Genomic DNA, 230,686 nt, shown 5'->3' with positions numbered 1-230,686 from the left:
AGGGAATTGAGAACCGTAACCCTCTGCTTCTACTCGATCCGCAGCGATTCCCAAATTCATCAAATATAATTTAGCACTTTGCGCGCGAAGATTTGACAACGTTTTGTTGCTTCCTTCGTTTCCGGTGTTATCCGTGTAACCACCCAATTTCACTCTTAAGTTCGGATAGGCGTTCAAAAGTCTTGCAATATTATCCAATTGAGTTTCAGCTCCAGGTTTCAATTTTTCGCTACCTGTTTCGAAATAAAGATTTTCAATGGTGAACCATTTTTCTTTCTCTAGTAAAGTTTGGTCTTTCTTCGACAAGCCATCTGCCAAATAAGAAATCTGGCTGCTTTGACCAATGTTCAAAGTTTCACCATTCGGCAGTTTTATCGCTTTAATTGTTCCTGTATCGTAAACGAAATCTCCGCTTTCATTCAATTTTCCGGTTGGTGCAGAAATATCGTATTCCATAGAATCCTGTGCTGCTGCAGAAGTTGCGTGAGCTGTTGTTCCTGCAGTTGCCAATTGAAGAGCCTCTAATTTTGCTTTACGGTTTGCATCAATTTTATCTTTATGTAAAACTGCCAAAGTTGGTGCAATTACCAGAGAAACAATCGACATCAATTTAATCAAGATATTCATGGAAGGTCCAGAAGTATCTTTAAATGGATCACCTACAGTATCGCCCGTAACGGAAGCTTTGTGCGGTTCTGAACCTTTGTAGAAAGTTTTCCCATTAATGTCAACTCCTTTCTCAAAAGATTTCTTCGCGTTATCCCATGCTCCACCTGCATTGTTTTGGAACATTCCCATCAAAACTCCTGAAACCGTTGCACCTGCAAGGAAACCTCCCAAAACTTCAGGTCCGAAAATAAATCCGACCAAAAGCGGAGAAACAATTGCAATTGCTCCCGGTAAAAGCATTTTCTTGATTGATGCATCAGTAGAAATCGCCACACATTTTTCGTATTCAGGAACTGCTTTTCCTTCCAAAATTCCAGGAATTTCACGGAACTGACGACGCACTTCTTCCACCATCGCCATTGCTGCTTTTCCTACCGCAGTAATCGCCAATGAAGAGAATATAAACGGAATCATAGCTCCCACAAATAATCCTGCCAAAACATCGGCTCTGTAAATATCAATTCCATCGATACCTGCAATTCCCACGAAAGCTGCAAATAAAGCTAAAGCTGTTAAAGCTGCAGAAGCGATTGCGAAACCTTTTCCTGTTGCTGCAGTGGTATTTCCAACCGCATCTAAAATATCCGTTTTTTCACGAACTTCTTTTGGTAATTCGCTCATTTCTGCGATTCCTCCCGCATTATCTGCAATAGGTCCAAATGCGTCAATTGCCAATTGCATTGCTGTTGTCGCCATCATTCCGGCTGCAGCGATTGCAACTCCGTAAAGTCCTGCACAAAGATAAGAACCATAAATTCCACCCGCTAAAACCAAAATAGGTAAAAGTGTAGATTCCATTCCCACAGAAAGTCCACCGATGATGTTTGTAGCGTGACCTGTTGAAGATTGTTTCACAATACTTTTCACCGGTCTTTTTCCCATTGCGGTATAGTATTCAGTAATGATACTCATTAAAGTTCCTACGACTAGACCAACCATAATCGCTCCGAAAACACCCATTTTTGTGAATTCGTGACCTCTTAAAGTCATGGTTTCCGGCAACAAATAATTTACTAAAAAATAAGAAGAAATTGCTGTTAAAACAATACTTCCCCAGTTTCCAAAGTTTAATGCATTTTGAACTGGAGCGGTATCATGTTCAGTATTTTCACTAATTTTTACAAAGAAAGTTCCAATGATGGAGAAAATAATTCCAGTTCCCGCAATCATCATTGGTAAAAGAATTGGCGCATAACCGCCGAAAGCATCTTGAGAGAAAGTTTCTCTACCTAAAACCATGGTCGCTAAAACTGTCGCCACATAAGAACCGAATAAATCCGCTCCCATTCCGGCAACGTCTCCTACGTTATCTCCCACGTTATCCGCGATTGTTGCAGGGTTTCTTGGGTCGTCTTCAGGAATTCCTGCTTCAACTTTTCCAACCAAGTCCGCTCCAACGTCGGCTGCTTTTGTATAAATTCCTCCACCTACTCTTGCGAAAAGTGCGATGGATTCTGCTCCCAATGAAAATCCGGTAAGAATCTCGATGGTTCTTTCCATTTCATGCGTATCAACCGCTGCATCTGGAGCGAAAATCTGTTTAATAATTAAATAAGCTGCTCCCAAACCTAAAACCGCTAATCCTGCAACACCCATTCCCATTACGGAACCTCCTGTGAACGACACTTTCAGCGCTTTTGATAAAGAAGTTTTTGCGGCTTCAGCTGTTCTTACGTTGGATTTTGTGGCAATCTTCATCCCGATAAATCCAGCCAAAGCTGAAAGAATCGCTCCAAAAATAAAGGCAATCCCAATCGTCCAATGTGAATTGGCGTTGGAAGCTCCCATTAAACCTAATAAAATCGCAACAATGGCAACGAAATACAGCATGATTTTGTATTCTGCCTTCAAGAACGCCATTGCACCATCTGCAATGTGACCGCTGATTTCCTGCATTCGCTCATTTCCTGCGGGTTGCTTGTTTACCCAAGAACTCTGAACAAAAGTGTAAATCAATGCAATAATACCAAAAATTGGTACTAAAATAAATAAATCCATAGATTACTTTTTAATGTTAATTTTTGTTAATGAAATAATATCCGAAAATACACATTTATTTTATATTCTCAATGGGTTTTAATCAAAAAATAAAAAAAGACAAATGTACTACATCTGTCTTTTCACATTGAATTCGTGGATATTTCTATCCACCAAATTTATTGGCGTAATCATGCTGTGAGGCAAGGATTACTTTTTTAGCGTGTTCCGCTCCGTAAACTTCCTGGATTCTACATTTTGCAGGCTCGTCCGGAAGATTCTTATAAGTCAGAAAATAGTGCATCAACCTCTTTACTTCAGCTTGTGGAAGTTCAGAAATATCTCTGAAATGTCCGAAAGCATGGTCACCTTTCATCACTGCCACAATTTTATCGTCTGCTTCACCCTTGTCGATCATTTTGAAACCACCAATTGGAATCGCCTCCATCAACATTCCACCTGCATGAATATTGTGAGAACTCAAAACACAAATATCAAGTGGATCAAGATCACCCATTTTAACGTCATCTGCACCACTTTCGACCGCTAATCTCATGACGCCATCATGACAATAAGTCCTTGGAATAAATCCATAAAGTGCGGGAATAATATTTGAAAATTGTTGCGGTCTGTCCACTTTTAAGTAACCGCTTGCTTTATCTACTTCATATTTTATGGTATCGCTCGGAACGATTTCTATGAAAACATTTACAACATTTGGCGCATCTTCACCTGCTGTAATTCCGTGCCATGGATGGGCTTTAAAATTTGGTATCATTATTTATTTTAATTTACAATTAAGTTTTCTTTTCTTAAATCCTCTAGACTTTGCGAGATGTAATCTTCACCGTTCATATAATTCATCAAAAAAACCGTTTTGAAATCCTGCAAAGTTGCTTCTTTACTCAAGTTTTCGTAGGTATTGTGAAGAAGATGAAGGATGTTATTTTTGGAGTTCACCACGTTATTCCATGAAGATTTGGTAAGGTAAAGTTGCTGTGAAGCGTTGTAATCAAACTCTTCATTAATGGTTTTTTCGGTGAGGAATAAGTACTCGTGAACGGCTAAATTAGGATCGAATTTGGTGACGAGGTTTGACGGTTTCAACCTTTCCAAGAACAGAGTCAGTCTTTCGTAGGCATGAACTCTTTGTTCCGAATTTCCTTTAATCGTTAATAATTTAATCTCTTGATTTTTGAGTTTGATGTAGGTGTAAACGAATTGTCTGATGAAAATCAGAAACGGAATCGCAACGACAAGCGCAAATGCGTAAGGAAAATAAGGCGAATCTATCATTCGGTTCTTTTGAGGATGCAAATTTAATGATAATTTGCTACTTTTTAAAGAAGTTCCTCAATAAATCTTTTTTGGAATTTTCGATGATGGGATATTCCTGAAGCTCCGCGCCGAAACTTTTGAAGAAAACCTCAATTCCACGAATGCTTCCGCCCATGAAATCGAAAGATTTTTGATGAATGTTTTCCTGCAGAATTCGGTCAATTAGGAAAGATGCGCCATTATCGAGTTTAAATTTCTCATCGTTAATTAAACCCAAAAGCGAATATCGATTTTCGCTATCCACCAAAATGGCCAAATTGGTAAGTTGTTGATCTTTGAATGATCCGAAAATTTTTAACAAATTTTTACGATCCAAAAAAAGCAGATAATTAAAGAATTTCCGCACATCATTTTTTTTATCTAAACCTTTAAAATGATTTTGGATGAACTGAATATTTTCCGTCAATTTTACTTCTGCAAAATTTAAGTATTGTGCGGTTTTAACCGTTGATTTTCTTCCCTTGAAATAATCTTTTCTTAAAATTTTATATTCTTTAGGTTCAATGAAATAGTTTTTCTTTCTCTTTAAATGAGTAGGAAATGAATTTTGAAAATTGAATGAATATGAAATAACGCTGTACTTATTTTGTAGAAATTTAAAAAACTGCACCTCAATTTCTGCGTTTTGATCTTCGCCAAAAATCCCTAATTGTTGACAAAAAAGCGGCATCACTGCGAACTTCAACCCTAATTTTCTTTTGATTGGAACAGGCATCATATATTGATAATCATTCCAGATTAAAAGTTCCCACGATTCGCAGAGGTGATCCAAAATTTCCCTTTTTGCATAAAAGTTTTTCTGAACAGATTTTTCTAAACATTCATTGTATTTTTTAAAATCTATTTCATTGTTTTTTAAGATTTTAATCATAACAAATTTTCCTCTGCAAAGCTTAGCCAAGAATCTTGGGTGATAATAATATGATCTAAAAGCTTGATATTTAATACTTTTCCCGCTTCGGAAATTATTTTCGTAATACTAATATCATCCTGACTCGGTTTTAAATTTCCCGACGGATGATTGTGCGCTACGATAATTCCGGTGGCAAAATTTTCGAGAGCGGTTTTAAATAAAATACGAACATCTACCACTGATTGGTTAATTCCGCCCGAAGTAAGTTTTTTTTTAGCTAAAACGCGGTTGTTTTGATTTAAGAAAATCGCCCAAAATTCCTCCGTCTGCAAATCGCCGAGATAAGGATGAAGAATTCTGAAAGTATCTTCACTTTTGCTGATTTGGATTTTTTCGGGAACTTCCTGTGCAGCTCTTCTTCTGCCGATTTCCAGCGCCGTTGCGATGGAAATTGCTTTTGCTTCACCCACACCTTTAAACTTCATTAAATCTGAAATTTGGAGCAGAGACAAGTTATGCCAATTATTTCCGACAGATCCCAAAATCTTTCTTCCCAATTCCACCGCAGATTCTTCACGATTTCCGCTTCCCATGATGATGGCCAACAATTCCGCATCGGAAAGCGAATTCTTGCCTTTCAGCAAAAATTTTTCTCTCGGTCGGTCGTCTTCAGCAAGGAATTTTATGGACATTGGTTTTAGTTGGATGTTGTTTGAACTTGGTTATTGGATCTTTTTACTTGGCTCTTAATTAATAATCTGTCCGTCCTTCATCACCAATTTTCGGTCGGTCGTGTCTGCAAGATGGGTGTTGTGCGTCACAATGACGAAAGTTTGGTTGTATTTATCTCTTAAATCAAAAAAAAGCTGATGCAGATCATCCGCATTTTTCGAATCCAGATTTCCGGTGGGCTCGTCGGCAAAAATAATTTTCGGGGAATTGATTAAAGCTCTTGCTACAGCCGTTCGCTGCGCTTCACCTCCTGACATTTCGTTGGGTTTATGATGAAGTCGGTGCGCAATATTCAAATCCTCAAAAAGTGAGTAAGCTTTGTCTAAAGACTCCCTTTCATTTTTTCCTGAAATTTTGGTGGGAAGCAAAACGTTTTCCAAAGCAGTAAACTCCGGCAAAAGTTGGTGAAACTGAAAAACAAACCCTATATTCTCGTTTCTGAATTTTGAAAGTTGACGGTCATTCATCTCGATAAATGATTTTCCCGCCAAAGCAATCTGCGTATCATAATTTTTAGGATTTGTTGGGGAATCCAATGTTCCGAGAATTTGCAGTAATGTAGATTTTCCTGCACCGGATTCGCCCACGATAGAAATCACCTCGCCTTCCAGAATATGAATGTCTACACCCTTTAAAACCTCTAAATCGCCGTAAGATTTGTGAATATTTTTCGCTTTAATCATGGTTTCAAAAATAATGAATTTGGCTGATAAATCTTATACGTTTTCGATTAAAAACTAAAAACCCTTTCAACATTTCAAATGCTGAAAGGGTTTTTTATTATTTCAATTCTTTTACAGCAACAAAGTCAAAGGTTGCTCCAGATAAGTTCTTAAAGTTTGTAGAAACTGTGCTCCTGTCGCACCATCCACAACTCTGTGGTCGCATGCTAAAGATAGTTTCATGGTATTTCCCACCACGATTTGACCGTTTTTAACCACAGGTTTTTCAATAATCGCACCTACCGACAGAATACATGAGTTCGGCTGATTGATGATGGAAGTAAAGGTCTCAATTCCAAACATTCCCAAATTGGAAACGGAGAAAGTAGAACCTTCCATTTCGTTGGCTTTCAAACCTTTAGATTTTGCTCTTCCTGCCATATCTTTCACCGCTGCAGAAATTTGGTTGTAGTTCATTTGATCTGCGTTTTTCAACACAGGAACGACCAAACCATCCGGAATTGCGACTGCAACACCCACGTTGATATTTCCGTGGTGGATGATTTTATCTCCTGCCCAACTTGAGTTCACTTGCGGATGTTTTCTCAACGCCATTGCGGTGGCTTTAATCACCATGTCGTTGAAGGAAACTTTCGTGTCAGGCAAAGAATTGATTTCGTTTCTCGCCTCAATAGCTTTATCCATGTTGATTTCCACCATTAGATAATAATGCGGTGCGGAAAATTTACTTTCAGAAAGTCTTTTTGCGATAATATTTCTAACCTGTGAATTTGGGGTTTCGGAATCTTCACCCTGAACGAAACTGATTTGCGGCTGAACTTGAGGTTGCTTCGCTTCGCTCGCAACGACAGTTTTTGGTTCTGCTGCGACTTGCGTTGCACCTGGTGTAAACTCTTCCACATCTTTCTTCACTATTCTGCCATTTTCGCCAGAACCTTTTAAAGCATGAACGTCGATCCCTTTCTCTTCCGCCATTTTTTTGGCTAAAGGTGAAATTGCTAAACGTCCTTCTGTTTTCGGCGCTCCGCTTTCGGCAGTAACTTGCACTTTTTCTGCAGGTTTTTCAACTCCTTCGGACTTCGGACTTCTAACTTCGGACTTTGGAGCTCCTCCTGCAACAATTGCAGAAACATCAGTACCTTCAGGACCAATAATGGCTAAAACACTGTCAACAGGACTTGCAGCTCCTTCTTCAACGCCTGAATAAAGTAAAGTTCCGTTTACTTCCGATTCGAAGTCCTGAACTGCTTTATCTGTTTCAATTTCAGCGAGAATATCGCCTTCTTTTACAGAATCTCCCACTTTTTTGTGCCATTTCGCTACTTTTCCTTCGGTCATCGTATCAGATAAACGAGGCATGGTAATGACTTCTACACCTTTTGGAATTTCAACATTTTCAGCTTTTTCGATGCTGGTTGATTCTTTTTCGGTTTTATGTTCTTCGTCGATTTTCTTTTCTTCCACTTTTTCAGAAACACCTTCATCAACTTTTCCGCCTTTTAAAGCAGAAATATCTTCACCCTCATTCCCGATAATTGCCAAAACAGAATCTACAGGTGATGAACCACCCTCTTCAGTTCCAATATATAAAAGAGTTCCGTTGTATTCAGATTCGAAATCCTGTACCGCTTTATCGGTTTCGATTTCCGCTAAAATATCGCCTTCTTTTACAGCGTCGCCCACTTTTTTGTGCCATTTCGCCACTTTACCATCCGTCATTGTGTCGGAAAGACGGGGCATTGTAATCACTTCTGCCATAATTCACTTCGTATTTGAAATTCAAAATTCGAAATTTGAGATGGAATAAATTCAAATCTCAAACATCAAATTTCAAATTAATATTAATTGTTTTCTAATTTATTTAAGAACGGATAATCTTCCTGTGCGTACACGTATTCGTAGATTTTCTCTGGATCAGGATACGGTGATTGCTCCATAAATTCCACACATTCTTCAACGAATTCTCTTGATTTTTCATCAATGGTGTTGAGTTCGTCTTCTGTCGCCCATTTGTTTTCGAGAATTCTGTGTTTCACGATTTCGATGGGGTCGTCCTTTTTATGTTCTGCTACTTCTTCTTTACTTCTGTAAGGTTCTGCATCGGACATGGAGTGACCTCTGTAACGATAAGTTCTTGCCTCAATAAAAGTTGGCCCGTCTCCACGTCTAGCTCTTTCAATCGCTTCGAAAGCAGCTTCCGCCACTTTTTCAGGATCCATCGCATCTACAGGCAAACACGGCATTTCATAACCCAAACCTAATTTATAGATATCTTCATGATTTGCAGTTCTTTTCACCGAAGTTCCCATCGCATACTGATTATTTTCAACCACGAAAACAACCGGAAGTTTCCAATTCATCGCCATGTTGAACGTTTCGTGAAGTGAGCCTTGACGAGCCGCACCATCACCGAAGAAACAGATATTTACGCCACCCGTTTCAAAATATTTATCGGCAAAAGCGATTCCTGCTCCCAAAGGAATTTGACCGCCCACGATTCCGTGACCGCCATAAAATCTTTTCTCCTTGCTGAAAATGTGCATAGAACCACCCATTCCGCCTGAAGTTCCCGTAGCTTTACCACAAAGTTCCGCCATAATTCTTTTCGGGTCCACTCCCATTGCCATTGGATGAATGTGGCAGCGGTAAGCGGTAATCATACTGTCTTTTGTTAAATCCATCGCATGGGTAAAACCTGCGGGAATTGCTTCCTGACCGTTATATAAATGTAAAAATCCACGGATTTTCTGTTTTAGGTAAAGAGAACGGCATTTGTCTTCAAACCTTCTCCACATCGTCATTTCTTCGTACCATTTAAGGTAAACTTCTTTTGAAAATTCCTTCATGTTTAATTGAAATATGATGCAAAAATAGGAAAAATCTTTGTCTTTATTGATAGCATACAAGTATAAATTTTACAATATAAATCATTTAAAAAACTTATTTTTGAGCATATTATTAATTAAATGTTCAAAACCAATTCATCAATCATTATTGGAATTTCAAAGTTTATTTCAAATTTCTTCAATCCACTTACTTCACTCTTGATCTACTACGTTTGGTTTAGCGTGCAGAATTATACTTTGAAGGAAGCAACCCAAATATTTTTGCCCATCCTTTTAATCACGATTATTCCGATTTCAGGATGGATTTTTTGGAATGTTAAGAAAGGTAACTATTCCAACATGGATGTGTCCAACAGGAATGAAAGAAAAAGTCTTTATTTCTTTATTGCTGCGGCAATTATCGCTTATCTTTTTTTTGATTATTTCAATAACGGAAACATCGATTTAGTCATGATTTTTCTTTTGATTTTACTTTTGGTAATGCAATTGAGCAACTATTTTATCAAAAGTTCCATGCACACCGCTTTCAACGTTTTTGTGGCGGCACTTTTCTTTGCTAAAAGTCCAGTCTTGGGAATTTTTTGGTTGGGAATTGCAGTTTTGGTTGGGATTACAAGAATCATATTAAAAAGGCATACGGTGAAAGAAGTCTTTATGGGCGCAATAATCGCGGGTGTGGTTTCTTTTATTTATCTTTATGCGAACATTGTTATGAGTAATTAGCAATAAGTAATAAGTAAATAAATGTAAATGGTGAATTCGCTTTGCGGTCAATGGTGAATTTTTTCACTAAAAACTTGAAATTTGGAACAGAAATTCTATCAATCATCAATTATTGATTATCAATTATGAAAATAAACCACCTCACGCCTTCCGAAGAACTTTTGATGCAGATTTTATGGAAAATCGAACATGCATACATGAAAGATGTTATTGAACATTATCCCGAACCAAAACCACATCAGAATACCATTTCAACCTTTATGAAAATTTTAGTTGAAAAGGAATTTTTAAGCACTGAAAAAGAAGGCAGGATTTTTAAATACAGCGTTGCAGTTCCCTTTGAAGATTATAAAAAATTTCAGTTGAGAAATTTCCTCGAAAATTATTTCGACAATTCGGGAACTGAGATGTTGAAAACTTTGATTGATGAAAAACTTTTGAATCCATCGGAACTTAATCAGTTTTTTGAGATAAAAACCACCGTTGTTCCGCTTGTTGAAAATGCGGAGGCTGAAAACCCAATCAGCGATTTTATTGATGAAATTACTTCAGAGAAAAAGAAGAAAAAGAAGGGTAAAAAGAAGAAGAAAAAATAAAAAAAATTTTGGTTCAATGACTCTAAAATATTAAGATAAATCATGCTAAATAAATTCAAAGAAATTTTTGGGAAAACTGACGACGTGCTCAGAGAATATCCCATGGTTTTGCTTATGGCCTTACTTGGAGCAATTTCGTTGATTTGCTTCGCGCAAAGAAATTTTGATTCGGTGGAAACCAATTTCGTTTTCGTGAAATTTACAATGGTTTGCTGTTTAGGAATTTCGTTGATGTTTGCTTTGAAAATGTTGTCACAAAGAATTGGTAGAGCGATTTTGCTTGAAGTTTTTGGCGTTCTCTTTCTGATTTTTTTCTATTTTCTACTTCCCGAAAAAAAGATTGATTTCACGGAGAAGTATGCTTTTTTGATTATTCCAACTTTTATTTTGTCGCATCTTTTGGTTTCGTTCATTGCATTTTTTGGCGAAAAAAGGGAACTTAATTTTTGGCAGTACAACAAAAATCTTTTTATCTACACCTTTCTTACGGGAGTTTTTACAGGCGTATTAACAGGCGGCGTTATGCTTGCAATTCTTGCGGTTGACAAACTTTTCGACTTCAACTTCAATGACCGATATTATGCGGAAACCTTCTATTTTCTCGCTATTTTCGGAAGCTGCTTTATCTTTTTATTATTCAATGAAAAGGGATTGAAATTTCTTGAAAAAGACGACAACTACCCGATTATTCTGAAATTTTTCACCCAGTATATTCTCATTCCGCTGTTAATTATTTATGCGGTCATCCTTTATTTCTATTCCGCAAAAATCTTGATTAATTGGGAACTTCCGAGAGGTTGGGTTTCTTATTTGATTTTGGCGTATTCGGTGGTGGGAATTTTAGCGCTGCTTCTGGTTCATCCTTTAAAGCAGGACTCCACAAAATCTTGGGTGAAGGTTTTTTCTAAAATTTTCTATTACACTTTAATTCCGCTTATCGTTCTATTATTTATCGCGATTTTTACAAGAATTTTAGAATACGGCTACACGGAACCAAGATATTTCGTTTTGATTCTTGCGATTTGGCTCACTTCAGTTGTTTTGTATTTTATTTTTTCAGGAAAAGCGACGATTAAATTTGTTCCCATCAGTTTATTTGCTTTTGGGCTGTTCTCTTTAATCATGCCTTATTTGAATACTTTTTCAGTGGCAAAAAGAAGCCAGAAAACGGAACTGAAAAAAGTTTTGATTGACAGTAAATTGCTTGAAAATGGTAAAATCGATTTTCATAAAAAAGTTTCAGATACCGTTGCAGACGAGGTTTCCAACAAGTTTGATTTTCTTGCGAAGAGGAACGAAAAGGAATTTCTATTCACTTTACTCAGTACAAACGACCAAAAAATATTGGCAAAATCAATTGAAAAGAAGGATTATTGGGGAATTCAGGGCGAGTTGAGAAAACGTTTCACCCAAGTTGAAACCACCAAAAAATTTCCACAAGGTGAACGATTTGAGATTGTGACGGAAAACAAATTCCATTCTGTAAGCGGTTATGAATATGTCGCGTCACTCGCAAACTACAAAGAAGGAGATTTGAAATTTAATAACGATAATATTTTAATAAGTACACTTCAACAAAACGGACAATTACTATTAACTATCACTTTAAACGGTCAGCAAAAATGGGAAGTAACGCCTTTTATAAAACAATATATGGCGCAATATAAAAACCAATCCGGACAGATTTCCGTTCCTGAAATTTCGGTGGAAAATGATTTGGGGAACTATCATTTAAAAATTGTTTTCGGTAATTTGATTCGGGAGAATTTTCAAAAAGAGCAGATTTATTATAATGACGCATATTTGTTGATTAGAAGAAAATAAAATTTGCTGTCGGCAATCAGCTTTCAGCTTGCAAAAGATTAAAAAAACAGATTTCTCGCTTCGCTCGAAATGACGAGTTTCACTTTAGTGGAAAATAGGCATCTTTCGGCGCGGCTTCGCCGCGCCGAAAGATGCCCAAATAAGTATTATTAATGTCGCTGTCATTTCGAGCGAAGCGAGAAATCAACATATCTAATTGAGACTCGAATCTCATAATTCGCATCCCGAAACAAAAAAAAACGGCAAATAAATTTGCCGCTTCACTTTTTTTCAAAAAATATCTTACCAGTTTGATCCGCCACGATTTCTATCGTAACCGCCTCTGTTTCCACCACCGTAACCACCGCCACGGTTGTTGTCGAAACTTCTTCTTGGTTTGTCTTCTTTAGGTTTAGCTTCAGAAACGTTCAGTTCCTTTCCGTCCAATTCTCTTCCGTTAAGTGCTTCGATGGCTTGTTTGCCTTCATCATCGCCCATTTCTACGAATCCGAAACCACGGCTTCTGCCTGTTTCTCTGTCTGTGATAATTTTGGATGAAGATACTTCACCAAATTCTGAAAATAAATCTTGCAACGACTGTTCTTTGGTTGCATAGTTGATGTTTGAAACAAAAATGTTCATCTTAAAAAAAATTAAAAATTAATACTGTTGAAATTATAAATGAAACTCAACTAAGGATGAACAATGATTGAATTCGGATATAAAAACGGGTGCAAGATACAACTATAAATCAGATATGCAACAATAAACTTTTGTTTGAGGTTTCAAATTTCAAGCTTCAAGTTTTTTCTGGCACTATAATTCACCTTTAACTCTCAATCCACTTCCTTTCCCTGACTCGCTTTCAGAAGTTTGAACCAATCTTCTCTTTCAAGACTTAAGTTTAATACTTCCTTAAATTTTTTGATGGTTTCAGCTTTTGAAGTTCCGATGACAGGAAGGATTTTGGCGGGATGTTTTAAGATAAATGCTAACAAAATTTGATTTTCTTCTGCATCATATTTTGGACAAAGTTCTTCCAACACTTTTTTAATTCTTGAATTCTGTTCCGAATTTTCAGAAAAATAATTTCCCATGACGGACCAAGCCATTGGCTGCAATTTTTTCAGCATCATTTGATCTAAAGTTCCGTCGTAGAAAGAATCGGTGTGATTGACGGAAACTTCGATTTGATTGGTAATTAAAGGAAAAGCGTCATTAATTAAATCAAACTGCGAAGGTGAAAAATTGGAAACTCCGAAATGACGAACCTTTTTCTGTTCGCGCAAAATATGGAAACTTTCTGCAATTTCTTCTGGATTCATCAATGGTGACGGACGGTGAAGAAGAAGCAAATCCAAGTAATCGGTTTTCAGATTTTCTAAACTTCGGTCAACTGAACTTAGAATATGTTCTATTGAATAATTGTAGGATTTAATCTTAAAACTTCTGTTTTCGCAGGGCATTTCAATTCCGCATTTGGAGATGAGTTGCACTTCTTCCCTATTGATACCCATTTCAGAAAAAGCGTCACCGAATAATTTTTCGGTCGTATAATTTCCATAAATATCGGCATGGTCAAAAGTGGAAAATCCCGATTCCAAAGAAGTCTCAATCAATTTCTGAACTTCGTTTTCGGAGTGATTGGCTCCCCAAATTCCCCATCGCATGGTTCCTATGATAATTGGCGAAAATTGCATTTTGCTAAAATTTTCATCAAAAATAATTATTTACAGCCTAATTTTTAACATTTCAAAATTTATATTTCTACCATAATATTTTAACTTTGGGAAAAATTTTATTCAATGAAAAAGATATCTTTATTACTATTTTCTTCCATTTCAACATTTATATTCTCACAATTTGTAAGTCCAGGAACAGGGGTGACTTATAATCTTGCGTCGCTTTCTGCGGCTGCACCAACTGTTGTAGTGAATAACGGCACAGATTACTCGATGACGGCAAATGTAACCATTTCTGCAGGAGATGTTTTGAATATGGATGAAAATACCACTCTTAAAATCAATGGCGGACTGCTTCTTACTGTTGCAGGAACTTATAACACGACCGCAACCGATTTTAAAATTACGGCAACCGATCCTGCTGTAGTTTTTAAGGGAATTCGTCTAGAATCTACTTCTACCGCCACTTTCAAAAATACAACTTTGGAATATGGTGGTGGAATCCAAGCTTTGACAGGGAATTTCTTGATGGACAATTGCATTGTAAGATATTTTAAATCCGGACAAAATACATCCGCTGCAATTAACTTTTCAACAGGAAACCCGGTGGTGAAAAATTCTCAATTTATACAAAATGATTTGGCTGCAGTTGCTTCAGGAGCAAATCAATCGGTTGCTCTTGAATTTACAGGAAATTATCTTAACGGGAACACCAAACTGAATTCTAACCGTCCGCAAATCAATATGGGACCAAGTGGAACAGGGTCTACAACAAAAATTCTCAACAATACCATCATAGGAAATAGAGCCAATGACAAGGTAGGTGGAATTTCCGTTTCATCGCTTTTGGGAGTTTACAACAATGTGCTGATTGACGGAAACACCGTTACCGACAACCGTTACGGAATTACCATTACCGGAAATAACTGCTCCGGAACAATTTCAAACAACATTTTAACCAACAATAATGTTGAAACTGTTCCTGCGAACGGCGGAAGTGGAATCAACCTTTACGGAAACGGAACTTTCAAAGTTGAAAAAAACCAAATCCGAGGAAGTTTGTGGGGAATTACTTTGGTGAATACCACTACAGCTGATCTTGGAGGTGGAGCTCTTGGAAGCGCAGGTCAAAACATTTTCAAGGATAACGGAAATGGTGGACAACTTTACGCACTTTATAACAACACCCCAAATGCAGTAAGTGCAACCAATAACTGTTGGAGAGAAGGCGAACTTTCCGATGACACGATGGTTGAAGCGGTGATCACGCATCAAGTTGATACCTCTACTTTGGGATTGGTGACTTTCAAACCGTATTTATGTGGGACTCCTTTAGCTACGAACGAAAGTAATCTTGCAAAAAACAATATCTACCCCAATCCAAGCAACGGAACCTTCACATTTGATGCAGAAAAATCTGGAAACATTATAGTTTCTGATGTATCTGGTAAAGTGGTTTATTCCGGTTTGGTGAACAAGGGGAAAAATATAGTTTCTGTAAAAGCAACATCTGGAGTATATATTTTGAATTACCAATCGGAGGGGAAAAAATCTTCTAATAAACTAATCATTAAATAATTGATCCGAAATTAATTTATTTAAACTCATTCCGAAGACAACGGAATGAGTTTTATTTATATTTAAGGCGATTACATTCATACATAAATAGTTTTAATGCCACATAGCCAAATAGATTTTTAATGAAAGTCATGTTCAAAAAAGATAAAATAGTATAAAATGTATTTTCTATTTTTCCTTTAAAGAAGAAATTAATTGACTATTTGACTATGTGGTTAAAATAATACATCACTTAAAAATTTTCATAAAATGAAAGTTCACACTACAAACTACATTGATACCTTAATTGAAATTGCAGAAGACTCCCCTGTTTCTAAAAGCGAAATTCCGCCGGTGAAAAGAAACAAAACTTTGGCGAATATTCAGATAGAAATGGTTTTGGAAAATCCTTATAAATATACATCCGACGAAGTTTTGTTTGAATGTTTTGTACAGAAAAACAATATTTCGGAAAGCGAAAGAGAAAAAGCCCGTTCCGAATTTTTCTCAAAAGGACAGGCTTGTCTTCGTTCGTCTGCGATTGCGAAACGTTATGGTTTTGGAGTTCATTCGGATTCTGAATCAAAGATTGCTTTTTTTCCGGTGGAGAGTACAGCATATCAAAATTTGTTAAAAGATGATTCGGTGAAGAAGGTGAAGGCGATGAGAACTAAAAGAAACTAATGGTCTGTAATGATTACGCCACTTCGTGGCTCGGTTTGGTTGTTTTGTTTTCCAGACAAAGGGCTTCACCCTTTGCTGATGATTTCGCCACTTTGTGGCTCTGTTTGGTTTTATGATTTTCTACACAAAGGGCTTCACCCTTTGCTGATGATTTCGCCACTTCGTGGCTTCTCAAATTAAGTTTATCATTTCTGACTTAATGAATTTTGACATTTTTTTTCGGAATTGTCCGGAGAATTCGGGATTTTACAGATTTCGCAAATTTTTTATGTTGGAAAATGGAAAAGCTTTTCACTTTAAAACAAATCTTCTAAAAATATTGAAACTGCGACCCGGCGAAAGCGGAAATCCTTTATTGCGGCGGCTTCGCCGCCGCAATAAAGATTGGGAGCTGTAGACGGAAATTGTCGCCCAAAAAATCATTCTTGATTTTATTTTTAAAGTATTGTAACCTTTTGCTACTTGCTGTCGTATAATAAAATGCAGTCTTTAAAGTGGATTGTTTTTTCTATGAGACAATTAAAAATTACAAAGCAGGTTACCAACAGAGAAACCGCATCGCTCGACAAGTATTTGCAGGAAATCGGAAAAGTGGATCTGATTACAGCAGATGAAGAAGTGGAACTCGCGCAAAAAATTCGCGCAGGAGACAGAGTTGCACTGGAAAAACTGATTAAGGCGAATTTGCGTTTCGTGGTTTCTGTTTCTAAACAATACCAAAATCAGGGACTTTCACTTCCCGATTTGATTAACGAAGGAAACCTCGGTTTGATGAAGGCGGCTAAAAGATATGACGAAACGAGAGGTTTTAAGTTCATTTCTTATGCAGTTTGGTGGATTCGCCAGTCGATTTTGCAGGCTTTGGCGGAACAGTCGAGAATTGTGAGATTGCCATTGAATAAGATTGGTTCCATCAACAAAATCAACAAAGCTTACGCACATTTGGAGCAGGAAAATGAAAGACCACCTTCTCCGGAAGAATTGGCGAAAGTGTTGGATATGAGCGAAGACGACATCAAGGAATCCATGAAAAATTCCGGCCGTCACTTATCGATGGACGCACCACTTGTGGAAGGTGAAGATTCTAATTTGTACGACGTTTTACGTTCCGGTGAATCACCAAGTCCTGATAAAGATTTGATGCTTGAATCGCTGCAAATCGAGATTGAGAGAGCATTGCAAACTTTGACGCCGAGAGAAGCGGATTTGGTTCGACTTTATTTCGGACTGAATGGAAAGCATCCGATGACTTTGGAAGAAATTGGTGAAACATTTGATTTGACGAGAGAAAGAGTTCGTCAAATTAAAGAGAAAGCAATCAAGAGATTGAAACATAATACGAGAAGTAAGATTTTGAAGTCTTATCTTGGCAAGTAATAGACAACAAAAAAGGAATCCGTTTTGGATTCCTTTTTATTTAGGTTTAAATCGGTTTCACCACTTCCAAAAACCAGTCTTTTACATCACCTTCCAAATCTGCGGCAAGTTTTTCCTCACACCATTGGTGGTAATTGTTGAGCCATTCTTTTTCGGGTTCGGTAAGAAGATTTACGTCGATTACGTTTCGGTCGAATGGACAAATCGTCAAAGTTTCAAATTCATAAAAACTTCCGAAATCGGTTTTCTTCCATTCTTTCACGGCAATTAAGTTTTCGTGACGAATTCCGTAATGATAATCGAGGTAGAAACCGGGTTCATTAGAAAGCACCATTCCTGGAATCAAATCCTGGAAATTCATGTCTTTTCTAATATTTTGTGGACCTTCATGAACGTTCATGAAACTTCCAACACCGTGTCCAGTTCCGTGATTGTAGTCTTTTCCTTCCTTCCAAAGTGCCATTCTAGCAAAAGCGTCGAGTTGAACTCCACGCGTACCTTTCGGGAATTTCACCATCGAAAGTTGGATCAAACCTTTTAATGCTAAAGTCGAGTTCTCTTTGAATTCATCGGAAACATTTCCTAAAGCAACGGTTCTGGTAATATCGGTGGTTCCCTCCAAATATTGCCCACCGGAATCTACCAGAATTGCACCCTCATTGGTAACATCTTTGCTGCCTTCACTTTTTGCAGAGTAATGCATAATCGCACCATTATCAAGATAGCCTATGATACTTCCGAAACTTTCACCAACGAAATTTTTGCACTCTTCACGGAAACCTCTTAATTTTTTTCCGATGGAATATTCCGTCATCGCCTCCTTTCCAGCTTGATGAGTCAGCCAATAAAGAAACTTTACCATTGCAACACCGTCTCGCTGCATTACGGTTCTAAAGCCTTCAAGTTCGGTCTCGTTTTTAATCGCTTTCATCAAATTTCCAGGAACTGGAGCTTTAATAAAGGTATTTGTTTCTTTTAACGACTCAAAGATGGATTGATTGCTGTTTGGCGAAACCAGTACTGTTTCTCCATTGATGGTTTTTAACTCAGAATAAAAATCTTCGTAAGGAAGCATTTTCACATTGGAATCATCCATTTGTTTTCTTGCTTCTGTGTCGAGTTTTTCTAAATCTACAAATAGTTTCGCCTCATTTTTACTCAAGATAATATAGCTCAAAAAAACGGGATTTGCCTGCACATCACTTCCTCTTAAATTCAACGTCCATGCAACGTCGTCAAGACTTGAAATTATGTGATACGACGCACCGTGTTCCTCCATTTTTTGGCGAATGTCTGAAAGTTTTTGCGAAACAGATTTTCCAGCTCTTTCGATGGGATGAACAAAAACTGGATTTTTTTTCGCTCCAGGACTTCTTTCGCTCCAAATATCTTTTAGTAAAGGTAAATCTACCAGTTTGATTTTTTTTGTAGCAAGTTTTTGTACCAATGTTTCCCAATTTGCATTTGAAGTTGCAACCGCATTCACCGCAACTGTCCCATTTTCAGGAGTTTGTGAAATAATCCAATCGATATAGTTTGGTGTTCCTTCTTCACCTTCCTTCATCAAATCGATCCCGGAGTTTTCAAGTTCAATGGCTGCCTGTACAAAATATCGTCCATCTGTCCAAAGTGCCGCTTTTTCTCTTGTAATAACTACGAATCCTGCAGAACCCGTAAATCCAGAAATCCAAGATCTTTCCTGCCATTCTTGCGGCAAATATTCGCTCATATGCGGATCTGCGGAATAAACAATAAAAACATCGATATTATTCTGAGACATTTTTTGGCGAAGCGCCGCTATTTTTTCTGCTGTGGTCATTATATTAAATTTGCTGTGAATTTACGAAGAAAATGAGAGATTTCAGACTAAAAAAGTAATTAAACTTTTCTTAAATATTGAAATCTTTAAAAAAAATATGCTGAATCATCTTCAGCATATTTAGATATTGTTTTTATTGCAAAAATTACTTTCCTGAGCCCTTCATTGCAGCTTCTTTTGATTTGAATTCCTGAAATTTAGCTTCATTCTTGGCGGATAAATATAAACCTTTCAATAATGAAACGGCTTCAATATTATTTTGGTCATTTTGGTACCATTTTTCTGCATACGGTAATGCTGCAGCTAATCTGGCTCTTCTCGCCTCGATGATTTTATTCGCCTGATCAGCTTTACCAGCTTTTTTAGCGGCATTGTAATCGTCGATTGCTTTACCATCGTCTCCCATCGTTAAATAAGCAAGATTTTGATAAGCAATCGTAAAATCCGGTTTTAGTTCCACCGCCTTTTTATAAGAAGCTATCGCATCATTAACTGTCGCAGGATCCTTACTTTGCAAAACCCCTAAATTATACCAGTTGTTTGCATCATTTGGATGTTTTGCGATCTGTTCTTTTAAATTTGCAACGAATTCATTGGTTTTTCCTGACTTATAAAAGGCAGTACCCTGAAGTTCAGAAAGTTTTGAACTGTTTGGGAATTTTTTCAACCCTTTTTCAATTAAAGTCAAAGCCTCAGTACTTTGACCTGCATCAAGCATTAATGCTGCATTAGTTTCATAAAGTTCTTGCTCGATACTTTTTGAAGTCTCGGTTTTAAAATCGGTGTAATCAGCAGTCGCACCCATTTTTTTGTAAAGATCCCAAGAAGTTTTATCAAGACTTTCTACGGTCCCGCTTTTTTTGTTTTTTGCGGTGTACGTAGTTTCAACTCCGGTGTAACCTGAATTGATAAGTTGGTTGTAAACATCAATTGCTTCTGACTTTTTATCGGCAAGAGCATAATTTAATCCTGAATAATAAAGATATTGCTTGTTCTCTTGCCCTGCAGCTTTCAACAAATTATAAACCTCTCCAAATTTTTGAGCGGCGGTTTGATAATTTTTAGCGTTGTAAGCATCAATTGCAGCCTTATTTGCAGATTCAATCACCGGATTGATTGTGCTTCCTAATTTACTTACAAGAGTTGGTGAATAAGATTCCTCTTTTAATCCTTGGATTCCAGATGCATCTGCTTCAGCTTTTCCAACGTAATAAACTTTGTTTTTCGAAGCGTCTTTTCCTGTGAAAATTTTCATCTTTCCAAGGTCGTTCATCTTGGCTAAATAGGCAGCTCCTTCTGCAGTTTTACCTGATTTTAATAATGATAAGCCTTTTGCATAATAGAATTGTTCCAAAACTGATGGTTCAAGAAGATAAGTCTTCCCTCCCATTGCAGATTCCGCTGCGGAAATCTGTGCGTTTGCCGTTGCAGTATCTCCTGCGTCAATCGCTTTCACAGCATTTGCGATTTCTTTTTTTTGTGCGAAAGCGAAAGTCACGGAAACCATCGCAATGCTTAAAAATACTTTTTTCATATCAAGTATAAAAATTGGTTTTAAAAATTATTCTTCAGAATCGTCGTCGGATTCTTCTTTTTCCTTTTCTTTTTCAAGTTTTTCATTGGCTTTCACCTCTTCTTCCTCGATTTTTTTCAGATAGTCTTCATCACCCATATTACTGATGGCGTTATCTCCGGTTTGAGGAACATCTTTAAATTCAGGCATTACGGAATCTACTGCTCCCGGAAGTGTTTCTGTAGATTCTCCCTCTGTTTCTTCCTCAACATCTTTATCCATTTCCACTTTTGCAATCGCGGCGATTTCGTCATTATTTTTAAGGTTGATCACGCGAACTCCCTGAGTATTTCTACCCATTACTCGCATTTCATCCATTCCCATTCTGATTGCAACACCCGATTTATTGATAATCATTAAACCGTCATCATCAGTTACGGTTTGAATAGCGATTAGATTTCCTGTTTTTTCAGTGATGTTTAAAGTGATTACCCCTTTTCCACCACGGTTTGTGATACGGTAATCTTCAACTGCCGTTCTCTTTCCATAACCTTTTTCTGAAACCACCAAAACAGTTTCATTCTCCACATCGTTCACAACAATCATTCCAATTACTTCATCGTCTTTTTCAAGGGTAATTCCACGAACTCCGATAGAGCCTCTTCCAACCGCTCTCGCTTTTTCTTCGGGGAAACGGATACATTTTCCGTTTTTGGTTGCAATCATAATCTCGGAATTTCCATTGGTTAATCTTGCTCCTAAAAGTTGGTCGTTGTCACGGATTTCAATGGCGTTCACCCCGTTTGTTCTCGGTCTTGAATAAGCTTCCAGCGAAGTTTTCTTAATCGTTCCGTTTTTGGTAATCATCACCACGTTCATTTGATTCACATATTCGGAATCTTTCAAATCGTTGGTTCTGATGTAGGCTTTAATTTTATCGTCCGGTTCAATATTAATCAAGTTTTGAACAGCTCTTCCTTTCGCCGTTTTAGAACCTTCTGGAATTTCGAAAACCCTTAACCAAAAACATTTTCCTTTTTCGGTAAAGAACAACATATATTGGTGATTGGTTGCAGCCACGATGTATTCAAGGAAATCCTCGTCTCTTGTGGTTGCGGCACGGTTTCCAACTCCACCTCTACTTTGAACTTTGTATTCGGAAAGCGAAGTTCTTTTAATATAACCTGCATGAGAAATGGTAAGAACCACTTTTTCGTCAGGAATTAAATCTTCGATCGACATTTCTCCTCCTGAATAATCGATTTCCGTTCTTCTTTCATCGCCGTATTTTTCTTTCATTTCTAAAAGTTCGGTTTTGATGATTTCGTAACGTCTTGGTTCGTTGGTCAAGATATCTTCCAAATCTTTGATTAAGTTCATGATCTCTTCGTACTCTGCACGGATTTTATCCAACTCCATTCCCGTCAAACGAGCGAGTCTTAAATCCAAAATCGCTTGAGCCTGAATTTCTGAAAGGTCAAATTCCTTCATCAAACCATCCTTCGCTTCCTGCGGATTTGCACTGTGACGAATGATTGCAATCGCTTTATCCAAGTCATCTTGAGTTCCGATTACTTTCATGAAGCCTTCAAGAATATGTGCTCTTTCTTTGGCTTTTTTCAGTTCGTACTCGGTTCTTCTTACGATAACTTCGTGTCGGTGGTCAACGAAATGATGAATGATGTCCTTTAAATTCAATTGTTCAGGACGGCCTTTTACCAACGCAATATTATTAACGCTGAAAGAAGTTTGAAGCGCCGTATATTTATAAAGCATATTCAGAACCACATTCGGAATGGCGTCGTTTTTCAATTCGTAAACGATACGCATTCCCTGTCTGTCGGATTCATCACGGATTTCAAAGATGCCCGGAATTTTCTCCTCTTTTACCAATTCTGCGGTTCTTGCAATCATTTCGGCTTTGTTCACTTGGTAAGGAACTTCAGTTACGATGATGGCGTTTCTGTTTCCAACTTCCTCAAAATTTACTTTTGCACGAAGAACGATTCTTCCTCTTCCCGTGTGGAAAGCGTCACGAACTCCGTCATAACCGTAAATAATTCCACCTGTCGGAAAATCCGGGGCGATGATGTGTTTCATCAACTCATCAATCGTCACGTCCTTATTATCGATATAGGCAACAATCGCATCGATACTTTCAGAAAGGTTGTGAGGTGCCATATTCGTCGCCATTCCCACCGCAATACCGGAAGTTCCGTTCACCAAAAGATTCGGGATTTTTGTAGGTAAAACGGTTGGCTCCGTCAATGAATCATCAAAGTTGTTCTGAAAATCTACAGTGTCTTTGTCTAGATCCGCCAAAATTTCATCAGAAATCTTTTTCAGCCTCGCTTCCGTGTAACGCATTGCTGCAGGTGGGTCACCGTCCATAGAACCGAAGTTACCTTGTCCGTCAACTTGCGGATAACGCAAACTCCACGGTTGCGCCATTCTCACCATCGCATCGTAAACCGACGTATCGCCGTGTGGATGGTATTTACCGAGAACGTCGCCGACAATTCTCGCGGATTTTAAATATTTTCTGTTTGAAAAAACGCCGAGTCCGTACATCCCGTACAAAACTCTTCTGTGAACCGGCTTCAAGCCATCTCTTACATCGGGTAACGCTCTTGATACAATTACCGACATCGAATAATCGATATAAGAGGATTTCATTTCATCAACAATGTTGATAGGAATTAACCTTTCTCCTTCTTTATGCATAATCTATTTTAATAATTTGAAAATCAGAACCTTAAAATCTATTCTGAACTTTTCTGAATTTCTAAATTTAATAACGTGCTAAAATACGAAAAATTTACCGATTTTTGCCCATGAATTTATCCACAAAATCATAAAAAAAGTTAAAAATAATGAGCTTTTTGAGCCTTACATTTCACAACACCGAAAGCATCAACAAAGAATGGGAAAATTATCTGGGAAATGACCTTCATCAAATGATTGAAAACCTGATGGATGTTGAGAAATATATTCTTTCGGAAGTACAAAGTGACATGATTAATGAAGGCAAAAACACCAACCTGCTTTTGGTTTTCGACAATGAGGAGAAGCGTGATGATTTTATTGAAATCGAACTCAAAAATATCACGGAAAGAATTGAATCGAAATTTGGGGAGAATGTGATGGTTTTTACGACGTTTTTGAATCCGAAGAAAAGTAGGTTTTAAAATATTTCAACACTCCATTCCACCGACATTTCAGAATCCCCGTCAAGGATTTGAATTCCCTCTTTTTCTTTAATTTTACCGGAAGCATCATGGTGATCAGCAATTCCCAACCAAGGTTCGATGCAGATGAACGGAGCGTCTTTCTTCGTCCAAATTCCTAAATAGGGGAAGTCGGGGAAACTCACCTTTAATTGCGGAATGTCATTTTTTAATAAAGTCAGTGAAGAGGTTGCTGAGTTTTTTAGAACGATCGCATCTTCAGCAAAAAGAGAATAATTTAGTGGTAGTATTTTACCATTCAAAGGGATTTTTTTTGTCTCCCCTGAAAACAGGTTATCGCGTAATTTATAAGAAGTCAAATCAGTAGAATTGTCAAATGCTAAACTGTAATTTTCGATATCTCCATCAATCGAAAATGCAGGATGTGCACCAACTGAAAAATATATTTTTTCACTTGAAGTATTGATTACGGTATATTTTATAATCAATTGATTTAATGATAACTTATATTCAATATTTAAAGTAAATTTGAATGGATAAATTTGGAGTGTTTCCTCATTATATTTCAGAGAAAATTTGGCAGAATTTTCAGTTTTGGAAACTAATTCAAATTCTTTTTCTCTTGCAAAACCATGTCTCGGAAGCTCATACTTTTTACCATCAAATTCAAAAGAATTATTCTTTAATCCTCCCACGATGGGAAACAAAATTGGTGAGGTTTTATCCCAAAAATTTGGGTTGATTTCCCAAATATGATTTTGCCCGTCTTTATCAATGGAGCCTAATTCAGCGCCTTTATGATTGATTTTGACTTTTAGAAATTTGTTTTGAATGGTCGTCTTCATATTGCAAACCTAAATAACTTCCAAAAATTTCATTGTATCAACGTTGTCTGCATAATTATCCAACGACGGACTTTGTGCCTCACCAAAATTGATGGAATCCAAGTCTAATTCGGGATTTGCAACGACCGTCTGAATATTTTCCTCATTGTTCTTGATAAAGTTTTTCACTTCATCGAGGTTGGAATATCTTGAAAAATTAATCACAGAAAGTGGTGAGAAAAGATTTTCATCTTCTTTCAACATCACAAAATTATTATCCCAAAACCGCTCTTGATTCAACAAATAAATCGCACGATTGTATTCGTAATTATTGGCGTATTTGTTGTGATTGATAATTTCTTTAAAATTCAAAAAATTCTCAAAAAGTCTGTCGATTTTAAAATCTTCAGGAATAAAAATTCGGGTTACATTTCTACAACCCAATCCGAAATATCTGAAAATATCATCTGCCAAAAGTTGCAGCTGTTCATCGGTTTCATCACCGTTCAAAACCGCAATTGAAGTTCTATTTTTTCGGATTATGCTTAAATGGTTCTTGAAATAATATTCGAGATAACGTGCTGTATTATTGCTTCCTGTCGCAATCACCGCATCGAAATTTTCTAATTTTTCCACCAGTTCATATTCTACATTTCCACCGGAAAATTCATTCCATTTTTTCAAAAGAAAAGGAATCATCAATTTATCTTTTGATGACAGTTTAATCACGGGAATATTTCCGCTTAAAACTACAGACATCACATCGTGAAATCCCACCATTGGGATGTTTCCCGCTAAAATCAAACCGACTTTTTTAGAAATTTTTGCAATTTGATAATTTGAGAGCCAATTTTTAATGTTTTGTTCAGTTAATAAAGCCGACCATTGTTTTAAGGAGAATTTTTGATTTTCGATGGTGAACCATGAATTTTCAATTTCCGATTTTCTCAACAAAGCAGAAAATTTTTCATCATTTTCATTATAATTTTCGGGTTTCTTTTCTAAAAATTCTTTGATATAATCGCCGACTTTGCAAAGTCCTGAAATCATTTTTTCTATATTCATTATGTGGGAAATTAGCGGATTTTTCGTAATTTTGTGCAAATTTATAAATAAAATATTAGCAATGGCTATTAGAATAACAGATGAATGTATCAACTGCGGTGCTTGCGAACCTGAATGCCCAAACAACGCAATTTATGAGGGAGCAGTAGATTGGAAAGCTTCCGACGGAACCGCGTTGAAAGGAAAAGTAGTGATGAAATCGGGACTGACGATTGATGCAGATGCTCCACAAGAACCCATTTCCGACGATATTTACTTTATCGTGCCCGACAAATGTACAGAATGTAAAGGTTTCCATGAGGAACCGCAATGTGCAGCGGTTTGTCCGGTTGACTGCTGTATTCCCGACGAGGACCATGTAGAATCCGAAGAAAGCTTACTGGAGAAAAAGGCCTTCCTTCACGGAGAATAATACTTCCGCTCACAAAATCGTGGGCGTTTTTTTTTATGAAAAATATTACAAAATTTTTATAAACCACAAAAAACACAAAAGAATCTTCAAAATTAATATGAAAGTTTCACAACTCATAAAAGAACACAAAATTGAAAATCAGAGATTTTCAACTATTATTTGATTGAATTGTTATTCTCTTTTAAATAATCCAAGAAAAAATATTGTGCCTTCTGTGGTTTTAAATTACACCAAATTCAAAAAATCTTAATACATCAGAAATGAGCAAAAAACACAATTTCAGCGCAGGTCCGTGCATTTTACCTCAGGAAGTTTTCGAAAAATCAGCACAGGCAATTTTAGATTTCAATGGAATGGGACTTTCCCTCCTTGAAATTTCACACAGAAGCAAGGATTTTGTCGCAGTAATGGAAGAAGCAAGAGCGATTGTAAAGCGACTGATGAATCTCGGCGATGATTACGAAGTTCTTTATTTAGGAGGTGGCGCAAGTTTGCAATTTTTGATGGTTCCTTTCAATCTGATGAAGGCAGAAAACGGAAAAGCAGCATATCTCGATACAGGGACTTGGGCTTCAGGAGCGATTAAAGAAGCAAAAAAGATAGGAACTGTGGATGTTGTGGGCTCATCTAAAGCTGAAAATTATTCCTTTATTCCTAAAGATTACAAAGTGGGAAGCGAATACGATTATTTCCATTGTACATCAAATAATACGATTTACGGAACACAGATGAAAAACTTCCCCGATGTTGATACATTGATGGTTTGCGACATGAGTTCCGATATTTTTTCAAGAGTTATTGATTTCTCAAAATTTGACGTGATTTATGCGGGTGCACAAAAAAATATGGGACCTGCAGGTGTTACTTTGGTGGTGGTGAAGAAAGATATTTTGGGTAAAACTGGCCGCGATATTCCTTCTTACTTGGATTGGTCACTTCATATTGCGAAAGAATCGATGTTCAACACTCCTCCTGTTTTTCCTGTTTATGCTTCGCTTTTAACGCTTCAACATTTGGAAAATCATGGTGGAATTGCAGAAGCAGAAAAAAGAAATGAAGCAAAAGCAAAACTTCTATACGACGAAATCGACCGCAATCCTTTGTTTGAATGTTTCTGCGTAAAAGAAGACCGTTCTTTGATGAATGTATCTTTCAAATTAACCGACGAGTCTAAAAAAGAGGAATTCGACAACGCTTGGAAAGCAGCAGGAATCAGCGGTTTGAACGGACACCGAAGTTTGGGCGGCTACAGAGCGAGTTTGTACAACGCTTTACCAATTGAGAGTGTGCAGGTTTTAGTGGACGTAATGCGTTCTGTCAAATAAATTTTCAAATTTTAAACCTGAAATCTCAAATCTCAAATTAAGTAAAAATGAAAGTTTTAGCAAACGACGGAATTTCTAAAGCGGGAGAAAACGTACTGAAAGAAGCGGGAATCGAATTGGTGGAAGCCAAAGTTTCACAGGAACATTTGGCAAATTTCATCAATGAAAACCAAATCGACGTCCTATTAGTGAGAAGTGCAACAAAAGTTCGACAGGATTTAATTGACGCTTGTCCCACATTAAAAATTATCGGAAGAGGCGGCGTTGGAATGGACAACATCGATGTGGAATATGCGATTGACAAAGGAATTTACGTGATTAACACTCCAAATGCTTCTTCGCGTTCGGTTGCGGAAATGGTTTTCGCGCATTTCTTTTCTTTGGCAAGATTTCTTCACGAAGCCAACAGAATGATGCCTCTTGAAGGAGAAACCAACTTTAAAGCCCTGAAAAAATCCTATTCCAATGCCTACGAATTAGAAGGCAAAACTTTAGGCGTTATCGGATTTGGCGGAATTGGGCAAGAAGTGGTGAAAATGGGAATTTCTTTAGGAATGAAAGTAAAAGTTCTGACAAGAAAACCACACACGAAAACGTTGACTTTAGATTTCTTTGACGGACAAAAAGTGAATTTCGAAATTTCCTCCAACAACAATATGGATGAATTTTTGAAAGACACCGATTTCATCAGCATCAACACGCCAAAAACCAACGAATACATTATCGACACACCTCAATTTGAAAAAATGAAAGACGGTGTTTTCATCGTAAACACAGCAAGAGGTGGCGTGATCAATGAAGTGACCCTACTCGACTTCATTGAATCAGGAAAAGTTGAAGGAGCTGCATTGGATGTTTTTGAAAACGAACCCACTCCTGAACTGACGATTTTGATGAATCCAAGTCTTTCACTTTCACCACATTTGGGTGGAAATACTGTTGATGCACAGGAAAAAATTGGCAAAGAACTTGCTTCGCAAATCATTGAAATAAAAAATAAACTATAGAAAAAACATGCCTATTTTCAGACCATTTCGCGGAATTCGTCCAAGCGATGATTATGTGGACACCTTTCCAACACATCCTTTAGATAACTTCACACAGGAAGAAATCAATAAAAAAGCACAACAGGATTCATCTTACATTCAGATGATCAAACCTTATGTGGTGAGTAAATCTAAAGATATCGACCGAAATTTGAGGAAAATCAGGACTAATTTTGAAGAACTTTTAGCCGATAACAAACTCGTTCAGGATAATTCTTCTTATTATCTTTATGAGCAGATTATGCCCAATAAATCGGTGTTTCGTGGACTTTTAGGTTTGGTAAGTGTAGATGATTTCAGGAATGGAAAAATCAAAAAGCATGAATCAACTTTAACTCATAAAAAAGAAAAACTCGCGTATTATCTCGAAAAAGTCAATATTCAGGCAGAACCGGTATTACTGACTTACATGGCAAATCCAAAGGTTGAATTGCTGATGAATCACGAGGAAAAAAATGTTCCTGTTTTGAATTATCTAGACGACAGCGGAACCCGTCACAAAGTCTGGCGAATTGACAACCGATTGAAAATGCAGCAATTCAAGGAAGTTTTAGAACAAATAGATTCTTTTTACATTGCGGATGGTCATCACAGAATTGGTTCCACAGCTTTGAATGCCAAAAATCTTCAGGAAAAAAATAAGAAACATACGGGACTTGAACATTACAATTTCGTTTATAGTTTCATCGTTTCCAATCAATCCATTAAAATTCACGATTACAACAGACTTTTGGAAGATCTGAACGGACTTTCCGAAGAAGAGTTTTTAAAGAAAATCGAGGAAAATTTCTTGATTCATGATAAAGGTGAAGCGCCTTATTATCCTTCACAAAAGTTTCACATTTCCATGTATTTGGGCGGAAAATTTTATTCACTCCACGTAAAACACGATTTGCGTAAAAAGATGAGCGAGTTGAATGACCTCGACCATTTCCTTTTGGAAGAGTTCATTATTAAAGATATCCTAGGAATTGATGACCCAAAAACCACCGATAAAATCACTTACATCAAAGGAAATTCGGGAATTGAAGGTATTTTAAACATCAAAGAAAAAGTAGATTCAGGAAAATATAAGGTCGGTTTCGGAATTTATCCTGTGAGTTTCAATGACTTGCTAAAAGTCTCTGATAAAAACATCAAAATGCCGCCGAAATGTACTTATATCGAACCAAAACTGGTGACGGCTTTGGTGATGTATGATATGAAGTAATTCATGAGTAATGAGTATTGAGTAATGAGTAATGGGTAGTGAGCAATTATTAAAAAATTCTTATTTTTGATGGAATAATTTTTCCATAAGCAATGAAACAAATTCTCATCAAAATACTTCCGCTCTTTTTGGGCGGATTTTTATTTGCTCAAACCAAAGCAGATTCAATTCAATTCAAAAATATTTCCGACGAAATGTTGGCAAATGGAACTGCTTATGAAAATCTTCGTGACTTAACAAAAAATATCGGACATCGATTGAGCGGTTCTGAAGCCTATGAAAAGTCCGTAGATTGGGCAGTTCAAAAATTAAAAGAGGCAGGTGCCGACAAAGTTTGGAAAGAAGAAGTCATGGTTCCTGTTTGGGAAAGAGGGAAAGAATCTCTTCACATCAACACGGGAAACGGAAAATGGAAATCTCTGAGAATGTTGTCTTTAGGAAATTCCGAGGGAACTAAAGGAAAAGATGTAGAAGGTGAAATCATCTACGTAAAAAATAAAGAAGATTTCGACAAATTACCGGAAAGTCAGGTGAAAGGAAAAATTGTCTTCTTTAATTATGCTTTTAACCAAAAATTCATTGTTACAGGACAGGCTTATGTAGATGCAGGGATTTACCGTCGTTCCGCTGCAAGTTGGGCAGGAAAGAAAGGTGCAAAAGCGGTAATTATCCGTTCACTTTCTTCAGCTTTTGATGACGTTCCACACACCGGTGCGATGCGTTACGACAAAGACGACACCACCAAAATTCCCGCCGTTGCAATTGGTCCGAAAAGTGCAGATGAATTGGAAAACACCTTGAAATCTCAAAAAGTTTATGCCAAATTAAATTCGAATTGTACGATCAAAGGTGAAAAATTATCTCATTCTGTCATTGGAGAAATTACAGGAACCAAAGATAAAAGCGTCATCGTCGTCGGTGGACATTTGGATTCTTGGGATGTTGGCGAAGGAGCACACGACGATGGAGCAGGAATTGTTCAAAGCATAGAAATCCTTCGCACATTCAAAAAATTAGGTATTAAAAATAATCACACGATTCGAGTTGTTTGCTTTGCCAATGAAGAAAACGGAGTTCGTGGCGGAAATAAATACGCAGAAAACATGCAGAAAAATAACGAAAAACATATTTTTGCCATTGAAAGTGACGGTGGCGGTTTTACGCCGCGCGGAATTGCTTTGGTGATGACTCCTGAAAAAAGAAAAGAAGTTCAGTCCTGGAGAAATCTCTTCCTTCCGTATGGAATTCATAATTTTGAATTTCAATATGCGGGAACTGATATTGAACCGATGGAAAAACTCGGTGTTCCTTTGGCAGAGCTCGTTCCTGATTCCCAAAGATATTTCGACATTCACCACACTGAAGAAGATACGTTTGAAAAAGTGAACCGTCGCGAATTGCTTTTGGGAGCGGTTGCAATGGGACAAATGATTTATATGGTGGATAAAAATTGGTGAAGTGCCAAGTAAAAAGAGCCAGGAACCAAGTGATGGTAAGGACAAATCGTGAAACCTAACTTAGTGGTTCGACGGAGTTAATTGTCCAAAAAACGAAGTTTTTTTATAGGAAAAAATTAAATTTCTTTTCCTTTCCCAATAAACCAATTATTTCTGTAAGCACACAAGTTTAGCTATGATCTCGAAACCCAAAACCCGCATCACGAAACACTTAACCTATAACTCGTAACTCCATGAGAAAACCCCCGTTTTATAAAAGTGTAGGAAATGCGTTGAGAGGCGTGATTTGGATGTTGAAGTCTGAAAGAAATTTTCAGATTGAAGTTTTTGCGTTGCTGATTAATCTCTTTTTAATTGTCTTTTTAAAACTAAATACTGTTGATGCGGCAATTATTTTAATCGTTAGTTTCGCGGTTTTATCCTTAGAAATTCTCAATACGGCGATTGAAAAAGTTTGTGACATCATTCAACCCGAATTTGATTTGAGGATTAAAGTCATTAAAGATATTTCGGCGGCGGCAGTGGTTTTAATGGCTTTAGCTTCTGTGGTGGTGGGAGTTTTGGTTTATTGGAAATATTTGTTTTAACCCGAAAAACTCTCAAAAGAATCTTTCGCGGCAGTATAGCCAATCTCGAAAATCTCCTGCAATCTTTCCGGCTTTCTTTCGAAAGTTCCGTAATGTGCTAATTTTTTTGAGGTGATAAACCAATCGCAATAAGAGAATTTGTGCAATTCCGTGCGGTAAGAAAGCAAATCATAAGAACGAGAAACGACCGCTTTAATGGAATTCAAATCCGTAATCTCGATATCTTGAGGCGGCGAAACAAAAACTCCAATCATCTTTTTGCAATCATGCTGAATGATATCTGCCGGAAAATTGTTCAAAACTCCGCCATCGCTGTACATTTCTTCACCCACAATATACGGCGTCGTAACTCCCGGAATCGAGCATGAAGCAATGATCGCATCAATCACGTTGAAATCTTTTCCAAAAATCTTCTGTGTACCGGAAACCAGTTCTGTGGCGACAATTCGCACCTCTTTCTTCAAATCTCCAATCGTCATTTCATCGAAAATCGGGGTCAAATAATTTCTGAAAATCTTTGATGAAACCAATCCCGGCTTATTAAATGCAAAATGTCGCCAGTTAAAAAAATAAACCGACTTGAAAAAATCTAAAATTTCCTGCGGAGATTTTCCTACTGCGTACAGCGTTCCCACAATAGATCCCGCACTACAACAGGCGAGAACTTCGGGATGAATATCTTGCTCCTCCAAAAATTTCAAAACTCCTGCGTGAGCGATTCCTTTTGTTCCGCCGCCTGAAAGCACGATTCCGAGTTGGTATTTTTCCATTCCTCAAAAATAAGAAACCATCCTCTTAATTAAGGATGGTTTTTGGTTTAATGCAATGTCTGTCTTTCTATTTTAACAAATATTCCTGCATAAATTTGATCACCGCCAATCTTTGAAAATCTATATTCTCTTTTTTGCGGAAACCGTGACCTTCATTTTTCGCTTCCAAATACCAAACTGTATTTCCCTGTGCTTTCAGTTTATCGCGCATTTGGGTCGCTTCCGTCACCGGAACTCTTGGATCGTTGGTTCCCTGAATGATGAACATCGGCTTTTTGATTTTGTCCGTATTATTCAAAGGTGCGATTTTGGTGAAAAATTCACTCATTTTCGTGTCACGTTCATCGCCATATTCTACCCTTCTTAAATCTCTTCTGTATTCCTCTGTATTTTTAAGGAACGTGTTGAAGTCAGAAATTCCTACAATATCCACAGAACATCTGATTTTATCAGCATATTCATAAGCAGTCGCCAAAGTCATGAAACCGCCGTAACTTCCACCCATAATCATGATTCGGTCTTTGTCGAGTTCAGGTTGTTTGGCAATCCAATCCAATAAAGCACCGATATCTTTCACCGAATTCATTCGTAAAAAACCATTGTCACTTGCGATAAAAGTTTTTCCGAAACCGGAAGATCCACGCACATTGGGAAAAATAACGGAAACTCCCATTTCATTCGTATAATAATTTCCGGAACCGAGAGAAGATGCCATCGACTGACCTTCCGGACCGCCGTGAATGTTGATTAAAACAGGTCTTTTACCCGTGAATTTTGAAGAAGCTGGATAATAGAATCCTGTAATTTTCATTCCGTCGAAACTATTCCACTCAATCAATTTTGGTTGTGACATATCGGATTTCTGCATTTCTCCCTGTTCGCTTTCCGTCCATCTTTCCACTCTATTTGAAGCCAAATCTAATCTATAAATATCTGCGGAAGAATCATAAGTTGATTGTGAAAAGAATAGCGATTTTCCGTCATTTGAAAAATCGATTCCGCCAATCAAACCGACCGGTAATCCTTGAACTTCTGAATACTTTTTATTGGCAGTATCCATTAAATACATTTTATGAAGTCCGCCTTCATTGGTTTGAAAAGCGAGTTTGGTTTTATCTTTAGTTAAAGCATAATTAGAAACTTCCCACGGAATATTGGAAGTAAAATAGTTGATTTTTTTGGTTTTCAGATTGAAAGTTGCCAATCTTGCAAACTCGTTATCGCGATCGGTGATATAAAAAATTTCGTCGGGATTTTTTGCAAATTTCGCTCGACCTTGTACGATTTGTTTTTCTGTTCTGTCGGTGATTGGTTCCAACTTTTTTGTTTGTGTATCTAAAAGATAAAGATGCGATTCATTTGCGGAAATATATTCCCCGATGATGAGTTTTTTGCCATCATCAGAAATATCGTTGATTCCCCAACCGCCGCCTTTTACTTCTAAAATCAATATGGTTTCTTCAGGTTTTGAGGGATTCATGAAATAAATATCCCGATCACCGCCATTTCGTTTCGTGGATGAAAAATAAAATCCGGACCCATCTTTCTTCCAAGTAATTCCACCGTTTTGGGATCTTCCTCCGTCAGTTAATAGTGTTGACTCCATCGCCTTTAAATCCAATTTAAAAAGCTGTCCAAATTCATTTCCACCAATGTCTTTGGAATAAATTAGATATTCACCTTTTGTTGGTTCATAATCCGCAAAATTCACGGGTTCATCGAAAAAGGTCAACTGTTTTCTCGCTCCCATTGGTTGAGAAAGTTTGTGTAATTGGTTGGTTGAAGCAAATCGTGTAACCATAATCAACTCTTTTCCGTTCGGATGAACTGCGGTTAAACTTGCACCTCGACTTTCCGAATACTTCTTGGTTTTTTCATTTAAACTTTTCGGAATTGCGGGAATGTTTTCTACAATTAGATTCTCGTTCGGAACAATGTTTTCATTTTTTGTTTGCGAGAATAATGTCGCTCCACAAAATAGAAAAACTGGAAATAGGTATTCGATTCTCATAAAAATTATTTGGTGTTAATTTAAAGAAATTTAGCCAAATAAAAAAGATGAAAAACTGCGATAAAAAGCAGAATTCAAAATCTGGATTCAATGAATCTGTAGCCATTATTGTAGAATAAATCTTCCACAAAAACATCCACATTGAGTTCTGAACACCATTTTTTAGAATCCTTTAAATCCTTCAAGAAATAAAGCAGGTTCATTCTAATATAAGTTTTCAAATCACTCATTTTTTGAACTGTTGAAATATTGGCAAACGGATTAATCAATCCATCAAAGTCTGAACCGATGGTAATTTGTTTTTGCGCCTTTGCAATAGAAATTCCGTGGTCTTTGCAGACTTGGAAATAATGTTTGAGGTGATTCAAAATATGGTCTGAAAAAAATTCATTCCTTGCCGTTATCGATGCTTCTGTACATTCCGAAAGTTCGGATGATGTGAGAATATCATCTGAATCAATTGTATTTCCAATCAGTGATTTCTTAATTCCTAAGGCATTCCATTCCTCGGCAGAAAAAAACTCCTTGTCCACGAGCACATCAGAGTTTGAATTAATTCCGGTTGGTCTTTCATCATGCAAATCTATATAGCCGAGAATTCGTCGGTCAAGTGAAATTCCAATGACACCATCATTTTTTACGATCCACGCAATTTCTTCGTCAAAAAGATTAATTGTGGAAGCATTAAAAGTAGGAAATCCAGGTCTTCGTCCTAAATTTTTTGAATGTAGTGATTTGGTAATTTCCAGATAAACCGAACCCTTCACATTTTTCACCATTTGAATGGAACCCGCCCAATTTTTAAAGGAAGTTCCTGTAAATCCAGCGTGTGAGCAAATTAACGGTTGTACATTTTTGAACTTTTTTGCGTCAATTTCAGACATCAAATCTTTTCGGGACTTATAACTCATGTGCTTTAAATCAACACACACAGCTCTGTCAAAAAGTCCCTGGGTTACCTTTCTTCCATCATTGGTTAAACCATTTCCATTAGGGAAAAAATCGTTTCCATCTGCAATCTGCATTCCGAATGCGTGATTGCATAGATTTGATTGCTGCAAGTGGGTGAGATTTACTGCAATAATTCGTGCTTTTTCTTGAACTTTGTCGAGATTACCGAGAATTTCAGTTGGACTGTACTTATTGGCAGCATCACAAAAATTTGGACGATCCACCAAAGAATGACAACCTTCAATCGTGAAGAAAACATTGACTTTGTTCTTCGGAAGCGCTTTACTAAAACTGCTTTTTGTAAGAACATTATAGGAATGACTTTGCAGATATTTTTTCAAGGTTCTGTCCATCAAAAAGTCCTTGAAAGGTTTCATCGAATTATCTTTGGCGTCTTCCAAAACCTTTTGAGAAAGTTTGAATTGTGAATTTTGTTTAAGATATTTTCTTAAAGGAATAACTGCTTTTGCCACGTAACTCTCAACGCTGTAAAGTGCGGCTCCAATAATAACTTCATCTTGAAAATCTGCCAATTGCGATTGATGAGTCTGACTTTCAATAATCGTTGGCAAATCGCTGCATAAAGCCGGTAAAGTCGCAACATCACTGCGATAAATAAGCGAATCAATATTAGGATTGTCGTTGAAAAGTTGTTTTAAAACGGGATGGCTGTGAAAATCAAAGAATCTCATGATATTGGTTTTTAGTTCCCAAATTTAGTTAATATCCCTTCAAAAAAAACAGTGAAAAAACCCTATTTAAACAAGAAAGACGCAAAAATATGCGTCTTCCATTTCATATTTCCCCCCAAAGCAAAGGAGTGATTATACTGAGTTCTTGGATCATTTTAGATATGAATTACTTCTCCATAAGCAGCTGCAACCGCCTCCATCACTGCTTCAGAAATCGTCGGATGCGGGTGAATAGATTTCAGCACTTCGTGTCCTGTTGTTTCTAATTTTCTGGCAACAACGGCTTCAGCAATCATATCTGTAACGCCGTCTCCAACCATGTGACAACCGAGCCATTCTCCATATTTTGCATCGAAAATTACTTTGATGAAACCGTCGGTATCGCCGTTTGCAGTTGCTTTTCCACTTGCAGAGAACGGAAATTTTCCAACTTTGATTTCGTAACCTTTATCTTTTGCCTGTTTTTCGGTCAAACCAACGGACGCAATTTCAGGATGACAATAAGTACAACCTGGGATATTTCCGTAATCTATCGCCTCTACATGAAGTCCCTTGATTTTTTCAACGCAGGTAATTCCTTCTGCGGAAGCAACGTGTGCTAAAGCTTGAGTCGGCAAAATATCGCCAATCGCATAATATCCCGGAACAGAAGTTTCGTACCATTCGTTCACCAAAACTCTTCCTTTGTCAGTTTGAATTCCAACTTCCTCGAATCCTTGGTCTTCGATGTTTGCAGCGATTCCAACTGCGGAAAGTAGAATGTCTGCTTCTAAAGTGATATTTCCAGTTGCCGTTTTCACGTTTGCTTTCACACCGTTTCCAGAAGTATCGACAGATTCCACGGAAGCATTCGTCATGATTTCAATTCCTGATTTTTTCAAGGATTTTTCTAGATGTTTAGACACTTCTTCGTCTTCAACCGGAACAATATTTGGCATGAATTCCACAATCGTTACTTTAGTTCCCATCGAGTTATAAAAATCGGCAAACTCCACTCCAATTGCGCCGGAACCAACTACAATCATAGATTTTGGTTGTTCAGGAAGAGCAAGCGCTTGGCGGTAGCCAATCACTTTCACGCCATCTTGCGGAAGATTTGGCAATTCTCTGGAACGGGCACCAGTTGCAATGATGATGTGTTCTGCGGAATATTCAGTGGTTTTTCCATCTTTGTCAACAACGGCTACTTTTTTCCCTTTTTGGATTTTGGCTGTTCCCATGATGACGTCGATTTTGTTTTTCTTCATCAAGAATGCAATTCCGCCGCTCATTTTGGTGGCAACTCCTCTACTTCTTTGAATGACTTTAGAAAAATCAAAACCTGGATTTTCTACTTTATTCAATCCGAATTCTTCGGCTTTTTGTAAATATTTGAAAACGTGTGCAGATTTCAACAACGCTTTTGTCGGGATACATCCCCAATTCAGGCAGATCCCGCCCAAATTTTCTTTTTCAATAACAGCAGTTTTGAAACCCAACTGTGCCGCTCTGATTGCGGTCACATATCCACCGGGACCACTCCCAATGACAATGATATCGTAATTCATCAGTTAAAAAATTTGATGCGAATTTACGGAAATTTTCTGAAGAATTTTTATTGTAATAATTTTTAAAATTAGGATAGCTAACCCTTTATTTAATAATCTTTTTATACTTTAATCCATTGACAACAAAAAGTTTAGCATTAATTAGCATCGGAAATATTTAAGGATTATTGTGAAATACACCTTACTCAATCCTAGAAAGAGCACCTTCGCAAAAAATAATTCCGACTTTGTGACGTGGATGCGTAAAAATGATTTGCAGGTTTTTGCAAATAATGAGGAATTTATTTCAGCATATTCTCACCGAAAATTTTTATTTGAAAAAATCGAATTAAATGGCGAAAACGAACACGATTTTGTAGAGGATTTACAAAAAAACAACCTCCTAAAAATCGAAAAGATTCCAGGAGGCAGCATTTTGAGTCTTTTTAAGTTATAACCTATATCTTCGGATATTTCGTAGGATTACTTTCCGTAAACATTCCATACACTTTCTCCACCATATCGTCAACACTTGGTTTGCTAAAATAATCTCCGTCGCTTGCATACGGTGGTCTGTGATTTTCTGCACAAATTGTTAAAGGATCGGCATCCAAATATCTGAACGCTTTCTGTTTTTCTAAAATCTGTTGAAGCATAAACGCAGTCGTTCCACCTTCCACATCTTCATCGATTACAACAAGCCGGTTGGTTTTCTTCACGCTTTCTGCAATTTCGTGACTTAAGTCAAAAGGAATTAAAGACTGTATATCAATCACTTCCGCAGAAATTCCTAGTTTTTCAAGTTCTTCCGCGGCATCCATCACCAATCTCCAAGTAGAACCGTAAGTTACCAAAGTTACATCGCTTCCTTCTTTCGTCACTTCAATTTTTCCGACAGGAACGGTGAATTCTCCTAAATTTTCAGGTTGCTTTTCTTTCAAACGATAACCGTTCAAACATTCCACAATCACGCATGGTTCGTCACTTTGAAGCATCGTGTTATAAAAACCAGCAGCTTTGGTTAAATTTCTTGGAACTAAAACTAAAATCCCTTTCGACAAGTTAATAATTCCCGCCATTGGAGAGCCGGAATGCCAAATTCCTTCCAATCGGTGACCGCGGGTTCGGATGATTACCGGTGCTTTTTGTCCGCCTTTTGTTCGGTATTGAACGGTTGCCAAATCGTCGCTCATTCCTTGTAAACAGTACAAAATATAATCGAGGTATTGGATTTCTGCAATCGGTCTCAAACCGCGCATCGCCATTCCAATTCCCTGTCCGAGTATCGTTGCTTCACGGATTCCGGTGTCGGCAATTCTTATTTCGCCATATTTTTCCTGAAGTCCTTCCAAACCTTGGTTTACGTCGCCAATATTTCCTGCATCTTCACCGAAAACTAAAGCTTGCGGATATTTTTCAAAGATTTTATCGAAGTTATTTCTCACCACTACTCTTCCGTCCACAACTTCTGAACTGTCAGAAAAAATGGGGGCAATTTCTTTTACGTTTGTCGCTTTCCACTCTGATTGTGAATAAAGATGAGAAGAATAATTATCTTTTTCAATCTTATAAATCTCATCGAATTTGGTTTGAAGGTTTTGTCTTTCAGTAGATTGAGTTCCTCTTGTTAGAATCAAAGCTTTTCTAGCCAAATGGAAAATATCTTTTTTCGCTACTGAAATAATTTTGTTGAACTTCTCAATTTCAGAGAGAATTTCTACATTTTGAGATTTTAAATTTTCAATTAATGGAAGAACAGAATTTTTAATTTCATTGATTGAATTCTGATAATTTTCCCAAGCTTTTTTCTGACCTTCTTTCACGAACTTTTTCGCTTCCGAATCGATGGTATTTAATTCTTCTTCCGTTGCTAAAACTTCATTTTTTCCTTCGATTTCTATGGAATAATTCAAAATCCATTCTCGGAATTTATTTAAACCATCAAACTCACCTTCCCAATTCAAACGTTCCTCATTTTTATATCTTTCATGAGAACCCGAAGTGGAATGTCCTTGAGGTTGTGTCACTTCGATAACATGCACTACAACAGGAACGGATTCTGTTCTTGCGAAATGTTCTGCTCTTGCAAAAGCATCCAAAAGTGACGGATAATCCCAAGCTTTTACCTGAATAATTTCACAACCTTGATTTTCACCTTCCTTTCTTTGAAAACCCGACAGCATTTCAGCAATATCCGCTTTCGCTCTTTGATTATGAGTGGGTACAGAAATTCCGTAACCATCGTCCCAAATCGAAACAATCATCGGTACTTGAAGCGCACAAGCTGCGTTCAATGTTTCCCAAAAATGTCCTTCCGCCGTGGAAGCATCACCAATTGTCCCGAAAGCGACTTCATTTCCGTTGTGCGAGAATTTTTCAGAACCTTCAAACTTTACCGACTTATAAATTTTGGACGCCTGAGCTAAACCAAGCAATCTCGGCATTTGTCCTGCGGTTGGAGAAATATCGGATGAGATATTTCTTTGTTCCATCAGATTTTTCCAAGTTCCGTCTTCATTCAAACTTCTGGTTGCGTAATGACCGTTCATTTGTCGTCCCGCAGAAGCAGGTTCGCGTTCAACATTCGTATCTGCGTACAGTTGCGCGAAGAAACTTTCCACTGTTACAGCTCCAATCGCCATCGCAAAAGTTTGGTCACGGTAATATCCTGAACGAAAATCACCGTTTCTAAAAACCTTTGCCATCGCCAGTTGCGGCAATTCTTTTCCGTCGCCGAAAATCCCAAATTTCGCTTTTCCTGTGAGAACTTCTCTTCTTCCAAGGTAAGACATTTCACGGGAAATTCTGCCCAATTTGTAATCTTCAATGACTGAATTTTTAAAATCCTGAAAAGAAATCTGCTGTGTTTCGATATAAGTGGTTTGCATAGGGATTCTGAATTTCTACAAAGATAATAAATTTGGGAAACTAGATCATATAGATTTTGAACAAAAGTTGAAAATGGACTGAAAATTTTGTGAAATTCATAAATTAGATGGGTGCTCGAAGATGGATGTTGGAAGTTTATTTTTAAAAACAAAATGACGTATTTCAAATAGCTCGAACCTACTATTTTGGATACTTTTAACAACAAAAAAATCGGACCCAAATTCATGACTCCGATTTCTGTAAAACGTAAAATTTAAAATTATGAAATTACTATTTAGGGTTATTTTTAATTTCTAAATCTGTTTCTTGAAGATATTGGTCTATGATTTCGAAAGATTTTTGTTCGTCGGACAGATTCACCAGTAACTTCACGGTGTTCGCAGTTGGTGTTGTGGTAAACGACATATATTTGTCATTCAAAAAAACCGAAATATCCTGCGCTTCCAACTTTGATTTAATCAACTGAATTTCAGCTGGTTTTTCGCTCTCAAAAACTGCAACTCTTGTTTCTCTTTCCATATATTCCTATTTTCGAGTTCTAAAATTACAAAAAAGAATTGAAAACATTGTGTTAAGAAATAATAAAATTTAAACATTAACAAAACCTAAATCTTGTCGATATTATTCACAATCTTATCCAAAGCCAGTTGAATTTCCTCTTTCGTCACGTTCAAATGCGGACGGAAACGGATGGAACGGTCTCCACAAGCTAAAATAATTAAACCGTCGTCGTACAAAACTTCACGCATTTTATCGCGGTCTGCTCCTGTTGGTAAATCGATGGCACACATCAAACCTCTTCCTCTTGCGTTGGAAAGTTTTTCAGGGAATTTTTGTTCCAGTTCTTTTAAACCTTCTAAAAGATAATCGCCAACAACTCTTGCATTTTCAACCAAGTTTTCTTTTTCAATAACCTCCAACGTAAGTTGCAGACGAAGCATATCGATAAAGTTTCCACCAAAAGTTGAGTTGATTCTTGAACTTTCACGGAACACGTTATTCGGGATTTCATCAAACTTTTCTTTGTTGGCTAAAACTCCACAAACTTGAGTCTTTTTACCGAAAGAAATAATATCGGGAGTTACGCTGAAATGTTGGAAAGCCCACATTTTGCCGGTCATTCCGATTCCTGTCTGTACTTCATCAAAAATTAAAAGTACCTCGTTTTCGTCGCAAAGATTTCTCAATCCTACAAAAAATTCGTCACGGAAATGATTGTCGCCACCTTCTGCCTGAATTGGTTCGATAATAATACACGCAACTCGTTCCGGATTCATTAAAATCGCTTCCTGAATCTGCATTAAAGCAAGATTTTCATTTTTGATTGTTTCCTCTAAATTTTCTTCCGTAATCGGGAAATTTAAGTGTGGATTGATGATTCTTGGCCAATCAAATTTGGGGAAATATTGATATTTTCTTGGGTCGGAAGTATTCGTCAAACTCAAAGTATAACCGCTTCTTCCGTGGAATGACTGTCTGAAATGGATGCAAATATCACCTTCCGTTTCCAAACCTTTTTCAAAATTTTTGCGGGTTTTCCAATCGAAACAAGCTTTCATCGCATTTTCAACGCCCATTGTTCCACCTTCGATAAAGAAAGTGTACTGCAATTCTTCAGGAATCGCAACTCTTTCGAAAACCTCCATAAAATCTGCAAATTCTTGGGAATAAACATCTGCCAAAGTTGGTTTGTTCACGGCCAATTTTCCGAGCCAGGCGGATTTTTCCATTAAATAAGGGTGATTGTAACCGATTGCCGCAGAAGCGAACATGGAAAACATATCGAGGTATTCTTTGCCTGTGATTCGGTCATGAATCCAACTTCCGTGGGATTTATCAAAATCCATCACGAAATCAAAACCATCTGCAAGAAGGTGTCTTGAAAGAGTTTCTTTTACTTTATTGGTTGTTTGTGGGTGAGATGCGATCGCGTCGTTCATATTTAAAATTTTGTTTGAAGTTGTTTGATTTTGTTTGAAATTGTTTCAGGTTTTATAAAGCAGGTTTTTGTAAACTTCCGGCTTTCATCATCCATCATCCGGCTTATAAATCGAATTTAATTCCCTGTGCTAAAGGTAAACTAGTGGTATAATTTATCGTATTCGTCTGTCTTCTCATATAATATTTCCAAACATCGGAACCGGATTCTCTTCCGCCGCCGGTTTCTTTTTCTCCACCGAAAGCACCACCGATTTCTGCACCCGAAGTTCCAATATTTACGTTTGCAATTCCGCAATCGGAACCAGCCTGTGAAAGGAACAACTCTGCTTCACGAAGATTCTGCGTCATAATTGCGGAACTCAAACCTTGTGGAACGTCGTTCTGCATTGCGATAGCTTCGTCCAAACTGTTGTATTTCATTAAATAAAGAATTGGTGCAAAAGTTTCGTGCTGTACAATTTCATAAGAATTCTCAACTTCGGCGATGCACGGTTTTACGTAACATCCAGATTCGTAATTTTTTCCTTCTAAAACTCCGCCTTCAACAACGAATTTTCCGCCTTCTTTTTTACATTTTTTAATGGAATCCAAATATTGTTTCACGGCATCTTTATCGATTAAAGGTCCAACGTGATTTTTTTCGTCTAAAGGATTTCCGATTTTTAATTGTCCGTAAGCTTTTACCAGACGGTTTTTCACTTCCTCATAAACGGATTCATGAATAATCAATCGTCTTGTGGAAGTACATCTTTGTCCTGCCGTTCCAACCGCTCCGAAAACTGCACCGATAATCGACATGTCCAAATCGGCGTCTTTAGAAATAATGATGGCGTTGTTTCCACCCAATTCCAAAATCGATTTTCCGAATCTTTTAGCGACATTCGTTCCGACAATTCTTCCAACACGAGTTGAACCGGTGAAAGAAACAAGAGCAACATTCTTATCATTAACCAATTGTTCTCCGATTTTGTGGTCACCAACAATCATCGTGGAAATTCCTTCCGGCAGATCATTTTCCTTTAAAACTTCCGCGATAATATTTTGACAAGCGATGGCGCAAAGTGGCGTTTTTTCAGATGGTTTCCAAACGCAAACATTCCCACAAATCCAAGCGAGAGCAGTATTCCATGACCAAACTGCGACCGGAAAGTTGAAAGCGGAAATAATTCCCACAATTCCAAGCGGATGATACTGTTCGTACATTCTGTGTCCCGGTCTTTCGGAATGCATGGTGAAACCATGAAGTTGGCGTGAAAGTCCCACTGCGAAATCACAGATGTCTATCATTTCCTGAACTTCGCCTAAACCTTCCTGCAATGATTTCCCCATTTCGTAGGAAACGAGTTTTCCTAAATCATCTTTTTTCTCTCTTAATTTATTCCCGAACTGACGAACCAATTCTCCCCTTTTTGGCGACGGAATCATGCGAAATTCTTTGAAGGCAGCTTTTGCCGTTTCGATTACTTTGTCATAATCTTTGGAATTTGCGGTTTTCACTTTTGCGATTAATTTACCGTCGGTTGGTGAATGAGATTCGAGCAAATCACCTGATGCAAAGTATTTTCCGCCAGATGAAACGCCTTTGTTTTCTTTGGAAATACCTAAATTCTTAAGGGTTTTCTCGATGCCGAAATCATTGGTTTTTTTGGACATAAAATTTAATTTGAGTTGTCTCTAAAGATAGTAGTTTTGGAGAAAATAAAAAAATGAAATATTCTGATACATGGGTTGCAAAGTGTGCGCAAATTTTAAGACTTCCTACTTCCAGCACCCATCTTCCAGCTTTTTCCTATCTTTGAAAAAAGTTTTAGAAATGGAAAATCTGCAACCGGAAAACAATCATGATTCGAAATGGAAAAAATGGTTCAAGCGCGTCGGAATCGGCGGTTTAATCTTTTTTACACTGAAAGGAATTGCGTGGCTTTTTATTTTTTATTTCGGGGCGGAAATGTTTCAGGATTGTGCGGGGAAATGATATTTCTCTCGCAGATTTAGCGGATTAGGCAGATTTCTACATGCAATAGGCATAATGTTTTAATGCAATTTCTGCTTAAAAACCCAATCTTCTTTTTTAATCCAATATTCTACATTTTCCCGATTGGGTTCTCCATGATAAGCAACTGAAATTTCACCTCTATTTTCTGCGCCCAATCTTTCCATTGCCTTTCGAGAACGCCAATTTTCTGCACCGACGTGGAATTTTACCAAATCAACGTACTGAAAGATATAATCCAACATCAGTTTCTTGACTTGTGGATTGAGTTTGGAACCCCAAAATTTTGTTCCATAAAAAGTGTAGCCGATAAAGATGGAATTCTCATCTTCATCGTGTGAATAGAATCGCGTACTTCCTGCAACTTCGCCACTTTCTTTATCGATGATGATGAATGCGCCTTCGGAAATCATCGCACCCTCAAAAAAATTCTGAAACACTTCCCTTTCGTAACGGTTTTTGTTGGGATGCTGTTCCCAAACTTTGGGATCGGAAGCAACTTCGTAAAGTCTTTCAAAATCAGATTCTTTGAGTGGTTGAAGAATGACGTTTTCGTTTTTGAGGGTTGGTTGCAGGAAATTCATATTTCAGTTTGATATCCTGTAAATTTAAAGAATTAAAATGATTGCCTTATTTTTGTATAAATAATTTTAGGTATGGAAAGAAAAAGAATTCAGCGTCACTACTACTTCCGGCTCATTTTAATCTCTGCACTTATCGCACTTATTTCTTCTTTTCTTGCTTTTTCACTCAAAAAAATCACTGAATTTTTTCAGGAGCATCTCTTTGAGTTCGCCAATTACGGAAAATCGTGGCTCTTTATTTTTTTACCAACTATAGGAATTACCACCATTTATTTTTTGAGGAAATATCTGTTCAAAAACCGAAAAAATAAAGGGATTGCCGAAATTTATAAAACCGTTGACCAGCGGAAAGACCATTTGCCTTTTTTCAAAATTCCGTCACATTATCTGAATGGATTTCTGACCGTGATTTTTGGAGGTTCCACTGGAATTGAAGTTTCTACGGTGGTTGCAACGGCAACTGTTGGAAATTCGCTGTATGAAAAAAATTTTTCAGCCAATATTTATAAACTGGAACTGATTGGAGCCGGAGTTTGCGCCGGAGTTGCGGTTTTATTTGGAAATCCGATTGCAGGTTTTCTTTTTGCTTTTGAAGTGATAGCACGAAAATTCAATAAAACTTTGTTAATGAGTTTTACGGCTTCAGCATTGGTTTCGTGGGCATTTTTATATTTTTTTCCATCGAAACCTTTGATTTCCATAAAAGTTAAAGAATGGCACTGGTTTGCGCTTCCGTTTATGTTGGTTTTAAGTCTTTTTTCGGGAGTTTTGTCGGCTTATTTCACTATTTTGGTGATTCGGATCAAAGATTTTTTTGCCGGAATCTCCAATAATTTTATTCGCGTGAATCTTGGTGCATTGATTGTCGGTGCGATGATTTTCGTTTTCCCATTTCTTTACGGAGACAGTTACCATTCTTTGGGAGAAACGATTTCAAAACCCGAAAGTTTTTCAATTTTATTTTTTCTGACCTTGGTTTTGCTGAAACCGATTGCTTCTTCTTTAACACTTGGAGCAGGCGGAGACGGCGGAGTTTTTGCGCCGAGTATTGTAGCCGGTGCGTATTTGGGAATTGGTTTTGCGCTGGTTTGCAATACTTTTTTCGGGACGGATTTAATTTATCTGAATTTCGCTTTGATTGGCGCCGCAGCAACTTTATCGACCTCAATTTATGCGCCTTTAACCGCGCTTTTTCTGGTTTGCAATCTTGCGCCAAACGGTTTTGAATTAGGATTTCCGGTTTTGCTGGTTTGCGTAATTTCGAAATTTTTTACGCAGAAATTTATTCTTCCTTACAATGTTTACACGTATCTTTCTACGCATAAAGCTTGATATTTCATAGAGCAAAAGTGCATCACAGTGTAGATGGAGTTTTAACAAACATTGAAAAACTCTATGAAACTCCACAAAAAAACATCTGTAACTCCGTGCTCCTAAAACAGAATTGCTTTTTCCAGTTCCAGTAATTTTTGTTTCCGCCATATTCCGCCGCCGTAGCCGGTAAGTTTCCCGTCGCTTCCGATGACTCGATGACACGGAATGATTATTGAAATTTTATTCAAACCATTTGCATTGGCAACAGCGCGAACTGCTTTTGGATTTCCGAGAATTTTTGCCTGTTCCTGATAACTTCTTGTTGTTCCGTACGGAATTTTACGCAGAACTTCCCATACATTTTTCTGAAATTCTGTTCCAACCGGCGAAAGCGGAACATCAAATTGCATTCTTTTTCTTTCAAAATATTCTGAAAGTTCTTTTTCTAAAGTTTTAAAATGTTTGTTTTCACCCTGGATAATATTCGCATTGAAATGCTTGGAAATTTCTTTCAACTCGGTTGGTAAAGCTTTTCTGTCGCTGAATTCCAACATACAAATTCCGTTTTCATCGGCACAGGCAATCATTGTTCCGAGTGGAGTTTCAATTCTTTTTAAATCAACTACTTTCTCCGATTTTGAATTTTTTGGTGAGACTCCGAAAATATTTTTAAAACTATCATTGAAGCCGCTTAAACTTTGGTAGCCACTATCAAATGCCGCATCTACAATATTTTCTCCACTTTGCAATTTTTTGAAGGCTGAATTAATTTTAAACATTCTCTGGAACGCATGAAACGTCATTCCATGATTTTTCAAAAACCATCTGCGAACCGTTGCAGGTTCCCAACCTCGATCTACCAAATCGTAATCTTTCAATTTCAACGCAGGATTTTCAGTTAATTCATTCAATAATTTTTGAATGAAATCGGGGGTTTCGTTTGGGTTTTCCAAAGGTTTACACACTTTGCACGGTCGGTAACCTTTTAGAATCGCATCTTTAGTATTATTAAAGAATTCCACGTTTTCAAATTTCGGTTTCCTGGCGGGACAAGTTGGTCGGCAAAAAATTCCGGTGGTTTTTACGCCCATCCAAAAAACACCTTCAAATTCAGGATTTTTATTGAAGGAAGCATCGTACATGATTTCGGGAGATAAGTTCATGAGTAATCAGTAATGAGTAATGAGTAATGAGTAATGCAAATTTAGTTTTAAATGCACGATGAATCAACCGAAAAATGAACAGATATTTTTTAACTAAAAAAGCGAACCGAAGTTCGCTTTTAAATTATTTTTGAGCTGCAGCATCTTTTTCAATCTGCTTTATTTCTTTTAGTTTATCCACAATTTTTGTTACGGTTTCAGGTTTTCCAGTTTTTAAAGGAACTACCGCTTTCACGAAATCCCATTTAAAAACCAAATCAATCGCGTTGTCGTCCATTGGATTCAGTGTAATTTCAAACCATTCCTGTTTTTCTGATAAATTTTGAAGCGGAATTATCACTTCTGCAACATTCAATTTTTCATCGTATTCGTAAGCTCCCCATTGTTTGGAATCTTTGTTCAGAATGACCTTCCACTCTTTTTCTGAGGGTTGGACAAATAGTCCATAAGTTCCTGCAGGAACCACTTTGCCACCAAAATTTATCGACTGTTCGAATGTAATTTTGGTTGATGAATTTGCGCCCGCTCGCCAAACTTTCCCATAAGGAACCAGTTCGCCAAATATTTTTCTGCCCTTCACGCCGGGTCTCCCGTAATCAAGTGTGATTTTGGACATGGAAAATTGCTGTTCCACCTTCTGTCTCGGGCTTGCCGCAGGAATTGTCCATTGCGAATATGCAGTAACTGAAATGGCTAGAAAAGCCGTAAAGATTAGTTTTTTCATTGTAAAATTTTATTTTCTAAAGATAGGAAATCTAATCCGAAGATTAAATATTTAGATTAATAACGTCAAAGCTGCACCCAAACTGGTGCATGGTCGCTTGATTTATCCCACCCTCGAACTTCTTTATCGACGCCTGCATTTTTCAGTTGCGGCAAAATTTCCGGTGATAATAGAAAATGATCAATGCGCAAACCAGCATTTCTCTGGTAAGCATTACGGAAATAATCCCAAAAAGTATAAATAATTTCATCGGGATAAAGATAACGTAAAGCATCTGTCCAACCTTGCTTCAATAAATTATCAAAGGCTTTGCGTACTTCCGGAAGAAAAAGAGCGTCCTCTTTAAATTTTTCGGGTTTATAAACATCTTTTTCAGTAGGCATTACATTGAAATCTCCTACAAGCATCACTTTTTTACCCGAAGTTATCAGCATTTCAGCGTGGGCATCAAGTCTTTCAAACCATTTCATTTTGTAATCGAATTTGGGACCGGGAACCGGATTCCCGTTGGGAAGATATATACAGCCAATAATCAAATCTTCTATTTTTACTTCCAAATAGCGGCTTTGGTCATCTTCGTCATCACCAGGAAGTGCAGTTCTGGAAATCACCGGTTTTGCAATTTTTGACAAAATGGCAACACCATTCCAACTTTTTTGTCCAAGCCACACCGAATGATAACCTGCTTCCAATATCTCAGTTTCAGGAAATTTATCTTGCGGTGCTTTCAGTTCCTGTAAACATACAGTATCGGGTTGAGCTTCCGCCAACCATCTTAAGAGTACAGGAAGCCGGCCATTCACTCCGTTAACATTATAAGTGGCGATTTTCATTTTTATGGTTTCATCAAAGTTAAAGAGAATATTCTAGTTCCAACAAATTTTTCTGATATCCAAGAAAAAATTAGAAGGGATGGAACAATATATGCTCTTACAAAAATTGTATGAATTTCAATTGAAGTTAAAACCATCATCCCAAAAATTTTAAATATGAGTACCAAAACGTTAAAGGGTAAAACCGTTGTTATTACTGGAGCATCAAGCGGCGCAGGAAGAGCTGCCGCAGAAGCTTTCGCATTAGAAGGATGCAATGTCGTTCTCGCCGCTCGCGGAAAAAAAGGATTGGAAGAAACACTTTCATTGTGTAGAGATTTGGAAGTGGTTGCTTTAGCTGTCCCTACGGATGTTTCTGTGTGGGAAGAGGTTGAAAATCTTGCGCAACAGGCTTTACAATTTAATGGCAGAATCGACATCTGGATCAATAACGCCGGAGTAATGGCTACCGGAAAATTCGATGATATGCCACCACAAATTATCCAACAAATAATTAACACCAATCTTACAGGATACCTTTTTGGGGCACGAGCTGTTTTACCGATTTTCAAAAACCAGGGAGACGGAATCTTAATCAATAATGTGTCGGTTGGAGGATGGATGCCTGTTCCGTATGGAACCGCCTACTCTGCCTCTAAATTTGGGTTACGTGGAATGGTGGAAGCTTTGCAGGGAGAAGTATCAGAATTTCCCGATATACACATTTCGGCGCTATATCCTGGAATGTTGCGTTCCACAGGAAATATGCACTCTGCAAAATACTCTGGTTTTAATGCGAAAATTCCGCCTATGGCACTGGATCCAAGAGAATTGGCAGACATGATGGTGAAAGTCGCTAAAAGACCAAAAAAAGAAAATTATCCGGACTGGACTGCATTTGCAATGAAATATGCTTACGGACTTTTTCCAAAAACCGTCATTAATACTGGTTCAGCCGCAATGCGGATGATGATGAAATCTGGTAATCAATCGGAGACGAACGGAAACATTTTAGTACCTTCTTCTGAACCACATCGAATTTATGGTGAAACCATGTTACCTGTTCCGTCAAGAAAGACCAAAAAGTTGATGCTTGCTGCAACATTGGGAGCGGCAGCGTATGTGCTGTTTAAAAATTCAGGCGACAAAAAGTTGAAAAACATTCACTAACATTAACAAAAATAATATGAGAGCAATTTGGAACGGAGCCATCGGTTTCGGTTTGGTAAATATCCCTATAAAACTCTACGCTGCAACCGAAGAAAGTAATCTTGATTTGGATATGTTAGATAAAGAGGATCTTTCCAATATTCAGTTTAAAAGAATCAATGCAAAAACAGGAAAGGAAGTGAAATACGAGAACATTGTAAAAGGTTACAAGTTGCAAGACCAATATATCGTATTAACGGAAGAAGATTTCAATGAAGTAAGTCCGGAAAAATCTAAAATTTTGAATATTAAACAGTTTGTAAATATTCAGGAAATCGACAGTGCATATTTCGAAAACTCCTACTTTCTGGAACCGCAAAAAAATGGTGAAGACGCTTATCGACTTTTGCTGAACGCCTTGATCAAAACCAAAATGGCAGGAATAGGAACTTTTATATTACGCGAAAAAGAGATTCTTTGTTTGGTTCGTCCCTATGAAGACAAAATACTGATGGTTAACCGAATGCGCTATCCGGAAGAATTGCGCAGTTTCGAGGATTTAAAACTTCCATCCGCAAAAAAGCCGCAGACAGAAGAATTAAAGATGGCAGAATCGCTTATAAAACAGTTGCAAACTACATTCGATCCAGCCAAATTTAAAAATACCTATAACGAGGATTTAATGAAAATTATTGAAGCTAAAGCCAAAGGCAAAACCAAAAAGACAGAGGCGAAAGAAGAAGTTTCCACCACAGCGACTGATTTAATGGCTCAGCTTAAAGCAAGTTTGGAAGCAGGAAAAATGAAGGCTGGTTAATTAGATTAACCTTGATTTTTTAAACCCTCAAAAAAATTCAAATTCCGAAAATACACCAGAAATGAACTCCCTTTATCAGTACAACTCTAAGCGCGATTTCAAAAAAACCGCTGAACCTGAAGGAAAACCAGAAGGCTCTAACGGGAAGTTAAAATTTGTGGTTCAGCGTCATGCAGCAAGTCGCCTTCACTATGATTTCAGGTTGGAAATGGATGGTGTTTTGAAAAGTTGGGCCATTCCCAAAGGTCCTTCTCTGAATCCTGATGACAAAAGATTGGCCATGATGGTGGAAGATCATCCCTACGCTTACCGCACTTTTGAGGGAACTATTCCGAAAGGAAATTATGGCGCCGGTGAAGTGGAAATTTGGGACGAAGGAACTTATGAGCCGTTAGAAAAACTCAAGGGAAAAAGCGATGATTTGGTGATGAGAAGCGAGCTTCACCGGGAATCAATGAAATTTATTCTTCATGGTAAAAAACTTAAAGGGGAATTTGCTTTGGTAAAAATTAAAAATTCGCAGGATGAAAATGCGTGGTTGCTCATCAAACATAGAGACAAATACGCTCTAGAATATTACGATGCAGAAGAAAACACTGATCCGAACTCCAAAGTTACCGCAGCTTTAGAAATCAAGAAAAACAAAAAAGCACAATTTCAAGACGAATCAATAAAATCATATAAAAACTACGCACCCGCTCTTTCAGGAGAGAAAAAACTTAAAAATTTTATTACTCCCATGCTTGCCGAAAGCTCCGAAAAACCTTTTACAAAAAAAGGTTGGGCGTTCGAAATAAAATGGGACGGTTATCGTGCCATCGCCGATTTGCGTAATGAACTTCAACTCTACTCGCGAAACGGACTTTCCTATCTTGAAAAATTTAAAAAAGTTGCCAATTCATTAAAACTTCAGCAGCATCAGATGATTCTCGACGGGGAATTGGTAGCCTATGACGACACGGGGAAAACAAATTTCCAATGGTTACAAAAAATTGGCGACAACCCCAATATTATGGTGATCTATCAAGTATTTGATTTACTTTGGCTCAACGGACATTCTACCGAAAACCTCACTTACCTTCAAAGAAAAGAACTGTTGAAAGAAGCTTTGGTAGAAACAGAATTAGTGAAGTATCACGACCATATTTTGGAAGATGGCGAAAAGTTTTTCACCCTAATCGAGAAAATGGAGTTGGAAGGAATGATGGCCAAACAGACCGAAAGTACCTACCGGGAAGGAATGCGAAGCAGCGACTGGCTAAAAATAAAAAGTCAAAAAACAGAGGAAGTAATCATTTGTGGTTTTACAGCACCAAAAGGAAGTAGAAAAAAATTTGGCTCGCTTATTTTAGGAAGATACAACGGACAAGAACTGATATTTTGCGGGCACACCGGAACTGGATTCAATGATAAAACTTTAGTGGAATTGTATGAAAAAATGAAACCGCTCATCACCGAAAAATCACCATTTAAAAAAATTCCTAAAACGAATGATAAACCTACCTGGCTGAAGCCCGAACTGGTTGCAGAAATTAAGTTTACAGAGTTAACGAATGACCACATTTTTCGACATCCGGTTTTTCTCGGTTTACGCGAAGATATTAATGCGCATGAACTGAATTTTGAGAATAAAACAACCGCAAATGAAGCGTTCGCACCCCTAAAAAAATCAGTGATGGAAAGAGAAAATGAACAACTTCAGAAAATTGATCAACAGCAAGTAAAACTCACCAATCAGAACAAACTTTATTTTCCAAAAGATCGGGTTACAAAAGGTGACGTTATTGATTTTTATCAAAATATTTCAAAATATATTCTTCCTTATTTAAAAAACCGTCCACAATCTATGAACCGGTTTCCGAATGGAATTGATAGAATGAGTTTTTACCAAAAAGATGCCGCAGAAGAAACTCCGGACTGGATTGAAACCCAAAAAATTTTTTCAGAATCTACCGAGAAATATATCAATTATATTATTTGCAACGACAAGGCAGCAATGGCTTATTTGAATAATTTGGGCTGCATCGAATTCAATACTTGGACAAGTCAAGTTAATACCCTTGATCAACCGGATTATTTGGTGTTGGATTTAGATCCATCGGAAAACAATACGTTCGATGAAGTAATTGAAACCGCTAAAATGGTAAAAAAAGTATTAGACAGGGGAAAAATTGATGGTTATTGTAAAACTTCAGGAAGTTCGGGAATTCACATTTATATTCCGATGGGTGCAAAATATTCGTTTGAGCAGGTAAAAGATTTCGGGCATATTCTGATGCAGCTGGTTCAGAAGCAACTTCCGCAACTCACTACTTTGGAGCGTGCGCTGCAAAAACGAGATAAAAATAAAATCTACCTGGATTATCTTCAAAACCGGCGCGGCCAAACTTTGGCAAGTGTTTATTCTCTAAGACCAAAAAACGGCGCTCCTGTTTCCATGCCCATTGAATGGGACGAACTGAAACCAGGTTTGAAACCTACCGATTTTAACATCGAAAACGCTTTATCACGATTGGAAAAAAAAGGCGACCTCTTCAAGCCTGTTTTAGGAAAAGGAATCGATATGCTTAAAAGTGTAGAAAAATTGGGTGAAAATTAAGTTGATTACCGTGCAAAAAGGCGGTCAATAATCTTTTTTTCATCATCCTACGCACTTCAATTACTTTTGGTTACATTTTTGATAACCCATCTTTATGAAAGCTCAAAATTACAAAAATCACAAAAAATATTATCCGCCCCATCATTTCATTTACCTCCCGCTTTTGGGAATTTTGCAGGTGGCAGCCATTTGGAAAATTTTCACTGATGATGCCCATCAACTCACCTGGATTTTATTCGCAGTGATCATGTTTCTGCTGATTTATCTTACATTAATGGTTCGTCAGCACTACGCTCTGGGAAATCAAAACCGGATTATACGGCTGGAATTTAAGCAACGGTACTTTGAGCTGTTTGGCAAAAGATCGGATGAGGTAGAAGAACGGTTAAACTTTGGTCAAATTGCGGCCCTTCGTTTTGCCTATGATGAAGAATTTAAAGCATTACTGCAGAAAGCTTTAACGCAAAATATTTCCGGTGATGAAATTAAGAAATCCATCAGCAGCTGGAAACCAGATCATCACAGAGTTTAGAATAACATCAAAAGAATTTTTATGAAAAGCTATCTTACAATTTTTTGTTCAATTTTTGTCATCAGTTTCTTAACCGCGTGCAGCGCTGTAGGAACCGTTTTTGAAGTCGGCAAATGGTACGGAATTCTTCTTACTGTAATCATAATCGGAATTGTATTTTTCCTATTTGGTAGAACTAAAAAATAAATAATGATGATGGAAACGCAAACCGCAGAGATCATTTCATCTCTCAAACCGTCTAAAATCCTTAAAATTATGAAGGATCCGGTAAAATCTGCTAAAGCGGTAAGTTTGATTTATACCACCGATCAGGAGCAAGACGGAATTTACCGAAGAAAATCAGGTAAAAAGTTCGTTTATTTTAATGGGGATGAGAAAATCAAAGACAAAGAAGAAATTGAGCGAATCAACAAACTCGCCATTCCTCCCGCTTGGGAAAATGTGTGGATTTGTGCACTTAAAAATGGTCATCTTCAAGCAACCGGAATTGATGCAAAACAGCGGAAACAATATCGCTATCATCCCCTGTGGAATGCGCTTCGGAATCATACCAAATTTTACAGAATGTTGCAATTCGGTTACGCATTGCCGAAAATGAGACTTCAGTTGGAAAAAGATTTGGCTATAAAATCTTTGGAAAAAAGGAAAGTTCTTGCCGTGGTAGTAAGTTTAATGGAAAGAACCAACATTCGTATAGGAAACAATATTTACGAAAAATTGTACGGTTCATTTGGTTTAACAACGCTTAAAGATAAACATGTTGATATAAAAGGTCAAAAGCTAAAATTTTCTTTCAAAGGAAAAAAAGGAGTTTATCATGACATTGAACTGAAAAATGCGAAACTTGCCAAAGCCGTGCAAAACTGTAAAGACATTCCGGGAAAAGAACTGTTCCAATATTATGATGAAAACGGACAGCGACATGCCATCGAAAGCGGAATGGTGAATGACTACATCAAAGAAATCAGCGGCGACGACTTTACAGCAAAAGATTTTAGAACCTGGAGCGGAACGGTAAATGCATTAATCGCCTTTAAAGAAATTGGTGAAGCAGAAAGTGATAAAGAATACAAATCGAAAGTAAAAGAAGCTCTGGAAAAGGTTGCCGCACATTTGGGAAATACCGCGACCGTTTGCCGAAAATATTATGTGCATCCTTTGGTAATCAATCTTTACGAAAATAAATCGATTAAAAAATACCTGGACGAACTTGATCAAATTGAGATTAACGATGGCAAAGCCGGTTTAACTAAGGAAGAAACCATTGTAATGAAAATGCTGGAAAATGAAAAACTTTAGGCACTCGATTTTTTTAGAATAAACCATTTTTAAAATGCCGGAAGGACCAACCATTGTTGTTTTCAAGAAAAAGCTTGAAAAGTTTTCGGGTAAAACCGTCACGGAAAGTGGTGGTTACAACAACCCTTATCAAGACCAGATCTCTGGTAAAAAACTAATTTCTTTGGGCACTTTTGGGAAATATCTCCTTCTTGATTTCGGAGATTTTTTTATTACCGTACATTTTGGTTTGTATGGAAGTTTTTTAATTAAGGAGCAGAAAAAAGTGAATCCCAGTTTCACCCTCTTTTTTGGCGAAGATTATGTTAATTTTTATGTGGTAAAAATTAAAAAAATCGACGATAAAAATATATTTAATGAGAAGTTGAATGTTTTTTCTGAGCAATACGATGTTGCAGCAACGGAAGAATTATTGATTGGCAAAAAATTTCTTACACAGAAAGTTGGTGATGTACTGATGAACCAAGATATTTTTCCAGGCGTCGGGAACATTATTCGCAATGAAGTTCTTTTCATGAGCGACATTCATCCGGAAAGCATTGTGGGAAAAATTCCCCAAGAAAAAATACGGGAATTACTCCAAAATATTCGCAAGTTTTCTCTTGCTTCTGTACCATTGATTGAGGGTAAAATTTGGAAATCTTCCGCAGCAGTTTATCAGAAACAACTTTATAAAGGCGATGAAGTTACTGAATATGTTTCCCAAAAAATTAAGCGCAAAACATTTGTGAACGAAAAAACTCAGAAACTTTACCGCTAAGTGTCGATGAAAATCCACTACTTCCCGTTCAACAGGTCAAATAAAGCCTTATCGGAATTTAATCCCAATTTGGGTTATTCACTTAAAAGTCTTTATTCTAATCAATTGAATTTATAAGTTTTTATTTGAACAAAAGTATGAGCAGATACTGTGAGAAGAGGACGGATTTGCATAAGCCTAATGAAAAACAGGTCACCTGTATCAGGTCATGGTTGTATTCTTCTGCATATTTTAAATCTGATGGTTTAAAAACTGCAGTTTGCTTACTTTCTGACAAAAAAATTTTAGGTTTGGCCCGTTTACATCAATCCGGAAAAATATTAAACACCTTTTGCCAACCTTCTCACCATTCCGTTAAAAATAATTCCGTGAAACGGTAAAACAGAATACCAATAGAGTCTTCCCGTTAATCCATGAGGCCGAAAAACCGCTTTTTGCCAAAGCCTTCCTTTGTAAACTTTAAACATCAACCACGCTTCACCGGGAAGTTTCATTTCTGCAAAGAGAATGAGTTTTCCTTCTTCTTTATTAGCATACAAAACCCGCCAAAAATCGAGTGCATCACCCTGATGAAGATTTTCAGGATGTGTTCTTCCGCGTCTCAGTCCTGGTCCGCCAGCAATTAAATCCATAAATCCGCGAACTTTCCAGAGACTTTGACCGTACCAACCGTTTTTGCCGCCTAAAGAAAAAATCCTCCTCAGACATTTTTCACGGTCATCATATTTTTCTGTTCTTAAATCAACAAAGCAACCGTATTTCGGAACATCAAGATAATCTTTCAGGCTGGAATCGCTTCTGCTGCTGATAAAACTGTCTTTCCAACTCGAAGCAATTTCATTGTCCTGAATTTTAGCCAGCGTTCTTCTCAGAGCCGTATCATAAGAAAAAGGCCGAACTCCGGTAATCTGTTTGATTTCCGCAAGACTTTCCGGCCTGCAAACGACTTCAATTTTCATACTTCCAACTAAAGCAGAAGCTAAATTATACGATGTTGAGGTAATAAAATACAGCCAATACGAAGACAATTTCGGAGTCATTACAGGAACGGTAAAAATCATTCGTTTCAGTCCTCTTATTTTGGCAAACTCCAAAAGCATTTCTTTATAGGTCAAAACATCATTACATCCGATATCAAAACTTTTGTGATAAGCCTCTTCTTTAAATAAAGTAAAAATCAGAAAATCCAGAACATTGGCAATTCCAATCGGCTGACATTTGGTGTGAAGCCATTTCGGAGCCACCATCACCGGTAATTTTTCCACCAGATCTCTGATGATTTCGAACGATGCACTTCCTGAACCAATGATAATTCCCGCTCTCAAAACTGTGGCCGGAACTTTACATTTCATCAGAATTTTTTCAACTTCAAATCTTGAACTGAGATGTTCAGATAATTCTTTTTCATTAGCCAAACCCGAAAGATAAATGATGTGTTTGCAATCGGTTTTTTCAATATAATTTGAAAAATTAATGGCGCATTGTTTTTCACTTTCTGCATAATCGTTGATGTTGCTCATGGAATGCATCAGATAATATGCCCCGGAAATATCTTTCGGAATATTTTCCAGTGTCTCGGGTTTCAAAAAATCCACTTCCACCACTTCAATCTGGGCATCATCAATATCTACACTTTTGGAAAAACGGTCTTTATCCCTACAACAGCAAATTACCTGATAACCTTGTGCAGCGATTACATTTATCATTCGTTTTCCGATGTATCCGGTAGCTCCGGTAAGAAGAATTTTTTTCATGAGTTTGGATTTGGTAAGTGGAAATTACTTCAGTTAATGAGAAAACTATACCTTTTCTAAAAGATGTCCGAAATAATCTTTCTTTTTTGAAAGATAACTTTCGTTCACGTCATTCGATTCTATTTCCAAAGGAACTCTGTGATGCAGAATAATTCCGCTGTTTTCCAGAGATTTAAGCTTATCAGGATTGTTCGTCAGCAGATTAATTTCCTTTACATTCAGAAGTTTAAGCATTTCCACCGCTACATCAAAATTTCTCCCGTCTGCAGGCAATCCTAATTTTAAATTCGCTTCCACCGTATCAAAACCTTTTTCCTGAAGCGCATACGCTCTCAATTTATTGATGATTCCGATATTTCTGCCTTCCTGCCGAAGGTAAATAATCATTCCGCCATTTTCCGACATATATTTCATTGCAGCATCCAATTGCTGTCCGCATTCGCATTTTTTAGAATGAAAAATCTCGCCTGTGATACATTCTGAATGAAAACGAACGTTTACTGTTTTGCTGAAATCTGTATTTTCTGCCACCCAAACCAAGTGCGGATTCCAGTCTTCTTCGTATTCTGAGAATGCATAAACAGTAAACATCCCAAAATCTGTTGGTATATTCGATTGTGCCTGTATTGTCAACATAATTCAAAAATTAAATGGTTTATATAGTACAAATTTATACTTTATTTTAATTGATTGTAAAATTATTTACTAATTTTGTCCATAAATAAATTCTATTATGCAAGAACAAGCCCATATCACACAGGAAAAAATATTTGAATTATACGGAGATTATCTTCTGAATCACGGAGAAAAACCGAAAAACGTTTACCTTTTTGCGAAAGAAAATAATTTTGAGGAGAAAGAGTTTTATCATTATTTCTCAGGATTCGAGCAAATCGAAAGCGAAATATTGAATCATCTTTTCACGAAATCTCTAGAACTCGCTTCGGAAGTTAATTTTTCGATGGAAATTACAACAAAAGAAAAACTCCTGAATGTCTATTACATTTTCTTTGAAAATCTGACGATGAACCGTTCTTTAGTTTTATCTATTTTAGGAAGCAATAAAATTCAGAACATCAAAACGCTTCAGAATCTTAGGGAAACCCATAAACAATTTGTTAACACTCTCGATTTCAACGAGTGGGAAATGATTGAAAAAGCGAAAGAAGACATCCGAAAATTCAACGAAAAATCGAGACAGGAAGCACTTTGGCTCCATTTGGTTTCCGCCATTGATTTTTGGAAAAAAGACACTTCTCCCGACTTTGAAAAAACGGATATTTTCATCGAAAAAACCGTCGATACGGGTTTTGAACTGATGCACAATGAGCCATTGAGAAAAGTTTTCGACCTTGGAAAATTCCTGTGGAAGGAAAATTTTAAATGAGTTGATGAATAGCGATTGGCAACTGCTTTTGGTTTCTAATAAGCTAATATTTATTTGGGCAGCTATTTCCGCCCTCCACTCCCGCTTTTTTGTGCCAATGCTTTTCCCAGTCTTACAAAAAGAGCTCCGTTCAGGCCGGGCTGCTAGATTTGCCGATTTAAAATTTAAATTTAAAAGAATTAGGTACTTCAGTTGCGAAAATTAAAGAGAAAACAGGAGAGTGTTCCGCTCCGTAGGTGCGGAATCTGCGTAGAAATTACGAATAATGGTGTTAAAGAGAACTCCGTAGGAGTTCAATCTTAAAGAAAAAAAGATTAAACTTAATAGATTGCACTCCTACGCAGTGCTTCAAAATGGAAAATAAATTCTTTTTCTACACAGATAAAGCTCCCAAAGGAGCTTAAGAAATAAATAGTTATGCTGAGCTTTTCGAAGCACCGTTGCGAACTTAAAACAATTAGCAATTAAAAATCATTGCGACATTGCGTTAAAAACATTTGACAGACAAAATTTAAAAATGAAAACACTAAATAAAATCCCCACGGGAAAAATTGAACGGACAAGCAGCCTGCTAAAAGCGGGTGCAAAAGTCGGTGTCAACTACCTAAAATATTACGGAAATAAAATCACGAAAGATGAAGAGGAGGCACGAAAAATTCTGCACGAAGACAATGCTGCAGACATTTACGATTCGTTAAAAGAATTAAAAGGTTCTGCGCTGAAAGTTGCCCAAATGCTGAGTATGGAAAAAAACATTCTTCCGGTGGAATATGTAGAAAAGTTCTCACTTTCGCAGTTTTCCGTTCCGCCTTTGTCGGGTGCTTTGGTGAAGAAAACCTTCAGAAAATATTTCGGGAAAAATCCGGAAGATATTTTTGATGAATTTTCCGCCGAATCGGTTAATGCCGCGAGTATCGGACAGGTTCATACTGCAAAAAAAGACGGCAAAAAACTGGCGGTGAAAATACAGTATCCCGGTGTAAGAGAAAGCATTTCGAGCGACCTGAAAATGGTAAAACCGATTGCTATGAAAATGTTCAACATCAAACAAGAAGGTTCGGAATCTTATTTTCAGGAAGTGGAAGACAAATTGTTTGAAGAAACTGACTATAATCTGGAACTGAAACGAAGTCAGCATTTTGCAGAAGAATGCAGTCATCTTCCGAATGTGAAGTTCCCTCATTATTATCCGGAATATTCGTCTGAGAAAATCATCACAATGGACTGGATGTCGGGAATTCATTTTTCGGAATTTACCAAAAAACAGAATTCTCAGGACGATTTGAATAAAATCGGACAGACACTTTGGGATTTTTATATGTATCAGATGCATATTCTGAAAAAAGTTCACGCCGATCCGCATCCGGGAAATTTCCTGATTTCGGAAAATAATGAATTATTGGTCATCGATTTTGGCTGTATCAAAGAGATTCCGGAAGATTTCTACATTCCATATTTCGAACTGGCGAAAGAAGAAAATCTGAAAAATCCTGAAATTTTCCGTGAGAAATTATTCACCTTGGAGATTCTACGAGCAGAAGATTCAGAAAAAGAAAAAGAGTTTTTTGCCAAATTATTCTACGAATTACTGGAATTGTTTACAAGACCGTTCAATCAGGAAAAATTTGACTTTTCTGATGAGTCTTTCTTTCAGGAAATTGCCGATCTGGGACAGAAGTATGCGAAAGTAAGTGATATGAAAGGAATGAATACCAACCGCGGTTCCCGACATTTTATTTACCTGAACAGAACATTTTTCGGATTGTATAATATGATGCACGATCTGAAAGCGAAAGATGTAGCGATTAATCATTTTAAAAATTTTATAATATCTAAATAAATGCCTTCCGGATTACCTTCCAAAATCTGTGAAGTCTGCGGACTGCCTTTCAACTGGCGGAAAAAGTGGAAAAAAAACTGGGATGAAGTAAAATATTGCAGCGAAAGATGCCGGAAAAACAAAAAATCAACATCCTCTGGTTCACCAAAGATTTAAGAACGAGAGATTCAGAATCCTTATACAATGTGATGCAGGAAGATTTGCCTTTTCTTGCGCTGTATGTTTTTGATGCTGAATTTTTTGCTCAAAAACAATTGGGTTTCAGAAAAATCGGAAAATACCGTGCAAAATTTTTGCTGGAAAGTGTAGAAACCTTAAGGCACAATTTAGCGAAACAGAAGATTCCTTTTTCAGTTAAATACGGCAACACGGAAGATGTTTTCAGAGAAATTTCCGAGAAATTTGAAATCGTGAAGATTTTTTGTCAGGATGAATGGACGAAGGAGGAAGTTGACTTACAAGCCAAAATTGAAAAAGCAATTCCAACTGCCATTTGGGAAAAATCGTATTCACAATTTCTGGTTCATCCGCATTTTGTTTTTAAAACTTTGGATAAAATTCCGATGCTGTTTACCGCGTTCCGGCAGAAAATTGAAAAAAATCTGCTGATTCGCCCTGAATTTCAATCGGAAGATTTGGTGTACGATAAATCGGAAATTCATTTTAAAAGCGATACCATTTCATTAAAATCCCTTGGTTTTGAAGATTTTGAAACGGATGAAAGAACAGCTTTTCCTTTTTCGGGTGGAGAAAGCGAAGCATTGAAAAGATTGCATCATTATTTGTGGAAAACTCAAAATCTGAGTCAGTACAAACAAACCCGAAACGGTTTGGTCGGAACAGATTACAGTTCAAAATTTTCGGCTTGGCTGTCGGATGGAAGTCTTTCTGCGGTAACCATTTACCACGAAGTAAAAAAATATGAAGAGGAATTCGGAGCCAATGATTCTACTTACTGGCTGATTTTTGAATTGTTCTGGCGGGATTTTTTCAAATATGTTTCTATACAGCACAAAGACTTGATTTTCTGGAAAAGCGGAATTAATCATCAAAAATATTTCGCGGAAAATAATAAAACATTGATTCAAAAATGGTGGGATGGAGAAACGGATTCCGATTTCGTGAATGCCAATATGCTCGAACTGAAAAATACAGGCTGGATGAGCAATCGCGGTCGCCAAAATGTAGCTTCCTACTTCTGCAAAATTCTGAAACAGGACTGGAGAATCGGAGCGGCGTATTTTGAGGAAATGCTGATCGATTATGATGTTCACAGCAATTACGGCAACTGGATGTATCTCGCCGGAGTCGGAAATGATAATCGTGACCGGACTTTTAACCCTGAAAAACAGGCAGAAATGTATGATTCCGATCAAAAATTCAGACGTTTATGGCTAAAGAAGTAAAAAATATCGCCCAATTGATTTTTCCGCATCAGCTTTTTGAGGATATGGATGATCTGGATAAAAGTCAGCCTGTGTTTTTGGTGGAAGAATTTCTGTTTTTCAAGCAATATTCTTTTCATAAACAAAAGATTGCCTTTCACCGCGCAACCATGAAATTTTATGAAACTCAATTAAAAAAGGCAGGTTTTGAAGTTGAATACATTGAAAGTTCAGCGAAAATTTCGGACATCCGAAATTTAATTCCGAGGCTTGAAAAAGAAAATTTTTCAACGATAAAAACAACGGATGTTTGCGACAATTGGCTGGAAAAAAGATTAAAGGAAACCAAATTAGCACTCGAAATTTTAGACAGTCCGCTTTTCATCAATACCAAAGAAGATCTGAAAGATTATTTTGAGGGTAAAAAAGCCTATCATCAAACTGATTTTTACAAACAGCAGAGAATCACCCGAAATATTCTGATGAAAGCCGGAAAACCGTTGGGCGGAAAATGGACCTACGACACCGAAAACCGAAAAAAATATCCGAAAAATAAAAAAGCACCTGCCATTCATTTTCCAAAAAACAATGAATTTTACGAGGAAGCAAAAGATTACACCGAAAAACATTTTGTCAAGAATTACGGAACTCTTACGGATGAACAGCTCTATCCGACTACTTTTAAGGAAGCCAAACAATGGCTGGAACAGTTTCTTGAAAACCGTTTTCTGGAATTTGGCGTTTACGAGGACAGCATCGTGGAAAAGGAGCATTTTCTACATCACAGCGTGCTTTCTCCGTTAATGAATGTCGGACTTTTAACACCTGAAAATGTGCTGGAAAAAGCGATTGCATTTGCAGAAGAAAACGATATTCCGGTGAATTCTCTGGAAGGTTTTGTCCGCCAGATTTTGGGTTGGCGAGAATTTGTGCGCGGGGTTTATGTGTATCAGGGAACATATCAGCGGAATAAAAATTATTGGAAACACGACAAAAAACTTCCGGAATCATTTTACACCGCCAAAACAGGAATCCGTCCGATTGACAGTTCGCTTCAGAAAATCCTGAAAACCGGGTACGCGCATCACATCGAACGACTCATGATTTTTGCCAATTTTATGAATCTCTGTCAGTTCAATCCTGATGAAGTGTATCAATGGTTTATGGAAATGTTTATCGATTCCTACGACTGGGTAATGGTTCCGAATGTGTATGGAATGAGCAGTTTTTCGGACGGCGGGAAGATGAGCACGAAACCGTACATCAGCGGAAGCAATTATATTAAGAAAATGAGTGATTATCCGGACGGAGAATGGAATGAAAAATGGGATGCGCTGTTTTGGAATTTTATTAATGACAATAAAGAGTTTTTTGCTAAAAATCCAAGATTGGGAATGATGCTGAGAACACTGGAGAAAATGCCGGAAGAGAAACGAAAACAGCATTTTAAAACAGCAAAGGAGTTTATTGGGAATATGAAATGATTTTTAACCAGAAAAGAAATAAAAGAATTGATCTTTAAAAGTAAAAAAGCTTTCCTTCGTCAGGCTCAGGATAAACTAAGCACAGCCTGACAACACAGAGTAAAAGTTAGTATTAGAGATGTCATCCTGAGCTTGTCGAAGGATCTCACGATAAAAGTTAAAAAATGAATAAAAACCTCAACATACAGCAAATCGACAGAATCATTGAAATGGCTTGGGAAGACCGTACTCCGTTTGAAGCCATACAATTTCAGTTCGGAGTCAGCGAATCGGAAGTGATTGAACTGATGCGTTCAGAACTGAAGGAATCGAGTTTCAAACTTTGGCGAAAAAGAGTGAATTCGGGAGTGAGCCAGAAACATTTGAAAAAGAGAAGCGAAGAAATTAACCGCTTTAAATGCAGCAGACAAAGAGTGATCAGCAATAATAAAATTTCTAAAAGATAAATTTACCACAAAAGACACAAAAGAATTGTTTGAAGATAGAGTGCTTTAAAAGAGCAAAAAGGCTTTGTAAATAGACACTTTATTTCGTCAGAATCATCATAAACTAAGCTCATCCTTACAATTAAAAGATAATTAAACGAATAGTATTAGAGATGTCACACTGAGCTTGTCGAAGTGTCTCAAAATAAAAACCTTCGTGTTCCAAAACATAAAAATAAATTCATTATGAAAAATATCGTCATCATCGGTTGCGGAAAGGGAATCGGATTTGCAACGGCAAAGATTCTCGCAGAACAAAACAAAATCATCGGAATTTCCAGAACAGGAAATGCAGAACTGAAGCATCCCAATATTGAATTCCACACAATGGATATTCTTTCGGGAAACTTAGATGACATTAATTTTCCTGAAGTGGTGGATGGATTGGTTTATGCACCGGGAAGCATTAATTTAAAACCTTTTAACCGACTTTCTGTGGATGATTTTAAGAATGATTTTGAGATCAATGTTTTGGGAGCGGTAAAATTGATTCAGAAACTGTTGCCGAATCTTAAAAAGTCGGAAAGTGCCTCCGTTGTGCTTTTCAGTTCAGTGGCGGCAAAACTGGGAATGCCTTTTCACGCTTCGATTGCGGCGAGTAAAAATGCGGTGGAAGGCCTTACAAAAAGTCTGGCGGCGGAATTCTCGGCTCAGAAAATTAGGGTTAATGCGATTGCACCTTCTTTAACGGACACGAATCTGGCATCACAGCTTTTAGGAACACCTGAGAAAAGAGAAGCTTCCGCGAAAAGACATCCGCTGCAAAGAGTAGGAACGGCTGAAGAAATTGCAGAAATGACGGCTTTCCTCGTTTCAGATAAATCTTCGTGGATTACAGGACAGATTTTCGGAATTGATGGCGGAATGGGAAGTGTTAAGCTTTAGTTGGTGGGTTTGAGAGTTGGAGCGTGAAAGGGTTTAGATTCTTCAACCTCTTTATTAGATTATAAAAAAAATTTAAAATACTTAGATTAAATTTGCGCTATGAATACTGATTTTTTCATTGATCTGCTTCATCAGGTTAAAGAATTTGAAAATTCCGAAGCTTATAAACCTCACTCTAATGTTGAGGATTTCCGTCTTTGGCTGAATGATAAAAAATACCGAAAAGAGAGCCCAACCAAACTTTTTAAAAATGAACAGCATCAGGTTTCTTTTACAGAAAATGAAATCTGCAAACAGGTTTTGCTTTTGGGACGATATTCCAGACAATTAATTAGAAAGGGCTTGAATGATTTCCCTGAATTGGCCAATGAAGAATTCACCTACCTTTACCGATTGAAGGACGAACCGAATCTGAGTAAAATTCAGTTAATCGAAAGAAACGGTCACGAAAAACAGACCGGAACTCAAATCATCAAACGTCTTCTGGAATATGGATTAATTGAAGAAAAGAACGACAGCGAAGACAAAAGAAGTAAGCGTTTAAACCTCACCGAAAAAGGTGAAGATTATTTCCACCGTTCCGTTGCAAAAGTGAATTTGACGTCGCGAATTCTTGCCGGAAAACTCGAAAATAATGAAAAAGCCGAACTATTGGAATTACTCAGAAAGTTGAATGATTTTCACTCGCACGTTTACTCTGAGTATAAACGCTTTAACATTGATGAAATTCTTGAAATTTCCGTTACCTGACAAACCTAATTCGAAGTCCTTAAATATTCAAAACAATTTATATTTAATAAGATAATTCTAAATTATCCCATTCTAAGGATCAAATTTTTTTTGCCAAAATTGAGGAAATAAAAAACGCTTTAAATATCTTAAAGCGTTATATTAATTTTTTTGCTATCTATTTATTAATGAATTGTTTATCAGATTAAAACTTAACAATTTTATAACTTGTTTTATTGATTTTTAAGATATATGCTCCGATGTTTAATTGTTTTGTAATAATCATATTTTTACCTTTTTTTAATTTGCCGTTGGACAATTGTCTTCCATCAATACTAAAAATGTTGTAGCTTCCTTCCTGATTCGTTTCGACAAAAAACCGATCTTTAAACATTGTAGGATAAACTTTATCTTCATTTTCAGCATTTATTTCTGAAGAAGTTAAAGTTCCGGAAGATGGTACTCCACAGCCGGAAGTAGATTTCAACCCATAATTAGGATTATTAACTATGTCATTGCCGTACGAGGTGAGATTAGCAAAAACACCGTTGGTCGTCATTTCCCTTGCAGCAGAGCAATCCTGATCATAAGTCCAGGCTGCCCATCCAATCTGTCTCTGGCATAGTTTAGTGAGCAATACAGGATAGTATGAGGATAAATCAATACTTCCGCAGCTATTTCCATCTTGATTTTTAGCTATTTCTCCGAAAAACCAGCATAATCCGGAATTGGTCATTTCTGTTAATTTTGTTTCTATGTTGGTATTGGTAGGTGCATAATCTGACCAATAGGCGTGTGCAGAGAATATGATCTTGTGAAGCGGGTCGTGATTAAAAATTTCCGGTGCCATAGATACAAGCTCTGAAGAAGAAGTCCCGCAATCCGGCGCATCTATCATTATAGGTACATTGATTCCGGCATCTCTGAGTTGAGTAATGGCATTTTTGTAATTGGTTTTGAAAGTTGTCATCGCTGCGGTTGTATTACCTGTCCAGCGTACATATCCGAATTCATTTGCCAGATTAATGATAAGACTACCCTGATGTGCATTGATAATCGAAAGCATTTGTGAACTTTTCCAGAAAGGAATAATGGAATTGTTAAATAAATTCCAGTCATTTCCACAGGTGCCGTTATGGATTTCAAGAATGGGAATCATATTTTTGGATTCTATGTAAGTCAGGATGTTGCTGAGATGACCATTATTGACATAACCCTGCACAGTTCCAGGTGTCTGAATATCTCGCCAATGTGTTCCCGGAAGATACCAGGAAATCCTCATCGTATTCGCTCCGGTTTTGGAAGCTTCATTCAGATAAAACTGATAGCTTGCAGGTGAAATAAGGTTGATATTTCCATCATCAATAAAAGGATAATTGATGCCTCGCAAAATAATATTATTTCCATTTTTAATAATATACTTCCCGGAAACGCCCAAAGTTTGGGAAAATCCAGAATTGTAAATCATTAATAAAAACAATAAATAAATATTTTTTTTCATAATGTACTAATTTACAAAGAAGTGATGTTACCCGTCTCAAAGCTTCCCTTTATAGGTAATGTTTTTTTTGTTTTTTCATTATAAACGGTTCCGGAAAAAATACCTTTAATCACTTTTCCATTATAAGAGAGGATGGTTACCTTATTATTTTTGCTTCTCCTGGAATATTGCATACCATCAACCTTTGCTATAAGACCATTGCAGATGTATGGCTGGCCGATTTTAAACGCGTGAGGCATTCCGTCTCCGATTACCGCATTGTGCTGATCATCCGAAATATCACCTATTTTACCGTCTATAATTACAGTACTGATACCATCAGAATAACTGTAAGTCTTGTTATTGATGCTATAAGTGATTTTTCCCGGACCTGTTTTGGAAGTGCCACTATACATTTTCTGCATAGCCTTTATTTTCTCCATTGCTTTTTTATCTGGCATCTGTGCCTGCACGTTAGAATTTAACAGAATGATAATAACAGCTAAAAAACTTGTATTGAATATATTTTTCATTTTTTTTAATTTATGTTGATTGAAATAAACAGATTACTTACTTTAAACACGGAACATTTTATGTAAACAATCCAGATACGATTGAGTTAATCAATTTTTCTTTTCAAACGCTCCGAGTGATTTTGTCACATAAATAGTTCCACCTTGGAACTGCTGCCCTCTGATATCTTCGTTTGATTTTTTAGAAGAAAATTCGTCACTTATTGGCAAACCAAGATAGCCTTGTTCCCATTTTTTTGATGCGTAATAATCGAAAATAGGTCCTTTTAGAATCACGAATGCATCTTCTTTATCATAGCTGCTGTTAGCTTGCTTCACATAACTCTCATAGATGAATCCTTTCTGAAATTCTGCAAATTGTGAAATTTTTATTTTAGGGTAGTTACGGTTGGGTGTCACCAGATCGCCAAGATAAGAATCTATACCTCCGGTTTCCCGCCACTTGGTATATAAACCTCGTATATTTCTGGATGAATTGTAAATTGCACGGTAAGGACTTGCTTTGGTAGAAATGACCGCTCCAAACTCAAAATATTGCACTGAGTTGTTATTTTTAACGATCTCATCGGCCACTGGATAACCCAGTTTTCCTTTTTCCCAGCCTTCTTTTTTCCAAACGTCTGCAATCATTTTTGGGACAGCAAAAGTTCCCAGATTCGGATGAAAATAAATGGCACCACCTTCAAAAAAATTATATCGTCCAAAACCGTCTGGCGTTGTCATTTCATTGGTGACAGGAAAACCTAAAAAAGAATTTTCCCAGCCTATAGATTTCCATTTATCCCGGATTGCACCGTGTACTTCGTGTGCTCCGGTAGATGGACTCCAATAAATACTTCCACCTTCAAAATGTTGCCCTCTGCCGTTTTTTTGTGGCGTTGGGAACTCGTCACTGATTGGTGCACCTAAAAAATATTTCTGGTTTACGGAACTTAGTCTCCCGTCTTTCCCTTTTACAGACTCACCTTGCATCAGACCTAGATACTCGTCCAGAATAGCTCCAAAAACCGCATAAGCCTTTTCGCCAGCATCTTTTACATAGATGTTGCAACGGTTTCCGTCAAAAGACATATAGTAAGCCTTATTATTTCCATCAAAATTAACGACATTCAAATCTGATTGATTGACAGGTCTTAGTCCTAATTTTTCCCCTTTTTCTAATATTGTAGTTTTTACACCGTTTTGTGCTAGTGCATTTACATTAATGATTAAACCCAAAAAGAGTATAGCGTTATAAATTGTTTTCATCTCTATAATATTTATTTGTCATAAGAAGGAACATCGGGAATAATATGAAAACGATAGCTCTTATCTTCTGCCGTTTTTTTGAAATAACCACACCCTTTTCTGTCATTGAAAAACTCATTCACATAACCCGGCGTTGGGAGACCGAAAATATTGCTTTCAGGCAGAGCTTCCTGACAACTGAATGTGGGTCGGAAATCACCCACCAGTTTCAATTTCTTAGATTTAAGAAAATTAGCGTCTACTGTGGCTGCCAGAAAACTGTACCAATTGGTACTCTTTATCGGTAATCTGTAGCGGATGACATTGTATCCCTTTTCCAAAGAAGGATATACTGCATTTTCTGGAGACAGCCGTAATTTTGGATCATCTTTGGAAAAATAGAAAATATTAAGTAGCGGATTTTCTCCACGGAATAAAGCATAAACTTCATCCACTGTGAGTAGATTTTCCTGGACAGAGACATAAACTTCTATTTCACTAGAAAAAGAATTGATTCTCTCCGGCTGAATGCCTCCTCTGAGCTTGCTTTCCTGTTTTTGGGAAGCTATTTTTTCGTAATCTAATCTTTGTGCAAAAGCTTGAAAACCTAGCAAAAGAATGGATGATATTACTATTTTTTTCATTTTGTTGATTTTTTAGATGATTACTAAAGTTTGGGTTTTTGCTTTATGTTTTGAGCTTTTTTAAGATTTTTATCTGCTGGTGGAAAAGGCTGCGGATTGAGAGCTTTTTCGGTACTTTTGGACTTCAGAGGATTGGGTTTCGCCTGCTCTGCCATTCTCTTTTCATCCAGTTCTCCTTCCATTAGTGTTTCGGCTTTAGAAGTTTTCTTTTCTATTTTTTTTACGTTTTTATCTACTGTTTTCGGAGGTGTAGATTTTGGCTGGATTGGTGATGTCTGTGCTTTTGTGTTGATTGAAAAAGCAATTAACAAAATGCTGATGAAGAATAATTTTTTCATTGTAATATTTATTTAAGTTGGATTAATTTTTAATTGTATTTCAATAGCTTTTATTTTAAAAAATTGAAAATCAAATACTAAAACATCAATTAGCTTTCTGATTTTATTTGATGGTGAGATAATAACTAATCCAAACTTTATCGCTTCCATCGCTTCCTATATCAAGGTATTTTTTATCAATTCCATTCCTAACTATTTCCTTTAGCTTAATTTCCCGGTAAGGATGATCACCGCCATTGTAGTTCCACCGTCCGTTATAGTTTTCCAGTTTCAGATAATCATCAGAGTTGGTAACATCTTTGTCATTAAGCCAATAAGTAATTCTTAGATAAGCATTTCCATCAATATCTGATTGCGAAATATTGTAATGTCTATCAGCGATTCTAAAAAAATCCAGATTATAATCTGTCACACTCACTGGTTGTTTTTTTTGAATATTGAAAAGGCTAAAACTTTTTCCGTCTGCATCGGTGATTTCTTGTCCATTCCCTTTGTAAACTCTCAAATCCATCCAGCCATACAATTGAATCACTTCAGTTACATCTATCGAGACTTCGGCTCCACTAATTAAATTGGGCATAAAGGAAAGCACTTTTGTCTCATCATTGGGTGGCGTAGTTGTGTTAGAATTGTTAGAATATGTAACAGATTTATCAGGACCCCAGAAAAGCGTTCCTTTTTCAAATTGCTGGTAACGGGTGTAACCATTGCTGAAAATCTCCATCTCATCGGTTTTCGGAAAGCCCAGTTCTGGACTGTTTTCCCAACCTTTATTTTTCCAATAATCTCTGAAAGCGCCACCCACAAAGTGAGTTCCTGTGTTCGGGCTCCAATAGATGCTTCCATTATCGAAGTGCACAAAAGCACCTGTCCTGTTTGGTGTATTGCTATGGTCACTTGCAGGAAAGCCCAGCCAGCCGGTTTCGTAGCCTTGCGTAGCCCATTTTTTCATAATTTCTCCCCAGATTGCAAAGGCATTTTGATTATTCGGATTGTAGTAAACCCAGCCTTTTTCGTAACGCAGAAACCAACCGCCTTTACCTGCTGTGGGACGCATTTTAGCGCTTTCGCTATGGACTTTTCCCAGGTTGCGCTGTTTTGCCTTATCCGATATTTTTTGAGCTATCCCATATTCCGAGTTATCATTGTAAGATGATAATTGCGCATTGCTTTCTGCAAACAATAGGATAAAAGCAACTAATATTAAAAACTTTGTATTCATGTTGGTGATGTTTAAAATGTTTAAGGTTCTATTTGAATATTAATCTTATACGGAATCGTTTTTTTACCTTTCTGAACATTAGCTCCGGCACATTCGCCAAAACCAATTCCCGTTAATCCGCCTGAAGTAGCGCATTTTTTTCCTTCCAAAGAAATGTAAAGTCCGATTGGTGCATCGGGTTTTTGGATTCTGTTTTCTGGTGTTTTCAGAAATAGCTTTTGCTTGAATAAGATTCCTGATGCCTGAAATTCTTGAACCGACTTAATATTCGAATCTCCTATTTCAGGATAACGCATCATTATTCCTGCTGGGATTTTTCCTCTTACCGAGTAAACCAAAATTGTATCTTTTATCAACTGTTTTTTTTCTCTTTCATAGATTCCAAACTGCCAGATTTTATCCCTGAATTCTTTCTGAATATTTTCAGCACTTTTATCAATCAAATCAAGATAAACAGCATTTTGAGATAGAAAATCATAGGACACCGGAAGCTCGTATTTCGATTTCAGTTGCTTATCTTCAGAATCCAAAATAATTTTAAAATAATCGGGATGAGTCGCCATCTCAATGTTCATTTCATCCGTCATCAGCCAATAAAATCTTTTTCCCGGAAGCTGATACGGAAGTTTTACGGCATCCAAAATTTTTGTTGAATTCTTTATAAAACTGAATTGTTTCCTGATTTTAGAAGATTTTCCGCAAATCGTTTCGGCTTTCGGAATAATCGGTTTGCCCTTGTAGAAAACAGTTGCCTTCACGAGTTCGGGGCTGGGAAATCCGGCTAGTTCAAAACCATAAATCCAAGTATTTCTGCACTGCGAATAGCTTTCGGCAAAGAACAAGCTATACAATATGATTAGTATATTTTTCATCAGAAGATGTTTTAATAATTTTTATTTGCAGTTATTATATTGATAAGTAATGTTCATCCAGACTTGCTTGCGCTGGCTATCTCCCTGATTGACAAATGCGTAAGAAAAATCTTTTTCTTTGTTAAGGATTTTCTGCGAAACAGATGGACAGTCTGCTAAAAAACGGCTCACTTTCTCATTGAAATTAGGAACAAAAAGATCAGACTGTGCATCGAAAACTTCATTTTGACCAGCCAGTTTGATGTACAGTTTGATTACTTTTTCGACATCTCCGAAGGCATTCTGCTGTGTATATTCGTCTTCAAAAAGTTGTAGTCTGCCGTTATTCGGCGAGATATTTTTTAGAAATTTGTAAGCTCGTTTATTCCACATATCCATAGCGGAAACAACTTCCAGTGAATAGTTTGCGCCATTGAAATAAATCCTTGCAATGTCTAGCGGATAAAATGACTGATAAACATTACTACCGTTTTCCTTGAATGTGATTTTCTGCACAGATGAAAACTGGTCAAAACTGCGGATTTCTAGTTTTCCGTTGAGCATCTGTCCATTTCTGAGATATAATGTTGCGGGCTGATTTCCCATATCATTCACATTATGATAGAAGGAAGTGTTGCAGGAAACTAATGTATTCAGAATGATAAGAACAGATATTTTCCAGCTGTGATTGAACGCCGAATGACACGCAGCCCGACCTGAGTGGAGCTCTTTTTGTGAGGAGGTACGACGAGCAAAAAAGCGGGAACGGAGGGCGGAATAGCTGCCCAAATTAAAAAATAGGTCTTTTATTTTCATCATTTTGTGTTTTTTTGAAGAATATAACTTTTGCCGACGACCATCAAAAGAAATCCAAAAACGATGATGAGCAAAAGGCCGGGAATCTCTCTGGCATCCAAAATGAAAATCTGTTTTGGATTTTCAGGATTATAAACAATCTGCACTTTATTATTCTGATGATAGCCAGTGAAGCTAAAAATCTGCATCACGCGGCTGTGAGATTCTGTTTTGAGGCCGTTTTCTGTACGGAATGTCACAAACGGACTTCTTCCTCTGAAGGGATTTTTGAAACTTGAATTTTCATTCGGAACTTTTCTGGCTCCGTTCTGGTGTACCACAAAACCTGAAACGACGGCTTCCGACTTTTTGCCGTAGAAAACTACGTTTATGATGCTAAATGCGTAACCCAAAATTGCCAGCCCAACTAGCAGGGAAATAATTCCGATGATTTTTTTGTTTCTGATGACCATTGCTGAAGAATTTCTACTTCAAAACTGCAACTAAAAAAGTCAAAAAAAATTCCGCATTTTGTGAAATGCGGAGATGGATTTCTGAAGTGAGTTTTTGATTGATTTTTAACCCATTACCATTTTATATTTAATGCAAAACAATTTAGATTTTATTGAAAAGACCCAAAAATTCTGACTTTTTATTCCTGCTTAATGCAATGTTTTTACCGTCTTCCATTACAATATCGCCACCTTCGCCACGGATGTATTGTTTGATGTTTTTCAGGTTGATAATGAATGATTTCTGTGCCCGGAAAAAAAGCGAATTATCCTGTAGAATTTCCTCAAAATTAGATAAAGGCTTGCTTGCTAAATGTTTGGTTTTATCATTCATTATGATGTGTGTGTAGGAGCCGTCTGCCTCCAGATAGGAAATATTATCGATCTTGATAAAAACCAATCCCTGCTGTGTTGAAAGTGCCAATGTATCCTGAATTTTGCCGCTGGAGAACTGATGAACCTGTGCAAGCTGTGCTTTGGAAGTCTGCAATTCACTTGTTTTATATTTTTGAATACTTTCTTCCAGATCTTCAGCAGAAATGGGTTTTAGAAGATAGTCCAGCGCATTCATTTTCAGAGCTTTGATAGCGTATTGATCATAAGCTGTGGTGAAAATTACTTTAAAAAAAAGTGTATCAAACTGTTTCAGGAGTTCGAAACCATTCATTACTGGCATTTCTATATCCAAAAAGATAATATCTGGGCGGTATTTTTCTATCAATTCTTTGGCGGAAGTGCTGTCCTGAGTGGACGCTACCATTTCTACATCGGGGTGTTCAGAAATCAGATGTTCCAGCGTGATGATGCAGTGTTTTTCATCATCTATAATCATTGTTTTAATCATAATATACAATTTTAAGTTCCACCATTGTTCCCACAGCATTGCCGTTTTCATCTTCCAGATCAGTTATGATGATCTGATTGGCGGGATTCAGCAATTCGAGTCTTTCCTTCGTAATTTCTATGCCGTAAGATTTATGTTTTATTTGTTCTTTTTTAAGTTTTGCGGAAGCTTTTCTGCCAATTCCATTGTCTGTAATTTTTATACTGAGCAAGGCTTCTGATATCTGCATAATCTTGATATGGACATTCCCATTTTCTTTCTTATTGTTCAAGCCATGCCAGATCGCATTTTCTACAAATGGCTGAAGAATAAGCGGTGGAACCTGCACAAAACCGGCATCCAGATTATGATCTATCTCTATTTCATAGTCAAAGCTGTTTTCCAGCCTTGCCATCTCAAGTTTCATATACATCTCAACTGTTTCGATTTCTTTTTCCAGGCTAATGGCTTCCTGTCGCGAATTATCCAAAATACTTCTCATCAGTTTAGAAAAAGTATTGAGATAGATACTAGCTTCCCTGCTTTTCTGCTGTATGATAAAACTATTGATAGAGTTCAGCGAGTTAAACAAAAAATGTGGGTTCATCTGAGATCGCAGAGTCTGCATCTCTACATCCTTCACACGCTGCTTCAGGATGCTTTTTTCCTTTTCCTGGTTCAGAAAATAACGAGCGATCAGATAACCGCAGAATCCAAGCAATCCTAACATTAATACTATAAACCAGATTGTGAGATAGAAAGGAGGATTGATATTTAAATTGATTTTCAACTCCTTAGATTGCCAGTTTCCAAGATTGTCTCCAGCTTGTATGATGATTCTGTAGTTGCCAGGCGGAAGTTTTATTAATGACAATTTCGGGTTGGTTCCTAGATAATTCCACTTAGATTCATCAGAAAAGCGATATCGGTAAACTATTTTTTCGTTATCAGAATAAGTGAGTGCCGAAAAATTGAAATCCAACTCGGTAAAATTGTAATCAAAAGTAAAATTATCCGATAAAAAAGGAATTTTCACATTGTCTTTTATAACTGATGTAAGCGATAATTTATTAATCAATTGCGTTTTGACCAGGTTTTCTAAATTCAGAATCTGGATTCCGCTGTCTGATGCCAACGCAATCCTGTCATCAAAAAATTTATAAAAACCAAATGTGACATCATTACTCTCTAAACCGTCTATCTGAGAAATCCTGATAATCTTGTCCGTAACAAAACTGTACTGATAGAGTCCTTCTGCGGTAGCAAACCAGATATTCCCACGAGAATCTTCTGCGATGCCTTCCAGATGATCATTGGCAACTTTATACTTTTCAGTAAAAAAAGAATGGATAATTTTTCCATTGGGTGACACCAGATTCCACCCGCCATAACCGGAAAAAAGCAAGTTCCGGTCTTTTGTAAAGGCTATTCTGTTATAATAATCAGTAATAAATTTTGAGGTATTATTAAAAGATTTAAGATTGTTTATTTCTTTGAAAATCAAATCAACATCATCATAATATGAGATTCCATAATCTTTAGGCATCCAGCTTGCCAGCCATATTTTTTTATCTTTCCCAATTGCAATATCATTACTGGTATTCATTTTCCAATAATTCATAGTATTACGAACTATATTTTTTTTCTCTTTAAAGGTAGTTGCGTCAAATACTTTAATTCCGTTTTTCTCGGTCAAAATCCAATATTGATTTTGATAATCCTTAATTATCTTTTTGACAGAAAAAGGCAGAGCGATTATCTTCTTAACATTTTTATTTTCAACGATATAAACACCATCATCAGCAGAAATCATTATCTGTCCATCATAGAAAATATTGGTGAAGATTAATTTGGGATTAACCGGCAAAATTTTTTCCTGTTTCCCATCTTTTTTTAAACAATAAATTTCCGATGTGCCATTTACCATCCAAAGATTCTTGTCTCTATCTTCCGCAAAAGCTGTTATGGTCTGATGATTTTTTATTGGAATAGTGATGTTGGTAATACTTTCCTGATATGAAATTATTTTATGGAGTCCACGATTGGTTCCTACCCAAATGATTTTGGTTTCGTCATCATAAAAAACCGTATTAATTTCATTTTTAGTTTCAAAAATCAGTTCGGATGTATTGCTTTTAAAATTGTAATTGTAGATAGTATTTTTATTGAAAACAAGAATTTGATTATTATTTTTAGGCGATGACTGAACTATATGTAACGCTAAACCTGGAAAAGATTTTACTAAATTTATCTTTCTATTTGGAACTTCATATTTAAATAATTTCCCCGAAAAATCAGCCAAAAGAATCTCACTATCATTAATAGAATATCCGGAACAGAAAGCATTTTCCGCTAAAAAAGGGTTTTTGTGTTTCGATATTTTTTTGAATTGCTCATCCCAGACAAAAATTCCTTTCGGAGTAGCTGCCCAAATTTCCTTTTTACGAACCGGGAAAAATTGTAATTGATTTTCGCTGAGATTTCCCGAATCGTCAATTCTCCAGCTTTTTATTTTGTCTTTATCAAGAAATTTTAGATTATTCTGATCACTGCACCAAATTCGGTCATTGTAATCCTGTAAAATATTATCGTAATGGTCGCTATTGGTATCGGCATCATAAAAATTGACTCTGGTAAGTGTTTTATGTTTTCCATAAAAATTTTTAAGTTCACAGATTCCTTTGTTTCCGGAACTGAAAAACAAGCCGTTTCCTACAAAAAGTGAACTAACAGTTTCCGTAAAAACGTTATGCGCCAAAAATCTGTAACCATCGTAAAGGCAAAGCCCTCGCTGTGTACCAAGATAGATGTACCCTTCTTTTTTAACTATAGAAAGTACATTGTCAGACGGCAATCCATCATTATATTTATAAGTCTGAATTTTATACGCAGACTGCCCAAAACAGAAATTCCCTATCAAGTTTACCAGCAGAAAAAAACTCAGAAAAGCGGTGATATTTATTTTCATTCATTCTGAATACAGTTTCAAATTTAGTATTTTATTCATGCGAAACCATCAGATATTTTATGAAATGCCAAAACGAATTGATAAAATGCTATTAAGTTTTAAATATTGATCACTAAACAAAATTAAATCTGCTACAATAATTTACTCAGTATTTTGTAAGATGAAAAGCTAGATTTTTTTTGCATCAAAGAACATCATAGTTACACTGTCTGAATATTTAATAAATGAAGATTCAGCGCTTTATAGGTGTTTAATTTTCTTTCATAAGAACTAATAATTTATAATCATTTCTTCATTTTTATTAGCTATCAAAATAACTTTTGAGTCTCTTACTTCATTTTGTTTTCTAAGGTTTTTCAATGCCTTTGCATCATAAAAAATCTGATCCAGATTAGCTAAAGGATCAAACAATTTACATTGTTCCAGTCTAGCATTTTAATCTATATAAACCACATCAAAACCGTGAAGTATGATTTTTATTTTTCTGAAATTTGAGCTGAACTTGCCTTCTGCTTTGGAAAAACGAATAATCTTTTTTTGCGGATCAAATTCTATATTCCTTTTATAGAAATCACCTTTCTCATAATTCAGGGTCTCACCGTCATCTTCATAATAAGAAAAAGTGTTTGGCTTATCACCATTATAGATATGCAGCAGCAAAGTATCTTCCGGCTTTTCCTTAGTCGATTGCGTTACATTTTTCACGCTTCGATTGCGGCGAGTAAAAATGCGGTGGAAGGCCTTACAAAAAGTCTGGCGGCGGAATTCTCGGCTCAGAAAATTAGGGTTAATGCGATTGCACCTTCTTTAACGGACACGAATCTGGCATCACAGCTTTTAGGAACACCTGAGAAAAGAGAAGCTTCCGCGAAAAGACATCCGCTGCAAAGAGTAGGAACGGCTGAAGAAATTGCAGAAATGACGGCTTTCCTCGTTTCAGATAAATCTTCGTGGATTACAGGACAGATTTTCGGAATTGATGGCGGAATGGGAAGTGTTAAGCTTTAGTTGGTGGGTTTGAGAGTTGGAGCGTGAAAGGGTTTAGATTCTTCAACCTCTTTATTAGATTATAAAAAAAATTTAAAATACTTAGATTAAATTTGCGCTATGAATACTGATTTTTTCATTGATCTGCTTCATCAGGTTAAAGAATTTGAAAATTCCGAAGCTTATAAACCTCACTCTAATGTTGAGGATTTCCGTCTTTGGCTGAATGATAAAAAATACCGAAAAGAGAGCCCAACCAAACTTTTTAAAAATGAACAGCATCAGGTTTCTTTTACAGAAAATGAAATCTGCAAACAGGTTTTGCTTTTGGGACGATATTCCAGACAATTAATTAGAAAGGGCTTGAATGATTTCCCTGAATTGGCCAATGAAGAATTCACCTACCTTTACCGATTGAAGGACGAACCGAATCTGACTAAAATTCAGTTAATCGAAAGAAACGGTCACGAAAAACAAACCGGAACTCAAATCATCAAGCGTCTTCTGGAATATGGATTAATTGAAGAAAAGAACGACAGCGAAGACAAAAGAAGTAAGCGCTTGAACCTCACCGAAAAAGGTGAAGATTATTTCCACCGTTCCGTTGAAAAAGTGAATTTGACGTCGCGAATTCTTGCCGGAAAACTCGAAAATAATGAAAAAGCCGAACTTTTGGAATTACTCAGAAAGCTGAATGATTTTCACTCGCATGTTTACTCTGAGTATAAACGCTCTAACATTGATGAAATTCTTGAAATTTCCGCTAGTTAATGGATTTTAATACCATCAACCTTGCAATAATAGCAGATGTATGGCTGGCCGATTTTAGCTTGCCCTATCACCATCCGAATATTCAAGATTTTCATAGGTTAATTCTGATATTAAAGCCGGTAATACTCTTCGAGTAAAGTTCAGTTCCAATTAATTATTCCAAATTTTGTGCTTTTAAAAAATTGGGGCATTAAACTAAAGGAAAACAAATTTATTTCCCGATACAAAACTTTTTCGGATATATCATATGTTTGATTTGTAGCAAGTTATATTTTTGATAGAAACATAATAGCAACAAAATATCCCTATAATAGGCAGATAAGAGCCAATCAAGTATTAAACATGAAGGTATAAAAAATAAAAAACCGCTCCAAAAATGAAGCGGTTGCTGACAAGATATTTAATTCGGTTTACGCTACCGTTACGGATCCTAAATAAGCGCTGTTGGAAACTCTTGAACCATCGTCAGAAATGAAGCCTAAATACACTTCAATCTTATCTCCTGAATATTCCACTGGCAAACTCATTGTAGCGGTTACTGCTGACCTTAGTGGTCCTGCAGTCGTATAAATTGCTTCGCCCTTGGTTGTATTCAGAATAACGATTAACGCCTTATCTGTTGCCAAAGCACTTCCGCTGTCTGAATTATTGTCCCAGTTAAGAACTACCTCAGCAGGGTTATTTGATACTGCTGCACCATTAACCGCTCCGGTTAAGTTTCCACGGGAAACCAATGCGTTTGGATAGTCAATTGAGATGTCTGTTCCATTAGTTAAAACTGCATTTCCAAGGTTATAAGACATTGCTGCGTTGAACTGCGTCATACCGCTTGAATACAGTTTAAAGCCTGTTTTCAGGAAGTCAGTCATTGGTTGCAAAAATGCAAGAACAGTTGAAAACTTGGTTCTTTGCTCCACTTGTCCTTTTGTGCGTGGATTCGCAACGCTGGAAGGCTTAATTCTGATATAATCGATGCCCTTCCAGTTACCACCGATAATATTTCCTACTTTGCCGGATACTCCACCGAGAATCCCTTGATTAATCTTTCCCATCTTTTTAAGTTTTATTTTGGGTTATACATTTCTTCGGACTTGATACGGACTTTACTTGGTTCCGACCTTCCGATACTAAGATACTTCAACTATTTTGAAAAGTAATTGACAACGTGAATGTTGCGTTGTTTTTCAGTCATTTCAGGTAAAAGAAAGTTCGACGATATTTTTGTCAGAATCTTTAAATATATTTTTCGGAAAGTTTAAAGGTTTTCTTCGGGAAATAAAAAATTCCCTTTCGGGAATTCTAAGAAATTACGCGGTAAGATAGTAACGGCGGACTAATGCATTCCGCAATTCTTCAACGGCTTGTGCCTGCTGGCGGATTTTTGTTTCCAGTTCCCAGGTGGCTTTTATTTTCAGCACCATTTCGGGGTTTTTGGCAGACTTTTCCAGCGCAGGCTGGATGAAGTTCCGCATCAGCGTTTTGAGGTCGCATAAGCGAAGCATTTCGATCACGCTTCCGCAAAGGTGCGGATGGAAGAATCCGTGTTTCCAGAAGGCGTAAAATGTCCAATAAACGGTTTCCATTTCATCTAGACTGCTACAATAAATGATAAAGCAGTTTGGGCAGGGTTCCTGTAGTGGCTTTCCTGCATTTCTGCCACGGTTAAGGATAAAGATTGCCATTTTTGGCGTTTGCTGGTGGACAGAGTATGTCCGAACTTTGAATTTAAGCATAACTCGGGTTTTAAAAGTTATGCTCCGCAGAAATATTTCTAAAAGAAAAAAGGAAAAAAAAGAAAGTGCTCTGCCCTTCTGGAAGGAAAAAGCGATGCAATATTTTTTTGCAAAAAATATGGGCGTATTTTCTTTCACGACGATATTTTTTGCAAAAAACCGCTTGCGGCTTGATATTGTCAGCGCATTTTTCTGACTGCATAACTTTACTTTCTTTTTTTTATTTTTTTCTGGTGGCCTACTCTTCGATTGAGGGGCAATCAAGGTGAGGGAAAGGAATGGAAAAGACAGTGGTGTGACAGTGTGAATACTTGGAACACTGACACACGACTGTGCGCGGTGACGAAACTGAAAACACGGCTTGTCCGTGTTTTGAGTGAAGGAACTTGGACGAGCGTCGGCAAACCGGGGAAACAGACACGCAGAAAAATGGTGGGGTTCGACAGGCTCAGTAACCGGGAATTTTCCTAAGAATACCTGCACGAAAAAGCGGCTGGAAAGACAGCGGTATGGAGGGCAGAAAGAAAATGCTTTTCGGGGGCGTTTTCAGCACGCATCGCCAATACACTACAAATCTTAGCCGCTGAACTAAAATTATTGGTGGTGTGTGCTGAGAATCCTGGAATGGAGAAAGCAATTTTCTTCTGCCTGGAATACTGCTGTGTGCGGTGACGAAAGCGACTGAACGGCTTGTCCGTGCAGTGGCTGAAGGAACTTGGCAAATCCCGAAACTTTCTGCACCATTTTTCTGCATCCTATGCTGGGGTGGCGGGGATTTGAAGGTTTTCAATCGGAGGACTGCCCGTGTAAATTATAACTGTGCTGGCGGCTGGAAGGTGGTGGCGCAAAAGGGCTATGCCCGTTGCAAGGGAGCCATTTAACATAATCTCAAATTATAGGCACTGCTGGTTTGTGAGGGAATTTTGGGGTTGCAGGCGAAAGGCTTTTAAATGGTGTTTGGCGCAAACCCAATATGGACGAACTCCCCGTTGGCGTTGGGTGTGCGTATAATTTCGATTATGTTACTTGGCGAGGCAGAGCCACTAATTTAGCAGATTGTTATATTGAAAAAATTTGAGTTCTATTAAGATAAAATGTATGGAATAAAAATTATAGAGTTTGAAAAAAACAAGGAAGCACCCTGAAATGCTTCCCCTCAAATTTCAACCTTTGTAAGTTACCTTATATGGGCACCCACATTGGAAATGGTCTCTTATAAAATATTCTTCTGCCGTTTACCAGACGACTTTTTCTGAATATTAACTTATGTAAGACCCCGTTAATCAACATTGTGTTTTCCACAGTTTAACGAAATTTAGTGAGGATGATTAAACCTTCATATTACTATCCTCTGAATAACACAAGGCACTATCCTATTATAGGATAATTAAAGCCCTCATTATCAGGATAAGAGGGCTTGTTTTGTTGTTGTTATACGATAACTTAATTATTGACTTGTTAGTTGTTTTGTCATATTAATGAATTTTTTTCTAACAAATGAGATGTCCTTTCTGCTTTCTTTGTTCTATAACAATACATCATTAAATTATCACTCCTTGAAACGCTGGTAACTTTTTCAAGATTAACAACAAATAAATTTCGTTATGTGTTGATTAACTCTGCAAAGTTAAAAAATATATTTAAATGTAATATTATTTAATGTAGAATTTTTTAATACTGAAAATTCTAATATTCTCTTTTTTTTGCTTCTATAATAACCCGATAAGAAACCGGAGTTTTAACAACTTTATCATTTTCAGGATTAAATGGATTATCGATTATCCAAATCTTAGGATTTTTTGATGTTATATCGTAAACCATATAAATGTAGTAATTCGGAAGTTCTTCTGCCGTTTCTAACTCATTGCTTGATAAAAAGAAATTGGCTGTCCCAACTTTTGCGCGTGTTGCCTTTACTTCAATATACCTTTCGTCACCATTAGTTTCATAAGATAATATGTCATATCCTAAATAATCATATTTTGCTTTTTCAACTTTTTCTGCGAGTGCAGGAAAACCAAGTTCAGTTAGTCTTTTTTGTTCCATTTCAATTACAATTTTTTCACCTCGATCACCAAGTTTTTTTAGTTTTCTTGCTTCCTTTTCATAATCTGGATTATCTTTTGGAACTTCCTTACTTTTAACTTTTTTAATAGGTTCACCCTGCATCATTTCTAAATCCTCCCATTCAGCAAGATATTCAGAAGGAAATTGCTGGTCACCATAATCATCATCAAGTTTTTTATTTATTTTAAAGTCTTTTTCTTTATTAAGTTTCGGATGAAAATACTTATAAAGGAAATCAGCAAAAATATCCATTGGCCAGTCCTTCATAATTTCATCACTATTCTTGAAATCTTTAAGCGCCTCTCTCTTATAGACTGAATTGGACATGATAAGTTTAGGGTTATCTAAATTGAACAAAACCAAAAAATAATCTAAATGTTCATCAGAAAAAACATTTAAATATTCTTCTGGGTAATAAACATTTAAGATTTTACCCTTAAACATTGGGGAAATTTTATTCTTTGCAAGCGTTTTCAAATCTCTTTTCTTACCTGCTTCAATTAATTCTACTATTGAATGTTTAATGTTAATAAAGACTTCTTCTTTAGAATTACCCCATTTTTTTGTGAATCTATATTTATATTCATTTTCAGATTTTGTCTTGCCATAATATACACCAAACTTATCAGCCTTAGATCCAATAATTCTACCCAATCTATCAAGACTCCTTTCAGTAGTGTAACAAAAATGAAATTTAACATCAGTGTGAGATTTACCTAAAACATAGGTATCTAAAGGCATGTTTAGTATACGGGTTTCATTATAATACTTTGCAAAATCATCTCTTAGTTTATATAATGATTTTTTATTTTCTATTAAATTATCAATCAAAATTTGAAACTTCGCTTGCGTTTCTCTAAGTTCTTGAATATTCATTATTTGAGATTTATTAGTTTACAAAAACCAAAGTTTGTCTTTACCAAAATCGGGGATTGTTTTGCCTTCGAAGTATGGAACCATTTCAGCTATCATTGCTGAATATTTTAGCGTTACCGGTAGGTTCTGCTGCCTGAATGACTTCCAATACATGCGACTGAATTGGTAAACCTGCTCCAATAATCCTTCTATAGTTTTCTGGTCTTTTAGCAACCTTTTATCGTTACAATCAATTTTTATCTTAAGCGGGAAAGGATAGCCAGCTGATGGCTTGAAAGTTTTATTCCTATACCTGATGTTATTGAACAATAAATATTTATTCTCTCCAAATGAAATCCATGTACCGCTGTACGGCATCAACAAGGAAGAAGCTTCATCAAACGCTATATAATCTGTGGATTCTGTCTTATTTACGGAAACAATGAAAATTGGGATATGCAAATCGAGTTCATGCAAAGCTTTCTCAATTGGAGCAAGCTCGCTTTGCTTCATCGTTTTATAAAAATGAATTACTAATCGTTTTAAATCCGGATTTATGCTTGTAAACTGTTTTACCGTAATTTTGATGCGTCCTGCTAATTCTTTTGTCTGATTTTCAAAAAAGTGGTCGAAACGGTTAAACTTGCCCGTATTATCAAAGCTGAATGCGCTTGCAATGTATTTGGTTTCTGTAACCCTGTTGTGGAATGCACCTACTCCAACAATCAATTCGTCTTTTGGATCTTCATCTAGTCTCCAAGGAGTACCATTCAGTTTAGCGTTTATTGCTATGCTTAGATTAATAGCATTGTAGACAAAACTTCTTGCTTCCCTTGCGTGGTTAGCATCCAACACCTGACAAACAATTCCTTTATTCAATAAAGCCTGTTTTACCTTAAAATATATTCCCTGCTGTGTAAAAGTTGCAGTATCCCTTGAAAACGGACTAATGTAGATTGCTACATAGGTAACATCGGGACTGGTTTTTAGATTGGTTATATGTTCATTTATTTCAGGCCAAGGATTTTCTTTATCTTTAAACCTGCAACCTAATTCTTTATCAGCAAAATATTTCTTTCCTGTATATTGCTCAATTCCAGGAAAATTATCAAACTTCTTATTAAAGTAACGATGTACCAATTCTCCAATATCCTTATCGTCTTCGTGAACAAAATAGATAAAATGAATATTTTTACATTTTGGAAAATCAAAAGGTCCATTTTTGGTAATACCAAATAAAGGTGTGTAATCTGGTTTTTCCTCACCGAACAACATATCATTCATCGAAGACCTCACCCCACCAACACGGTATTCAGGAACCTTAAGCAATTTATCAGACTGTAAACGAAATAAATCTTCAAATTGTGGTATTTTTAGAAAATCCTTAATCAGGAAAGTTATTTTTTCCTTAAACTTGAAATACTTATTGGATGTATCGGGTTTTTCAGCAGTTTCATTCAGTGCTTTCCTTATCTTCAAATTCCATATTGGGAATGCTTTTTCAAGATTCCTTGCCACTTTATCCGGCATACGCTGATAGTGGTAAAACTCCTTCTCAAACAAAAGCCATCTATAGGCATCAGTCGGAATATCTTCATCTATGTCTGAGAGTGATTGTTTGAAAATTTTAGAAACGCCATCATAAATCAGTACAAGTTCCCATTGTTTGGATATTATCTGAAACTGTACACGCAAAGTGAAGCGGTCGTACAAGTTATATAATGAATCTTCTAACTTATTTTCCTTTTGTATCCAAACTTCAGAATCTAATATATAATCCGATTTTACCAAACAGCCTTTCGCTCTGAAATACTGCTGAATCTGCCAATTATAGAATTTCTTCTGCATCGAAATTGTAAATGCAGAGTTGTGTACTCGTTTTGTTACAATCTCACCATCATCGGTAACACTTTCTTCATACTCGGGAATCACAGATTTTTCTACAGGGTAGAATCCCGTATTCTCCACGGTGAATGATGTATAGTAAAATTCCTGTTCGCCAAAATGCTCTATCACTTCCAGCGGTACAACATCCTTTCTGAAACGGTACAAATTTTTGTCTTCCTGTTGAGTGAACCAAAAAGAATGTTTTTCTTTAGCATCAGTAAATGTGAGAATATTGAAGTGCAGAGATTCCGGCATACTTAGTTTTTTTTTAAAATTAATTTACATGAATAGTCTCCTGATTTCAGTGTCTTCTTGCGAACCTTCAATTAAATACGCAGCCTGTTCTTCACAAATTTGCCCGAAATCCAATTCAGTTTGATAAGATTTGATTTTTCCGTTTTGATGCAATTCTGTCATCTTATCAAAAACTTTTTTCTTATAAACTGTATCAGGATTGTTGACTAAATGCTCTCCTTTACTTTCAAGAATGTAAATTATATCTACTGAATTATCTTCTTTCTTTTTAGCCACTACAAAATCAGGACGGATTTTATGCTTGTGCCATCCCTGGATTGAATACCAATTTTTACCCACTTTATTTCTGAACCACCACAATAATTTCTGCTGATTTTCAAGAATTCCTGCAACAGATTTTTCTAAACTATTCATTGAAGATACTTCAACATCGGAATAAAGGTTCTTTGTATAGGTATTCGGTAATCCTGTAATTGTAATGACATCTTCTTTTGGTATTTGGAAACCGTTTATTCTATCGTCTGTAATTACCAATTCCAAAGTTTCCTCATTAAGATGTTTCATAAATATTTCTTCTTCCTGAAGTTTCCTTTGGTTTGATAAATCTTCAACAATTTTTGCAGTTATGTATGAAAAATGATCTGAAAGTTTTTCTTCCGATATTTCTTCAATCAGTTTATCTACAACAGCATTACAAATTTTTCTTGCTAAAAAAGGATTATCAACAATTTCAGAAATCCTGCGAGACAAATAGTTCTTTGAAATAAAACTCTTAGAAACAACACCTCTGCTTTCTTCAGAATACTGAGCGTGGCTCTGTTGGTCAATTGTAACTGTAAAAGACTTCTGCTCTTTATTTTCTTCACTTAATGACTCCGTAATTTTTTGCAATAACTCCTGTGATATACTATATTCTTCAAAACTCAAATAAGGACGAATATCAAAGTCGTAACTAAATCTTCTTTTAGAATCATTTTCACGGTTTACCATCAACCATACAGGCAAATAAAAAGCGTATTGATAATCCCTGAATTCTTCTTTAATTTCAACTTTTTTTGGCGGATTAACAGTTGCATTACCCTGAACCTGCACTTTTCCTGTAAGATCTTCTAAACCTTCTTCCTTGAATCCTGCAATTACTTTATTCAACAAACTGCCATTATCACCTTTTGAATAATACACATAACTTTCGTCAAGTTCCTTAATTCCTGTTTTCTTTCCTCTCGGCTGGCGCAGAATTCTACCAACCAATTGGGTTACGCCTGTATTGGAAGCCGTATTGGGAATAATCCCCAAACTATATGCAAACGGACAATCCCAACCTTCTGAAAGTGCTTCTTTTGTAATAATAAATCTAATAGGACAATCCGGTGAAAGCAAATCTATATCTTCAATATCGTTTTGAGAACTGGATTTAATAGCAATCTCATCAGGATTCACGCCTAAATCCAATAAATGTTCCTTTGCATCCAAACTGTGAACAAAACCTCTTCCGCGTTGGTCGTTACCCGTTCTTTCAACCTGTATTAATGATATTGGCCGTATATACTGACCGGTATTTCTTCGGAACTCTATTGCCTTAACTTCAAGATGTTCACGCTGTTCCTTAATTTGGTTCAACATTGCTTTCCAATCTTCGGTTGAAGCATCAACAGGTGGAATAATATGCAAATCTAACTTTACCATTTCTTCATCCTTTAATTCAAGACCTGTTACTTTGGTAATGATATTCATTCCTTCTTTAGGTGTCGCAGTTAAGCCTAAAACCATTTCAGGATTTAGATTATCAATTGTTTTCCTTGCTGTATCTGAAAAGACTTTATGAATTTCGTCAATAATTATGAACGGTTTTGAAACACGCACCGCATTTCCTAAACTAGTTACCAACTGCGCCTGATCTCCGTTATTCCAAAGCGTATCAAGATTCGGCACTTGCTTTAGCCATTCAGCGTGAAGATCATAACGGTTGTCCTGCGGAAAGAAGCCATCATAACCGCCACTGTCTTTAAAAACTTTTAATGCTTCTGCTGTATTCGCTCTACTTATTGACTGAATCATTACAAACAGCACTACCAAATTTTCTTCAATATCCTGAAGGGAAAGTTTCTGTCCTTTCTCAACAATAAGCGTTCTGCCGCCACTTGCCTGATCCAACAGTTGTCTGTATGGGTCACCTTTATCGCGAAGCCTATTTAGTGTTTGCTTATAAATTGGTTCACGGGGAACAATCCAAACCACCAAACCTGTTTTCTTCTGTGCAAAATTATTTTGATATTCTCTGATTGCTTCAACTGCGAGCAAGGTTTTACCGCCACCTGTTGGAACCTTCATCACGATACGGGGATAAAACTTTCCTAAACCATTTTTGCTGCTGTCATTATAAGGAAATGAAAATTTTTCAAAAGTTTTCTGCACATAATTTAAACTGTCGCGCATATCTTCGGGCAATAATGCAGTAGCAGCGTCAAAAGTGATTTTCTGTTCTTTTGAAGTTTGAAAAAAGTTTTTTAATTCGTTTACGACACGAATCTGATAGTTCTTTAAATACATCTTAATCGGCAGTATTTCGTTCAAACAAATTGTAAGGCACAGAAACAAATTCAATCTGTTTCTCAGACATATAATCTTCATCGAGGAAGCAGGACGGCGCAAAAACAGTTCTTCTCTTACCGGGACTGTGTGCAATAATTTGCTCAGCAATATCTAAGGTTAGCGCCATTCTCGTCAATTTATCGAAATCCTGTTCATAAATTAAATAGATTGCCTGACTTCCTTCTGTTCCTACGAAATAGTTTTCAGAATTAATGTTTTCTTTATCTGCTAAATGACCTCCTGTTGCAAGATAGAATACATATTCTGCAAACTGATTGTAAGTCGGCAATTCGCCGTCAAGCATAGTGTCGGGATCAATAGCAGCACCCACCTTTAAATATTTGAAACCACTTTCATAACCATATTTTTCAATAGCAAGTTTATTACGCTCCCTTGTAATATCTCTGCAAATATTTTTGTCTGGTTCAGCCTCTGTAGCTTCAGTCATTTGCACTAATATACATTTTCTATTTCCACCGTCTTTATTAAGTTCGTTGACTGCATGCATTGTTGTTCCTGAGCCAGCAAAAGAATCTAAAATAATTGCATTTTCATTTTTAAAAGTACACGCATTTACTAATTCTTTGATAAGTTGATAAGGTTTGGAATAATCAAATGCTCGATCCGTTCCAAACATACTTTTCAATTCCTCATATGCATCATCAGTAGTAGCACTAATTTCCCGCCCATCTATATATGATCCTAATCCCTTATGGTGGTCTTCGTCATACACTCTAAAAGCTCTAGGTTGTAAATTCAGTGTATTGATAGTAATACGGGACCCTTTATTAAGCTCTAATTCTAGCATTTCCTGTGTCCAAGTAAAAGGGCCTTTAAGTGTAATATCATTGGTAATAATATTATTTTCAATAGACAACGGTGTCAATAATTCAACTTCACTCGTACCACTACCATAAGTGCCAATATCTAAAATCCTATCACTTAGGTTAGAAGTTACTGTATTTGCTTTAAAAGTCAACTCTTTTATAGAGTTTGTTCTTTTAACAAGGGGTTGCGATTCGTCTTCATCAGCCTTGCCTCCGAACAAGTGGATGCTATCTGTAGTTTTTTTGAATAATACGATATATTCAGTTAAGCTAATGAATTCTTTCGAAAGAAAACTGCCTTTTCTTTTTTTATACCAAATAATATTACCAATATGATTTTCACCAAAAATTTCCCTTAGTAATATAATTAAATTTGATAATTCGTTATCATCGATCGATATTGCGATTACACCATTATCAACAAGTAACTCTTTTAATAATTTTAATCTAGGAGTCATCATACATAGCCATTTATCATGCTTTGTAAGATCATCTTTTGAAACCTCTTTATGTAACCATTCGCGTAGCAAAGGACTATTTACATTATCATTATAAATCCAACCTTTACCTACACCATTATCATTACCTGTATTATATGGGGGATCTATATATATAAAATCTATGGAACCTGAGTATTTAGGAAGCAAAGCCTTTAGTGCAGTTAAATTATCACCTTCAATAATTAGATTTTCAGGTTCATTATCTGCATTAAACCCCAACTCTGGGATTTCTTCTAACGAATGGTAAGGAACACTTAGGTGATGATTCCATATAATATTTTTACCCTTAAATTGTAGTGTTGGCATAATTTATTTAATTTTTCTAATATATTCAATTTGCTTTTCAGCCACTTTTAACGCAGCAGTAGCATTTTCTTCGTCCTTCAAAATATCGTAAAGTTGATTTGCGAGCCACAGTGTTAATAACTCTTGTTCTGAAATATGTAGCAAAGTGGACAAAATTGCTAACTGTTCCCGCTTTGCCCTACGTTCATTTCTCTCAATTTTAGAAAGTAATGCTGTATCAATATTTAAGAGTGCAGCCAGTTCTCGTAAAAGCATACCATTACTCTCACGAAGATTTCGGATTTTTTCGCCAAATGTTATAGAGTTCATTATTTTGACTTGACAAATATTGTCAAATATAGGAAAAAGAAAATGTAAAAAAAATAAATAAACGGTATGAGTTATCCACAGTACTTTCAGGATTTAAAGGAAACTGAGGATATTCCATCCTCAGCGCCCTAAATTGCAATATCAAAAAAATTCACGATTGTAAAAGTGCGGAGAGACCCTCTCTCTCCGCAATATCCTATATTTCCTTGATTTCCTCAGAATCTGCAATGGTGAGATTGATATAATTGTCCTGGGATTCGTGGTGGATTAGGCCATCTTTTTTGAATCCTGCGATATAGCCTTCTGCGGTTTTGCCGGGAATGCCAAATTTTTCTGCAACTTCCAAATATTTCTGTCTGTTGAAGTTTCGGGGTAAGTCACTGAGAAATTTTTGTTTTTTGGTTAACTGCTTCTTTGGCCTTACTTCCTGTGGCAATTCGCTATAGACTTTTGCAGAATGAATGACCAACACTCTGATCATAGAAATTACAGTATTGAAATCCTGATTTTCACAAATCATTTTTTCGGGAATTTCCCCATGTTCCATAATCCGCAACACTGATAGTATCATCGCCAATCTGAACGCCACCAAACCCAATCTGCGAACCGAAGCCATATAATCCAAACCTTTTAAAGTGATATACATTTGCTGTATCTCTGAAAAAAATTCATTGAATTTCTGTTGCTGTTCGGCAGTTAAGGTAAACTGTATTTCGGGCATTCGCATCAGGTTTCCATAGAGCGAATAGAACTCGTTTCCCAAATCATCAAAATAGGCTTCCAAACCGTTGTCGGTGGCAGATTCAAATACATTTTTCCAAATCGGACGAACATTCATCGCATAAAACATAAATCTGCTGAAAAGTCCGTTTTCCGCACTGGGAATTAATGCTGAAACCTGGGCGGGCGTTCCCGAAAGCACCGTGGAAAGGCAGGGATTTTCAATATCCACATATTCGCGGTCGGTTCTCCGGTAATAGGAAATGGTTTCGTGGTGGAAGGCTTTTCTGAAGCCATCGCTGTAATTTCCATAATCACTTTTGAAGGCTTGCGCCAGTGTGTCGCCTTCGGTTTCAAAAATAATTCCTCTGCCATCGCTGTCGCCCAACAACTGATACGCTCCCGTAGAACTGTTATTGGCAGGAATGAACAACATTTTTTCAGGTGGTTTTGCAGGTTTTTCAGCGTTTTCATCTTTACCTTTTGCAGCGTTATACTGCGCCAATGCTATTTCGTAACGTTGTTTCAGTTCTCTTGCACGGTCCCGTAATTCTTTGTGAATGGGATTTACCAACTGTCTGCAATGAATGAGCCGACCTTTGCCAGCGGACGCCTGCGCTGTAATGAACAGAAAAAGATTCGGAAAAACCTTTCTGCCATCATAAATGCCAAACAATTTTGGAAGGCAACCGCTAATTGCCGTAATGCTTCCCAAAAACAAAATATCTTTTTCCTCGGCAGAAACTGCAACCTGAACCACTCTTTTGAGGAATTCAGGAAGTTGGGGAAATAAGGATGCGGGGAAGTTCGGAAGTTGCTCTGGTGGAGGTGGCACACCATCATTGGTGAATTCACCTTTAATTTCGCCGACTTTTTTCTCACTACCACTGCTTGAATCTTTGGAAGTTTTTTTGAAGGAAATATCAATTCCTGCATCTTTCGCCAAATAGAAAAACGATTTGATTGTAACGCCTGTCTTTTTGGATTTTAAACAACTTGAAAACTGAGCGTCACATTCGACTCTGTCATATTTGGAATGAAAGGCACTGACGCGGTGAAACAATTCCCTGCCGTTTTCGCCAAATTCTCCCGAAAGTGCAAAGCCAATGTTTATCCAGTTTTTATAGGATTGTGTAATATCTATACGCTGTTCTTCCAGGCGACTTATGATTTCTTCCACTTCCTCCAATACTGTTGTTGGTTCGGTGGATTTCTGCTCTGTAACTTTATTTTCGGGAATGGATTCTGTGAGCCATTCCTTCGGATTAAATATCTTGTTCATCTTGTCTTATAAGTATTTAGGATTAATATAAACCTCGGCATCGTGAGGAAGGAAGCAGGCTCGGGAAACATCTTTGCCGGATTCATCAATTGAGAAACCGTAAGTGTGTTTCACATAATTGAACACTGCCTGAAAATATTCCTGTTGTGAAGCCTGGGAAAGGTCAATCGGAATTATCCATTTCAAGCCATCGCCAGATGGCGAAACAAACATCATTTCCGTTTCAAAATATTCGTCCAGCAAAAGTTTTTCTTTCAGGGCAGATACATCTTCCAAATGGTCAAAATCCACCGTAAGCAAGCCGGAATGTTCTTTGAGTTCGGCATCGCTTCTTTTGCTGAAAGTTCCCGAAAATGTAGCGTAATGAAAGTTGGAAGATTTGTATTTCCGTGCTTCTTTTTTATCCTGAATTGTCCGCAGTTTTTCAGTCTGACTTTTGAAAGCGTCGCTTTTAATCTTGCGGTAAATCTGCACCAATGACATTTCCTGAAACGGAATGGTATTCTGAACAGGATTTTTGAAATAACTTACCAATGGTGCATCCATTGTTTTTGAAATCAGTTCTACAGCTTTTTGTGGCAGTATTTTATTTCTGTAAAAGTTTTTTTCTTCATCCAGTTTCAGGTGCATCACTTCATTGATTTTATCCAACAGTTCCTGACCACTTAACTGAAAAGCCAGTTCGGCAAAATCGAACACATCACCCTGAAATTCCCAATTCTCTGAATCAGTATGCCGGGCGCAACCATCAACAATCCTCACTACCAAAGTTTCCTTATGATTATTGAAAGGATTTTTAGCGGGTTTGCAGTCCCTTCCCGAAAGGGAAAGGACCGTTTCACCCGGGTAGTGCTGGCGCAGGATAAACGAATAGACATTCAGCCCGTAATGCGTTTTATCCAATATTGCTTTTCTTGTCACCTTCATCTCACCGAATTTTGGATTTGGTATAATTGGCTTCCAGCAACTCCTGAATATCCGTTACCTTATAATAGAATTTTCCATTAATCCTGCTGAAAGGCAAAGTTCCGTTATCACGCAAAGACTGCAAGGTTCTCTGGCTGATGTGCAATGTCTGCATTACAATCTGTCCATCTATCCATTCGTCTTTCAACTGCATCAAAGAAGATTTCGCTATGAAATGTAATGCTTCCTTGATTTCCTTAACATCCTGAGAAAGGGATGCTATATGTTCTAAGTGTGCATTCATAACTTTATTCTTCCTTTACTGATTAAATAATCTGCCGCTTTGCGGTCTATTTCCTCCTGTGAATCGGTGCGGTTGCGAAGCAACCAAGCATCCAACTCCGTTCTACGGAAATAGATTTTCTTTCCGTTCGGTTTATAGAATGGAATTATTCCATTGCTCGTCAGTTTGTAAAGGTGCGACTGGGAAAGTTCCAGGTATCTGCATGCATCTGTGAAGTTCAATACTTCTTTTGTGTATAAGCCCTGCGATTCTATCATTTTCTGAATATCGTCGAGGCGTTTTAAAATATCTTCCATGAGTTTTAATTCAAAAATTTTACAATTGATTTCCGGCCAGAAATCGTTAACTGTGTTGAACAACGAGGTCAAAATTAGTGTTGAAACAAAGGGAGATGCGGTTTGCAACTGGCTGTGCGGAGCGGTGCGCGGTGCGCGGTGTGAATAATAAAACAAAAAGACTTTGCCTATGACAGACAAAGTCTAAAAAAAAGAAAAATAACTTTCTAAAAGCGGTGCGCAGTGTTACCTACTCAAGTAGTTTAATTGATTTATCAATTTTGGCAACTGACAACTTTGGATCTTTAGTATCCTTAAATTTTTTTCGGTCAAATTCTTTACCATCTTTATCAACAAAACAATTGCAGGTTATTTCCCATATACGCTGCCCTACATACTCAACTAGTTCTTTTTTTGAATGCAAAGTCTTTACGAAATAGTAAAGTTCAGATTTATTACCCGTCCATTTAACAGGCATTAAAACATCTTTTCCTGAAAAAATCCTTTTAAAAGCTGCAAGCGAGGTTTCTGCATCAATCCAACCGTTTCGGATAAAATTATTATGTAGATTTGTTAAATTTTGAGGAGCGTGATTATATTTTTTGTAGGTAAATGAAGGGCGATCAGATTGTGCAGAATGCTTATTATTGGAAACCTGTTTTTTATTATTTGGTATAACTTCTTTAAATTTTATTCTTCGCAATGGCAGTTCGCCAGGAATAGGTTCTCTAAAAAGTTGAGTATAGAAATCTTCAGGAATAAATATATCTTCTATATGCTGTATAAATTCTTCCTGAATTTCAAGATATATCTGCATATAGGCAAGCCTTAAAAATTGCATGATATAAGTATTTGTATGATGATTTCTTTCGGAAGGCTGCGGGACATAACTATTCTTCAGATAAGCTAAAGAATAATCCTTTGCAGCAATAATTTCTGATATATCTAATAATTTTGTCTTTAAGTTTTTGTATAAAAATTCATCGGTGTAGCAAAGCAGTATTTCCTCGTCTTCATCTTCCTTCATCAGAGAAATAGAATTTTGCACAGTTGCTTCAATAGCATTTTCAATTAACCTCCGATAATATTTAGTTTTCGAATTAAACGGACGTGGAAATGACAATTCATATTTCAATTGAACCGCATTTTCTTGAAGTCTAATAGAACTAATTTTTGGGGTGTAACTTTCGTCAGGGACATTATCCTGAAGCCAAGGCTGTAATTCACCGTATAAAACCTTATCCAAATTGGGGTGAAATGCACTCATAAATCAAGTTGTATTTTGTTAGCGGCTTCTATCTTTTTGGAATCAATCACCTTGGCGTAAATCTGAGTAGTGCGTAATTCCCGGTGTCCAAGAAGTTTTGAAACGGTATAGATGTCGGTTCCGGCTGCCAACTGGAGCGTAGCGTAAGTATGGCGGGCGCAATGGAATGTGATGGTTCTATGGATGCCTGCAGCCATCATCCACTGTTGGAGTTTCAGGTTGTACCAAGCGGAATACCGTAGGTTTACAAAAACTCTCTCGTCCGGCTCTCCACGTTCGCCCAACAATCCAACTGCCTGTTCCGATATTGGAAGTGTTTCTGCACCCTTGGTTTTCTTCTGAATGAATCTGATATGATTTCCTAATTCATTTGAAAACTGAATTTCGGACCATACCAATTTTTGGCAATCAGACCACCGCAAACCTGTAAGTGCGGAAAACAGAAAAGCGGTTTTCATTATTGGAATTTCACAATCTGTTTTAGCGACTGCTTTAAGTTCTTCTAAACTTAAGTATTCTCGCTGAGGTTCTCCCTGTTTGAAACCATCAACTCCTTCGCCTGGATTGGTTTGTAATATTCTATCTCTTACCGCTTGCTTTAAAGCCGCTTTAAATTTATTGAAGTAGGAGTATTTAGAATTCTGGGAAAGTTTAACGCCTTCAGACTTTGTTTCTGCACTAGCAAGATAATCTTTAAACCCCTCGACAAAATCACGATCTAAGTTTTCAAACAAAAGATGTCCATTGGTGTACTTCATAAGATGTTTATACATTGAAATCCAATTCCCGTGATTGCCACTGCTGTCTTGCTTTTTGTCTGCAAGTTGCTTAATGTAATCTAATGCACTGGCTTTTAGTTTCTCACTATCCTGGAAGCCATACACTCCGTTCTGGATTTCAATTTGCCTTTTGGCTCTTACACTTTCTGCAAGTTGCAAGGTTTTTTTATTCAAATCCTTTTCTTCCTTTGTTTTGGCATTCGGATTCAGATAGAGTTTCAAATATTCCAGTTTGCGTTTACCTTTATGGTAATAATCCAGATACAGACTGGTTTTTCCTCCTTGGTTGCGTTCTCGTAAAGTGACTTTCATATCTTGTGGTTTTTGCTTCTGTCAGGCTGTTTTCAAGGTTTGTTGCTAGAAACAATTTTGTTGTTAGCAACAACAATACAGAAACAAAAGTAAGTAAAAAAGTGCAAATAAGCAACAGAAATAGGAAAGAAAATTTATATAAAATGCAATAAATGAAGGCGTTAACTAATCAAGTGCAAGGTAATTACTTTCCGATACAAAACTTAGAAAAAATATTCCCCAAAACCTCATCATTTGTAAATTCTCCCGAAATTTCACCGAGGTATTCCAGGGCGTTACGAAGTTCATAGGCCAAGAGTTCGGTGGAGATTTTGGTGTGTACCGCTTCTTCTACTTTCTGAACGGATTCCAAGGATTTTTGCAAGGCCTGAAAGTGTCGCTGATTGGTGATTACGACATTGTTTTCCTGTGTTTTAAGCTCCTCAACATAGGAGGAAAGCTCGTTTTTCAGATCCTGAAGATTTTGGTTTTCGAGTGCCGATATTTTGATGAAATCAAATTCCTGTGCGATTTCCTGTCTTAGCAAGGCCTCCATTTTTTCGTGTTGTGATGGTATTACTTCATCAATTTTGGTCGCGCAAATGATGAGTTTTAAATCGTCACGAAGCAACGGCTTAATCATCAATAAATCTTCGGTAAAATCATCGGTTGCCGAATCGATGAGGTAAATCAGGATTTCCGCCTGCTCCACTTTTTCAATGGCTTTTTTAACACCGATTTTCTCGATTTCATCGGTAGTTTCCCTTAAACCAGCGGTATCAATCAGCCGGAAAGCATTTCCTTTAATGTGCAACAATTCTTCGATCGTGTCGCGGGTAGTTCCGGCAATATTGCTCACAATGGCGCGCTCTTCTTTCAGCAGGGCATTTAGCAGCGTTGATTTTCCGGCGTTGGGTTTTCCTAAAATCGCCACTGCTACTCCATTTTTCACCGCATTCCCGTACTGGAAACTTTCGATAAGCGATTTTAATTTCTCCTCGATTCTTTTTAAAAGTCCAATAAGTGCTGTTCTGTCAGCAAATTCTACATCTTCCTCTGCGAAGTCCAGTTCGAGTTCTATTAACGATACAAAATTGAGCAAATCGGTTCTTAGAATCGAAATTTCATTGGTAATTCCACCTTTCAGCTGATTTATCGCCACTTTTCTGGACGCTTCATTTTCGCTGGCAATTATATCTGCAATCGCTTCTGCCTGAGAAAGATCAATTCTTCCATTCATGAATGCACGCATGGTAAATTCGCCGGCTTTCGCCATTCTTGCTCCGTTTTTAATTAAAACTTCAAGAATTCTTTTCCCAATGAAAGGCGAACCGTGGAAGGAAATTTCCACCACATTTTCTGTAGTAAAAGTTTTTGGAGCCAAAAAAACCGAAACCATAATTTCATCGATGATTTCTTCACCATCCACCATGTAGCCGTAATGCACGGTATGGCTTTTCTGTTTTTCCAGATTTTTACCTTTGAAAGATTTTTGGGCAATACTTACCGCTTCTTGCCCGGAAAGACGGATGATTCCGAGTGCTCCTATTCCGTTGGCAGTCGCCAATGCGCAGATCGTATCTTGATTCATGGCACAAAAGTAACAAAAAGCGCCCAAACATTTTAATTCTGCCAAATAACTTGGACATCACATTCAGTTGAAGCAACGACCATTAAATAATAATGAATTTTAAGCTGCTTTGTAAAATTTTACCTTGAACATCATTTGCAAAAAGTTCATCTAGGCGTTACAAATCTTTAATTTGGTTTGATGACCTTCCAGAATATTGCTGAGATTTCCTTCAATCCCGCATTTTGCAAAATCTGTGTTACCTGCCGTTTTATTTTTTTCTTATGGTCTTTTTCTGTTTTAAAATCATTGCTTTATGCTGTAATTCATAAATGTTTTCGAGGGTCAATTCTAATATTTCAATTGCTAATTTTAATTCTTCAATAGATGGTTTTTCTAATTCATGAAGTGCTTCATTTCCTAGAAATCTTAATTCATGTAAACTTTCTGCATTTTCTTTTACTAATAATTTATTTTCGTGTAACGCATCAATTTTGCACTGCAAATTATCACATAGATACTTTTTTCCTTTTTTATCAGTTTTATTAATTCCTAAAATTTTCTTTTCTAGAAAAATAGCTTCTACAAGAGCTCTTAAACCTCCTGAGCATAATATTAATTGGTTCTTATTAAAAGCATCAATAGTCTCTCTCTAAATTTCTTTAATCTTGAGAGGTATGTTTTTAAAGTTTTTTGTTGGAACGCTATTTGGTCCTCTCATTGGATATAATACTTGAGAATATGGTGATCCAAATTCTGCAAAAGATGCCAATTGTGCATTTGTAGAAACTGTTCGATAACTTACTTCATCACATCCTCCACATTTAATAATCTGATAGTTATTTTCTTCCCACCATAAATGGTCGTCATCTTCATAAGAAGTTTTAACTTCTTGTAATATTATTTGGTTAGTTTGTCGATTACACTTGTTACAATAACTTTTCATGTCAATTTTGCTTTAAAATTTCAGGTAACAGAAAAAGTATTGGCGAAGTGCGTTAGAAAGAAGAACTTTAGTTCAAATTCGACCAAACGTAGCCGATGCTTTTTCAATTAAACTAAATTACAATAAAATGTAGAATTGAAAAGCATGAGCGGTTAAATATTCTGCTTTTCAATTCACACTTTAACCCCGCATTTTAGCAATACTATATTAGCAGTAGTTGTTATTTTTTCAATTTATTTACAATATTTTTCATTTCCTCTACACTGAGAGGTCCAGAAATTTGTAGTTTTCCATCAGGAATTTCAGAAGCAATTACAGGCATTATAATAATTTTCTTATCAACAATTATTGCCATTCCTTTATTAATGTTATTTGCAGTAATTTCTTTTAATTTTTTTGCAGATTCATTTTTGAACTTTATATCAATTACTAAATTTCCTTGATCGTTATAAATTGATTCAATTTCTTCAATATCTTTTAGTGTAAATAACGGATTAGTTTCAAGTTCTAAATTACTTTCTTCGCGATCTATTTCATTTTCAGTAACTAAATAAAAACCATCTTGTTTTTCATATTTTGATTCAAAAAAATTAGTTAAATATGAAGCTTGATGAGATTTTTTCTGTTGATTTTCTTCTTGAAGCCGTTTTATTTCTTCAAATACATCTACGAAATTATCTTTTATATTTTCCTCAACTAAATTATTGCTTTTAGCGAATTTTTTTCCAGTTTCAGAATTATAAAATTTATAAATTTCGTTAATTTCATTCTCTGAATATGTTTTGGAATAGGCATTAACAAGTCTTTTTAGAATTTCTTTGTCATTTATTTTATTTTCAAGTGTTTTAATCCTATTATCATTTTTATCTCCATAATTTTTCAAATTCTCAATGTGATAATCGAAAATTTTACTTTTGATTGAATTAAAATAGCCTAATTCATCAATCAAAAATTCAACTTTTTGTTCTTTAGATTGGGCATAAAAATTCAATGGAAAAAGAAATAGTAAAATTTGGAGTGCTGTTTTCATAAAATTACGGCTAACGGAAAAAGTATTTGCGAAGGGCGGGCTAAATTTACCAAAAAGTCAATTTCGACCGAACGAAGCAAAATTGCTTTTTCAATGAAACTAAATTACACTTTTTTATGGAATTGAAAAGCATATGCGGTTAAATATTCTGCTTTTCAATTCACACTTCAATCCCGCATTTTAGCAATACTATTTTAGCTTCAGTAATACTTTGTTTTTTAGTCGTAATGAAATCTACATTTTGCAATTAAAATTTCTCCTTCTTGATATTTATATATCAATCTATGTTCATCATCAATTCTTCTCGACCAAAACCCAGAATATTTATGTTTTAAAGCCTCAGGTTTCCCAATTCCATCAAATGGACTTCGAGAAATATCTTTCAATAAATCATTTATTCGTTTCAATTTTTTCTTATCGGTTTTTTGCCAATAAAGATAATCTTCCCAAGATTCATCAACGAAAATATATTTCATCTTATTCTACAATTAATTCCTTTGAAAAGGATTTTCCATTTTTCAATTTTTGAATAGCAGAATCAAGACGCATTTCATTAGTTCTTGACGATAATTCGTGATTTGTCGCCATTAAAGAATTGTATTCTTCAAGAGACATCACCACAATTCCAGAGTCTTTTCCACGATTAATGATAAGAGTTTCAAAATTTTTTGCAACTCGGTCTAAATATGATTTTATATCTTTTCTAAAATCAGAAACACTTGCGATTAACATATTTTTGTATTTTTATTTGTACAAATATATGTACGATTTTTCAATTATAAAAATATTCGAAATGTCGGAAAATTATTGAATCGAACGTTTTGGGTATTGCCGAAAGCGGGGATTTTAGCGCTAAATTTCAATTGAAGAACGTTGGTCAAACCTTGTATAAATCTCCAATCGAAGCCGTTCAGCCACGCATTTTAGCAATACAATGTTAGCTGTACTGCTTTTTCGGATTTCTTTTATCAATTGATTTGTACAATCCACAAACACAAAAATAGGTTCGACCAAGATATTTTTCTATAGCTTTTGTTTTCTCCATCAATCCATAAGAATTCCATCTACCCTATTTAAAAAATCCATTACGAGCGATGGATGTTTTGGTTTCAATAGTTTACATTTGGAGTCAACCATTATTTTTGTTTGCATTTAGAATGATAAAAATATGAGTGAGATTTTAAGACGTCAAATTGAGAAAATTACGCCATTAACTGACCAGGAGTTCGAGTACATCCTGTCTCATTTTACCTTGAAAAAATTTAAAAAGCATCAGATTTTAATTCTAGAAGGAGATACCGTACAAAATGATTATTTTGTGATGAATGGTTTATTAAAAGCATCTTACCTGAATCAAGAAGGCAAAGAACATATTATGCAATTTGCAATGGAAGATTGGTGGATTACCGATTATCAAGCATATTTTAATCAAACGGAAGCTACTTTTTCCATTGATGCATTAGAATCTACCGAAGTACTTACTTTGTCTCTCTATAACCGAGAAAAACTCTGTGCAGATATGCATAAAATAGAACATTTTTTCAGGAAAAAGTCTAATAATGGTTACATCGCGCTCCAAAGAAGAATTTTGTCTCTGCTGAATAGCAATGCCAAAGAACGCTACGAACAATTTATTTCTCAATATCCCACACTTTTACAACGATTGCCCAAAACATTAATCGCTTCATATTTAGGTGTTTCCAGAGAAACCTTGAGTCGGCTTTCGGTGTAATGTGATGTAGGTCACAAAAAAGTTGTGAGGTAGGTCTCCTCAATCTGCTCATGCAGTTGGCGAAGCTGTTTTAGAAGAGCTTAAAAAACTTCAATAATTAAGAATACAAAAGAGACTGTTTTCAGTCTCTTTCTTTTTATGCTAAATTGAAATTTTATTTGAAAAATCAATATAAATCTTGTATACATAGCAAAGGTTCAACCTTTCACAAAATGATATAAAAAAAATGGAGCCGGGGAAATACCTGGCTCCATTTAACTGTATTAAAAATTGGTGTTCATTGCTTACTTTACTGCTAGTAGATCTACCATTTCAAGTACAGGTTCTTTAGCAAGTAATTCAGAAGCATTGGCCATTAAAGCCTTTGCAATCTCACCATTCAAGTGAGCATCTCTTGCATCTGTAGTTCCGAACGTATCGAATATACCAAAAGTAGAAGGGCCAATTTGTAAAGCATACCATCTTACGGTTCCTGGCTCACCTTCCGCAAGCGGCAAGGCAGACTTTAGGAATTCCAATACTTCATTTTCTTTACCCGGTTTTGCTTCTACTCTTGCTAATATTGCAAACTTTTCCATAATTTAAAATTTTAATGTTATTAAGAGTGTTCTTCAACTCTTTCTAACAAAAATAAGTCTTCATTATTAAACTAAAAATACAAAAGATGTTAAATAACGTTAATCATCGAAAATCAGCCAATTTCTAATGCTCTCCCCCATTAGAATTTGTTCATCATAAAATATTTCCTCCGACCAACTAAAAATCCGCCTAATAATCTTATTTTTTTAGAATTTTTCTTAATGCTCTCTAAAATATTTGATAATAATAGTACGATTATCCCAATAAACGCCAAACCAAAAGAAATAGGAAGTGGATATTTTAAAAATGAATAAATATCTTCTTATGTTTCAATCATAAATTTTAAAATTTTGACAATTTAAAATTATTAATTTCATTCGTCTGAAAATAATCTTAATGAATTTTTTTAGTAAGGTGGTCTCAAATTGCTAGTGCAACTTTTTGTTTAGGTACAAGTATTTAATTTTTTGTATTAAGTAATAAAATATTAATAACTTTTTTAGCCTTTTTTGGGCAGAAAGTTACCCACATTTTATTTCCAGCGACAACAGCTATGTTTTTCATTGTAATTGATTTAAAATTAAGCTGTTAAATACATCTTTTGGAGTTTGGTAATAACCGTTTTGATGATTTCCAGTTTTTCTTCAGGTAACAACCTCATATACTTTCTGTATTTTTCGGTTATTCCAGAATTTCCAAACTTTTTTTTCGATGTCGTAGCGGATGACAAGGTCGGCAACCGTTTCTTTAAGCTTGCGATTCTCTTCCCGAAGCTGAGAGACTTCTTCGGAGGTTGCTTGGCGAACAGTATCTCCCGAGAGTTGTTTTTTAACAGCTTCAATGAATTCTTTGTTCCATTTGTAGAAGGTTGATTCCTGAATAGCGTGCTTGCGGCAGAGTTCGGCAATGGAATTTTCTGCCCGAAGGGCTTCCATCACAATGAGGATCTTTTGTTCCGCCGTGAAAATCCTTCTGGTTTTTCTGCGCATGTCTTTTAAATAATTTTCAGGGGTAACTGTTTTCTTGTTTGTGATAATAAATCAATTTGATTATTTTTTTGTTCTGTTTATTATGAAAACACTATCTTAGTTCTGAACTAAATCAGTACACTTTTTGCTGACGATTTACATGCAAAACCAGTCGAGAATTTTGATGTCAATCGCTATGTAGGTACTTGGTACGAAATTGCACGATTTGATTTTCGTTTTGAAAAGGATTTAGACAATACTTCGGCACAGTATAAATTAGATAAAAAAGGAATGTAATGGTCTTGAACAGTGGTTACAATTTCGTGAAAAAGAAATGGCGTAAAGCCGATGGATTGGCAAAATTTAGAGGACATAAAAATGTAGCTGCATTGAAAGTGAGCTTTTTCGGACCTTTTTATTCAGGCTACAATGTAGTGGCTTTAGACGAAAACTATCAATATGCTTTGATTGCCGTAAAGGATTTGAATTATCTATGGATTTTATCCCGCACAAAAACCATTCCCGAAGATAAAAAAGCAAAATACTTGAAAACAGCTGAACAAATTGGCTACGATACATCCAAATTGATTTGGGTAAAACACGATAAAAACGATAATCCATATTTGAATGAAAACTAAAATTTCCATATTCTGGTTTCGTAGGGATCTGCGATTGGAAGATAATGCAGGATTGTGTCAGGCTATGGCTTCGGGATTTCCGGTATTGCCAATTTTTATTTTTGATACAGCTATTTTAGATGCGTTAGAAAATAAAAGCGATAGACGAGTAGATTATATTCATCAGGCACTTTCAGCTATCAATTTAGCATTAAAAAATTATCATTCAAAACTGAGTTCTTTTTATGGAAAACCTTTAGAAATTTTTCAACAACTTTCGCAAGAATATGACATTCAAGCGGTGTTTTGCAATCGGGATTATGAACCACAAGCCATCGAAAGAGATACCGAAATTTATAATTTTTTCCAAAGCCAACTCATTCCTTTTAAAGCATTTAAAGACCAGGTGATTTTTGATAAAAACGACATTGTAAAAAATGACGGAACGCCTTATACGGTTTATACGCCTTATGCTAAAAAATGGAAAGAAATTTTAACCGAAAAAGATTATCACATTCATAACGCAGATTTTAATCACTTTTTGAAGCAAGATTTTACCGAAATTCATTCTTTAAAAGATATTGGATTTAAGAAAACAGACTTTCATTTTGACACGCCAAAATTAGAAGCAAAAATCATTGATGAATATGATAAATACAGAGATTTTCCGGCACTTCAAAAAACAACTCAATTGGGGGTTGCGTTAAGATTTGGAACCATCAGTATTCGTAAATGTGTGGATTTTGCTTTGCAACACAATCAAACTTGGTTAGGCGAATTGATTTGGCGGGAGTTTTTTATGCAGATTTTGTATCATTTTCCAAAGGTGGTCAGTCATTCTTTTAAGACGAAATACGATTTTATACAATGGCGAAATGACGAGCAGGAATTTAAGTTGTGGTGTAATGGAAAAACAGGTTATCCGATTGTAGATGCCGGAATGAGACAACTGAACGAAACGGGTTATATGCACAATCGGGTTCGAATGATTGTTGCCAGTTTTTTGTGCAAACATTTGCTGATAGATTGGCGTTGGGGCGAAGCGTATTTCGCTGAAAAGTTGAATGATTACGATTTGTCTGCCAACAACGGAAACTGGCAATGGGCAGCAGGTAGTGGTTGCGATGCTGCACCTTATTTCAGGGTTTTTAATCCAGCATTGCAAACTGAAAAATTCGACAAAAATTTTGAATACATCAAAAAATGGTTACCCGAATTTGGAACTGAAAAATATCCAAAACCGATAGTAGAACATAGTTTTGCCAGAGATAGAGCTTTAAAAATTTATGCTGAAGCAGTAAAATGAAAATAGATTATAATTATGATGCATTATACTAATGGGCAAATAGCTCAAATGGAAAAATTAATAAGAACTGCTTTTGTCAATTCATTAAGTGGATTTAAAAGCCTTAATTTGATTGGAACAAAAAGCAATGCAGGGCAAACCAATTTGACAATTTTTAACTCGGTTTGTCATATTGGTGCAAATCCGCCATTAATGGGATTTATATCTCGCCCTAATTCGGTAGAAAGACATACGCTAGAAAATATTCTGGAAACGAATTATTACAGTATTAATCACGTTAATCAAAATATTTTTAAGAAAGCACATCAAACATCCGCACGCTACGCTCGCCACCAATGTGAATTTGACGAAACTGGTCTTACTTCAATTTATAAGAATAATTTTATTGCACCTTTCGTTGAAGAGTCGTCTATACAAATTGGTTTGGAACTAAAAGAGCTATTACCGATAAAAAGCAATGACACGCTGTTAATTATAGGCGAAATCTTAGATGTGTATTTTCCAGATGATGTGTTGCAAGAAGATGGTGTGCTTGATATAGAAAAGGCCGGAACTGTAGTGGGATCTTCGCTAGATGGCTATCACACCACACAATTGATTAACCGATTAAGATATGCAAAACCGTAAAAAAATATGATTGAAGCAAACAAGGTTTTTCTTGTCAATAAATAAGATCAACCTATCGGAGAAATGGCAAAGTTGGTTGTTTAAGAACATGACGGAGCAAGATTATGGACAAATACCTGATGTTCGCATCCACAATGAAGGAAAAGGTTTTGGAGAGTGCAAAGAAAAGACTGCAACTGGAAATGGGAATAGATTGTAATTTGAAATGCGTTTATTCTTTCATTTATAAAGAAAAAGTGGAAAACAATTTAATTGAACACGGGTTTGATCACATTTTTAAAGGATATTCTGATGAAAAACCAAAGCCAAACTTACATGAAATCAAAGATTATAAATGGATGAGTATTGCGGATATTTTTAGTGACATTCCTAATAATCGATTGAACAAAACCACCTTTAAGAAAATTCATGTGTAATACCCTTTAGCACAAAAGAATAACTCTCCTCGTCAACAAAGTGCATTGTTTTAAAAATGCATTCCCAGTTTTTCCTCCTGTAAATCGAGCATTTTTAAATGTTTGCGTATAATTTCTTCATCCAGCAGAATTTCCTCACGGTTTTTGGAGATCAGCCATTCGCGCTGCTGGTTGATGATATCCAGGTAAATTTCACGGTATTCCGGAAAATTCAGAATAACTTCCGAACTGTTCACACGGTTTTCCCAGGCTTGCAACTGATCCTGTAACGCCGGGAATTTTTCAAGTTTTTCAAAATGGGTATCCCGGATTCTCTTCACTCCTATTTTTGCAAGTTCGTTCCGGATTTCATAATCGATTTCCTTTTCAGAGCGGGTAAAATCAGGATCCTGAATTTTAAATTTTTTGATGAGAAAAGGCAGCGTCAAACCCTGAACCACCAAAGTGAGCAGGATGACCACGAAAGTGATAAATAAAATCAAGTTCCTGTGCGGAAAGGGTGTTCCATCCTGTAAAGTCAGCGGAATTGAAAGTGCTGCAGCCAGTGAAACTACGCCGCGCATTCCTGTCCAACCGATTAAAGCAGGTCCTTTCCAGCCTGGATTTTCTCGGTCGGCAACAGTGATGAAATTACGCATAATCATGGTAGTGAATACGGCGCCATAAGCCGCAACGATTCTTGTTATCATCAGAATAACTGTAATCAAAACGCCATAACCGAATGCTGTGGACAAGTCTGTTTCAAGCCCTGAAACAATCTGTGGAAGGTCGAGCCCAATCATCATAAAAACAATACCATTCAGCACAAAAACCAAACTGCTCCAGACATTTAGCGTCCCTAAACGCGATGAGGTAGCCAGAAACGAATGACTTCTGTTGGAAAGCAACAAACCACCACTAACTACAGCCAAAACACCGGAAGCGTGCAACTCTTCCGCCACAAGATACATGAGGAACGGCGCCACGAGTGTGAGGACGATATCGATATTGGCGTCCGTTGGCAACAGGCGGTGCATCTTCATAAAGAAAATCCCTATAAGGATACCGATTCCTGCACCACCGATACACATCCACAGGAAACTAAGGGCAGCTTCATGCCAGATGAATTGTCCTGTCGCAACGGCAATCATTGCAAAGCGGAAAATAATCAATGATGAAGCATCGTTCAGCAAACTTTCACCTTCAAGAATCGAAGAATACCGTTTCGGAATTTTTACAAATTTCAAAATCGCTCCAGCACTTACGGCATCCGGCGGCGAAACTATTCCACCCAAAAGAAAACCCAGCGCCAGCGAAAATCCAGGAATAAACTGATTGGCGACAAAAGCTACAACCAAAGAGGTAATAAATACCACCACGAAAGCAAAACTGAACACAATCCTGCGCCAGCGCCACAATTCTTTCCACGAAGTCGCCCAGGCAGCTTCATATAAAAGTGGCGGCAGGAATATAAAAAATATCAGTTCAGGTTCTATATGAATTTTAGGCGTGCCGGGAATAAAACTGATGCCCAGGCCTGCCAGGACCAGCAAAACCGGATATGCAACTTTTATTTTTTTGGCAAGCATCACCAGCAAAACGGTGATGATCACCAGAATCAGGTAAAATGTGAGATTCTCAAGCATTTAATTTTTAGATTTTATGATTAAAGAAGTTTCTCGAAAGCTTTTCTTTCACCGCCTGCCAGGTAAACCTTGCCGCAATAAGTATAGCCTAGTTTTTTGAGTAGGTGAAGCATGGCTGCGTTATCAAAATTCGTGTCCACTTTTACACTGAAAATTCCGTTTTGGCGAGAGAGATGTTCAATCCTTCGGAATATCTCCGTGGCGTAACCTTTTCCGGCAACCTCATCTGAGACTGCTACGCGGTGCACCACATTGAAATCACCGTCCGAAAGCCATTTACCCTCAATATTTTCATAAGCTGGTTCATCGTTCAAAATCACGGCACTGTAGGCGACAACATTATCATTTTCCACAAGAACATAGCCGATTTGCTTTTCGATATCTGAATTTACGGTTTCCGTATTTGGATATCCGTTTTGCCACTGTAGGGAGCCGTCCAGCCTGCGTCTTTCGATGGCCTGCTGGAGAATTTTCCAGATTTTATCGGCGTCTTCCTGCGTTGCCTTTCTGAATTTTATTTCTGATATCATTAATTATAATTATAAACCTCACTTCTAATCCTACTCAAAATTTCAAACGAAATAGCGAGTGAGCTGACCAGTATCCCAAACCAGAACCAATTGCGAAACTGGTTTTGATTGACGGTCATTTATTTTGTGACCTCACAAATATATATATAAATTGTTAAGAACTATTCAGCAATGTCATTACCTGATAGATTTTATCTAATTTAAGTTTTTCACAATTGTATTGTGCGCAATTTAAATTGGTGGTACATTTGCAAAAGAATTTTTAGACTGCGAAAGTTTAAAATAATATTTCACTAATTTAAAATACATTATCAATGTCATTATTAGAAAATCTACAATGGAGACACGCAGTAAAGGCGTATGACCCAACCAAAAAAGTTGCAAAGGAAGATTTAGACCGCATTTTAGAAGCGGCCAGGCTGGCTCCAACTTCATCCGGACTTCAACCCTTCAGAATTATATCTGTGGAGAACCAGGAACTAAAGGAAAAAATGGTCGCCGGTGCTCTAAATCCGGAAGTAATGAGGGATTGTTCTCATGTCTTAGTTTTCGCAGCCTGGGACAGCTATTCCGAGGAAAAAATTGACAAAGTTTATGACTATCATACAGATGTGAGAGAATTGCCAAGAGGCAGATTCGGGAGCTATACCGATCAGTTGAAACAAATTTACGGAGCGCAAACTCCAGATCAGCATTTTGCACATACAGCTCGCCAAACCTATATTGCTCTTGCATTGGCAATGGCACAAGCTGCTGAATTGAAAATCGACAGCACGCCTGCCGAAGGTTTCAGCAATGAAGTGGTGGATGAAATTTTAGGTCTGCGCGAAATGGGCTTAAAAAGTGTAAGTTTGCTTTATCTTGGCTACCGCGACGAAGAAAGAGACTGGCTTTCCAGTATGAAAAAAGTAAGAATTCCAATGGAGGAATTTGTTATTTTTAAATAAAGTTCTTTCCTGCAAATGATGGAAAATTCGGAATCTTTAAAACTTGATCAACAAATCTGCTTTCCGCTCTACGTTCTTTCCAAGGAAATTACGGGACTGTACAGGCCTATTCTGCAGGAACTGGATTTAACCTACCCACAATACCTTGTGATGATGGTCCTTTGGGAACAGGAAGGCCTGACAGTATCTGCTATCGGCGAAAAACTTTTTCTGGATAGCGGCACTTTGACTCCTGTGCTTAAAAGACTGGAAAGCAAAGGCTTAATCAACAGAATCAGAAATAAGAGCGATGAAAGAATGGTGCTGCTGTTCCTCACCGAACAGGGTAAAGATTTGAGACAACAGGCGTGCTGCATTCCGCAAAAACTTCTTTCGCAAATCAATATTAAAATTGAAGATCTCGAAAATTTTAAAGAGACCTTAACCCATTTAATCAATAATTTAAAAAAGTAACTTATGAAACCAATGTACACTACCAGTGTCACCGCAAAGGGTGGCAGAAACGGCCAGGTAAAAAGCGACAATGGTGTTATAGATTTAGCAGTACGAATGCCCAAAGCACTGGGCGGCGCGAATGATGATTTCGCCAACCCAGAAATGCTTTTTGCGGCAGGTTATTCCGCATGTTTTGACAGCGCCCTGAACAGAGTCATTATGCTTACAAAAACCGAAACCGGTGAGACCACCGTAACAGCCAAAGTAAGCATAGGCCAAATTGAAAACGGCGGATTCGGGCTTGCCGTGGAACTCGATGTAAATATCCCGGGTGTTTCCCTGGAACAAGCGCAGGAACTTACAGAAAAAGCGCATCAGATTTGCCCTTATTCTAATGCCACGAGAAATAATATCGAAGTGAAATTATCGGTGACCAATAATTAGTGTTTCCATACATAGATTGAAGAGACTTCCAGAAAGGTCTCTTTTTTTTGCTCGTGGGTTTTAGACGTTTTTAATTAAATTTTATAAATCCATCAGTATTTTATCGACACAATTTCAAACTGCTTTTCCGATTTTCCCAATTTCAATGTCACGCGATCGCCTACCTTTCTGTCCATAAAGATTTTCGCAATCGGAGAGGTAAACGCTATTTTTCCTTCTGCAACATTTGCCTCATCGACGCCCACGATCTGATAATGCTGGATTTTGGGATCTGAGTCAACTTTAAAGTACACTTCAGCACCGAACTTCACTATATTTTTTGGTTGTTTGGCAAGGTTAACAATTTTCGCAGACGAAATTCGATCGAGTAACAGTTGCAGTTTCGCATTGATTAAATTGACGGCAATGCGATTTTCATTCTCGTCCGAAATCAAGGTATAGTCGCGCTCGTGAATCATTTTATCACGTTCGGCGAGCAACTGAGCGTATCCGAACTCGGTAACGAAGTTTACCGTACCGGGCGGTAAATCGGCACGCGGCAGAATCAGCGGAATTTCCTCCTGATCACCCTCTTTCACAAATCCCCTACTCATATATTCCAGTCTTAAATTTATTGCTCCGTGTTGAGTTTGAAATATTTATCTAATAAAATTAACCGTTTCAAGGCTATAAAGGTTGCAAATCTGTTCGGAAAAGCACTTAACTACAAAGCACGCATCGCAGCCAACAGCCGTAAAGACGCCATTAATTCATGGTCTGTGTTGTAAATATACATTTTTTTAGTCACTTAGCGTTCTTCAGACGCAAGAATAAAATTTTTACAAACTATTGAATTTTTTTTCGCACCGCCACTCAAATAGCATCTCTGTCTGTAATTTGATAAATTTTCTAAACCTCACTTCTTATCCTGCTAAGTGTTTCCTGAGAAATGCCAAGATAAGAAGCTATCATCCCAAGCGGCGCACGCAAAAGTATATCAGAATTTTCTTCTAAAAGCTGAATATATTTTTCCTTTGCCGTCATATACTGCAAGGAATTGATGCGCCTTTCCATATTCGACATCAGAAGCCCCAAAACACGGCGGCTGAAATTGGCTATGGTGAGCGAAGTTTCGCAGAGTTCTTCCATTTTCGAGTAACGGAAAAAGACAATCTCACTGTCTTCCAAAGTTTCAATGGAATGCCGCGCCGGAATTTTCTCAAAAATGGTGTCTATATTGGCGAGGATGCTGTTTTCGGGGTAAAAATTGGTGGTGATATCTTTTCCTTTTTCAAAATAAAACGAGCGCAGAAGCCCTTTTTCTACAAAATACACCTTGCGGTTTAGCGTGTTTTGATCGCTGATGATGGTTCCCTTTTTCACAGAAATATTTTCGGTTTGCGTGTTCAGAAAACTGCGGATATCATCATCGATCGTAATATATGTGGCAAGGATTTCGGGAAAAGTCATCAGGATTCAATTTGTACAAAAATAAAAATAATGCCCCAGAATTGAGGCATTATTCACTAACTAAACATTAAAAATAAACTATTAAAAATTAATCTTCTGTAGCCAACTGAAAAGTTCGTCATATACTTTTTCTCGCACCGGTTTTTTGGAAAGCACCAAATCGTGAATGCCGCCTTTAACGGGAATTATCGTGAGATTCCCCCTAAAATTTTCAGCATTTTTATGAATATCCTTAACGTTCAGGATGATATCGGTAGAAGTCACTTCCTCATTCCAGACTTTTGGATAGCCCGATTTTTCAGAATGCATCACCAATACCGGAACCTTGAGTTCTGCGTTGCGGATGTCTTTCTGTCCGCGATGAATGGCACGGATAAATCCAAAATTTACTTTCCCGTTGGCATTGGGTTTCAGTTTTAAATCATAATTCCATTCACCTTTAAAATCTTTATGCAGACTTTCGCCGTAGAAAGTGGAAAATCCACCGCCAACTTTCGTGTCAGGATAATGTTTTCCCAAACCACTGATGATGGGAACCCCAATTTTTTGCGCCAGAAACCCCATATTGAAATCATAAAACGGACTGTTAACCCAAAGTCCGGCAATGTTCGGATTTTCACTGTGATATTTCATATACCGAGTCGTAATCAAGCCGCCGGTTGAATGCCCTGCCAGCAGAATTTTGTGATGATTTTCAAAAGCAATGATTTTTAAAGCCTCATCGATTTCGGCATTGTATTCGTCCAGGTTTCTGACATTATTACAAGTTTGATGGGGCAAATATGAACGCCCATATTTTCGTAAATCCAAAGCATAAAAGTCAAACCCTTTTTCATTGAATTTTTCAGCCATTTCCGCCTGAAAGAAATAATCGTTAAACCCGTGAATATACAACACAGCTTTATGGGTGGGACTTTCCGCTTTTTTGCGGATGACTGTTGCGGTAACTTTTCCTTCGTAATCAGTTGGAAAATTCAATGTTTTCTGCTCAAAACCGTTTCCCAAAATATCCGGCGAATATGCCTGCGAGTACAAAAACCCCGAAAGGAAGATCAGCAGCAGTAAAAAGGTCTTTTTCATTGTCCAGTTGTTAGTTATCGCAAAGTTCGGGCTTTCTTTGAAAGTTGGCTTTGACATTAATCAAAAAAACGCCCGGAAATTTCCGGACGCCCTTCCTTTACAAATGAAAACTTTCTATTTCAAAAAATCTTTACCCTGAAAAGTTGGGTTGGGATATTTATAAAAACCTTCGCCGCTTGAAACGCCGAGTTTTCCGGCATCTATAAACTGATTTTTCAGCACGTTGACAAACTTCATTTTTTCCTCATTTCCGGTGCGCTCCGCCTCGGTTTTAAAAATGTGGTACACCGTTCCCAAACCCACTACATCCAAAATACCGAACGGTCCTATTGGCGAACCGGTTCCGAGCATCCAGGTTTTGTCGATAGTTTCAATGTCGGCAACGCCTTTGGCATACAGCAGAATTCCCGAACTCAACAGCGGCACCAAAAGCGTGTTAAGAATATAGCCCGGCTGTTCTTTTTTCAGTGGCAGCGCAATCATTCCGATAGATTTTGCAAATTCCACGAGTGTTTCAAATACTTCGGGATTGGTCTTTTCGGTACCCATAATTTCCGCCGTGTTGTGTTTCCAGATTTCGTTGGCGAAATGCAAAGCGAGAAATTTTTCCGGCCTTCCGGTTTCATCCATCAATAAACTCGGCAAAAGTGTGGAAGTATTGGTGGCAAAAATTGTTTTTTCGGGGGCGATTTTGGATAAATTTCTGTAAAATTCCTTTTTAATACCGATACTTTCAGGTATGGCTTCAATCAGAAGATCCGCTTCGGAAACCGCTTCCTGAAGGCTGATGGAAAACTGGAGTTTCTGATAGGCTTCTTCCAGTTTTTCAGATGAAATCTGAAGGTCCGATTTGTATCGGGGCAGAAAAGTATCAATCAGTTTTTTGGATTTTTCAATTGCTTCGCCGTTGATGTCGTAAATGGTCACGTCATAGCCGTGCAGTGCGGATTGAAAAGCAATCTGCGAACCCAAAACGCCGCTTCCGGCTACGGTGATTTTTTTTATTGTTGTCATTTTTTTTAAATTTTAGAAAACCTTACAGGTATTCAAGACCTCTCAGGTTTTTCAGGTTAAATAATTACTCCCCTTCTTGCTTATGCTCAAAGAGACCTTTCAGTTTGTCCCACTGCTGCGCGAAAAAACCATCGTGTTCGTCGTGAGAAATTTCAGGAAGAATATGCTCGAAATAGGTATTCTTCAAAACTTTGTTCAGAATTCCGCTGCCCGGAAAACCTTTGCCGTCGTTCAAAGTATTGGCGGCTTTTAACAAATGACGGATGTCGTATTGCAACGGATTGATGTCAGGGACCTGTTTGTTGCTGTCCAGAAGTTCATAAACCGCAATTCTCGCTGTTCTCACCGAACTTTCCATTGTAAAAACCACGTCGTTATTGGTTTCCACAAACTGTCCGACCAGTCCGAGATTCACGCAACCATCGGGTACAACCTGTGGACGGTCACCTTTGGCACGCGGTAAAAACATCGAGGTGATATACGGCATATAAGAGGTTTTCACAATCGTATTCTGTATGATATTGTCCAGTTGATTTTCAATACCTAAATGATAGGCCAACTCTGCCAAAATCTCGTTACCGGTGCATTCCGGCATTGTTTTCTGAACGTAATTTCCCTTTTCGTCCATCAGCAAAGCATACACCCAGATGACCAAAACATCATCCGGCTGATTCGGGAAATGGGGCTGTCTGTTGCAGGTAAAACTCATCACCCAATTGCTGTCGGTAATCGAAATAATACCGCCTGTAACGGTTTTGCCGGAATACGGGTCGTTCACCGAATACTCTTTCAGTTTTTCTACAAAAGCAGACGGTTTGCAGGTGAGCGTTGCCGACATCCACGCCGATTTGGAAACATCCGAATTGAATTTTTCAGGTTTGCCAAACACTTTAGATTTTTTTGCCAGATTATTCCAAACAGTCCATCCTTTTGATTTGCCGGAATTTTCTTTGGTAAAATCTACCAATGGCGCCGTAACATTGTCGCCGTAGCGTGTATCTTCCGTCATCGATCCAGTAGTGACGATCACAAAATCATTTTCGCGTAATGCAATGTTCACTTCAGAACCGTTCTGTTCGGTGATGATGTTTCTGACGATTTTTTTATCGCCCGTGATTTCGATATCCAGGTCTTTTACCACGGTTTCAAATTGAATTTTTACGCCGAGTTCTTGTAAATGTTTCCGTAACGGCACTACGAATGTGTCATACTGGTTGTATTTTGGGAAAACCAGCGACGAAAGGTCGTTCAAACCATCAATCGCGTGAAGGAAACGGTGAAAATAGAGTTTCAGTTCCAGTAAACTTTGCCAGTTTTCAAAAGCAAACATGGTGCGCCAAAACCACCAGAAATTACTTTCCAAAAAGGTTTCGGAAAACCAATCTTCAATCGTTAAATCGTCCAAATTTTCTTTTTTCGCGAGCAAAAGTTTCATCACCGCCAACTGATCTTTTTTGCTGAGCCCGAATTTGCTGAAATCTTTTACTTCGCCTTTGTTGTGAATAAGCCTTGCTTTGGAATGGTTGCGGTCGTTGTCGTTTACAATTCGGTATTCATCGAGCACGGAATAAGGCTTGGGAAGTTCCAAAGCGGGAATATCCTGAAACATATCCCAGAAATTTTCGTAGGTAAAATCCATTTCACGGCCGCCGCGAATAATGTATCCGGTTTCAGCATTTCCCGAGCCGTCCAAAGAACCTCCTTCAATGTTCAACTGCTCTAAAAAAGTAATATTTCCGGCAGGAATTTGCCCGTCGCGAATGAAATAATAGGCCGAAGAAAGTCCGGCGATTCCGCTACCTACAATATAAACTTTGCTGTCTTTAAATTTGCCATCCGGAAGTCCGATATTTCTTTGGTAATTCCCAATCTGATCCGGAAAAGGCATTGTGTTGGTGGGAACATTTTGCAGGCGCGTTTGGCTTGCATCGGGTTGATGATTTACTTTTCTGTGATTTTCGGTTGTGTTCATAATTAATTTTTTGTTGATTAATGATGACTCAAAATTACGACCGCAGGTTTATTAATCTTTTGACATTTGTCAAAAAGTGATTAAAGGTGAGAGGTGCGAAGTTGGATTTTAGCACTTGACCCGCCATTACGCAAATCCGATGTTGTGCGTCCGCACTTATTTCGTTATTTTCTGTCCCTCTTCAATTTGTTTGTCGCCCCAATCTTTAAGATAACTAATGAAAGGAATAAGTTCCTGTCCTACTTCTGTTAGTGTGTATTCTACTTTCGAGGGAACTTCGTCATAAACTTTTCGGTTAATCAAATTGTCGGTTTCCAACTCTCTTAAAGTTTGTGTCAGCATTTTGATCGTGATGTCGGTAATGTCCTGGTTAATTCTCCATAACGCAAAATAGTATGGTCGTTTAAATACCATAAAATTTGCCTTTATACTTGCCTCCAATGCGTCTAAAAGCGTAATCAACAGAGCAAGTTGCAACTTCTGGAAAAATTTTTTCTTTGTTTTTCATTTTACAATTTATTGATAACTTTAATTGGTAATGAAAATGACAAAAGAACAAAAACCACTGTTGGCGCAATCTCTGATGATGAGTACATTCGTGTCAATAATCAATGGTTAGTTACCAAAAGAGTAGGTCATTTTAATTGGCAAGACAAAACGGAAGTAAAATCTTAAAATTGCGGTTTTGAAATTAAAAATGCTGTTCTCCGTGGACAGCATTTTTGTTTTTACGTGTCATTTAGTATGACGCACAACGTTAAAAGTATTTGCGAAGGTAGTGCTTTGAAAACCGTCAGACCAAATACAGCAGAAAAGCTGATAGAAGTACAACTGTTGATGCATTTCAGTCAGCCCTGCTTTTACCAAACCGATGTTAGTGGTTCGTTGCATTGTTTGATAATTTCTGTTATAGATTAGCAGTGTATAATTTGCCTAAAAATTCTTGTACGGTAGTTGGTCTTCTTCCCAGTAATTTCTCTAGATCTGTACTTTCTTTATCCAACTCACCTTGTGCCTGTGCAACTGCAAAGCTTGAAAATATGCCAATTACCTCTGCGGGCACACCTTGGCTAGCTAATGTTTTGCCATATTCTTCTACCGAAGGCGAAATGTAGTTAATCGGTTTTTCAAGGGCTTCTGAAACGGTCTTTGCAATATCATGGTAAGTAACTGCCGTTGTATTTGTAAAGTCGTATTCTTTACCAATATGACTATCAGTCACTAAAATATTTGCAGTTGCTTCAGCCATTTCAGATCGTAATACAGCACTTACTTTGCCATTTTCAGCTGGCACGAAAATTACACCTGTTTCTGCAACTTTTTCACCAATAAAGCCAGGTAAAAAGTCCATATAAAGATTGTTTTTCAAAATGGTGTAATCAATACCGCTTTCCTTCAACGATTTTTCAGTTTGAATATGCGATTGAGCTACTATCCCTAATGGAGAATTTTCGCTTTCATTTCTTCTCTGAAAACTGGTGTAGATCATGTGTTTTACACCTGCTTCTTTAGCTGCATTAATTACGTTTAGGTGTTGAGCGGTACGATTCATAAGGTCGCTGCCTGATACTAAAAGTAGTTTTTCTACTCCTACAAAAGCAGTTGCAAGCGAATTGTAATTGTTGTAATCTCCAATTAATGTTTTTACACCTTTCTTTTTAAATTCATCAACGGACTGTTCATTTCTAACTAATGCTGAAATTCGTTTGGCTTCAACTCCTTTTTCTAAAAGAAAATTAATGGTTGCATTTCCAAAATGCCCTGTTGCTCCTGTTACTAAAATCATTTTTTTGTTTTTTTTAATTTATTAATTACATTTGTTACACAAAGTAACTAATAATAGTTTATAAATGTAATAAGTTACCCAAAGGTAACATTAAAATTAGTAGTAACGATATGGTAACTAACGCGAAGCAAACAAGTGAAATTAATTGTCCCGTAGCAGCAACGCTTCTACTTATTGGGGGTAAATGGAAACCTATTATAATGTACTGTCTAAGGTCAGAAACAAGAAGGTTTGGTGAAATAGTGGCAAGAATTCCTACCATCTCAAGAAAGGTTTTAACCGAACAGTTGAAGGAATTAGAACAAGACAATTTAATATCCAGAAAACACTTCAAAGAGATTCCACCCAGAGTTGAATATTCTTTGACAGACCTCGGTAAGAGTATGGCTCCCGTGTTTTTGGAAATAGAAAAATGGGGTTTAGAGAATATTATAAATAAAAGATAGGTCAGCTATATTTTGTAACTGATAGTTGTAGAGTGTAGCTTTAAAATGACCGCTAACGGTATACATATTGGCGATGGTGGTGCATTTGAAAAACGTCAGCACTACATTTGCACAAATGCCCGATAGAATACCAAATGTTGAATTTACAACTGTCAGCCCCACTATTGCCAATGCGATGTTAGCCGTTCGCCTTTCTTTATTAGTCCTATATGCTTTTAATACTTAATTACTAATTTTCCAATTGTGGTGCCACTCTCTAATTGAGTATGTGCATTTTTGAAGTTTTCAACCGAAAAACCTTGCAATGTGGTCGTTAAGGTAGATTGTAATATCCCATCATCTAACCACTTTGAAATTTGATTTAGGATGTGATGTTGCTGTACCATATCATCAGTTTGAAACATAGAACGGGTAAACATTAACTCCCAATGAAAACTTACACTTTTACTTTTTAATTGACGTAAATTAACAGGTTCAGTCGGGTCGCTAATCGAACCAATTTTCCCTTGTGGTTTTATTAATTGCACCATTGTTTCCCAATATTGATTTAGGTCCACAAAGTCCACAATAAAATCAACAGTTTCATAGCCGATGCTTTTCATCTCTTGTAGTAAGTTTTTATGATTTACTACAAAATCAGCACCCATTTTTTTACACCATTCTATTGAGTTTTCTCTTGATGCAGTGGCAATTACTTTTAAACCTAAAATATTTTTAGCAATCTGCGTAGCTACCGAGCCAACGCCGCCAGCACCGCCGATAATTAAAATTGATTTCCCATTGTCTTTTTCTGCACTTAATTGCATTCTGTCAAATAATATTTCAAAAGCTGTCAATGAAGTAAGCGGCATAGCAGCAGATGCCTCGATATGGATATTATTAGGAGAGAACCCTACAATTCTTTCATCAACTAATTGAAATTCTTGATAACTACCGTCCTTTGTTATATCTCCTGCATAAAAAACGTTGTCACCCTTTTTAAACAAAGTGGCGTTTTCTCCAACCGCTTCAACAACTCCAACAGCGTCCCAACCTATAATTTTGGGATTGTCTGAGATTTTATCTTTCAGACTATTCTGGCGTATCTTATAGTCCACAGGGTTTATTGATACAGCTTGTATTTTCACCAACAATTCATATCCTTTTGGCCCTGGTGTTTCTTTTTCAAATTGTATAAAACTGTCTGCTTGTGAAATTGGTAAACTTGTTTTAAATCCTATTGCTTGCATATTTTTTTTTATTAAATTATTGTTTTGATTGTTTTGCTAAGGTGACGGTTAACGATTTCGGGCTTGCCGAAGGCGGACATTTTTAGCACAAAAAATCAATACAATTACCTTTGTTGAAACTTGCACAAAAGATCAAACAACGAACTTCATCCCTGCTTTTAGCAAACCTTTGTTGGCTACTGTTTTATTTTTGAACTTTCAGCTTTAGTTTTTTTAACCATTTTTCTGTGTCTGCAAAAAATTGTATTGGTTGCTCTACCCAACTAAAATGTCCGGCATCATTTATTACGATTTCTGTTGCATTAGGAATATTTTTTACAATTCTGTCTGCTTGGGATACTTTGTCGCAAATAAAATCGTCATCACCAACTACAATTAACGTAGGGACTTTAATCTTGGTGAGCAGTGGAAATAAATATTCTGAGCCAAAAAAAGAGGCATCCGTATATTCTCCGGCTTTGTCACTTATTTGTGGATCACCCAATTTCTCAAATTCTGAAATCTTATTTACATCGTGAAAATAAAAAGGAAAAATATAGGGCATCATTTCCGAGTTTTTATTTTTTGTAGTGTCCTTTCCAAAAAAGATATTTGATCCTGCTTCGAAATACGGTTGCCCTTTACGTTTCATTACCATTTTTGTAAACTCTCTTTCATATATACTGTCCCTTCCAGCAAGTGGTGCTAAAGCAATTATTCCATTTAGGTTTTTATTATGATGTATGCCATAATTAAGTACTTGAAATCCGCCCATAGAATGTCCCATCACCCAAACTTTGGGTTGTTTTAGGTAAGTTCTTAAACTGTCCATATCATTCATAAAATCTCGGCTTGAATATTTTGTTGAATCGTTTGGACCAGTCGACTGGCCACTACTTCGTGTGTCGTAATAAACAATTGTAAAATATTTTTCAAATGGTGTTAGGGAGTTTTTTAGATAATTAATTGATGGTCCCCAACCTGGTGAAGGTACAAGACAAATTGGACCTTTGCCACTAACATAATAGTGAATCTTTATTCCGTTAATGTCGGCAAAATGGTCTCCTTGCGATAAAGCGCTTTGTCCAAATGCCAAATTTGTTAGACAAAAAGTAATAATTGTCAGAAGAAAGCAAGTTCTTTTCATATGTTGTTGTAACTATTTGGTTTCTTAGGGTGTCTGCAAAATATCATCCAACGGGAAAAGTATTAGCTAGGAACGGGCTACTTTCCACACATTTTCAAAGGAAAACCGAACCTTAGCAAAAATTTTTTCCTTTTGCTAATTTAATAAAAAAAGTTAAAGAAAAAATTTTTTTGCGGATACTGCTAAATCAGTTCTCAAAGAATATATTCACCCCGTTTTCGCCAATACAATTTTGGCAGAAGTTTTTTTATTAGTTGTCCTTAAAAATAAGTTTAGCTTGTTTACCCTTTATTTTTATGTAAAGATTATCGCTAATTTTTAAAATACGATTATTCTGTTCTGTTAAAAGTGAAATTGTTATTTCCTTTATTTGAAATTTTGGCAACTTTTGTACTTCGACAAATTCGATTGTTGTTTCACTATTAGCAATTTTATTTTTTGTTCTTTTACAATTATTTATTGTACCAAACTTTTGTAAATCATCAATAAGTTTTTTGTCTGCATAAAGTTTAATATAGGTTACCATTGAAAACTGTCTTGGATATTTTTTTCCATTTGATAAAATACTATTATACTCTTTATACGTCATTGACTTGTCTATTTGCTCACCGGTGAAACCTAAATACTTTAAGTATTCATTTTGATATTCTAAAATTGATAATTCATTTTTAGAATTTTTGAAACTTAAAGTTTTATACCAAGGAATAATAGTTAAACTGTCTAAAAATGTGGTTGTAGAAGTATCAATTGGATATTTAAGCAATTTTGATTTTCCAATTATGTCGTCTAGAATGCCGATTTTACGAGTTTTAAATTCAATTCCCCAATCGCCAAAATTGTCTCCAAATTTGTCAGATTTTTTGGGTTGGAAAAATTCTATTGTAGAAGATTCTCCAATAAAGTATTTGCCTGTATATGAATTGTTATTTGTCTCTTGATGACTTTCTTTACAGAATAATAATGTGTCTTTTAGAAACTTGTTTTGAAATAAACTTTTGTAAGTAATACTGTCAACACAAATAAAAATTGTGTTGAAATCAGTTTTAATATTTGGCTTTATTTGTCCAAAGGATAATAAATGCGTTAATGTTAAAAATATAAGTATATAGAGTCTCATGTCATGTCCTGAAATAGGTTGACTTTTTTTGGGTTAATATTTTGTTTTTTTTCACGATTTAAAAATAGGAATTTTCGATATTAGTTTCGGAATAAATTATGGAAAAATATCCAAGGTTTTTGCCAACAGATTTTCCCACAATTTCTTCCATTTTTTTCACCAACAACATCATGCTGATTTTTTACGATATGATTTGTATATTTGTGTATCAAATTCATTATGAGCTTGTTGCGGTGTTTTTAGGTTGAGGCTCCAATGTAATCTTTCGTTGTTGTAGATTTCTACAGCTTCTTTAATCATTTTTTGAGCAGTTTTTAAATCAAGAAGAACATTAATAAAACCAAATTCATATTTCAAAATGCCATTAATCCTTTCAGCGACTGCATTTTCGTAAGGATCATACTTTTGTGTGGTGCTCATTTTGTAGCCTAATTTCCTTGCAAAATCAGTATAATCTGGGCAACAATATTGCAATCCTCTGTCGGAATGATGAATGATATTCTCAGTATTAAATTGTCTGTTGTTATGCGCCATTTTAAGGGCTTTTTTCACCATTTCTACCTTCATATTGTCTTACAGAGCGTAACCCATTATTTTCTTGGAATAAGGGTCTGTTACCAGCGAAAGATAGGCATGTCCTTCATCCGTTTTGATGTAGGTAATGTCGCAAACTACGGCCTGTTCAGCGTGTTTAAGTTCCGTTTCTTTCAAGAGATTTGGTGAAGTGTAGTAAAAATGTTTGGAATCTGTTGTGATGTGACAGCATTTGTTCTTTTTGATGAGCATTCCATGGTTTCGAAGTAGCGTGAATAAAGCATCACGCCCTATTTTAATCTTATTTTCCAAGAGTTCTGTCTTGATTTTATCCATGAGTTTTCGCGTGCCCATTTTTCGTTGTTTTTTACGGGCGTTTTCTACAATTTCAATTACTTCTTGATTGAGTTTTTGCTTCTCTTCAAACGTTTTTTGACGCTTGTAATAGGTTTGCTTGGAAATCCCAAACACTTGATACAAAAGCCTTATTTTAATTTTTTCTTCTTTTTTTGTATCTCGTTTGATAAATGTTTGGGTAATAATTCCTTTGAGAGTTCCTTACCTGTAACTCGTTCAAATTCAATGATTACGTCTTGTTGAAAGTCTTTGATCCACTGGAGTTCTTGAAGTTTTTCTTTGAGTTTTTTGTTTTCGTCTTGCAGGCTCATTGCTTTGGATTTTGAGGTGTAATTGGATAGTTTTTTCGCCAATAATCGATTGTGTTTCTTGAAATGTTGTATTTTCTGGAGGCAAAGTTAGTGGAAATTAAACCATTGTTAATCTGGGAAATAACGAAAATTTTAAATTCAAAAGATGTTTTTTTTACCGTTTCTTTTTCGGCAGGGCTGTCCATTTGTTAAGTCCATTGTTCAGTAAAAGTGCTTAATTTTTGGTCAACCTATTTTAGGACGATACATTTTATAAAATGGCAGCTAACGGAAAAAGTATTGGCGAAGTGCGGGCTAAATGGAACGAAAAGTTCAATTTCGACCAAACGTAGCCGATGCTTTTTTCTTACACTAAATTACTCTTTTTTGTGGAATAGAAAAGCAGCGGCGGCAAAATATTACAAAATTTCCAACTAAAACTTCACCCCGCACTTCGCCAATACTATGTTCTCTGCAGCCAGAATTGCGGTTATTTAATCATTTATGTGAGATTCGACATCCATTTGTTGATGAAGTATTCTGATAATTTCTATACATTCTTCCTTAAAGTTAATTCTGTAAAATATAAAATGAGATTTTACTCGAGAACGAAAATATCCTTTCCTAATTTCGTTATAATCTTTTCCCGATTTTGGATTTTTAGAAATATATTCGATTTCATCCATAATCAATTCAAAATAATAGTCAGCTTGTTCAATCGACCATTCTTCAAAAGTATAAAGCCAAACATTTTCTAAATCAATTTCTGCTTGTTTACTGATTTTGTAATTCATTATTCTGCAGAATATTTTTGATGTAAGTTTTGTTTGAAAGTTTCTCTATTAAAACTAGCCGCAAATCCCGATTTTTCACCTTTTTTAAGTTCTTTAATTAATTCAGATTTTTTAGTTTCCTCGTGTTCAAACATTCTTAAAGCGGCTCTTACAACTTCACTTGCTGAAGAATATTTTCCATTTTTAATTTGTGAATTGATAAAATTGTCGAAATAATCGCCCAATAAAATCGAAGTATTTTTTGCCATAACAATTTGATTTAATATTCAAAATCAAATATACCAAGTTTTGGTATTTAAACCAAATTTATTTACGTAATATTGGTCAAATCTGGTTGCAGATAACGGTTTGCCGCTTTGCGAAGGCGGGGTTTTTAAGCACTAAACTTCATTAGAAGTACAAAACTTGAATTTAGCACTTTACTGTCATAGAAGCACGAAACCCCCGTTTTTGCAAAACGGCTGTTATACGATGTTCTTTATTCAGTTCCCCCTGTATGTCGAGTAACCAAAAGGCGATAAAGTTATAGGTACGTGGTAATGTTCGTTGTCAACAAGTTCAAAAACTACTTCGATGAATGGATAGAATGATTTTTGTCCAATGGTATTAAAGTATGGACTTGTATGGAAAGTTAATTTATAAATCCCAACGTTATTTGTTCCGTCTTGTTTAAGAAAGTCTTTTATTCTTCCGTTCTCATCAGTCTTTTTTTCATCAATTTTTATCCAGTTGTCATTTTTATCTTTTTTTGATAATGTGATTTTCACACCTGTCGCTGGCTTGCCTGCTGTAATGTCAAGAATATGACTTGATAATTGATACCTTGTCTCTTGTGCGAAACTAAATTGTACCACAGTCATAAAAGCTAGAAGTAATAATGTTGCTTTTTTCATTTTCCGTTTTTTAAGTTATTTGTTTATTGTAAAGTTAAGATTTTGTATTGCAGTTAGGGCAATGAGATGGTCGTTTTCTCCGCCACCGCCACCCGATACGCCAAGGCTCCCAACTAACTCTCCGTTTTTCCAAATAGGTACACCCCCACGCAATAAAAGTAATTCAGGAATTGTATTTAAATTTTTAGAGTCTGGATTAGCGTCTGCTTTTTTGATTAATTCTAAAGTTGCTGTCTTTGTTGAAAGTGCAGTAAATGCTTTTCGTCTTGAAGCTTCGGTGTTGTGAGGTCCAACATTGTCGCCTTTAAGTAAAAGAATAACTGTACCTGATGCGTCTAAAACTGCAATTGATACATTTTTTTCGAGTTTAATGGCTTCTAGATTCACTTGTTTCGCTAGTTCTAATGCACCAGATTGGTTTAAACTTGTTGATTTTGTCGTACTATTCTGTCCAAATATAATCAAAGGAAATATTGATACGAATAGAATAATTTGAAAGAGTTTTTTTGTCAACATATTTTTTTCATTTTTCTTATGTGTCTGTTATAGAATATTGTATAACGGGAAAGGGCTTTGCGAGGTGCGGTCTACTGCAACCGAAAGTGGAGAGGAGAACCAATCTCTAGCAAAAACCATTTTCATTTTTTCAAATTTACAAAAAAAATGGAAAAGTTTTTTGCGGGTATTATCTAGAATATTTCTGAGATTTCTTTCAACCCTGCATCTTGCAAAACCCATGTTGAACTAAACCTCCGGTAGCTTTTCTCATTCGCCGTTTTAGTAACTTTGTTTTTATTAACCTTTTAAAAACTTATGAAATGGCTAGAAAAAAAATCTCCGGAGGATTTAAGACCTGCCTTGAGCGAAGTCGAAAGGACGAACAAATTCCTGAATCGTGCCTCAAGCGAAGTTAACGGTTTTGCCGAACTTCTGCAACGCTTCGAAAGAAATATTTCCATCCTGGGCAGAAGCAAGCGTACCTTCGACAATTATTCCCGTCACGTTGCAGCCTTAGCGCTTCATTTCGGTAAAGTCCCTACCGAATTAAACCCGGAAGAGATCAAAGATTACCTTTTTGAACTTCAAAAGCGATCAAAAACCCCTTCTCAGTCGTACTTTAAACATACCGTTTACTGACTGCGGTTTTTGCTGAAAACCGAAGGCTTGCCTTACAGCTACCTTCATCTTCCCGCGATTCCAAAAGTAAAAAAACTTCCCACTATTTTAAGCCGTGAAGAAATCTGGCGAATGCTTCAAAGTGCTGAACTCCTGAAAGACAACCTGCTCATCGGCCTGATCTACGGTTGCGGACTGAGCCTTCATCTGCACCTGCACTGCTTTGTTCCCGGTGGAGGCACTAATAAATAGGGAAAATGGAAAGGCAAAGTACGAATGTAATCTCACCCAACCTTTCTCTACGGAATATCCTTCGCGGGTAAGGGAAGCTGTGTCCTACAGCCAATAAACCCCGCAGAAACCACTTCCAAAGGCTACTCAACACAAAAAAAACTAGTCCTTCCGAAAAAAACTGCATTGTGTATCAAAATTCTAAAAACGACAACTCCATAAGGGGCCATCATACTGCTGAAAAGCCACCGGAGTTATAGTTTACCCTGAGCCTGTCGAAGGGTTCAACGGGCTTTCATGTTCTGTCCTGCGGACAAGACGAAAGCTTAGTTATTGGGCAGTTTTTTTGCTTGTTCCGTCCAATACATAGTTGACTAAATTGTCGCAATAACGTTATTCTGCGGTTGTCGGGTCAATAATTGTCACAACCTCACTAACAGAATTTGCAGGGAACCCTCCTTGCTGTGCATGTTCACGAACCGTCTCTTCATTTGGTGCTATGTAAACGCAATAAATTTTGTCGCCTGTTACATAGCTCTGAACCCATTGAATTTGAGGTCCCATATTACTTAATACTCCGCAAGAAGTTTGTGAAATACTTTTTAATTGTTCTGCAGTTAACTTACCTGCACCAGGAATTTCACGTTCAATTACATACTTAGGCATAGCTTATAATTTTAATTTTCCTACTCGTATGGCTTTTCGGTTTCGCCCCGTTTTTTTTTAAGTAGTGTCTGGTCTCCACTATTATGTTTTTTATTGATCGTATAAATTGTCAATCAAATTTAAATAAAATTTTTTCATAAGTTTTGTTTTGCATGTTATAACTGGCTTGTCTAAACTTGCCCATAACGGAAAAAGTATTGGCGAAGTGCGGGGAATTCGAAAAACTGGAAGTTCAAGAATTCACAAACGAAGCCGATGCTTTTTCAGATTGACTAAATTACATAAAAAAACAATATGAAAAGCAGCAGCGAAAGTAAATTTTACAAATTCAATGCAAAATTCAAGCCCGCATTTTGCCAATACAATGTTAGCTGAAGTTTTTTAGTATTAATTCTTCAATTAACTTTTGAAATTTCAATAAAGCAATTTTTTTTGCAGTCATTAATTCATGTAATATTTCGTCATTGTCTTCATTAAATTTTCTTAACTCTGAGACTGTGTAAAACTTCATGATGTTATGAATTGAAAGTGCTACTGAAAAATTATAATTTTCATCGTCGAATTTGCCATATTCATTAAGAAGAGCAATTATTTCTTTCATTCCAGATTCTTTGACACCTAAAGCCCGAATGATGCCTTCTTTGTTTCTTATATGGTAGTTTCCAGATAAGTGTTTTCGCAAAGGTTCAATAGCTTCAGGATAGCTTTGCTGTGTATTTACTAAATCCCATATAGAATCTATTTCAAGTCCATTTTCTTTTATTTCGTTCAGTAAATATCTAGTTTCTTCTCGTAACTCATTAGAAAAAATTTCTCCTGCCATTCTCATTTGCTCAATTTCCTCCTTAGTTTTAGTGGATTTTTTTAAAAGACTTAAGAACACTTTTTCGGAATCTGAAATATATTGCATTTTATCCATTTGCGGTTGGTAAAAAATTACAGCTAACGGTTTCGGGCTTGGCGAAGGTGGCGATTTTCACCGCAAATGTTGATGCGGAGAACCAAACTTTGATTAACCACAAATGTGTCTGCGGAGCACTGAACCGCCACTTTTGCCAAACCCGTGTTACCGGGTCGTTGTTCTTCTTTCAAGCTCATTAAGTTCATTTGTTAGTAGTCGTTTTGCTTCATTGATACTGTCTTTTTTTAATGGAATACCCATCACTAAAACTGTGTTTGCTACTTCGTTAATTCCGTTCTTATATTTTATAGATTTCAATTCTAACTGGTCTGATGGATAACAAAGAAATCCATATTTAAAGTCTGTCTTACTGAAAGAAGTATAAGCCATAATTTGGTGTAAATCGTGTCTGTGGTCGTCTTTCAGAGTTTCGCTATTGTCGAACTTGTTATAAAGGTTTGATTTGTATTTAGCATCTATGAATACTAAGAGGTTTTCCTTTTGATATATAGCGTCTGGTTCAATGTGTTTTAGTTCCCACGAATAATGCTTAGAAGTTCGTGAGTGGAACTTGAAATTCGCAAATAATTTTCCTCCGGTCTCTCTAGCAACTGCTTTAAAAATGTGTTGAACGAATTTTTCAAAAACATCTGAGAAGTCTACTCTCCATGCTGTGCTGTCAACCAAATTAAAGTTAAGGATTTTATTAGCTTGTTCTTTACAAGCTTTTACTGTTGGGCTGTCGGATGACTTGCCAACAATATTATTTGTCGCTTTAGGTTTATGGTGATATAATTTTTCTTCAATGAAACTAAGCTTTACACGGATTGTATTTTTTATTCTTTGTGGCGTATTAGAAGAAAGTAATTCATTCTTACAAATGTCAAATACATATCTTATTTCGGCATATTCGCTATGAAGCTCACTTAAAATATTTTTCCGAGTTGGAAACTTTAAACGATTTTCAATTTTGTATTCGTTGTTGATGTATTTGGTCCAATTGATTTGTCCAGAAGGTTGGCTAGATATTTTTTCAATGTTATCAAACTTACGCCAAGGTCTTGATAGTAATGCTTCAAGAGAAGCAATGAATTTAACTGCTTCTAAATATAACGGTGGTCGGAAGTTTTTACCAGAAGCAAGAGGAAAGCTGTCAATAACTTCCGGGCTAATTTCTGTTCCAAGTAAATTCAGAATTTCAATGTAATCTTCAAAACGGTCACGACCAGTAAACCTTGGCATTACAACAAAATCACCTATTTGCTTTCCTGTGTCAGATGCTCTTAGAGGAATAGTGCCAATGAAGCTGGAAGAACGGAATGTCAATGAGGTATTTTGGTCAGAGCCAATAATTAATGGCTGAACGCCTATGAACTTGAATTGCGATGAGTTGTAGTCTATAAACTTTTGAAGGTACTGGCCTATAATTCTTTTGTCAGCCGATTTAAACCATTTTTTTTGCAAAGCAATTCCACTTAACTGTCTTGATTGTTCAGTTAAGCAAGGCACTTCGCAAAAAACATCTAATGGCTTGCTCATTCAAAAAGTGATTTGTTTATTCGAATAGCGAAATAATTATTGAATTCTTCTTTGGCATTTCTAATCAACCCTTCTTGTAAATATTCTTTTATCAATGGGAATATTTCGTACTTGATACGATTTGTCATTTCTTCTTCGCTGTCTGCAATAAAATAGCCTTGTCCAGGTTGCAGCGATAATTCATTGCTTGAGGCATACCAATCAAATATCTCTTGAATTCTTGCAAAATCCTCTTTGAAAAATTGGTTCGATTTAATTGCCTTTGGTTTTAATGTATACCAAGCAAATCGTCTACGCAATGCAAAGTCCACTACCGCCAAGCTTCTGTCAGCTGTATTCATAGTTGCGATTACACAAAAATTATCTGGGAGTTTGTTAATCTTGAAACCAGGAGAAATTTCAATTTCAACATTCGATTTATCCATCTTGTGTTCAAACAAATAGAAAATAGGGCCTAAAACATTCGAAAGATTTGCTCTGTTTATTTCGTCAATTATCAAAAGGACTTTTTCATTCTCGTGGTCTTTCGCATACTTCAAAGCCTCGGTAAAACTCCCCAAGTTTTCTTTGTAGCTAAGTTCTTTATTGTTTAAGTCTGGGCGAATACCAAAAATAAAATCTGAAAAACTTGTCTCTGCGTGAAACTGGGTAAAAAATGTTTTGGCTTTAATTTTTTCTGCAACTTCTTTTGCTGTTCTTGTTTTTCCAGTACCTGGAGGCCCTTGAAGTACGATATATTTTCTTTCGTTCAAAAGATTTTTAATTTCTTCTGCTTCATCAATTGTCTCTGTCTTCAAGAAAGGTTCCAAAGCTTCTGAAATAGCTTTGCGGTGGTCTTTGTTTGAAGGCCAGTCCCTAAGTTTTGCATAACCTGCTACAAATGCAGCAATTGTTTTCTTGCCTTCTTCACTTTCCGGGTCATCAATAATTTGGCAAGCTGGTAAAACTTTTGTGTAAGTCTTTATTGTGTTTTTTATGTGTTGTAAATCTAGGCTGCCAGTGATGGACTTTGGCAAACTTGTTTCTATGTCAGAAAAGTCCGATTTACAAAATCCCTTTTCATTAATAAGTTTAGAAAATAGTCGTCTTAGGCCTGGATAGGTGGCTAGTTCATAGTCATTTTTAAAACCACTGGAACCAATACCCAAACAAACTAACCAAGGTTGGTCTTGGTCGTTTGGAAATATAGTTAGTGAAAAGTCGTGGAATGGTCCCGAAGCTTCTTCTTCTGGATGAATAAAACCAAAGTAAGCTCCGTTGTCTTTTAAAGCCTCTTGTCCCGTGTTGTTACGCTCAACATAAGGCTTATTAAATTCGTTGTCTGTCTTGGCACCGAACTGTTCCGCTTTCTCTTTGATGAATTGTCTAACATTTTCTATGTTCATATTGTATGTTTGAGTGTCGTATTAAACTGCCCGGTAACGTAAAAAGTATTGGCGAAGTGCGGGGAATTCGAAGAACTGGAAGTTCAAGAATTCACAAACGAAGCCGATGCTTTTTCAGATTGACTAAATTACATAAAAAAACAATATGAAAAGCAGCAGCGAAAGTAAATTTTACAAATTCAATGCAAAATTCAAGCCCGCATTTTGCCAATACAATGTTAGCAGAAGTTCTTTTTATTGCTCATTAATTTCAGTTACTATTGATGACATTTTTCCAGAAAGTGGAATTTGTAAATTTGTTGATGAAGAATTTATAAAATAAAGAAATTTATTTGTTTGAATGGGAAATATAGATCTTGATTTATCGTAACTATTTCCAGTAATTATATTATCTGTTATTTTTTCAAAATTTTTATTTATCTTAAATATTAATGCATCTTGTTCATTACCACCTCCTAAATCGCCAATAATTAAAAATCCGCCGTCACTAGATTTAGTTATTTGGTTTGCAAATGGCTGTTTTTGACTAGAGAAATTAATCACAGAACTTTTTATAATATTTCCACTTGAGTCTAGTTTATGTAATTCGTAGTTTGTAAAAGTAGAGTTTACTACCAATATTTCATCATTATAAATATTGATGCATCCCGAATTAATTCCATTTGTATTTTTTTTCCAAATAATATTTAATTCATCATCAATATTTACAACCCAATTACCAATTTGAGAAAAATCATTGTTAGTAGAATTACTTTTTAATGTTAAAATAAACGTATTATTAAGTTTAGAAATTTTTCTACCTAAATCATCATTGTTCCCTCCGTATGTTTTTTGTTTAATTAAATTTCCATTATTGTCAATTTTTGAAACCCATACATCATAACCTCCATTATTATTTGAAATATCGAAATTAGTTGATGCTGTATAACCAACAAAAATAAAATTGCCATTTGTTGTTTCAATAATTGTATTGTCTTGACTTACACCTTCGTAACCACTTCCACCATAATTTTTGTTCCAAATAAGATTTCCGTTTCTGTCAATTTTAATCAAAAAAATATCAAAACTTCCATAATTCTGTTCAATATTCCCATCAGTTGATTCAGATTCCCCTATAACCAAAAAATTACCTTGCGAATCTTCAAGTATACTTTCTGCATAATCTTTTTTACTTCCACCATATATTTTATCCCAAACAACATTAAAATTTGCATCAAATTTAATAATGCGATAATCATCTGCAAATACTATTGCAATATATTGATTATCCTTTGTTTTTATTATTTGTCTAATTTCAATATTACCTAGCGATTGTTTGTAAGATAAATTAAATTTTAAATCTGTTGATGTTTCTGTCGGATTTTCATTTAAATCACTATTATCTTCTGATCTACAACTAAATACTATTGTTATTATTAATAAAAGTAAGAATTGTTTTTTTTTCATATGTTCTGTTTAGGAATTTCTGCTAACGGTAAGGGGCTTTGCGAAGTGGCGGATTATCAGCACAAATGTTCATTTGAAAAACTGAACTTGAACCTAGCGCTAAACTGTCATAGTAGCACTTAACCCGCCATTTTGCAAAACCCATCTTTACTTTGCATCCATAAAATAAATACCTTTAGAAAGCAAAACAGAGTGACCTAAAAAACCCTGTAAATTAAGTCAGATTTAACTAACATATCAGTACTCTGTTTTGCATAAAGGTTGAACTGATGTTTCAAATAGAATATTAGACAAGAACTACTAAAGATTTTAAAACCATTCAACCACCTTTCAAAAAATAAAGATATGAAAAATTACAAAAACTACCTGGGTTTCGATGTCTCCAAAAACACCTTGGACTACTGCCTCCTGATTCCGGAAAGAGACACGGTAAAGAGAGGAAGCGTCGCCAATGAGAAAAAGTCTCTGCAGACGATATTTGCAGCGTTTTCAAAGGAAGGACTGATGATGGAGGACACACTCGTGGTCTTCGAGCATACCGGAATCTACTCCACTATTCTGGCGGTGTTCCTGTGCGGGAACGGTTGGAACTATGCGGAAGTCCCCGCAATCGAGATCAAGCGTTCCAGAGGTCTTTCCAGAGGCAAGAGCGACACGATAGATGCGCAGGGGATCGCCAAATACGCGATGCGCAACGAGGACAAGATCCAACTCTCGGAAGTTCCCGAAATCATCTACCAGCAACTTAACCTCATGAATGCGGAACGCGAAAAGCTCATCGCCGCGATAAAAAGTTTCGAGCGCACTTCGGAGGGCGAGGAATTCTTGGGAAAGGAAGTCTACAGGAGCGTGAAATCCGCCAACAGAAAGACGGTAACGTTCCTGAAATCCCAGCTGAAAACCCTGCAACTGGCAATAAGCAAACTCGTCAGGAGCGATGAAGACCTTAACGCTAAACAGGAGCTGTTGCGCAGCATACCGGGAGTCGGAGAAATCGGAACGCTTTATCTGCTGCTCACCACGAAGGGATTTCTGCGGTTCAGGAATGCGAGAAAATATGCGTGCTACTGCGGAATAGCGCCATTCGGGAGAACATCGGGAACCAGCATCCGGGGGAAAAGCAGGGTGAGCCCTTTTGCCGACAAAAAGATGAAGTCGATACTGCACCTGCTTTCACTGACGGCAATAAAGTACGACCACGAGCTGAAGCTCTACTACGAGCGAAAACAGGCGGAAGGAAAACCGAAAATGTTGGCGCTAAACAACGTTAAATTCAAACTCGTCAACCGGATTTTTGCGGTCATAGGGCGTGGGACTTCCTACGTGAAACACAACAATTTGCGGCATGAAAAAATTCAAAATAGTACTTGTTTTTTGACATAGAATATGTTAGCGGTTCGGCATTTTTTATTCATACTCATTTTTAACAATAATCATCAATTGTGTCGCCACCTGACCATTCAAGTCCTTGTGCAAGTGTAAATTGTTTTTCTGCTCCGTTCTTTTCAAAAAATGTTCCAAGGCTATTATGAACGAAAACATCATTTTGATAGGTTATCTCTGCCAATGAATAAGGTTTAATCGGATTTTCGTCACCACTTTTGCACATAATCCACAGTGTTTTTTCGTCTTTGGAAATTGCAAATCGCTCAATAATAGAACTCGTATATTGGTTTTGGGAAAATATATTCCCTACTTTTAGGTTTGAAGTATAGTCAGCAATTGAGTTATGAGTGATTGTCTTTGGACAGCAAGGAAATTCGCTTGGTGTTTTCCAATTTCGGGCTATTTGAACAGCGTTTGGGGTTAGTGAATTTATAAATTCTAATTCTTCTGCAACATTGGCAGTAAATTGATTTGATAAACTTCTATTGTAAATCCATTCACCTAAAGTTCCACCTTGTAATGGTTTATCACTTTTTGCCCAAGCTAATAATCTTTCTTTGCTCGCTTGTGCTTCTTGGATACTAACTGTACACATCCAGTCATAGTTTGGGTCTTGAAATTTGTCACGAAATTTTGAAGGGTCAGCAAGAAAAGTTTCAACACTCCCGCAAATAATTTCGATACGCTTTGCGGTGATTGGGTTAAGCAATATGTTTTCTAATCTTGTTACCCATCGAAGATTGTCTGGTCGGTTATTTTGCTTGTTTGTGTCAATGTGGTCAACAACGTATTCTTTTGTTGGTGCTTCTCCGAGAAATGCAGTTGCAACTATTCTGTGAATGCGAACCGAAGCAATTTCTAAATATCCTGTCCTGATGTTTAGTTTGCCAAAAGTCCAATTGTTGTCGGTTGGTCGTTGACGTTTTTCATTAAGTGGATGACGTAAAACTGCTCCGTTGTCACGAACAGAATAACGCTCATCTTTATAATAGCAAATTAGTTCATTTTTAAAGTCGTCAACACAAAAACTCATAATATTCACTCAATATATACGGATTACTAATCTTTCATCTTCCTTACCCCATTGAACTTGCCAAGTTCTTCCGTCTACTTGGTCAAGCAAAATGAAAGTGTATATGTTAGTTGTTGGATAAAGAAAAAATCTACCATTTTTCTCTTCGTCCTTATTTACCTGAGAGATGTCTGATAGTGTACTCTCAAATCTATATTCTTTTCCTTTATTACTCCATTGAACTTGCCACATTTTACCATTTCTTGTATCTAGTTTGATAAATGTGTACATATTTCGTGTTGAAAACAGTCTATATGTAACGGCAGTGTCCGTAGAAATAATTTGTGTAGGGACTTCTGATGTCGTTTGTGCAAACGAAAAGTTTGAAGCTACTAAAAGAAGTAGTGTAATTAATGCCGTTTTCATTATGTCATATTTTAATGGCTTTTGTTTGATGTATTGTCGTTCTATGCTGACCGCTAACGGAAAAAGTATTGGCGAAGTGCGGGCTTTCGAAGAACAAAAAGTTCAAGGAAGACCAAACGTAGCGAATGCTTTTTCAATACTGCTAACTTACACAAAAAATGCAGAATTGAAAAGCATGAGCGGATTATTTTTTCCACTTTTCAATTTTGCACTTTCCCCCGCCTTTTGCAAATACTATGTTATCTGCAGGTTTTTTTATTTGTTATTGGACTCAATTTTATTCTTAATTTCAATCTGTTCCGCAATAAAACTTTCTAAAGGTTTTGCATTTGGTAAGTTTTCCTTTTGAAATTTTTCAATAATAGGAATTGTTAAGGCAGTTTTGAAAAAAGTATAATTGTCAGAAATTGAAGCATTATTTTTTTCAATGATTCCACTCATTTTTTTGAGATTTGAAACTCTCATATAATATTTCGATTCACTATTTTTTAGTAGTTCAATTAATTTCTTTTTAAGCAAAGAATCCGTGATTGATTTTGTATTGGATACAACTGAAGAATAATAATTTTTAGATTTGTCGTCATAAGAAAATAATTCTTTTCTTACTTCGTGTGATTTATTCAAATTATTTAGAATTTCACTGTCAAATTTTTGTAATTCTTGGTCGTTTTTAATTAGTTCAGCATATAATTTATCAACTAAATTTTCATCATCATAAGATCTAAAACTTCCGCTAACGGAAACTTTATTATCATTCAACGCGTCAGGAATTTGATTGTTGCTTTTTTCTTGTCTACACGAGAAAAGTAAAATTGAGCAAAGTAAAAAATAGTAGTTTTTCATTGGCGTAACGTTTTGATAAACTTGCAGCTAACGGAAAAAGTATTTGCGAAGGGCGGGCTAAATTTAACTGAAAGTTCAATTTCGACCGAACGAAGCAAATTGCTTTTTCAGATTGTTAAATTACAAAAAAATACAATATGAAAAGCAAGTTGCGACTAAATGCAACAAACCTTTCTACGTGGTTTCAACCCCGCCTTTTGCAAATACTATGTTAGCTGTAGTTTTTATTTCCCTCTTTGAAGTCCTTTTGGAATTTTTATTCGTTTTCTTTTTTTACTAATTAAAAAACCGGAATCTCCATTAATTTTATATTCAAAATAATGTTTTTCTCCATCAATAATGTCAATTTCGTAGAATATCATTTTTGTTTTTTCATTTTGTCTTAATCTAATATCCCAAAGATTATCATTAAAAACATCAACTCTATAATTTTGTTTCATTAGTTTATCAATATTCAATATATTTAATTTAGGTCCAGGAATTCCATCATCAAAAGGAACATTGTTCCAATCAATTTTTCTTGTAATAGAACCGTTTTCTGAATATTCAACATCATTTCCAATTGGAAATTCTGAAAGGTGTGCTTTTCCAAATATTCCTTGTCTTTTTGCTTTTAAATACAGATATGGGTAGAACTCATAAAAGATAGCATAATTTCCTTTAACAATGTTTATTCTTGGAATATCATTTTTATACTTCATCATGATAACCAATGAATCATTTTTTTTGTATTCAATTCGTAATGAATCTAAAGATGTCTTAGATAATTCATTAAATAATTTAATATCAAAATGCTTTTTTTCTGTAATTTGAGCATTAAGCACATTAAAAATAAAGAAGAAAAAATATGCCGATTTCATTTTACGCCCCAAATTTATAAAATTACAGCTAACGGAAAAAGTATTTGCGAAGGGCGGGCTAAATTGGACGGAAAGTTCAATTTCGACGGAACGAAGCAAATTGCTTTTTCAGATTGTTAAATTACAAAAAAATACAATATGAAAAGCAAATTGCGACTAAATGCATCAGGTTTTTCTATTATATATTCAACCCCGCCTTTTGCAAATACTATGTTATCTGCAGTTATTTTTTCTTTTTCAGTTTAAATTCATCGCGATAATTAAATCCAGAAATCATAAAATTGATTGTTATAATCAGCGTTATTATTGCAAAAATTATATTCCATAACGTTATGTTTGTAAAAAACAGAATTCCGATTTGAAAAACTAAGCTAATAAAAAACAAAATTGCAAAAGTCATATGATTTGATTTTGTTCTATAATAATAGGGAAGATTTCCACCTAAATAGTGACCAGGATTTAATCTGTTATTACTCCATTCTTCAACTCCTTCCATAAAATTTTCTTGATCAATGGTTTCGCTTTCGTCGAGCTTTTCGTTTTGGATAATAATTTTTGCGCTATCAAAATCAGACTCATTTATTAGAACTGAATTGTTTTCGGCGTCAACTTCAGCAATAATTTTATTCTCATTTAAAACATTTTTTAAATATTCAGCATTTACTAAATATTTGCATCTATATATTTCTATCAAATCTTTTGTTGACGGCATTTTGTGATAATTGCAGATAACGGGAAAGGGCTTGGCGAAGGCGGGGATAAGAAAGCCGGAAATTCCAACCAAACCCGAACCGAGCAAAAACCATTTTCGTTTTTTCAAAATTACAAAAAATAAAAAAACGAAATGGTTTTTTGCGGCTAAAAGTGCTGAAATCTTCTAAATGATAACTCTCCGCCCCGCTTTTGCCAAACCCATGTTGTACGACGTTTTTTTTATGCAGTTATAGGATTAACTCTTATTTGTCCGCCAACTGCTTTCAAAACTTTCATAATTGTTGAAAACTGTGGTTTTGCACCTTCAGATAGTGCTTTGTACAAACTCGGTCTGCTCATTCCAGTTTCTTCTGCAATTTTTGTCATTCCGATTGCTTTTGCAATATTACCAATTGCTACAACAATTTCAGAATCATCGCCTTCTTCAAGGACAACATTAAGATATTCAGCAATCATTTCGTTGCTGTCCAAATAATCTGCAATGTCAAATTTTGAAATATCCATTCTTTATTCTTTTATTTTTTCCCAAATTTCTTTCGCTTTTTCTATATCTTTTTGTTGGCTTGATTTGTCGCCGCCAATTAACAAGATAATAATTTTTCCATCTGTCTCTTTGAAATAGATTCTGTAGCCCTTTGCAAAATTTATTCGCAATTCGCTGATTCCATTTCCAACAGGTTTGCAATCTCCAAAATGTTCTTCGTTTTGTAATTTCTGGATTCGGAACAAGATTTTAGCCTTTGCTCGGATATCTTTTAATTTTCGGAACCACTTGTCAAACTCATTTGTTTTCTCAATAAAGTACATTTTGTATTCATTTGGATACAAATATAGTAAAAAGTTAAATCAATGCAAAATTTTTGTTTTAAAGCGGAATCTTTCTAAAATGTCGTACAACGGGAAAGGGCTTTGCGAGGTGCGGACTACTGCAACCGAAATTTCAAGAGATGACCGAACGCTAGCAAAAACTTTTTCCATTTTTTAAAATTACGAAAAAACTAAAAAATGGAAAAGTTTTTGCGGGTATTTTCTAGAATTTCTCTGAGATTTCCTTCAACCCCGCATCTTGCAAAACCCATCTTTACTTTGCATCCATAAAATAAATACCTTTAGAAAGCAAAACAGAGTGACCTAAAAAACCCTGTAAATTAAATCAGATTTAACTAACATATCAGTACTCTGTTTTGCATAAAGGTTGAACTGATGTTTCAAATAGAATATTAGACAAGAACTACTAAAGATTTTAAAACCATTCAACCACCTTTCAAAAAATAAAGATATGAAAAATTACAAAAACTACCTGGGTTTCGACGTCTCCAAAAACACCTTGGACTACTGCCTCCTGATTTCGGAAAGAGACACGGTAAAGAGAGGAAGCGTCGCCAATGAGAAAAAGTCTCTGCAGACGCTATTTGCAGCGTTTTCAAAGGAAGGACTGATGATGGAGGACACACTCGTGGTCTTCGAGCATACCGGAATCTACTCCACTATTCTGGCGGTGTTCCTGTGCGGGAACGGTTGGAACTATGCGGAAGTCCCCGCAATCGAGATCAAGCGTTCCAGAGGGCTTTCCAGAGGCAAGAGCGACACGATAGATGCGCAGGAGATCGCCAAATACGCGATGCGCAACGAGGACAAGATCCAACTCTCGGAAGTTCCCGAAATCATCTACCAGCAACTTAACCTAATGAATGCGGAACGCGAAAAGCTCATCGCCGCGATAAAAAGTTTCGAGCGCACTTCGGAGGGCGAGGAATTCTTGGGAAAGGAAGTCTACAGGAGCGTGAAATCCGCCAACAGAAAGACGGTAACGTTCCTGAAATCCCAGCTGAAAACCCTGGAACTGGCAATAAGCAAACTCGTCAGGAGCGATGAAGACCTTAACGCTAAACAGGAGCTGTTGCGCAGCATACCGGGAGTCGGAGAAATCGGAACGCTTTATCTGCTGCTCACCACGAAGGGATTTCTGCGGTTCAGGAATGCGAGAAAATATGCGTGCTACTGCGGAATAGCGCCATTCGGGAGAACATCGGGAACCAGCATCCGGGGGAAAAGCAGGGTGAGCCCTTTTGCCGACAAAAAGATGAAGTCGATACTGCACCTGCTTTCACTGACGGCAATAAAGTACGACCACGAGCTGAAGCTCTACTACGAGCGAAAACAAGCGGAAGGAAAACCGAAAATGTTGGCGCTAAACAACGTTAAATTCAAACTCGTCAACCGGATTTTTGCGGTCATCGAGCGTGGGACTCCCTACGTGAAAACACAACAATTTGCGGCATGAAAAAATTCAAAATAGTACTTGTTTTTTGACATAGAATATGTTATCTGTAGCCATATTATTTCATTTTTGGTTTGCCTAAATCAGCTAGTTTTTTATTTAATTCGTTTCTTTTCTCCTGAAGAATTTTTGGTTGAACAAAATAAAAATCAAATAAGGACTCAATTACATCAAGCAACCATTCTGCTTCGCCAATTTCAACCGGAACAATTTCTCCGGTTATTTTACTTTTGTTAGGATGAGCAGCAAAATTCCCTATATTTCGTATAGCATCTATACTTTCAATAAGATAAGTTGGAAGTTTGCCATCGTCAATGACTTCTTGGATTTCGTTAGCTAAATCTCCTTTTTTCACTCCCGCCTTCTCTCTTAAAATATTTTGTAAACACCTTCTACTCAAAGCAGCACTTGCTTTAGGACTGAAATTAACAACTAAACATGCTTCATTATAGTCATCAGAAAAGTTTTTGTCAACTTCAACTGGAACGGGCGGCCTACTCGCTGTTATAGGTCTAACCAAATATTCTTCAATTACTTTATTAAGATTATCTCTTTTTTGTAGTTTGATTATGAATTTTTCACATTTTACATTGGGACAATTCATCCATAATAAATTGTATCTTCCATCCTTGTCATTTCCAATAAAATTATTAGAAAAATTTTCATTTACTTCAATGTTACAATGTGGGCATTTCATATATAGTATTTGTTTTTATGGTTACAGATAACGGAAAAAGTATTTGCGAAGGGCGGGCTAAATTGGACGAAAAGTTCAATTTCGACTAACCAAAGCGAATGCTTTTTTCGTGGAACTAAACTACAAAAAAATTGTGGAACGAAAAAGCAGGCGCGACTAAATGCAACTAATAGTTCTATTAAATATTCAACCCCGCCTTTTGCAAATACTATGTTAGCAGAAGTTTTTTATTTCCACTTCCAGTCTAAATCTATATTTTCTTTCAGGTTATATTTTGATTTGATTTCGTTTAGCATGGAATTAAATTGTTGAATGTTTTGAATTACTTTTTTAGGAATTATTAGACTTTGTGAAGTTAGCAATTTTAGGAAATAATAATTTTTAGTTTCATTAATTTCAGTCAAACTTTCGAAATTTATTTTGGATTCTCCTAGTTTGCTTTCCTCAATAATTTGGTTTTCGGCAAAATTTAGTTTGCACATTAGTCCAAATCTTTCTTTGTAGTTTTCATTTATGAATTTTTTGTAGTGATTTTTGTATCGATATGTTTCATAAATTTTATAAGCTATTATCAAGGCAATGTAAATAAGCAAAGGAATAATCGGAAAGCTTTTAGTGGAATTATAAATTGAAATGAAAAAAGCTAAAAAGATTACAATCATTATTATTAAATTTCGTCTTCGCTGATTTCTTATATTTTTACTTTTTGAGGCGGTATAAAGTTGATATTCTAAGAAATCATTTTCATCTAAACTATAGTTTAATTCCATTTATGACAGGTCTTTGGATAAAATTTCTGCTAACGGTGGGGTATTGCCGAAGGCGGGTTTTTTTTGCACCGATCTTCAATATAAATACCATATTTTTAATTAATTACTTAAACTATTAAAAATGTACTTCAGCCTCGCTTTTGGCAATGCCTTGTTAGCAGAAGTTATATTTAATTGCAAAAGATTATTTTTTAATTAGTTTACTACTATAGTTTTTGAAATTAGTAAAAATATTTAGAAAATATATTCCAGCTGATAAATTTTTAACATTTATTATTGTATTATTATGTGTAGAGATAATTCTACCATTTGCATCATATATGATTATTTTTTTTATTTTTTCGCCGTTATTTAGTATAACATTAAACTCATTAGTTGCAGGGTTCGGATAGATTAATATCTTATTACTTACAATATTATCATTACCAACGTCTAATGTGTTAATTGAATCAGAAACAAAAAGTTCTTCACCGTGATTGTTATATTGATCGACACTAAAATAAATTTTTGAATTATTTGTATATAAACTTTTAATCCACGTATAGGCAGGTTGTTGTAAAGGTTGATTATTTATTGTAAAACTCAGTTGTTGATAGTTTCCAGCACTTCCATTAGTTTTGAAAATTCTTTGCATAGAATCTACTGCATAGATTTCATTATTTAGACAATTTAAAAAAGTGAAGTTTTGTCCGATAACTCCAGTTTGATAACCATCAACAACCAAAAACGTTCCATTTGTTGTACCATCAGTCCTATAAATTCCCGTTGTTTGATTTCCTCCATAATTAGCAAGAAAATAATTTTGATTTCCACATTTAGTTATAGAATTCTCACCAGTGAAATAACTTGTAGTAATTAATTGGCTCCCCTGTGTAGTCCCATCTGTTTTATGCATTTCAGTGTAATAACCGTTACTACTAGAAGTGAAAAAATATAATTTATTATTTGCAACAAATGAATTTCCGTCAATAAATCGATAATTGTTTTGAATCAAAAATTTTTGGTTACTACTATCATCAATATAATATAGCTCTGAATTTTGCAAGTTTGTATATAGATTATTTGCAAAAAACACTTTATTATTAAGAATACCTAAGAAACATTTTAATGCGTATATGCTACCAACTTCTGTTATTTTTATCGTATTACTCAACGTACCGTCAGATTTCCAAATTTCTGTTGTAGAATTATTTATCATTTTAAAATAAATTCCGTTGTCTGTCTTTACAAAGTCATTATCAACGTTTAATAGGGAAGACGGCATATTATTGACATATTTTTCTATTAATAAAGAAAAATTTGTTGAATTATTTTCCAAACTCCAAATTCTCATATATTTATCAGAACTATTATATGTTTTTATAATGACTTTGTTATTGTTTGGTGGGTATATTCCATATATTTTTTCATTTGCAGGAGGTAAGATTTGATCCGTTGAACTGGTTGCTGTATTTGTTCTGTATATTTTACTGTTGTGAAAATAAATAAAATTACCCGAAACAGTCACAGGTTTATATTTTAATATATTGTCTGGAAAAGTCTCTTCCAAATTGTTACTTAATTTTACCAAGTTGTCATTAGTGTCTATTTTATATACTTGATAATAGTAGCCATCTTTAGATAGAAAATAAACCTCTCCATTTACTTCGGTATGATAACGAGGTGTTCCATAACTATTATAAATTAAATCTTTTTCAATGTTTGAAATATTATTCAAGGGATCATAAGAAAATAATTCGGTATTTTTATATGTAGTATAAAAATCAATATAAGAATCAATATAACCTGAAAAAATTAATCGATTTTGATATTCAATGAATTTACTATCATTTGCAGATTTTATATTTGTTTTTAATATATTACTATTATCATAAAAATAGATTGGCGAAGAATTGTTATTATATTCCTTTAAAGCTAAATAGTTACCATTATTACTAGAGGAAATTGTTTGAAATACTGTATTGTTAGAATCTGTTAGAGGATTTACTTGGTCTAATTGATTTACATAAAATAAATTAGTATTTGTATCAATGTAAATTTTGTTTTTATAGTATGAGAGTTTATTAATGGTAGGAATACTATTGTAAATAAGATTGGTACCAATAAAAGTTCCGTCCGTTTTCCACAAATCTCCATTAACGGTAAAAAGAAGTTTATTATAATTTTGAAAATCAAAATCATAAAAAGTAGAATTGTTAGTCAGAGTATAAAAATTTATAGTGTTTATTTCATTCCCGTCGGTACTCCACAATCCTAAATTATAATTACTATCTCTGGCTATAAATACAATTTTATTATTAAAGTTATACATTTTTTCATAACCATAAACGATTGAAGAGTTTATACCAGAATTAATATCTTTTACGACAGTTGTGCCAGCGATGGAACCATCTGTTTTCCATATTTCTCTACCGTAATTAGCGCTATTACCAAAGAAAAATATATATCCATTATTTTCGTACAAATAATTTCCAACATTAGCTGCATTGGTAATTTGAATTGTTCCGTTTGCTGTTCCATCACTTACATAAAGTTTTTGCTGAAAAACAAAATATAGTTTATTATTTAGAATTTTAGCTATAATGTTATTTGAATTAGAATAGTAGATATTTAAGTCTTTTACTTTTGAAGTTGTATTTGTACCTAAATCTGTTGTCCATAACTGAAGATTAGAATTGTCTGTAGCAAAATAAAATATACTATTGTTTATTTTATAAAATTCATTCTTGATCATACTATTACCAGAATTATTATTAATATTCTGTATCATATTTGCCGAATTCGTTTGCAAATTATATTTATGCGGTTCGATACCACTGCCTGTATTAGCGGCAAATATTATATTGTCATTAATTTGTAATAATCCACTAGGTTCAGAACCAGGGAAAAAATTTGTTTCTTTTATATTCGAATTAATTGGTGATTGTGATTTTATTACAATAATCAAAAATATAAATAGAACCAGTTGTTGTTTTTTCATGCTTTTATTTTTATAATTTCTGCTAACGGAAAAAGTATTTGCGAAGGGCGGGCTAAATTTAACTGCAAGTTCAATTTCGACCGAACGAATCAAATTGCTTTTTCAGATTGTTAAATTACAAAAAAATACAATATGAAAAGCAAGTTGCGACTAAATGCATCGGGTTTTTCTATTATATATTCAACCCCGCCTTTTGCAAATACAGTGTTATTAAAAGTATTAAATCGTATGTAGCTTTTTGCATTTAAATACATAATTATCAATAAGTTATAAAATTATAAAGAGCGAAATAATGCAAAAAAACGCAACGAAATGTTAGGTTTGTTGTACCAAATGTTGTACCTTTGTATCAGGTTGCACCGCTTTGAAATAGCTGATTTATAAAGGGTTTCATCGTTTTGCACTCGATTGTTTTTTTAGTACAACAAATATAATACTTTTTCTTATGGCTTCGATAAAATTAGTGCTTCGGACAAACCAAGAAGACAAAACAGGTCATAGCCCTTTATACATAAGACTTATAAAAGATAGAAAAGCCAAATTTGTTGCCACAGGCGTAAAGCTGAAGCACAACGAATGGGACGATGACAAACAGAAGATAAAGAAGAACCACACCAATAGTGCGAGAATGAACGCCTTTCTTGCCCAGAAAATTGCCGATGCCGAAGGAACAGTTGCAGACCACGAACGCAAAAGAAAATCCGTATCAGCCCGAAAACTCAAAGAAGCAATAAAAGGTAAGGATATGGCAAACTTCTTTGAATATGCTTACAATCGTTGCGAGCGTATCAAAGGAACGGTATCAGTTGCCACCTATAAAAATTACAAACAGTATGTAGCCAAGTTTGAAAAATTCATTGGACACAGGGATATTTATTTCGATGATATTACTGTTACGATGCTGAAAGACTATATCAATTATATGTCTAACAATTTGAAAAATGGAGCAACTACGGTACACTATTCTTTATTGATTTTATCCGTAATGTTTCGTGATGCTCAAAGGGAAGATGTAATTGAAGAAAACATTTATCCGTTTTCAAAAGTTCGTGTAAAACGTGATAAAGGCAAACGATTATTTTTGAGCAAAGAACAAGTAGAAAAGTTACGCAATTTTAAAATCGAATACACAGGAAAAGACGAAGTCTTTAGAGATATGTTCATTTTTTCGGTGTATGCAGGTGGCTTACGTTTTAGTGATGTAGTGAGCTTGAAATGGGAAAACTATAATGAAAAAGAGCAACGCATTACAAAAACCATTCGCAAAACAGGAAGAACCCACAGTTTTAAAATCGGCCAGACGGCAATAGATATTCTGAACCAGTACAAAACAGCTATATCACAATCAAGTGATTTTGTTTTCCCGATATTGGAAGATGTAGAAAGATTTGATACCGATACCGATTATCAGGCACATATCATCAATGCAAAAAACATTCTATGCGGTCAGAAGTTAAGAAGAATAGGTAAGGATATGGAATTGCCTTTTTCGTTATCATTCCATTTAAGCCGTCATACATTCGCTACAAATGCTCTTAACAACGGTATGCGCATTGAATATGTTTCAAAGCTGTTAGACCATTCAGATATCGGCATTACGCAGATTTACGCCAAAGTGATTAGCGAGGAATTAGATAAAGCCGTGGATAAGTATATAAATTGAAGAAACCATAAGCATTACCCAATATTTTAATTACTAAATTTACCCTATAAATTTCATACCGTGAGCAAAGTTTTAATCATAGACGACGAAGAAAAAATCAGAACCTTACTTTCCAAAATTATAAGTTTGGAGGGTTTTGACGTGGTGGAGGCTGGTGATATAAAAACCGGCTTAAAAAAACTGGAAATAGCTGATGTCGATGTCGTGATATGCGATGTAAAATTACCGGATGGAAGTGGCGTTGAAGCGACCAAAGATATTAAAGACAAATATCCTGTAACAGAAATAATTTTGCTCACTGCTTATGGTAATATTCCCGATGGCGTTCAGGCAATAAAGAACGGAGCATTTGATTACATTACCAAAGGTGATGACAATAACAAAATTATACCCTTGCTCTACAAGGCAACCGAAAAAGTATCTTTAGCAAAAAGGGTATTACAATTAGAGAGACAGTTAGCCAATAAATATTCATTTGATAACATCATTGGAAAATCCAAAATACTTAATGCTTCTATTGACGCAGCAAAAAAAGTGGCAGGTAGTGAAACGACCGTTTTATTGACTGGAGAAACCGGAACGGGAAAAGAGGTATTTGCACAAGCAATTCACAATGCGAGCAACAGGAGCAAACAGAATTTTGTAGCAGTAAACTGCTCTGCTTTTAGCAAAGACTTGTTAGAAAATGAATTGTTTGGACATAAAGCCGGAGCATTTACAGGAGCAGTAAAAGACAGTAAAGGAATTTTTGAGGAAGCAAACCACGGGACGGTTTTCTTAGATGAAATTGGTGAAATGCCTTTAGATTTACAGGCAAAGCTGTTACGGGTTTTAGAAACAGGAGAATTTCTAAAAGTAGGTGATAGTAAACCAACCAAGGTGAACGTCCGTATTATTGCTGCTACTAATAGAAATTTACAACAAGAAGTAGAGGAAGGACACTTCCGTGAAGATTTGTTTTACCGGATTGCCGTCTTTCAGATTTCACTACCCCCACTCAGAGAACGGGTTATTGATATAGAAGAACTGGCGATATTCTTTCTTCGCACATTTACAAATAAGACGAACAAAAAAATCAATAAGATTTCAAAAAACTATCTCGAAGCACTGAAACAACATTCGTGGAAAGGCAATATCAGAGAACTCAAAAACGTAATTGAGCGTAGCGTAATACTTACAGGTACTACAGAATTAGAAGAAGATAGTCTGCCATTGGAATTACAACGTCTTGGCACTTTAGATAACCGTGAAAAAACACTATCTGCCTTTGAACTTGCAAGCGTAGAAAAAGTTCATATTCAAAAAGTGTTGAACTACACTAATGGCAATAAAACAGAAACATCAAAACTGCTCAATATTGCCTTAACTACTTTATACAGGAAGATTGACGAGTACCATATAAAATAAACCCTTTCAAAACGATAGTCTTTACCCTTTCAAAACGAAAGGGTTTTTTGTTGCCTTACTTTTGTATACGCTCGTTAAATTATTTAAAATCAAATAGTTATAAACAATCTAATTTTAATGGAACAGGAATTGGCATAAGAAGAATGTAAATAAATATTCTTATGACAATGGAACACGAACAAAAAAGCGAATTTGAGAAAATTCAACAATTAGAGGTTGAAGCCCTTGATGCCATCTTTAAGGGGCAAAAGAAAAAAGTTGTGAGCCTGTTTGGCAAAGCCGAGCAATTATTTCAGAAAGGCAGCAGCTACACACGTACAATCATTTCCAATACATTTATTCTTCCCTTATCTCAACTGCTCGAAATGAATTACAGTTGGGGCAAAGAGTATCTCATCTTGTTTCCCAAACAGCTCAAACAAGAGTATTGCAGACAAATCTATTCATCAGGAATTTAATAAATATATAAAAATGGCAATACTATTAATAATCGCAGGTGTAGCACTTTTCGCATTCTTTTTTTTATTAATAAGATTATTTGAAAAGATATGAAATCTAAACAGAAAATCAATGAAGACCGTGCGGCTGTTTATTTAGCTGAACATCATAAAGAAATCAGCAATGAAATAAGGGAACTGTCTGCTCATAAAAACTTCGCTGGTATTCTTCAGGCAGTCGTAAACCTGATTAGATGCTTGCTCGAAAAAGGAGAATTTACCAAAATTACCAGACATATACGATATATCGGATGGATATATCAGAGAGGTAACGACTACATCAGGTATATTATTGAAAATCTATTTGTACGCTCATTTGAAGGCATACGCAGACGGTGTTCTCCAAACCAGTGGCAGCAACTATACACTGAAATTCCAAAACCTTTTCAGGTTGTCTATCTAACGCAAAACAACATCATAATTCAAAAAATAAAAATATGATAGCATTATTCATCATCGCCATTGCAGTATTTTTCTATATGTGCTATGTGCTGATTAAACCAGAAAAATTTTAAAAACAGCATCCATTCAAAAAATTGAGAAATGAGGAAAAAAATAAAAGAGCTGTTTACAATCATCTTCTGGATACTTGTGCTCATATCTTTTATATACCTCCTATATATAAAAATAAACATCCTTTTCTAATTAGAAACAATATGAAAAACTTTAGAAGTGATATCCGAGAAATATGGAGAGTTATCATTGTATTTCTTGTTGTTTTCGGATTTGTGATGCTTTTCGGATGGCTTATTAAACTATTATTTAATTAAAAGATATGAACACAGAAATTTTAGGAATTATAGCGATGTTCGGGGTAACGCTGTTACTGGCAATTCCCCTTGGCAAATACATCGCAAAAGTATATGCAGGTGAAAGAACTTTTCTTGACCCTGTATTTAATCCCATAGAGCGATTGTTCTATAAAGTATCAGGCATAAATCCTGATAATGAAATGAATTGGAAACAGCATTTGGTAGCATTGCTCACCATTAACCTGCTCTGGTTTCTGATGAGTATGGGAATACTGATGAATATGGAGAGCCTGCCCCTAAACCCGGATGGGAACCCCAATCAATCAGCAGATTTAGCGTTCAATACCACCATTTCATTTTTGGTAAACTGTAACCTGCAACACTATTCAGGTGAAACAGGCATCAGTTATTTAGGGCAGATATGGTTGATGTTTCTTCAATTTGTAACTGCGGGCGTAGGTATGGCAGCAGCGGTTGTATTATTCAAAGCATTTAGAGAAAAGTCAACCACCCAATTAGGTAATTTTTACAATTATTTTTTAAAATCCTGTACCCGCATTCTATTACCTATATCATTGATACTGGCTGCTATTTTCGTTTTTGAAGGTATGCCAATGACCTTTGAAGGAAAAGATACCCTAACCAACTTACAGGGTGATACTATTGAAGTAAGCCGTGGACCGGTTGCTGCTTTCGTACCTATCAAACACGTTGGTACAAATGGAGGTGGTTTTTTCGGTGCTAATGGTGCTCACCCATTAGAGAACCCTACCTACCTAACCAATATGGTTGAAATGTTTGGTCAATTTATCATTCCTATGGCAATGGTATTTGCATTTGGCTTTTTTATACGCAGGAAAAAGTTTGCCTGGATGATGTTTGGAGTAATGACTGTAGGATTTCTTTTGTTGGCAATTCCAAATATCAATATGGAAATGAACGGGAACCCTGCCATAACACAGATGGGAATTGACAATTCTTTGGGAGCAATGGAAGGAAAGGAAATCCGCTTGGGTGCAGCAGCGTCCGGCTTCTGGAGCATCGTAACAACTGTTATTTCTACAGGTAGTATCAATTCGATGCACGATAGCTCAATGCCATTATCCGGTATGAACGAATTACTGGCAATGATGATTAATGCCTTTTATGGAGGAGTTGGAGCGGGAATACTCAATTTCCTAATCTTCATCATTTTGGCGGTATTCATCAGCGGATTGATGGTGGGCAGAACACCCGAATTTATGGGTAAGAAAATTGAAGCAAGAGAGATGAAAATAGCAATGATAATTGCTTTGGCACATCCTTTCCTTATTTTGGTCGGAACAGCTTTAGCAGCCGCATTACCACAATATACATCAGCAACATTAGCCAATCCGGGCTTCCACGGTTTCAGTGAGATGCTGTACGAATATACTTCTTCGGCAGCCAACAACGGAAGCGGTTTTGAAGGATTGGGAGATAACACCGTATTCTGGAATATATCCACGGGGATAGTATTGCTGTTGGGTAGATTTCTTCCGATAATTGGTCCTGTTGCTATTGCAGGGTTGCTTGCAGAAAAGAAATTTATACCTGAAAGCTCAGGAACGCTCAAAACCGACACATCTACATTTGGTTTAATGGTGTTTGCAGTTATTGCCATCATTGCGGCATTGGCATTCTTCCCTGCGTTGGCTTTAGGTCCGATTGCCGAATACTTTTCACTTTATTAATCTTTATCAATTCAATAGAAATGAATAATAACATAAATAAATTATTTGAACCTGCATTGGTGAATGAAGCGTTGAAGCAATCATTCTTCAAGCTGCACCCTGCAAAAATGTTCCGCAATCCGGTAATGTTTATGGTGTGGATAGGTACATTGGTTATGGCAGGCGTATGTGTATGGATAGCATTGGGAGAACAAAGTCAAGGCAGTTTTGCCTATAACCTTATCGTTACGATTATATTATTTGCAACGCTATTGTTTGCCAACTTTGCCGAAGCCATTGCCGAAGCCAGAGGAAAAGCACAAGCCGATAGCTTACGTAAAACAAGAGAAGAAACGCCAGCCAAATTAGAAAATGGACAGACCGTCTCTTCATCACAGCTTAAAAAAGGGGATGTCTTTGTTTGTGAAGCAGGAGATATCATCCCCTCTGACGGTGAAATTATAGAGGGTTTGGCAACCATAGATGAAAGCGCCATTACGGGTGAGAGTGCCCCTGTAATCCGAGAAGCAGGAGGCGATAAAAGTAGCGTTACAGGTGGTACAAAAGTACTATCAGACAAAATCAAAGTCAGGGTAACTACCGAAGCAGGCGAAAGCTTTTTAGACAAAATGATTGCTTTGGTGGAAGGGGCAAGCCGTCAGAAAACACCAAATGAAATTGCTTTGACTATTTTGTTGGCAGGTTTTACACTCGTATTTATTATCGTAGTGGTTACACTTAAACCATTTGCAGATTATGCACAAACCCCGATTACCATTGCTGCATTTATATCGCTTTTTGTCTGTTTAATTCCTACCACTATTGGCGGATTATTATCAGCCATCGGTATTGCGGGAATGGACAGAGCTTTGCGGGCAAACGTCATTACCAAAAGTGGTAAAGCGGTTGAAACCGCAGGTGATGTTGATGTACTTTTATTGGACAAAACAGGAACTATTACCATTGGTAACAGAAAAGCAACAAAATTCTATCCTGTAAACGGTGTAGATGAAAAGCACTTTACAAAATCAGTAGTGTTAAGCTCTATGGCAGATGAAACCCCCGAAGGTAAATCTATCATAGAATTGGCAGGTGTTAATCCATTAAGCTATCAGATACAAAATCCTCGTTTCATAAAATTTACGGCAGAAACAAGAAGTTCCGGAATTGATTATGAGAATGTAAAAATCAGAAAAGGAGCTTCGGATGCCATACGGAATTTGGTGGAAAAGGCGGGAAATCTTTTTCCATCAGAAACAGCCGAACAGGTAAAATCCATTTCAAGCAATGGTGGAACACCACTCGTTGTTGCAGAAAATGAAAAAGTATTGGGAGTAATTGAGTTGCAGGACATTATTAAACCCGGGATACAGGAGCGTTTTGAGCGGCTGCGAAAAATGGGTATCAAAACCGTAATGGTTACCGGCGATAATCCATTGACGGCAAAATACATCGCGGAAAAAGCAGGTGTAGATGATTTTATTGCCGAAGCAAAACCGGAAGATAAAATGAACTATATCCGCAATGAGCAATCGCAAGGCAGATTGGTCGCTATGATGGGCGATGGAACCAACGATGCGCCCGCTTTAGCGCAGGCAGACGTAGGCGTAGCTATGAATAGCGGTACTCAGGCAGCTAAAGAAGCAGGCAATATGGTGGATTTGGATAATGACCCCACCAAACTGATTGAAGTAGTGGAAATAGGCAAACAATTGTTAATGACAAGGGGAACATTAACCACATTCAGTATTGCCAATGACGTAGCGAAGTATTTTGCCATTGTTCCGGCACTGTTTATTGCTTCCATTCCTGCTTTACAGGGATTAAACATTATGAATTTGCACTCACCCGAAAGTGCCATTCTATCGGCAATTATATTCAATGCCATCGTCATCCCGATGTTAATACCATTAGCATTAAAAGGAGTAGCCTACAAACCTATCGGCGCCAGTGCCCTGCTTCGCAGAAATTTATTCATCTACGGTTTGGGCGGCATTATTGTTCCGTTTGTAGGCATAAAACTTATCGACCTGTTGGTTTCAGTATTTATTTAAAACATTAATCAAAATGAAAAAACATATTTTACCGGCTATCAAGCTAACAGTTTTAAGCATCCTATTACTCTGTATAGCCTATCCGCTTATCGTTTGGGGTATGGCACAGTTCGCTCCAAATAAGGGAAAGGGAAAAATTATCACACACAATGGTAAAACATACTATGCCAATGTTGGGCAGTCTTTTACGGAAGATAAATATTTCTGGTCACGTCCTTCTGCAGTGGATTATAATGCCGCAGGTTCCGGAGGCAGCAACAAAGCAGCTTCCAATAAGGAATATCTCCAACAGGTTCAGGCAAGGATAGATACATTTTTAGTGCACAATCCCGGTATTGCCAAGTCTGAAATCCCCGTGGATTTGGTAACGGCAAGTGGTAGCGGTCTTGACCCGAATATTTCCGTACAGGCGGCAAAAGTACAGGTAAAACGTATTGCTAAAATTCGTGGAATTGCCGAAGGAAATCTTCTGCAACTCATCCTTGCGAAAACAGAAAAACCTTTGTTCGGCCTCTTCGGACCTGAAAAAATAAATGTACTCGAATTAAATATAGCATTAGATAATTTAAAATAAATAAGATGAAGAACCTAATAACTGCATCGCTGATTTTGTTAAGCATAAATAGCTTTGCACAAACAGATACCACCAAGTCACCCTTTACTTTTAGTGGTTATTTAGAAACATACTATGCTTATGATTTTGGCAATCCTGACAATCATAATCGACCTGCATTTATGTATTCACACAATAGACACAATGAGTTTAACCTGAATTTAGGCTTTGTAAAGGCATCCTATAATACGGATAATGTGAGGGCAAATCTCGCTTTGGCTACAGGTACCTATATGAATGCAAACTACGCAGCAGAACCGAGCGTATTGAAAAATATATACGAGGCGAACGCAGGTATAAAAATTTCAAAGAATAAGGATTTATGGATTGACGCAGGCGTTTTTTCATCTCATATTGGTTTTGAAAGTGCCGTAGGTATAGACAACTGGACATTGACCAGAGGGATATATGCAGAAAATTCGCCCTATTTTGAGACAGGCGCAAAAATTTCATATACAACCGATAACGGCAAATGGTTTGTAAGCGGATTGTTACTAAACGGATGGCAGCGCATTCAACGTATAGATGGTAATAACACCCCTGCATTCGGTCATCAGCTAACCTACAAACCCAATTCAAAAATCACCCTCAACAGCAGCTCCTTTATTGGAAATGATAAAGTCGATAGCACAAGGCAAATGCGGTATTTTCACAACCTTTACGGCATCTTTCAAATCACAGAAAAATTTGCTTTAACAGCAGGGTTTGATATTGGAGCAGAGCAGAAAAACAAAGGAAGCAACCATTATAATACATGGTACGCACCGGTTGTGATTGTAAAATATAGCCCCGCCGAAAAACATAATTTGGCAATAAGAGCAGAGTATTATAACGACGAAAACGGTGCAATAATTGGTATAGGTACACCAAACGGATTTAAAACCTGGGGATATTCCATAAATTACGATTACCTGATACGTAAAAATATACGATGGCGTATAGAAGGACGAGGACTTACCAGCAAGGACAAGATTTTTATAGGAAATGAAAAGCTGGGCAATAACAATTTTTTCATCACAACATCATTAGCCATTGCTTTTTAATGACAGAAAAAGACCAAACAGTACAACAATTTCTTGACCTGATAAAAAAGTCAAGGAGAGGGAAATTTAAAGTCTACATCGGTATGAGTGCCGGTGTAGGCAAAACCTTTCGTATGCTACAGGAAGCACATTCGCTCTTGCGAAATGGTATCGACATAAAGGTGGGCTACATTGAAACGCACAATAGAAAAGAAACACACGATTTGTTAGAGGGGCTACCTGTTATCCCACGCAGAAAGCTGTTTTATAAGGGCAAGGAATTAGAAGAATTAGATGTTCAGGCAGTTATCAATTTACGCCCCGAAGTAGTAATAGTAGATGAACTGGCACATAGCAATATCGAAGGCAGCAAAAATGAAAAACGCTGGCAGGATGTATTAGACATTTTAGATGCAGGTATAAACGTAATCAGTGCTGTTAATATACAACATATAGAAAGTCTTAATGAAGAAGTGAGAGCCATCACAGGAATTGAGGTAAAAGAACGTATTCCCGATAGTGTGATAGCCGAAGCAGACGAAGTAGTAAATATTGACTTAACAGCAGATGAATTAATTACACGTCTTAAGGAGGGGAAGATATATGAACCCGCAAAGATAGAAACGGCACTCAATAATTTTTTCAAAAGTGAACATATACTTCAGCTAAGAGAGTTAGCACTAAAAGAAGTGGCCTCTCAGGTAGAACGTAAAGTTGAAAGCGAAGTTACCTTGACCAGTACAGCTAAACGGGAAAAGTTTTTAGCCTGTATCAGCTCAAACGAAAAAACAGCTAAAAACGTAATACGAAAAACAGCGAGGCTTGCCAATTATTACAACAGCAAATGGTCTGTACTTTATGTACAAACACTCCGTGAAAGCCCTGATAAAATAGCCCTTGACAAACAAAGACATCTTATAAATAACTTTAAATTAGCAACAGAATTGGGTGCGGAAATCATTAAAATTGAAAATGATAATGTTTCCAGAGCCATAATAGAACAATGTGAACAACGGAAGATAACAACCATTTGCATAGGGAAACCACATCTAAGCCTGTTGCATATTATTTTGGCAGGTAATGTTTTTAATGGTCTTCTGAAAAAGTTGTCAGAAAATAATATTGACCTTGTGATATTAAGTTAAAAGAATTGAAGCGATGAAAATAAAAACGAAGCTAACATTAGGTGTCGGACTCCTGTTTGCAATGATAGCATTTCTTACTGTATTAAGTGCAACCCACATAAATAAGCTATCTAATGATGCTAAGAATATACTGGCAGATAATTACAATACTGTAGATTATTGTCGCCAGATGCTCAATGCACTGAACAGTGATATTCATAACCCTGAACAACAAAAGAAATTCAGGCAAAGCCTGGAAAAACAAACGAGGACCATCACAGAAGTTGGAGAACAGGAAATTACGGACAAGATTAAACAGGATTTTGCACTCATAGTAAATTCTCCGGATGATAGTTCCTTGCTCCGGATGATACAGAAAGACATTACCGATGTAATGCTACTGAATATGCAGGCAATACAGCGAAAAAACGAGGTAGCAGAAAAAACGGCTGATAAGGCTATTTTATGGATTGCTGTTACAGGGACATTTTGTTTTATAATAGCGTTCACCCTTCTGATAAATCTGCCTTCAAACATTGCTAATCCTATCCGGGAACTAACGGAAAGCATCAAAGAGATTGCTGCAAAAAACTACTCCAGAAGAGTACATTTTGAAGAACATAATGAATACGGTGATTTAGCTAAATCATTCAATACTATGGCGAAAAAGCTGGAAGAATACAGTAATAGTAGCATTGAAAGGTTGATGATGGCAAAAACACGTATCGAAACCCTTATTAACAATATGAGTGAGCCGGTTATTGGTTTGGATGAGAAACACACTATTTTATTTATGAATGACATCGCATTAAAAATAGCAGGTTTACAGAAAGATAATGTAATTGGCGTACCCATCAAAAACATTGCAAAACATAATGACCTTATAAAAAACTTGATACAAGATTTGCCCGAAAAAGAAACAGCCGATAAAAAACAAAAATCATTCCCTATAAAAATTTATGCCGACAATAAAGAAAGTTATTTTGAAAAGGAGATTATACCTATTCTGATTACACCCACAGGTGAGAAAGAAGAAAAACATATAGGAAACGTAATTCTCTTACAAAACATCACTCCTTATAAAGAATTGGATTTTGCTAAAACAAATTTTTTAGCCACTGTTTCTCACGAACTGAAGACCCCTATTTCATCTATACAAATGAGTTTGCAATTACTTGAAAATAAGAAGGTTGGTGAATTAAATAGAGAACAGCAAAGTCTTTTACACAGCATCAACGATGATACAGGACGATTACTGAAAATTACAGGAGAATTACTGAATATGACACAAGTTGAGAGTGGCACTATTCAAATAAGTGTTGTTCCGTCTGAAGCCAAAGAAATTGTAGAATATGCTGTAAATGCCACCAAAGCAGCAGCCGAACAAAAGCAAATCAAATTTAAAATAAAAATAGCCGATAATTTGCCACAAGTGCTTGCCGATAACGAAAAAACCGCTTGGGTATTGACTAATTTGCTTTCCAATGCCATTCGTTATTCTTATGATAATTCAATTATTAGTATTGATGTTAAAGCGACAGATAATAAGGTGCGCTTCTCCGTCACAGATACAGGTCAAGGAATTTCACCACAATATATTGACAAAATATTTGACCGATATTTCCGCATACCTGGCACAAAAAAGGAGGGTACAGGATTAGGTCTAAGCATCAGCAAAGAGTTTATTCAGGCACAGGGCGGTGAAATCTCTGTAAAAAGTGATTTAGGAGCAGGGAGCACTTTTACTTTTTCATTAAACAGCCTGCAAAGCAATAATAATATCAGTTCCACATAGTAGATGCTGGACATTCAGTAAATGGACCGTGTTGAAAATGAAAAAATAATACGGAAATATTATTATGTCAATGATTGCGGAAGACGACCCAATCTTAAATTATCTACATTATGCCAATTAAACATCAAATAAAAAATACAGTTCAATTTCCCGAACATACGGCAGTTCCAAAAGAACAGTCCGAAAATACACTGCTCGACATTTTTCAGGAAGAAATTTCCGATAATTTAGCCTATTGTCAGCAACTAATGAATAAAATTTTCTTTCTTCCCTATTCCAAACTGCCCGATTTCTTTTCACACCATTGCGATTTTACAACCAACCCAATTAAATGGCTAAACAAATTTGAAAAGCTGATTTCAGAGAACGAAGAAATATTTGTCAGTACGACCAAGCGTGGACGAATGATAAAATGCTATACTATTATAGAAAGTAAGCGTAAAGAATTAGACATTTTAAGAAACAGGCACACAAAAATAAAACCGCCAATGCAGTACATCAATGCGGAATGTGAGGAACGGTATTTTTCATTCAGAGAAGTAAAAAGTAAAGTAAATGCAATGGGCGATTATACAGATAAAATAATGTTTTTGACCAATGAAAAGTTCGATTACGAACAGGCAAGTATAGATTTCATCAATCCAAAATTGCCCGATTATTCCGACCAGTGTCAAAAAGAGATTGACCAGATACAGCATTTAATCCGTTTAACCGATGAATTTTCTAAACAACAAATGCAGAAGAATACCAACGGCATTCCTTTCAATAAGCTAAAAATAAATTGCAACATCAATCAGTTGGTAGATATATTTTACCAACTGCACAGAGAGCTGTTTACAGACGGCAAGCCCATTATTGACGGAAATATAAATGATTTCGTTGCTGTTATTGTAAATTCATTCACAGATAAAGACGGCAGGGAATTAAGTCCCGAAACCGTAAAAACAATGCTTACACCGTCCAAATCCGATAAACGTCCCAAACCCCACAAAAGAATAGACATTGATAAAATGCTGTAAATAAATCTTGTCCCGAAAGACCAAGTACGGACATAATGACTTTTTTATGTTGCTGTCCTTTGCTTCTATAATCATAAATATTTATACAAATGGAAGCAATTATTTTATCAAAAGACCAATACACAGAGTTGGTAGCAAGGTTGGACGAAATTACCCAACGCCTTAATGCAAAGAACGAACCTAAAAAGGACACGTTTTTAGACAATCAGGAGTTTTTAATGCTGATGAAAATTTCCAAACGAACCGCCCAGACGTGGCGTGATGAGGGGCGTATTTCATTCTCACAGGTAGGCAACAAAATTTACTACAAACTTTCAGACGTAGAAAAACTATTGCAGGAGCATTACAACAAAGCATTTGCTAAGAAGTAATGTAGGCAATGGTTTTATCAATCTTAAAAATCGGAAGTTATGGTAGTAAGTATTTTTAAAAACTTCAATGAAGTGGTAGAGAACCAAAAAATCATTGAGGTATTGAACGACATCAAAACAGGTAAGTATATCAATGTGATAACTTATTTAAGAAAGTCGCTTGCAGAGAGCAAAATGGAAGCATACGAAAGGGCAAAGAAATCTTTGCCCGCTTTCACACCTTCGGCTTCTTTTAAAGGCGGTAGAAAGTTGGAATATCTTACAGCGTACACGCAAATTGTAGTATTGGATATTGATAAACTTACCAAAGAACAGCTTACCAATGCTTTAGCATTGGCACAGGAAACGCCCTACACTTATTCGGCTTTTATCAGTCCATCGGGAAACGGTTTAAAAATCTTTGTCAAAGTCAATTCATCACAAGAAAACCACAAGGAAGCCTTTATAACCCTACAAAAATTCTATGAAGATTTTTTAGAATTGCCTATTGACAAATCGGGCAAAGACGTTACACGCCTTTGCTTCGTGTCTTACGACACGGATTTATATTTCAATGAAAATGCAACCGTATATCCTGTAATTTCAACCGAACATTTAAGCCCCTACTTTAACCAAGAGCAGGGAGCAGAACCCGAGCCGCCAACCATTGCAAGCAATGGTTTTTCTACCGAAAAATTTAGTAATGATTATTTGGCAACGTATGAACATTGCGTAAGATTTACCGAGAAGAAAGAAAGCTATGTAAATGGCAATAGAAACAACTTTGTGCATTTATTGGCTTGCAACCTTAATCGTAAAGGAGTGCCATTGCCTATGGCAATGGGCTATATTCTTTCTGATTATAATTATGATGCAAAGGAAGTAGCAACAACGGTAAACAGTGCCTATAACAACACCTACGAACATAACAAAAGCACCTTATCCATTTCGCCAAATGGCGAAATTTCCGAGCAATCCAAAAGCATAAAATCATCTGAAGATGATACAGACGAGGAAGAAGAAAAACCGAGTTTCATAGACCGATTGGAAACCTTTTTGAATTACCGTTATAGCTTTCGCTATAACGTAGTTTCGGGAAAGTTGGAGTACAAGGCTACCAAAGCTACGCTTTGGAAACCTGTAACGGATTTTGTAGAAAATTCCGTATTGAGAGAAATACTCAAAGCAAAAGTAAAATGTAACATCAACACATTACGCAATTTGTTACGTTCCGATTATTGCGAACAGTTCGACCCATTCAAAAATTATTTTGATAACCTGTCGAACAATGAAGATGAAACCGACTACATCACAGAGCTTGCCAATACTATTACAACGACAAAGCAGGATTTATGGCAGGTATGTTTTAAAAAATGGTTTGTCGCAATGGTGGCTTGTGTAACCAATGATAAAGCAATAAATCAGACCGTAATTGTATTTAGTGGCAAACAAGGCGTAGGAAAAACAACGTGGATAGAAAAGCTGATACCAAAGCCTTTAAAGGATTATATGTTTTCAGGTACAATAAACCCAAACAATAAAGACACCTTGATACATTTAGCGGAATGTATGCTTATCAATTTGGACGAACTCGAAAACTTAAACCGTACCGAAATCGGTACGTTAAAAGAATTGATTACTAAAACACATATCCGTATGCGTAAAGCATACGGACACAACAACGAAACCCTGCCCCGCAGGGCTTCGTTTGCAGGCAGTGTAAACACCGCCCAATTTTTAAATGATACAACAGGTTCGAGGCGTTTCCTGTGTTTTGAAGTGGAACACATCGAGTACACACATAACATTGACATCAACCAAGCGTATGCACAGGCAAGGCAACTCTATAAAGACGGTTTCCGTTATTGGTTCAATCAGGAAGAAATAAAAGAAATCAACCTGAACAACGAACAATACCAAATCCGAAGCCCCGAAGAAGAATTGCTTTTAACGTGGTTTGAATTAGCCGACAGAGATACAGCAAACAATTTTCTGAACACCACACAGATAGCCACCAAATTAGCAGAGCGGGCAAAGCTGAACATCACAGACGGTACAGTTATGAAGTTAGGCAAAGCATTGAAGAAACACGGTTATTTAAGGTTATCCAAAAAAAGCGGTTATGTGTATGCCGTAAAAGAATTGACTTGGGAAGAAGTGGACAATCAAAACAGGGAAAAAGAACCACCACCCGAACCGCCCAAACCACCAGAGCAAACAGGATTACCGTTCTGAATTTCTAAAAGGTGCAAAATGCACCTTTTTTCATTATATGGAGTGGATAAGTAAGATAACCTTTTTTGAACAAAAAGAATTTTCATTTTTTAGCTTCGCTAAAAAACAAGCCAAAACAATACAATATAAAGCAAACTAACCTTTACACTTCATTATTTTACTTCCGATAATCCCGATAAATCATTTTTTTTAATTCCTGCGGAATAAAAAAATATTCTTTTACTGAAATGTAGTTATCCTACTTATCTTCTTATTTTGCGTTGAATTGCATTACTATAATAATAGTATAGAATGAATAATTTTTGTTCATTCAAATACGCTTCGCTTTTTGATTTTAATTCGGTGCAGAATGCACCTCATTACATTAGTTTAGGGGGATAAGTAAGATAACCTTTTTCGGGCAAAAACATTTTTTATTTTTTATCTGCGATAAAAAACAAACCATAACAAAACTATTCGGTGCAAATGGAAACCTGCGGTTTACCATTTTGCCCTCATACAGCCCAATAAATCAGTTTTTATATTTCTGCGAAATACAAAAAAATCTTTTTGGCAAAAGTTACTTATCCTACTTACTTAAAAAGAAATAGGCTATTCTGAAATACAGAATAGCCTATTTTGTAAAAAAAATAAGATACATCTTATTTTTCTTTGCGAACACCTTTAAATGGTGTACCGTCTTTCTTGACATCCATAAAACGTCCAGTATCACTATCTCTTTTTACCCAAGTTTCAGTTTTTGGATTATATGTTTGACTTCTGTCTCTTACGGCACCATTTCTATGCCCGTCACCTTTAGGAGGATTAGTTGCCATTTCCTTTAAATTTAAAAGTTGATACTTAAGATAAATCTTCAATTACTGCGTTTGGAGCATATCGCTTTACGGCTTCTATACCATTGTCTCGATTGTAGGTTGATGAATACATTTCACTCGTTCCCAATACTTGGTAGTTATTAGAGTTCTGAGTAAAATAAGGTTCATTTCTTACCGATGTCAATCGTCTAAAGTTAGCATCAGCAACACTAACTTTACTGCTCGCAATACCGCCTTGGCAGTTTTGCTTTGTAGTATAAGTTTCACTTGTTAATAGGGTTTCTCCATTTGGAGCTTTTAAAACCCACCAATATTGTCCGTTGGACGTTTTACGAATAATGTACTTTGACATTTTTTTAAATTTTAATTAGTTAATCAATTGTAATTGTACCTTTTCCAAGGTATTCTAGATGGATGCACATTTGCTAAGAAGTTTACAATATCTGTTCTTCCTTGATACCTTGGAACACCACGGCTGTTTTGAGCCATCAAAATGATTGGCATTCTCGGAAAAATAGTTTGAAAACCGCTTCTTGCATTGTTACACTCTGAAGGGCTATTCAATACGTATTCTTTTACTACAACAATAGCAAATGATACACCTTGCTCTTTTATTACTGCTCCTTCGAACGTCATAAAATGTAATTTTAAATTATTAAAAACTTATCCTCTACATTCACGGAGTTAGGAATTTTACCCGGTGCGTACTTTTTATTGAAAAACTAATTAAAATCTATGTTTATTAAAATAAACAGTTACTTTTGCAAAACGAAACTTTTCAATATTGGAATGCCAAAGGGTTACCAACCCCGATAAGCTACACACTGCTTTCTACATTCCGGTTTAAATTATTGTCTTAAAAGCTGGAACTTTTAAGACATTTTTTTGTCTTTTTTTGTTGGTAATTTTTATCCATTTAATCTAATTCTTACTTCTTCTCTTATTTTTACGTTGCTATGAACGAAACTAAAATTGTTCAAGAGCTGCGTAACTTCATTGTAAATATTTCCTCTTTTTTTTGTGTCCTTAATTGTTATGACCAAACAAAATTCTTGGCTCGGAACGGTTTTTTGAATTTCACACTTACTTTCCGTAAAATGCCTGAAAAGTCCTTCAAGTTTCAAGTACCAATTCTTAGGTGCTTTTAAAAACTTATCTTTATTAGTTGGTGTGAAATCATCAAAATTTACACTCCATTTTTTTACAGGTTGGAATTTATCCCCATAAGATAGCAGCATTCTTTCACTTGCAAACGAAGTCTCAAAATCCTTCATAGCCTTTTTACTGTAAACGCTTGTTGCTAAAACATTTTGCCTTCCATCTGCTCCAATTGGGTTTTTAACCCTTGGTTGAGTTATATCTTTTTCAATTTTTTCATCATAGCTTCCTAAATAGACATCAATATTCGATTGGCAATATTCAGCTCCTTGTGATACTTCCAAAATAGGAGAGGTTACAAGTGTTACGGTAAGTTCTCCATAAAAATATCCTTCGTCATCTATCATACTTTGTGGAAATGGAAAATCAAGAATATCAATGAAAGAACCTTTCTCTATGTTGTCTTGGAGGATTAATGTAATTTCATTGGGTTGATTAAACAAAATATCGTTGATATTTGATGGCATTCCAAATCCTGCTGCATCAATTTTTTCTGCAATGGTCATTCTCATTTCTTCTGGATACTTTGCAGAATGTATTACAAGTGCTTTCAAAAGAAGAGGGTTAAACTCTTCACTTAACATTGAATGAACGCCTGCCGTTATAGCCGCAATACGAGGTGTAGAAAAACTGGTTCCCACTTGTTTTGCTAAACTTCCATCTGAAGAGAAAGATTTAACAGGGTTAATAACAAGTTTGTTGGTGTTATCTAAACCAGCATTTCCACCAAAATGAACAACATCAGGTTTTATCAAATTTGATGGTCCTGGGCCAATTCTTGAAAAAGGAGATGAATTGTTTTTCTCGGCGTAATCTGTAGCCAACTTGTCGTGAGCAATAGAACCAACTACAAGTCCTCTAACTGTATCGGCAGATTTGGCTATTCTGCTTTTTGGTGCATTAATTCTAAAATTATTACAATTGCCTGCAGATTTGCATATCAAAACATTGTTTTCTTCTTGAATTTCATCTAATGCCTTTGCAAAATCTGAAAATTCATATAAATCGGCTTCTCTGTCCGTCCCAAGAGATAAATTCCATATTTTTATTTCATTATGGTCAGTGATTGCTTCCCTAATGTTTTCAATTAATTCGTCCTCAAATATTTTTTGTTTACTCAAATCAGGCATTACTATGGCTTCAAACAATTTACACCCTTCAAAACCAGTGTAGTCTTTACCTTCCAAATTATCGCCGTATAACAAAACGCCAGCTACAAAAGTACCGTGTCCTTTATTAATATAATCTTCGTGATATTTGGTGAAACTTTTATTGTGCAGCCAAGGAATAAGGTGTGGAATGTTTGAAATCCCTGTATCAAGAACTCCTACAACTGGATAATTCGCACCTTCCTTTGGCTGTTTTATTTCAATAACATTTTCTTCTGTCAATTCATCTAAGGTCAGGCTATAAGTAGGCATTTCTGTAATTAGCTGAATGCCGTCAAAGTCACGCAATTCGTCAAAATCATCGGTAGTTACCTTGCTAATTCTGAAAATGTTTAATTCGTCTGAATATTCAGCTTTTTCAAATTCAATATTGTTGTCTCTACAGTACTTTTCGAAACTTCTGATAAGGATATTGTTCAAATCGGCATTGCCGTAATTGAATAGTTTTACTTTATATACTTGCTCTTCATCTTCTTCCTCAATGTCAATTTGAGGTTTAAATTCTTCTATGTTATTAATCGCTGAAATACCTATTTGATGAGTATAATTTGGAAGTTCAAAATTGACACTTGAGAATTTTTTTAAAATGCCTTTTAGGTCATTTTCGTTGTCGATTTTAATCAATACTTCATCTTCACCGCTCACACCAATTATATTCAGCTTACCAACATTGAAAAGATTACCAATTTCTTTTCTGTAGGTTTTAGCTAAAGCATCGCCATTTACCTTTAGTTTTACTACTGAAGGTATATAGTTGTTCTTTTTAACTTTTTCGGCTAATGAAGTGGAAACTTCTGCCAAGACTGTTTTAATATACTCTGATTTCTCTCTTAACTGTCCTTGAGAAGCCCATTTAGGGATTGTTTGACCTCCGCCAGCTTCTGTTCCCATTTCATCTTTCTGTCTTTTCTGAAAGAATTTAATTGGCAAATTTTTATTTTCCATAGTTTAGGCTTGTTTGTTTAAATAGTTTCTTATTTGTCTTAATGATACTTTCATACGTTCGGCAATAGTTGCTTGTGGTACTCCATTCTCATTTAGGAACTCAACAAGCTTTTCAATAGTAATATTTCCATTATTATTAAATTCGTATAGTTCAATAATAACATCTTCATAAGATAAGGTATCACTGTTATGAATAATTGTATGTGCTTTTGCATTGTTAATGACAGCTTTTATATCTGATGGTGTTTTCCCTTCAAAAAGTTTCACTAATCTGTCTTTCTTTTTTTCATCGTTTATGAAATCGGTTTTGAAATCATCAACAAAGTTTTTAATAAGCTCTTCAATTTCATTTTCTTGAGGAGCACCAATTTCGATAACAGTATTAAATCTTCTCCAAATTGCTTTATCTAAAATTTCTGGATGATTGGTTGCTGCAATAAGTATATTGTTTTTAGCAAAGACATCAATGTTTTGAAGCAAGCTATTAATAACCCTTTTTAATTCTCCTAACTCATATTGGTCATCCCTTGCTTTAGCAATTGCATCAAATTCATCAAGAAATAGAATGCAAGGTTTGTTTTCAGCAAACTCAAATATTTTTCTGATGTTCTTAGCTGTATTTCCCAAAAGTGAAGAAACGATTGCATCAAATCTTGCTATTACAAGAGGTAATCCGGTACTTTCAGAAATATATCTTGCAACGCTTGTTTTTCCAACTCCAGGCTTTCCAAATAGCAATAATGTATTAGACGTTTCTATACCACTTCTAATCAATTCGTTTTGATGTTTTACGAGATTAATAAAATCGCTAATCTTGTTCTCTACAAGTTGAGGTAGAACGATTAAATTCTTCTCTTTCGACGGAACTTCTACATCAACAATACTTAGACGACTTTCTTGGTCAACAGGCGTTGTAAGTAATTCATCCATAGTCACTGTTGTAGCGGGACCTTTATCTATAGTCTTAAGGATAAGCTTAGCCAACTTTTGGTTACCATCTCCATCTAGCTTTTCAGCAAGCGTTTTAGAATAATTTAAAACCTTTTTAGTGTCTTTATTCAGTCCGCCTTCAATTATCCTTAGTATTTCCGTGTACATAATATTTCGATTGTAAGTTACATTTTGTGATACAAAGATATTATATTCTGGAATTAAAAACAAATAAATCGTAAAATTAAATCTAAAAAACGTAATAATTTTACAAAACTCGAGATTTAAGTTTGTATGTGTGAGATATTATTTTTAAAAATCGAAATATTGAAGCAATAGCAAAAATGCTTTTGCTACCAAATCTATACAACCCACGCTCTGCCTACGCACAGAAAAAATACGGCTTTAGCCAGACCCAATCGCACAAAGCCAACGCTTGGTCTGTCTTCTATGGCATTGCCACCGTTTGCAACTGTCATACTTTTTGCGTTGTTTTTTGCCAACGCTCAACAGCACATTGCAATCCTCGTTCCTGCGGTTGCAAAGAGCTGTCCCAATGCGAAAAAAACAAAGCAAAAAGACACTTCACTCCAACCACCACCACCGTTTCGTTTATGCCAGTATGCAAATCGGTGGAAGCTATGTTTACATAATGTGGCATTATAGGTTCGCTTCGCACAGCCTTTTGCCTCGCTTATGCAAGCATCCAACCGCACAGGCTGTCCTATAATAACATTATGTAAAATATCCAATGCCATAGTCTTCACCCCGAAAAAATATCCCACCGCACAAATGCCAATGCTAATATTTTTCGGGGTTCAGAAGCCGTATTTTCTTCCCAACCGCACCCACCCATTTTGCCACAGCACCCCACCACCCATTTCAGCGGTGCAGTAAAAAAATAAAGCATTAATTGGTTGTATTGCCAATGTGCTGAATAAAGTGTTTAGTCATTTCACTTCATTGCATTTCGGTAGGCGAAACCCAAATTTACCTGCATTTATTCCGTTCCATTGCCTGCACACCTTATTTCAGCACCGCACAGCAAGAGTATTTCGTACCTCATACCCTTGCTTTTTTCCAACGCTTCAGATAATGGTATGCTTTATTTTTTACTGCGAAGTGTTTGCCCCATTGCCAACGCTCAAATGAAATTTTGGAATTTAATAAAAGGTAGTCAATAGACATTTTCCAAAAGAAAAAAGAATAAAAAGGAAAGCAAAGGTAGGTGGCTACGCACAAGCCCACCGCACCAAAAAAAATCCAAAAGACTACGGCATAATGGCAATGCAAATAAGGTGCTTCGCAAGTTAATTTTCATTGCCTTGCCACCCTTCGGGACTTATTCCGTTTCCTTTTGGATTTTTTGCCCCGCCACCTGATAAAAGGCTTTCTTTTTTTTCTGTTTTTTTCTTTGTAAAAAAGTTTTGGTTTTCAGCCACAGCAACGAAAGGAACGGAGCTAATCTCAAAAGTGGTGCAATATGAAAGCCGTTAAAATCTTTACTTACAACCCGAAAAATCCGCAATCGGAATTTGAATTTTATGCTCTTTGTAAGGGCTTAAATAGTGGTAAGCCGTTAGATATACCTTGCCCGAATTGCTTTGTTATTTCCTGCCGTAATGTGGAGGAAATGGACATTTACCGCAGTCTATTATTTGGTTTGTGGCAAACAAAATCATTTCATCAGTTTTTAATCGGTTCGGTCATTCCTTACATTCGGATAGGGGATTTTAAAAGCTTCGTTTTTGAACAGGTAACCCATTTGAAAGGAAAAGAAAAGGCATTTAAAAAAGACGTTCAAAATTCCAAAGTATTAGAGCAGAAAGAACGGCAGTTATACGAGCAGTTGCGTTTAATTTCAGAATTGAAACGCATTTACATTGCAAGGCATTTAAAGCGGTAGCCCTTTGGGCTACGCTCTTTTGCCTTTACAGTTCCCACCGCTTGCTCGATACTTGCACCATTAACCACATATAAAGGCAATATAAATGCACCGTTTTATAAATAGAGTGTAAACAGGTGCAACAAAAAATCCTGCCCCAATGGGCAGGATTTCACACATCAACCAAAACCAAAATGCACCTTTATTTTATTGTTTCGGGTGCATCAGCTTTCATAATTGCAAATCTGATTTTTACGGTGTCCACTTCTTTGGGTGTATCTTCGGGCGTTTCTTGCAAAATGCCTTTCAGTACGATTTCAAAATTTTCAGTGCTTCCCTGCGTTTCGCTGTAAACGGTTGCACTTACTACATTGACTTTACCCGACAGTTCCGCACCTGCCTTAAATCTGATTTTCTTTTTTTTCTCTGCCATAACTTTTGATTTTAAGGTTGCTTTGAATTTTCCTTTTGTTCGGCTTCATTATCGTTGTCCGTTTGCATTGCCGTTTGTGATATAGCGGTTGCCACAGTTCCGCCCAATATCAGATAACCGCCTACGGTTACAATGGTAGCAGGTAATGCAATGGGTGCGGTCAGAATTGCACCGCCTACGGCTGTTAATGTGATACCGATTGTCCGAATGATTTTAAACCATTTCGGGGTTGGAGCTTTTACACGCTCTACTAAATTTAAACTATTGCTTTTCATTGTTGAATTGTTTTAAAATGATTTTTTCTAAATTGTTTACTCGGTGTTCCAGATAATCCACTTTGTGATTAAGCAAATCATAACTGTTTTTGAACTCTGTTTTTATCAGCAAAGCCATTGTTTTTACTTCCGTTAAATCCTTTTCCATTTTCTTAAAATCGGAATGGAGTTGTTTAATGAAGTAAGCCACAATAGCCAAGAGCATACTAATCAAAGAGCCGAACACTACATTTAATGTGATTGCATTTTCCATTGATACACGCTTTTAAAATTGGAAATTGTTTTCAATGCTGATACCCTTACGCTCACTTTGGGCAATAGCCAAAAGTTTTGGATAAATCATTTGGTAAGCATCGTTGCTTCGCAACACTTGATAATCGCCATTCACAAGCTCGAAACCGAAACCACAAAGCGGACAACCTGCCGTATGGGTGTACGTGTTCCCGATGTGGATATACACAAAACTGAAATTCGGTAAGCCGTTTATTTCAATCATACCTTTATGGAGCTTTGGGAATTTCTGCCGATACTCGGCATTCATTCCACCCCAGGTGTTCAGCCTTAGCGTGTAGTTTCCTGTTGGGATTGCGGTTTGCTTCGGAATTTTTACGGCTCTTATCTTGTCTTCTAAAAGGTAGCACTGAAACACATCATCAATATATAATTGGCTCAATGTACTTTGCTTGCCTTCGGCTACTCTTAAAATTTTTGTTCTCATTGAAGATTGATTTTAAAGGTTAGAAATAAAAGCCCCTCGCAATGCTTGGGGCTTTCGTTTGTGATGTTCTAAAACGCATCTTCAATCCGTAAGCAGTTGCTTGATGAAAACGCATAATGATTACCGTTTACCTCTTGGAAAAACTCAATCCCGATGCACTGAATAACCGTTACATTCGTTCCCAATGTTGGAGCAGTTGGAAACGTAGCCGTTAATGTAGAGCCTGCAAATGCCGTATTTAACGGAATATAGGGAGAGTATTCAACAATGCTTAATTCGTTGTTTACGATGTCATCAGGTTCATAAGTTCCTGTTGTAGTGTTATAAACGAAGTCAGCGACCACCGCCAAAGCGTTAATCAATCTGAAATGCGTTGCCCCAGACGGTGCAGAAATCAAATCAGCAGGATTAAACGGAGCAATGATAAAATCCGCACTATCCCTTGCAACGGTATGGGTTACATCATACGGAGCATTAAAAACCCCATTGATAGAAAGTTTTTTGTCAAACTCAAAGCCTAACAAATAGTTTCTTTGTGTTGAGATTTCAACCTTTCTGTAACCCCTTGCTTCTGTACCGTCTTCCAGATTGATTTTTTTCATTACGGACGTTAAACGTCCTGTAACTTGGCTGTCTGCCATTTTTGACATCAACGCTGATAAAGCGGTACGAATGGATTTGCCAGCTCTTGCACAGCCCCCAAATTCATTCATATTCTCACGAGTACGTTCAAATTCGGGTGCGGTCTTTACCTGTTCTGCGGTAGGACCGCCCACCATACCCGCAAAAAATCCCTGGTGTCCTTTGATTTTGAAATGTCGGACATCGCCTATCGTTCCGACATACTTCATAAGTCCTTTTTGTCTTGCCATTGTCTTAAATTTTATGAGTTAATAAATACGTTGCGTACGCATTTACAAAGTTCTATTTAACTCATTTTGTGGGCAATACACGAGGTGGTAAAAGGTAATGCAATACGGTGCTAACGCACCGAAAACGGTAAAATGCAAAGGGCAGGACTGCAATCGGTATGGTAGAACGGACGAAAAATTGACAGGGAAACAAATAAAAAAAGCAAGGATTTTTATAGTGAAAATCCTTGCTTTGAATGGTGTAAAAAATATGCCTCTAAAAGTTGTACTTATGTTGTACCTGCGATTTGAAAAAGTATGTAAATACGCTGAAAATCAATGTTCTATAATAAGACTTTTGTTAATACCTTGTTATCTGCAGTATTATTTTTTTGTCATTTTGTAATGTAGATTTAGGAAATTGATTCCATAAAATTTAAAATTATGGTCTGTTCTTAAAACATTTTCTTCATCGACGTATACTTCAATCCATTCGTGTAAAACCTTTACAAATTTCGCCCAATATTTTCCTTTGTGATTGGTTAGAAAAAAATAAAATCCATTTTCTCCAAATTTATTTCCGTCGCTACTTAGAAGTAAAGATCCATTATCCAAAACTTTTTTGGTCATAATTACAGTTGCATTTCCATTTGGAAGTGGAAATATTACTTTTAAGAGATTTTTTTTGAAATGAGGCATAAATGTAGTTGTGTAAACTCCAGAGTAAATCACATCATTTGTACTTTTTATTTTTCTGTACCAAATTGTAAATAATGTTTCGTCATCTTTTTTTAATTTTACAATTTCACTTTTTAGACCTTTTGCCATTGCAAGAGGATTTGTTGGAATATTTAATTGTTGCAATCTTTTGCTGAAAATTTTCGTCAATAAAAATCCAAACGGTTTGAAAATTCCTTTCCATTCAGACCAAATTTCAAAGTCATAATTTGATGTATTTTCATAGAAATCAATTACTTTCGGATTTAATAAATTCTTTTCTACTTCGGTAAAATCTAAAACATTTATGTTTTCAATAAGTCCAGAATTTGGTTGGTTTGAAGTTATTTTTAGATTTTCTTTTTCAGCGAGATTTTTAAAGAATTTATCATCAATTTTATCTTCGTCTCCAATTATTCCATAAATCCAAAAATCTTTGTTAATGTCAATTTTTCTTCCGGAAAGTTTTACCCAAATTTGAGTTAATTTATCTTGAATCATTTTTGGCAGCCGCTTTGGTAATATTGCAGATAACGAAAAAAGTATTGGCGAAGAACGGGCTACTTTGCTGACATTTTCAAAGGAAAACCGAACCTGAGCAAAATGCTTTTTCAGATTTCTAAATTACGGAAAATAGAAATATGAAAAGCATTTTTGCGAATTTTGTTAACTGAATGCGCAAAGACAATATTCACCCCGTTTTTTGCCAATACTATGTTATCTGCAGTACATTATTTTTGATTTAGCATTTTCCAAGAGAAGTCTACATTTTCACTTTCAATAATGCTTTGGCAATTCTCTAAAAATTCAACTGCAATTTTGTCAGGAGCAAATTTCATGATTAAACGTATAGATATTTTTTTATTTATTGCATTGGGATATTCTTCACCTAATTGTCCGCTTTCAATGAAATTAAGGTAGGAGTTAAGTTTGTCTTGTAAAATTTGAAAGTGTTCATTTCTATTGTTCCATTCAAGATGGTCTGAAATTGTCAACTCAACGTTTCCATCAGGTTTTGTGCTAATAAAATCAACTTTGTCAATTTGTTCTACACTCATTATTTGTAGGCTGTTTTTGTATTGCAGATAACGGAAAAGGGCTTTGCGAGGTACGGGCTACTGCAACCGGAATTTCAAGAGATGACCGTACGCTAGCAAAAACTTTTTCCATTTTTCAAAATTACAAAAAATAAAAAAACGAAATGGTTTTTTGTGGCTAAAAGTGCTGAAATCTTCTAAATGATAACTTTCAACCCCGCTTTTGCCAAACCCATGTTACCTGCAGGCGTTTTGTCTTGCATGTTAGATTTTCTTAATTGATTTATAATGGTCAAACGACTTTTTTGTCAAGGCAGCTAACTCTTTGAATAGTTTGTCGTCTAATTCTTTGAAGTTGAAGCAAGATTTTCCTTGCATACGGTCTTTAAGGTCTTGGCTTATATTGTCAAGTAAGTCAGGATAATAATAAACTGGCATTAAATGAAAAGCTACATAAGACTTTTTGATTTGAACAGCACCAAAAAATTCTGATTTTTTATTTGTGGCTGAAATTGCTGTGTTTAAATAGTAGTTTATTCTATGATTATGAACAACTAAAAGGCTACTTTCATATTTTGATAAAATTTCTTTTAAAGTAAAAAATAAATTTTCTGCTTCCATGATTATATTATTTTTAGATGGCTTCTAAATATTTTATAATATCAGTTCTTTTCTCTTTAACAGCAATTGAATGTGCAGTATCACCATTGTCCATTTTTGAATTAATGTTGGCACCATTTGAAACTAGTAGTTTAACTAAGTTTATATTTCCTCTATGGGTAGCTGAATGCAATGCTGTAACATTTTGAATTTGTGGGATATTGGGATCTGCACCATGTTGAAATAAAAGTTTACATAGCTCCAAATTATCTTTTGCTATAACAGAATGCAGAGCGTTAACCTTTGAAGCATTTGTTGCTTGTAAATTAGGACTAGCACCATTTTCAAGGAGAAAAATAAAAATTTCTGATTGGTTGAAATAAGCGGCTAAAGAAAGAGGAGTAAATCCGTCATTTGAATGTAAGTTTAGTAAATCGTTTTGCTTTTCTAACAAGATCTTTACTAAATCCAATTTTCCGCAAATTATTGCCTCGTGGAAAGTAAAATTCTTCTTGAGATTGATTGCTAATAATAAAATCTCCTCTATTCCACTGTAAGCTATCAATTGTAAGCCAGATGCTCCATTAATATCCACATCATCTAAAATGCTAGGCGATTTTGTTAAAAGTTTATTGAGTTTGTCCAATTCTTTATTTTCAATTAATATTTTAAGTTTCTCAATCATAATTATAGTTATTTTGAAATTTTATATCCTATTAATACAAATGGAAGAAAAGCAAATAAACTGATTATAATAAACCAAGTTGGGTGGGGCAACGAAAAGAAGTTAGCAATTGCCGAAAGTGTCAAAATAATACCTGCAATAATTGGCAACTTTTCGTTGTCATTTTTACTGATTAACTTAATTAAAAAACCACATAAAACAGAACCAATTATCCAACCTACTAAAACTAATAACCAAAGCGTTAATGGTTGATTTTCGTAAAATGTCTTTACAGCTATACTATCATTGTAGTCCAAATTTTGTGGAACTGGGTGTAAGGCACTATTGATTGTTTCTGCAATTACAAAAATGATAATTGCCGAAAATAAACCTACCACAACTGAAATAATGTTACGCTTCATATTTTAAAATTATTTTAGGGTAAAAGTAGAGGTTGTAGTTTTGCAAAAATTGTAAATATGTAACCATTACTGAAATGGAATAAAATGAGGGGCTATTTTAAGAGATTGTGTTTTCTCAACAAGATTTGCGTATTCATTAGGAGTCAAGTCTGTAAATTTTTTAAAGTCGTTTATGAAATGAGCTTGGTCAAAATATTCTAATTCGTAAGCAACATTAGTAAGTTTTTCTGTCGGTGAACCACTAATGGTTTTTAATGTGTTTTGAAGTCTGTTTAATGATGATAAAGTTTTTGGTGAAACACCTGCAAACTCTTTTGATAGATGGTTTAAATGTTTTCGAGAAATTTTCAGTTTGTTACAAATTTGATTAATAGAAATTGGATTTGATTTAGATAGCAATATTTCTATTGTTGAAATCAGTTTTTGATTAGGAAACTTATTTGTCAATAATTTGCGGTACAGAAAATTTTCAATAATTAGGAATTGTTCTGTCAAAGAGTCTGCTTCTTGAAGTTGTTCCCAAATTTCGTCTGCTTCATTGTTAAAAATATTGTCAAGTGTTACATAGTTGTTCGTGTAATAGTGCAAAGGGTCATTAAGGAAAATAAAAGCACCTAATGCTTTGAATTGAATAACCAACATTTTACTTGTTCCGTAACTTTCTACATTAGTCGGTTTGGTTTGAAGTCCTGCAAGCCAATGTCGCTTGTAATCAATATGATTGTCAAAATGCTTGGTTGTGAATAGTTTAAAATTGTCTTCAAGGTTGAAAACTAAACTCATTGCAATTTTAGGAAGTCCTGTTCCTTTGTTATTGCCTTCAATGTAACATATACTGTCTACATAGTTGTCAAGTGGTGTTTTTGGTATATGTTTTTTAAATATCATTTCTCTCTGTCGATGTTAGCACTGTAGTCTGCTACGCTTGCAGGTAACGGAAAAGGGCTTTGCGAGGTGCGGGCTACTGCAACCGAAAGTGGAGAGGAGAACCGAACGCTAGCAAAAACTTTTTCCATTTTTTAAAATTACGAAAAAACTAAAAAATGGAAAAGTTTTTTGCGGGTATTTTCTAGAATATTTCTGAGATTTCCTTCAACCCGCATCTTGCAAAACCCATCTTTACTTTGCATCCATAAAATAAATACCTTTAGAAAGCAAAACAGAGTGACCTAAAAAACCCTGTAAATTAAATCAGATTTAACTAACATATCAGTACTCTGTTTTGCATAAAGGTTGAACTGAAGTTTCAAATAGAATATTAGACAAGAACTACTAAAGATTTTAAAACCATTCAACCACCTTTCTAAAAATAAAGATATGAAAAATTACAAAAACTACCTGGGTTTCGACGTCTCCAAAAACACCTTGGACTACTGCCTCCTGATTCCGCAAAGAGACACGGTAAAGAGAGGAAGCGTCGCCAATGAGAAAAAGTCTCTGCAGACGCTATTTGCAGCGTTTTCAAAGGAAGGACTGATGATGGAGGACACACTCGTGGTCTTCGAGCATACCGGAATCTACTCCACTATTCTGGCGGTGTTCCTGTGCGGGAACGGTTGGAACTATGCGGAAGTCCCCGCAATCGAGATCAAGCGTTCCAGAGGTCTTTCCAGAGGCAAGAGCGACACGATAGATGCGCAGGAGATCGCCAAATACGCGATGCGCAACGAGGACAAGATCCAACTCTCGGAAGTTCCCGAAATCATCTACCAGCAACTTAACCTCATGAATGCGGAACGCGAAAAGCTCATCGCCGCGATAAAAAGTTTCGAGCGCACTTCGGAGGGCGAGGAATTCTTGGGAAAGGAAGTCTACAGGAGCGTGAAATCCGCCAACAGAAAGACGGTAACGTTCCTGAAATCCCAGTTGAAAACCCTGGAACTGGCAATAAGCAAACTCGTCAGGAGCGATGAGGACCTTAACGCTAAACGGGAACTGTTGCGCAGCATACCGGGAGTCGGAGAAATCGGAACGCTTTATCTGCTGCTCACCACGAAGGGATTTCTGCGGTTCAGGAATGCGAGAAAATATGCGTGCTACTGCGGAATAGCGCCATTCGGGAGAACATCGGGAACCAGCATCCGGGGGAAAAGCAGGGTGAGCCCTTTTGCCGACAAAAAGATGAAGTCGATACTGCACCTGCTTTCACTGACGGCAATAAAGTACGACCACGAGCTGAAGCTCTACTACGAGCGAAAACAGGCGGAAGGAAAACCGAAAATGTTGGCGCTAAACAACGTTAAATTCAAACTCGTCAACCGGATTTTTGCGGTCATCGGGCGTGGGACTCCCTACGTGAAAACACAACAATTTGCGGCATGAAAAAATTCAAAATAGTACTTGTTTTTTGACATAGAATATGTTATCTGTAGTTTTTTTACATTTTGATATTTACCAATGTCATAACAAGACAATCATGGACACCACTGATAGAATATTGACATGAACTTAATATATTTTCCTTTGATTTACCGGTTTCCCTACTAATAAATAAAACAAGCTCTTCATTCGTTAAATTAGTAAATTGCTGAATCATAATATTTTTTTTAATAATTTTCAGTAGATTTCCATTTGGATTTCCAGTTGAATATTGTAATTCCTCATTTGCTTTTTCAATAGTATATTGAGCATTGCTTCCAGTTACTTCATCATTTTCCAGTTTCGGTAATAATTTTAATATATTTTCTCCGTAATCTTTTAATCTATTTATTTCTAATTCAACTTCGTTTGAATTAATTTTTTTGTCATTAATGAAATCTACAATACGATTTAATGCCGTGAAATATCTGTCTGCATGATTTTTTATCATATCAGCGTTTTCTTTTTTATAATAGTTTGCTGATGCTTTATAATAGGCTGCATCATAAACATTTTGTAATGAGTTGTCAATTTCAACTCGAACTTTATATTCAGTTAATTGTGCTTGTGCATTGTTTGCTAAAAACAAAATAATTGATAGAAATAGGATTTTTTTCATAATATTTAGGTGTTATTTTTAAAATTACAGATAACGGAAAAAGTATTTGCGAAGGGCGGGCTAAATTTAACTGAAAGTTCAATTTCGACCGAACGAAGCAAATTGCTTTTTCAGATTGTTAAATTACAAAAAAATACAATATGAAAAGCAAGTTGCGACTAAATGCATCGGGTTTTTCTATTATATATTCAACCCCGCCTTTTGCAAATACTATGTTATACGCAGCCGTTTTTATTCATAATTTTTCACGGTTGCAAGAAGTTCATTCTTGTACTCATAAATATCTTCTAAAGAATTCAGCAATTTCTTTTCTCCGTTATCTTTTCCCTGATGAAAAACTTCGAGATACTTGTTTGAAGAATTAAAGTGAAGTCTACAAAGCGGTTTTCTGTTATTGTCATCTAACAAAACACCAAAATATGATTGAGTATCACGGAAAGCAATTCTCGAAGCAGGAATTACCTCTCTTAAAATTGCTTTTATGATCTGTGAACCTTCAATTTCTTCTTGTGTGGTTATGAATTTAGGTGCGTCTTTATTTTCCTCTTCATCAACAGAAGTAATATTATCTGATTGTTTTGAAGGAACAGTTTCATTAATATTTAAGGCATTTTTTAGTCTGAAACTAATTGATTCATTTATCGAGTTAGAAAAAGCACGTTTTGTATAATCTTTGAAAGTTGCAAGTCTTGAAGCAATCAAAGGCTTATCAAAAAATCTACTTACCAACATTTTTACCATTTCATCTGAAGGTTCTTGTAATTCTTTCTCAAATTCACTGCGGATTGCTTTGATATATTTTAGCGCTTCCGCAGAATCCAAAATACTTTCTAAATTGTATCCATTTTTGGTGAAATTCGCAAGAATTTTAAGACTTGAATCCTTTAGGTTTGATAAGTCTAAAGTAAAAAATGGCTTTTCATCCATTATATTTGGTTTTTCCAAATCTGCATAAAAATTAAAAATATGGCCATTGGTCAAAACGCCAAATCTGGATTTTGAAACGTGATAATATCTGTGAAGTTGAGAATTATGAGCGTCTGCATTTTCCTTCCAATGTTTACACTCGATAATTAAAATTGGTTCGTTGTCTTTTTTAATTACATAATCTATTTTTTCTCCTTTTTTAGTTCCGATATCACAGATGAATTCTGGAATTACTTCAGTGGGATTAAAAATATCGTAACCAAGAATTTGTATAAAAGGCATCACAAAAGCATTTTTAGTTGCTTCTTCGGTGTTGATTTGATCTTTTAATGCATCAACGCGATTGTGCAATTGTTCCAATTTTAATTTTAAATCTGCTTCCATAAAGTTATTTTGAGTAAATATAGAAATTTTTGTTTGTTCACTGAATTTTGTGCGGGATTTTTGATACGGTTGCGTATAACGGTTCTGGGCTTGGCGTAGTTGGCTTTTGTGCGGTTGGGTTTGAGCGTTGGCAAGCCAATTACGCCAAACCCTTGTTGGCTGCTGGCGTTCTGTTTATGTGTACTTCAATAATGTTTCAACAAGTCTGAATACAGTAGTTGATGATTCTTCTGTCGCAGGATTGGCGTGTTCAAACTGTTCGTAATTCCTTTTTGCTCTTTGAATAGCTAACACTTTTCTTTCTCTATTCGTTTTTTCGTCAATTCCGTCCAACACTTCAAATATTTCTTCTGTAATAATTTTACTGCCTTCTCCGTCATAGACCAATTTGAAAGGTTTGAGAAGATTATTGATTTTCTTATCGTAGTCTTTTCTATGCATTCCGCCTCCTTGATGGTCTTCAAAATGCAGAATTATCCAATATTCAAATGCCTGATTTGAATAAGCAACACCAAAGTTTTGAACTTCTGCTGTTACAATGGCATTGTTAAAGTCGTTGTTGTCAAAATCATCTTTGTCAAATACGCACCAAACTTGTTCGTAATCTTTTTCTTTCGCTAATTCGGAAGCTCTGTTTACAAGAGAAATCGTGTTATATCCTTCTCCGATAGGTTTAATAGTTGCAGTAGAAAGCCTAAACTGACTGAAATATGAGGGTTCTGTATTTTCTCCCTCGCATACAATCAGTATTGTTGGCTTTTCTTGCAGTACAGGTTCACTTCTTTCAAAAACAGGTTCATTTCTACGCTTTGATTTTAACTGTTCTCTGTGCCGTTTCTTTGCCTCAATTTGTTCTGCTCTTTTATCTTTCATTTTCATATTGCGGCAAATTTTTAGTCAGACTATCAAAATATTCCAAATATGGAACAGCTCCGTATTTTCCTCTGATATAATTATCTTCAAAGGCTTCGGTTTTTCTTACATTTTCTGATTTGAAATCGCCTAACGAGTAAAGTCGGGCTTCTCCGTATTTGTTTTTTTCGGCAAACCAAATCTGGTCACGCCTGAATAATCCTGAACTTAATAAATTAGTGTCGTGTGTGTTGAAAATAAGTTGAGCGTTCTTTTTGTTAATCTCTTTTGAGTTAAAAAGCGATACCAATTTGCAAACCAAATTCGGATGAAGTTTAGAATCTAATTCATCTACAACGAGCGTATAGCCATTTTCAATAACGTCTAAAATAGGTCCTGTAAGAGCGAAAAATTTCCGTGTTCCCGATGATTCATCTTCGTCCAAAGAAAAGCGTACAGTTTCATTTGTATTCTTTTTGTTGGCATCATACTTTTTGTGAAAAGTGATAACGTCAGAGATAAATTCAGCATTTTCTTCACGAACAGTTTTAATAATCCGTTCTTTCAAATCTTTGGGCATATCTTTTGGCAGTTGCTCAATGTCCAACTTTTGAAGTTTAATATCTTGAATACCCAAATCTGCTGCTTTAAGAAGATTGAGAATTTTAGATTTATGAACAGGGCTTTCGGTTTTGCTCATTGTGAAACCTTGATAGCCTTCTTCATTTAGTCCCGAAATAGTTTTTAACTGTTTGAACCAATCAATCACATTGATAGCAATAGCATCGTTAAATTGTGCCGCAACTGAAATCAATAAAGCATTGTCTCTAACCAAGCCTTCTTTAATTACCGTATTTCCTTTGGAAAAATTTCTTGCGTGTGTTTCAAAATCTTGGAACTCTCTGTAAAACAATTCTACTTCTTTGGTTTTAGGTCTGTGATAAAGCCATTCAGAGATAATAGTTTCATTGTCGGCTTCAAAACCATATCTGTACATTTCATTTTCAAAAGTAAAAATAACCTCAAATTCACTTGGTAAATGTTCGGTTTCTGTACTCAATCTAAAAGGTTCGATATTGATTTTGTCGCCTTTCTGACTGTCTTTTGAACTTGTGATGACAAAATGTTTCATAAACATCAGTGCCTCCATAAACTTACTTTTACCGCTCGCATTTGCACCATAGATTACTGCACTTTTCAGAACACGCAGATTGAAAATGTTGTCTTCAAAAATGTTATCAGACTCACGAGTTGTCTTATCGTAATTAGACGCTACAAGGCTGATAGTGGCTTTCTCTTTGAAAGTCCTAAAATTTTTAACTGAGAACTGAATAAGCATAATAATGTCTATTTTAGCGTTACTTCTGTAAAAGTAGTCATTATTTTTAAAATAACGCTATATTTAGCTCTATTTTTACTTGTTTTTGGTGTTTTTAGATTATTTAATGTTCGTAATTCTGAAACTTTTTAGGATTGTCGCATAATCTGTTTGCCAATAAGTAGCTTCTGATAAACGGTAGGAAAGGGTAAATGTGTGCATTCTGTCGTTGTTGTGAAAGATGTACATATGAACTAAAACAAATGGCTTGTCTTGAAGTTGCCGTTTGTAACTTATATGTATGCAGGACATTCCATTTACTTTTTCAATCTTCAAAGGATACCATTCTATAAGTTTAAGTCCTGTTCCGTAAAAACTGTTTTGAGTTTCTTGTTTAAACATCTTATTAAGTTCATTGATGTCTGTTTGCGTGTATTCTGAAATGTTGAAATTCAACTTTTCATAATCGCCAAAACTGCCTAATGTTGTTTCAACCATTATACGAGCATATTTTTCAAATCCCTCTTTTCCAAATTCGTTAAGTCCTTTTTGTTGTGCGACAAGTTGCGAAGCATCAAACCCTTTTATCTTTTTTATCTCATCAACAAACTCTTTGTATTTGCCTTTTTGTACTTCCATTGTTGGGGGCAAATCAAAACTTCCTACATTTTTAATATAAATTCTTTGCCAACCTGATTGTAATGTTGGTAAAGGTTGTGTTTGTGCAATACTAAATTGAGTTGCACAAAGAAAGGCAATAAGTATGATGAATATTTTTTTCATAATCTATGTTTTGTGATTATCGTAATTGTTGTGAGCAAGTTTGTAAAGTAAAATGCCAATAGGCAATAGTATTATGCCAAGTATAGGATTTCCTATTTCCCCTTTTGTTGATAGTCCAACGACAATATTACCACAACCGCCCATTGACAATAAAGCACCAAGCATTACAAGAAAAGCATTTCCAAGTTGGAAACCTGTTTCTTTAACCATTCCAACAACCAAATTTGAAAAGTCATTAAATGCCATTTTAGCAAAACTTTCAGCCTGCTGTCGTGCATTTCTTGTCCACTTGTTTAGGTCTTCATCTTCAAATTGCGGCTCTTGTTGTTTGGAACTTGAAGATTTTGTTTCTTCTTGTTTTTTGTCGTCTTGCCGTTGTTGATGAGTTCCTGTATTCTCTGCTTTTGCCTTTTGTCCGAAGTAATATTGATACTCTCGGTCATACTTTACTCTAGCCTCATCATCAAACAAAATGAGGTATGCTTCATTGATAGCAATGAATTTTTCGTGAGCATCAGGGTTTTTGTTTTTGTCAGGGTGAAATTTTAAAGCAAGCCGTCTGTATGCCTTTTTAATTTCTTCTTTTGTTGCCGTTGGCTCAATTTCAAGTGTCTTGTAGTGATTAGGTATCATTACTTTTTCAAGGTGATGTCGTTATCATTTTGTTTGTCCTTGTTTAAAGTAATGTCGCCATTTTGATTTTTGGTTTGGTCGTCTTTTTTACCAAACATACTTTTGTAAATTAGAGGTATTGCTATTGCACCAAGCCACATAACAGCACCTCCACCTGCTTCTTTAATGATTGTTAGAACTACTACGATTACGAAGCACACTACCACGAAAACGATTACTTTTCCTGTTTTTCCCATTTTGTTAATGTTTAAATGTTGTGCTTACTCTGTTCGGTTTTCAGCTTCCCCGTTGGTTGTTCTGCAATGTCGTGGGTTACGCTTGCAGCCAACGGAAAAAGTATTTGCGAAGGGCGGGCTACTTTGCACAAAAAGTGGAAAGAAAAACCACCTGGAGCAAAATATTTTTCCACTGACTAAATTACAAAAAAAACAGGAAGTGGAAAAATTTTTTGCGGCTTTTGCTAACTTAATTTTCACAGAATATATTCAACCCCGCCTTTTGCAAATACACTGTTATATGCAGCCGGAACTTTTCATTCAGATAGTTGCGAATCAATATCCATTTGCTGATGAAGAATTCTTATAATTTCTATTTCGTCACTCTTGGTGCTTATTCGGTAAAAAATAAAGTGCGATTTAACTCTTGAACGAAAATATCCTTTTCGTATTTGACTGAAATCCATTCCGTTTTTAGGATTTTCAGCTAGATATTCGATTTCGTCCATCAATAAATCGTAATAATAATCCGCTTGTTCTAACGACCAAGTTTCGAAAGTGTAAAGCCAAATTTTTTCTAAATCTTTTTCAGCTTCTTTACTTATTTTGCATTTCATTTCTCAGCAGCATATTTTTTATGAAGTCCGTTTAAGAAATTCTTGCGGTCAAAATCTTTCACAAATCCTGACTTTTCACCTTTTTTTAATTCATTTATCAATTGAGTTTTTTTGGATTCCTCGTGCTCGAACATTCTCAAAGCGGCTCTCACAACTTCACTAGCAGAAGAAAATTTTCCGGTCTGAATTTGTTGAGAAATAAAATTGTCGAAGTAATCGCCCAATAAAATTGAAGTATTTTTTGCCATCACAAATAATTTAATTCAAATATACCAATTATTGGTATTCAATCCAAAATTTATTTGATGCGGAATCTCAAATCCGGTTGCATATAACGGAAAGGGGCTTTGCGATGGTGGGGCAATCGAAGCACTTCCGTTCAGTTAAAGTACAAAATTTCAATAGAATAACAAATGTTGAACTTTGTACTTTAGCCCCACTATCGCAAAACCCTTGTTGGTGGCAGTTTTTTTATTGGATTTCAATCATATAATTATAAAGTTTAGCTCTTTTGCTGTCTTCTTCTACTTTATTCATTAATGTAAAACCATTTGAGTTAAAGTTTATAACTGTATAAGTTTCAGTAATGCCATCAACGTTTGCCGTTATTTTGACTTTATCATCTTTTTTTGTAACATCAGAAATAGTAATATTTTTACCACACTTTTCAGTTTTAATGTCATTACTATTAACTTTATGTGAAAGGCATTTGGCTATTTTGAAGTTTTTATTAATTTCTATAAATTGTTTAAAGATTTCAAAATTTATTTTTTTATCAGAGTATGCAATCCCAAAAACATCAGTTGTAGGGTATGTGTAAGGTCCGCCTAAAGTTTTACCTCCAATTTCTATAACCTTTACTAAAAGAGTATTTGCACCCAAAAAAACAGTCTGAATTTTTGCTGAACTAAAAGCTTTGTCTTTAGCTTTGTCAACATTACTTAAGGCAGATGTAATAATTGATACAGCAACATTCCCTTTTTTGTCCAAATTTTGATAATTGATTGTAGTAAGAGATACTTTATTATAATCATTAGGTGAGGATATTGTATTGAATTCAGGTTCAATATCAAGTTTTGCAAGTTCAAAATTTTTCATTTTATCCAACGTTTCTTTACTCTCTTGTACGTTTGGAATGCTTTGCATAAAATCTTTAATTGTATTATTATAATCTGTAAGAGGTTGTTGTTGCGGAATTTCTGTACTTTGCTGAGTAGTTGTAACTTGATTTGCTTGATTATGTTGTGACTGATTAGTTTGATTTTGTGAACCTCTGGTCGTTGTTGTAGGTTGTGTATTTTGATTATTTATTGAATTATTTGAACTTGGGTAATTGGGGCAACTATATTTTGATGTACCAACAGTTGCACAAATAGGACAAATTCCTCCACCATCACATTTTTCTGCTGTGCCTGTAAAATTGTTTTTTGTGCCTTCAAATACCAAATTGCCTATCAAAACAACTTGTCCTCCTCCATTTTTAGCATTAATATTATCTGTACCACCACCAATTGATGTACTATTTGCTTGCATTATAATATTTTGAGTGGAACTGTTTTTTATTGCATCATAACAATCATTGATATTATCTCTCACTACGAATTCAAAACGAATTGCTTTGGAATAACTGTTTTTAAATTGGATGCTATATAAATAATCTCCAGTGGTTTTATTGTAGTTAGCCTTGCTTAATCTATACGAAATACCGCTATAACACGCAGAAGTTGTCCAATTATTTCCATATTGCGGTGTAGCGGACACCACTTGTCCAAAAGCAAAAGTCAATGGAAATAATAAAATTGTAAGCAAAAATATTTTTTTCATAATCCGTAGTTTTTATGGTTAGTTTAAATTTATAGCAAATAGGGAAGATTCATTAAGGTTGTCAATTACCCCTTTTGGTTATTTTTACGAGTGGTCGGATAAAATTGCCACCAACGTTTTGCAGCTTGGCGAAGTGGCGGTTTTTGAAGCACTTACTTTCAATTTAGAACTAAACTTTATTTGAAAACCAAATGTTCAATTTAGCACTGAACCCGCCATTTTGCCAAACTGTTGTTGTGTGCTGCCTGAATTAACCATTCTCTTTTAATTTTAAAATAGGTTTTTATACTATACAATTTTTAAACTAATTTATGGTTTTAAATTAACAATTTCCATTAACATCAAACTTTTTGGTTGTACATAAATAATAATTTGTTTTATATGAATACCAAAAAACACTATTACAAAAACCAGTCCATTTGTATTTAATATTGTTTTCGCATCCAGTATGGTAACAAATAAATAGAATTTTTATATGCCAATACCAATCAAAAGTATAGCAATATTCTATTGAGTTTCTTTGCTTTTTACAAAGGTATGGGATATTAATTCTACCAATTCTTTTATAACAAGTACCCCAGTAATTTTCTAATATAGTTTTTTGTTTTGGCATATTTTATAATTTACATTTTATTAAATTTATAAGTACCATATTCTTAAGTTAAATTAGAATTATGATAATAATGATTATAACAATTATTAGAATTAACCAACATGGTACTCTTCTTCCACCAATTTTACAACCAATTCTTTTTTGTGTGCCACTCATAATTTCTATTTTTAAAGTTTAACTATTTTATTATTTAACATCTTTTTTTGGCATATCACCTACACACCCAGCTCCTTGACATCTATAACAAAGCATACCATGACAATCCTGATCTGCAATATTTATCGCTAAACCAATTGTAGCACCATTACTTCCATATCCACCAATAATACGTAACCATTTACCTGTTTTAGATAGTAATGCTAATTTATAGCTCGCATTCACCTGCCACATTCCCACAACACTTTTATCTTTAGCTTCATATACTGTTTCTATAAATAAATCTTGTTCATAAGCATCTACTCTGATACTATTAGGTGATGGATTAATCCCTATACCTGCCATGGCATTGAATTCAAATTGATGTTTTTTTCCTAATCGTATGCTTGGTCCAGTCATTACTGAAATTTGCGACCAATTGGTTTGGATTGCTTCTGAACGGTATTTTGGTGGTACTGGTCTCCAACGATCAACAACAGCCTGTAATTCTGATTGATCCAGAGAACCAGTTGCAAAACCAAATCTTGTTATAACTCCAAATCGGTCGCCATAACGATGGCTTATACCTAGATTTACTCCATCACCAGCAAATAAAGGTCGACTTGGATTTTGATTTTCTTTTAAAGAAGAAAAGGTGTAACCTGCATCCAAACTAAATTGATGATAGGGTTCCCATTTTTTTTGAGCAAAGCTCATCGTTGTTACAAATAACATTACGATAATTGTGATTTTTGTTTTCATTATAAACAGTTTTAGTTTTCCCTACTCTAAAAGCTTTTCGGGTTCCGCTTTTAATCATATCAATTGTGTCTATATTTTGTTACCCATTGCTTTATTTTTTTTTCAAAAGTATTTCAAATTTGCAAATCAAATTACCGTTAAAAGACCCTTTTTTACCCGTTTTTTAACGGTATTTTTTTATGCGGTATTTTCGGCACAGGTTGCACACAACGGGAAGGGGCTTCGCGAGGTGTGGGCTACTGATAACCGAGATTTCAAAAGAAAAACGACACTGAACAAAAACCTTTTTCCGATGACTAAATTATAAAAAATATGTTAGCGGAAAAGGTTTTTGTGGATATTATTAACTGAATTCTCAAAGTAAGAGTTCAATCCCGCATCTTGCGAAACCCATGTTATATGCTGTGTCTTTTTTGCGGTTAGCTTTCTTTTCATTAAACATTGATGGGATTTAATGTTCTACGGATGACAAAATATTCAGAGGGGGACGGAAAATTTATTCTTTTTTTGCGGTGGGGAAAAGGGGAATGGGAAAAGCTCTTTTGCAAACTGGACTTTGGTGTTGGGTTTAGAGGTTTGCAAATGTGCTTTTCCCATATGTGTTGGACTTCTTACTTGTTTTATGGACAAGAATGGAAGAATATGAAACCACATCGCAATAATTGAACTTTACAACGCAACAATATAAAATTACATTGAAAGAATATTATTCCATAACACAAGAATATAAAATTGCAAAGCAATAATATAACTCCATACTCTGCCAATATAATTCCACGAAGCAAAAAAATAAAGTTACATCGCAAGAATGCAACTTTACATCGTAAGGATATTAAAACTTCTCGGTCTAATATTATTTCATATCGAAAGAATATTATTTTCGGTTGGTAAATTCTATTACCGAAACGTTTGCATATTCTGGTGAGGTTGCTCCATAAAGGCTTTTTACATATTTTTTCACATTTTGGGAGATAGAATATAAACCGGTGCTTTCTGCGTATAAAATCTGGTCTCTTTCAATGAGTTTTACATTCAATTCGGCTTCGGTTTGGTCAACGGCTTGGGTGGAACTCATGAGTGAAGCGTGATAGGTTGTGAGATTGGCTAATTTTAACTCATCTTCGTTAGGATTATAATTTGGAACGGTCGCCAACAATTGCAACAAAATTCCGAAATTATCTGCCATTTGGGTGTAGGATTGTCGGGAAGTCGAGATTGTTGGTATAGGCTGTCCGTTTTCATCGGGTGGAGTGGTGGTTTTCTTTTGACCACCTTGAATAAGACGGTTTAAAGATTTGGCTTGGTCGATCGTGCCTTGTGGAAGTCCCAAAATTTCTAAATGGTTGATGATTTTGGTGGATTTGGATTTGAGGTCTGCAAAAGCATCTTGACGCAAGGAAATAGCGTTTTTGTTGGCGTTGCGTTTTTCTTCAACTTCATTGAGTTTAACAGAAGCTGTGGAATACAATGCGGTAAGATTGGGAACGGATAAACTTTCCACCGGTGGATTGTAAAGCGTGTAAACGGTTACTTGTTCGGTTAGTTTTTGTAGGTTGGCGACGTTGCGGGCGTGCCCTACTTCGGATGTTGATGGCATGATAGGTTGTTTTTTAAAGAATTTTTAAAAAAAATTTAGTAAAATATATTATTTGAAAACACTTTCAAGATTTATAAAAGCTCCGATAAAATAAAATATCGGAGCGAAACACAAATGATGAGAACTTACAGACAACTAATAAAAAGGTACATAAAACTAGTAACCATAAAAGAACGATACTCTGTTGTCAAGTAAATTACCATTTTTTTAAATAAACTATTATAATATTTAAGGTTTCCAAAAAGACCAAACTGTACCGTTGAAAACAGCGAGTTGTCTTTTGGTTGTATCGTAAACCAACATTCCCGGTGAGGGTTTTATAATATTAAGGTGTGGACTGGCAATTTTGGGTAAAATCATTGCTTTGTTGTTATCACTCAATACCAAAATACCGGTAGTAGAATTGGTTGCACCATCTGCACCAATTACCGTTTTGGCATTGGTTTTTTCTGTTTTGGAAGTTTGAATGCTGATATCTGCTGCACCTGTGGTATCAACACTTAAGTCAAACCAGCTTCCAGACTTTAGATATTTTACTTTATGGTCGGAAGTATCATAGATGATGGTTCCGTTTTCGGTAATTCCGGATTTGTCTTCTACATAAGGAAGAATTAATCCCCTGTTTTCAGCATTGTTGAACTCCAAAGAAACGGAGGTATTGGTCACGCTTTGTTTGCCGATGGCAACTTGCGCTTCAATTGATGTTATTGAGAATATACCTAATAAGGTGAAAATTATTTTTTTCATTTTATAAAATTTTGAGTTAAAACCTTGCCAGTGATTTTAAAACACTGACAAGGAATTAAAATTTATAATTATTTAATCAGGACAAGTTTGTGTAGTTATACAAAACCATCCGAAGGTGGTACCGTTATCTGTAGAAGTGTACATCTTCATGCAATTATTGGTGGTATCATACACCAGCATGCCTTCTACAAAATTAGTTGTTGCTATTCCCACAGGATTGGCACCAGAAAATGCAACACGATTGATGACAAATCCTTTGGTTTTGGCTTCCAAAACCATCCAAGCTCCTTTTCTTGCCATTGGCCAATTATCTTGGTCATCTGCACCAGCTCTAGATAAACTGGTAATCCCCATTGGCGAATCTAATACTGTACCTGTAGTAACTGCGGGTTTGTAGCAGAAGGCAACTAATGGACATCCACTTTGGATAGCCGGATTGGTAGAATCTCCTGCACTTTGTCCTGAACCGTTTGTATAATTGTTTGGCGCAGGTGTTAATACTGGAACTCCGTTGGCATCTACACAAGTAGTACCACCACAAAGGTTTTGGTTAGAAGCAGTAGAACCAGGTCCTACGGTAGCCAAACCACCCGCACTTACGATTTGAGATGTGGTAACGTCTGCACCACCTTCTAAGGCATCGATACAACCGTCGTTGTCGGAATCCAAATCATGATAATCAGGAATGCCATCACCGTCTGTATCTGTAGCAGTACAATTCCCTGTTCCATTATTGGTTAAACTTGATAAGTATAAAATTACAGAACCTTGTAAATCACTCCCAACTTCTGTATAACTTATGGAAGTATGCGTTCCGGTATAAACTACTCCTATTATATTTTCAGTAGCAGAATAACCTGTTATTTGATCGCCTATTTGGTAACCATTTATATTTCCTTGTATACCAGCCACACAAACAGTTTGACTAAATTGACAAGCCGAGCCATTGAATGATGAAAAAACGAGTGCAGGGTTGGTCACTGGCTTATCAAAAGTGAGTGTTACTGTATAATCATTAGAAAAATGATTTATAGCAGAGTTATTTACAGTGGTATTATCATTAGGACAACCGGAATAAGTACCAGAGCCAAATTGCCAAGAGCTTGCCAATAATCCGGCAAATGTTTTGGTAGTTGTTGCAGTAACATTATAAGTAATACCATTTATTGTTACCTGACCATTATATTGGTTAGGAGAAGTGGCAGTCCAAATAACTCTATTTGCAACTGGATAAGCTGTAGAGCAACTTGTTTGATTTCCACATACAAAAGGACTACTGTTACAATTCAAACCTTCAATCGTATCCAAAATACCATCATTATCATCATCCAAATCAATATCATCCGGTACGCCATCACCATCCCAGTCATCACAGGAAGTGGCATCTGCTGCATTTTGAGATTGTCCTAAACTTTGTCCGGAACCGTTAGTATATCCGGTTGGTGGTGTAGCATAAGTAGGGACACCATTGGCATCTACACATGTAGAACCTCCACATAAGTTTTGATTGGATGCAGTAGAACCGGTACCAACACTTACGGTACCTCCTGAGTTTACCAATTGAGATAATAAAATATTAGCTCCTCCTTCTATGGCATCTAAACAACCATCATTATCGCTGTCCAAATCCAAATAGTTAGGGATACCATCACCATCTGCATCATCACTACATATCCCTGGTTTTTGGTTAACTGAAGGTACATAACTGCTGCTAAAGCTGGATAATATTGTAGGTGTAATTTCCTGTATCGGGTAACTATCAGAATTGGTTAAAGTAAAAGAATTGCCGTTCCCACCTGAAGCATCACCAATATATCGTATTTGATAATAACGGTATTTATTGGTGGTATCTGTCACGGTAAATGATGGGCTACTGTATAATGCTACACCTGCAGCTGCCGAGATTGGGGTATAAGATACACCATCTGTTGAACCATAGAGTCTTCCTGTAACTGAAAACCAATTGCCGCTTAAACCGGTCATTCCATAAGTACTGGTAACTGCAAGGGTTTGCAATTGGATTGCAGTAGGATATTCTATAGTGAACAATGCATCGCCAGGATTCATGGTTTGGGGATTGTTCCAGTGGTAGATTCCGTCGGTAGTACTTCCATTATGAAGGGAAGGAATATCCGTATTTGCAGCTACTGTACCATTTAATTTTGATTTAATGGTCGAAATAGTCGTAGCTTCTGCCAAGGTATAGAAACAATTAGGAGATTCTACGGCATCCAAGATTCCGTCATTATCATCATCCCAATCAATATCATCAGATAATCCGTCTCCATCACTGTCTATACAAGAAATTGCATTAGCAGCATTTTGTGAATATCCGATACTTTGTCCGGTTCCATTGGTGTAACCCGTTGGTGTAGGTGATAATACCGGAACTCCATTAGCATCAACACAAGTGTTACCTCCACAAAGATTTTGATTGGAAGCGGTAGAACCGGTTCCTACGGTTACGGTACCACCTGAACTTACTAATGATCCTGCACCAATGTTAGCTCCTCCTTCTATAGCATCCAAACAACCATCATTGTCAGAATCCAAATCCAAATTATTCGGAATGGTGTCTCCATCCGTATCCGTAGCAGTACAGCTCGATTTCGGATGACCGGAAGGTTGGTAATTGGTCGTATTCAACGCTCCAGAAACCTCATAGATTAAACCTGCATTGGTATCAGTTGTTAGGTTGGTTGTATCTCCTGCTGCTGCAGTACCAATATATTTAATATAATAGTATTGATAAGAATTGGTAGTATCTGTTACATTAAAAGTTACGGTTGCACCATATAGTGTTGTCACTGAATTGGATATGGCAACAGGTGTACCTCCATTTGATCCATATAATTGCGCATAGGCAAGATTCCAATTCGTTCCAAGTCCTCCGGTTAAACCATAAGAAGCTTGATTAACGGTAACACTTGTTAATTGTACAGCGGTAGGATAGCTTACAGCCAATAAATTAGTACCTGGTGTAATGGTTTGTCCGGAATTGTATTTGTATGTTCCACTTGCTGTGACTCCGTCATGAAGAGATGCAATTTCCGTATTTGCCGCTGTTGTTCCAGATACTTGAGATGTAACGCCGGATATAGTACCTGCTTCCGCAGCGGTATAATAACAGCCTGGAGATTCTATTGCGTCTAAAATTCCGTCGTTGTCATCATCCCAATCATCCATATCTGCAATACCATCGCCGTCGGAATCCAATGCCCAAATTCCAAAATTAATATTATTAACACCAGAAACTACGGCTGTTGAAGTTGCTCCTGTTCCGTTTTGATTTCCTGGTAAAGTGGAGGAACCAACATTGGTAAACATCCATCCTGGTGGCAAAGTAGTTGTTGTGGGTGCAACACTTCCCACGCTTAACTGCGAGTTACTTAACTGCACGTGATAGTCGTATCCTTCCATAGCTTCAGAGAGTACATAGGTACCATCAGTATTTACCGGAACACTTTGCAGTACGTTTCCGCTGGCATCAACCAAATTAGCATATATACCTCCCGGAATTTTGTTTGGTGTTACTGTACCGTCATCGACAGGTCCTTGATTTTCATCATTATATACTGTACCTGTATAGCGATCTGTTTCAAATGATACCCCAATATTATTTACATCTCCCATTATCCATGAAGTAGTACTCCATTTGGATTGATTATCACTCGCAATCATATTAGTATTTGTTGCACCACAACTACCAGTTGTATCATTTCCGGTATAAGATCCGTCACCACCAAGTGCACTATATCTTGTTTCACTCCCTTTAAGAAAAATCCTAAAGGTAAGCGTTGTGATATTATTTCCTGTTACCATTACACTTCCTGCAGCAGCATATCTTGGAATGTATTGTACACAAGTTCCTGCAGCATATGCACCTGGATATTGTGCATTGTTATATGCAATCTTGTTGGTAGTATCTAATGCAAAATAAGGCGATCCTGAAAGCATTGTTACAGGATAGGGACTTAAAAGCTGATATTGCATTGACGGTTGGTGCGAAAAAGCTGGGCTTAATGCACCACTATACCAATAATTCCCAAGTCCGCTGATATGGATTATGGGATTTTTTACGGGTCTATTAAATGTAATGGTAATATCAGCAAATTGTACTTTATCAGTAGGGAGATATCCCGTTTTGTTAGTACCATCGGCATTGAGCAATGCATCAGCGAGTACCGTACTTGTAATACCATAATCTGCTGTAGTCATCCCGGTTTTTGGGGGCGTATTATAAGAAGCCGTAAAATATCCGTTAGCAACAGTACCGGTCACCTTGGTAAATCCATCATTAGAAATATATGCTGCAAGTGCTCCAGGAGTTGTATTGGAAGAAGCAGTAATATTGCCACCAAATCCGTAAGCAGGCAAAGTAGCATTGCCTTCTATACCAGTGAATTGCTCACCAGTAACTGCCATTGTAACACTATAAGGGCTTAGACTGTTGGTAAATGTATTAGTAAATGTTACCGATTGAGCTGCCTGCGTATAGGTGTTTCCCGAAGGTCCACCCGAAGGTCCGAACTTATGAACCACTACCTGCGATTTTGCAAAGTTGATACCTATGCAAAAAATAAAGAATGTCCAAATAGTATTTTTAAGAAAGATGTTTTTTCTCATTAAAATTTCATTTATGTTAATATTAATTTAATGCTGCGAATATCATCTATATTGTAATTGTATATCAAGCAGCGTATTGAAAATCTATATGAAAAAAAGGGGGAGCCCTACCTTTTTTATTTTTTAAAAAAGAGAGCTCCCTGAATAAAAGAATCTCCTGGAAATTGTTTGAATATATATAAGCACTTGCGTTGCTGTAAGAAGATTTATGAATTAGCCCATAATAAGAAATGGAGATTGTATTTACTATAGAATTTTGTTTCTGATTTTCATTATAAAAAACTGACGATTCCGAAGTTTGTTTTTTGAATGTTTTTTGATCCTCAACTATTTTTTTCTTTTGTTTCTCAGCGCCAACTTTCTTGTTTCTTGCATATGTTTTGTTTTCTTCAGATAATGTTGATTTCCTTTTCTCAATACTTTTCTTATCGGTAATTACATATATCTTTTCTAACCCCCTTATTACAATAGAATCGTTAAAAAATATCACTTCATTTGAAATCTGCTTTTGAGGTGTTTTTTCTTTTTTAACAGTTTTGTTGACTTTATCTGAAATAACAATATTTCCCCAACCTGTAATTAAATTGGGATTTTCTATAAAAAGTGTTCCTTTTGAATGAGGCCCTGAATTATTCCATGTCTTATCATGAAATGTAGCATTTTTATTATTGGATAATGACTTATTAGAATTTGCAAAACTGAAACTGCTGATGAATAATAAAAAGAAAATCAACACAAAAGCCATCCAATAATTATTGGATGTGTTGACTTTTACGCTAAATTTTAAATTGTCATTCATTGTGTTCCTAATTCAGAAAAGAAAAGCTCTTGAAGAACTTCCTTTTCCGTAGAACACAAATATAATTGCCTATTATACCAAATGAGTGAATTTGAGGGTTCCGGAGAGTACAAGAATTAATTATAGCTTTAAATATCAATAAATCAATTATTTATATAACTCATATTTCTATTAAAATTCGGTATTTTAGTATAATAAAAACAATTTTTGAGATAATATTGCTAATAATATCTACGTATTTTAAAAAATTCTGTGAAATGTATATAATAATATGTATAAAAAATGTGCAGTATTTATAGATTTTCGGCTTTGAATTTGTTTTTTTATAGTGACTGCAAAAATTGGAAAGCAACAAAAAATATAGAACTTTGTGCAAAAACACTTCTGTATTTCTTATTATTTAATAGATTTAAGTTCTTTTATAAAAATTGAAGGGTGCCTTCCCATTTGTTTTTTAAATTCTGAAGAAAATGCACTGTGAGAAGAAAAGCCAGAAATTTCAGCCAAATGGCTAATCCTATATTTTGAAAATTTTGGTTCGTTCAAAAGTTGATCTACAATGTAATTGATTCTCAATTGAGTAATATAATTATTAAAAGGAATACCTTTATTTTTTCGAATGATAACTGAAAGATACTTTGTATTTACATTGAAGCTGTTAGCCAAGTTGTAGAGCGAAATGCCTTTCTCGTTAAATCCTTTTTTCTGCTCGAACTTTTCTAAAAGTTTCATAATTTTCTCTTCTATTTCAGGTGAAATATTTAGATTTTCATGATAGAATTCATCGTTATTTTCTTCTGGTTTATAACCTCTATTCGGAATCAAAATTGAAGGGGATTTTATTATTTCTCCGGTTTCTTTTGCTTTTGTTAAGTTCTTTTGTCGTTGTTGATTTTCAGCATATATTTGCTGAACAATTTTACGGTATTTTTTTCGCTGACGGAAATGATAAATAATTAAAATTCCTAATAAAATTGATATCACAATCCCGAACCAAAGAACAAAATTGAAATGAGATTTTTGTTTTTCAATTTCGGTATTAAAACTCTTTTCTTTATTTACAAAAATATTATTAATTGCGATTTTTTTTATTGAATCTTTTTCTCTTAAAAGTGAATCTCTTTTTAAATAAACATTACTTATACCAGTTGAATCTTTTAAAGAAGCATATAATTTGGGGAGGTTTTTTATTATTAAAAATTCATGTTCTTTAAATTCATATTTTTTTGCTAAATCCAAAGATATTTTACAATAATAGAGAGCACTGTCTTGTTTATTTAAACCTTCATAATTCGCAGCTGAAATAAAATAGACGTTAATTTGGTTTTCAATATCGTCAATAGGGAGTAAGGAAATAGCTTTTCTAACTATAGTTTGCGAATAACTAAATTTTTGATTGTTAGTATATTTTGTAGCCACACTTAAATAAAAATTTGATAAAAGTGAGTTTCTAACTTTTTTATCTTCTAACTTTTCATAATTTTCAATCGTTTTTTTTATATAATATGACTGTCGTTCATAATCATTTTCATACAACCCCATAAAAGCTGCATAAATATTGCCTCGGACTTTATAGTCTTCCTGTGTTTTATCATCATTTAGTTCATCAATTGCAAGATTGAATTTTTGAAATGCATCATCTTTCATTCCTAATCTTGCAGATTGTAGTGCAAGAGTTCTGAGCGATACCGCCTTTCCAATACTATAATTAATTTTTTCTGATAATTCATAAGACTTATTGGCAAATTCCTGACATTTATGTTCGTCTGACCTTAATTGATATAGATATGCCATCATGTTATTTGCCCTAGCTGCGTATACCAATTCTTTTCCTTCGTTTGCGTTTTGTATAATTAAGTTAAAAACAGTTTCTGCACTGTCTATGTTTTTGCTCGTTAATTGACTAGCCCTTTCGTATTCTTTTTCAAAATCAAATTTATTTTGAGCATACAAAACTGATGCAGTGAATAAAAAAATAAAAATTACAATACCCTTTTTAATCATTTTTTATTTATTTCAAAAAACTGAATTTTACTATAAAAATATTGAATTTTATTAGAAATTTATTTCTATAAAATCGTTTTGTAAAAATATTAATTTATTTTGTCCAAAATACATTTTTACGCAAAAAAGTAGTTAATAATGTATCGCAATTCCGAATTTTGGTAATAGTTTAAATATAAAATTACTTACAATAGATTATCCTATAACATGTTAAAATAAAATTAAGCAAAGTTTTTTTTCTTTACCAAAAAATAAATCGAGAATAATGTCCTAATCAGATAAAACTACAAAAAATGCATTTAAAATTTGAATTACTTGGTGTGGTTATGGAAAAACAGCTCTTTTGCAAAATAAGCGTTTGGTTTAGTTTCGGCTTTTTGCAAATGTGCTGATGAGCGTTGGAAAAAAAGTGCAGTAAAATTTAGCGATAGTTTTGGCGGCATAGCATATAACGAGAAACGGCTTCGCGAAGGCGGGGATAAGAAAGACGAAGCTTTCTATAAACACCAACCTCAGCAAAAACCATTTCGTTTTTTCAAAATTACAAAAAAATAAAAAACGAAATGGTTTTTTGCGACTAAAAAAGCGAAAACCTTCAACGCAAGGGAACTTCAACCCCGCTTTTGCGAAACCGATGTTATGCGACGTTTTTTCTAATGTTATTCACTATCAAACGCAAAATTTGGATTTATTTTGAAAGTATAATCATCTTCATTCATATTAAGAAAACTAATTTTTGATAAATCCTTTAATAAATTTGACAATAGTTCGCTTTTGTCACTATGTGACCAATAAATCGATTTGTATTTTGGAAAATTATCTTCAGGTATCAATTCTAAACATAATGCAATCTCGTGCATTGCAATATCTACATCTGTCCAATCTTTCATTCTTTCAATTAATCTCTGTTTCATATTAATTTCATTTTAAATATTTAGAGTTTTTTAAATCTTTCAATTGATTCAAAAATCTCCATTCTAATTTCTTTTGTAGTTTCAAAACTTTTTAATAGTTCTTCTTTTTTAGTAATTATTTCAATTATTTTATTCCAATTATCTTTATTGTTTTTCCAATAATCAATTTCGCTAGTCAAAACAGATTTTAGTAAATCTCCTTCATAAAAATCTCCTTCGGCTATAATATTTTGATTCAATATTTCTATTGCGCTTGGAATTAGATATTTTAGACCAATATTTTGTCCAATCATAATTCTCAAATCTTCAATAGAAAATTCATTAATTATTTTTTTTCTTAATTTATGGCAAGTTTTCACCAAATAACTTTCATATTTAGGTTCACCCCAAAAATCTTTTTCTAGATTTTCTAGATTTTTATATTTATAGTTTGGTTCAAGTTTAGAATTTTTTTTCATTTTTTGGTAGTTAAAAAAAACTGAAAATCCTCAATTTCTACGAATGTTTGGATAAAATATCGCATAACGTTTTGGGGCTTTGCGTTCGGGCGGGTTTCAGAGCACAAAGTTTCAATTTATTACTAAAGTTCATTAGAAGCACAAAGCTCCAAGCTTGCACGTCACCCCGCCTGACGCAAAACCCGTGTTGGCGGTTCGTTGTTTTTTTCGGTGATATATGTCTCCTCTCACTTTGTCGTTACATTTTTATGGGTTGGAAATTTCGTATAATGCCTTTTTAATTTTTTCAAGTCTATCTTCTGTGTCTAAACCGTCTGTGTTTTGAGCAACTATAAATTTTCCGTCCTTGTCAATTATACCATTGTTCTCCAATTCGTCTAACAAAGTGTTTAGTGTTCGGTCTGACATTCCATTTTCAAATAGGAAGCCGTCTGGAATTGAAGAAATTAAAATCTTCTTTCTATTGTGAGTAAAAATGAGTTTAGAACCGTAATTGCTTTCAAACTCTAACTTATTGTTTGATTTGGAAAGTTCGTATAAAAACGTGTCCCAATGGTAACCATTAAACTGCCTTTCTTTCATTTTCCAAATGCAATAATCGCTATTGCTGTGCCAATGAAAATTACCTTGATTACTGTTTTCTCTGAATGAAGAATACTTTAAAAAATAATACTTCCAATCCTTCGGATTCGTTGTATAAGTTGCAAGTATGTCTTCAATTGGTTTAGAAATTGCAACACTGTTGTTCGTGATAAAGTAATCCAAGCAAGCCCAAATTGTCGGCTGTGTTTTAGTTTTGAATTGAGTTTTATTAAAACCTGGAGTTGTTAGAAAACTTCTTATGTTACGATGTTTTGCTGTCATCAGGTTTGTTAATGAGCCGTCATCTTGAGTATAATCACCAAAACTCAACAATAGATTAATTTTTGCCTGAAAATTTTGAATAAAATCTGTTTCGTCAAAAATCTCCAAAAATTTGTCTGCACGATTTTTTACATTGTTATCTAATGGCAACAATGAAATGCTACCTCTTAGTATGTCACTGTCTTCAAGTTTTTGAAGTGATTCCTTATCGGAAGTTGCTTGATTGATATAAGCCTTTTTAGATTTCTCTTCTTCTATCTGGTCAGTTTTGAAAGTTTTGAGAACTTGTAAGTCGACTTTGGAAATAAAGTCCTCAACTTCTGCAAAGCTGTTTCCTAAAACAGTATCACGTAATTCATTTTCTGAATTCACAACCAAGTTTCTTACTATTCTGATTTGGTCATTAAATGTCTTACTAGGTGTTTTTAAATGAGTCAAACAAGCCAATAACAATATTTGCTCAGGGAATGTAAAACCTCTGAAATCTGCAAAGTTGAATAAGCAACGTTTTAGAAGATTTGTTTCTCTATGAGTGAAAAACAATCTTGTTTTACTTGTTTCAAATTCTTCTTTGTTGTAATAAAACAAGTCGTTCCAAAATACTGGGTTTTCTTCTTCTTGCTTACAAATACCATCTAAAGTGTCAAATAAGAAGTTTTGATTTTCTGTTTCGCTGTATATGACCTTTAATAAATCTGCTGAAACAACTGTGTTTTTATACCGATTTTCATTTTGGCCTTTCAAGTCGTTTTTGAAAGAAATTACTGAAGTGATGAAGTTGAATAAATTGAGAAAAGAATTGTCAACCGTTAAAGCAATATCGTCTTCGTCAGATAAAGAGCCTGAATGAAGAATAATATGCCAAACAGTATCAATCCATTTTCCGTCAATAGATTCCTCAAATCTTTTTCTTTGTTTGCTATCTGTAATTATTTCAGCAAAACCTGCTTTGAAATACTCAAATTCAGTAAGCGGTTTACCTCGTGAATTCATTTTGATATACAAATCGTCTGTTAAACCGACTTTGTCCATATCTAATTTGTAGAAATAAAAAGGACAAGAAGAATTTCCAATAGCACTCCAAATATTATTTGTGTTGAAGTTTTTATATCTCAATTCTATGTCGTCAAGAACGATTAGCATTGCTTGAATGCTTGGGTCGTAGTCCCAAGTTTCAAAATACCAAGACTGGTTTTTAATTTCTTGGCTTATTTTTTCGTGTGAAAATTCAGGGTTGAACTGGATTAAATTTCTGCAAAATTCTGTTGTGCTATGTCGTGTTTCGTATAAAAAATTGGAAAGGAAATGTGTTTCGATGTCTGAAATATTTTCTTTCACAGAAACAAACCAATACAAAAGCCAAAGCGTTGTCAATCTCTGTTGTCCATCAATTGGAACAAACGTAGTTTTGCTATCAGATTCTACTTCGCTAAAACCATATATAAAATCAAGCTCTATTTGTGCGTTCTTATCGGTTAGTTTTTGAGAAATAAAATCAAACAATGCGTCCAAGAAATCTTTACGGATTTTGTTGGTTTTACTGTCTGTTCTTCCTTGAGCGTAATCTCGTTGAATGATTGGAATTTCAACTTTGTTGCTCAAAATTTCAATATAATTACTACGCATTTGTGTCTATGATTAATGGTTTATACAATTCAACACGATTGCGTATTTCTTTCAAATAGGCGTCTCGTTCTTCTTCTGTCCATACAGAATAACGTTGATTATTTTCAGATGAATAATATTTTAAGAAAACTCGTTTTGTTGCTAATGGAATAAATGCTCCTGTTTTATCCATTTCAATTATTTTTCTTCGTTTAACCTCAAATACGGAATTACTTAATGAAATATTTTCTTCAAGTCCTAGTAATGCCATATTCTGAATTTTGTGCAAATACTCGTTTTCGTTTTTGTTGTCGTTAGGAATAAGAGATAATATTTTTTCGCTCAATCTTTTGAAGTCTTCGTATTTGTATGTTTTCTCATCAATAGAATTGACTTCATCAATTAATTTTTGTGCTTTTTCTTTTTCGTCAGACACGTTTAGCAATATGTTTTTATGTGAATGCAACCATTTAAACCATTCATCTCTTCTGTTTTCATTTATTCCTTCTATGTTTTGAGCGTGAATGTGCTCTAAACTCTTTGTAATGCTTTTATACATTTCAAAAGGGAAAAACTCATTGTTATTATTGTTGGTTCTTGTGATTTCTATATTCGTTAATAGTAATACGTTTATAATTTTTCCGTGTTCGTTTGGTTTGTCGTAACTCAATTCTTCCCAATCTTCATCAATAGTATTTGCTATTAACTCGTTAATTTCATTTTCAAAATTTTTCTTTGTATTGTTGTTCTTAATACTTATCAAAGTTCCAATTTGTGTTCCTGTGGCAATAAGAAAACCAATTTTGTGATAAAGATTTTTGTTAGAAAACCAATACGCCAAAGAGCGATATATTTCTTCAACTTTTATCCATTTTTCCCAAAGTGATTTTGCCGTTTCTTTGTCATCAAAGAAATGTATAAAACTAAACAAAGGGTCTTTTTCGTTTGATTTTTTGTTAGCGACAATGTCAAATAAATACTCGATTTTGTTGCTGTATTTGCTTAAACTTTCGTTTGAAATAAAAGCCCAAAATTTAGGGTTGTTAAGTTGGTTTTCTATTTCATCCCAAATCTGAACTAACTGTGTTCTTCTTTTTATTTTATCATCATCTGACATCCCATTGAAACTGTCAGAGTTTACAAATTTTGCTTTTATCAGTTCTGCACTTGTAAGCGGTATTTTTCCTCTGTTTAAGCGTGTAAAAAGTTCTTCGCTTTTCTGTGTTGTATCTTTGATTTCATACCAAATTACCTGAACGCTCCATTCAGGATGTTGCTTTTCTCCTTTGTTGTTTGTAATAATACTTGGCAAAATTATTTTCAACATTTCGTCTTTTACTTGTCTTGGTATTCCTCTTCTTCCGTCTTCAAACCATTCTTTAATTGTTTTGTATGCCTCACTCATATAATGCAAGTCAGGCTTTGTATTATCGGAATTGTTGGTTTCTAAGAAAGTCTTAGATTCTAATCTCGTTTTATAGTAAATGGAATAAAGGTTTTCAGAATAACCTTCGGATTTTAAATTGTTTTGCAGATATTCTAAAGTCAGATAAGTAAGGATGCGATGAAGCGTTGTCAGTCGTTGTTGACCATCAATCAATTCATAACCTTTTATGGTTGTTCCATTAATGTCTTGCCATTCTGCTTGTCTAACTACTACTGGTTGTAAACAGTAAAAAGTATTTCTGTTGTTTGGCTCTTGTCTATATTCCCAAATATCATTGAGTAATTGTAAAACATTTGTTTTTGTCCACCTGTAACCTCGCTGATATTCAGGAATAAAAAAGTTCTTTCCTAATAGTTCAGTTACCGTTAATGTCTTTATTTGGTTTTCTTCCATAATGTCAATTCGTATTTATATCGTGTCGCTTTACAATGACCGCCAACGGGAAAGGGCTTCGCGAGGTGCGGGACAACTAACGATGAACTTCGGGCGTGGAAAAAATCTTCAACCTGCGAAAATCTTCCGGGCGAGGCTTTCAACCCCGCATCTTGCGAAACCCATGTTGTGCGACGTGCTTTCTTTTCCTATAATTTTTCGTTTTTTTTGTTTCGATAAAGTTAATAATTTTTTCCTTTCGCATGGAAAATCTCCGACTAAATCCTAAAAAATTTTCCGAAAATGTTTTGCGCAATTTTTTTGCAAACTTCATGCACACTTTTGAAATATTCACGCACTTTAACGTGATTTTGTCGAGATGTGGATTTTACGGCGTTTTTCCAAAGATGGTTTTTCGGCGCAATTTTTAACGCAACGTTTTTCACGCAGTTTTTCCAAAGTATCTAAAATTTTGCGGCTTGAAATATTCACGCAGTTTTTCCAAAGATTTTCCCCCAATTTTTAGGAACGTTGAAGTTTGGCTTGTTCAAAAATTTCAGATAAATTTTTCGATTTTCAAACACTTTATGCGCAATTTTGGCAGCATGTCGCACAACGGAAAAAGTATTTGCGAAGGGCGGGCTAAATTTAACTGAAAGTTCAATTTCGACCGAACGAAGCAAATTGCTTTTTCAGATTGTTAAATTACAAAAAAATACAATATGAAAAGCAAGTTGCGACTAAATGCATCGGGTTTTTCTATTATATATTCAACCCCGCCTTTTGCAAATACTATGTTATACGCAGCCGTTTTTATTCATAATTTTTCACGGTTGCAAGAAGTTCATTCTTGTACTCATAAATATCTTCTAAAGAATTCAGCAATTTCTTTTCTCCGTTATCTTTTCCCTGATGAAAAACTTCGAGATACTTGTTTGAAGAATTAAAGTGAAGTCTACAAAGCGGTTTTCTGTTATTGTCATCTAACAAAACACCAAAATATGATTGAGTATCACGGAAAGCAATTCTCGAAGCAGGAATTACCTCTCTTAAAATTGCTTTTATGATCTGTGAACCTTCAATTTCTTCTTGTGTGGTTATGAATTTAGGTGCGTCTTTATTTTCCTCTTCATCAACAGAAGTAATATTATCTGATTGTTTTGAAGGAACAGTTTCATTAATATTTAAGGCATTTTTTAGTCTGAAACTAATTGATTCATTTATCGAGTTAGAAAAAGCACGTTTTGTATAATCTTTGAAAGTTGCAAGTCTTGAAGCAATCAAAGGCTTATCAAAAAATCTACTTACCAACATTTTTACCATTTCATCTGAAGGTTCTTGTAATTCTTTCTCAAATTCACTGCGGATTGCTTTGATATATTTTAGCGCTTCCGCAGAATCCAAAATACTTTCTAAATTGTATCCATTTTTGGTGAAATTCGCAAGAATTTTAAGACTTGAATCCTTTAGGTTTGATAAGTCTAAAGTAAAAAATGGCTTTTCATCCATTATATTTGGTTTTTCCAAATCTGCATAAAAATTAAAAATATGGCCATTGGTCAAAACGCCAAATCTGGATTTTGAAACGTGATAATATCTGTGAAGTTGAGAATTATGAGCGTCTGCATTTTCCTTCCAATGTTTACACTCGATAATTAAAATTGGTTCGTTGTCTTTTTTAATTACATAATCTATTTTTTCTCCTTTTTTAGTTCCGATATCACAGATGAATTCTGGAATTACTTCAGTGGGATTAAAAATATCGTAACCAAGAATTTGTATAAAAGGCATCACAAAAGCATTTTTAGTTGCTTCTTCGGTGTTGATTTGATCTTTTAATGCATCAACGCGATTGTGCAATTGTTCCAATTTTAATTTTAAATCTGCTTCCATAAAGTTATTTTGAGTAAATATAGAAATTTTTGTTTGTTCACTGAATTTTGTGCGGGATTTTTGATACGGTTGCGTATAACGGAAAAAGTATTGGCGAAGTGCGGGACTTTTGAAGCCTAAAAGTTCTACAAAAACCGAAAGTAGCAAACACTTTTTTCTTTTACTAAATTACACTTTTTTGTAAAATAAAAAAGTGTTTGCGGATAAAAAAGTAGAGTAGTTCAACTTGTTACTTTCCCCCGCATTTTGCCAATACAATGTTATACGACGTTTTTTAATAATATTCTATTTGTCGAGTTAATATTTCGGTAGGAACTTTATTTCTAAACTTTATTAGTTTTATCCAGTTATTGTTTTTATCGTATTCATATGAATACTCATATTCAAATTCTTTGCTTTGATCAATATATTTATATCCTGTTTCTTTTATTACGTCATTATTTTCATTAAATTCACTTATAAAACCCAAATATAAATTTTCATCATAAAAGTACTTTTTTGAAATTAAATTGTCTTTAATATCATAATAATATTCAATTTTCATACTTGGCCTATCGTCTTTATTGTATGAAATTTCTTCCACTAATTTATTTAAATTATTATAGGAGTACTTTGTTTTAAAAATTGTATTAATGATTGAATTTAGTGATACTAAATTACCATTGTTATCATAGCCGTAGGATATCTGTTCATTTAATTCTTTTGAAGGATATTTAATTCCTTTTTTTTCAATTAGTTTGTTTTGTTTATTAAATCTAAAAATAATCTTATAGTAGATTTTGTCATCCTGAAGAACTATTTCTTCTTTATTTAAATTAATAGAATCGTATTTAAATGTAACTTTTTTTCCTCCTGTTTCATTTTTTTCAATTATTCTATTTTTTAAATCATATTTGTTTTCTAGAATTCCATAGTAAGTGTCATCGAATTTTAATATTCTTTGTTTGATTATTTGACCATTTTCATTAAAAGATACATCATTATTCCCCGAATTAATTTTGTTACCAATTGTTACATTTCCATTTGTGTCAATAATTGGTTGAAATTTATATTCTTTTAAATATTTAACATTTCCCTTTAGTTTCATTATTTCAATATCATTAGTAATTGTGTATTGAGATTTAATTTTTAAAGGAATAAAAAAGAAAAATATAAGTGAAATTAAAATTTTATTCTTCATTTTTTTAATTGTGATTGGCGGCTTTTATAAAATGTCGTATAACGGATTAGGTATTGCCGAAGTGGGGGCAATAGAAATCCGTCAGTACAAATATAGCACAAAGGCTGATAGAAGTACAAATGTTGAATTACTTCCGTCAGCCCCCATTTTGGCAATACCTTGTTGTGCGTAGTTATTCTTTTTCAAGAATAGTTTTCGTCATAACAGTCGTATAACCAACCATCTTCCAAGACAATAGTATTACTTTCTATAATTTTTATCACTTCATCCTTGTCATATTTGCATCCAATGTCAATTAAATGCTTTTTTTTACCGTTTATTTTTACATTATGATGGCATAAACCCATAACATTTCTCTTTAAACAACAATATTCTATTTTCATAACTATTTAATTTATTCTTATGTAATAATATACAGCAATATTTTTGGGCCTTGTTTCTTTATCTCCTTCTGAATTAATTATTTCTCCTGAATTTCCAAAATTTGGGTTTCCATCCCATTGAGTAGAAGATCTATTATCACCTGTGTGTATTGATCCTTTTCCTCCAGCAGAGCCTGTTTCTCCATGTATATTATGTATATGAGCACCACCACCATGATTATGCTTCTTGAAAGCATCCTCTTGAATAACTCCTCTAATTCTATTTTCTGGGTCTTTTTGCGATTGAGAAACTGGAGAAACTCCATTTCTATATTCACGGTCATCGAAAATATTTAGCCCACGTAAAAATACACCTCTTAAGTCAGGCATATTTGTTAAGTTCTCTGTTGCTCTTGCTATACCTGCGTCTGAAGTAATTGCTCTTCCGTCACAAGGAGCCCATTTAGAAAATTTACTATTCCATTTGTCGCCATCGGGGTTGTTTAGATTGTTTTGAGTAACTTTTTGAAATTCATCCCAAGAGAGATATGATGTTATAATAGTCCCTACTGGAAAGTCTTTATTAAAACCAGATGGATTTGCTGGGATTCTATACGGTATCGTTCCTTTGTCAGTGGTCAATAAAAAAATAATATCTTGTCCTTCTTCTCTGTCTACCGAAACAGAATTTTGAAGTTGTAAAAAATCATTTTCGTTAAAACTTGCTTTTATGTTTTTTGCACCTTTTATTATTAGTTTTATGACTTTAGGCATATCATAACTACCTGATAAAGGCTTATAATTTATAAGAAAATAAGCATCTTTTTCTGAAGGATTAACTGTTAAATTAAAGCCATATCCACAGTTTTTTGCAACACAATCGCTGTAAATAGAGGCTAATTCAACATCAGGAATTGAGCTAAAAGAGTTGTTGTAAAAATTTTCTTTAAGTTTAAGTGTAGTACCTGAGCGAATTTTATTTTGAAATTCGTTTACTTGTTCGTTATCTGAATTGCCAGTAAGATTTAAAGGCAAACCATCAATCACAACATCTATACCAAGCTCCCATTTGTTTTTCTCAATATCTTTTTTGAATTGGTCACTTTCTAGATAAGTTTTAAAATCATTTTCAAAATTAGAAGAATTTTCAAAATGGAATGTTTTATATAAACCATTTTGTAACAATTTTTCGCAAGCTGTGCAACTTGTTTGGCTAAACATCGGTATTGTCACAGTACAGAGTAATAGGCATAAAATTAAATTTCTCATAATAGTTAATTTTTATGGTTAGTATTTCGATATTTTAAAATTTGAAAAAGTAATATTCCGCTAGTAACAATTCCTAATGATTGTCCCGCAATAACAACCACATCATTTTTAATAATTCCGTGAATTGTCCAACAGATGTACGTTACAAAACTTATAATTGCTAGAGTTATCGAAAGATTGTCCACATTTTTGTTTTTGTGAATTTTCATAATTTGTGTTGGGTAGCCAATGATTTTCACCGCTAAACTTGTTACAACTGTAAGAATTCCTATGATGTATGCAAAAGTCATCTTCGTTAATTATTTAGGGTTAATAAAAACATTGATTGGATAAGACTTTTGCTTCCTCCCCAATTATAATTGAAATTACCAAGGTTTTTGAAATTGAAATTTTCAAGTGCTTTGTGTCGGTCAGAAGTTGCCCAAGCCAAAGCAAAAGAAAATTCTTTCTGATTTTGTAAAAAATCTACCCTTGCTTTGTCAAGTTGATTAACAAAGCCAAATTTTCTGTATTCGTGATGAACAATTAATCTACTGTAATAGGCGAAAGGTCTAGATTTCGGAATTTTGTAGTTGTCTAATGAATCGGGTACATCAACTTTTAAATCTTCCAAGTCGTTGCAAAAAGCAATTCTTGCAGAAGCAATAATTTTGTTTTTATCTTCAATTATCCAATGCAAGGTTTTGTCTCTCTTATCTAAAAAATCAGAAAGCCCATTTGGAAAAATTTGCCTGTTTACAAACTCGGATTTTGGTGAGTTTTCATAGGCTGAAACTCTTAAATCATAGATTTCTTGAAGCCTAGATTTATCTTTAAGTATGATTGGTTCAAAATTGTCCTCCATTTCCCCTTTGTGTAATTCTTTATAATATATTGATATTGGTTAAATATGAAATAAAATATTAGATATTATCAATCCTGATATTTTATTTTTTTTACTAATAATTTTGACCAACAGTTTGTTCCCATTGATTATTTCGCCAAACCCATTCATAATGTTTTGGATCTCCTTTTTTAGGGATATGATCCATATATTCAGTCGGATATGTGTAATGAGTTCCGTCAGTATAATACAAAACTGCTTCAATATGTCTATCCATAAACCAAGTTTTTGTGAATTGACTGTTAATTTTTTCACCATCTGTAAAGATTTCATTCATTAAGTTAATGCTCATAATTTTATTTTTTCTGTTTTGCTTACTCTAGTCAGTTTTCAGCGTTCCTGTTTTTATATTTCTTCTTTGTTTTAATTAATATGGACCTATTTTGGTACGATGCATTTGGTATAATTACGCACAACGGGAAAGGGCTTGGCGAAGGCGGGGGTAAGAAAGACGGAAATTCCAACTAAACCCGAACCGAGCAAAAACCATTTTCGTTTTTTCAAAATTACAAAAAATAAAAAAACGAAATGGTTTTTTGCGGCTAAAAGTGCTGAAATCTTCTAAATGATAACTCTCAACCCCGCTTTTGCCAAACCCATGTTGTGCGCAGTATTTTTAGTTCGGCGACTTGGATTTAACTCGTTAAATTCAGGTCAGAGAATTAAAAATCAAGCACGACAATTTTTTTCACGCACGAAATCGCAAAGATTTTCAGAATTTTATTCACGAATTTTAGAAAAGTATTCACGCAGACTTTATTCATGCAGTTAAGCGCAAAATTTGTAAAAGTCAAGCACAATTTTTGATACTCAAATCCGTAAGTTTTTCGTAAAGTTTTTTTCTGGATTTCTGAAGATCAGCACAAAGAATTTCAGATTTTAGTCAGTTTTAGAAGTTTAAATTCAAGTCAAAATTTTGATTTTTCAGACCGAAATTTCTTTTTGATACCGCGCTTCTAATATTGCGCACAACGGAAAAGGGCTTTGCGAGGTGCGGGCTACTGCAACCGGAAGTGGAGAGGAGGACGAAACGCTAGCAAAAACTTTTTCCATTTTTTAAAATTACGAAAAAACTAAAAAATGGAAAAGTTTTTTGCGGGTATTTTCTAGAATATTTCTAAGGTTTCCTTCAACCCCGCATCTTGCAAAACCCATGTTAGCCGCAGTGTTTTTTTAGTTCATTATTTTTTTAATTTCTTCAAATATTGGTTCCAAATTTTCTATTTGGTGATTTTCGTCTATATAAATAAATTTAGTTTTTCCGTTATATTTTTCCAATACAGGTTTTTTGTCCACAACTTCATCTCTGCTTGATAAAATTATTGAAAATTTTTCACTTAATGATTTATTTTCCTTGAATTTTAAATAATTCTCTAGATTTTCGGAACTCAAGTCGTATTTTTTTAGCGAAATATTTGGTTCTATACTTGGATTTATTAAAATTGTTTTCACACCGTATTTTATTCCAAAAATTTCCGCCCAAAATCCGCCCAAACTTTGTCCAATAATTAAACTTTGTTCAGAAATAATATTTTTCAATTGTTTTTGGATTTGTTCATACGCAATTTTTGGATTTTCATTGTCATAAACAACAAATTTTGCACTTGGATATTTTTCTGACAAATTTGAGAAAGTAAATGAATTTATTTTTCCTCCAAAACCTGCAAAATATATTATTTTCATTTATCTATAAGTTAATTCTGTCTCCATGAGATTTGGGTTCTGAAATGACTAAAAAATCCAAATCATGCTCAGTTCTGTTCATAATTTTATGCTTTTTCATTTTAGGAATGTGAATTCCATTATTTTCCTCAACTATAAAAATTTCATTTTCAATTTGAAATTCTGCAATTCCGCTCAAAATATAGAAAAATTGTTGACAGTTTTCATGAAAATGTAAATTTTCCTCGGTTTTAGGAGGCATTTTTTCCTGTATTACACTTAAAGAATTGGTATCAACTAACTTCCATCCGTCACAATTTTTGCCCCATTTGTAATTTTCAGAATTTTGAATATTTTTTATTGACATATTTTTATAATCTCTTGATTTTGTGGACGGTTTTTCTAACATTGCGGCTAACGGCAAAGCATCTTGCGAGGCGTGGCTTGACTGCTCGCAAGTTCTACTAAAACAAAAATTGAAAATATAACAAATAGTGCTACTGATAACATTCCACCACGTCTAGCAAATGCAGTGTTATCTGTAGCCGAAAATACTCAAACATTATGATAAATTATTACGTCCAAGAACTTTCAGAACAATTAGGATTAGATTGCTTCTCTTTAGAAATTTTAAAATCATTAAAAAGTATTTTTTTCACTAAACAGCCTATAAACGAAAAAGGTGATGATTTTCTATATCATAAATTACTAAAAAATAATAAGGATTTTAAAACTAAATTTAATTCAAGAGGTAATATGCCAATCCATTTATATTTTAAAGTGAAATCTTTTTATGATGGATATTTGTTTTATGCTGAAAATTATGAATGGGATTTTAACGAAAAAATAAAACCTACCAAAGAAGAAATAGATACTTCTTTTTTAGAAAAATACCTTTTTTGGAATATGAAATTTTAAATATTAAAATAAAATATAATAATAAATGGAAAAGACTAATTCAGACAAAGAATTGTATTATTCTTTTGTAAAAGTTTTAAATAATTATTTATTTAAAAATTATTCAAAAAAATTCATTAATTCTTTAAAAAGATGGAATATAATAAAATCATCAATAAAAGGTAATAAAGCAGTGGCAGAAGTTGTATCAATAACTGGAAATAGTTTTATTTTAAAAATTGATTTATATAATAAAAAAATAAAACATATAGGATGTTATGATATTAATAGAAACGTAAGCATTGATGAAATATTTAATTAAACCGCATATTTGTTTATCGGTTACAGATAACGGAAAAAGTATTGGCGAAGTGCGGGAGAATGAAGAACCTTTGGTTCAAGTTCGACCAAGCTGAGCCGATATTTTTTCCATGGAATAAACTTACAAAAATAATATGGAATGGAAAAATAGCGGCGACAAAAGTTGCAGGATTTTTCAATTCCGACTTTAGCCCCGCATTTTGCCAATACAATGTTAGCAGAAGTTTTTTAATCAATATTTCCCTGAAACTGTAAACGTCTAGAGTTTAATTCGAAAGAACATAAATTTCCAAAACCTTTGCAATTTTTTAAAAAACTGCCATTGTCAATGTTTAGGACTCTTGAAATATCTATTTCAGCAGACATTTTTTCTATGCAATCTTTTTCAATTGGGACATGACCATGTATAATCATTCTTTTAGAAAGCCAATTATAATTAATGGTTTGATACCAATCTTGTATCCACATCATGCTTTTATTATCTTCAAATGGATTGTCATAACGAAAATTTAAACCTGCATGAACAAAAATTGTATTTTGCTTTTCTTCAAAATGTTTCAATTTTGAAAACCAATTTTTATAATCATTATTAAGATTTTTCAAGTGATTTATTCCGAAACTTTTCAAAGTTTCAGGATCTCCGCTTGTCCAATCTTCTAATTCTAAAGAATCAAAAATCATATCTTCATGATTTCCCTTCAACAGAGTAATGAAATAGTTTTGACTCTGTAAATCCATTATAAAATCGACTACTTCTTTACTTCTTTTTCCACGATTAATATAGTCTCCAAGAATAATTAACTCATCAGTTTTATTAAATCCAATCTTATTCAATAACTCCTTGAATGTATAATATAAACCATGAATATCGGAAATAACATAAAGATTCATTCTTAATTTGCGTTTCTTAAAACACTATTATATTTCAAGCGGTTGTATGAGTATTCTGTTTTTAACTTCGATTAATAAACGGAAAATTCAAAAATTTTTCTGAATTTTCTGCAAGCACTTCATTTTCAAAAATAGAATTCTTTGTTCTCAAAGCAACTATTTGAAATTCTGCTATAATATCATTAATATATTTTTCCAAAAGTTCATCAGAATCTAATCCAGTTTTTTGAAATTGTTCATAATGTTTTCTGACATTATTTTGCAAAAGATAATTTTTTAATTCAGTATCTTCTATTTCATTTCCAATTAAAAAAAATGCCATCAATACTTCGCGGAAATCATCTTCACTTTTCAATTTATAATATCCAAGATATTTATCATTCGTATTTTTGTCAAATAATTTCACGAAAATATTTTTTAGTATAATATTGTTTTCTGATTCTTTCCGCTTTTCATAATTATAACATAAAAATAAATGACCAAATTCATCACTTCTCACATCACTGTTTAATGAACAAAAGTCGAACATATAAATCATTGTTAATTCTTCTTGCTTCTTTTGAAATCTATCCCAAAATATTGATTCCAAGCGTTTTGTCCAATTTTTTCTAAATTTCTCCATCTGAAAATCATTCATAAGTTTGATATTAATGAGTTAAATGTTTATAAATTTTTATTTCCTCTATGGTATCAAGTTCTTTTTCTAAAACCTCCGCCAAAATTTCTTTGTTTAGAATTCTACTTTGAAATCTGCTAAAACCTATCAACGCAGATTTGTAATCCTTCAATTTAACTAAATAAATGCCATCTTTTTCGAAATCAACTAATCTAATAGCATTATTAAAATATGGTGGTGATTCGTTGAATGCAGATTTACCTTCATAAATAATAATTTTAGGATTAGATAAATCTATGATTTTTGAAGCCCAGTTTTTATGATTTTCAATAAATTCTTCTCTCTGTTCTTTATTTAGAATGTGATTAATAAAATGTTCTAATTGACTTTTATTTTCTGTAACTAAATAATATAGATTGGTTTTGACAACTCTATTATTTTCGTCTAATACTTGTAACAAGTTTTTATAGTTTGCTAATTCAAAAACCTTTTTTGTTTCATATGCTAAGGAATAATCATATTCAACATATTCAAATTTTTCTTTTTCTAAAGGTGAACACCATTCTTCACCACCACCAGGATTTATACCGATAAAAAGAATATCCGCATCATAACTCATTCTACTAAAAAATACTTTATAATAGAGTTCAACATGTCTTTTTAAATTCAAGTTATTAAAATATTCATCTAAAATATTTTCTTCTTTTGAGAGTTTCTTGTAATAGAGTTCAATTTCCTCTTGAATTTGCCGTAATTGTTCTAATTTTTTCATATTATCTAAAAAAAATATTTTTGCCTACTATTTAGGATTATCGGCATATTCCTCTTTGAAACAGTGTAGTTGTATAAAATTTCTGCTAACAATCAAATATACGCAATTCACCCCTTACAAAAAAATTTTTATAAAATTTTTAATTCCCTGATTATCAGTATTCATTTTAATTTGTAATTTTATCTACACAAAACACGCAAGTGCAAAAACACAAACGAGATGAAAAATACGCAAACCCTAAACCTTAATCTTTTTCGCTTCGAGATAGGTACCCATAAAGAAAATAACGTTATTTGGATTCATTTTCCAAAAAATTTCGATGTCCTGAAACACTTGAAATCTTTCACAAAACCCAGGTGGTCTCAGTCCCAATTATGTTGGTACGTTCCGGATAAAATCCATTATCGAGACCTGTTCAACCTCGAGAAAAAAATCCTGGGAAAACAAGCTTTACTGCAGATTCACCCCATAAATCTGCACGCGCTAACCGAATTGCAGAACGAGATCATCTTGCGCGGTCTCAGCCAAAACACCCTTCGATCATACAGTACGGAATTTGCGCAGCTGCTTTCCACCATCAAAGATTTCCCCGTGGAGAATTTAACTTCGGAAAAAATAAAGGCTTACCTACTCTACTGCGTCACCGATTTGGGGGTTTCTGAAAATTATCTGCACAGCAGAATCAACGCCCTAAAATTCTACTTCGAAAAAGTGCTGCGACGCGAAAAAATCTTCCTCGAAATACCTCGCCCGAAAAAACCGGAAATCTTGCCAAAATCTTTGAACCCCTCCGAAATCGCAAAAATTATCTCGGTTACCGAAAACGCCAAACACCAAACCATCATCAAACTCTGCTATGGAATGGGACTTCGGGTGAGTGAAATCGTGAACTTGAAAATTGAAGATATCGACAGCAAATCCATGCGTGTCCTGATCTCGAAAGCCAAAGGCAAAAAAGACCGCTACGTAAATCTTCCCGAAAGTATCTTGCCGCAACTTCGGGATTATTACCGCGAGTTCCGTCCCAAAGAATTCCTTTTTGAAGGTCAGGATGGTGGAAAATACTCTGTCAGAAGTGCCCAGAACGTTTTTAAAAACGCCATGAAAAAAGCAGGGATCCATAAAACAGTCGGGATTCATTCGCTGCGCCACAGTTATGCGACGCATCTTTTGGAGTATGGGACCGATATTTCGCTCATCCAAAAACTTTTGGGCCACAACCAAATCAGCACCACGCTCAATTACACCAAAATTGTTGACAAGCATCTTCGAAAAGTGGAATCTCCACTGGACCGACTTTGAAATTTTTCAGGCTACGTGGTGATTAAAAACAGAAATTAACCTGCTTTTTAGGAATGAAAAAAGAACGCTTCAGATGAGGCGTTCTCTTTTGTCTTCTGTGGATTCGGTTATTTCACCAATTGAATTTCAACAGCGGCAAATCCTTTTGGAGATTTTATGACCTCAAAAGTTACCTTATTTCCTTTTTTAACGGGATGTGCACAATTACTTAAGTGAAAAAATAAATTCTCACCACCATTAGAAGAAGTGATGAAACCAAACTCCTTTTCCTCATTTAAAAAAGTGATAATCCCTGTTTTTTGAGTTTTTTCTGCCTCGATTGGAGCGGCGCCCAACTGAATGTCGGCAAGCTCAACTTCGGAAGTTCTATTTTCTGTAGGTTTTGTTTCTGTTAACCGTCCGTTTTCATCAACATACAGGAACATTTCGGTCAAATCCTTTCCTTTATCATTGTTGAGTTTTCGCTCTTCGCGTCGTTTTTCTTTTTCTTTTTGTTTTTCCAGTTTCTTTTTGTTGAATTCTTTTTTTGAATAACTTTCTGCCATAATGTACTGTTGTCTGATGTTTTTATTGTTTGTAATTAATTGATTTTATTTCAATGATTGCACATTTATTACCTCATCGGAAATTGATTTCCGATATTTTAATAGGCAAATGAACGACCTTCTTTAGGATTAATGATATTATCGAAATGAACATCCAAATTATTTGAAAGTATTGAAATTTTTGATTTGTTCCGAATGGAAAACTCTTCTGGAATTCTAACTTCCGTTGCATTACACAAGAATCGACCTGCGAAATCTTTCACCTTCCTGGAAAGATTTTTAGTGAAAAGCAATTTTTGAACTTTTAGCGGAAGTCTTTCCATAATTTTTGAAGTCTGCTCCAAAACATGCACATTTTCAAGTTTGCTGATGTCTTTTATAATCACCGTTTCCAGTTTCGAAAAATCGGCGTGTCCTTGCTGAACAAGTTCCAAAAGTCGTTCCGGTGTCGCAATCAAAATATCCTTCCCTTTTCGCATCTTATAAATTTGCGAACCATGAGGTTCATCATCCAAAATCGAGAGCTTGGAAATTGGTAAATATTTACTGAAAGTATTAAAAGATTCATCAATATTCTCCGCACTTTCAGTGTTTGCCGTGATAATTAAGACGCGAATATTTCGATATTCCACCGTATTTTTCTTGAGTTGCTGAATAATGGGAATGACGAAAGAAGCCGTTTTTTCACCCTCATTTTCAATGCAGCCAAAAATATCTTTCTTCAAAATAATTTTCGGGATGATTCGGCTTTGAATCTCCGTCGGACTTCCAAATCCGGCCTCCGTTGCTGCACGGATTAACGGATTAATGATGTTCAATTTCCTAAAATTCATCGGTTCCATTCGCAAATTGTTTTTAAAATGTTAAATATTAAAGTCGGTTTTGAAACTATTTTAATCTTGGATTTCAACATCGGATTGCATGAAGTTTCAAAACTTTGATAATGTACGAAATAAAAACCGTAAAACCTAATTTTCAGAAATTTAGTTGATTTAAATTAAAGAAATAATTAAAGTTGGAACTAAAAAGAATCTGTCTCACAATAAAAATTGAGGCGGATTTTTTATTGCAGTTCCAATCTTCAATGTTTTGGAAAAAGAAAAAGTTGTCTTCTTTAGGCAACTTTCTTTCTTAAATTGTGTGCTAATGCGTGCAATCCGAACTCCAATTCTACTTTTTTCAGACCTTTCAGGGTAAACCGCTTAAAATTGTTGCAATGTTTCAGATGTGCAAACACAGGTTCTACTTCAACCGAGCGTTGTCTGCGTTTTTTAATGCCTTCTTGGCTGTTTAATAGTTCCCTGATTTTCTCTTTGTACTGTTCCAGATGATGGTTTCGCTCTACACTGCGATTTTCTTTGGAACTGTGACAAACGCCTCTGATTGGGCATCCATCACAGTTTTTAGCCTGATAATGCGAGAGTTTTTGAGGGTAACCGGTCTTGGTTTTCCGAGTGCTTTCGTGTGTTTTTTCCATCTTTTGACCCATCGCACAGACGTAATAATCTTTTTCCTGATTGTAGTGCAGATTTTCTTTGCTGAATGTTTTGTGTTTCGCCTGATAATGGGCATCCTGCTCTTTGTCGAAGGTGTTGTATTTTACATAAGGTGTAATATTGTTCTGTTCCAGCAATTCATAGTTCTGCTCGCTCCCATAACCTGCATCGGCAGTGAGTTCTTCTAATTCCGCCAATCTTTTTTCCCCATAGAGTTTCTCAAAATTTTTAAGATGATGCTCTAGGGTATTGAAGTCATTGGTCTGCTGATGAATGGTATAATTGACGATGATTTGATTCTCCGTAGAAATTTGTGCATTGTAGGCGGGTTTAAGTTGTCCGTTCTGCATGTGATCATCCTTCATTCTCATAAAAGTGGCGTCTTCATCCGTCTTGCTGTAAGAGTTTCTTTCTTTTAAAATCGCTTCCTGAGCTTCGTATTTATCGAGGTTTTTCTCAAAATTATTTTTAATGTAATTCAGCTTGGCTTTAGCTTTTTTGTCGGAATCGGTCTTGCGGTCGCTGCCTTTCAATTTGGCATTGATATTTTCTACGGTTTGCTGGATCTTTTCTTTGCTGATTTCTTTAAACTCAGGCGGTTCAGGGTCTTTGTCTTCCTCTCTTGCCACGTTTTGAGCGTATTTCCAAAGATCTTCCAATTGGCGGAGCATTTTTTCTTTATTGGTTTTAATGGCATTTGCCCAAACAAAAGTGTAGCGGTTTGCCTGTGCTTCGATTTTCGTTCCATCCACAAAAACCTGTTTCAAACTCACCAAGCCTTCATCTGCCAAAAGCAAAACTACTTGCGAGAAAATATCCTTGAAAGCCGCTTCCAGCTTATTGCTCCGGAAGCGGTTCACGGTATTGTGATCCACAATGCTCATGTTGGAAAGCCACATAAAATTGATATTTTCCCGAAGCGCTTTTTCTATCTTCCGGGAGGAATAAATATTATTCATGTACGCAAAAACCATCACTTTGAGCATCATCCCGGGATGATAACTGGGATTTCCTTCTCTGCTGTAGGCTTTTAGAAGCGGATCTATATTAATTCTCTCCAAAATATCATTGACAATCCGAACAGGGTGATTTTCGGGAATCAATTCCTCAAAACTATAAGGAAACAGCACCAGCTGATTTTGGTTATAATGCTTGAAATTCATAAACAACTATCTGATTATCAATGATAAATATACAAAAATCCTAAATAATAACCAAAAAAAATCCGCCTCAGTTGTGAGACGGATTCTATCATTTATAAATTTTGATTTCGGACAGATCTCGATCCGTCACTACATTACATCTGCTCCATTTTAAAACTCATACTTTCGATTACTTTCAAAATCGCTTCCACCGTGTCCATCGATGTCAAACATGGAACACCGTTTTCAACGGAAGTTCTACGAATTTGGAAACCGTCTCTTTCGGATTGTTTTCCTTTGGTCATGGTGTTGACAATGTATTGAACTTTTCCTTTCTGAATTAAATCGATCAGGTTGATTTCAGGATTTTCCTCGATTTTGTATCCGATTTTGGTTTTTACGCCGTGTTCCTCAAAATATTTTGCAGTTCCTTCTGTCGCCCAGATTCGGAAACCGATTTCCTGAAATCTTCGCGCCAATTCACATGCTTCTTCTTTGTGTTTATCGGCGACTGTAAAAAGAATTGCGCCATGAAGCGGAACTTTTCTTCCTGCTCCAATCATTCCTTTATAAAGTGCTTTTTCCAATGTTGAATCTTTCCCCATTACTTCGCCCGTCGATTTCATTTCAGGACCGAGTGAAACATCCACTCTCGTTAATTTGGAGAAAGAGAAAACCGGAACTTTCACGTAAATTCCCTCTTTTTCAGGAACCAATCCGTTTTGATATCCTAAATCTTTCAATTTTTGTCCGAGAATCGCTTTCGTTGCCAAATTCGCCATCGGAACATCGGTAATTTTTGAAAGGAAAGGAACCGTTCTGGAAGAACGCGGATTCACTTCTATCACGTAAACATCGCCTTCATAAAGAACGTATTGAATATTCATTAAACCGATGATGTTCAGACCTTTTGCTAATCTTTGCGTATAATCCACCAAAGTTTCAATCTGTTTCGGCGTAATATTTTGTGGTGGATAAACCGCGATGGAATCTCCGGAGTGAACTCCCGCTCTTTCGATATGTTCCATAATTCCAGGAATAATCACGGTTTCTCCGTCGGAAATCGCATCCACTTCCACTTCTTTTCCGGTTAAATATCGGTCGATCAAAATCGGGTGTTCCGAACTTTCTTTCACCGCATTTTCCATGTAATGATTGAGTTCTTTTTCGTCGTAAACAATCTCCATCGCTCTACCTCCCAAAACATAACTCGGACGAACCAAAACAGGGAAACCTATTTCCTGCGCGATTTTCAACGCTTCTTCTTTCGTGAAACAAGTTTTTCCCAAAGGTTGTGGAATTCCCAATTCCTGAAGTGCCGCTTCAAATTTATTTCGGTTTTCAGCTCGGTCCAAATCTTCCAGAGAAGTTCCTAAAATCTGTATGCCATGACTTGCCAATTTATCCGCTAAATTTATTGCGGTTTGTCCGCCAAACTGTACCACGACGCCTTTTGGCTTTTCCAATTCGATAATGTTCATTACATCTTCTTCCGTCAAAGGTTCGAAATATAATTTATCGGAAATCGAAAAATCGGTGGAAACCGTTTCAGGATTATTGTTGATGATAATCGCTTCGTAACCCATTTGTTTAATCGCCCAAACTGAGTGAACCGTGGCATAATCGAACTCCACACCTTGTCCGATACGAATCGGACCCGAACCAAGAACGATGATTTTTTCTTTGTCGGAAACGATGCTTTCATTTTCCTCTTCGTAAGTTCCGTAGAAATAAGGGGTTTCGCTTTCAAATTCGGCGGCGCAAGTATCGACCATTTTGTAAACCGGCATGATTCCGCTGTTTTTACGGAACTCGAAGATTTCCCTTTGGGTTGAATTCCATAAAATGGCAATACTTAAATCTGAGAATCCGAGTTTTTTGGCTTTCATCAAAATTTCTACATCGAATTTCTTTTCTGCGATCACCTTCTCGAAATCAATCAATTTCTTGATTTTCCAAATAAAGAATTTATCAATTTTGCTCCACTCCACTATTTTTTCCCAATCGTAACCTCGTCGTAAAGCGTCTCCGATAATGAATAATCTTTCGTCATCACAAACTCGAATTCTGCGTTCAATTTCCTCGTCGGTTAACGCTTCTGCCTGTTTAGATTTTAAACCAATATGTCTCAATCCGGTTTCCAAAGAACGGATGGCTTTTTGTAAAGATTCCTCAAAATTTCTGCCGATTGCCATCACTTCACCCGTTGCTTTCATTTGGGTGGAAAGTCGTCTGTCGGCGGTTTCAAATTTATCGAAAGGAAATCTCGGGAATTTCGTCACCACATAATCCAAAGCCGGCTCGAAACATGCGTAAGTCTTTCCTGTAACGGGATTCATGATTTCATCCAAAGTCAAACCCACCGCAATTTTTGCTGCAATTTTCGCAATCGGATAACCGGTCGCTTTACTCGCCAAAGCCGATGAACGCGAAACTCTTGGATTTACTTCGATGATATAATAATCAAAAGAGTGCGGATCTAAAGCCAACTGAACGTTGCAACCGCCTTCAATTCCAAGTACACGAATAATTTTTAAGGAAGCATTTCTCAACAATTGATATTCTCGGTCGGAAAGCGTTTGCGAAGGTGCAACTACAATTGAATCTCCGGTGTGAACTCCAACTGGATCGATGTTTTCCATATTACACACGACAATCGCATTATCATTTTTGTCGCGCATCACTTCGTATTCAATTTCCTTGAAACCTGCGATGGATTTCTCAATCAAACACTGTGTAACAGGAGAATATTTTAATCCCAAATCTGTTATTTCTTGAAGTTGGGTTTCGTTATCTGCAATTCCACCGCCTGTTCCGCCCATTGTAAAAGCGGGACGAACGATGACTGGATAACCGATTTTATTGGCAAAATTAATCGCTTCTTCCACGGTGTGAACGATATCACTTTCTGGAACGGGTTCGTTTAATTCCCTCATCAATTCACGGAAAAGGTCTCTGTCTTCGGCTTTGTTGATGGCCGAAAGTTTAGTTCCCAAAACCTCGACTTTGCATTCTGCCAAAATTCCTGATTTCTCCAATTCTACCGCCATGTTCAAGCCGGTTTGTCCACCAAGAGTCGGCAAAAGTGCATCGGGACGCTCTTTTCGGATAATGTGGCTCACAAACGGAAGGGAAATCGGTTCTATATAAACTTTGTCGGCAATTTCCACATCGGTCATGATTGTGGCAGGATTCGAGTTGATGAGAATTACTTTGTAACCTTCTTCTTTAAGCGCCAAACACGCCTGAGTTCCTGCATAATCGAATTCCGCAGCTTGTCCGATAATGATGGGACCCGATCCGATGACGAGGATTGTTTTTATGTCTGTTCTTTTCATTTTATTTCATTTTGAGTTTGCAAAGCAATCTCTATACTTGATATTAGATATTGGATGCCAAATTTCAGTCATCTCTTTTTATTTCTGAATTTCTATTTTCGTTTAAATTCTTCCATCAATTCAATAAACTCATCAAACAAATAATTCGCGTCTTCCGGTCCCGGACTTGCTTCCGGATGGTACTGAACCGAGAAACAAGGATGAATTTTATGCTTAAAACCTTCGTTTGTTTTATCGTTTAAAGCGATATGGGTTTCTTCCAAATCTGTGTTTTTCAAACTTTCGGAATCGATGGCATAACCATGATTTTGCGCGGTAATTTCCACTCGATTTTTCGCGATGTCTAAAACCGGATGATTTCCACCACGATGACCGAACTTCAATTTAAAAGTTTTTGCGCCACACGCTAAACCAATCAACTGATGACCAAGACAAATCCCAAAAATGGGAACTTTTCCAAGAATTCCATTAATCATTTCCTGTGCTCCTTTTACGTCTTCTGGATTTCCGGGACCGTTGGAAAGCATCACACCATCTGGATTCATCATCAGAATTTCGTCGGCGGTTACGTCTTGAGAGACAACGGTAATGTCACAATCCCTTTGAGAAAGTTCGCGAATAATTCCCAATTTGGAACCAAAATCGACCAAGACTACCTTGAAACCTCTTCCCGGAGCAGCATACGCCGTTTTTGTGGAAACCGACTCTACCTGATTGGTGTGAATTTCAAAAGTTTTTATTTGACGGATAACTTCCTCATCATTTGAATTTTCATCTACGATTTTGCCCTTTACAACTCCTCTGTTTCTGAGAATTCTCGTGAGTTTTCGGGTATCAATTCCCTGAATTCCTGAAAGATTTTTCTTTTTAAAAAGTTCATCAATCGTCATCTGACTTCTAAAGTTAGATGGAAAATCACACAACTCTCTCACAATCAAACCTTTTATTGCAGGTTCAATGCTTTCAAAATCATCACGGTTGACTCCGTAATTTCCAATCAGCGGATAAGTCATGCAAACAATCTGTCCGCAATATGATGGGTCTGAAATCAGCTCTTGATAACCCGTCATTCCCGTGTTGAAAACCACTTCGCCTACTGTTTCCCAATTCGCTCCGAAACCTTCACCGTGAAAAACTTCGCCTGTTTCTAATATTAACTTCTTTTTCATTTTTTTAAAGTCGGAAGTCGGATGACCGAGCTCCGTAGATTTATTTTTACTCAAAAAAAATGGGCAAAACGCCCAAATTTTAATAATTTACCTTTCCTCGAACTCGAAGCCTTTTTTCTCAAGCGCATCCTTCAAAATCGCCATTCTCGCATAAACTCCGTTTTCCATTTGTTTGAAAATTCTTGAGCGGCCGCATTCTACCAAATCGCTGTCAATTTCCACTCCTCTGTTTATTGGAGCGGGATGCATGATGATCGAGCCGTTTTTCATTCGTTGCTCACGTTCTTTCGTTAAACCGTATTTGTTTAGATAATCACTAATTTGCATTTCATTACGATGTCTTTCATGCTGAATTCTCAAAAGCATTAAAACATCTACTTCAGGAATCAAATCGTCAAAGTTTCTGAAAGTCCCGTTCATCATTTCACCCTGTCCGAACCAATCTTCAGGCCCTGAAAAGAAAACTTTTGCGCCTAATCTTCTCAAAGCATCTGCATCAGAATTCGCAACACGACTGTGTTTTACGTCGCCGATAATTCCGACAGTAAGTCCCTCAAATTTTCCAAACTCTTGCTTAATGGTCATCAAATCAAGCAAACTCTGACTTGGATGATGTCCGATTCCGTCTCCTGCGTTGATTAGTGCTAAATCCGCATCGATCAGTTCGTCATAATACCGGTCTTTTTTGTGGCGGATTACAGCTAAATCAATTCCAATAGATTCTATTGTCTTAATCGTATCATATAATGTTTCACCTTTATTAACCGAACTTGTTTGTGCATCAAACGGGATGACGTGAAGTCCAAGCTTCCTTTCGGCAACTTCAAAACTAACTCTCGTTCTTGTGCTGTCTTCAAAAAAAAGGTTGGAAACAAAAATATCTGATTTTGCCTTACAAACTTTACCATTAGCGAAATCGAGCGCCATGTCGAGGATTTTCTCGATTTCTTCTTTGCTGATGCGGGATAATTTGATCATAACTGATGAATTTAATCTCCTAAAATTACAAAAAAAAACGAAGCCCAAAAGACTTCGTTTCATAATAAATATCATAATTGTCGGCGTATCCGCTTCCAAAAGTATCAAAGAAAATAGGATTGATTTTCATTGATTGCAAAGGTAGAAAAATAAGTTTAATTTCAAAATATTTTGAACAATTTTAATTTCTAACAGTAAATTTGTGCTAAATTAATATATCTTTGCTAAAAAAGTATAGTTATGCCTAATTCTTGTCCAAAATGTCAACAGAAAAACATTGTAAAAAGTGGGATCATCAACGAAAGGCAAAGGTTTCTTTGTAAAGATTGCAATTATTATTTTACGGTGAAAAAATTAGGAAAGCAAATTGATGACTACTTTGTCACGAAAGCGCTTCAACTCTATTTGGAAGGTTTAAGTTTTCGCGAAATAGAACGGATCATCGGGGTTTCCCACGTCACCATTTCTTCATGGATAAAGAAGTATAACATCAAAAGACCACCGCATTCAGAATTTCACACTACCTACAAAGTTTTTAAACAAAACGAGCTGATTGAATTCATGCAGAATGAGGAAAACATTAAAGGTTCAGGTTTGATCATCACTGAATTTGGCGATAAATACATGATGATTAAATGGGAAAGGTTTAAGAAGTAGTTGGGAGTCGGAAGTCCGAAGATGGAAGATGGAAGCTACAGATTGAGCGATTGAATTAAAGGTTTGATTTAGGTATGAACATCTTCGATTTAAAGTAAAATCCTGTTTTTTTCACAAAAATTCTTCGGTCTTCAGACTACATATTTCAAACTTCTATATTATTAACACAAATATATATTAAATTTCTTCAAGTAGATTTTTATTTTCAATTTCGTTTCGGTAAAAAAATGAACTAAAAATTATCAAACTATGAAGAAATTTGGAATTTTATTAGGAATCAGTTCTTCACTTTTTCTTTTCAACCTAAGTTTTGCGCAGCAGGATTCTATTTCTAATGCAGATCTTCTGAAAAGAATTGAAAAACTGGAAGCCGAACAGAAAAAGACAAAAGAATGGGACGCATCAATTTACGGCTGGGTTCGAACTGAATATAACTTTGATAGCAGACAATCAGCATATTCTAGAGAATACAATTTAAACCTGTATCCGCTTGATGAAAAATTAGATGCCAATGGAAAAGACATCAACGCTGCTTCTGCAAGCAACTTTTTGGCAATAACTTCGCGTGTTGGAATCAATTTCAAAGGTCCCGATGTTTGGGGCGCAAAAGCTTCTGGAAAAATTGAAGCCGATTTTTTCGGAAATACGGAACTGAACAAAAGTTCGGCAGGAAGCGGAAGTACAGGACTTTTAAGACTTCGTCACGCAACTGCAACTTTGGATTGGGGAAAAACGGCAGTTACTTTCGGACAAACTTGGTATCCGTCTTTTATACCTGAGGTTTTTCCTGGAGTTGCCAATTTCAACACGGGAATTTTGTTCAATCCTTTTGGTTGGGCAGGACAAATCAGGGTTTCACAAAAATTAGCGAACGAACTTTCTTTTATCGCAGTTGCTTATAAAGACAGGGAGTTTCAAACTGCAAACGCGACAGGTGCTTCGGCAAACAGTGCGACTTTCAATTCTGCAATGCCTACTTTCCACGGTCAATTTCAGTACAAAAATAAAAATATCGTAGCAGGAATTGCTGCTGAATATCAATCATTGAAACCTGTAATCGAATCCAACAATTTGGCTTCAGACGAAAAAGTAAATTCTGCCAATTTCCTGGCTTACTTTAAATATTCCAACGAAAAAATCATTGCCAAACTTTATGGGATTTCTGGCGGGAATCTTCATCATTTGGTAATGCTTGGAGGTTTTGCAGGATATACAGAACCAAACGGTCAGGAATCCTACAAACCATCCAAAACTTCGGCTTTCTGGGTTGATTTGGCAAGTGCTAATCCGAAAATCGCTCCTGGAGTTTTCTTTGGATATACGAAAAATGAAGGCGTGGATTCTGGTTTCAAAAATCTGTACATGAGAGGCGTTTCCGGAACGAGAATTTTAGATAATGTTTGGAGAGCTTCTGCGAGAGTAGATTTCAAACAAAATAAATTCAGCATTTCACCTGAACTGGAATATACCGCTGCAAAATGGGGCGACTTAAACGCCAATGGAAAAGCTGAAAACAACATCAAAGATGTGGGGAATTTCCGTGGAATGGTGCGAGTGATGTACTCCTTTTAGAGGGATTCCTGAAGCTGGAGGATGGAAGTCTTCCCACTTCCCGCTCCCATCTTTCAATCTTAAATTTAATTTAAACAAAACTAAAATATTATGGCTAAAAAGTTTAACAGTCAACAGGAGCACGACGCTTATGTTGAAGAGAAGCAAAAAAACAGAACGATTTGGGGCGTGATCATGGCTTCATCTCTTGAACACTGATTGAATGGTATGATTTCTACATCTTCGGAAGTTTGGCGGTGGTTCTCGCAACTAAATTTTTCCCTGCTGATAATCCGACAGCGGCGTTTCTTTCCACACTCGCAACTTTCGCAGCGGGATTTGTGGTAAGACCTTTCGGAGCATTGTTTTTTGGAAGATTAGGGGATATTATCGGTAGAAAATATACCTTCCTGGTAACGCTTTTAATTATGGGATTCTCCACATTCCTAATCGGTTGCGTTCCAAGTTATGAAACCATCGGATTTGTTGCACCTGTTTTGGTTTTGATTTTAAGATTGCTTCAAGGTTTGGCTCTCGGTGGAGAATACGGAGGCGCTGCAACTTATGTGGCAGAGTATTCTCAACCTCACCGTCGCGGATATTGGACTTCTTGGATTCAAACCACGGCGACTGCAGGACTTTTCATTTCGCTCATTGTAATTTTAGTTACGAAAACTTCCCTAACTGCTGAAGAATTCGACAATTGGGGTTGGAGAATTCCTTTTTGGATTTCCATTTTGATGGTGGGAGTATCTTATGTCATCAGAAGAAATATGAAGGAATCTCCGCTTTTCGCAAAAGCCAAAAAAGAAGGAAAAACTTCAACTAATCCTTTAAAGGAAAGTTTCGGGAATAAATTCAATTTCAAATTCGTGTTACTCGCACTTTTCGGAGCAGTGATGGGACAAGGTGTAGTTTGGTACACCGGACAATTCTACGCCATGAGTTTCATGCAAAAAGTAATGAACATCGAGTCTGCACAAGTAGATTCCATGATGGCACTTGCATTATTTTTAGGAACGCCGCTATTCGTTTTATTCGGTTGGCTTTCTGATAAAGTTGGTAGAAAACCAATTATGATGATTGGAATGTTACTCGCAATCATAGCATATCGGCCGATTTATAAAACCATGTATCATTCGGTAGAAATTCAAGGAAAAGAAGTTACTAAAGATGGATTAACAGAAAAAAGAACGGCGAAAGTTCACGAAAAAATTGCGACAGACAGCATCATCACTTTCCATACTGAAAAAGTTTTTACCGACGGATTTTCAATGAAGAAAGACAGCATCGTTCATTGGTCAGCAAGTGGGCCCATTATGATAGACGGAAAACCTCAAACACCTGTCGTAAAAGAAGCAATTACCGTGAATGCAGATACTCGCTGGCTTTTGATTTTAATGGTATTTATTCAAGTCGTTTTTGTGACGATGGTTTATGGTCCCATTGCGGCATTCTTGGTGGAGATGTTCCCTGTGAGAATTCGCTACACTTCCATGTCTCTTCCTTATCATATTGGTAACGGGGTATTCGGTGGATTGCTACCTGCAGTTGCTACTTATTTGGTAACATCTGCAAAATCTTCTGGTCACGCAGAATGGTTCTTGCAAGGACTTTGGTATCCGATTGTGGTTGCGGGAGTTTGTTTGGTGATCGGAACTATTTATTTGAAAACCAAAAACAGTAATCTCGACGAAGATGTAGTTTAGATTGGAAGAAAGGCGCTGTAAGATGGAAAAAATAGCAGTGCGAAATTAACTTCCATCCGCCCGATTCCCGCATCTAAGCCAAAAAAATTTATTAACTTTAAAAAACAAAAAAATGGATTCAATAAAAAAAATATTAGGAATTGTTTGGTTACTTTTAGCAGTCGTGGTTGCTTACTTCGGATTCACCGATTTTGGAATTCCAAAAGTGATGTCCGACAAACAGGAAGACCACGTTTTCGGCTGGATCATTCTCACGATTCTGATGCCGATAATTGTCGGTGGATTAGCGGTTTTCGGTTGGTATTCTTTAACAGGAGAATATTCTGCTGACAAAAAATAAATCATAGATGATGGTTGATAAATGATGCAAAACATTGTCAATCATCATTTTAAAATCATGTAAAAATTGATAAATCATTTATCAATTATCATTCATCACTTATGAAAAAGAGACACAAGCAAAAACTGGTGGTATTGAGTATAGCATTATTCATAATGTTCAATGCACCGGTTTTGCTTTTGTTTAATAATGCAAAGGAAACTTTCGGACTGCCACTTATTTATGTTTATATTTTTGCGATTTGGTTGGCTTCGAGTATTTTTTCCCTTTTGATTTTTAAAAAATTCGATGAGTAGTTCGGTATTATTTGGGCTGATTATCCTCTATTTGGGGCTTTTGTTCTTCATTGCTTTCTGGGCAGAGAAGAAGAGGAGTAATTTTTGGACCAATAATCCTTACATCTACGCTCTTTCGCTCGCGGTCTATTGCACTGCGTGGACGTATTACGGAAGCATCGGAGTTGCCGCCAATTCAGGATTAGAATATATGGCGGTTTACATTGGACCTGTCATCATCATTCCTGCGTGGATTTACATTAATACCAAAATTGTGAGAATTGCCCGCGTCAATAAAATTGCAAGTATTGCCGATTTCATCTCGTTACGGTATGGAAACGGGCGTTCTTTGGGAGCGTTGGTTGCTTTGGTGTGTATTCTCGCGATTATTCCCTACATCGGACTTCAGATTAAGGCGATTTCCGATACTTTTCATCAAATTACCCAAACACCCACAACAGAAAATATTTTTCTGGATACCGCAACTTACGTCGTCATCATCATTGCACTTTTTTCTTCGTATTACGGAACGCGTTATGTTGACGCATCCGAAAAACGTTTGGGAATCATTTCCGCTGTTGCCGTGGAAAGTTTTTTGAAAATTTTATTCTTTTCTATTCTCGGAATTTATGTTGTTTATGGCGTGTTCAACGGTTTTGGAGATATTTACAGTCAGGCCTCAAAACTTCCTGATTTTGTTGAAAAAAATACCTTTAAAAATCTCGAAACAGGCTACAATTGGTTTCTTCTTTTGCTGCTTTCAATGTCTGCAATTTTTGTGTTGCCTAGACAATTTCACACCGCAATTGTAGAAAACCGAAAAGAAAAACACATTCGCACCGCCATTTGGTTATTCCCTTTGTATATGCTGGTTTTCAACTTTTTTGTCTTCCCAGTTGCTTGGGGCGGAAAAGTTCTGTTTCAAAACGAAGTGGTAAATCCTGAAATGTTTTCCATACTTATTCCGCAAAAATTTGGAAATTATTTTATCTCGATTTTGGTGTTTTTGGGCGGCATCAGTTCAGCCATTTCAATGATAATTTTGTCGAGTATTGCACTTTCGGTAATGCTTTCCAACAACTTGATTATTCCTTACGGTTGGTTGGAGAATTTTAAGATAAAATCCGACACCATCAATACCAAAACTATCGTCAACATTAGGAAAGTCAGTATTTTACTGATGATTATGATGGCATTTATGTTTTATAAATATTTAATGAATTCCTCTTCCCTATTTTCCATTGGTTTGGTTTCGTTCGTGTTGGTTTCTCAATTGGCACCGTCGTTTTTTGGTGCGATTTTTTGGCGTCGCGGAACGTATGCAGGTGCACTTTCGGGCATTATTGCAGGAGTTTTGATTTGCTATTTCAACCTGATTTTGCCTAATTATTTTGCTGATATTAAAGAAATGGCGTTCTATCAGGACAGTTTTTTAAGTTTTTTCAGAATTCCTTATCTGTCGCCGATTACCAATACTTTTTTCTGGAGTATTTTGGTTAATTTTTCGATTTTTACACTGGTTTCTGTCAACACAATAGGAACTTATCGCGAAAGAAATTACGCCGAAATTTATGCCGATATCGACGATTACATCAGAAATCACGAAAACGCCTATATATGGAGAGGAACCGCCAATGTTTCTGATATTCAAAAGATTTTGAACCGTTTTTTAGGCGAGCAAAAAACAAAACAGGCGCTGAAAATTTTTAATTTAAAATACAACATTACTGAAAAGAATGACATTGCAGATGCCCGTTTCATCAAGTTTTCCGAAAATTTATTGAGTGGAAGAATTGGAACTGCCTCCGCAAAAATTTTGATTGAAGGCGTAACCAAAGAAGATAAAATTTCGCTTCCCGAAGTGTTGAAAATTTTGGAAGAAAGCAAGGAAAATATTTCCATCAACAAACAATTGACCGAACAATCGCATCAATTACGAAAACTTTCCGAAGACCTTCAAAACGCCAACGAGAATTTAGTCATTAAAGACCAACAAAAAGACGAATTTCTCGACAGCGTTGCTCACGAACTTCGCACCCCAATAACTGCGATTCGCGCTACAAGTGAAATTCTTTTGGACGACGATGAAATGCCACAAGAAATTAAAAAAGATTTTCTGGAAAACATCATTTCCGAAAGCGACCGATTGGCTGAAATCATCAACGATATTCTCTACCTTGACAAGTTGGAAGCAGGTTCTGTTGTCCTCAATATTGACAAAAATAACATAATCACCACCTATCACAAAGCGTACAAACCGCTTCAGAACCTGTTTGAACAAAAGCATCTTCATCACTCCGAAGTTAATTTACTTCAAAATGAACTATTTGAATTTGATGAAAATAAAATGATTCAAGTGTTCCAAAACATCCTCGGAAACGCCCTAAAATTCACGAACGAGCAAGGAATGATTCAAACCAAATTCCAAGAAAAAGACGGCGAACTGAAAATCTCCATTTTCAACACCGGAAAATCCATACCTGAAGAAGATTTGGAATACGTTTTTGATAAATTCTACCAATCTAAAAACCAAAATCTAAGAAAACCTATTGGTAGCGGACTTGGACTCGCCATTTGCAAAAACATCATCAATGCACACGGCGGAAAGATTTTGGCAAAAAACAAGGAGATTGGGGTAACATTCGAGATTATTTTGAAGTCTAAAAATGCAAAGTTGCAGTTGGAAGAAGATATTATCAAGCCACGAAGTGGCGAAATCAACAGCAAAGGGTGAAGCCCTTTGAAATAAAATAGGAATGTGAAATAAGCCCTGAAAGGGCGAAATAAAATAAATTAATAGAAAGAAATCATGAGGAAGATTTTAATAGCAGACGACGAACACAAAATTGTAATGACGCTCGAATATGCTTTCAGAAAGGCAGCTTACGAGGTTTTCATTGCAAGAGACGGTTCGGAAGTTTTAGAAATTTTAAAAACCGAAATCCCCGACGTCATTTTGCTCGACATCATGATGCCGAATGTGGATGGTTACACTACCCTTTCCGAAATCAAGAAAAATGAAAATTATAAAAACATAAAAGTCATTTTCCTATCCGCAAAAACAGGAGAATCCGACATCAAAAAAGGCTTGGAATTAGGCGCCGATGCGTATGTAACAAAACCTTATTCCATAAAAAAACTGACGGAGAAAGTGGAGGAACTCTTAAGTTAGAAGACTGGAGTCCGAAGTCCGAAGAAAACTTCAAACTACATCAAACAAATTTAAACAAAATCAAACAAAGAGAAATATTATGAAAGCGCAACAAATGTTTCAGGAAAGCATCGAAAACAAGGAACAATTTTGGGCTGAACAAGCCAAAAACATCAAATGGTTTGAATTTCCTAAAACCATTCTTTCTGAAGACGAAAACGGTTATCCGCTATGGTTTGCGGACGGAAAACTCAATATGTCGTACCTCTGCATCGACAAACATATTGAGGACGGTTTCGGAGAACAAGTTGCCGTAATTTACGACTCGCCGGTTACCGGAGTAAAACAGGAATACACTTTCAACCAACTGAAAGAAGAAGTTTCAAAATTGGCAGGAGGTTTAAAATCGCTTGGTTTGGAAAAAGGCGATACTGCCGTTGTTTATATGCCGATGATTCCGCAAACTTTCTTTACAATGTTGGCTTGCGCGAGAATTGGAGTGATTCATAATGTGGTTTTTGGAGGTTTTGCGCCGAATGAATTGGTGGTAAGAATCGACGACTGCAAACCGAAAGTCCTCATCACTGCAACTGCAGGTGTAGAAATTCAAAAAAGAATTCCGTATTTACCATTGGTAGAAAAAGCGATTGAATTGGCTACCGACCACGTTCCAAATATCATCGTTTATAACCGACAACTCATCGACAATAAACACGAATATTTTCCGGGAACGATTGATTATCATGAGTTAGTTTCACAATCCGAACCTGCAGATTATGTGGAAGTTGAAGCGACACATCCACTCTATCTGCTTTACACATCGGGAACTACAGGAAAACCAAAAGGCGTTGCGCGTGACACCGGTGGACACGCAACTGCACTAAAATTTTCCATGAAATACCATTACGGAATGCAAGAAGGCGAAAGATTTTGGGCGGCTTCTGATTTTGGTTGGGCAGTCGGACATTCCTATATGGTTTACGGACCTCTGATTAACAGAAACACGACCATCGTTTTTGAAGGAAAACCAATTATGACGCCCGATGCAGGAACTTTTTGGCGCGTGATTTCTGAGCATAAAGTAAATGCGATGTTCACGGCTCCAACTGCAATGAGAGCGATTAAAAAAGAAGATCCAAATGGAGAATTGATTAAAAAATATGATTTGTCAAATTACAGAATTCAGTTTTTGGCAGGTGAAAGATGTGATGTTGCAACTTTAGACTGGTTTGATGAACACGTTGGAATTCCCGCAGTCGATCATTGGTGGCAAACAGAAAGTGGTTCACCGATGTTGGGATTATTGACTGGCTTAGACGAATACAAAATAAAAAGAGCATCTGCAGGAAAACCAATTCCGGGTTATGATATCAAAATTTTTGATGAAAACGGATATGAACTCGATGCGCATCACGAAGGCTATTTGGTGATAAAACTTCCGCTTGCTCCGGGTGCGATGTTGGGATTGTGGAATGATTGGCCAAGATTTCAAAGCAGTTATTTGTCGCAGTTTCCGGGTTATTATTTTTCGGGAGACGGTGCGATTAAGGATGAAGACGGCTATGTTTTCGTAACAGGACGTGTTGACGATGTGATCAATGTTGCAGGACACCGACTTTCAACTTCAGAAATGGAGGAAGTGGTATCTTCGTGTAAAGACATTGCAGAATGTGCAGTTGTCGGCATTGAAGACCAATTGAAAGGACAAATTCCTTTTGCAGTTGCCGTGACAAAAGCGGGAGTAACAAAAGAGGAAAAGGTAATTGAGAAGGAAGTTGTGACCTTGGTTAGAGATAAAATCGGAGCGGTTGCCTGTCTGAAAAATGTGATGATTGTGAACCGACTTCCAAAAACACGCTCGGGAAAAATTTTAAGAAAACTGATTAGAACGATATTGGACGGAAAGGATTTCCAAATTCCTTCCACCATTGATGACGAGGCGATTGTTGGAGAAATTCAGGAGAAGATTAAAACATATTCTTTCTGATTTTGATGGAAGCGGGAAGATGGAAGATGGAATTTTGTACACCTTCAAGATTGCTTTGATGTTGACTAATATTTTTAAAGTTTTGTAACTTATTCCGTAGGAATAATATACGTGTAGAAAGATTAAT

Annotated in this window: 220 protein-coding genes and 2 pseudogenes (1 of these 222 cut by a window edge); 72 read left to right on the top strand and 150 right to left on the bottom strand. The window is 35.8% G+C overall.

Annotation, left to right across the window (positions count from 1 at the left end):
- The 8 genes from J4771_RS01865 to pdhA form a co-directional block, all read right to left on the bottom strand.
- Positions 1 to 2,667 carry the 5' portion of a sodium-translocating pyrophosphatase gene (locus J4771_RS01865; protein WP_224135857.1) on the bottom strand. It extends 75 nt beyond the left edge of the window, so the window shows 2,667 of its 2,742 coding nt (coding positions 1-2,667); it begins with the start codon at positions 2,665 to 2,667; the stop codon falls past the left edge of the window.
- A gap of 145 nt (positions 2,668 to 2,812) precedes the next feature.
- Entirely contained in the window at positions 2,813 to 3,424 is a 612-nt protein-coding gene (locus J4771_RS01860) for an inorganic pyrophosphatase (RefSeq protein ID WP_224135856.1), read from the bottom strand.
- Between the two features lie 8 nt (positions 3,425 to 3,432).
- Positions 3,433 to 3,942: a DUF7935 family protein gene (locus tag J4771_RS01855; RefSeq protein WP_224135855.1), complete on the bottom strand. Its 510-nt coding sequence runs from the start codon at positions 3,940 to 3,942 to the stop codon at positions 3,433 to 3,435.
- A 37-nt stretch (positions 3,943 to 3,979) separates the two neighbouring features.
- The gene (locus J4771_RS01850; protein WP_224135853.1) at positions 3,980 to 4,855 is read right to left on the bottom strand and encodes a hypothetical protein; all 876 of its coding nucleotides are present in this window, start codon (positions 4,853 to 4,855) and stop codon (positions 3,980 to 3,982) included.
- Positions 4,852 to 5,529: a RadC family protein gene (gene radC / locus J4771_RS01845; protein ID WP_224135851.1), complete on the bottom strand. Its 678-nt coding sequence runs from the start codon at positions 5,527 to 5,529 to the stop codon at positions 4,852 to 4,854. The genes J4771_RS01850 and radC overlap by 4 nt, the downstream gene beginning before the upstream one ends.
- A 54-nt stretch (positions 5,530 to 5,583) precedes the next feature.
- Positions 5,584 to 6,252: an ABC transporter ATP-binding protein gene (locus tag J4771_RS01840; RefSeq protein WP_224135849.1), complete on the bottom strand. Its 669-nt coding sequence runs from the start codon at positions 6,250 to 6,252 to the stop codon at positions 5,584 to 5,586.
- Positions 6,253 to 6,363: 111 nt separating this feature from the next.
- Entirely contained in the window at positions 6,364 to 8,010 is a 1,647-nt protein-coding gene (locus tag J4771_RS01835; RefSeq protein WP_224135847.1) for a 2-oxo acid dehydrogenase subunit E2, read from the bottom strand.
- A gap of 83 nt (positions 8,011 to 8,093) precedes the next feature.
- Entirely contained in the window at positions 8,094 to 9,098 is a 1,005-nt protein-coding gene (pdhA, locus tag J4771_RS01830) for a pyruvate dehydrogenase (acetyl-transferring) E1 component subunit alpha (RefSeq protein ID WP_224135846.1), read from the bottom strand.
- Positions 9,099 to 9,218: 120 nt separating this feature from the next.
- On the opposite strand from pdhA, the gene J4771_RS01825 reads away from it, so the two are divergent.
- The 3 genes from J4771_RS01825 (at position 9,219) to J4771_RS01815 (ending at position 12,241) form a co-directional block, all read left to right on the top strand.
- Positions 9,219 to 9,821, top strand: coding sequence for a phosphatase PAP2 family protein (locus J4771_RS01825; RefSeq protein WP_224135845.1), 603 nt, complete (start codon positions 9,219 to 9,221; stop codon positions 9,819 to 9,821).
- A gap of 125 nt (positions 9,822 to 9,946) precedes the next feature.
- Positions 9,947 to 10,417, top strand: coding sequence for a BlaI/MecI/CopY family transcriptional regulator (locus J4771_RS01820; protein WP_224135844.1), 471 nt, complete (start codon positions 9,947 to 9,949; stop codon positions 10,415 to 10,417).
- Positions 10,418 to 10,459: 42 nt separating this feature from the next.
- Positions 10,460 to 12,241 (top strand): DUF4153 domain-containing protein, encoded by a 1,782-nt coding sequence (locus tag J4771_RS01815; RefSeq protein WP_224135843.1) that lies wholly within the window; start codon positions 10,460 to 10,462, stop codon positions 12,239 to 12,241.
- A 282-nt stretch (positions 12,242 to 12,523) separates the two neighbouring features.
- Here the strand turns inward: J4771_RS01815 and J4771_RS01810 are convergent, their stop codons facing one another.
- Together J4771_RS01810 and J4771_RS01805 are read right to left on the bottom strand one after the other, a co-directional pair.
- Positions 12,524 to 12,862: an RNA recognition motif domain-containing protein gene (locus J4771_RS01810; RefSeq protein WP_224135842.1), complete on the bottom strand. Its 339-nt coding sequence runs from the start codon at positions 12,860 to 12,862 to the stop codon at positions 12,524 to 12,526.
- Positions 12,863 to 13,056: 194 nt separating this feature from the next.
- Positions 13,057 to 13,920 (bottom strand): aldo/keto reductase, encoded by an 864-nt coding sequence (locus J4771_RS01805; RefSeq protein ID WP_224135841.1) that lies wholly within the window; start codon positions 13,918 to 13,920, stop codon positions 13,057 to 13,059.
- A 105-nt stretch (positions 13,921 to 14,025) separates the two neighbouring features.
- Here J4771_RS01805 and J4771_RS01800 point away from each other — a divergent pair, with 105 nt between their 5' ends.
- The 4 genes from J4771_RS01800 to J4771_RS01785 all read left to right on the top strand — a co-directional run bounded on the left by J4771_RS01800 (position 14,026) and on the right by J4771_RS01785 (position 17,520).
- A complete protein-coding gene (locus J4771_RS01800) occupies positions 14,026 to 15,480 on the top strand; it encodes a T9SS type A sorting domain-containing protein (protein ID WP_224135840.1) in 1,455 nt (484 codons plus the stop codon).
- Between the two features lie 249 nt (positions 15,481 to 15,729).
- Entirely contained in the window at positions 15,730 to 16,143 is a 414-nt protein-coding gene (locus J4771_RS01795) for a DUF6157 family protein (RefSeq protein ID WP_224135838.1), read from the top strand.
- Positions 16,144 to 16,152: 9 nt separating this feature from the next.
- Positions 16,153 to 16,323 carry a hypothetical protein gene (locus J4771_RS01790; RefSeq protein ID WP_224135836.1) on the top strand — a complete coding sequence of 57 codons (171 nt, stop codon included), beginning with the start codon at positions 16,153 to 16,155 and terminating at the stop codon, positions 16,321 to 16,323.
- Between the two features lie 330 nt (positions 16,324 to 16,653).
- On the top strand, positions 16,654 to 17,520 hold the full coding sequence (locus tag J4771_RS01785) for a sigma-70 family RNA polymerase sigma factor (RefSeq protein WP_224135835.1): 867 nt from the start codon (positions 16,654 to 16,656) through the stop codon (positions 17,518 to 17,520).
- A gap of 46 nt (positions 17,521 to 17,566) precedes the next feature.
- On the opposite strand, the gene J4771_RS01780 is transcribed toward J4771_RS01785, so the two are convergent.
- The 3 genes from J4771_RS01780 to gyrA all read right to left on the bottom strand — a co-directional run bounded on the left by J4771_RS01780 (position 17,567) and on the right by gyrA (position 23,576).
- Entirely contained in the window at positions 17,567 to 19,339 is a 1,773-nt protein-coding gene (locus J4771_RS01780; protein ID WP_224135833.1) for an aminopeptidase P family protein, read from the bottom strand.
- Between the two features lie 145 nt (positions 19,340 to 19,484).
- Positions 19,485 to 20,873, bottom strand: a complete 1,389-nt coding sequence (locus J4771_RS01775) for a hypothetical protein (RefSeq protein WP_224135830.1) — start codon at positions 20,871 to 20,873, stop codon at positions 19,485 to 19,487.
- 27 nt (positions 20,874 to 20,900) lie between these two features.
- Entirely contained in the window at positions 20,901 to 23,576 is a 2,676-nt protein-coding gene (gene gyrA, locus J4771_RS01770) for a DNA gyrase subunit A (RefSeq protein WP_224135828.1), read from the bottom strand.
- A 149-nt stretch (positions 23,577 to 23,725) separates the two neighbouring features.
- Here gyrA and J4771_RS01765 point away from each other — a divergent pair, with 149 nt between their 5' ends.
- On the top strand, positions 23,726 to 24,040 hold the full coding sequence (locus tag J4771_RS01765; protein ID WP_224135826.1) for a DUF4286 family protein: 315 nt from the start codon (positions 23,726 to 23,728) through the stop codon (positions 24,038 to 24,040).
- Here J4771_RS01765 and J4771_RS01760 read toward each other — a convergent pair.
- Together J4771_RS01760 and J4771_RS01755 are read right to left on the bottom strand one after the other, a co-directional pair.
- Positions 24,037 to 24,885 (bottom strand): aldose 1-epimerase family protein, encoded by an 849-nt coding sequence (locus tag J4771_RS01760; RefSeq protein ID WP_224135824.1) that lies wholly within the window; start codon positions 24,883 to 24,885, stop codon positions 24,037 to 24,039. The two genes, J4771_RS01765 and J4771_RS01760, sit on opposite strands and share 4 nt — an antisense overlap.
- Before the next feature lie 9 nt (positions 24,886 to 24,894).
- Positions 24,895 to 25,929, bottom strand: a complete 1,035-nt coding sequence (locus J4771_RS01755) for an acyl-CoA reductase (protein WP_224135823.1) — start codon at positions 25,927 to 25,929, stop codon at positions 24,895 to 24,897.
- A gap of 61 nt (positions 25,930 to 25,990) precedes the next feature.
- Between J4771_RS01755 and J4771_RS01750 the strand changes: the two genes are divergently transcribed.
- The 6 genes from J4771_RS01750 to J4771_RS01725 all read left to right on the top strand — a co-directional run bounded on the left by J4771_RS01750 (position 25,991) and on the right by J4771_RS01725 (position 31,966).
- The gene (locus J4771_RS01750; RefSeq protein ID WP_224135822.1) at positions 25,991 to 26,341 is read left to right on the top strand and encodes a 4Fe-4S dicluster domain-containing protein; all 351 of its coding nucleotides are present in this window, start codon (positions 25,991 to 25,993) and stop codon (positions 26,339 to 26,341) included.
- A 260-nt stretch (positions 26,342 to 26,601) separates the two neighbouring features.
- A complete protein-coding gene (serC, locus tag J4771_RS01745) occupies positions 26,602 to 27,666 on the top strand; it encodes a 3-phosphoserine/phosphohydroxythreonine transaminase (RefSeq protein ID WP_224135821.1) in 1,065 nt (354 codons plus the stop codon).
- Between the two features lie 47 nt (positions 27,667 to 27,713).
- The gene (locus tag J4771_RS01740) at positions 27,714 to 28,673 is read left to right on the top strand and encodes a D-2-hydroxyacid dehydrogenase (protein WP_224135820.1); all 960 of its coding nucleotides are present in this window, start codon (positions 27,714 to 27,716) and stop codon (positions 28,671 to 28,673) included.
- Positions 28,674 to 28,680: 7 nt separating this feature from the next.
- Positions 28,681 to 29,922 carry a DUF1015 domain-containing protein gene (locus tag J4771_RS01735; protein WP_224135819.1) on the top strand — a complete coding sequence of 414 codons (1,242 nt, stop codon included), beginning with the start codon at positions 28,681 to 28,683 and terminating at the stop codon, positions 29,920 to 29,922.
- Between the two features lie 92 nt (positions 29,923 to 30,014).
- Positions 30,015 to 31,379: a M20/M25/M40 family metallo-hydrolase gene (locus tag J4771_RS01730; RefSeq protein WP_224135818.1), complete on the top strand. Its 1,365-nt coding sequence runs from the start codon at positions 30,015 to 30,017 to the stop codon at positions 31,377 to 31,379.
- 233 nt (positions 31,380 to 31,612) lie between these two features.
- The gene (locus J4771_RS01725) at positions 31,613 to 31,966 is read left to right on the top strand and encodes a diacylglycerol kinase (protein ID WP_224135817.1); all 354 of its coding nucleotides are present in this window, start codon (positions 31,613 to 31,615) and stop codon (positions 31,964 to 31,966) included.
- Here the strand turns inward: J4771_RS01725 and J4771_RS01720 are convergent.
- The 4 genes from J4771_RS01720 to lpdA all read right to left on the bottom strand — a co-directional run bounded on the left by J4771_RS01720 (position 31,963) and on the right by lpdA (position 37,937).
- Positions 31,963 to 32,736 (bottom strand): patatin-like phospholipase family protein, encoded by a 774-nt coding sequence (locus J4771_RS01720; RefSeq protein WP_224135816.1) that lies wholly within the window; start codon positions 32,734 to 32,736, stop codon positions 31,963 to 31,965. The genes J4771_RS01725 and J4771_RS01720 overlap by 4 nt on opposite strands.
- Before the next feature lie 67 nt (positions 32,737 to 32,803).
- Positions 32,804 to 34,747 carry a S9 family peptidase gene (locus J4771_RS01715; protein ID WP_224135814.1) on the bottom strand — a complete coding sequence of 648 codons (1,944 nt, stop codon included), beginning with the start codon at positions 34,745 to 34,747 and terminating at the stop codon, positions 32,804 to 32,806.
- Positions 34,748 to 34,821: 74 nt separating this feature from the next.
- The gene (locus J4771_RS01710; protein ID WP_224135812.1) at positions 34,822 to 36,390 is read right to left on the bottom strand and encodes an amidohydrolase family protein; all 1,569 of its coding nucleotides are present in this window, start codon (positions 36,388 to 36,390) and stop codon (positions 34,822 to 34,824) included.
- Between the two features lie 155 nt (positions 36,391 to 36,545).
- Complete coding sequence (gene lpdA, locus J4771_RS01705) at positions 36,546 to 37,937, bottom strand: dihydrolipoyl dehydrogenase (RefSeq protein WP_224135810.1); 1,392 nt, start codon at positions 37,935 to 37,937, stop codon at positions 36,546 to 36,548.
- 169 nt (positions 37,938 to 38,106) lie between these two features.
- Between lpdA and J4771_RS01700 the strand changes: the two genes are divergently transcribed.
- Complete coding sequence (locus J4771_RS01700) at positions 38,107 to 38,373, top strand: hypothetical protein (protein WP_224135808.1); 267 nt, start codon at positions 38,107 to 38,109, stop codon at positions 38,371 to 38,373.
- A gap of 1 nt (position 38,374) precedes the next feature.
- Here the strand turns inward: J4771_RS01700 and J4771_RS01695 are convergent, their stop codons facing one another.
- From J4771_RS01695 to amaB, 4 genes are all read right to left on the bottom strand, one after another.
- The gene (locus J4771_RS01695; RefSeq protein WP_224135806.1) at positions 38,375 to 40,804 is read right to left on the bottom strand and encodes an alpha-ketoacid dehydrogenase subunit alpha/beta; all 2,430 of its coding nucleotides are present in this window, start codon (positions 40,802 to 40,804) and stop codon (positions 38,375 to 38,377) included.
- Between the two features lie 271 nt (positions 40,805 to 41,075).
- On the bottom strand, positions 41,076 to 41,324 hold the full coding sequence (locus tag J4771_RS01690; protein ID WP_224135804.1) for a DUF2007 domain-containing protein: 249 nt from the start codon (positions 41,322 to 41,324) through the stop codon (positions 41,076 to 41,078).
- 86 nt (positions 41,325 to 41,410) lie between these two features.
- Positions 41,411 to 42,745: an L-lysine 6-transaminase gene (gene lat, locus J4771_RS01685; RefSeq protein WP_224135802.1), complete on the bottom strand. Its 1,335-nt coding sequence runs from the start codon at positions 42,743 to 42,745 to the stop codon at positions 41,411 to 41,413.
- Positions 42,746 to 42,848: 103 nt separating this feature from the next.
- Positions 42,849 to 44,399, bottom strand: coding sequence for an L-piperidine-6-carboxylate dehydrogenase (amaB, locus tag J4771_RS01680; protein ID WP_224135800.1), 1,551 nt, complete (start codon positions 44,397 to 44,399; stop codon positions 42,849 to 42,851).
- 160 nt (positions 44,400 to 44,559) lie between these two features.
- Between amaB and J4771_RS01675 the strand changes: the two genes are divergently transcribed.
- Positions 44,560 to 44,721 carry a hypothetical protein gene (locus J4771_RS01675; protein WP_224135798.1) on the top strand — a complete coding sequence of 54 codons (162 nt, stop codon included), beginning with the start codon at positions 44,560 to 44,562 and terminating at the stop codon, positions 44,719 to 44,721.
- A gap of 59 nt (positions 44,722 to 44,780) precedes the next feature.
- Here the strand turns inward: J4771_RS01675 and J4771_RS01670 are convergent, their stop codons facing one another.
- Entirely contained in the window at positions 44,781 to 45,323 is a 543-nt protein-coding gene (locus J4771_RS01670; RefSeq protein WP_224135795.1) for a GNAT family N-acetyltransferase, read from the bottom strand.
- A gap of 72 nt (positions 45,324 to 45,395) precedes the next feature.
- Here J4771_RS01670 and J4771_RS01665 point away from each other — a divergent pair, with 72 nt between their 5' ends.
- On the top strand, positions 45,396 to 46,655 hold the full coding sequence (locus J4771_RS01665; protein WP_224135793.1) for a chloride channel protein: 1,260 nt from the start codon (positions 45,396 to 45,398) through the stop codon (positions 46,653 to 46,655).
- Positions 46,656 to 46,756: 101 nt separating this feature from the next.
- Here the strand turns inward: J4771_RS01665 and J4771_RS13240 are convergent, their stop codons facing one another.
- The 3 genes from J4771_RS13240 to xth form a co-directional block, all read right to left on the bottom strand.
- Complete coding sequence (locus tag J4771_RS13240; protein ID WP_317196364.1) at positions 46,757 to 47,800, bottom strand: bifunctional transcriptional activator/DNA repair enzyme AdaA; 1,044 nt, start codon at positions 47,798 to 47,800, stop codon at positions 46,757 to 46,759.
- Positions 47,801 to 47,924: 124 nt separating this feature from the next.
- A complete protein-coding gene (locus J4771_RS01650) occupies positions 47,925 to 48,524 on the bottom strand; it encodes a DUF2911 domain-containing protein (protein ID WP_224135791.1) in 600 nt (199 codons plus the stop codon).
- Between the two features lie 65 nt (positions 48,525 to 48,589).
- On the bottom strand, positions 48,590 to 49,357 hold the full coding sequence (xth, locus tag J4771_RS01645) for an exodeoxyribonuclease III (protein WP_224135789.1): 768 nt from the start codon (positions 49,355 to 49,357) through the stop codon (positions 48,590 to 48,592).
- 156 nt (positions 49,358 to 49,513) lie between these two features.
- On the opposite strand from xth, the gene J4771_RS01640 reads away from it, so the two are divergent.
- From J4771_RS01640 to J4771_RS01615, 6 genes are all read left to right on the top strand, one after another.
- On the top strand, positions 49,514 to 50,506 hold the full coding sequence (locus J4771_RS01640) for an SDR family oxidoreductase (RefSeq protein WP_224135787.1): 993 nt from the start codon (positions 49,514 to 49,516) through the stop codon (positions 50,504 to 50,506).
- Between the two features lie 16 nt (positions 50,507 to 50,522).
- Positions 50,523 to 51,302 (top strand): non-homologous end joining protein Ku, encoded by a 780-nt coding sequence (gene ku / locus J4771_RS01635; protein ID WP_224135785.1) that lies wholly within the window; start codon positions 50,523 to 50,525, stop codon positions 51,300 to 51,302.
- 61 nt (positions 51,303 to 51,363) lie between these two features.
- On the top strand, positions 51,364 to 53,901 hold the full coding sequence (gene ligD / locus J4771_RS01630) for a DNA ligase D (protein ID WP_224135784.1): 2,538 nt from the start codon (positions 51,364 to 51,366) through the stop codon (positions 53,899 to 53,901).
- A gap of 94 nt (positions 53,902 to 53,995) precedes the next feature.
- A complete protein-coding gene (locus J4771_RS01625) occupies positions 53,996 to 54,433 on the top strand; it encodes a DUF6526 family protein (protein ID WP_224135783.1) in 438 nt (145 codons plus the stop codon).
- A 255-nt stretch (positions 54,434 to 54,688) separates the two neighbouring features.
- On the top strand, positions 54,689 to 55,732 hold the full coding sequence (locus J4771_RS01620) for a DNA topoisomerase IB (protein WP_224135782.1): 1,044 nt from the start codon (positions 54,689 to 54,691) through the stop codon (positions 55,730 to 55,732).
- 34 nt (positions 55,733 to 55,766) lie between these two features.
- Positions 55,767 to 56,492: a DNA-formamidopyrimidine glycosylase family protein gene (locus J4771_RS01615; RefSeq protein ID WP_224135781.1), complete on the top strand. Its 726-nt coding sequence runs from the start codon at positions 55,767 to 55,769 to the stop codon at positions 56,490 to 56,492.
- A 320-nt stretch (positions 56,493 to 56,812) separates the two neighbouring features.
- Here the strand turns inward: J4771_RS01615 and J4771_RS01610 are convergent, their stop codons facing one another.
- Entirely contained in the window at positions 56,813 to 58,246 is a 1,434-nt protein-coding gene (locus J4771_RS01610; RefSeq protein WP_224135780.1) for an SDR family oxidoreductase, read from the bottom strand.
- Positions 58,247 to 58,291: 45 nt separating this feature from the next.
- A complete protein-coding gene (gene ribA, locus J4771_RS01605; RefSeq protein ID WP_224135779.1) occupies positions 58,292 to 58,882 on the bottom strand; it encodes a GTP cyclohydrolase II in 591 nt (196 codons plus the stop codon).
- Between the two features lie 97 nt (positions 58,883 to 58,979).
- Here ribA and J4771_RS01600 point away from each other — a divergent pair, with 97 nt between their 5' ends.
- From J4771_RS01600 to J4771_RS01565, 8 genes are all read left to right on the top strand, one after another.
- Positions 58,980 to 59,633, top strand: coding sequence for a TetR family transcriptional regulator C-terminal domain-containing protein (locus J4771_RS01600; RefSeq protein WP_224135778.1), 654 nt, complete (start codon positions 58,980 to 58,982; stop codon positions 59,631 to 59,633).
- A gap of 517 nt (positions 59,634 to 60,150) precedes the next feature.
- Positions 60,151 to 61,473, top strand: a complete 1,323-nt coding sequence (locus J4771_RS01595; RefSeq protein ID WP_224135777.1) for an ABC1 kinase family protein — start codon at positions 60,151 to 60,153, stop codon at positions 61,471 to 61,473.
- Complete coding sequence (locus tag J4771_RS01590) at positions 61,474 to 61,629, top strand: DUF2256 domain-containing protein (RefSeq protein WP_082423549.1); 156 nt, start codon at positions 61,474 to 61,476, stop codon at positions 61,627 to 61,629.
- A complete protein-coding gene (locus tag J4771_RS01585; protein WP_224135774.1) occupies positions 61,581 to 62,879 on the top strand; it encodes a DASH family cryptochrome in 1,299 nt (432 codons plus the stop codon). Before J4771_RS01590 ends, J4771_RS01585 begins: the two co-directional genes overlap by 49 nt.
- Positions 62,864 to 64,342 carry a cryptochrome/photolyase family protein gene (locus tag J4771_RS01580; protein ID WP_224135772.1) on the top strand — a complete coding sequence of 493 codons (1,479 nt, stop codon included), beginning with the start codon at positions 62,864 to 62,866 and terminating at the stop codon, positions 64,340 to 64,342. The genes J4771_RS01585 and J4771_RS01580 overlap by 16 nt, the downstream gene beginning before the upstream one ends.
- 164 nt (positions 64,343 to 64,506) lie before the next feature.
- Positions 64,507 to 64,788 (top strand): TIGR03643 family protein, encoded by a 282-nt coding sequence (locus J4771_RS01575; RefSeq protein WP_224135769.1) that lies wholly within the window; start codon positions 64,507 to 64,509, stop codon positions 64,786 to 64,788.
- A 225-nt stretch (positions 64,789 to 65,013) separates the two neighbouring features.
- The gene (locus J4771_RS01570; protein WP_224135767.1) at positions 65,014 to 65,712 is read left to right on the top strand and encodes an SDR family NAD(P)-dependent oxidoreductase; all 699 of its coding nucleotides are present in this window, start codon (positions 65,014 to 65,016) and stop codon (positions 65,710 to 65,712) included.
- 99 nt (positions 65,713 to 65,811) lie between these two features.
- Positions 65,812 to 66,462: a MarR family winged helix-turn-helix transcriptional regulator gene (locus J4771_RS01565; RefSeq protein WP_224135765.1), complete on the top strand. Its 651-nt coding sequence runs from the start codon at positions 65,812 to 65,814 to the stop codon at positions 66,460 to 66,462.
- 184 nt (positions 66,463 to 66,646) lie between these two features.
- Here the strand turns inward: J4771_RS01565 and J4771_RS01560 are convergent, their stop codons facing one another.
- From J4771_RS01560 to J4771_RS01505, 12 genes are all read right to left on the bottom strand, one after another.
- The gene (locus J4771_RS01560; RefSeq protein WP_224135763.1) at positions 66,647 to 67,942 is read right to left on the bottom strand and encodes a cellulase family glycosylhydrolase; all 1,296 of its coding nucleotides are present in this window, start codon (positions 67,940 to 67,942) and stop codon (positions 66,647 to 66,649) included.
- Between the two features lie 11 nt (positions 67,943 to 67,953).
- Complete coding sequence (locus J4771_RS01555) at positions 67,954 to 68,454, bottom strand: hypothetical protein (RefSeq protein WP_224135761.1); 501 nt, start codon at positions 68,452 to 68,454, stop codon at positions 67,954 to 67,956.
- A gap of 90 nt (positions 68,455 to 68,544) precedes the next feature.
- Entirely contained in the window at positions 68,545 to 69,702 is a 1,158-nt protein-coding gene (locus J4771_RS01550; protein ID WP_224135758.1) for an LGFP repeat-containing protein, read from the bottom strand.
- A gap of 11 nt (positions 69,703 to 69,713) precedes the next feature.
- Positions 69,714 to 70,325 carry a hypothetical protein gene (locus J4771_RS01545; protein ID WP_224135756.1) on the bottom strand — a complete coding sequence of 204 codons (612 nt, stop codon included), beginning with the start codon at positions 70,323 to 70,325 and terminating at the stop codon, positions 69,714 to 69,716.
- A gap of 23 nt (positions 70,326 to 70,348) precedes the next feature.
- Entirely contained in the window at positions 70,349 to 70,663 is a 315-nt protein-coding gene (locus J4771_RS01540) for a hypothetical protein (protein WP_224135754.1), read from the bottom strand.
- A 103-nt stretch (positions 70,664 to 70,766) separates the two neighbouring features.
- Positions 70,767 to 71,885 carry an LGFP repeat-containing protein gene (locus J4771_RS01535; protein WP_224135752.1) on the bottom strand — a complete coding sequence of 373 codons (1,119 nt, stop codon included), beginning with the start codon at positions 71,883 to 71,885 and terminating at the stop codon, positions 70,767 to 70,769.
- 20 nt (positions 71,886 to 71,905) lie between these two features.
- On the bottom strand, positions 71,906 to 72,757 hold the full coding sequence (locus tag J4771_RS01530) for a hypothetical protein (protein WP_224135750.1): 852 nt from the start codon (positions 72,755 to 72,757) through the stop codon (positions 71,906 to 71,908).
- A 21-nt stretch (positions 72,758 to 72,778) separates the two neighbouring features.
- On the bottom strand, positions 72,779 to 73,342 hold the full coding sequence (locus tag J4771_RS01525; RefSeq protein WP_224135748.1) for a hypothetical protein: 564 nt from the start codon (positions 73,340 to 73,342) through the stop codon (positions 72,779 to 72,781).
- 209 nt (positions 73,343 to 73,551) lie between these two features.
- Positions 73,552 to 74,004, bottom strand: coding sequence for a DUF3592 domain-containing protein (locus J4771_RS01520; RefSeq protein ID WP_224135746.1), 453 nt, complete (start codon positions 74,002 to 74,004; stop codon positions 73,552 to 73,554).
- A gap of 142 nt (positions 74,005 to 74,146) precedes the next feature.
- Positions 74,147 to 74,887, bottom strand: a complete 741-nt coding sequence (locus J4771_RS01515; protein ID WP_224135744.1) for a LytR/AlgR family response regulator transcription factor — start codon at positions 74,885 to 74,887, stop codon at positions 74,147 to 74,149.
- Positions 74,880 to 77,168: a sensor histidine kinase gene (locus J4771_RS01510; RefSeq protein WP_224135742.1), complete on the bottom strand. Its 2,289-nt coding sequence runs from the start codon at positions 77,166 to 77,168 to the stop codon at positions 74,880 to 74,882. The genes J4771_RS01515 and J4771_RS01510 overlap by 8 nt, the downstream gene beginning before the upstream one ends.
- A 1,101-nt stretch (positions 77,169 to 78,269) precedes the next feature.
- Positions 78,270 to 78,539: a DUF5110 domain-containing protein gene (locus J4771_RS01505; RefSeq protein ID WP_224135740.1), complete on the bottom strand. Its 270-nt coding sequence runs from the start codon at positions 78,537 to 78,539 to the stop codon at positions 78,270 to 78,272.
- A gap of 27 nt (positions 78,540 to 78,566) precedes the next feature.
- Between J4771_RS01505 and J4771_RS01500 the strand changes: the two genes are divergently transcribed.
- A complete protein-coding gene (locus J4771_RS01500; protein WP_317196362.1) occupies positions 78,567 to 78,842 on the top strand; it encodes an SDR family oxidoreductase in 276 nt (91 codons plus the stop codon).
- 99 nt (positions 78,843 to 78,941) lie between these two features.
- Complete coding sequence (locus tag J4771_RS01495; protein ID WP_224135739.1) at positions 78,942 to 79,592, top strand: MarR family winged helix-turn-helix transcriptional regulator; 651 nt, start codon at positions 78,942 to 78,944, stop codon at positions 79,590 to 79,592.
- Between the two features lie 410 nt (positions 79,593 to 80,002).
- Here the strand turns inward: J4771_RS01495 and J4771_RS01490 are convergent, their stop codons facing one another.
- The 19 genes from J4771_RS01490 to J4771_RS01400 form a co-directional block, all read right to left on the bottom strand.
- Positions 80,003 to 80,644: a DUF6266 family protein gene (locus tag J4771_RS01490; RefSeq protein WP_224135738.1), complete on the bottom strand. Its 642-nt coding sequence runs from the start codon at positions 80,642 to 80,644 to the stop codon at positions 80,003 to 80,005.
- A 255-nt stretch (positions 80,645 to 80,899) separates the two neighbouring features.
- Entirely contained in the window at positions 80,900 to 81,808 is a 909-nt protein-coding gene (locus J4771_RS01485) for a DUF6943 family protein (RefSeq protein ID WP_224135737.1), read from the bottom strand.
- Between the two features lie 1,203 nt (positions 81,809 to 83,011).
- Complete coding sequence (locus tag J4771_RS01480; protein WP_224135736.1) at positions 83,012 to 84,268, bottom strand: DUF3883 domain-containing protein; 1,257 nt, start codon at positions 84,266 to 84,268, stop codon at positions 83,012 to 83,014.
- A gap of 18 nt (positions 84,269 to 84,286) precedes the next feature.
- Entirely contained in the window at positions 84,287 to 86,389 is a 2,103-nt protein-coding gene (locus tag J4771_RS01475) for a Piwi domain-containing protein (protein WP_224135735.1), read from the bottom strand.
- Positions 86,390 to 86,413: 24 nt separating this feature from the next.
- On the bottom strand, positions 86,414 to 88,939 hold the full coding sequence (locus J4771_RS01470; RefSeq protein WP_224135734.1) for a DEAD/DEAH box helicase: 2,526 nt from the start codon (positions 88,937 to 88,939) through the stop codon (positions 86,414 to 86,416).
- A 1-nt stretch (position 88,940) separates the two neighbouring features.
- Positions 88,941 to 90,614, bottom strand: a complete 1,674-nt coding sequence (locus J4771_RS01465) for a site-specific DNA-methyltransferase (protein WP_224135733.1) — start codon at positions 90,612 to 90,614, stop codon at positions 88,941 to 88,943.
- Positions 90,615 to 90,617: 3 nt separating this feature from the next.
- Complete coding sequence (locus tag J4771_RS01460) at positions 90,618 to 90,923, bottom strand: helix-turn-helix domain-containing protein (RefSeq protein ID WP_224135732.1); 306 nt, start codon at positions 90,921 to 90,923, stop codon at positions 90,618 to 90,620.
- Positions 90,924 to 91,119: 196 nt separating this feature from the next.
- Positions 91,120 to 92,925 (bottom strand): DUF3987 domain-containing protein, encoded by a 1,806-nt coding sequence (locus J4771_RS01455; protein WP_224135730.1) that lies wholly within the window; start codon positions 92,923 to 92,925, stop codon positions 91,120 to 91,122.
- A 6-nt stretch (positions 92,926 to 92,931) separates the two neighbouring features.
- Positions 92,932 to 93,852 carry a BT4734/BF3469 family protein gene (locus J4771_RS01450; RefSeq protein WP_224135727.1) on the bottom strand — a complete coding sequence of 307 codons (921 nt, stop codon included), beginning with the start codon at positions 93,850 to 93,852 and terminating at the stop codon, positions 92,932 to 92,934.
- A 1-nt stretch (position 93,853) separates the two neighbouring features.
- A complete protein-coding gene (locus J4771_RS01445; RefSeq protein ID WP_224135725.1) occupies positions 93,854 to 94,135 on the bottom strand; it encodes a helix-turn-helix domain-containing protein in 282 nt (93 codons plus the stop codon).
- Positions 94,132 to 94,431, bottom strand: coding sequence for a helix-turn-helix domain-containing protein (locus J4771_RS01440; RefSeq protein ID WP_224135722.1), 300 nt, complete (start codon positions 94,429 to 94,431; stop codon positions 94,132 to 94,134). The genes J4771_RS01445 and J4771_RS01440 overlap by 4 nt, the downstream gene beginning before the upstream one ends.
- Positions 94,432 to 94,660: 229 nt before the next feature.
- Positions 94,661 to 95,677 carry a hypothetical protein gene (locus J4771_RS01435; RefSeq protein ID WP_224135721.1) on the bottom strand — a complete coding sequence of 339 codons (1,017 nt, stop codon included), beginning with the start codon at positions 95,675 to 95,677 and terminating at the stop codon, positions 94,661 to 94,663.
- The gene (locus J4771_RS01430; protein ID WP_224135719.1) at positions 95,674 to 96,768 is read right to left on the bottom strand and encodes a site-specific integrase; all 1,095 of its coding nucleotides are present in this window, start codon (positions 96,766 to 96,768) and stop codon (positions 95,674 to 95,676) included. Before J4771_RS01430 ends, J4771_RS01435 begins: the two co-directional genes overlap by 4 nt.
- A 184-nt stretch (positions 96,769 to 96,952) precedes the next feature.
- Positions 96,953 to 98,338: a tRNA uridine-5-carboxymethylaminomethyl(34) synthesis GTPase MnmE gene (gene mnmE, locus J4771_RS01425; protein WP_224135716.1), complete on the bottom strand. Its 1,386-nt coding sequence runs from the start codon at positions 98,336 to 98,338 to the stop codon at positions 96,953 to 96,955.
- A 250-nt stretch (positions 98,339 to 98,588) separates the two neighbouring features.
- Complete coding sequence (locus J4771_RS01420) at positions 98,589 to 98,894, bottom strand: DUF4145 domain-containing protein (RefSeq protein ID WP_317196379.1); 306 nt, start codon at positions 98,892 to 98,894, stop codon at positions 98,589 to 98,591.
- A gap of 75 nt (positions 98,895 to 98,969) precedes the next feature.
- Positions 98,970 to 99,263: a hypothetical protein gene (locus tag J4771_RS01415; RefSeq protein WP_224135714.1), complete on the bottom strand. Its 294-nt coding sequence runs from the start codon at positions 99,261 to 99,263 to the stop codon at positions 98,970 to 98,972.
- A 220-nt stretch (positions 99,264 to 99,483) separates the two neighbouring features.
- Positions 99,484 to 100,293: a SecDF P1 head subdomain-containing protein gene (locus J4771_RS01410; protein WP_224135712.1), complete on the bottom strand. Its 810-nt coding sequence runs from the start codon at positions 100,291 to 100,293 to the stop codon at positions 99,484 to 99,486.
- A 218-nt stretch (positions 100,294 to 100,511) separates the two neighbouring features.
- The gene (locus J4771_RS01405; protein WP_224135710.1) at positions 100,512 to 100,769 is read right to left on the bottom strand and encodes a Txe/YoeB family addiction module toxin; all 258 of its coding nucleotides are present in this window, start codon (positions 100,767 to 100,769) and stop codon (positions 100,512 to 100,514) included.
- A gap of 1 nt (position 100,770) precedes the next feature.
- Positions 100,771 to 101,025, bottom strand: a complete 255-nt coding sequence (locus J4771_RS01400) for a type II toxin-antitoxin system Phd/YefM family antitoxin (protein ID WP_224135708.1) — start codon at positions 101,023 to 101,025, stop codon at positions 100,771 to 100,773.
- A 436-nt stretch (positions 101,026 to 101,461) separates the two neighbouring features.
- Here J4771_RS01400 and J4771_RS01395 point away from each other — a divergent pair, with 436 nt between their 5' ends.
- On the top strand, positions 101,462 to 102,025 hold the full coding sequence (locus tag J4771_RS01395; protein ID WP_224135706.1) for a Crp/Fnr family transcriptional regulator: 564 nt from the start codon (positions 101,462 to 101,464) through the stop codon (positions 102,023 to 102,025).
- Between the two features lie 284 nt (positions 102,026 to 102,309).
- Here J4771_RS01395 and J4771_RS01390 read toward each other — a convergent pair whose 3' ends face one another.
- The gene (locus J4771_RS01390) at positions 102,310 to 102,603 is read right to left on the bottom strand and encodes a putative quinol monooxygenase (RefSeq protein ID WP_055041276.1); all 294 of its coding nucleotides are present in this window, start codon (positions 102,601 to 102,603) and stop codon (positions 102,310 to 102,312) included.
- Between the two features lie 645 nt (positions 102,604 to 103,248).
- Positions 103,249 to 103,593 (bottom strand): transposase, encoded by a 345-nt coding sequence (locus J4771_RS01385; RefSeq protein ID WP_224135704.1) that lies wholly within the window; start codon positions 103,591 to 103,593, stop codon positions 103,249 to 103,251.
- Between the two features lie 141 nt (positions 103,594 to 103,734).
- Between J4771_RS01385 and J4771_RS01380 the strand changes: the two are divergent.
- The 4 genes and pseudogenes from J4771_RS01380 to J4771_RS01365 all read left to right on the top strand — a co-directional run.
- Positions 103,735 to 104,210: pseudogene (locus tag J4771_RS01380) on the top strand (lipocalin family protein); the annotation flags it as partial.
- On the top strand, positions 104,200 to 105,495 hold the full coding sequence (locus tag J4771_RS01375; RefSeq protein WP_224135702.1) for a cryptochrome/photolyase family protein: 1,296 nt from the start codon (positions 104,200 to 104,202) through the stop codon (positions 105,493 to 105,495). The pseudogene J4771_RS01380 and the gene J4771_RS01375, both read left to right, overlap by 11 nt.
- A gap of 48 nt (positions 105,496 to 105,543) precedes the next feature.
- Entirely contained in the window at positions 105,544 to 106,122 is a 579-nt protein-coding gene (locus J4771_RS01370) for a flavin reductase family protein (RefSeq protein WP_224135701.1), read from the top strand.
- Positions 106,123 to 106,226: 104 nt separating this feature from the next.
- On the top strand, positions 106,227 to 106,538 hold the full coding sequence (locus J4771_RS01365) for an NUDIX domain-containing protein (protein ID WP_224135700.1): 312 nt from the start codon (positions 106,227 to 106,229) through the stop codon (positions 106,536 to 106,538).
- A 50-nt stretch (positions 106,539 to 106,588) separates the two neighbouring features.
- On the opposite strand, the gene J4771_RS01360 is transcribed toward J4771_RS01365, so the two are convergent.
- Together J4771_RS01360 and J4771_RS01355 are read right to left on the bottom strand one after the other, a co-directional pair.
- A complete protein-coding gene (locus J4771_RS01360) occupies positions 106,589 to 108,163 on the bottom strand; it encodes a Na+/H+ antiporter (protein ID WP_224135699.1) in 1,575 nt (524 codons plus the stop codon).
- Positions 108,164 to 108,183: 20 nt separating this feature from the next.
- Positions 108,184 to 108,693, bottom strand: coding sequence for a GNAT family N-acetyltransferase (locus J4771_RS01355; protein WP_224135698.1), 510 nt, complete (start codon positions 108,691 to 108,693; stop codon positions 108,184 to 108,186).
- A gap of 314 nt (positions 108,694 to 109,007) precedes the next feature.
- Here J4771_RS01355 and J4771_RS01350 point away from each other — a divergent pair, with 314 nt between their 5' ends.
- From J4771_RS01350 to J4771_RS01340, 3 genes are read left to right on the top strand one after another with little or no spacing between them, the layout of a single operon-like run.
- Positions 109,008 to 109,640, top strand: a complete 633-nt coding sequence (locus tag J4771_RS01350) for a nitroreductase family protein (RefSeq protein WP_224135697.1) — start codon at positions 109,008 to 109,010, stop codon at positions 109,638 to 109,640.
- Between the two features lie 15 nt (positions 109,641 to 109,655).
- Entirely contained in the window at positions 109,656 to 110,093 is a 438-nt protein-coding gene (locus tag J4771_RS01345; protein WP_317196361.1) for a MarR family winged helix-turn-helix transcriptional regulator, read from the top strand.
- Positions 110,094 to 110,096: 3 nt separating this feature from the next.
- The gene (locus J4771_RS01340; RefSeq protein ID WP_224135696.1) at positions 110,097 to 110,519 is read left to right on the top strand and encodes an organic hydroperoxide resistance protein; all 423 of its coding nucleotides are present in this window, start codon (positions 110,097 to 110,099) and stop codon (positions 110,517 to 110,519) included.
- 92 nt (positions 110,520 to 110,611) lie between these two features.
- On the opposite strand, the gene J4771_RS01335 is transcribed toward J4771_RS01340, so the two are convergent.
- The 7 genes from J4771_RS01335 to J4771_RS01305 form a co-directional block, all read right to left on the bottom strand.
- Positions 110,612 to 111,112: a GreA/GreB family elongation factor gene (locus tag J4771_RS01335; protein WP_224135694.1), complete on the bottom strand. Its 501-nt coding sequence runs from the start codon at positions 111,110 to 111,112 to the stop codon at positions 110,612 to 110,614.
- A gap of 295 nt (positions 111,113 to 111,407) precedes the next feature.
- Positions 111,408 to 111,968, bottom strand: coding sequence for a Crp/Fnr family transcriptional regulator (locus J4771_RS01330; protein ID WP_224135693.1), 561 nt, complete (start codon positions 111,966 to 111,968; stop codon positions 111,408 to 111,410).
- An 81-nt stretch (positions 111,969 to 112,049) separates the two neighbouring features.
- A complete protein-coding gene (locus tag J4771_RS01325; RefSeq protein ID WP_224135692.1) occupies positions 112,050 to 113,048 on the bottom strand; it encodes an alpha/beta hydrolase in 999 nt (332 codons plus the stop codon).
- A 114-nt stretch (positions 113,049 to 113,162) separates the two neighbouring features.
- The gene (locus J4771_RS01320; protein WP_224135690.1) at positions 113,163 to 114,062 is read right to left on the bottom strand and encodes a 3-hydroxyacyl-CoA dehydrogenase; all 900 of its coding nucleotides are present in this window, start codon (positions 114,060 to 114,062) and stop codon (positions 113,163 to 113,165) included.
- Positions 114,063 to 114,126: 64 nt separating this feature from the next.
- Complete coding sequence (locus J4771_RS01315) at positions 114,127 to 116,034, bottom strand: oleate hydratase (protein WP_224135688.1); 1,908 nt, start codon at positions 116,032 to 116,034, stop codon at positions 114,127 to 114,129.
- Between the two features lie 156 nt (positions 116,035 to 116,190).
- Positions 116,191 to 116,448 carry a winged helix-turn-helix transcriptional regulator gene (locus J4771_RS01310; protein WP_317196360.1) on the bottom strand — a complete coding sequence of 86 codons (258 nt, stop codon included), beginning with the start codon at positions 116,446 to 116,448 and terminating at the stop codon, positions 116,191 to 116,193.
- Between the two features lie 493 nt (positions 116,449 to 116,941).
- Positions 116,942 to 117,820, bottom strand: coding sequence for an SDR family oxidoreductase (locus J4771_RS01305; protein ID WP_224135685.1), 879 nt, complete (start codon positions 117,818 to 117,820; stop codon positions 116,942 to 116,944).
- A gap of 110 nt (positions 117,821 to 117,930) precedes the next feature.
- On the opposite strand from J4771_RS01305, the gene J4771_RS01300 reads away from it, so the two are divergent.
- Positions 117,931 to 118,266 carry a winged helix-turn-helix transcriptional regulator gene (locus tag J4771_RS01300; protein WP_224135683.1) on the top strand — a complete coding sequence of 112 codons (336 nt, stop codon included), beginning with the start codon at positions 117,931 to 117,933 and terminating at the stop codon, positions 118,264 to 118,266.
- Positions 118,267 to 118,481: 215 nt separating this feature from the next.
- Here J4771_RS01300 and J4771_RS01295 read toward each other — a convergent pair whose 3' ends face one another.
- The 10 genes from J4771_RS01295 to J4771_RS01250 all read right to left on the bottom strand — a co-directional run bounded on the left by J4771_RS01295 (position 118,482) and on the right by J4771_RS01250 (position 125,122).
- A complete protein-coding gene (locus J4771_RS01295) occupies positions 118,482 to 119,495 on the bottom strand; it encodes a zinc-binding alcohol dehydrogenase family protein (RefSeq protein ID WP_224135680.1) in 1,014 nt (337 codons plus the stop codon).
- A 184-nt stretch (positions 119,496 to 119,679) separates the two neighbouring features.
- Complete coding sequence (locus J4771_RS01290; protein ID WP_224135678.1) at positions 119,680 to 120,621, bottom strand: alpha/beta fold hydrolase; 942 nt, start codon at positions 120,619 to 120,621, stop codon at positions 119,680 to 119,682.
- 250 nt (positions 120,622 to 120,871) lie between these two features.
- Positions 120,872 to 121,738: a DUF5829 family protein gene (locus tag J4771_RS01285; RefSeq protein ID WP_224135676.1), complete on the bottom strand. Its 867-nt coding sequence runs from the start codon at positions 121,736 to 121,738 to the stop codon at positions 120,872 to 120,874.
- A 168-nt stretch (positions 121,739 to 121,906) separates the two neighbouring features.
- Positions 121,907 to 122,305: an integrase core domain-containing protein gene (locus J4771_RS01280; RefSeq protein ID WP_224135675.1), complete on the bottom strand. Its 399-nt coding sequence runs from the start codon at positions 122,303 to 122,305 to the stop codon at positions 121,907 to 121,909.
- Positions 122,306 to 122,311: 6 nt separating this feature from the next.
- Complete coding sequence (locus J4771_RS01275) at positions 122,312 to 122,626, bottom strand: hypothetical protein (RefSeq protein WP_224135674.1); 315 nt, start codon at positions 122,624 to 122,626, stop codon at positions 122,312 to 122,314.
- Positions 122,627 to 122,757: 131 nt separating this feature from the next.
- Complete coding sequence (locus J4771_RS01270) at positions 122,758 to 122,940, bottom strand: hypothetical protein (protein WP_224135673.1); 183 nt, start codon at positions 122,938 to 122,940, stop codon at positions 122,758 to 122,760.
- 473 nt (positions 122,941 to 123,413) lie between these two features.
- A complete protein-coding gene (locus tag J4771_RS01265; RefSeq protein WP_224135672.1) occupies positions 123,414 to 123,713 on the bottom strand; it encodes a type II toxin-antitoxin system RelE/ParE family toxin in 300 nt (99 codons plus the stop codon).
- Positions 123,713 to 123,961 carry a type II toxin-antitoxin system ParD family antitoxin gene (locus tag J4771_RS01260; protein ID WP_077564582.1) on the bottom strand — a complete coding sequence of 83 codons (249 nt, stop codon included), beginning with the start codon at positions 123,959 to 123,961 and terminating at the stop codon, positions 123,713 to 123,715. The genes J4771_RS01265 and J4771_RS01260 overlap by 1 nt, the downstream gene beginning before the upstream one ends.
- A 234-nt stretch (positions 123,962 to 124,195) precedes the next feature.
- Positions 124,196 to 124,606, bottom strand: a complete 411-nt coding sequence (uraH, locus tag J4771_RS01255; protein WP_224135671.1) for a hydroxyisourate hydrolase — start codon at positions 124,604 to 124,606, stop codon at positions 124,196 to 124,198.
- A 15-nt stretch (positions 124,607 to 124,621) separates the two neighbouring features.
- Entirely contained in the window at positions 124,622 to 125,122 is a 501-nt protein-coding gene (locus tag J4771_RS01250) for a GlcG/HbpS family heme-binding protein (RefSeq protein WP_224135670.1), read from the bottom strand.
- A gap of 297 nt (positions 125,123 to 125,419) precedes the next feature.
- Here J4771_RS01250 and J4771_RS01245 point away from each other — a divergent pair, with 297 nt between their 5' ends.
- A complete protein-coding gene (locus J4771_RS01245; protein WP_224135669.1) occupies positions 125,420 to 125,743 on the top strand; it encodes a phage integrase N-terminal SAM-like domain-containing protein in 324 nt (107 codons plus the stop codon).
- 9 nt (positions 125,744 to 125,752) lie between these two features.
- Positions 125,753 to 125,974: a site-specific integrase gene (locus tag J4771_RS01240; protein WP_224135668.1), complete on the top strand. Its 222-nt coding sequence runs from the start codon at positions 125,753 to 125,755 to the stop codon at positions 125,972 to 125,974.
- A gap of 372 nt (positions 125,975 to 126,346) precedes the next feature.
- On the opposite strand, the gene J4771_RS01235 is transcribed toward J4771_RS01240, so the two are convergent.
- The 5 genes from J4771_RS01235 to J4771_RS01215 form a co-directional block, all read right to left on the bottom strand.
- Complete coding sequence (locus J4771_RS01235; RefSeq protein ID WP_224135667.1) at positions 126,347 to 126,619, bottom strand: DUF4242 domain-containing protein; 273 nt, start codon at positions 126,617 to 126,619, stop codon at positions 126,347 to 126,349.
- A 367-nt stretch (positions 126,620 to 126,986) separates the two neighbouring features.
- Positions 126,987 to 127,529 (bottom strand): hypothetical protein, encoded by a 543-nt coding sequence (locus tag J4771_RS01230; protein ID WP_224135666.1) that lies wholly within the window; start codon positions 127,527 to 127,529, stop codon positions 126,987 to 126,989.
- Positions 127,530 to 127,685: 156 nt separating this feature from the next.
- On the bottom strand, positions 127,686 to 129,059 hold the full coding sequence (locus J4771_RS01225) for an McrC family protein (RefSeq protein WP_224135665.1): 1,374 nt from the start codon (positions 129,057 to 129,059) through the stop codon (positions 127,686 to 127,688).
- Positions 129,056 to 130,444 carry an McrB family protein gene (locus J4771_RS01220; RefSeq protein ID WP_224135664.1) on the bottom strand — a complete coding sequence of 463 codons (1,389 nt, stop codon included), beginning with the start codon at positions 130,442 to 130,444 and terminating at the stop codon, positions 129,056 to 129,058. The genes J4771_RS01225 and J4771_RS01220 overlap by 4 nt, the downstream gene beginning before the upstream one ends.
- A 234-nt stretch (positions 130,445 to 130,678) precedes the next feature.
- The gene (locus J4771_RS01215; RefSeq protein WP_224135663.1) at positions 130,679 to 131,890 is read right to left on the bottom strand and encodes a hypothetical protein; all 1,212 of its coding nucleotides are present in this window, start codon (positions 131,888 to 131,890) and stop codon (positions 130,679 to 130,681) included.
- Between the two features lie 345 nt (positions 131,891 to 132,235).
- Here J4771_RS01215 and J4771_RS01210 point away from each other — a divergent pair, with 345 nt between their 5' ends.
- Positions 132,236 to 133,273, top strand: coding sequence for an IS110 family RNA-guided transposase (locus J4771_RS01210; protein WP_224135662.1), 1,038 nt, complete (start codon positions 132,236 to 132,238; stop codon positions 133,271 to 133,273).
- A 40-nt stretch (positions 133,274 to 133,313) separates the two neighbouring features.
- Here the strand turns inward: J4771_RS01210 and J4771_RS01205 are convergent, their stop codons facing one another.
- From J4771_RS01205 to J4771_RS01175, 7 genes are all read right to left on the bottom strand, one after another.
- Positions 133,314 to 134,309, bottom strand: coding sequence for an HNH endonuclease signature motif containing protein (locus tag J4771_RS01205; RefSeq protein WP_224135661.1), 996 nt, complete (start codon positions 134,307 to 134,309; stop codon positions 133,314 to 133,316).
- Positions 134,310 to 134,318: 9 nt separating this feature from the next.
- A complete protein-coding gene (locus J4771_RS01200; RefSeq protein WP_224135660.1) occupies positions 134,319 to 134,714 on the bottom strand; it encodes a hypothetical protein in 396 nt (131 codons plus the stop codon).
- A 255-nt stretch (positions 134,715 to 134,969) separates the two neighbouring features.
- A complete protein-coding gene (locus J4771_RS01195) occupies positions 134,970 to 135,557 on the bottom strand; it encodes a hypothetical protein (RefSeq protein WP_224135659.1) in 588 nt (195 codons plus the stop codon).
- Positions 135,558 to 135,781: 224 nt separating this feature from the next.
- Positions 135,782 to 136,417 (bottom strand): hypothetical protein, encoded by a 636-nt coding sequence (locus tag J4771_RS01190; RefSeq protein WP_224135658.1) that lies wholly within the window; start codon positions 136,415 to 136,417, stop codon positions 135,782 to 135,784.
- Between the two features lie 223 nt (positions 136,418 to 136,640).
- The gene (locus tag J4771_RS01185; RefSeq protein WP_224135657.1) at positions 136,641 to 137,129 is read right to left on the bottom strand and encodes a DUF2007 domain-containing protein; all 489 of its coding nucleotides are present in this window, start codon (positions 137,127 to 137,129) and stop codon (positions 136,641 to 136,643) included.
- A 221-nt stretch (positions 137,130 to 137,350) separates the two neighbouring features.
- A complete protein-coding gene (locus J4771_RS01180; RefSeq protein ID WP_055041555.1) occupies positions 137,351 to 137,635 on the bottom strand; it encodes an addiction module antidote protein in 285 nt (94 codons plus the stop codon).
- Between the two features lie 3 nt (positions 137,636 to 137,638).
- Entirely contained in the window at positions 137,639 to 137,938 is a 300-nt protein-coding gene (locus J4771_RS01175) for a type II toxin-antitoxin system RelE/ParE family toxin (protein ID WP_124784682.1), read from the bottom strand.
- Positions 137,939 to 138,410: 472 nt separating this feature from the next.
- On the opposite strand from J4771_RS01175, the gene J4771_RS01170 reads away from it, so the two are divergent.
- Positions 138,411 to 139,415: an IS110 family RNA-guided transposase gene (locus J4771_RS01170; protein ID WP_224135656.1), complete on the top strand. Its 1,005-nt coding sequence runs from the start codon at positions 138,411 to 138,413 to the stop codon at positions 139,413 to 139,415.
- A 55-nt stretch (positions 139,416 to 139,470) separates the two neighbouring features.
- On the opposite strand, the gene J4771_RS01165 is transcribed toward J4771_RS01170, so the two are convergent.
- From J4771_RS01165 to J4771_RS01155, 3 genes are all read right to left on the bottom strand, one after another.
- Positions 139,471 to 140,109 carry a DUF4145 domain-containing protein gene (locus J4771_RS01165; RefSeq protein WP_224135655.1) on the bottom strand — a complete coding sequence of 213 codons (639 nt, stop codon included), beginning with the start codon at positions 140,107 to 140,109 and terminating at the stop codon, positions 139,471 to 139,473.
- Positions 140,110 to 140,336: 227 nt separating this feature from the next.
- A complete protein-coding gene (locus tag J4771_RS01160) occupies positions 140,337 to 140,879 on the bottom strand; it encodes a YcxB family protein (protein ID WP_224135654.1) in 543 nt (180 codons plus the stop codon).
- 184 nt (positions 140,880 to 141,063) lie between these two features.
- On the bottom strand, positions 141,064 to 143,859 hold the full coding sequence (locus tag J4771_RS01155; protein ID WP_224135653.1) for a T9SS type A sorting domain-containing protein: 2,796 nt from the start codon (positions 143,857 to 143,859) through the stop codon (positions 141,064 to 141,066).
- A gap of 445 nt (positions 143,860 to 144,304) precedes the next feature.
- On the opposite strand from J4771_RS01155, the gene J4771_RS01150 reads away from it, so the two are divergent.
- The 14 genes from J4771_RS01150 to J4771_RS01085 all read left to right on the top strand — a co-directional run bounded on the left by J4771_RS01150 (position 144,305) and on the right by J4771_RS01085 (position 160,081).
- Positions 144,305 to 145,522, top strand: a complete 1,218-nt coding sequence (locus J4771_RS01150; protein ID WP_224135652.1) for a site-specific integrase — start codon at positions 144,305 to 144,307, stop codon at positions 145,520 to 145,522.
- A gap of 60 nt (positions 145,523 to 145,582) precedes the next feature.
- On the top strand, positions 145,583 to 146,929 hold the full coding sequence (locus J4771_RS01145; RefSeq protein WP_041537352.1) for a sigma-54-dependent transcriptional regulator: 1,347 nt from the start codon (positions 145,583 to 145,585) through the stop codon (positions 146,927 to 146,929).
- Positions 146,930 to 147,096: 167 nt separating this feature from the next.
- Complete coding sequence (locus J4771_RS01140) at positions 147,097 to 147,387, top strand: DUF7674 family protein (protein ID WP_041537011.1); 291 nt, start codon at positions 147,097 to 147,099, stop codon at positions 147,385 to 147,387.
- Positions 147,388 to 147,477: 90 nt separating this feature from the next.
- A complete protein-coding gene (locus J4771_RS01135) occupies positions 147,478 to 147,867 on the top strand; it encodes a DUF7674 family protein (protein WP_013632637.1) in 390 nt (129 codons plus the stop codon).
- Positions 147,864 to 147,941: a potassium-transporting ATPase subunit F gene (locus tag J4771_RS01130; RefSeq protein ID WP_083811774.1), complete on the top strand. Its 78-nt coding sequence runs from the start codon at positions 147,864 to 147,866 to the stop codon at positions 147,939 to 147,941. The genes J4771_RS01135 and J4771_RS01130 overlap by 4 nt, the downstream gene beginning before the upstream one ends.
- 260 nt (positions 147,942 to 148,201) lie before the next feature.
- Complete coding sequence (kdpA, locus tag J4771_RS01125; RefSeq protein ID WP_013632638.1) at positions 148,202 to 149,890, top strand: potassium-transporting ATPase subunit KdpA; 1,689 nt, start codon at positions 148,202 to 148,204, stop codon at positions 149,888 to 149,890.
- A 20-nt stretch (positions 149,891 to 149,910) separates the two neighbouring features.
- Complete coding sequence (gene kdpB, locus J4771_RS01120; RefSeq protein WP_224135651.1) at positions 149,911 to 151,923, top strand: potassium-transporting ATPase subunit KdpB; 2,013 nt, start codon at positions 149,911 to 149,913, stop codon at positions 151,921 to 151,923.
- A 13-nt stretch (positions 151,924 to 151,936) separates the two neighbouring features.
- Complete coding sequence (locus J4771_RS01115; protein ID WP_224135650.1) at positions 151,937 to 152,497, top strand: K(+)-transporting ATPase subunit C; 561 nt, start codon at positions 151,937 to 151,939, stop codon at positions 152,495 to 152,497.
- 5 nt (positions 152,498 to 152,502) lie between these two features.
- Entirely contained in the window at positions 152,503 to 153,579 is a 1,077-nt protein-coding gene (locus J4771_RS01110; protein WP_224135649.1) for a porin, read from the top strand.
- Complete coding sequence (locus tag J4771_RS01105) at positions 153,579 to 154,703, top strand: sensor protein KdpD (protein WP_224135648.1); 1,125 nt, start codon at positions 153,579 to 153,581, stop codon at positions 154,701 to 154,703. Before J4771_RS01110 ends, J4771_RS01105 begins: the two co-directional genes overlap by 1 nt.
- A gap of 13 nt (positions 154,704 to 154,716) precedes the next feature.
- Entirely contained in the window at positions 154,717 to 156,477 is a 1,761-nt protein-coding gene (locus tag J4771_RS01100; RefSeq protein ID WP_224135647.1) for an ATP-binding protein, read from the top strand.
- A gap of 110 nt (positions 156,478 to 156,587) precedes the next feature.
- A complete protein-coding gene (locus J4771_RS01095) occupies positions 156,588 to 157,496 on the top strand; it encodes a hypothetical protein (RefSeq protein ID WP_224135646.1) in 909 nt (302 codons plus the stop codon).
- A gap of 89 nt (positions 157,497 to 157,585) precedes the next feature.
- Complete coding sequence (locus J4771_RS01090) at positions 157,586 to 157,867, top strand: helix-turn-helix domain-containing protein (protein ID WP_163490656.1); 282 nt, start codon at positions 157,586 to 157,588, stop codon at positions 157,865 to 157,867.
- Positions 157,868 to 157,906: 39 nt separating this feature from the next.
- Positions 157,907 to 160,081: a VapE domain-containing protein gene (locus J4771_RS01085; protein ID WP_224135645.1), complete on the top strand. Its 2,175-nt coding sequence runs from the start codon at positions 157,907 to 157,909 to the stop codon at positions 160,079 to 160,081.
- Positions 160,082 to 160,722: 641 nt separating this feature from the next.
- Here J4771_RS01085 and J4771_RS01080 read toward each other — a convergent pair.
- The 5 genes from J4771_RS01080 to J4771_RS01060 all read right to left on the bottom strand — a co-directional run bounded on the left by J4771_RS01080 (position 160,723) and on the right by J4771_RS01060 (position 165,266).
- Positions 160,723 to 160,938, bottom strand: a complete 216-nt coding sequence (locus J4771_RS01080) for a hypothetical protein (protein ID WP_224135644.1) — start codon at positions 160,936 to 160,938, stop codon at positions 160,723 to 160,725.
- Complete coding sequence (locus J4771_RS01075) at positions 160,922 to 161,248, bottom strand: YegP family protein (protein WP_224135643.1); 327 nt, start codon at positions 161,246 to 161,248, stop codon at positions 160,922 to 160,924. The genes J4771_RS01080 and J4771_RS01075 overlap by 17 nt, the downstream gene beginning before the upstream one ends.
- Positions 161,249 to 161,271: 23 nt before the next feature.
- Positions 161,272 to 161,532: a hypothetical protein gene (locus J4771_RS01070; RefSeq protein WP_224135642.1), complete on the bottom strand. Its 261-nt coding sequence runs from the start codon at positions 161,530 to 161,532 to the stop codon at positions 161,272 to 161,274.
- A 272-nt stretch (positions 161,533 to 161,804) separates the two neighbouring features.
- Complete coding sequence (locus J4771_RS01065) at positions 161,805 to 164,168, bottom strand: S8 family peptidase (RefSeq protein ID WP_224135641.1); 2,364 nt, start codon at positions 164,166 to 164,168, stop codon at positions 161,805 to 161,807.
- Between the two features lie 3 nt (positions 164,169 to 164,171).
- Positions 164,172 to 165,266, bottom strand: coding sequence for an AAA family ATPase (locus J4771_RS01060; protein WP_224135640.1), 1,095 nt, complete (start codon positions 165,264 to 165,266; stop codon positions 164,172 to 164,174).
- Between the two features lie 1,315 nt (positions 165,267 to 166,581).
- On the opposite strand from J4771_RS01060, the gene J4771_RS01055 reads away from it, so the two are divergent.
- Positions 166,582 to 167,004 carry a DUF6943 family protein gene (locus J4771_RS01055; RefSeq protein ID WP_224135639.1) on the top strand — a complete coding sequence of 141 codons (423 nt, stop codon included), beginning with the start codon at positions 166,582 to 166,584 and terminating at the stop codon, positions 167,002 to 167,004.
- 181 nt (positions 167,005 to 167,185) lie between these two features.
- Here J4771_RS01055 and J4771_RS01050 read toward each other — a convergent pair whose 3' ends face one another.
- From J4771_RS01050 to J4771_RS01000, 11 genes are all read right to left on the bottom strand, one after another.
- Positions 167,186 to 167,416: a hypothetical protein gene (locus tag J4771_RS01050; protein WP_224135638.1), complete on the bottom strand. Its 231-nt coding sequence runs from the start codon at positions 167,414 to 167,416 to the stop codon at positions 167,186 to 167,188.
- A gap of 11 nt (positions 167,417 to 167,427) precedes the next feature.
- Positions 167,428 to 167,691: a hypothetical protein gene (locus tag J4771_RS01045; protein ID WP_224135637.1), complete on the bottom strand. Its 264-nt coding sequence runs from the start codon at positions 167,689 to 167,691 to the stop codon at positions 167,428 to 167,430.
- A complete protein-coding gene (locus tag J4771_RS01040; RefSeq protein WP_224135636.1) occupies positions 167,678 to 167,944 on the bottom strand; it encodes a hypothetical protein in 267 nt (88 codons plus the stop codon). Before J4771_RS01040 ends, J4771_RS01045 begins: the two co-directional genes overlap by 14 nt.
- 12 nt (positions 167,945 to 167,956) lie before the next feature.
- The gene (locus tag J4771_RS01035) at positions 167,957 to 168,409 is read right to left on the bottom strand and encodes a DUF5675 family protein (RefSeq protein WP_224135635.1); all 453 of its coding nucleotides are present in this window, start codon (positions 168,407 to 168,409) and stop codon (positions 167,957 to 167,959) included.
- A 68-nt stretch (positions 168,410 to 168,477) separates the two neighbouring features.
- Positions 168,478 to 169,281: a hypothetical protein gene (locus J4771_RS01030; protein ID WP_224135634.1), complete on the bottom strand. Its 804-nt coding sequence runs from the start codon at positions 169,279 to 169,281 to the stop codon at positions 168,478 to 168,480.
- A gap of 363 nt (positions 169,282 to 169,644) precedes the next feature.
- Positions 169,645 to 170,478, bottom strand: a complete 834-nt coding sequence (locus J4771_RS01025) for a hypothetical protein (RefSeq protein ID WP_224135633.1) — start codon at positions 170,476 to 170,478, stop codon at positions 169,645 to 169,647.
- Between the two features lie 230 nt (positions 170,479 to 170,708).
- On the bottom strand, positions 170,709 to 171,035 hold the full coding sequence (locus J4771_RS01020; RefSeq protein WP_224135632.1) for a DUF6572 domain-containing protein: 327 nt from the start codon (positions 171,033 to 171,035) through the stop codon (positions 170,709 to 170,711).
- A gap of 243 nt (positions 171,036 to 171,278) precedes the next feature.
- On the bottom strand, positions 171,279 to 171,635 hold the full coding sequence (locus J4771_RS01015; RefSeq protein WP_224135631.1) for a hypothetical protein: 357 nt from the start codon (positions 171,633 to 171,635) through the stop codon (positions 171,279 to 171,281).
- Between the two features lie 13 nt (positions 171,636 to 171,648).
- Positions 171,649 to 172,299, bottom strand: coding sequence for an ankyrin repeat domain-containing protein (locus tag J4771_RS01010; RefSeq protein ID WP_224135630.1), 651 nt, complete (start codon positions 172,297 to 172,299; stop codon positions 171,649 to 171,651).
- Between the two features lie 8 nt (positions 172,300 to 172,307).
- Positions 172,308 to 172,700 (bottom strand): hypothetical protein, encoded by a 393-nt coding sequence (locus J4771_RS01005; RefSeq protein WP_224135629.1) that lies wholly within the window; start codon positions 172,698 to 172,700, stop codon positions 172,308 to 172,310.
- Between the two features lie 66 nt (positions 172,701 to 172,766).
- A complete protein-coding gene (locus J4771_RS01000) occupies positions 172,767 to 173,588 on the bottom strand; it encodes a helix-turn-helix domain-containing protein (RefSeq protein WP_224135628.1) in 822 nt (273 codons plus the stop codon).
- A 429-nt stretch (positions 173,589 to 174,017) separates the two neighbouring features.
- Here J4771_RS01000 and J4771_RS00995 point away from each other — a divergent pair, with 429 nt between their 5' ends.
- A complete protein-coding gene (locus tag J4771_RS00995; RefSeq protein ID WP_224135627.1) occupies positions 174,018 to 175,022 on the top strand; it encodes an IS110 family RNA-guided transposase in 1,005 nt (334 codons plus the stop codon).
- Positions 175,023 to 175,077: 55 nt separating this feature from the next.
- Here J4771_RS00995 and J4771_RS00990 read toward each other — a convergent pair whose 3' ends face one another.
- From J4771_RS00990 to J4771_RS00850, 29 genes are all read right to left on the bottom strand, one after another.
- Positions 175,078 to 175,677: a hypothetical protein gene (locus tag J4771_RS00990; RefSeq protein ID WP_224135626.1), complete on the bottom strand. Its 600-nt coding sequence runs from the start codon at positions 175,675 to 175,677 to the stop codon at positions 175,078 to 175,080.
- 231 nt (positions 175,678 to 175,908) lie between these two features.
- Positions 175,909 to 176,988 carry a type I restriction endonuclease gene (locus tag J4771_RS00985; RefSeq protein ID WP_224135608.1) on the bottom strand — a complete coding sequence of 360 codons (1,080 nt, stop codon included), beginning with the start codon at positions 176,986 to 176,988 and terminating at the stop codon, positions 175,909 to 175,911.
- A gap of 174 nt (positions 176,989 to 177,162) precedes the next feature.
- A complete protein-coding gene (locus J4771_RS00980) occupies positions 177,163 to 177,861 on the bottom strand; it encodes an RloB family protein (RefSeq protein WP_224135625.1) in 699 nt (232 codons plus the stop codon).
- Entirely contained in the window at positions 177,851 to 179,179 is a 1,329-nt protein-coding gene (locus tag J4771_RS00975) for an AAA family ATPase (protein ID WP_224135624.1), read from the bottom strand. The genes J4771_RS00980 and J4771_RS00975 overlap by 11 nt, the downstream gene beginning before the upstream one ends.
- Before the next feature lie 99 nt (positions 179,180 to 179,278).
- Complete coding sequence (locus J4771_RS00970) at positions 179,279 to 179,941, bottom strand: hypothetical protein (RefSeq protein ID WP_224135623.1); 663 nt, start codon at positions 179,939 to 179,941, stop codon at positions 179,279 to 179,281.
- Between the two features lie 3 nt (positions 179,942 to 179,944).
- Entirely contained in the window at positions 179,945 to 180,574 is a 630-nt protein-coding gene (locus J4771_RS13235) for a J domain-containing protein (RefSeq protein WP_317196358.1), read from the bottom strand.
- Positions 180,574 to 180,810: a hypothetical protein gene (locus J4771_RS00960; protein ID WP_224135622.1), complete on the bottom strand. Its 237-nt coding sequence runs from the start codon at positions 180,808 to 180,810 to the stop codon at positions 180,574 to 180,576. Before J4771_RS00960 ends, J4771_RS13235 begins: the two co-directional genes overlap by 1 nt.
- A gap of 296 nt (positions 180,811 to 181,106) precedes the next feature.
- Positions 181,107 to 181,406, bottom strand: coding sequence for a type II toxin-antitoxin system RelE/ParE family toxin (locus J4771_RS00955; RefSeq protein WP_224135621.1), 300 nt, complete (start codon positions 181,404 to 181,406; stop codon positions 181,107 to 181,109).
- Positions 181,403 to 181,654, bottom strand: a complete 252-nt coding sequence (locus J4771_RS00950; protein WP_224135620.1) for a type II toxin-antitoxin system ParD family antitoxin — start codon at positions 181,652 to 181,654, stop codon at positions 181,403 to 181,405. Before J4771_RS00950 ends, J4771_RS00955 begins: the two co-directional genes overlap by 4 nt.
- A gap of 223 nt (positions 181,655 to 181,877) precedes the next feature.
- On the bottom strand, positions 181,878 to 183,230 hold the full coding sequence (locus J4771_RS00945; RefSeq protein WP_224135619.1) for a hypothetical protein: 1,353 nt from the start codon (positions 183,228 to 183,230) through the stop codon (positions 181,878 to 181,880).
- Positions 183,231 to 184,029: 799 nt separating this feature from the next.
- Positions 184,030 to 184,740, bottom strand: coding sequence for an Ail/Lom family outer membrane beta-barrel protein (locus tag J4771_RS00940; protein ID WP_224135618.1), 711 nt, complete (start codon positions 184,738 to 184,740; stop codon positions 184,030 to 184,032).
- Positions 184,741 to 185,614: 874 nt separating this feature from the next.
- Positions 185,615 to 186,337, bottom strand: coding sequence for a hypothetical protein (locus tag J4771_RS00935; protein WP_224135617.1), 723 nt, complete (start codon positions 186,335 to 186,337; stop codon positions 185,615 to 185,617).
- A 228-nt stretch (positions 186,338 to 186,565) separates the two neighbouring features.
- Positions 186,566 to 187,084, bottom strand: coding sequence for a hypothetical protein (locus J4771_RS00930; protein ID WP_224135616.1), 519 nt, complete (start codon positions 187,082 to 187,084; stop codon positions 186,566 to 186,568).
- Between the two features lie 72 nt (positions 187,085 to 187,156).
- The gene (locus J4771_RS00925) at positions 187,157 to 191,710 is read right to left on the bottom strand and encodes a beta strand repeat-containing protein (RefSeq protein ID WP_224135615.1); all 4,554 of its coding nucleotides are present in this window, start codon (positions 191,708 to 191,710) and stop codon (positions 187,157 to 187,159) included.
- Between the two features lie 64 nt (positions 191,711 to 191,774).
- Entirely contained in the window at positions 191,775 to 192,509 is a 735-nt protein-coding gene (locus tag J4771_RS00920) for a hypothetical protein (protein ID WP_224135614.1), read from the bottom strand.
- 396 nt (positions 192,510 to 192,905) lie between these two features.
- Positions 192,906 to 194,513, bottom strand: coding sequence for a helix-turn-helix domain-containing protein (locus J4771_RS00915; RefSeq protein WP_224135613.1), 1,608 nt, complete (start codon positions 194,511 to 194,513; stop codon positions 192,906 to 192,908).
- Positions 194,514 to 195,172: 659 nt separating this feature from the next.
- On the bottom strand, positions 195,173 to 195,427 hold the full coding sequence (locus J4771_RS00910; RefSeq protein WP_224135612.1) for a hypothetical protein: 255 nt from the start codon (positions 195,425 to 195,427) through the stop codon (positions 195,173 to 195,175).
- Positions 195,428 to 195,447: 20 nt separating this feature from the next.
- Positions 195,448 to 195,885, bottom strand: a complete 438-nt coding sequence (locus J4771_RS00905; RefSeq protein ID WP_224135611.1) for a contact-dependent growth inhibition system immunity protein — start codon at positions 195,883 to 195,885, stop codon at positions 195,448 to 195,450.
- Positions 195,886 to 196,131: 246 nt separating this feature from the next.
- Positions 196,132 to 198,375 (bottom strand): DUF262 domain-containing protein, encoded by a 2,244-nt coding sequence (locus tag J4771_RS00900; protein WP_224135610.1) that lies wholly within the window; start codon positions 198,373 to 198,375, stop codon positions 196,132 to 196,134.
- Positions 198,368 to 200,194 carry a DUF262 domain-containing protein gene (locus tag J4771_RS00895; RefSeq protein WP_224135609.1) on the bottom strand — a complete coding sequence of 609 codons (1,827 nt, stop codon included), beginning with the start codon at positions 200,192 to 200,194 and terminating at the stop codon, positions 198,368 to 198,370. The genes J4771_RS00900 and J4771_RS00895 overlap by 8 nt, the downstream gene beginning before the upstream one ends.
- 792 nt (positions 200,195 to 200,986) lie before the next feature.
- The gene (locus tag J4771_RS00890) at positions 200,987 to 202,066 is read right to left on the bottom strand and encodes a type I restriction endonuclease (protein ID WP_224135608.1); all 1,080 of its coding nucleotides are present in this window, start codon (positions 202,064 to 202,066) and stop codon (positions 200,987 to 200,989) included.
- A 274-nt stretch (positions 202,067 to 202,340) separates the two neighbouring features.
- Positions 202,341 to 203,246 (bottom strand): hypothetical protein, encoded by a 906-nt coding sequence (locus tag J4771_RS00885; RefSeq protein ID WP_224135607.1) that lies wholly within the window; start codon positions 203,244 to 203,246, stop codon positions 202,341 to 202,343.
- A gap of 182 nt (positions 203,247 to 203,428) precedes the next feature.
- A complete protein-coding gene (locus J4771_RS00880) occupies positions 203,429 to 203,629 on the bottom strand; it encodes a hypothetical protein (protein WP_224135606.1) in 201 nt (66 codons plus the stop codon).
- Between the two features lie 6 nt (positions 203,630 to 203,635).
- On the bottom strand, positions 203,636 to 204,877 hold the full coding sequence (locus J4771_RS00875; RefSeq protein WP_224135605.1) for a hypothetical protein: 1,242 nt from the start codon (positions 204,875 to 204,877) through the stop codon (positions 203,636 to 203,638).
- 5 nt (positions 204,878 to 204,882) lie between these two features.
- The gene (locus J4771_RS00870; protein ID WP_224135604.1) at positions 204,883 to 205,167 is read right to left on the bottom strand and encodes an SWEET family sugar transporter; all 285 of its coding nucleotides are present in this window, start codon (positions 205,165 to 205,167) and stop codon (positions 204,883 to 204,885) included.
- A 5-nt stretch (positions 205,168 to 205,172) separates the two neighbouring features.
- Positions 205,173 to 205,721, bottom strand: coding sequence for a GNAT family N-acetyltransferase (locus J4771_RS00865; RefSeq protein ID WP_224135603.1), 549 nt, complete (start codon positions 205,719 to 205,721; stop codon positions 205,173 to 205,175).
- Between the two features lie 94 nt (positions 205,722 to 205,815).
- The gene (locus tag J4771_RS00860) at positions 205,816 to 205,977 is read right to left on the bottom strand and encodes a hypothetical protein (RefSeq protein WP_224135602.1); all 162 of its coding nucleotides are present in this window, start codon (positions 205,975 to 205,977) and stop codon (positions 205,816 to 205,818) included.
- Positions 205,978 to 206,933: 956 nt separating this feature from the next.
- Positions 206,934 to 207,299, bottom strand: a complete 366-nt coding sequence (locus J4771_RS00855) for a YqiA/YcfP family alpha/beta fold hydrolase (protein WP_262900181.1) — start codon at positions 207,297 to 207,299, stop codon at positions 206,934 to 206,936.
- Between the two features lie 148 nt (positions 207,300 to 207,447).
- Entirely contained in the window at positions 207,448 to 207,789 is a 342-nt protein-coding gene (locus J4771_RS00850) for a cupin domain-containing protein (RefSeq protein WP_224135600.1), read from the bottom strand.
- A 197-nt stretch (positions 207,790 to 207,986) separates the two neighbouring features.
- Here J4771_RS00850 and J4771_RS00845 point away from each other — a divergent pair, with 197 nt between their 5' ends.
- Both J4771_RS00845 and J4771_RS00840 read left to right on the top strand, forming a co-directional pair.
- Complete coding sequence (locus tag J4771_RS00845) at positions 207,987 to 208,340, top strand: hypothetical protein (RefSeq protein ID WP_224135599.1); 354 nt, start codon at positions 207,987 to 207,989, stop codon at positions 208,338 to 208,340.
- 25 nt (positions 208,341 to 208,365) lie between these two features.
- Positions 208,366 to 208,641, top strand: coding sequence for a hypothetical protein (locus J4771_RS00840; RefSeq protein ID WP_032130542.1), 276 nt, complete (start codon positions 208,366 to 208,368; stop codon positions 208,639 to 208,641).
- A 227-nt stretch (positions 208,642 to 208,868) separates the two neighbouring features.
- Here the strand turns inward: J4771_RS00840 and J4771_RS00835 are convergent, their stop codons facing one another.
- The 3 genes from J4771_RS00835 to J4771_RS00825 all read right to left on the bottom strand — a co-directional run bounded on the left by J4771_RS00835 (position 208,869) and on the right by J4771_RS00825 (position 210,919).
- Entirely contained in the window at positions 208,869 to 209,531 is a 663-nt protein-coding gene (locus tag J4771_RS00835; RefSeq protein ID WP_224135598.1) for a metallophosphoesterase, read from the bottom strand.
- 61 nt (positions 209,532 to 209,592) lie between these two features.
- Positions 209,593 to 210,168, bottom strand: a complete 576-nt coding sequence (locus J4771_RS00830; RefSeq protein WP_224135597.1) for a hypothetical protein — start codon at positions 210,166 to 210,168, stop codon at positions 209,593 to 209,595.
- 10 nt (positions 210,169 to 210,178) lie between these two features.
- Positions 210,179 to 210,919, bottom strand: a complete 741-nt coding sequence (locus J4771_RS00825) for a hypothetical protein (protein ID WP_224135596.1) — start codon at positions 210,917 to 210,919, stop codon at positions 210,179 to 210,181.
- 219 nt (positions 210,920 to 211,138) lie between these two features.
- On the opposite strand from J4771_RS00825, the gene J4771_RS00820 reads away from it, so the two are divergent.
- Positions 211,139 to 212,221: a tyrosine-type recombinase/integrase gene (locus J4771_RS00820; protein ID WP_224135595.1), complete on the top strand. Its 1,083-nt coding sequence runs from the start codon at positions 211,139 to 211,141 to the stop codon at positions 212,219 to 212,221.
- A gap of 107 nt (positions 212,222 to 212,328) precedes the next feature.
- Here J4771_RS00820 and J4771_RS00815 read toward each other — a convergent pair whose 3' ends face one another.
- From J4771_RS00815 to J4771_RS00790, 6 genes are all read right to left on the bottom strand, one after another.
- Complete coding sequence (locus J4771_RS00815; protein WP_224135594.1) at positions 212,329 to 212,766, bottom strand: cold-shock protein; 438 nt, start codon at positions 212,764 to 212,766, stop codon at positions 212,329 to 212,331.
- A gap of 98 nt (positions 212,767 to 212,864) precedes the next feature.
- Positions 212,865 to 213,608 carry a DEAD/DEAH box helicase gene (locus J4771_RS00810; protein ID WP_224135593.1) on the bottom strand — a complete coding sequence of 248 codons (744 nt, stop codon included), beginning with the start codon at positions 213,606 to 213,608 and terminating at the stop codon, positions 212,865 to 212,867.
- A 272-nt stretch (positions 213,609 to 213,880) separates the two neighbouring features.
- Positions 213,881 to 215,425: an IS1182 family transposase gene (locus tag J4771_RS00805; RefSeq protein WP_224134934.1), complete on the bottom strand. Its 1,545-nt coding sequence runs from the start codon at positions 215,423 to 215,425 to the stop codon at positions 213,881 to 213,883.
- A gap of 134 nt (positions 215,426 to 215,559) precedes the next feature.
- Entirely contained in the window at positions 215,560 to 218,742 is a 3,183-nt protein-coding gene (gene carB, locus J4771_RS00800; RefSeq protein WP_224135592.1) for a carbamoyl-phosphate synthase large subunit, read from the bottom strand.
- A gap of 92 nt (positions 218,743 to 218,834) precedes the next feature.
- On the bottom strand, positions 218,835 to 219,911 hold the full coding sequence (carA, locus tag J4771_RS00795) for a glutamine-hydrolyzing carbamoyl-phosphate synthase small subunit (RefSeq protein ID WP_224135591.1): 1,077 nt from the start codon (positions 219,909 to 219,911) through the stop codon (positions 218,835 to 218,837).
- Between the two features lie 87 nt (positions 219,912 to 219,998).
- Positions 219,999 to 220,889 carry an aspartate carbamoyltransferase catalytic subunit gene (locus tag J4771_RS00790; RefSeq protein WP_224135590.1) on the bottom strand — a complete coding sequence of 297 codons (891 nt, stop codon included), beginning with the start codon at positions 220,887 to 220,889 and terminating at the stop codon, positions 219,999 to 220,001.
- A 240-nt stretch (positions 220,890 to 221,129) separates the two neighbouring features.
- On the opposite strand from J4771_RS00790, the gene J4771_RS00785 reads away from it, so the two are divergent.
- The 7 genes and pseudogenes from J4771_RS00785 to J4771_RS00755 all read left to right on the top strand — a co-directional run bounded on the left by J4771_RS00785 (position 221,130) and on the right by J4771_RS00755 (position 230,559).
- Positions 221,130 to 221,546, top strand: a complete 417-nt coding sequence (locus J4771_RS00785; protein WP_224135589.1) for an IS1/IS1595 family N-terminal zinc-binding domain-containing protein — start codon at positions 221,130 to 221,132, stop codon at positions 221,544 to 221,546.
- Positions 221,547 to 221,795: 249 nt separating this feature from the next.
- A complete protein-coding gene (locus tag J4771_RS00780; protein ID WP_224135588.1) occupies positions 221,796 to 223,118 on the top strand; it encodes a hypothetical protein in 1,323 nt (440 codons plus the stop codon).
- 174 nt (positions 223,119 to 223,292) lie between these two features.
- Positions 223,293 to 224,806: pseudogene (locus tag J4771_RS00775) on the top strand (MFS transporter).
- Between the two features lie 112 nt (positions 224,807 to 224,918).
- The gene (locus J4771_RS00770; RefSeq protein WP_224135587.1) at positions 224,919 to 225,146 is read left to right on the top strand and encodes a DUF6814 family protein; all 228 of its coding nucleotides are present in this window, start codon (positions 224,919 to 224,921) and stop codon (positions 225,144 to 225,146) included.
- Positions 225,147 to 225,434: 288 nt separating this feature from the next.
- Positions 225,435 to 228,155, top strand: a complete 2,721-nt coding sequence (locus J4771_RS00765; protein ID WP_224135586.1) for a sodium:solute symporter family transporter — start codon at positions 225,435 to 225,437, stop codon at positions 228,153 to 228,155.
- A gap of 75 nt (positions 228,156 to 228,230) precedes the next feature.
- A complete protein-coding gene (locus J4771_RS00760) occupies positions 228,231 to 228,593 on the top strand; it encodes a response regulator transcription factor (RefSeq protein WP_224135585.1) in 363 nt (120 codons plus the stop codon).
- A 79-nt stretch (positions 228,594 to 228,672) separates the two neighbouring features.
- The gene (locus tag J4771_RS00755) at positions 228,673 to 230,559 is read left to right on the top strand and encodes an AMP-binding protein (protein ID WP_224135584.1); all 1,887 of its coding nucleotides are present in this window, start codon (positions 228,673 to 228,675) and stop codon (positions 230,557 to 230,559) included.
- Positions 230,560 to 230,686: the final 127 nt, after the last annotated feature.

The sequence above is a fragment of the Candidatus Kaistella beijingensis genome, assembly GCF_020084865.1.
Taxonomy (GTDB): Bacteria; Bacteroidota; Bacteroidia; order Flavobacteriales; family Weeksellaceae; genus Kaistella; species Kaistella beijingensis.
Note: the sequence above shows the minus strand (reverse complement) of the source record. Positions and strands in the feature narration are given on the sequence as shown.

Excerpts from the sequence above, each read along its gene's own strand:
- J4771_RS01860 (WP_224135856.1), bottom strand. The coding sequence starts at position 3,424 with ATGATACCAAATTTTAAAGCCCATCCATGGCACGGAATTACAGCAGGT.
- J4771_RS01855 (WP_224135855.1), bottom strand. The coding sequence starts at position 3,942 with ATGATAGATTCGCCTTATTTTCCTTACGCATTTGCGCTTGTCGTTGCG.
- J4771_RS01850 (WP_224135853.1), bottom strand. The coding sequence starts at position 4,855 with ATGATTAAAATCTTAAAAAACAATGAAATAGATTTTAAAAAATACAAT.
- radC (WP_224135851.1), bottom strand. The coding sequence starts at position 5,529 with ATGTCCATAAAATTCCTTGCTGAAGACGACCGACCGAGAGAAAAATTT.
- J4771_RS01840 (WP_224135849.1), bottom strand. The coding sequence starts at position 6,252 with ATGATTAAAGCGAAAAATATTCACAAATCTTACGGCGATTTAGAGGTT.
- J4771_RS01835 (WP_224135847.1), bottom strand. The coding sequence starts at position 8,010 with ATGGCAGAAGTGATTACAATGCCCCGTCTTTCCGACACAATGACGGAT.
- pdhA (WP_224135846.1), bottom strand. The coding sequence starts at position 9,098 with ATGAAGGAATTTTCAAAAGAAGTTTACCTTAAATGGTACGAAGAAATG.
- J4771_RS01825 (WP_224135845.1), top strand. The coding sequence starts at position 9,219 with ATGTTCAAAACCAATTCATCAATCATTATTGGAATTTCAAAGTTTATT.
- J4771_RS01820 (WP_224135844.1), top strand. The coding sequence starts at position 9,947 with ATGAAAATAAACCACCTCACGCCTTCCGAAGAACTTTTGATGCAGATT.
- J4771_RS01815 (WP_224135843.1), top strand. The coding sequence starts at position 10,460 with ATGCTAAATAAATTCAAAGAAATTTTTGGGAAAACTGACGACGTGCTC.
- J4771_RS01810 (WP_224135842.1), bottom strand. The coding sequence starts at position 12,862 with ATGAACATTTTTGTTTCAAACATCAACTATGCAACCAAAGAACAGTCG.
- J4771_RS01805 (WP_224135841.1), bottom strand. The coding sequence starts at position 13,920 with ATGCAATTTTCGCCAATTATCATAGGAACCATGCGATGGGGAATTTGG.
- J4771_RS01800 (WP_224135840.1), top strand. The coding sequence starts at position 14,026 with ATGAAAAAGATATCTTTATTACTATTTTCTTCCATTTCAACATTTATA.
- J4771_RS01795 (WP_224135838.1), top strand. The coding sequence starts at position 15,730 with ATGAAAGTTCACACTACAAACTACATTGATACCTTAATTGAAATTGCA.
- J4771_RS01790 (WP_224135836.1), top strand. The coding sequence starts at position 16,153 with ATGATTACGCCACTTCGTGGCTCGGTTTGGTTGTTTTGTTTTCCAGAC.
- J4771_RS01785 (WP_224135835.1), top strand. The coding sequence starts at position 16,654 with ATGAGACAATTAAAAATTACAAAGCAGGTTACCAACAGAGAAACCGCA.
- J4771_RS01780 (WP_224135833.1), bottom strand. The coding sequence starts at position 19,339 with ATGACCACAGCAGAAAAAATAGCGGCGCTTCGCCAAAAAATGTCTCAG.
- J4771_RS01775 (WP_224135830.1), bottom strand. The coding sequence starts at position 20,873 with ATGAAAAAAGTATTTTTAAGCATTGCGATGGTTTCCGTGACTTTCGCT.
- gyrA (WP_224135828.1), bottom strand. The coding sequence starts at position 23,576 with ATGCATAAAGAAGGAGAAAGGTTAATTCCTATCAACATTGTTGATGAA.
- J4771_RS01765 (WP_224135826.1), top strand. The coding sequence starts at position 23,726 with ATGAGCTTTTTGAGCCTTACATTTCACAACACCGAAAGCATCAACAAA.
- J4771_RS01760 (WP_224135824.1), bottom strand. The coding sequence starts at position 24,885 with ATGAAGACGACCATTCAAAACAAATTTCTAAAAGTCAAAATCAATCAT.
- J4771_RS01755 (WP_224135823.1), bottom strand. The coding sequence starts at position 25,929 with ATGAATATAGAAAAAATGATTTCAGGACTTTGCAAAGTCGGCGATTAT.
- J4771_RS01750 (WP_224135822.1), top strand. The coding sequence starts at position 25,991 with ATGGCTATTAGAATAACAGATGAATGTATCAACTGCGGTGCTTGCGAA.
- serC (WP_224135821.1), top strand. The coding sequence starts at position 26,602 with ATGAGCAAAAAACACAATTTCAGCGCAGGTCCGTGCATTTTACCTCAG.
- J4771_RS01740 (WP_224135820.1), top strand. The coding sequence starts at position 27,714 with ATGAAAGTTTTAGCAAACGACGGAATTTCTAAAGCGGGAGAAAACGTA.
- J4771_RS01735 (WP_224135819.1), top strand. The coding sequence starts at position 28,681 with ATGCCTATTTTCAGACCATTTCGCGGAATTCGTCCAAGCGATGATTAT.
- J4771_RS01730 (WP_224135818.1), top strand. The coding sequence starts at position 30,015 with ATGAAACAAATTCTCATCAAAATACTTCCGCTCTTTTTGGGCGGATTT.
- J4771_RS01725 (WP_224135817.1), top strand. The coding sequence starts at position 31,613 with ATGAGAAAACCCCCGTTTTATAAAAGTGTAGGAAATGCGTTGAGAGGC.
- J4771_RS01720 (WP_224135816.1), bottom strand. The coding sequence starts at position 32,736 with ATGGAAAAATACCAACTCGGAATCGTGCTTTCAGGCGGCGGAACAAAA.
- J4771_RS01715 (WP_224135814.1), bottom strand. The coding sequence starts at position 34,747 with ATGAGAATCGAATACCTATTTCCAGTTTTTCTATTTTGTGGAGCGACA.
- J4771_RS01710 (WP_224135812.1), bottom strand. The coding sequence starts at position 36,390 with ATGAGATTCTTTGATTTTCACAGCCATCCCGTTTTAAAACAACTTTTC.
- lpdA (WP_224135810.1), bottom strand. The coding sequence starts at position 37,937 with ATGAATTACGATATCATTGTCATTGGGAGTGGTCCCGGTGGATATGTG.
- J4771_RS01695 (WP_224135806.1), bottom strand. The coding sequence starts at position 40,804 with ATGCAAACCACTTATATCGAAACACAGCAGATTTCTTTTCAGGATTTT.
- J4771_RS01690 (WP_224135804.1), bottom strand. The coding sequence starts at position 41,324 with ATGGAAAGAGAAACAAGAGTTGCAGTTTTTGAGAGCGAAAAACCAGCT.
- lat (WP_224135802.1), bottom strand. The coding sequence starts at position 42,745 with ATGAACGACGCGATCGCATCTCACCCACAAACAACCAATAAAGTAAAA.
- amaB (WP_224135800.1), bottom strand. The coding sequence starts at position 44,399 with ATGTCCAAAAAAACCAATGATTTCGGCATCGAGAAAACCCTTAAGAAT.
- J4771_RS01675 (WP_224135798.1), top strand. The coding sequence starts at position 44,560 with ATGGAAAATCTGCAACCGGAAAACAATCATGATTCGAAATGGAAAAAA.
- J4771_RS01670 (WP_224135795.1), bottom strand. The coding sequence starts at position 45,323 with ATGAATTTCCTGCAACCAACCCTCAAAAACGAAAACGTCATTCTTCAA.
- J4771_RS01665 (WP_224135793.1), top strand. The coding sequence starts at position 45,396 with ATGGAAAGAAAAAGAATTCAGCGTCACTACTACTTCCGGCTCATTTTA.
- J4771_RS13240 (WP_317196364.1), bottom strand. The coding sequence starts at position 47,800 with ATGAACTTATCTCCCGAAATCATGTACGATGCTTCCTTCAATAAAAAT.
- J4771_RS01650 (WP_224135791.1), bottom strand. The coding sequence starts at position 48,524 with ATGAAAAAACTAATCTTTACGGCTTTTCTAGCCATTTCAGTTACTGCA.
- xth (WP_224135789.1), bottom strand. The coding sequence starts at position 49,357 with ATGAAAATCGCCACTTATAATGTTAACGGAGTGAATGGCCGGCTTCCT.
- J4771_RS01640 (WP_224135787.1), top strand. The coding sequence starts at position 49,514 with ATGAGTACCAAAACGTTAAAGGGTAAAACCGTTGTTATTACTGGAGCA.
- ku (WP_224135785.1), top strand. The coding sequence starts at position 50,523 with ATGAGAGCAATTTGGAACGGAGCCATCGGTTTCGGTTTGGTAAATATC.
- ligD (WP_224135784.1), top strand. The coding sequence starts at position 51,364 with ATGAACTCCCTTTATCAGTACAACTCTAAGCGCGATTTCAAAAAAACC.
- J4771_RS01625 (WP_224135783.1), top strand. The coding sequence starts at position 53,996 with ATGAAAGCTCAAAATTACAAAAATCACAAAAAATATTATCCGCCCCAT.
- J4771_RS01620 (WP_224135782.1), top strand. The coding sequence starts at position 54,689 with ATGAAGGATCCGGTAAAATCTGCTAAAGCGGTAAGTTTGATTTATACC.
- J4771_RS01615 (WP_224135781.1), top strand. The coding sequence starts at position 55,767 with ATGCCGGAAGGACCAACCATTGTTGTTTTCAAGAAAAAGCTTGAAAAG.
- J4771_RS01610 (WP_224135780.1), bottom strand. The coding sequence starts at position 58,246 with ATGAAAAAAATTCTTCTTACCGGAGCTACCGGATACATCGGAAAACGA.
- ribA (WP_224135779.1), bottom strand. The coding sequence starts at position 58,882 with ATGTTGACAATACAGGCACAATCGAATATACCAACAGATTTTGGGATG.
- J4771_RS01600 (WP_224135778.1), top strand. The coding sequence starts at position 58,980 with ATGCAAGAACAAGCCCATATCACACAGGAAAAAATATTTGAATTATAC.
- J4771_RS01595 (WP_224135777.1), top strand. The coding sequence starts at position 60,151 with ATGAAAACACTAAATAAAATCCCCACGGGAAAAATTGAACGGACAAGC.
- J4771_RS01590 (WP_082423549.1), top strand. The coding sequence starts at position 61,474 with ATGCCTTCCGGATTACCTTCCAAAATCTGTGAAGTCTGCGGACTGCCT.
- J4771_RS01585 (WP_224135774.1), top strand. The coding sequence starts at position 61,581 with ATGCCGGAAAAACAAAAAATCAACATCCTCTGGTTCACCAAAGATTTA.
- J4771_RS01580 (WP_224135772.1), top strand. The coding sequence starts at position 62,864 with ATGGCTAAAGAAGTAAAAAATATCGCCCAATTGATTTTTCCGCATCAG.
- J4771_RS01575 (WP_224135769.1), top strand. The coding sequence starts at position 64,507 with ATGAATAAAAACCTCAACATACAGCAAATCGACAGAATCATTGAAATG.
- J4771_RS01570 (WP_224135767.1), top strand. The coding sequence starts at position 65,014 with ATGAAAAATATCGTCATCATCGGTTGCGGAAAGGGAATCGGATTTGCA.
- J4771_RS01565 (WP_224135765.1), top strand. The coding sequence starts at position 65,812 with ATGAATACTGATTTTTTCATTGATCTGCTTCATCAGGTTAAAGAATTT.
- J4771_RS01560 (WP_224135763.1), bottom strand. The coding sequence starts at position 67,942 with ATGAAAAAAAATATTTATTTATTGTTTTTATTAATGATTTACAATTCT.
- J4771_RS01555 (WP_224135761.1), bottom strand. The coding sequence starts at position 68,454 with ATGAAAAATATATTCAATACAAGTTTTTTAGCTGTTATTATCATTCTG.
- J4771_RS01550 (WP_224135758.1), bottom strand. The coding sequence starts at position 69,702 with ATGAAAACAATTTATAACGCTATACTCTTTTTGGGTTTAATCATTAAT.
- J4771_RS01545 (WP_224135756.1), bottom strand. The coding sequence starts at position 70,325 with ATGAAAAAAATAGTAATATCATCCATTCTTTTGCTAGGTTTTCAAGCT.
- J4771_RS01540 (WP_224135754.1), bottom strand. The coding sequence starts at position 70,663 with ATGAAAAAATTATTCTTCATCAGCATTTTGTTAATTGCTTTTTCAATC.
- J4771_RS01535 (WP_224135752.1), bottom strand. The coding sequence starts at position 71,885 with ATGAATACAAAGTTTTTAATATTAGTTGCTTTTATCCTATTGTTTGCA.
- J4771_RS01530 (WP_224135750.1), bottom strand. The coding sequence starts at position 72,757 with ATGAAAAATATACTAATCATATTGTATAGCTTGTTCTTTGCCGAAAGC.
- J4771_RS01525 (WP_224135748.1), bottom strand. The coding sequence starts at position 73,342 with ATGGGAAATCAGCCCGCAACATTATATCTCAGAAATGGACAGATGCTC.
- J4771_RS01520 (WP_224135746.1), bottom strand. The coding sequence starts at position 74,004 with ATGGTCATCAGAAACAAAAAAATCATCGGAATTATTTCCCTGCTAGTT.
- J4771_RS01515 (WP_224135744.1), bottom strand. The coding sequence starts at position 74,887 with ATGATTAAAACAATGATTATAGATGATGAAAAACACTGCATCATCACG.
- J4771_RS01495 (WP_224135739.1), top strand. The coding sequence starts at position 78,942 with ATGAATACTGATTTTTTCATTGATCTGCTTCATCAGGTTAAAGAATTT.
- J4771_RS01490 (WP_224135738.1), bottom strand. The coding sequence starts at position 80,644 with ATGGGAAAGATTAATCAAGGGATTCTCGGTGGAGTATCCGGCAAAGTA.
- J4771_RS01480 (WP_224135736.1), bottom strand. The coding sequence starts at position 84,268 with ATGAATATTCAAGAACTTAGAGAAACGCAAGCGAAGTTTCAAATTTTG.
- J4771_RS01475 (WP_224135735.1), bottom strand. The coding sequence starts at position 86,389 with ATGCCGGAATCTCTGCACTTCAATATTCTCACATTTACTGATGCTAAA.
- J4771_RS01470 (WP_224135734.1), bottom strand. The coding sequence starts at position 88,939 with ATGTATTTAAAGAACTATCAGATTCGTGTCGTAAACGAATTAAAAAAC.
- J4771_RS01465 (WP_224135733.1), bottom strand. The coding sequence starts at position 90,614 with ATGCCAACACTACAATTTAAGGGTAAAAATATTATATGGAATCATCAC.
- J4771_RS01460 (WP_224135732.1), bottom strand. The coding sequence starts at position 90,923 with ATGAACTCTATAACATTTGGCGAAAAAATCCGAAATCTTCGTGAGAGT.
- J4771_RS01455 (WP_224135730.1), bottom strand. The coding sequence starts at position 92,925 with ATGAACAAGATATTTAATCCGAAGGAATGGCTCACAGAATCCATTCCC.
- J4771_RS01450 (WP_224135727.1), bottom strand. The coding sequence starts at position 93,852 with ATGAAGGTGACAAGAAAAGCAATATTGGATAAAACGCATTACGGGCTG.
- J4771_RS01445 (WP_224135725.1), bottom strand. The coding sequence starts at position 94,135 with ATGAATGCACACTTAGAACATATAGCATCCCTTTCTCAGGATGTTAAG.
- J4771_RS01440 (WP_224135722.1), bottom strand. The coding sequence starts at position 94,431 with ATGGAAGATATTTTAAAACGCCTCGACGATATTCAGAAAATGATAGAA.
- J4771_RS01435 (WP_224135721.1), bottom strand. The coding sequence starts at position 95,677 with ATGAGTGCATTTCACCCCAATTTGGATAAGGTTTTATACGGTGAATTA.
- J4771_RS01430 (WP_224135719.1), bottom strand. The coding sequence starts at position 96,768 with ATGAAAGTCACTTTACGAGAACGCAACCAAGGAGGAAAAACCAGTCTG.
- mnmE (WP_224135716.1), bottom strand. The coding sequence starts at position 98,338 with ATGAATCAAGATACGATCTGCGCATTGGCGACTGCCAACGGAATAGGA.
- J4771_RS01415 (WP_224135714.1), bottom strand. The coding sequence starts at position 99,263 with ATGAAAAGTTATTGTAACAAGTGTAATCGACAAACTAACCAAATAATA.
- J4771_RS01410 (WP_224135712.1), bottom strand. The coding sequence starts at position 100,293 with ATGAAAACAGCACTCCAAATTTTACTATTTCTTTTTCCATTGAATTTT.
- J4771_RS01405 (WP_224135710.1), bottom strand. The coding sequence starts at position 100,769 with ATGAAATATATTTTCGTTGATGAATCTTGGGAAGATTATCTTTATTGG.
- J4771_RS01400 (WP_224135708.1), bottom strand. The coding sequence starts at position 101,025 with ATGTTAATCGCAAGTGTTTCTGATTTTAGAAAAGATATAAAATCATAT.
- J4771_RS01395 (WP_224135706.1), top strand. The coding sequence starts at position 101,462 with ATGAGTGAGATTTTAAGACGTCAAATTGAGAAAATTACGCCATTAACT.
- J4771_RS01390 (WP_055041276.1), bottom strand. The coding sequence starts at position 102,603 with ATGGAAAAGTTTGCAATATTAGCAAGAGTAGAAGCAAAACCGGGTAAA.
- J4771_RS01385 (WP_224135704.1), bottom strand. The coding sequence starts at position 103,593 with ATGCGCAGAAAAACCAGAAGGATTTTCACGGCGGAACAAAAGATCCTC.
- J4771_RS01375 (WP_224135702.1), top strand. The coding sequence starts at position 104,200 with ATGAAAACTAAAATTTCCATATTCTGGTTTCGTAGGGATCTGCGATTG.
- J4771_RS01370 (WP_224135701.1), top strand. The coding sequence starts at position 105,544 with ATGGAAAAATTAATAAGAACTGCTTTTGTCAATTCATTAAGTGGATTT.
- J4771_RS01365 (WP_224135700.1), top strand. The coding sequence starts at position 106,227 with ATGGACAAATACCTGATGTTCGCATCCACAATGAAGGAAAAGGTTTTG.
- J4771_RS01360 (WP_224135699.1), bottom strand. The coding sequence starts at position 108,163 with ATGCTTGAGAATCTCACATTTTACCTGATTCTGGTGATCATCACCGTT.
- J4771_RS01355 (WP_224135698.1), bottom strand. The coding sequence starts at position 108,693 with ATGATATCAGAAATAAAATTCAGAAAGGCAACGCAGGAAGACGCCGAT.
- J4771_RS01350 (WP_224135697.1), top strand. The coding sequence starts at position 109,008 with ATGTCATTATTAGAAAATCTACAATGGAGACACGCAGTAAAGGCGTAT.
- J4771_RS01345 (WP_317196361.1), top strand. The coding sequence starts at position 109,656 with ATGATGGAAAATTCGGAATCTTTAAAACTTGATCAACAAATCTGCTTT.
- J4771_RS01340 (WP_224135696.1), top strand. The coding sequence starts at position 110,097 with ATGAAACCAATGTACACTACCAGTGTCACCGCAAAGGGTGGCAGAAAC.
- J4771_RS01335 (WP_224135694.1), bottom strand. The coding sequence starts at position 111,112 with ATGAGTAGGGGATTTGTGAAAGAGGGTGATCAGGAGGAAATTCCGCTG.
- J4771_RS01330 (WP_224135693.1), bottom strand. The coding sequence starts at position 111,968 with ATGACTTTTCCCGAAATCCTTGCCACATATATTACGATCGATGATGAT.
- J4771_RS01325 (WP_224135692.1), bottom strand. The coding sequence starts at position 113,048 with ATGAAAAAGACCTTTTTACTGCTGCTGATCTTCCTTTCGGGGTTTTTG.
- J4771_RS01320 (WP_224135690.1), bottom strand. The coding sequence starts at position 114,062 with ATGACAACAATAAAAAAAATCACCGTAGCCGGAAGCGGCGTTTTGGGT.
- J4771_RS01315 (WP_224135688.1), bottom strand. The coding sequence starts at position 116,034 with ATGAACACAACCGAAAATCACAGAAAAGTAAATCATCAACCCGATGCA.
- J4771_RS01310 (WP_317196360.1), bottom strand. The coding sequence starts at position 116,448 with ATGGTATTTAAACGACCATACTATTTTGCGTTATGGAGAATTAACCAG.
- J4771_RS01305 (WP_224135685.1), bottom strand. The coding sequence starts at position 117,820 with ATGATTTTAGTAACAGGAGCAACAGGGCATTTTGGAAATGCAACCATT.
- J4771_RS01300 (WP_224135683.1), top strand. The coding sequence starts at position 117,931 with ATGGTAACTAACGCGAAGCAAACAAGTGAAATTAATTGTCCCGTAGCA.
- J4771_RS01295 (WP_224135680.1), bottom strand. The coding sequence starts at position 119,495 with ATGCAAGCAATAGGATTTAAAACAAGTTTACCAATTTCACAAGCAGAC.
- J4771_RS01290 (WP_224135678.1), bottom strand. The coding sequence starts at position 120,621 with ATGAAAAGAACTTGCTTTCTTCTGACAATTATTACTTTTTGTCTAACA.
- J4771_RS01285 (WP_224135676.1), bottom strand. The coding sequence starts at position 121,738 with ATGAGACTCTATATACTTATATTTTTAACATTAACGCATTTATTATCC.
- J4771_RS01280 (WP_224135675.1), bottom strand. The coding sequence starts at position 122,305 with ATGAAGGTAGAAATGGTGAAAAAAGCCCTTAAAATGGCGCATAACAAC.
- J4771_RS01275 (WP_224135674.1), bottom strand. The coding sequence starts at position 122,626 with ATGGGCACGCGAAAACTCATGGATAAAATCAAGACAGAACTCTTGGAA.
- J4771_RS01270 (WP_224135673.1), bottom strand. The coding sequence starts at position 122,940 with ATGAGCCTGCAAGACGAAAACAAAAAACTCAAAGAAAAACTTCAAGAA.
- J4771_RS01265 (WP_224135672.1), bottom strand. The coding sequence starts at position 123,713 with ATGAATTACAAAATCAGTAAACAAGCAGAAATTGATTTAGAAAATGTT.
- J4771_RS01260 (WP_077564582.1), bottom strand. The coding sequence starts at position 123,961 with ATGGCAAAAAATACTTCGATTTTATTGGGCGATTATTTCGACAATTTT.
- uraH (WP_224135671.1), bottom strand. The coding sequence starts at position 124,606 with ATGAAAAAAGCAACATTATTACTTCTAGCTTTTATGACTGTGGTACAA.
- J4771_RS01250 (WP_224135670.1), bottom strand. The coding sequence starts at position 125,122 with ATGTTGACAAAAAAACTCTTTCAAATTATTCTATTCGTATCAATATTT.
- J4771_RS01245 (WP_224135669.1), top strand. The coding sequence starts at position 125,420 with ATGAAATGGCTAGAAAAAAAATCTCCGGAGGATTTAAGACCTGCCTTG.
- J4771_RS01235 (WP_224135667.1), bottom strand. The coding sequence starts at position 126,619 with ATGCCTAAGTATGTAATTGAACGTGAAATTCCTGGTGCAGGTAAGTTA.
- J4771_RS01230 (WP_224135666.1), bottom strand. The coding sequence starts at position 127,529 with ATGCAATATATTTCAGATTCCGAAAAAGTGTTCTTAAGTCTTTTAAAA.
- J4771_RS01225 (WP_224135665.1), bottom strand. The coding sequence starts at position 129,059 with ATGAGCAAGCCATTAGATGTTTTTTGCGAAGTGCCTTGCTTAACTGAA.
- J4771_RS01220 (WP_224135664.1), bottom strand. The coding sequence starts at position 130,444 with ATGAACATAGAAAATGTTAGACAATTCATCAAAGAGAAAGCGGAACAG.
- J4771_RS01215 (WP_224135663.1), bottom strand. The coding sequence starts at position 131,890 with ATGAAAAAAAAACAATTCTTACTTTTATTAATAATAACAATAGTATTT.
- J4771_RS01210 (WP_224135662.1), top strand. The coding sequence starts at position 132,236 with ATGAAAAATTACAAAAACTACCTGGGTTTCGATGTCTCCAAAAACACC.
- J4771_RS01205 (WP_224135661.1), bottom strand. The coding sequence starts at position 134,309 with ATGAGTTTTTGTGTTGACGACTTTAAAAATGAACTAATTTGCTATTAT.
- J4771_RS01200 (WP_224135660.1), bottom strand. The coding sequence starts at position 134,714 with ATGAAAACGGCATTAATTACACTACTTCTTTTAGTAGCTTCAAACTTT.
- J4771_RS01195 (WP_224135659.1), bottom strand. The coding sequence starts at position 135,557 with ATGAAAAACTACTATTTTTTACTTTGCTCAATTTTACTTTTCTCGTGT.
- J4771_RS01190 (WP_224135658.1), bottom strand. The coding sequence starts at position 136,417 with ATGAAATCGGCATATTTTTTCTTCTTTATTTTTAATGTGCTTAATGCT.
- J4771_RS01185 (WP_224135657.1), bottom strand. The coding sequence starts at position 137,129 with ATGCCGTCAACAAAAGATTTGATAGAAATATATAGATGCAAATATTTA.
- J4771_RS01180 (WP_055041555.1), bottom strand. The coding sequence starts at position 137,635 with ATGGATATTTCAAAATTTGACATTGCAGATTATTTGGACAGCAACGAA.
- J4771_RS01175 (WP_124784682.1), bottom strand. The coding sequence starts at position 137,938 with ATGTACTTTATTGAGAAAACAAATGAGTTTGACAAGTGGTTCCGAAAA.
- J4771_RS01170 (WP_224135656.1), top strand. The coding sequence starts at position 138,411 with ATGAAAAATTACAAAAACTACCTGGGTTTCGACGTCTCCAAAAACACC.
- J4771_RS01165 (WP_224135655.1), bottom strand. The coding sequence starts at position 140,109 with ATGAAATGCCCACATTGTAACATTGAAGTAAATGAAAATTTTTCTAAT.
- J4771_RS01160 (WP_224135654.1), bottom strand. The coding sequence starts at position 140,879 with ATGGAATTAAACTATAGTTTAGATGAAAATGATTTCTTAGAATATCAA.
- J4771_RS01155 (WP_224135653.1), bottom strand. The coding sequence starts at position 143,859 with ATGAAAAAACAACAACTGGTTCTATTTATATTTTTGATTATTGTAATA.
- J4771_RS01150 (WP_224135652.1), top strand. The coding sequence starts at position 144,305 with ATGGCTTCGATAAAATTAGTGCTTCGGACAAACCAAGAAGACAAAACA.
- J4771_RS01140 (WP_041537011.1), top strand. The coding sequence starts at position 147,097 with ATGGAACACGAACAAAAAAGCGAATTTGAGAAAATTCAACAATTAGAG.
- J4771_RS01135 (WP_013632637.1), top strand. The coding sequence starts at position 147,478 with ATGAAATCTAAACAGAAAATCAATGAAGACCGTGCGGCTGTTTATTTA.
- J4771_RS01130 (WP_083811774.1), top strand. The coding sequence starts at position 147,864 with ATGATAGCATTATTCATCATCGCCATTGCAGTATTTTTCTATATGTGC.
- kdpA (WP_013632638.1), top strand. The coding sequence starts at position 148,202 with ATGAACACAGAAATTTTAGGAATTATAGCGATGTTCGGGGTAACGCTG.
- kdpB (WP_224135651.1), top strand. The coding sequence starts at position 149,911 with ATGAATAATAACATAAATAAATTATTTGAACCTGCATTGGTGAATGAA.
- J4771_RS01115 (WP_224135650.1), top strand. The coding sequence starts at position 151,937 with ATGAAAAAACATATTTTACCGGCTATCAAGCTAACAGTTTTAAGCATC.
- J4771_RS01110 (WP_224135649.1), top strand. The coding sequence starts at position 152,503 with ATGAAGAACCTAATAACTGCATCGCTGATTTTGTTAAGCATAAATAGC.
- J4771_RS01105 (WP_224135648.1), top strand. The coding sequence starts at position 153,579 with ATGACAGAAAAAGACCAAACAGTACAACAATTTCTTGACCTGATAAAA.
- J4771_RS01100 (WP_224135647.1), top strand. The coding sequence starts at position 154,717 with ATGAAAATAAAAACGAAGCTAACATTAGGTGTCGGACTCCTGTTTGCA.
- J4771_RS01095 (WP_224135646.1), top strand. The coding sequence starts at position 156,588 with ATGCCAATTAAACATCAAATAAAAAATACAGTTCAATTTCCCGAACAT.
- J4771_RS01090 (WP_163490656.1), top strand. The coding sequence starts at position 157,586 with ATGGAAGCAATTATTTTATCAAAAGACCAATACACAGAGTTGGTAGCA.
- J4771_RS01085 (WP_224135645.1), top strand. The coding sequence starts at position 157,907 with ATGGTAGTAAGTATTTTTAAAAACTTCAATGAAGTGGTAGAGAACCAA.
- J4771_RS01075 (WP_224135643.1), bottom strand. The coding sequence starts at position 161,248 with ATGTCAAAGTACATTATTCGTAAAACGTCCAACGGACAATATTGGTGG.
- J4771_RS01070 (WP_224135642.1), bottom strand. The coding sequence starts at position 161,532 with ATGACGTTCGAAGGAGCAGTAATAAAAGAGCAAGGTGTATCATTTGCT.
- J4771_RS01065 (WP_224135641.1), bottom strand. The coding sequence starts at position 164,168 with ATGGAAAATAAAAATTTGCCAATTAAATTCTTTCAGAAAAGACAGAAA.
- J4771_RS01060 (WP_224135640.1), bottom strand. The coding sequence starts at position 165,266 with ATGTACACGGAAATACTAAGGATAATTGAAGGCGGACTGAATAAAGAC.
- J4771_RS01055 (WP_224135639.1), top strand. The coding sequence starts at position 166,582 with ATGAAAGCCGTTAAAATCTTTACTTACAACCCGAAAAATCCGCAATCG.
- J4771_RS01050 (WP_224135638.1), bottom strand. The coding sequence starts at position 167,416 with ATGGCAGAGAAAAAAAAGAAAATCAGATTTAAGGCAGGTGCGGAACTG.
- J4771_RS01045 (WP_224135637.1), bottom strand. The coding sequence starts at position 167,691 with ATGAAAAGCAATAGTTTAAATTTAGTAGAGCGTGTAAAAGCTCCAACC.
- J4771_RS01040 (WP_224135636.1), bottom strand. The coding sequence starts at position 167,944 with ATGGAAAATGCAATCACATTAAATGTAGTGTTCGGCTCTTTGATTAGT.
- J4771_RS01035 (WP_224135635.1), bottom strand. The coding sequence starts at position 168,409 with ATGAGAACAAAAATTTTAAGAGTAGCCGAAGGCAAGCAAAGTACATTG.
- J4771_RS01030 (WP_224135634.1), bottom strand. The coding sequence starts at position 169,281 with ATGGCAAGACAAAAAGGACTTATGAAGTATGTCGGAACGATAGGCGAT.
- J4771_RS01025 (WP_224135633.1), bottom strand. The coding sequence starts at position 170,478 with ATGATTCAAGATAAATTAACTCAAATTTGGGTAAAACTTTCCGGAAGA.
- J4771_RS01020 (WP_224135632.1), bottom strand. The coding sequence starts at position 171,035 with ATGAGTGTAGAACAAATTGACAAAGTTGATTTTATTAGCACAAAACCT.
- J4771_RS01015 (WP_224135631.1), bottom strand. The coding sequence starts at position 171,635 with ATGGAAGCAGAAAATTTATTTTTTACTTTAAAAGAAATTTTATCAAAA.
- J4771_RS01010 (WP_224135630.1), bottom strand. The coding sequence starts at position 172,299 with ATGATTGAGAAACTTAAAATATTAATTGAAAATAAAGAATTGGACAAA.
- J4771_RS01005 (WP_224135629.1), bottom strand. The coding sequence starts at position 172,700 with ATGAAGCGTAACATTATTTCAGTTGTGGTAGGTTTATTTTCGGCAATT.
- J4771_RS01000 (WP_224135628.1), bottom strand. The coding sequence starts at position 173,588 with ATGATATTTAAAAAACATATACCAAAAACACCACTTGACAACTATGTA.
- J4771_RS00995 (WP_224135627.1), top strand. The coding sequence starts at position 174,018 with ATGAAAAATTACAAAAACTACCTGGGTTTCGACGTCTCCAAAAACACC.
- J4771_RS00990 (WP_224135626.1), bottom strand. The coding sequence starts at position 175,677 with ATGAAAAAAATCCTATTTCTATCAATTATTTTGTTTTTAGCAAACAAT.
- J4771_RS00985 (WP_224135608.1), bottom strand. The coding sequence starts at position 176,988 with ATGGAAGCAGATTTAAAATTAAAATTGGAACAATTGCACAATCGCGTT.
- J4771_RS00980 (WP_224135625.1), bottom strand. The coding sequence starts at position 177,861 with ATGAAAGATAAAAGAGCAGAACAAATTGAGGCAAAGAAACGGCACAGA.
- J4771_RS00975 (WP_224135624.1), bottom strand. The coding sequence starts at position 179,179 with ATGCTTATTCAGTTCTCAGTTAAAAATTTTAGGACTTTCAAAGAGAAA.
- J4771_RS00970 (WP_224135623.1), bottom strand. The coding sequence starts at position 179,941 with ATGAAAAAAATATTCATCATACTTATTGCCTTTCTTTGTGCAACTCAA.
- J4771_RS13235 (WP_317196358.1), bottom strand. The coding sequence starts at position 180,574 with ATGATACCTAATCACTACAAGACACTTGAAATTGAGCCAACGGCAACA.
- J4771_RS00960 (WP_224135622.1), bottom strand. The coding sequence starts at position 180,810 with ATGGGAAAAACAGGAAAAGTAATCGTTTTCGTGGTAGTGTGCTTCGTA.
- J4771_RS00955 (WP_224135621.1), bottom strand. The coding sequence starts at position 181,406 with ATGAAATGCAAAATAAGTAAAGAAGCTGAAAAAGATTTAGAAAAAATT.
- J4771_RS00950 (WP_224135620.1), bottom strand. The coding sequence starts at position 181,654 with ATGGCAAAAAATACTTCAATTTTATTGGGCGATTACTTCGACAATTTT.
- J4771_RS00945 (WP_224135619.1), bottom strand. The coding sequence starts at position 183,230 with ATGAAAAAAATATTTTTGCTTACAATTTTATTATTTCCATTGACTTTT.
- J4771_RS00940 (WP_224135618.1), bottom strand. The coding sequence starts at position 184,740 with ATGAAAACAAAAATCACAATTATCGTAATGTTATTTGTAACAACGATG.
- J4771_RS00935 (WP_224135617.1), bottom strand. The coding sequence starts at position 186,337 with ATGCCATCAACATCCGAAGTAGGGCACGCCCGCAACGTCGCCAACCTA.
- J4771_RS00930 (WP_224135616.1), bottom strand. The coding sequence starts at position 187,084 with ATGAAAAAAATAATTTTCACCTTATTAGGTATATTCTCAATAACATCA.
- J4771_RS00925 (WP_224135615.1), bottom strand. The coding sequence starts at position 191,710 with ATGAGAAAAAACATCTTTCTTAAAAATACTATTTGGACATTCTTTATT.
- J4771_RS00920 (WP_224135614.1), bottom strand. The coding sequence starts at position 192,509 with ATGAATGACAATTTAAAATTTAGCGTAAAAGTCAACACATCCAATAAT.
- J4771_RS00915 (WP_224135613.1), bottom strand. The coding sequence starts at position 194,513 with ATGATTAAAAAGGGTATTGTAATTTTTATTTTTTTATTCACTGCATCA.
- J4771_RS00910 (WP_224135612.1), bottom strand. The coding sequence starts at position 195,427 with ATGAAACAGAGATTAATTGAAAGAATGAAAGATTGGACAGATGTAGAT.
- J4771_RS00905 (WP_224135611.1), bottom strand. The coding sequence starts at position 195,885 with ATGAAAAAAAATTCTAAACTTGAACCAAACTATAAATATAAAAATCTA.
- J4771_RS00900 (WP_224135610.1), bottom strand. The coding sequence starts at position 198,375 with ATGCGTAGTAATTATATTGAAATTTTGAGCAACAAAGTTGAAATTCCA.
- J4771_RS00895 (WP_224135609.1), bottom strand. The coding sequence starts at position 200,194 with ATGGAAGAAAACCAAATAAAGACATTAACGGTAACTGAACTATTAGGA.
- J4771_RS00890 (WP_224135608.1), bottom strand. The coding sequence starts at position 202,066 with ATGGAAGCAGATTTAAAATTAAAATTGGAACAATTGCACAATCGCGTT.
- J4771_RS00885 (WP_224135607.1), bottom strand. The coding sequence starts at position 203,246 with ATGAAGAATAAAATTTTAATTTCACTTATATTTTTCTTTTTTATTCCT.
- J4771_RS00880 (WP_224135606.1), bottom strand. The coding sequence starts at position 203,629 with ATGAAAATAGAATATTGTTGTTTAAAGAGAAATGTTATGGGTTTATGC.
- J4771_RS00875 (WP_224135605.1), bottom strand. The coding sequence starts at position 204,877 with ATGAGAAATTTAATTTTATGCCTATTACTCTGTACTGTGACAATACCG.
- J4771_RS00870 (WP_224135604.1), bottom strand. The coding sequence starts at position 205,167 with ATGACTTTTGCATACATCATAGGAATTCTTACAGTTGTAACAAGTTTA.
- J4771_RS00865 (WP_224135603.1), bottom strand. The coding sequence starts at position 205,721 with ATGGAGGACAATTTTGAACCAATCATACTTAAAGATAAATCTAGGCTT.
- J4771_RS00860 (WP_224135602.1), bottom strand. The coding sequence starts at position 205,977 with ATGGATAGACATATTGAAGCAGTTTTGTATTATACTGACGGAACTCAT.
- J4771_RS00850 (WP_224135600.1), bottom strand. The coding sequence starts at position 207,789 with ATGTCAATAAAAAATATTCAAAATTCTGAAAATTACAAATGGGGCAAA.
- J4771_RS00845 (WP_224135599.1), top strand. The coding sequence starts at position 207,987 with ATGATAAATTATTACGTCCAAGAACTTTCAGAACAATTAGGATTAGAT.
- J4771_RS00840 (WP_032130542.1), top strand. The coding sequence starts at position 208,366 with ATGGAAAAGACTAATTCAGACAAAGAATTGTATTATTCTTTTGTAAAA.
- J4771_RS00835 (WP_224135598.1), bottom strand. The coding sequence starts at position 209,531 with ATGAATCTTTATGTTATTTCCGATATTCATGGTTTATATTATACATTC.
- J4771_RS00830 (WP_224135597.1), bottom strand. The coding sequence starts at position 210,168 with ATGAATGATTTTCAGATGGAGAAATTTAGAAAAAATTGGACAAAACGC.
- J4771_RS00825 (WP_224135596.1), bottom strand. The coding sequence starts at position 210,919 with ATGAAAAAATTAGAACAATTACGGCAAATTCAAGAGGAAATTGAACTC.
- J4771_RS00820 (WP_224135595.1), top strand. The coding sequence starts at position 211,139 with ATGAAAAATACGCAAACCCTAAACCTTAATCTTTTTCGCTTCGAGATA.
- J4771_RS00815 (WP_224135594.1), bottom strand. The coding sequence starts at position 212,766 with ATGGCAGAAAGTTATTCAAAAAAAGAATTCAACAAAAAGAAACTGGAA.
- J4771_RS00810 (WP_224135593.1), bottom strand. The coding sequence starts at position 213,608 with ATGGAACCGATGAATTTTAGGAAATTGAACATCATTAATCCGTTAATC.
- J4771_RS00805 (WP_224134934.1), bottom strand. The coding sequence starts at position 215,425 with ATGAATTTCAAGCATTATAACCAAAATCAGCTGGTGCTGTTTCCTTAT.
- carB (WP_224135592.1), bottom strand. The coding sequence starts at position 218,742 with ATGAAAAGAACAGACATAAAAACAATCCTCGTCATCGGATCGGGTCCC.
- carA (WP_224135591.1), bottom strand. The coding sequence starts at position 219,911 with ATGAAAAAGAAGTTAATATTAGAAACAGGCGAAGTTTTTCACGGTGAA.
- J4771_RS00790 (WP_224135590.1), bottom strand. The coding sequence starts at position 220,889 with ATGATCAAATTATCCCGCATCAGCAAAGAAGAAATCGAGAAAATCCTC.
- J4771_RS00785 (WP_224135589.1), top strand. The coding sequence starts at position 221,130 with ATGCCTAATTCTTGTCCAAAATGTCAACAGAAAAACATTGTAAAAAGT.
- J4771_RS00780 (WP_224135588.1), top strand. The coding sequence starts at position 221,796 with ATGAAGAAATTTGGAATTTTATTAGGAATCAGTTCTTCACTTTTTCTT.
- J4771_RS00770 (WP_224135587.1), top strand. The coding sequence starts at position 224,919 with ATGGATTCAATAAAAAAAATATTAGGAATTGTTTGGTTACTTTTAGCA.
- J4771_RS00765 (WP_224135586.1), top strand. The coding sequence starts at position 225,435 with ATGAGTAGTTCGGTATTATTTGGGCTGATTATCCTCTATTTGGGGCTT.
- J4771_RS00760 (WP_224135585.1), top strand. The coding sequence starts at position 228,231 with ATGAGGAAGATTTTAATAGCAGACGACGAACACAAAATTGTAATGACG.
- J4771_RS00755 (WP_224135584.1), top strand. The coding sequence starts at position 228,673 with ATGAAAGCGCAACAAATGTTTCAGGAAAGCATCGAAAACAAGGAACAA.